Raw genomic sequence first — 230686 nt, 5'->3', positions numbered from 1 at the left:
TTCAAAGAAATGAAACTTATAATCTACACTAATATTTCCCCATTTTCTGGTAGAAGTAGCTCTTTTATCCTCCTGATTTAATCTGGCTACAGGATTTCTGGCTGGTAATAAAGGCACGTTACCATTTGCCTCCAACCATTCGAAATAACCTCCATAACGAGAACCTTCCTGATACACAGATTGTGTAGGATCAAAAGCTAATGCACTTCCAATTACTCCACCTTCATCCTGAAAATGATTTTTAGCAAATGCAATATTACCGCTAATATCAATTTTTAAGTGCTTGTCAAACAATACCGGATTTAACGATATCGATGTCGTAGTTCTTTCAAAAGAAGTGTTTCTTAAGATTCCTGGATTATCTACATTTCCAACAGATAAACGTACAGGTAATTTATCGAACAAAGCGCCGCTTACCGAGATATTATTATTCGTCGTTAAAGCCGTATGAAAGATTTCATCCTGCCAGTTTGTATTTGCTTTTCCTAATGTCGCTATTTGCTGTGGTGTTCCCTTTGCATTTACTACAGCTCGAAATTGATCCGCACTTAAAACATCTACTGTATTTGCGACAGTATTAACCCCAACCTGAGAGCTAAAATTAACCTTCACTCCGCCTTTTGTTCCTTTTTTGGTAGTAATAACAATTACACCATTTGCAGCACGTGAACCGTAGATAGCGGCCGCTGACGCATCTTTAAGAACCGTAAAAGACTCAATATCATTAGGATCTATGGTAGACAAAATACTTGTCGCACCGCTTGGTACAGCATTACTTAAAGGAAGTCCGTCTAAGATAATTAACGGATCATTAGAGGCACTTAAAGAAGATCCTCCACGGATTCTGATATCCGCTTTAGCTCCCGGAGCACCACCTCCAACAACATTCACACCCGCGATACGTCCACCGATTAAACTCTCCGGAGTTACGTTAATTCCTTTGTTAAATTCTTTGGCCGAGATTTGAGATACAGAACCTGTGGCATCCTTTTTCTTAACGGTACCGTAACCTACTTGTACCACAACTTCTTTAAGCTGATTGGTATCTTCCTCTAAAGAAACGTTTAGTGTTTTTTGACCATTATAAGTTACAGTTGACGTTTTGTATCCGATAAATGAAACCAAAATTTTGTCCCCATTTTTTACATTAGATAACTGAAATTTACCGTCAAAATCTGTTGATGCTCCACCTGGAGCACCCTGTACATTTACATTTACTCCCGGGATTGGCTGTCCCGTTGCCGAATCGACAACTGATCCGGTTAAAGTGCTTTGAGCTAACACAGTAAACGGTAACAAGAGGAATAAAAATAACAACTTTTTGTAAATTGTTTTCATACTTTTTGTTTAAATTTAGTTTGAGTTTTTGATTGTTAGTTAAGTTTTTAATTTTACTTCGAATTTCAAAATTAGGAATTAATTAACATGACCAACCGCTTGCCTTTTTTATTGGTTTACGAAAACGTGGTAGTGTTGAAAACTTTCTTTTTTTTGTAATCTTTTAAGTCAAAAATTGTCGATTATAGAAATATAAGATACCTTTATTAACAATTAGATTTTTTTCAAATAACAACTATGAAACGTAAAATAACCCTAAAGCAGATCGCAAAGGAACTTGACGTCTCTATTTCAACGGTCTCAAAGTCACTAAGAGACAGTCAGGAAATAGGAGAAGAAACGCGCGCAAAAGTGCAGGCATTTGCAAAGTTTTACAACTACAAGCCCAACAATATTGCCCTTAGTTTAAAAAATCGAAAAACCAAAAGTATTGGTATTATCATTCCGGAAATTGTACATCATTTTTTCTCTACCGTGATCAACGGAATTGAACAGGTAGCCAATGAAAATGGCTACAGTGTTGTAATCTGTTTGTCTGACGATTCGTTCGATAAAGAAGTGCTGAATATGGAAATGTTAGCCAACGGAAGTATCGATGGTTTTATCATGTCGCTCTCTAAAGAAACACAATACAAAGGTGATTTCCACCACATTACCGAGGTTATCAATCAGGGAATGCCGGTGGTCATGTTCGACCGTGTCACCAATGACATTTTGTGCGATAAAGTCATTATTGATGACAAAGCAGCTGCTTATGAAGCCGTTCAGAGTCTGATTGACAACGGCCGCAAAAAAATCGCTCTGGTCACTACCGTTGATTACGTAAGTGTGGGTAAACTCAGAACCGACGGTTACGAAAAAGCACTTCTCGACAATGGATTGCCTTTTAATGAAGATTTAATCATCAAAATTGAAGATGTTGACACCTGTGAAATCACTATCAGCCAGCTTTTACATGACCGCGCGTTTGATGCTGTTTTTGCCGTAAATGAGCTTTTTGCGGTAACCATTATCAAAACCGCAAGCAAAATGGGCCTCAAAGTTCCCGAAGATATCGCTGTAATCGCCTTTACTGACGGGATTATTTCTAAATACTCTACTCCAAGCATCACAACCGTAAGCCAGAGTGGTGAAAAAATGGGAAATAAAGCCGCTAAAATGCTGATCGAAAGACTCGAAGCGGAACATGAGGACGATGACGAAGAAAACGAAAATTACACCACAGAAGTTATTGAAACCCATTTGATAAAAAGAGAATCTACTGACTAAAAACCTAAAAATCAATATTTTCTAAAGTCACAAACAACATTTATGACTTTTTTGTTAGTGTATTTAAAAAAATAATTAATACTTTTACGCCTGCTCAAAGCTTTTACTTTTACTTCGAAAATAATAAGTAAGTTTTGATAAGCAAAGCGCTTATCGTCTAATTAATTCTTTAATTACGATAATGGAAAAGCGTAAATTAAGTTTCTGGGAAATTTGGAACATGAGTTTCGGTTTCTTGGGAATACAGTTTGGTTTTGCACTGCAAAATGCAAATACTTCAAGAATTTTTGAAACTCTGGGTGCCAAAATTGACGAAATTCCAATTTTATGGATTGCGGCTCCGGTTTCAGGATTAATTATCCAACCCGTAATTGGTTATTTTAGCGATAGAACCTGGACTCGTTTAGGCAGACGCCGTCCCTATTTTCTAATTGGGGCCATCTTGTCTTCTGTTGCCTTATTCATCATGCCCAACTCTCCAACTTTATGGATAGCTGCCGGTACTTTATGGATCATGGACGCATCGATAAATGTTTCAATGGAACCTTTTCGTGCTTTTGTTGGAGATAATTTGCCTGAAAAGCAGCGTACTCTAGGTTTTGCCATGCAAAGTTTCTTTATCGGAACCGGTGCGGTTGTAGGTTCGGTTTTACCCTATCTTTTTACTAATTTTTTCGACGTAAGCAATACGGCTCCGGAAGGAATTATACCGGATTCTGTTAAATGGTCCTTTTATATTGGCGGAATTGTTTTCCTGCTTTCTGTTTTATGGACTGTTTTTAAAACAACTGAATACACTCCTGAGGAACTTCATGCTTTTGAACTTCAAAGCAAAAAAGACAAAGAAGGTCTTATCCTCAATCCGGAAACAGAATCTGAAAGTAACATCAAAAGACAATTCTTTTTAGGGTTAGTATTGGCGGTAGTTGGAGCTCTGGTTTCCTTTTTAATTTTCGAGAACAGTTTGGCTAAAGAACTTTACATTCTGTTTGTTGGCTTGGTTTTCATGGGTATTTTATTCATGATTGCTTCACAATTAAGAACTTCAAAGGTTCACAATGGTTTTACGATCATCATGACCGATCTTTTGAACATGCCTGTCACGATGAAAAAACTGGCCTGGGTGCAGTTCTTCTCCTGGTTTGCCTTATTCTCGATGTGGATTTATACGACACAAGCCGTTACACAACATATTTTTGGTACTACAGACACTACTTCTAAAATTTACAATGATGCCGCCGACTGGGTTTCAGTTTTGTTCACAGTTTACAACGGAGTAGCGGCAGCAGTTGCTTTTTTATTGCCGGTTATTGCAAAAAAAGTAGGCGTTAGAGCAACACATTTACTGGCCTTATGTGCCGGAGGTGTTGGTTTAATTTCGATTTATTTTATTGGCGACAAACAAATGCTCATTCTTCCAATGTTGGGAGTGGGTATCGCGTGGGCAAGTATACTGTCAATGCCTTATGCCATGCTATCCGGAGCCTTACCCGCAGCAAAAATGGGGTATTATATGGGAGTTTTCAACTTCTTCGTAGTAATACCACAAATTGTGGCTGCCACAATCTTAGGATTTGTCATCAAACAATTCTTTCACAACGAACCTATCTACGCCTTAATTATTGGAGGTGTATCTATGATATTTGCCGGATTACTTACCCTTAGAGTAAATAGCAGAACTAAAATTGAAATTCATGAATAATAAAAAAGCATTCATCTTCGATCTTGATGGAGTGATCGTTGATACCGCTAAATACCACTTTTTAGCCTGGCAGAAAATTGCAAAGGCGTTAAACATAAACTTTACACACGAACACAACGAATTACTTAAAGGAGTAAGCCGCGTGCGTTCGCTAGACATAATTCTTGAATTAGGGAACGTTCCCGCTTCTCAGGAAGACATAGACAAATGGCTCATTCAGAAAAACGAAGACTATTTATCTTATCTGGTTGACATGGACGAGAGCGAAATTCTTCCCGGAGTTTTTAATATTCTTCAATTCTTAAAAGAACAAAATCAGGGAATTGCATTGGGTTCTGCCAGTAAAAATGCACGCCCGATTCTGGAGAAAACCGGAATACTTTCGTACTTCGATGTTATTGTAGACGGAAACGACGTTACCAATGCCAAACCGGACCCTGAAGTTTTCCTAAAAGCGGCTCAACTGTTACAGGTTAGCCCTGAAAACTCCTTTGTTTTTGAAGATTCAGTTGCCGGAGTTCAGGCCGCCAATATTGGAAAAATGACCAGTATCGGAATCGGTTCCAAAACAATTCTGCACGAAGCACACTATATCTTTGAGGATTTTAACTCAATGGATACTCCTTTTATCGAATCATTAATTCGGAAATAAGATAATTCGTCAATTAGATAATAGTAGCAACATTATCTAATTGACCTTCAATTGAATTTAAGAAAATCATCAATCAAAAACTAAAACAGTAATTAATTGGCCATTAGACGTATAAAAATTAAATATTGCAGTCAAAAAAAGATCTAATTCCCTAATTGACATCTTATCTAATTATCTAATTGCCCAATTATCTAATTAAGAAAAAAATGAATCAAGATTACATTAAACCAGACAATTGGTCCATCATCGAAGAAGGCTTTGACGCTGAGAGAGTAAAATCATCAGAAAGTCTTTTTAGCATCGGAAACGGTGCTATGGGACAACGCGCCAATTTTGAAGAAACTTATTCGGGTGAAACTTTTCAGGGAAGCTACATTGCCGGAATCTATTATCCGGACAAAACTAAAGTAGGCTGGTGGAAAAACGGATACCCTAAATACTTCGCCAAAGTATTAAACGCTCCAAACTGGATTGGAATTGACATTCAGATCAACGAAGAAAACCTGGATTTGCACCATTGTACTGCTGTGAAAAATTTTCGCAGAGAATTGAACATGAAAGAAGGCTGGTACAATCGTTCTTTTGAAGCGACTTTAAAAAACGGAACCGAAATTGCCGTAAACATTCGTCGTTTTCTTTCTTTAGATCTGGATGAAACCGGAATCATCAAATACGAGATCACCCCTTTAAACAAAGATGCCAAAATTGTTTACAAACCTTATATCGATGCAGGAGTTACCAATGAAGATGCCAACTGGGACGAAAAATTCTGGGAACCTCTTGAAGTTAAAAAAGGAGCAAATGAAGCTTTTGTAACGGCGCAGACTTTTAAAACGCATTTTAAAGTAACCACTTTTATGCACAATACGATTTTTGCCAACGGAGAAAATGTAAACATTTCGCCGTCAACAATCGATTCAACTGCCGATAAAATTCAGTTTACTTACGGTACCATTATCGCAAAAGGACAAACCTCATCAATCCAAAAAATTGGTGGTTATACCGTTTCTTTGAACCATGAAAACACACTGACTGCAGCCGAAAAATGTATTAAAACTGCCGTTGCTCTTGGTTATGACACTTTACTTCAGAATCAAATTGAGGCCTGGAGTAAAATCTGGGAAATGTCAGACATTACCATTGACGGAGACGTAAAAGCACAACAGGGAATCCGTTTTAATATTTTTCAGTTAAATCAGACTTACTTAGGGAAAGACAGCCGTTTGAATATCGGACCAAAAGGTTTCACCGGAGAAAAATATGGCGGATCTACCTATTGGGATACTGAGGCTTATTGCATTCCGTTTTACATGGCCACGAAAGATCAGCAGGTTGCCCGCAATTTGTTGACCTACCGTTTCAACCAATTGGACAAAGCAATTGAAAACGCCAAAGACAATTTAGGTTTTAAAAACGGTGCCGCTTTGTATCCAATGGTAACCATGAATGGCGAAGAATGTCACAACGAATGGGAAATCACACACGAGGAAATCCACAGAAACGGAGCTATTGCTTTTGCCATTTACAATTACCACCGTTTTACCGGAGACTACTCTTATATTCCTGAAAAAGGTTTAGAAGTACTCATTGGAATTGCGCGTTTTTGGCACCAAAGAGCTTCTTTCTCTAAAGCCAAAAATCAATATGTGATTCTGGGAGTTACAGGTCCAAACGAATACGAAAACAATATCAACAATAATTTCTACACCAATTATATTGCAAAATGGTGTATTGATTATGCCGAAGAACAAATTAACAAAGTGGCTGCCGAATATCCTGCAGATCATCAGAGAATTATGGAAAAAGTAGCTCTTTCTTCTGCTGAAATTCTGGAATGGAAAAAAGTCGCCGGTAACATGTATTTCCCAACTTCAGAAGAATTAGGCATCTACTTGCAGCAAGACGGATTCTTAGACAAAGAATTAATTCCGGTAAAAGACTTAGACCGTTCTCAGCGTCCTATTAATCAAAAGTGGTCCTGGGATCGTGTATTGCGCTCGCCATATATCAAACAAGCCGATGTTTTACAGTGTTTTTATTTCTTCGAAGATCATTTTTCTAAAGAAGAATTAAAACGTAATTTTGAGTTCTACGAATCCTTTACGGTTCATGAAAGCTCGCTGTCGCCTTGTGTTCACTCTATTCAGGCTGCTGTTTTAGACAAAATGGACATGGCCTATACCTTCTATTTAAGAACCTCCCGCTTGGATCTCGATGATTATAACAAAGAAGTTGAAGAAGGCTGTCATATTACCTCAATGGCCGGAACATGGATGAGTATCGTGGAAGGTTTTGGCGGAATGCGTGTGAAAAACGATCAGCTTCATTTTTCGCCAAAAATCCCAAAAGAATGGAACGGTTATTCTTTTAAAATTAATTTCAGAAATCAAATTTTAAAAGTAGCTGTAAATCATAATGGAACAACTTTTACGGTAGACGGTGATCAGGATTTAACCCTTGTAGTTAATGGAGATCCGGTAACCGCAGAAAAATTGTTTCAAACCAATTAATACAACACACTTAAAAACTTAACAACATGAAAAACTTATTTTTCGCAAGTTTAATCCTGTTTGCTTTCAGTTCAATAGCAAAAGCACAACAATTAAAATCACCCGAAGGAAAGTTCGTAATGGAGTTTTTGCTTCAAAACGACGGAACTCCAGTTTACAATCTGAAATACAAAAACAAAGAGGTTGTAAAAACCAGTAAATTAGGTCTTGAACTAAAAGATGATAAAAAATCTTTACTGAATGATTTTACAGTTGTTGATACCAAAACAAGCACTTTTGACGAAAACTGGAAACCGGTTTGGGGAGAAGTAGATCAGATCAGAAACCATTACAATGAACTGGCTGTAACTTTAAATCAAAAAGGAACAGAAAGACAAATCGTAATCCGTTTCCGTTTGTTTGATGACGGTTTAGGATTTCGATATGAGTTCCCGACTCAAAAAAACCTTACCTATTTTGTAATTAAGGAAGAAAGAACCCAATTTGCAATGGCGGGCGACCATACTGCATTCTGGATTCCGGGAGATTATGACACTCAGGAATACGATTACACCAAATCGAAATTATCTGAAATCAGAGGTTTATCTCAAAAAGCATATACTGCCAACGTATCACAGAAATCTTTTTCTCCAACAGGAGTGCAGACTTCTTTGATGCTAAAAACAGCTGATGGTATTTACATTAACTTACATGAAGCCGCTTTGATTAACTATTCTTGCATGCACCTGAATTTAGATGATAAAAACATGATTTTTCAATCGTGGTTAACACCGGATGCAAAAGGAAACAAAGGATACATGCAGGCACCAAGTCATTCACCTTGGAGAACGATTATGGTAAGCGATGATGCGAGAGAAATCTTGGCTTCAAAAATGACTTTAAACTTAAACGATCCGTCAAAAATTGATGATACTTCTTGGATTAAACCTGTAAAATATATTGGGGTTTGGTGGGAGATGATTACAGGGAAAAGTTCTTGGTCGTACACCAATGATTTTCCAACCGTACAATTGGGTGTTTCTGATTTCTCAAAAGCAAAACCAAACGGAACACACGGAGCGAATAATGCTAATGTAAAAAAATACATTGATTTTGCTGCTGCAAATGGCTTCGATGCTGTTTTGGTTGAAGGATGGAACGAGGGCTGGGAAGACTGGTTTGGACACTCTAAAGATTATGTTTTTGATTTTGTAACACCTTACCCTGATTTTGACGTAAAAGGTTTACAGCAATACGCAAAATCAAAAGGAGTGAAAATCATCATGCACCATGAAACGTCAGGTTCAGTTCGTAATTACGAGCGCCATATGGACAAGGCCTACCAGTTCATGAAAGACAACGGATACGATGCTGTAAAAAGCGGTTATGTTGGAGACATCCTGCCTCGTGGTGAAAACCATTACGACCAGTGGATTGTAAACCACTACCAATATGCCATTGAAAAAGCAGCCGATTATAAAATTATGGTGAATGCTCACGAAGCCGTTCGTCCAACCGGAATTTGCAGAACCTACCCGAACTTAATTGGAAATGAAGCGGCAAGAGGAACAGAATACCAGGCTTTTGGAGGTTCTAAACCAAACCACGTAACCGTTTTACCATTTACACGTTTGATTGGAGGCCCAATGGATTACACTCCGGGAATCTTCGAAATGGATATCAGTAAAATGAATCCGGATAACAAATCGCATGTAAACAGTACACTGGCAAACCAATTGGCATTATACGTTACCATGTACAGCCCGTTGCAAATGGCTGCTGATACTCCTGAAAACTACAACCGTTTTCCGGATGCCTTTCAATTCATTAAAGATGTGGCCGTAGACTGGTCTGAAAGTAAATATATCGAAGCTGAGCCGGGTGATTTTATCACGGTTGCCCGTAAAGCAAAAGGAACCAATAACTGGTTCGTTGGAAACGTAAACGGAGAAACTGCCCGTACCTCAAACATTGATTTCAGTTTTCTTGAAAAAGGAAAAAAATACACAGCAACAATTTATGCTGATGCAAAAGAGGCGCATTACAAAACCAACCCACAAGCTTACACCATCAAGAAAATTGCGGTGACCAATAAATCAAAATTATCTCAGTTGTCTGCTCCTGGCGGCGGTTATGCGATCAGCATTATCGAAACGAAGTAATTTTTAAAGTCAAGTGATTTCCCCCAGAATTACTTGTCTTTTTTTTTAATCAACATCTTTTTGTTACATCGAACGAATTGTCTCATCTCGACTCCGCTCGATGTGACATCGAGATAGTTGTCTCGTCGAACGAATTGTCTCATATCGACTCCGCTCGATGTGACATCGAGATAGTTGTCTCCTCGAACGAATTGTCTCATCTCGACTCCGCTCGATGTGACATCGAGATAGTTGTCTCCTCGAGCGAATTGTCTCATCTCGACTCCGCTCGATGTGACATCGAGCTAGTTGTCTCGTCGAACGAATTGTCTCATCGAGCGGATACTGAAAATCGCTCGAACTCACACTAAGAATAACTACCTATTACTATGAAAAACAAAAAAACATCACCCATATATAAATTAGTTCTAATAATTTTGTTGTTTTCCGCTTCCGCGCAAGCACAAATCCAAAAAACAGAACCTCCATTTTGGTATGCCGGCATGAAAAATCCGGAATTGCAGATTATGTTCTACGGAAAAGACATTTCACAATACGAAACTTCTGTTTCCAACAATGCTGTGATTAAAAGCGTAGAAAAAACAGAAAATCCGAACTATCTTTTTGTGACCATCGATACACAAAACCTAAAAGCTTCAGAATTGGTTTTCTCCTTCAAAACCAAAAACAAAGTCGCTTTTACGCAAAAATACACCCTTAAAGAAAGACGAACCAACTCGGCAGATCGAAAAAGTTACGATGCATCAGATGTAATGTATCTTATCATGCCGGATCGTTTTGCCAACGGAAACCCAAAAAACGACAGCAATGCCGCTTTAACCGAAAAAGGGAACCGTCAGGATCCAAGTGGCCGTCATGGCGGAGACATCGAAGGAATCATTAAAAACCTGGATTATATTTCGTCTCTTGGTGCAACTACTATCTGGAGCACACCCCTTTGCGAAGACAACGACAAACAGCACTCGTACCATACTTATGCACAATCTGACGTTTACAAAATAGATCCGCGTTACGGAACTAATGAAGATTACGCCCGTTTATCTGCAGAAATGCACAAAAGAAACATGAAACTGGTAATGGATTATGTGACCAATCACTGGGGGATTACGCATTGGATGATGAAAGATATTCCAACCAAAACCTGGTTCAATCAATTCGAAACTTTTACACAAACGCACCACAGACGTGAAGTGATTACCGATATTCACGCTTCAAAAATAGATAAGGAAGTATGTATCGATGGCTGGTTTGTACCTTCAATGCCCGACCTGAACTTAAGAAATCCTCTTGTCGCCAAATACCTGACTCAAAATGCGATCTGGTGGATTGAATATGCCAATCTTGACGGATTAAGAGTTGACACTTACAATTACTCTGATCAAACCGCAATGGCCAATTGGGCAAAAGCAGTGACGAACGAATATCCTAATTTCAATATCGTTGGAGAAATATGGATGCACAATCAGGCGAACTTAGCTTATTGGCAAAAAGACAGTAAAATTGGAGCGATCGAAAATTACAATTCCAATTTACCAAGTGTGATGGATTTTACGCTTCAAAGCCAGATTAGCCTGGCTTTCAACGAAAATGAACCAAGCAAGGATAATGGATTGATTAAATTCTACAACAATTTTGCAATGGATTATTTGTACCCAGACACCAATAATATTTTAGTTTTTGCCGAAAATCATGACACAGACCGTATCAATCATAATTTTAAATATGATTTAGCAAAATACAAACTAACAATGACTTTATTGGCTACCGTACGTGGAATTCCACAAGTCTATTACGGTTCCGAAATTGGAATGGGCGGTGACAAAAGCAAAGGCGACGCCGATATTCGTCAGGATTTCCCGGGTGGATGGGCTGGCGATAAAAACAATGCTTTCACCAAAGAAGGCAGAACAGCTGAACAGGCTGCTTACTTTGATTTTACCTCTAAATTATTCAACTGGAGAAAATCAAACGAAGCCGTTCATTTTGGAAAGATGACACATTACATTCCGGAAAACAATACCTATGTGTATTTCAGATATACAGATGCTAAAACGGTAATGGTTGTTTTCAATAACAATGCAAAAGAGCAAGCTATAAAAACCAATCGCTTTAAAGAAAACATCAAAACTTTTAAAACAGGTAAAGACGTAATTACAGGAAAAACATTCAATTTAACGTCTGAAATTACTTTGGAACCAAAATCCGCTTTGGTTTTAGAATTGGAATAGATATTTTATTGCAACAAAGTTTTTCTGCCACGAATTCACGAATTATTTTTGATAATCTTTGAGAACAAAAATTCGTGAATTCGTGGCTATTTAATTTTTAGTAAATTCCTTGTCCACCTTGCCCAAAACTTTGCGCCCTTTGCGGTTAGAAAAAATACTGCATTTACCGCAAAGATTCACAAAGTTTTTTAGCCACAGATTAAAGGATTATCCAGATTTTTTAAAATCATTCTAATCCTTTAATCTGTGGCTATTATTTTTCCTTTGCACCTTTGTACCTTTGCACCTCTGAACCTTCACGAAATGAACAAAATGCTAAAAATAGCTCATAGAGGTGCAAAAGCATACGAACCTGAAAATACTTTACAAGCTTTTCAGAAAGCCTTAGACCTAAATTCAGACGGAATTGAACTTGACGTTCACCTTAGTGCTGACGATCATATAATTGTAATGCACGATGAAACGATAGACAGAACAACTAACGGAAAAGGTTTTGTTAATACTTTTTCTTTAGGTGATTTAAAATCGTTTCTGATTGATGAGAAGTATCAAATCCCTACTTTAAATGAGGTTTTTGATTTAGTTGACAAAAAATGTCTGATCAATATCGAATTAAAAGGTTTAGGAACTCCCAAAAAAGTTGTCACATTAATTGAACATTATATCTCAGAAAAAAACTGGAACTACAATCATTTTATTGTTTCAAGTTTCGATTGGAATATGCTACAGGAAACATCCAATTTAAATCAAAAAATTCCGATTGGTGTTTTAACAGAAGAAGATCCTGATACTGCTTTGGCTTTCGCCGAAACCATAAAAGCAAAAGCCATCCATCCTGATTTTCATTTATTGACTTCGGAAAATGTAAGCAAAATACAGCAAAAAGGATTTCTCGTTCTGCCCTGGACCGTTAATACGGAAGAAGACATTCAAAAAGTAAAAAGTTATAAAGTAGATGGAATAATCTCTGATTGTCCGGATAAAATATAAGTTAAAAAATAGCCACGCATTCACGAATTTTTATTCTTTGAGATTAAAAAAAATAATTCGCGAATTCGTGACAAATAAAAAAATATGACTCAAAATTTCGACATAATCATCGTTGGCGGAGGTGCTGCAGGTTTTTTCACAGCGATTAATATTGCAGAGAAAAATCCTAAACTAAAAATTGCCATTTTAGAACGAGGAAAAGAAGTACTTTCTAAAGTTCGTGTTTCAGGTGGGGGAAGATGTAACGTAACGCATGCCTGCTTTGAACCCAATGAATTGGTTAAATTTTATCCGCGTGGCGAAAAAGAACTTCGCGGTCCTTTTCATCAGTTTTGTTCGGGAGATACCATCGAATGGTTCGAAAAACATGGTGTTGAGCTTAAAATCGAAGAAGATGGCAGAATGTTTCCTGTTTCCAATTCCTCACAAACCATTATCGATTGTTTCTTAAAAGCAACCGAAAAACTAGGCATAAAGGTACTCACGGGGCAAAGCGTACAATCGATTTTTAAAAAAGAAGATTGTTGGAAAATTGATACCCAAAATGAAAATTTCGCTGCCGAAAAATTAGTAATGGCTACCGGAAGCAATCCTAAAATCTGGGAAATGCTGCAAACACAAGGACATGCAATTGTAAGTCCGGTTCCCTCCTTGTTTACTTTCAACATCAAAGACCCTAGAATCAAAGAATTACCCGGAGTTGCAGCACAAGTCACTGTAACCGTAAAAGATACCAAACTCGAGTCGACGGGACCTTTGTTAATCACACATTGGGGAATGAGCGGTCCCGCGGTTCTGAAACTGTCTGCCTGGGGCGCCAGAATTCTTCACAACAAAAACTATCAGTTTACTATTTACGTTAATTGGTTAAATGATGTTGACACCGAAGATGCTGAAAAAATACTAAAAGATCTAAAACAGGAGCATGCCAAAAAAACCGTCTCGAAAAAATCTCCTTTCGATTTTCCAAATCGTTTATGGGAAAGTTTAGTTCTGGCTTCAGGCATTGACACCGAAACCAAATGGGCCGATTTGTCTAAAAATCAATTGCAACAGCTCGCTTCACAACTTACGAAAGCAACATTTCAGGTCAACGGAAAAAGTACTTTTAAAGAAGAATTTGTTACAGCAGGTGGAATCGATTTAAAAGAAATCAACTTCAAAACCATGGAAAGCAAACTACATGAAAACCTCTATTTTGCTGGCGAAATTGTTAATATTGATGCCATTACAGGAGGATTTAATTTTCAAAATGCCTGGACAAGCGGGTTTATTTTGGCGAATGCTATTTAAAATAGTGTACAGTCGCAGTTTGCAGTCACAGTTAATCTGAGACTGAAAACTGAAAACTGAGACTGCAAACTGAGACTGGGACTGAAAACTGCCATTAATCAATTAACAAGATTTTACATATTTACTAAGTTTTCGTTAAGACTATTCTAATAATTTTACTTTCAACTAAATACCATTAAATGAAAGTAAAACTACTTACCACAATTTCTTTTTTCACTTATCAACTTTCTATTTCTCAAACTGAAAAACTTCTAAAAGGAAAAGTACAATCCGAAACAATCTTACTTAAAAATATAGAAGTAATCAATAAAACTGCACAAACCAGTACAACAACAAATCATTTAGGAGAGTTTTCCATACTTGCAAAAGCCCAAGACAGCCTTATTTTTTTCTCTAAAAACTTTTTGTTCAAAAGAATAAAGCTTACTGCCAAAGAAATAGAAAGCAATATGATCATTATTAACATGATCCCAATAACCGAAGAATTAGATAATATTGTTATCATAAACAACAAACTTCCCAAAATCACTTATAGTGTAGAAGCTGCAAACCAAGTCAAAAACGACAAACAGGCCAATGACTTAATTCAACGCTACCTGAATATTAATGACGGAAGAATCAAAAATGCGCTTAACTACAATATAGCCCTTCCAACTAAGAAAAAGAAAAAGATTGAAAATGACGAGCGCTTTAAAAAACTGGTCGCTGCTTCCTGTCCTCCCGGATTTTTTACCAACGATTTAAAGCTAAAACCTGAAGAAAAAGAAATTTTCATTAAATTCTGCGATGTTGATCCGAAATCTAAAATGCTTTTACAAGATCCAAATATACTGACCACAATGGATTTTCTATATATCAAAAATATCGAATTCCAGAAACTGAAAACAGACCCTAAAAATTAAAAAAGATTACAAAACGTCTCAAATGAAAGTAAAACTACTTACCACCATTTCCTTTTTCACCTATCAGCTCTCTGTTTCACAATCAGAAAAAGTACTTCATGGAAAAGTGATGTCCAATAACAATCCGCTAAATAAAGTAGAAGTCATTAACAAAACAGGCCAAACAAGTACGAGGACCAATAATTTGGGAGAGTTTTCAATTTTAGTCAAAAGCCGGGATAGTTTACTGTTTTTTTCCAAAGATTATTTTTTCACCAGGCTAAAAATAACCCAAGAACACATCGATCAGAACAACATCACCGTAAATATGATTATAAAACCGGAAGAATTAAACGAAGTCGTTATTACCAATATCAAATTTGACCGGGTAAAAACCTCTCAGCAAAATATAGACGATATAAAATTGGCAAAAGATGCTGGCTCTTTAGAAAAATATACTGGTGTTTACAACGGAACTATTACAAACGGGACTGATTTTGCAAGACTTGGCAAAGATTTAGTTAGTTTATTTAAAACAGAAGATGATAAACCTGTCAAAACTAAAACTCCGAAAACTGATTTCAAAAAACTCGTAGCAGCATCAATTCCCGATGATTTTTTTATCAAAAATTTAAACTTAAAACCAGAAGAGAAAGAGCTGTTTATTGAATTTTGTGATGCTGATCCCAGATCTAAAAACCTTTTGGAAAACAGCAACATTCTAATTACAATGGATTTCATGTATGCCAAAAATGAGATGTTCAAAAAGCTAAAAACGGAGAGTCAGAACTAAGCATCCGTTTTTGAATCATTCAGAAAAATGTAATCTCTTAAACTCTTCCATTTAGTATAAAAAACGGCCAAAGCAATTATTAAAATTGCCAAAACAATTGATAGAATAATTAACAGTATTTCGATTTGATTTACATAATCTCTATCGATCCCATTCATTTTATCTCTTAAATCATGATTTGCATCATAAAGTCTTAAATTTCGATCCTCACAATAATCAATCTCGAATTTGTAGCAATATTGCAGCCTTTTATTAATCAATTCATCATCTAATCCATACTCTTTTGCTTGTTCATATATTTCAATTGCTGTTTTATTCTTCTCAATTATTTTGACAATATTAGCCAATTCGAAAAGCAAGATCGAAATTATTCTGTCCTTTGGTTTTAGAAAGGTTATTCGTTCATTCAACTGATAATAAATAGATTTACTTAATCTCTCTAATTCAGATTTTGACAAATTACTTTTAGGGATTTCATCTGTACCAAAACTTGTACCTATTAAAAATTCCCCCGAAACATTGTTTAAATTCTTAATCTTAGTCTCTAATATTTTCAAATGTATCCATTCTGATCCTTCATGAGATTCGGAATTAATCTGAATTGACTTCTTAATCCAATCATAAGCTTTCTCATTTTCTCCCATTAATTCGTAAAGCGTTCCAAGATTCGATGCTGTAGAATATCGATTTGGCTTAATCTTTTCAATACTTAGATATAATTTTAATGCTTCCTCATACTTTTTTAAAACAATTAAAACATACCCTTTATCAGACAAATAATCTATATCCTTTGTCTTTTTATAAATACTATCCAGTTCAAAAAGCAACTGGGAAGAAACTCCTGCGTCAAAATTATGACCATGAGGAACAATTCCTTTATAATCAATGTAAATTAAATATCCGTTTTTTAATGTTTTCGTTTCACCATTCAAGCAGGCAAAACACTTAAATGAGATTAAAAACAAAACTACTAGGGAGAGCTTAAATTTATTCATAAAGCAGATTTATCATAGAATTAACTTGAAACAAAAAAAGCTTGTAACCTGAAACTATAACCTATCAATTCAACCACCAGATACTGGCATTTAAAACTGCAGCAAATGCTACCCAAACCATATACGGAATCAATAAATATCCGGCAATTTTATTGATTTTAACGAATTTCAAATACGTTTCATAAATCATCAGCCATAAAAGTACAATTTCGATTAGGGCTAGCATTGGGTTCTTTAATTCGAAGAACAAGTAAGACCAGATCGCGTTTAACGTCAGCTGAATTATGAAGAAACCTAAGGCCATTTTCACCGTCTCTTTCTGCTCTTTTATTTTATCCCAAACCAGTCCTGCTGCAACCGCCATCAAAATATAAAGCAGTGTCCAAACCGGCATAAAAATCCAATTAGGCGGATTAAAAGGAGGTTTTATAAGAGTAGGATACCATGTTTCAACACTTGGTCTTGTCACTATACTTGCAGAATACCCTACCATTAAACAAATAACTAATGCAATTGCAATTTTGGCTGCCTTGTTCATTTTACTATGATTTTTCACCAAAAATAATCAAAAAGAAGGCGTAAATCCTATAACTGCCCTTCAGTTTGTTATTAGTTGGTGCTTGACTTACATTTTCCAACAGAACTTATATGACGCAATATTTTAAAAACTATCTTTGCCAAAATTTTATAGTTCATGTTTACAGCAGCTGATTTTATTCCTAATACTTATACTTCATCCATCGAAAAAGGAAATTTTGAATGGAGCGCACCCAGCAATATTGCGTTAGTAAAATACTGGGGGAAAAAAGACAATCAGATTCCGGCAAATCCTTCAGTAAGTTTTACCCTTAAAAATTGTAAAACGATTACTAAGCTTGCTTTTTCGAAAAGAGAAAGTTCTCCCGCAAGTAATTTCTCGTTTGATTTACTTTTTGAAGGAAAACCAAAAGAAGACTTCAAACCAAAAATTCAAAAGTTTCTGGAACGAATTGAAATCTATTTACCTTTTCTGAAAGAGTATCATTTTACTATCGATACTCAAAATACCTTTCCACACAGTTCAGGAATTGCTTCATCGGCTTCTGGAATGGCAGCTTTAGCAATGAACTTTATGAGTTTAGAGAAAGTATTAAATCCTGAAATGACAGAAGGCTATTTTTACCAGAAAGCTTCTTTTTTAGCCCGTTTGGGATCCGGAAGTGCCTGCAGAAGTGTAAAAGGAAATCTGGTAGCTTGGGGAAATCAGGCAAATATTAAAGGAAGTTCGGATTTATATGGGGTTGAATTCCCTTATACCGTTCACGAAAATTTCAACAACTATCAGGATACCATTTTACTGGTTGATAAAGGTGAAAAACAAGTTTCCAGTACTGTTGGACATGATTTAATGCACAATCATCCCTATGCCGAAAGACGTTTTGCTCAGGCACATGAAAATCTGGATCAGTTAATTACCATTTTTGAAAGCGGTAATCTGAACGAATTTATAAAAGTAGTTGAAAGTGAAGCATTGACATTACATGCCATGATGATGACTTCTATGCCCTACTATATTTTAATGAAACCGAACACCTTGCAAATCATTAATGCCATCTGGAAGTTCCGAAATGAGACTCAGATTCCGGTTTGCTTTACACTTGATGCCGGAGCAAATGTTCATGTTCTCTATCCCGAAAACGTTAGCGATAAAGTGCTACAATTTATTCAGGACGAATTAGTTGTATTTTGTCAGAATGGTCAGTACATTTGCGACGAAATTGGAGATGGTGCTTTATTAATTGATAATTAACAATTGTCAATTAATAATTAGTAACTTTATGGAAAAGAAAAACGTTATAAAAGATAAGTCCTTTGCTTTTGCAATTGAAATTGTAAATCTTTACAAAACTCTAAGCGAGAAAAAAGAATTTGTATTATCTAAACAAATGTTGCGTGCAGGAACATCGATTGGTGCAAATGTAAGAGAATCTGAACATGCCCAAAGTAAAGCAGATTTTATTCATAAGTTGTCTATTTCATTAAAAGAAGCAAACGAAACAGAATATTGGTTAGATTTGCTGTATGAAACAAAATATCTTTCTGATATCGAATTTCAAAATATTAAACCTAAAATCAGTGAGTTATTAAGATTACTTACGAGTATCCTAAAAACTTCTAAAAACATATAATTATCAATTGTTAATTATTCATTTTCAATTATGAAAGGACCCTTATTTTACTCAAAAATATTACTCTTTGGAGAATACGGAATCATCCGCGACTCTAAAGGACTTTCTATTCCTTATAATTTTTACAACGGTGCTTTGAAAAAAACCGAAGAACCTTCGGCAGAAGCAATGGCATCCAACGCAAGCTTAAAACGTTTTGCAGCTTATCTTGAAACTTTACAAACAGAACAGCCGGATTTGGTTGCTTTTGATTTGACGGCTTTAAAGAATGATGTAGAAACCGGAATGTATTTCGATTCCAGTATTCCACAAGGATACGGAGTGGGAAGCAGTGGTGCACTTGTTGCTGCAATTTATGACAAATATGCTACTCATAAGATCACCGTTTTAGAAAATCTGACTCGCGAAAAACTATTACAATTAAAGAATATTTTCGCTCAAATGGAAAGTTTCTTCCACGGAAAAAGCTCTGGTTTAGATCCTTTAAACAGTTATTTAAGCATTCCTATTTTAATCAATTCGAAAGATAACATTGAAGCAACCGGAATTCCAACTCAGAGTTTTGATGGAAAAGGGGCTGTATTTTTATTAGATTCAGGAATTGTAGGCGAAACCGCTCCGATGGTTAACATTTTCATGGAAAGCCTGAAAGACAAAGGCTTCCGTACTATGCTTAAAAATCAGTTTGTAAAATATACCGATGCTTGTGTAGAAAACTTTTTACATGGTGACATGAAATCGTTGTTTACCAATACTAAAAAGCTATCAAAAGTCGTTCTAAACAACTTCAAACCAATGATTCCGGAACAATTTCATGGGATCTGGCAAAACGGAATTGATACGAACGACTACTATCTGAAACTTTGCGGTTCAGGAGGAGGCGGTTATATTCTGGGCTTTACCGAGGATTTGGAACGTGCCAAAGCATCTTTAAAAGATTATAAATTAGAAGTCGTTTATCAATTCTAAATCCTGTCTTTTAAAACTCGCTTTCTTTAAATAGACCTTAAAAGTTTAAACTTATGAATCGTATTTTAAAGATTATCAAAGCGACTTTTTCAGGAGGAATTCTATTTTTAACACCTTTAATTTTATTAGCGATACTTTTAGAAAAAGGATTTAATATTGTTCAAAAAATCACTGTTCACTACACGAAAGTAAAGTTTTCAGCATTGATTATTGAAGAAGCTGCTGTCATTGTCTTTATCTGCTCTGCAACAGGATCACAACTTTTCCTTTTCGGCTCCTGATGCTTCAAATTCGCAGGGAGCCTATTTATGTTTTGCAGAAGGAGAACCTAAAAACAAGTCTAGAATTAAAACCTGAAACCAAACTCAAAAAATGTTAAGCAGACAGCACAAACTTTTAGTAATGAAAATTGTTAGTTTGTTCTCCGTAGTGAGAGGCTATAACATCCCGATTATTGTTTTGGCTCAATACTTATCCTCTATTTTTATACTGGCACCGGAAAAAAGAGCACTGGATATTTTGTTGGATTTCAATTTATTTTTAATCGTTTTTGCTTCCGCAATCACTATTGCTTCAGGTTATATTATCAATAATTTCTACGACAGCCAAAAAGATTTAATCAACAGACCTAACAAATCAATGTTAGACAGATTAGTCAGTCAAAAAACAAAACTATCCGTTTATTTTACACTCAACTTCATTGCGGCCTTAATGGCGCTGATTGTATCCTGGCGTGCTTTTCTATTCTTTTCGGCATACATTTTCCTCATTTGGCTCTACTCTCATAAAATAAAAAAATACCCTATTGTTGGTAATCTCTGTGCGGCCTTCCTGGCAGTAGTTCCATTCTTTGCTATCCTGTTATATTTCTACAACAAAATTTCGTTTGAAGAAATCGAGAATCACATGAGTCATTTCATGGTTATTTCATCTCACGCGATTTTCTTGTTTTTATTGTTGCTCATTCGGGAAATGATAAAAGATCTGGAAAATCTCAAAGGTGATTTAGCTAACAATTACAGAACAATCCCAATTCTTTACAACGAAACGGTTTCCAAACAAATCATTACAGTTTTAACGATCCTGACAGTGGTTCCGGTTTACATTTTAATCAACATTTACGATGTGGGTTATATGGACATTTACTTTTATGTCTGTTTTGGCGTATTGCTATTTTTCCTGATTTATTTATGGAAATCAAACTCTAAGGAACAATTTTTACTATTACACAATGTCTTAAAATTCCTGATTGTTTCGGGAGTATTTTGCATCGTATTAATTAATCCAACTGTCTTATGGCATGGAAAAAATTTATTACTAAAATCTTAACGGTTTAATAGCTCATTTTTGCCCTTTGCTTTGCTTTCACCGTGTAAAATCTTCATAGTGTAACTTTCAAAATGCTTAAAAAAAGACAATTGTAACACTCTTATAACTCTAAAAAACAACAGCTATCAATCTAAGAACAATGAACTTAGGATTATTTAGCAAGAATAAACTATCTTTGCACAAATTACAGAATTTATGAACAATAAGGAAGGCAATAATAAAAGAGGCGGTTCGAGACCAAATAGCTCAAGACCAAACTCTAACAAGCCAAAACCTCCTATGGCAAAACGTGCTCAAGGGCCGAAAAAGGTAAAACCTGCTGTGAAGGCTGCCGAAGAAGAAAAGGCGCAGAAAATTAAAAAACAGAATCAGGCTCCAAAAAGACAAAAAGCTTCAGACGAAATTCGTTTAAACAAATACATCTCAAATTCAGGTGTTTGTTCTCGTCGTGATGCCGATATATACATTCAGTCCGGAAATGTTAAAGTAAATGGAGTTCCGGTAACTGAAATGGGTTATTTAGTAAAATTAAATGATGTTGTAAATTTCGACGGCGTTACTTTGACTCCTGAAAAGAAAGAATACATCTTATTAAACAAACCTAAAAACTTTACCACTGCTCTTGACGAAGGTCAGGAATATCGTAATGTTTTAGAGTTAGTTCGTGGTTCTACAACGGCAAAAATTGCTCCGATTGGAAGAATGGACAAAAACACAACCGGTTTATTGCTGTTTACTAACGACACGGACATGATTCGTAAATTTACTTTACCAAATCAAAAATCATCTAAGATTTATCAGGTTTCTTTAGACAAAAACTTGAAATTTGAAGATTTAGAAAAAATAAGTAAAGGCTTAGTTCTTGACGGACACCGTGTTTTCGTAGAAGAAATCAGTTATATTGAAAAAGAAGCAAAAAGCGAAGTAGGTCTTAAATTACGTTCTTCGAATGTAAAAGTAGTACGTGCTATTTTCGAAAACTTTGACTATGATGTATTACGTATTGACCGTGTATCGTTTGCAGGTTTAACTAAAAAGAATTTACCGAGAGGTAACTGGCGTTTTTTAACTGACCAAGAAGTTATCAACTTGAAAAACGTATAAAAAACTACTCAAATTGATTTAAATACAAATCCTGTTTTACGCTGTAAGACGGGATTTTTTTTTAGAAGCTGAAAAAGTTATGACCGAATAAAGTAAAAATAGATCTTCCTATAGATTGGTTTTTTTCTTCTACTGTTTCGTAACAGGAAAAACCCAGGATAATTTTGATTCCGGGAGGAATACTGTTTAAAATATCTCTTTTTTGATCTTCTAAAAGCAATTTTAAACTCTCTACTATTTGGATATTATTCTTAAGATAAGAGACGACTAGTAAAGCAGAAAAGTTAAGAATCTCTCGGGCTGTTTCACTTTTGATTCCGACTTCGTTTGAAATCATTTCAGAAATCCTGCCTTTTTTATTGGTAAAAATTTCTTTCAGCAAACTATTCCCTTCTAATCGATAACAATCGTCAACGGATAAAATACGTCCTGATGTAAAATCGACTTCCTGATAGAAAGTGGAATCGTCCTGTATCATTGAAGTAATTCCTTTGTAAAAATCCGACTCCTCCGCCCTGTTGTACAACCCCATTAAAACCGTACCTATCGAAACATCAATTCCTTTAATTAAAAGTGCATCATTTTCAAAATAAAACTTGTTCAACTTTGAAACAACATTAGAAGAAATAAAACGTCTAAGTTCAATTTGTAGGTTAGGAGTCATATTTAACTTATTTGAAATTATTTAAATCCATTAAAAATAATCGACGAAGTGAGGCTTTTTATCGTTTATCAGGATAAAAATATAAAATATTCTAACATTTCCAAAAAATAAGTTAAATGGTGAATTATTGCCTAAACAGTTGTTAAACATAAAAATCCCCAACCTCCAGTAAACATAACCCATTCGTTATCAAAACAAAGAAAAATCCTCTCAAAAAAAAAATCACATTTTTTTGATAAAAAATTAAAAAATAAGAAAAAGCTTAAGGATAAATACGCGATTTAAAACAGTAATAAGCGATTTTGCCAGACAATGCTAATAAAAATACCCAGGAAAATAATGCAGCATAAAAAATTCACAAAACTCGAAGCCAAAAAGCCTAAAACAGATCCTGTTGCCGCTTTCAGTGCTCTTTGATGATTGGTCGAATCATAAATCAACTCTCCAACCAAAGCCCCTACAAAAGGCCCAATAATAACTCCAAAAGGAATAGGAGCAATAATACCTACAATTAAACCAATGTTAGTTCCCCACACGCCATACGAACTCCCTCCAAATTTTTTAGTCCCTTTTGCCGGGATGATATAATCAAGAATCGTAATTACAATCGTTAGAAAAAGGGTAATGCCTAAAACCCAATAATTGTTCTCAACTGCTTTGGTCAGGTACAGCAGTAACAGCCCCACCCAGCAAGACGACAATCCGGGTAATACAGGCAGAAAACTGCCAAAAATCCCAACAATCATGCATATAAATCCCAGCAACAACAATAGTAAATCCATATCTTTTTTTGTAAATTTGATCTACAAACTTTCTAAAGGAACAAGTTAATGCGTCAATTTTTGCAATTTATCTCCTGTAGTTTTCTGATCCTTGTCATCAATAGCAATTTGCATGCCCAAACTAAAACTCTCTCAATAAACGACAGACTTCTGCAAGACAGCATTTATAAAAGTAATAAGAAAAAAGTGCTCAACTTTTCGATGAAAGATTTTAATACTTTATTCTTCGAATATTTTAATCGAAAAAATGATCCAAATATTGTATTAAGCAAAACGGAGTACTACAATTACACCGTTCGTATTGCTGCTTTTTCTGACCGACTAGCTTCTTTATATCCTGAAGAAAAAGAAGTTGCGGCAAAAAACAAAGAAAAATGGCTGTCGGAAAATTATGAAGATTATTTGCAATTCAAAGCTTCTCAAAAAAAATAATTGTATTTTTATATTCTAATTTATTTATTCAATCCAACATCAAAGTCTTGAAGAAGCTTTTCCTTTTATTCGTAATTCTATTTTTCCATTCTTGTCAATATTTTGAGAAGAAGGTCCCGTCTGAAAAAGAATTACTTCAAAAAGAACTAAAATCGATTAACTGGAAAGAAGTTGATGAGTTTCCATCTGTTGCCAATTGCGAAAAAATTAACGATAAAAAGCAGCGTCAACAATGTTTTTTTGAGGTAATGGCACAACTTATTCAGGAAAAACTGGATATTGACACCCTTTCCATACTCTATCCCGAACTTGACACCATCGAAGTGAAAGTGACCGTTTTTCCAAACTCAACCATGAAATTCGAACCTCAATTTCCTAAAGATTCTGTTGCCTACGACACTATTAAAATTGATAGTATTCTACATGCCCGCCTGGTTGATTTCCCTAAAGTAAATCCGGCACTTAAACGCGGAATTCCGGTAAAAACACAATTTATCTTACCTGTCATTCTCAAGGCAAAAGAAAAAAAATAGTTGTTTTACCTATTAGTAGTAGAAGATTTTATTTCGTAAACTTTCTTCCCTTCCATTCATAAGAGCCAAACAAGCTGTACAAAGCCACAGCCGAACTGAAAAAAGGATATAACAAATTACTTAAGAACAAACTTTTTATTTTGTCTTTCACTAAAAAACGGTTCGTAGCATAGAGTAAAATATAATCGATTGTGAATTTTGAAAAAGCCAACAAAACAAAGAAGTAATAAGGCAAAATCGAAAAAACAACACTACAAAACCCAACTACAAAACTCAGGTTTCCCAAGAAAACAATAAGACCTAATCGCTTTCCAAAGCTGCTTTGATACGAACTTGTTTTGGCCGCCCAACGAACCCTTTGATAAAATAAGGTCTTCCAGTCCTCCGTTGGTTTTGTGCTTACAATTGCATCCGTTGCCTTTAAATAATGTACTTCATCAGGAAATAAACCAACCGCTTTTTGCAGTAAAAACACATCATCTCCACTGGCAATTTTGCTATTCCCTTCAAATCCATTTAAATCTTGAAACAGCGATTTAGTATACGCAAAATTGGCTCCGTTGCACATAAAAGCACTTTGAAGTCCAAAACTTCCAATAGTAGCACCTTGCAGACTCGTTAAATCCAATTGCTGAAAATGGTGCAAAAAAGAGTTCTCGCATTCGTACGTTACAGCTCCTGCCAGCATCGAAACCTTATTTTGCTGAATGTAATTATCAAATGTCAACAACCAATTCTCAGGCACCAGGCAATCGGCATCTGTAGTAACAACCCAATCCGTTTTCACCAATTGCATGGCCGTCGAGATAGCATCTTTTTTAGGAGAATTTGAAACCCGGACATTATCGATTTGTGAAATGCGAAATTTGAAATTTGAAACTTGAAATTTCTTCTTAGAATTATCATCTACCAAAATAACTTCAAACAAATCATTAGGGTAATTCAGTTCCGAAAAACACCGCAAAAGATTAGGTAAGTTTTCTTCTTCATCCCGAAACGGAACTATAATCGTAAAGTTTGTTTGAGGTTTTAAACCTGCATTTTGGTACTTTTTTACTTTAAAAAATCCATAAATAAGCAAACCAATGGCAATCAAATAAATACCTAATATGATAGACAAAACCAAAATCATTCTGCTGTTTTGGTCTTAAAATTTAGTACATAATAAGCTCCTATAACAACCGGTAAAACCACATTAAGAAACCACATCAGCGTGCTGATAAAAACTACAATCCACTCGTTTACCCCTAAAATTCCAAAGAAATAAATCGCAACACTTCCTTTTACCGCAAAATCCAGAAACTGAAAAGTAGGCAGTGACGAAGCCAGGAAGTAAACTACCGCAATGGTAGCAATTAAAGTAAAATAAGGTAAATCAACATCAAAAGCCAAGAACAAAAAGTAATACTGATGTGAAAAGACCAAATACCGTAAAATTCCTAAAACAATATTCTTACGGTGAACTGATTTTGGGATTTCGTTAATCTTATGTACTAATTTCTCGATCGAATATCCTTTAATTTTTATTTTCTTCACGGAAAACAAAACAACCAATAGCAACACAAAGCCCCCGAACAAAACAGCAACCGTTTGAGTTGTAATAATCTCATATTTGGCATTAAAATACAATAACCCAAAAACCCCAAAAATTACCGTTAAGATCATCTGGATTCCGTTGCAGATCAGGTTTAAGAAAATTACTTTTTTAGCGTCTGATTTCGAATAATACAAGGCTTTTCCGGCGTACTCTCCTACTCCGTTTGGCGTAAAAATTCCGGCTGTTAAAGCTGCCAATACCTGTTTTGTGGCTTCTCCTAAAGAAATCTCATGAATTACTTTAGCCAGATTTTGCCATTTCAGGATCTCGAAATAGCGGTTCAAAACACTCAAAAGCAATATAAACCCAATTCCTAAAACAGACTGATTTTTACGAAACAGCACAATGAATTTTTGCCAGTCCAATTGATCATTATGCGCCAACTGATTATAAATAAAGTAAAATGCACCACCTACAATCAAAAGTTTGATTAGAAGAACAAGGAATTGCTTAGCTTTGTGAGGAATTGAAATCATGTCGCAAAAGTAATCAATTTGAAAATGTGGCAATTTGAAAATTGGAAAATGAAATGTTAGAATCAGGAAATAAAAAACGAAATTTAATTAGCTCACTGGTAAATCATCATTTTTGCATAGAAAATGTAACAAAAAGCTCCATATTAGAGGTTTTAAAAGCATCAAATACCGAAGTTATAGAATTTGATGAAAAATTTGATTGGTCTTTTTTATCTGATGAAAGTTCAAACAATACCACAAAACCATTTATGTTATTTGACCAAATTAATGAATGGAGTTATCTAATATGGAATGTTTGGGATTTTGAAGAAACAAAGCAAATGACCTTATTTCTTTCGAAAGAGCTTAACACAAAAGTTTATTATTTTTTCGTTGATCCATGGATCGCCACTTGCAGATGGGTTTTAGCAGATAACGGAACTCTTTTGACATCCTATTATGAAAGTCATGGTACAATTTTAAATAACGAAGATAATTCTGAAACCGAAAATATATTAAAACAAGAAGATGATTTCGAAGATAAGTTTTGGAATTTATACAACAGTATTTGTCAATCAATAGAAATACTGAATAAAGAACAAAATGTAATACTAACAAAGGGACATCTAAACTGATAAACTTTGAACGTGAAACATCAAACCTGAAACAAAAAAACTTGACAAAAGAACGCATCATATTAGGTATTGACCCCGGAACAACCATTATGGGTTTCGGATTAATTAAAGTCACTAATAAAAAAATGGAATTTCTGCAGCTTAACGAACTGCAATTATCCAAATACGACAATCATTACCAAAAATTAAGAATCATATTTGAGCGTACTATCGAACTTATAGAAACGCACCATCCTGACGAAATAGCGATTGAGGCTCCTTTCTTCGGCAAAAACGTTCAATCGATGCTGAAATTAGGGCGTGCACAGGGTGTCGCAATGGCAGCGGGACTCTCGAGAGGGATTCCCATCACTGAGTACGAACCTAAAAAGATCAAAATGGCGATTACCGGAAACGGAAATGCCAGTAAAGAACAGGTCGCAAAAATGCTCCAGCAGCTTCTTGGCCTAAAAGAATTACCCAAAAACCTCGACTCAACAGATGGTCTTGCGGCTGCCGTTTGTCATCATTTTAATTCCGGTAAAGTTATTGCCGGTAAAAGTTATTCGGGTTGGGATGCTTTTGTGAAACAGAATGAAGAACGAATTAAAAAATAGTTTTCTGTCGCAGTCACAGTTTACAACTAAAAAATACTGAGACTGAAAACCGGGACTGAAAACTGAGACTAAAATCATGAGCGGCATCTACATCCATATCCCTTTTTGCAAGCAGGCTTGCCACTATTGCGACTTTCATTTTTCGACTTCAATGAAAAAGAAAGACGAGATGGTTTTGGCTTTAGCCAAAGAAATTATCCTGCGAAAAGATGAATTGAACCTTACGGACTCCGCTCGAAGCGACAATCAAATTGAAACTATTTATTTTGGCGGCGGGACCCCATCCGTTTTGAGTAATGACGAGATCAACTTTTTAATCGAGACCATTTACAACCATTACAATGTTGTAGAAAATCCGGAGATCACACTCGAAGCAAATCCCGACGATTTATCTCCTGAGCGAATTTTAGAATTATCAAAAAGCCCTATAAACCGTTTAAGCATTGGAATTCAGTCTTTTTATGAAGAAGATTTAAAGATGATGAACCGTGCTCATAATTCGGTGGAAGCGATAAATTGTTTGAAAGAAGCGACCAAATATTTCGATAACATTTCACTCGATCTGATCTATGGAATTCCCGGTCTGACTGACGAAATGTGGAAAAAAAATATTGAAACAGCGTTGTCCTTCGGGATTCCCCACATTTCGAGTTATGCCCTGACGGTAGAGCCCAAAACGGCTTTAAAAAAACTAATTGACACCGGTAAAATTGCAGAACCACAAGACGAAGCGGCTTCCAGTCATTTTATGATTCTAGTGGACACACTTGAAAAAAATGGTTTTGTTCATTACGAATTATCCAATTTTGGGAAGGAAGGTTACTTCTCCAAAAATAATTCCGCTTATTGGCTCGGCAAAAAATACATTGGAATTGGTCCTTCGGCTCATAGTTTTGATGGCCACAAAAGAGGCTGGAATGTGGCTAATAACGCTTTGTATCTAAAGGCAATTCAGCATAATGAACTTCCTATTGAAACGGAAATTCTGACTGTTTCAGATCGTTATAATGAATATATTATGACAGGGCTACGAACCATTTGGGGCGTTTCTCTGGAAAGAATTGAAAACGAATTCGGATCGGAATATTTGAATTATTTACTAAAACAATCTCAAAAATTCTTAACTGATGATTTGCTTTCAATTGAAAACAATATTCTTAGACCAACTTTAAAAGGAAAATTTTTAACGGATGGAATAGCAAGTGATCTCTTTTACTTAAATTTGGAATAAGAAGTTAACCGCAAGGTTCGCTAAGGTTTACGCAAAGAGCGCAATTCATCAATTGTAAGAATAGGATTACTTTTATTTTTTTGTACTACATTTGAGTTTTAATTTAGAATATTAAAACTCATGTCAGAAAATGAATTATCGCGAATTGTATTTAACAGTGCATTAAAAGTTCATCAGGCTTTGGGACCCGGACTTTTAGAAAGTGCTTATGAAGAATGTCTTTTTTATGAATTAAAAAAACTTGGCTTATCCATTGAAAAGCAAAAAGCCCTACCTTTAATTTATGAAGAAGTAAAATTAGATATTGGTTATCGTTTAGATATTTTAGTAGAAAATAAATTAATTTTGGAGATAAAGTCAGTCGATTGTTTAAATGAAGTTCATTTTGCTCAATTATTAACTTATTTAAAACTAACCAATTGCAAATTAGGTTTATTAATCAATTTCAATGTTTGTTTAATAAAAAATGGTATCAGGAGAGTAGTTAACAATCTTTAAATAAAAAATTCTGGCGTTCTTAGCGTAAACCTTAGCGCCCCTTGCGGTTAAACAAACATGATAGCAAAAATCAACAACTTCGAAATCGACTTATCAAAACCCATTGATATTTCAATTCCGTTAACCAATACTGACGAAAACCCGATTGCCTGGTACATCGAAAAACCAGTCATTGAACCAGTCGTTTTTGGTGATTGGATTGGGAAGGTTTCTGAAGGAAAATCATCTACTAATTTCAATAATATTTTCTTCAACCCTCACGGGCATGGAACGCATACGGAGTGTTTGGGACATATTACGAATGACTTTTTCAGTATCAATCAGTGCTTAAAGCAATTTTTCTTTACTGCCCAACTGATTACAGTTGAGCCCGAAAAAATGGGTGATGATTTAGTAATTACGAAAGAACACATTTCGGCTTCGCTCAATGTGACAAATATTTCGGCTTCGCTCAATGAGACACATACTCCAACTTCGCTCAATGGGACTCATACTCCAACTTCGCTCAATGGGACAAATGATTTGGCTTCACCCAGCAAAACAATTGAAGCTTTAATTATTAGAACACTTCCAAATCAAAAGGATAAAAAATCAACGAAATATTCCAATACCAATCCGCCCTATTTATCAGAAGAAGCGGCAATTTTCATCCGCGAAAGCGAAATTCAGCATTTATTGATTGATTTACCAAGTGTTGACAGAGAACATGATGAGGGAAAATTACTGGCACACAAAGCGTTTTGGAATGTAAAAGACACCCACAATCTCAATTCCGACGCGCGATTAAACGCAACCATTACCGAAATGATTTTTGTTTCGGATGAAATCGAAGACGGAGCCTATATACTAAATCTCCAAATTGCTTCGTTTGAAAATGATGCAAGTCCAAGCAAACCAATATTATTTCAGATTTCAAATCTTACAAGCTAAAGTCTTAAATATAAAATCGATCCTCTAAAATGATAACCGTTTCAACAGATAAAAGCAAACTTGATGTTCCATTTATCCAAAATTTCCTGAAAGACATTTACTGGGCTGCCGGAAGAACTATCGAAGAGGTCCAAACAACAATAGATGCTTCGGTTTGTTTTGGCATTTATCTTAATGATGAACAAATTGGTTTTGCAAGAGTCATTACTGATTATGTTGTTTTTGGCTATGTAATGGATGTTTTTATTACCGAAGAACAACGTGGCAAAGGATATTCCTCTATTTTGGTAGAACACATGATGAACGATCCACAGCTCAAAAAAATTCAGATTTGGAGGTTAGCCACCACTGATGCTCACTTTTTATATGAGAAATTTGGTTTTAGTGCTTTACAACATCCCGAAAAAATGATGGAAAAGAAGATATCATGAAAACAATACTCAAACTTGAAGAACTGGGAATGTTTATTCTCGGAATCTATTTATTTAGCCTTTTAAACTATCAGTGGTGGTGGTTTTTAGTCTTCATTCTGGCTCCTGATTTTTCTATGACGGGTTATCTATTTAATTCCAAAATTGGTGCTTTATCCTACAACCTGTTCCACCATAAAGGAATTGCAATAATAATTTATACCTTAGGTTGTTATTTAAAAATAGAATACATCCAACTTATCGGAATCATTTTGTTCTCTCATGCTGCGATGGATCGTTTTTTCGGTTATGGTTTGAAATATCAAAAAGGTTTTAAGTATACACATTTAGGTGAAATTGGTAAATAAAAAATAATATGAATCTGGAAACGTACTACGAATATTGTCTTTCAAAAAAAGGAGTCAGCGAGCACTTCCCTTTTGACGAGGACACTTTGGTTTTTAAAGTTGGCGGAAAAATGTTCGCATTATCCTCCTTATCACAATGGGAAAAAAACGAACCCTCGGTTAACTTAAAATGTGATCCCGAACGTGCTCAGGAACTAAGAGCCGAATATGAAGAAATCAAACCCGGATTTCATATGAGCAAAGTGCACTGGAATACTATCGCTCTCAACGGAAGTTTACCAACCGCTTTCCTTAAAGAATTGATCGATCATTCGTATGAATTGGTTTTCAAAAGTTTGACAAAGAAAATTCAGAATGAAATTATCGAATTAGAAAATTAGGCATTACATTTGCAGCATAAGACCAAAAAATTAGCAACTCAGTTACCATGTAACTTAGCAACTTATCAATCATGAAAGAACAATTTAAAAAATTTCTGAACGAAGAACAAGACCCTAAAGCGATTGAAAAAATCACTTCGAAGCTCAATGATTTATTGATGAAAAACGAAGAAATCGGGTACATTGCGGTTCAAAAAAAACCTGCAATTACTGTTTTTCCGGATAGCATAATCTTAACCAACAAACGTATTATTATCTGCAAACCTAAAAACTTAGGTTTATCAATGGATTTTACAGATTATACCTGGGATGATATAACAAGCACTTTTGTAAAAGAAAACATTTTAGGTTCTGAATTCTCATTTGGCACCAAAACTGATCTGACCATTTCGATCGATTATATTCCGAAAACTCAGGCCAGAAAAATTTATACATATGCTAAAGAGCAATTGGATTTGTTAAAAAATCCAGCAACTCCTGAGACTCCAATAACTGAAGCAACACCAATCGTTGAAGATGATTTTGAAGACGACGTAGAAGAAGTTGAAACAGAAGAAGTGACCAGTTTTGCCGAGATTTTGCCTGTTACCGCTACTCCTTATGAAACTTTTGAACATATTCAACCCGCTCCAACGTCTACAGGAGAACGTAAATTAAGTGACTTATCCAAAGAAGAACTTTTTGATAAACTTCAGAATTATAAAAAACTGCTTGACAATGGTTTAATCATGCAAGGGGAATATGACACTTATAAGAAAGAGATATTAAGTTATATGTAATTTAGTCTTAAAGTCTAAAGTCATAAAGTCTTAATGCTCTTGTTGATATCAACAAAAAAGCCAGAATAGAAGTTTTTCTATTTCTGGCTTTTTTACTTTATGACTTTCGACCTGCGACTTTACGACTTACAAAGTAGCTTTCTGCTTCTCTACAAAACTATTCGATTGCAGCTCCAGTAACTCTTTTGCATTTTTACGCTGTAAATCAAAAAGACCTCTGTCTCCGGCAATATCAGCGTATACTTTATCGTGCATTTCGGCACTGGTTCTCACCAATAATTCACGCTGGTATTTATTCTGTTCCAAAGTCGCTTTCATAGCCGTTTCGGCTTCTTCCTGTTTGAAATCGAATTCGCCTTTAGGAGCCAGTAATTTTGCTATAATTGGAGAAGTCTCAATTGCCAAAAACAACAGCATGATAAAAAATGAAGGAAGCCAAGGTAACTTATTCAAGGCATTAATGCGCGCCATTAATCCGTCAAAACCTTCAATGATGGGCTGTGTCTGCGTGACTTTTTTATCTAAGTCAGTCTGTAATTGTTTTCCTGTTTTTTCTTTCTCGGCAATTTTTGCTTCGTTAGCAGTCTTTAAAGCTGCAAGCTCTTTTAAAGCCGCATCATGTTTATCTCGTTTTTCCTTATAAACCGGTCCTTTCCCCAGTTTCTTCGTTCCCGAAGTCCCTTCAGCTTCCGTGATATAAGTAGAGTACAAAGCATTTACTTCTTTTTCTTTCGTCAGAATATCATTTTTCAAAGCAGCAATCTCAGCCTTGTTTTTATCTAAATCTGATTTGAAATAATTACCTACCTGCTTTTTGTTCGCCAATTCCATCTCATTTTTTTCTTTCAATAAAACGGTATTGATTTCTTTTTCGAAAATTTTAATTTCCAGAGGTTTCGAAATTACAATTGCTATAATAATAGCCAATATAATTCTGGGAGTCGCCTGAATAAATTCATCCATAAAACGATCTCTTTTTTTAATCGTCGAAACGATAAATCGGTCCAGATTAAAGATGAGCAAGCCCCAGACAAATCCAAAAGCTAAGGCCGGATAAAGAAAGTCAAAAACGGTAAAAAGCGCATAAGCACTGGCCAGAAAAGCCATAACGGCAGTAAAAAAAACCGTGGCGCCAATACCAACGTATTTGGTTTGTTCGCCATTTGAACAGCCTTCGAGCAGATCCCGATCGGCTCCGGAGCAAAGGATAAAAAATTGTTTTAACATGATTGATGATTTTTGATTGATGATTATTTCGTCAGTCCGCCCTTTGGGCTCCTGTGATAGGGCAAATTTAGCGCCAAAAAATTAAATTCTAAGTTAAATAGTTCATTTCTTTTAAGTTGGGTTCTTAAAAAACATTCCTCATTTAAATGTTATTTCAACATTAATCTATTTTTAATATAAATGACGAATCATAACACTATGTTAATTTTTTTTAAGTCCTTTAATAACATTCAGGTTCTAGTTTCGCAGCAAATCAAACTAAAACACAAATGAAAAAAATTTATTTAGTAATTACACTTCTGTTTTTAGCCTTATCTAGTTATGCTCAAAAGGCCATAATCTCAGGAAAAGTGCTGGATACAGATGACAAACTTCCTTTACCGGGAGCAATGATTCAAATTGTAGGTGAGAACAAATACACTGTTACAGATTACAACGGTCATTTTGAATTGCTTAGCATAAATGCAGGAACCTACCAGTTACAGGTAAAATATATTGGATACACCGCTCTCACAAAAGAAATTACAGTGGAACAGGGTAAAAACAACGTAATTGATTTTGCGCTTAAAACTTCGGGAACTGAATTGAACGAAGTTGTGGTGGGAGACATCTTAAAAGGTCAGGCAAAAGCCCTGAACCAACAAAAAAACAACAAAAACATTGGAAACGTAATCTCTTCTGACCAAATGGGGCGTTTTCCGGATGCCAACGTTGGGGATGCCTTAAAGCGTGTTCCGGGAATCACGATGCAAAACGATCAGGGTGAAGCCCGTAACATCATTATCCGCGGACTTGCCCCTTCATTGAACTCTGTTACCTTAAATGGAGATCGAATTCCATCGGCAGAAGGAGACAACAGAAATGTACAAATGGATTTGATTCCATCGGATATGATTTCGACAATCGAAGTCAACAAAACCTTAACTTCCGATATGGATGCAGATGCTATTGGAGGTTCTGTAAACCTGATCACAAGAGCTACACCAAATGGAGAGAGAATTTCTGCAACACTGGCCGGAGGTTATCTTCCAATCCGCGAACATGCTTCTTATACAGCGGGATTGGTTTATGGAAATCGTTTTCTCGACAATAAACTGGGAGCTGTTTTCAGCGGATCTTATAACAATGTGAATTACGGATCTGATAATATTGAGAACGAATGGGTAAAAGATAAATTCGGAAATGAATACTTACAGGCATCCGAGATTAGAAAATACGATGTACAGCGTATTCGTCGCAGCGGATCTGTGGCATTAGATTACAAATTTGATGAAAATAACACCATTTTTGCCAATGCCATTTACAACTGGAGAGACGATAGAGAAAATCGTTTCAGAACTACTTATGATGATATTCAGCCCATTTATAATGGTGGACAAATTACAGCTTTTAAAGGCCGTGTAAAACGTCAAACCAAAGGCGGGTCTGACAATAATCGTAATAAAAACAGCCGTTTAGAAGACCAACGTGTTCAGAATTATTCGATTCGTGGAGAACATTTAATCCACTCTAAACTGGATTTGGACTGGTCGGCCAATTATGCAAAAGCCAGAGAATACCGTCCGGAAGAACGTTATATCGAATACCGCCAAAAAGGTTTGGACTTAACTCAGAATCTATCTGATATCGAATTTCCGTTAATCGCAACCACCGGAGAGTCGCTGGACAAATTCAAGTTCCAAACAGCTACCGAAAATACAAATGAAACCAGTGAAAGTGAATTTGGAGCAAAAATTAATATTCGCTTCCCTTTTACTATTATACCATCTCAAAAAGGTAGATTAAGAACCGGACTCCGTCTTCGATTGAAAGAAAAAGAAAGAAACAACAATTTCTTTGCCTACACACCAATCAATACTGATATGGCTTTGCTGTCGCAGATTCCAAACAGTTTCTATGACGGTCAAAACTTTAATCCGGGTAGTAAATATGTTCCGGGTAGTTTTGCCTCGGCTAATTTCTTAGGAAGTTTAGATTTAAACAACGCTGCGTTATTCAACAAAAAAGCAGATCCATCAGAATTCTTAGCAGTAAATTTTAATGCCAAAGAAAACATTTATGCCGCTTATGTAAGATGGGATCAGGATTTTAACGATAAACTGTCTATGGTTTTAGGTTTTAGAGTAGAAAACACTCATATTGATTATACCGGAAACCGTGTTTTGGATGAAGAAAAATTAGAAAGTCAAATCAACACGACCAACTCTTACACTAATTTATTGCCAAGTATTTCATTCCAATACAACGCTACCAAAGACTTAGTTTTAAGAGCTGCCGCTACAACCGCTTTGGCCAGACCGGACTATTATGCTTTGGCTCCATATGTAAACAATATTGCTGCCGAAAAAGAAATTACAGCCGGAAACCCGGATCTTGATGCCACTTACTCGTACAATTATGATTTCATGGCCGAAAACTATTTCAAATCTGTCGGACTAATTTCAGGAGGTGTTTTCTATAAAAAACTGGAAAATTTCATTTACAATTATAGCGACAACCAATACACTGCTGCAAAATTTGCTGCTGATTTCCCAAACCAGGCAAATCCAATTCCGGCAGGTGAAAACTGGTCGTTTTTACAATCCAGAAACGGAGACACTGTTGATGTTTATGGCTTTGAAGTCGCTTTTCAGCGTCAGTTGGATTTCCTTCCGGGGAAATTCCTTAAAGGATTTGGTATTTATCTGAACTATACCTATACCAAATCTAAAGCAAAAGGAATTGCAGATGAAGATGGAAACGAAAGAAACAACATTAGCCTTCCGGGAACTACTCCGCATATGTTTAACGGCTCTTTATCCTGGGAAAACAAACGTTTCTCTGCCAGAGTATCGACCAATTTCACTTCAGATTATTTAGATGAATTGGGTTCAGAATCTTATAAAGACAGTTATTACGACAAACAATTTTTCTTAGACGCAAACGCTTCATTCAAAATTACATCAAAGCTTCGTCTTTTTGCTGAAGCAAACAACTTAACCAATCAGCCTTTGCGTTACTATCAGGGAGTTAAGACACATACCAAACAAGCAGAGTACTATCAGGCCCGATACAATTTCGGCTTGAAACTTGACTTATAATAATTTAAACCTAAAATCCTTACATTAGACAGAGCCTAACGGTTTCTGTCTAATGCTATTAAAAATCGAATCCATAATGAAAAATAAAACGATACTGTCCTTTTTACTTTTAAGCACTTTATTCATCGCTTGTAAAGAGGACAAACTAGCACCTGTAGCTGCAAATGCTGTAAAACCAACCGTTGTTACCGAAGCCTTGCCTCACGACACAGATGATCCTGCGATCTGGATTCACCCAACAGATTCTTCTAAAAGCATTATTATAGGAACGGATAAAGATACAGACGGTGCTTTGTACGCTTTTGATTTAAAAGGAAAAATCATTGCAAAATCTGAAGTTTTAAAACGCCCGAACAATGTTGATATCGCTTACGGCTTAATCGTAGATGGAAAAAAAGTTGATGTTGCTGTTACTACAGAACGTGAATCAAACAAAATAAGAATCTTTAGTTTACCTGATTTAAAAGCAATTGACAATGGTGGAATCGCTGTTTTCGAAGGTGAAGAATTACGTGATCCAATGGGAATTGCTTTGTATACCCGAAAAACGGATGGCAAAATCTTTGCTATTGTAGGCAGAAAATCAGGACCATCAGGAAGTTATTTATGGCAATACGAACTTTCAGGAAATGGAAAATTGGCAACAGCAAAAGTCGTTCGAAAGTTTGGTGCCTACAGCGGGAAGAAAGAAATCGAAGCTATTGCGGTAGATAATGAATTGGGCACTGTTTTGTATTGCGATGAACAATTCGGAATCAGAAAATACAAAGCCGATCCTGCCCTAAATGACAACAAAGAGCTGACCGTTTTCGGAAAAACTGGTTTTAAAGGAGACAATGAAGGAATCGCGATTTACAAGAAAACAGATTCTACCGGATACATTCTGGTCTCCAACCAGCAAGCGAACACTTTTATGGTGTACCCAAGGGAAGGAGCAAATGGCAATCCGAATAGCTACCCGCTTTTAGCAGAAATTCCAACATCGACTATTGAATGTGATGGTGCCGATGTTACCAGCATCAATCTAGGCGGAAGCTTTAAAAATGGCCTTTTCGTAGCCATGAGTAACGGGATGACCTTTCACTACTATGCCTGGGATTTGATCCAGAAACGTATTGATGAGAAGAAATAAGTTTACAGTCGCAGTCGCAGTTTTCAGTTTCTTAACTGAGACTGAAAACTGAGACTGAAGACTGAGACTGAGACTGCGACTGAAGACTGAAGACTGAGACTGAGACTGCGACTGAAGACTGAAGACTGAGACTGAGACTGAGACTGAAGACTGAGACTGAAGACTGAGACTGAGACTGAAGACTGAAGACTGAAGACTGAGACTGAGACTGAGACTGAAGACTGAAGACTGAGACTGAAGACTGAAGACTGAAGACTGAAGACTGAAGACTGAAGACTGAAGACTGAAGACTGAAGACTGAAGACTGAAGACTGAAGACTGAGACTGAAGACTGAGACTGAGACTGAGACTGAGACTGAGACTGAAAACCAAACAAAAAAGCTGTTCATAACGAACAGCTTTTTTTAGTTTGAATTAGTAATCTTCCTTATTCTATGATCGGTGCGCCTGCCAAAATTTCGGCATTGGCAAATTCTTCAAATTTCGCGAAATTAGCTTTGAATTTCTGAGCCAATTCAACTGCTTTTTTGTCGTACAATTCAGGATCTTCCCAAGTGTTTCTAGGATCTAAAATTTCATTTGGAACATTTGGACAAGTTTCAGGCTGTGCAATTCCAAATACTTTATGATTTTTATAGTTTACGTTATCCAATTCTCCGTTTAAGGCAGCGGTAATCATGGCACGAGTGTATTTCAACTTCATGCGGCTTCCCGTTCCGTAAGGACCACCTGTCCAACCTGTATTGATCAACCAAACAGTTACGTTAGCTTCTTCCATTTTTTTAGTTAGCATTTCTGCGTAACGTGTTGGGTGTAACGGCATGAATGGTGCTCCAAAACAAGCTGAGAAATTAGGCTGAGGCTCTGTAACCCCTGCTTCAGTTCCGGCAACTTTAGCTGTATATCCTGAGATAAAATAGTAAGCAGCCTGTCCAGGAGTCAGTTTTGAGATTGGAGGCAAAATTCCGAAAGAATCTGCCGTTAAGAAAAATATATTCTTAGGATTATGTCCAATAGAACCTGGCTGAATATTGTCGATATGAGTAATTGGGTAACTTACACGTGTATTTTGAGTGATAGAAACATCATCATAATCTACCTCGTTTGTTCCCGCTTTGAAAACCACATTTTCTAAAAGCGCTCCTTTTTTGATCGCTCTGAAAATATCCGGCTCGTTTTCTTCTGTAAGGTTAATTACTTTTGCATAACATCCACCTTCAAAGTTGAAAACTGTATTTTCTGCAGTCCAGCCGTGTTCATCGTCTCCGATTAACTTACGTTGCGGATCTGCTGATAAAGTAGTTTTTCCTGTTCCTGATAATCCGAAGAAAATTGCAGTATCTCCTTTTTCACCAACATTCGCACTACAGTGCATTGGTAAAGTATTTTTGAAAACCGGCAAAATGAAGTTTAATGCAGAGAAAATCCCTTTTTTCATTTCTCCTGTATACCCTGTTCCTCCAATAAGTGCGATCTTTTTAGTAAAATCTAAAATAGCAAAATTAGACTGACGCGTTCCGTCTACAGCAGGATCTGCCATAAAACCCGGAGCACAAACTACCGTCCATTCCGGAGTAAAATTAGTCAATTCTGACTCTTCCGGTCTTAAAAACATATTGTAACAAAACAAATTAGACCATGCTGTTTCCGTAACAACACGAACATTTAATCTGTAATTAGCATCAGAACAAACATAAGAATCGCGAACAAAAACTTCTTTATTTGATAAATACTGTGTTACCTTATTGTATAATCTTTCAAAAGCATCCGGTTCAAAAGAAATGTTAACATTTCCCCACCAAACCTGATCTCCGGTAATACTATCTTTTACAATATAACGATCCTGAGGAGAACGTCCTGTAAATTCGCCCGTATTAATTGCCAATGCTCCCGTGGAGTTCTCAACACCTTGACCTGATTGCAAAGTGATCGCATGTAATTCATCTGCAGATAGTTGATATCGAACCTTTGCATTTTCAATTCCTAATTCTTTCAGCGAAATCGATTGCGTGAAAACTGTGTGACTGTCCATAAATTTTTAGTTGTGTGTGATGTTTAAGAGAATGCAAAATTATATAATTTATTATTAAACCTTTAAAAAAATTTAAATTTCACTTTTATTTATGCTAATTAGTTAAAATTTAAACTCCTAAAATGAATAAAACAAAAAATAAATGCCTCTAATTCATTTTTCTATAACCCTATAAATGAATTTGTTATATTATTTATGCATTAAAGCAAAAAACAATGGAAACTCACATAAACAAGATTATATGTTATTTATGAGACAAAATTAAAGATTAATTTTTAGATAGAATTTTTTATTCGGTATTTTATGATTTTCTCCTCAAAATCGTAACAAATAATAACGCCCAGGCAATAATTAATAAAAAACCACCCAATGGAGTTGCGAATACGATAATTTTAAAATCAAAAACCGTGAGACTTTTTGTGGCTAACAAATAGATAGATCCGCTAAAAAGCAGCACACCGGCCACAACCAAATTGTAGATTGTTTTCACCGTTTTCTCGGCGATATCTTTTCGGGTCGAAAGAAAAAGTAAGAATAAAGCATGATACATTTGATAACGAACACCAACTTCAAAAGTATTTAATTCTTCTATAGACAAGTATTTCTTCAGTAAATGCGCCCCAAAAGCGCCTAAAATGATCGCTAACATTCCCATAAAAGCAGCTGCCAAAACAATTCTTCTTTTCATATTTTCTATAACTTTCGATTCTCATACAAAAATACTTCAATAGTCCTTAAAAAGCATTTTAGTTTTGAAAAATATTTATCATTAAAAAGAATTTCCATTTTTTTAGCATTAAAAAAAAGCATCCAATATTTTTATGAAATTAAAATTGTTATATATTTAACATTTTAATATATTTGTGTTATAAATATAAAATATGAGAAGCATTTTAATCATTGGAGCCGGCAGATCTGCATCGTCCTTAATTCGTTATTTATTGGCAAAATCGGAAAGCGAAAACCTACACCTCGTTGTAGCAGATCTTTCTTTGGCCTTAGCCGAAAAGAAAACACAGAAACATCCTAATGCCACTCCAATTGCTTTAAATATTTTTGATACTGAAGAACGAAAAGCAGCCATCGAAAAAGCTTCTATAGTAATCTCGATGCTGCCTGCTCATTTACATATCGAAATCGCAAAAGATTGTCTTGAATTCAAAAAACACCTGGTTACCGCTTCTTATATCAGTGATGCCATGCAGGCACTTGACGAAGAGGCAAAGAAAAACAATCTGGTTTTCATGAACGAAATCGGGCTTGATCCCGGAATTGATCACATGAGTGCCATGAAAGTTATTGACGAAATCAGAGCCAAAGGTGGAAAAATGCTGCTTTTTGAATCGTTTTGCGGTGGCTTAGTAGCTCCTGAATCCGACAATAATTTATGGAATTATAAATTTACCTGGGCTCCCCGAAATGTAGTTCTGGCCGGACAGGGTGGTGCTGCAAAATTCATTCAGGAAGGCACTTATAAATACATTCCGTACAGCGCCTTATTTCGTCGTACCGAATTTCTGGAAGTCGAAGGCTACGGAAAATTTGAAGCCTATTCCAATCGCGATTCTCTTAAATATAAATCGGTTTACGGTTTAGACAATGTCCTGACTTTGTATCGCGGAACCATTAGAAGAGTTGGCTTCTCGAAAGCATGGAATATGTTTGTACAATTGGGCATGACAGACGACAGCTACATCATGGAAAATTCTGAGAACATGAGTTACCGTCAATTCGTAAATTCTTTTTTACCGTATCACCCAACCGATTCGGCAGAAATCAAAACCCGTCTGATCTTAAAAATTGATCAGGACGACATTATGTGGGACAAACTTTTAGAGCTTGATCTTTTTAATTCAAACAAAAAAGTAAACCTGCCTAATGCCACTCCTGCACAGATATTAGAAAAAATATTATCCGACAGCTGGTCTTTAGAACCAGATGATAAAGACATGATTGTTATGTACCATAAATTTGGTTATGAGCTCAATGGAGAGAAAAAACAAATTGACTCGAAAATGGTTTGTATTGGAGACGACCAAACTTATACCGCCATGGCAAAAACTGTAGGATTACCGGTTGCGATGGCCACCTTATTAATTTTAAATGGAAAAATCACAACTCCCGGCGTACAGCTTCCGATAAAAAAAGAAGTATACCTGCCTATTTTAAGCGAGTTAGAAGAATACGGGGTTATTTTTAACGAGCAAAATATGCCCTATTTTGGATATAATCCGGATTTGTTCTAAGATCTGGATTGTTTGTTTTTTAGAATTTTTTTTTTAGTTTTTTATTTTATCCGCTTTCAGGTTCTGGAAGCGGATTTTTTTTGAAAAGGTGCGAGGTACAGAAAAACAAAATTCAAATCCTGAACTTATTTGGCTAAAGCCACTCACCTCATCATTCAAACCTCCAGCTAAAGCTGGAGGCTATTCTATTCAAAAGAAAATCTTTAACTCCTTTACCCCTCTGCACCTTTGAACCTCTGTCCCTTTAAAAATACCTATTTCTCAGCCTGAACTGTAATTGGCAAACTGTACATCACCCTAACCGCTTTTCCTTTTTGCGTTGCAGCAGTCCATTTTGGCGAAAGCTTCAGGACACGGATAATCTCATTCCCTATCCCATAACCGGAGTCTTTAATTGTTTTAATATCCGAAAGACTACCATCTTTTTCAATAGTGAATTCCATATATGTTTTTCCTTCAATTTTACTTTTCCCAACGGCCGCCGGCATTTTGAAATTCTTCCCTATAAACTTATAAAATGCTGTCATGCCCCCCGGATATTCAGGCAATTTCTCGACATCTTCCAGAACATAAAGGTCTTTCTCTTTGATATCACCTTTGATTGGCGGTTTTTGAGCCATTGTTTTAGTACTAAAAACAAACAATAACAAGGCATAAATTGCACCTACAGTAAATACTTTAAACACAATTTTAATCGGAGATTCTTTTTTGGTCATCATAAGTAAACGTTTTTTAGTTATTAAATAATTGATATTGCTCGCCAGAGCAACCGTATTTTTATTGGAAGCAAAATCAAGCAATAAATATTGATAGCTTTTAACCTCTCTAAATCGAACATTTACAGCTTCATCGGCCAGAAATTCATGATTCAGTTTAATTGCTTTTTTATAGAGAATAAGCAACGGATTGAACCAAAAAACAATCTGCAGCAGCTCAATAAAAAGAACATCCAAGGTATGCCTTTGCTTTAAATGTGCGTTTTCGTGTACTATTAATTCTGATGGAATCTTACCATTTTCAAATTCTGTTTTATTAACAAAAATTGATTTCCAGAAAGAGTACGGCAAGCCCCCTTCCTGAACCAGTACGATCTTTTGTCCATTTACAAACTGTATCTCATTGCTCTGTGTTTTCTTAAAAAATGAAATAAGATTCCATACAAAGCGAGCCATCAACATACAAAACACAGCACCATAAAGCACTACAATCAAAACCAACAGAAAGTCATTGGCCGAGATTGTATTAAGCCGTCCAGTACTTCTCTCGAGTACCAGTTCATTCAATTGAACCAACCCAATTCTATCTGTAACAAAAGATCCAATCGAGATAATTTGCAACGGAATTACAAAGCTAAAAACCAAACTCACCAGCAAATACGCACGATTAAAACGAAACATTTTTTCGTTTTCCAATACCATTTTATATACTGCATAAAAAATCAAAAGCAGTATTCCCGATTTTAAAAGATAGCTTATCATTTTTTCTTTTTTTTAATCTGTGAATCAATTATTTTTCTGAGTTCTTCTAATTCCGATGTTGACAAATCGGTTTCCGTTGTAAAAAACGAAGCAAATTGAGAAGCCGAATTATTAAAAAAATTACTAATTAACCCGTTGACATGCTTAGAGAAATAAGCTGTTTTTTTCACTAACGGATAGTATTCTCTTGAATTTCCGAATTCATTATAGGCTACGAATTTTTTGTCAATCATTCGTTTCAAAAGCGTCGCAACTGTTGTTGTTGCCGGTTTTGGCTCCGGATACGCTTCGAGCAAATCTTTCATAAAAGCCTTTTCGAGCTTCCAGAGATGCTCCATTAATTGTTCTTCTGAGTTTGATAATTGCATTTGTTTAAGGTGCTAAGGTTCTGAGTTACTAAGTTGCTGAGTTTTTTTTGCCACGGATTGAAATGATTTCAATGATTCCCCTGCATGCTACACTAATTCTATAATCTTTATTCTATTCTCTTTGTTCTTTGTTCTATTCTCTTTGTTCTTTGCTCTTTGCTCTTTGTTCTTCTGTCTACTCCACCATCCGTTCCGAAATCAACTCACCGTTATCGTATTTTTTAACTTCAATTAATTTCCCTTTATCCGAATAAAACTTCCAATCACCGAAATAAAACCAGTGCGTTTCTATTGAATTGACTTCGATTTTTGTTTTTCCTTTGGATTGTACTTTTCCGTTTTCGTAATAATACTTTACTAGGCAGCTTCCGTTTTTATATTTCTCTGTTTTATATATTTTTCCGTTGATATATGATTTCCACTTTTTTACTGGTTGATCGTGTTTGTAATACTCAAACGATTTATAAACTGTACTGTCCTGCTTGTAATTGTCAATCCAGGTACCTTCCCTTTTCTTATCCACAATCTGATTGATCGGTTTACTTTTGCATCCTAAAAGCATTACTCCACAAAATAACAAGAATACCAGTTGTCTCATTTGATTATTTTTATTCTACAATTATAGATGTTGCTCTACAAATGTAGAGTTATTTTTTTAATATGCAAGATTTTTTTGAAAAAGGTGCTGAGATTCTAAGACGCTAAGGTTCTGAGGGTTTATTTTTTGAGGCTCAAAGTGACAAAGGTTCAAAGGTGCAGAGGTGCAGAGAGACAAAATTTGAATTGCCTTCAGCTTTAGCTGGAGATTGGAGAAATACAGGCATATATTGGCTTTAGCCGAAAGCCCATCCGCCACGGCAGAAACACCCATAAAAAAATCCGTTCATTTCTGAACGGATTTTACATCTTAAGATTTAACTTTTACGTCTTAGCGAACCAAAAAAACAGCGAACTTAGCGTAAATCGTTGCGTTCTTTGCGGTTAAATTACTTCGAAAGCTCTACAAAATATTTGTAAAACAACGGAATAGTCTCAATTCCTTTTAAGTAATTGAAGATTCCAAAATGCTCGTTTGGCGAGTGAATGGCATCACTGTCTAATCCGAAGCCCATTAAAATGGTTTTACTTTTTAGTTCTTTTTCAAACAAAGCTACAATCGGAATACTACCTCCTGAACGAACCGGGATTGCAGGCACTCCAAAAGTTTCTGTATAGGCTTTGTTGGCCGCCTGATATCCAATACTGTCAATTGGCGTTACATAACCCTGACCTCCGTGGTGTGGCGTTACTTTTACCGTAACTCCCGCCGGAGCAATGTTTGTAAAATGCTTAGTGAAAAGTTCTGTGATTTCTTCCCAGTCCTGACCCGGAACCAAACGCATCGAGATTTTAGCAAAAGCCTTACTCGCGATAACCGTTTTAGCACCCTCGCCTGTATATCCACCCCAGATTCCGTTTACGTCTAAAGTTGGACGAATAGAGTTGCGCTCGTTCGTTACATATCCTTTTTCACCGTAAACATCGTTTAGATTTAAGGCTTTTTTATATTTTTCTAAGCTGAAAGGCGCTTTTGCCATTTCGGCTCTTTCTTCAAGAGATAATTCCTGTACTTTATCGTAGAACCCAGGAATCGTAATATGATTGTCTTCGTCGTGAAGCGCAGCAATCATTTTGGCTAGAATATTAATTGGGTTCGCTACAGCTCCACCATATAAACCGGAATGTAAATCACGATTTGGTCCTGTAACTTCAACCTCAACATAACTCAAACCTCTTAAACCTGTCGTTATTGATGGTTGTTGATTCGAAATCATTCCTGTATCAGAAATTAAGATCACGTCGTTTTTCAGTTTTTCCTGATTGCGTTCTACAAACCACGCTAAACTTGCTGAACCTACTTCTTCTTCCCCTTCGATCATGAATTTTACATTACAAGGCAATACATTGTTCTGAACCATGTATTCCAACGCTTTTACGTGCATGTACATCTGACCTTTGTCGTCACAGGCACCACGAGCGAAGATCGCTCCCTCAGGATGAATCTCTGTCGTTTTGATCACAGGCTCAAAAGGTGGTGAAGTCCATAATTCTAATGGATCTGGCGGTTGAACATCATAATGTCCGTAAACCAGAACCGTTGGTAAATTTGGATCGATTATTTTCTCTCCATAAATAATTGGGTACCCCGGAGTGTCGCAAGTTTCGACAAAATCGCAGCCTGCTTTCGATAAACTTTCTTTTACTGCTTCGGCAGTATCAATAACATCTTGGGAGTATGCAGTGTCGGCACTTACCGACGGAATCTTTAATAATTCGATCAATTCATTGATAAACCGATCTTTATGTTGTTGAACGTAGGACTTAATATTTTCCATTTAAATTATTTTTATAGAAATCCAAAAGTACAAAAAAGAGAATTAATATTTTTTTCGAAATTTTTCATTTTTTTTCTTTGAATATTCGAAAGTATGTCTATCTTTGCACCCACAATAGCCGCGGATATGGTGAAATTGGTAGACATGCCAGACTTAGGATCTGGTGCCGCAAGGCGTGTAGGTTCGAGTCCTATTATCCGCACCGAAAAAAAGCTTCTGAGAAATCAGAAGCTTTTTTGTTTTTAAAAATATCCCCCTCTAAAAGCGATCAGGTGCAAAATACCTATCGATAAAAAAGTAATTTCTATCTGAAAACTTTACGACTTTACTTTGGATCAGGTTCAAAAGTTGGGGATTAAGCAAAAAGATTAGATAATCTGAACAAGAAAAAATCTATATTGCTCACTCCTCTAAATTGACTTCTAAAAGCTTTTATTTTAGCATTGAAAGATTCTGCCGAAGCATTTGTGCTTCTATTATCAAAATAGTTTAAGATTGACTGATAATTAATAGTTATGGTATTGAGTAGAATATTAAAGTTTTTAAAACCTGATTCTTCTACATTTCTATACCAATGTGCCAGTTTGGTCATGGCAATATGTTTGTCATTGTAGTTATTGTAAATTCCTCGAAGCTGTTGGTTTAAATTGTAAGCTGTTTTAATGTCAGGATATAGTTCAAATACCATTTGTGCTCTTTCTTCTTGGCTCCGAGTCCATTTTTCGCGAGACTTATAAAGTAGATACCTACTTCTGGCTAATAACTGTTTAACAGAATCTCCGTTAGGTAAAAGCTGGGGAATGTATGTTTTGTTTTCTAATTTGGCTTGTAGTATCGATTGATTCTCAAAGTCCATAGCTTCCCAGCGATGTTTGATTCTAATCTCTTGTACTGCTTCGAGTGCTAATTTTTGAACATGGAACCGATCTGTAACCTGTATGGCTTTAGGAAAACATTTCTTAGAGATTAGCTTCATGGAATTAGCCATATCGAGCGTTATCTCTTTGACAAAAGATCTTTTCTTGTAATCAATCTTTCTGATGTGTTCTATAACCTGATCTGCTTTAGTTCCGGCAACAATAGCTACCAGGCAACCTTTTTTGCCTTTGAATTTCTTGTTGGTCAGGATAGTATAAAGTTCCCCCTGAGACAAAGCCACCTCGTCAATGGATAAATGAGTGCCCATGTTTTCAGGGTAAATCATCCATTGGTGCGCATGTTCGCGTGGAGCCCATGTATTAAACGAGCTTAAATGTTTTTTGTATTGTCTTTGGAGTCTCTTTCCGTTAACTCCGAAAAAGCCTCCAATAGTATGACAATCTGTAGCACTCTTATCTATTAATTTCTTTTAAAAAAGTCGCAAACTCCTGAGTCATGCGAGTTCCTTTAGCAACTAAAGTCCAATCTCTTTTGATGATTTCTCCATTGGTTTTATTAGTCCAACGGCGTCTTTTGATGTGTAAATACACAAATTTACCTCTTAATGGAAAATCCTGAATAGTAATCTCATCAAGAAACCCCTTAGAAATCAATTCAAAAGAATTAAACTCTTGTGGAGGTTTTATTTTTTCTTCAAAATACAGATGCAATACTTCTTCTGTGTTAGTGGTAGAAACTACTTCAAAGTATTCTATTAAAAAATCAGGAAGCATAAATTTTAAAAGCTCTATAGGTGTCATATCTAATTCTTAGATTACAAATTTCTAATTTTATTTTGACATTCCTCCCCAGGTTTTGTTCTTGATCCGTTTTTTTTAGCCACAGTTTATAAAGATTCTCCTTGGTTTAAATCCTAAGTAATATGTGGATAAATTTAACTATTAAGCTTTGCGGACTTTGCGTTTATGGAGAGTTTTGTATTTAAAAAAACCTTGCGGACTTTGCGGTTAAAGTTTCATGGTTTAACTTTGGAATTTGGTATTTAAAACAATTGGAATTTAAATTTCTTATATTTAAAGTTGCAAAAACATTGTATAAACTCCAATGGAATATTCCGGTCAGAAATTAGATAAGTATTACATCAAAAAAGTAGATGCCGATAAAAAAAGTATTTACTGTCACCACGATTTGATGGGGGAGTTGTTTGTGCCTACACATAAACACGACAAAGCACAGTTGTTGTATGCCGAAGGGGATGTTGTCTTTGTAACCACCGAAACCAAAACCTATTTTTTACCGGCACGTCATTTTATCTGGATTCCGAGCGGGGTGGAACATAGTATTGAACCAAAGTCGGAAAATGTTACGATGCGAAACCTGTATTTTCCGGTTGAAAAAGACGAAAATGAGTTTTATAAGACCGAGGGAATTTATCCGGTCAATAATTTACTGCTTCAAATGATGCTTTTTACGAATCGATGGAATGGCGATCTTGAGAAAGGAACTCCAAACTTTACCATCGCCAAAGCTATAAAAGCGATTCTGCCTCAAATATGTACTACCAATTTGCCTTTGGGATTACCGCAGCCAAAAGACAAACGACTTGGAAAGATTTTACGTCATATCGAGAATAATCTGGGAGAAACGATTTTATTTGCTGATGTAGCGCATGAATTCGGATATAGCGAACGCTCTTTGTATCGCTTGTTTCAGAAAGATCTGGGGATGTCCTTCATTCAATATTATACTATTCGAAGAATTTTAAAGGCAATCGAGTTGTTATTAGAAAGAAAGCTTTCGGTGAAAGAGGTAGCTGAAGAAGTTGGATATAATAGTGTTCCAACGTTCAGTAACACATTTTTCAAGATTTTAGGACAAAGACCTTCCGATTACTTAAATGGTGAAGAGATTTTGGAGCAAAAGTAAATTTTTAACTCTTTAATAATCTGCTCAATCTGCGGAATCTGCGAGAGGGAAAAATAAAAATCGGCTTAAATTCTTTAAAAGATGCGTGAAAAATCACAATCCAAAGCTATTTTGTAATAAATTGTTTTCCAGTGTCTTAGTATAACGTTTTCGAAAAATCCGATTTTAACATTTGTCCGAAATGAATATGTTTTTGACTTTTTAGAATTATCAGTCAATGAGAAAAATGAAGGAACTTTGCAACTTAAATTATTTATGTATTCATGTTCCTTAAAACAACAAATTCTACGAACGATTGTTTTCCTAAAATCCTGCTCTTATTTTTACTTGTATGGGCATTTAATGGCATAAAAGCGCAGGAAGTTCATTCGGTTTCACTGAAAGAAGCTTTGAAGCTGGCCAAAGAAAACAACAAAAAAATCCTCAGATCCCAACTTGAGGTTACGCTCTCAGAGCAAAATATCAAAGAAAGAAAAGAACTCCGATTGCCTGATGTACAACTAAGCGGTATGTATTCCAGAATCACTAATATTACCGAATTCAAAGGAAACGGGTTTTTAAACGGAAAAGAAGTTACAAAGGCGATTCCGGAACTCTATGAGGTGAATTCGAGTTTTAAAATGCCAATCTACGCCGGAAATAAAATAAATAACGCCATCAAAATTGCCAATCAGGAGAGTGAAATTGCTAAAATAAAAACAGAAAAGATCGAAAATGATGTCGAACTCGAGGTGGTGGCAAACTATCTGGCAATTTATAAGATGATGGAGCTGCAAAAGATTTTTGAAGAAAACATCAAAGAAAAGAAAAGCCGATTGAGAGAAGTACAGTCACTTCGAAAACATGGGGCAGTGACTAAAAATGAAGTTATCAGAGCCGAATTACAGCTTTCGGATCGTGAATTAAATGCGCTTACAAATTCCAAAAACATAAAAATTGCGCTTCACGATCTGAAAACTCTAATTCAACTTCCGGAAAACGAAGAAATAGCGATCGATACGGCGGCCAGTTTGGATGAAATGAACGGTTTAGATCCGTATGATTTTTATCTGAATAAGGCTTTGAGTAATGAGGAGATGCGAATTGCCAGTCAGGAGCTGAATATTAGCAAAACAGAGCTGAAACTGGTTAAAGGGAATTATCTGCCAACGGTTCATTTTTTTGGGAACTATGGTTTTTATTATCCGAACTACAAATTCTTTCCACCCAATCCATATTTGTACACGCTGGGGCAAGTAGGGGTTGAGGCTGCTTTCGATCTTTCGTCTCTGTATAAGAACAAGACCAAAATGGATCAGGCAAACACCAAAATCAAATGGCAGGAAATGCAATCTGAGATTCTGAAAGACGAAATTCAGGACAAACTGTTTAGAGAGCATACGCAGTATCAGGAGATTCTTGAAAAGTTTGTTGTAGTAGATAAAGCTTTGGATTTGGCCGATGAAAATTACCGTATTGTAAAATTGAAATATATGAATCAACTGGTTTTAATAACCGAAATGGTTGATGCTGACAATGCTTTGCTTCAGGCAAAATACAATAAAGTTGCCACACGATTGGATGCGATTTTAAAGCATTACGAACTCTTGCGTACGGCGGGAATGCTTCCGCAGAGTTAGGTGTTAGATGTGAAGAGTATAGAGTATAGAGTTTGGGGTTTTAGTTCCGAAGAAACGATTTATATGGTAGCGCCGGATTTTAATCCGGTGGAGAATTAAGTTAAAAGAAATAGATTTTATGGTTAAGATTAAAAATGAAACTAGAAGAAACAGAACGTTTCATATTATAATAACAATTATTGCGTGTGTGCTTGTAATTAGCGGTGTTATTTTGGGAATTTGGTTTTATGTTTTCAACAGGAATCATGAGGAGACTAATGATGCTCAGGTCGAGCAATATGTAACGCCAATTATGTCGAGAATTACGGGTTATGTGCAGGAAGTTCGTTTTAATGAAAATCAGTTTGTGCACAAGGGAGATACTTTGGTTGTTATTGATAACAGAGAATATCAATCGAAATTGAATGTGGCTCTTGCCGATGTTCAGAACGCAAAGCAAAATAGCCTGGTTGCCGAGAAAAATGCGGTAAACACAGCAAGTGCGACAGCTATTAATGAAGCGCAATTAGATGCTGCAAAATCGAATCTTTGGAAAACCAAATTGGAGTATGAAAGATACAAAGCTTTGGTAAGTGAAGAAGCGGCAACTTCTCAGCAATTAGAAAAAGTGAAGGCGGATTATGAGTCGGCACAAGCGCATTTTCAGGAGATGAAAAACAGAATCCATACTTCGGCTTTAAGTACTTCGGTGGCGGAAGCAAATGTACCAACTACGCAAACTAATATCGCTTCGAGACAAGCCACGGCAGATAATGCGGCTTTATTTCTTTCGTATACCATAATTACTGCGCCTTACGATGGCTGGATCGGGAAAAGAACTTTACAGCCCGGACAATTGGTAAAAGAAGGTCAGTCCCTGCTTTCGATTGTAAGTAAGGAAAAATGGATTACGGCGAATTTTAAAGAAACACAATTGCAGTATCTAACCGTTGGGCAGCATGTCGAAATCAAAGCCGATGCGGTAAGCGATAAAACATTTATAGGAACAATTGCATCATTATCGCCTGCGAGCGGGGCAAGATTTTCATTGCTTCCTCCGGATAATGCAACTGGAAACTTCGTGAAAATCGAACAAAGAATTCCGGTTCGAATTCAGTTAAAAGACAGCGACAAACAAACCGATTTTTTAAGAGCGGGAATGAATATTACTGTGATTGCAGCACACTAAAATGGAAGATAAAAGTATTTTTAAATCCTGGGTTCCAAAGTGGGCAATCATTATTATTTTGTTTGTCTGCCTTCTGCATTCCATGATTTTATTGGGGGTTTATACGTCAAATGTGACCTATGCGGCAAGTTTTCTCGATATTGAACCCGAAGACCTGCAGTTTGCTATGTGTGTTACTTACGGGACGCTGCTTGCGACCATTTTAATCGAAGCCCGATTTTCTAGTTTTTTTCCTGCCAAAAATTACCTAATGGCGGTGTATTCCTTGATTGGAATTACGATTGTTTCTTCGGCCTATATTACCAATTTTTCGCTCTTTTTAATTATGAGAATTGCCGAAGGAATCCTGATGGCGCTTCCGGTGATTACGATTCGACAATTGTTGATCGAGCAGTTCAATTCTAAAAGTGCCATCATCATAGGTTTCTCGTTTTATTATGGAGCGTTGTTGTTGTCGACACCTTTTATAATGAATATTGCGGTTTGGTTTCTGGACCATTACGACTGGAAATACATGTTGTATGTTTCGGGCGGATTGCAGGTTTTGAACGTTTTTTTAATCTTAGTTACTTTTCGTGGGCACCGAATCACAAAGAAAATTCCGTTGTATCAAATCGACTGGATGAGTTATTTTTTGGTTTTAACTGCAATTCTTTGCGGTGCTTACTTTTTTGTCTATGCCGAGAAAAAATATTGGTTCGATTCTTCTCAAATGGTGCTAACGCTTATCGTTGCACTGATTTCGGGAGGGCTGTTTATCTTTAAGGAGCTTTTGGTAAAAAGACCTACTTTTAATTTTGAAGTTTTTAAATATGCCAATCTGCGCATTGGATTTTTGCTGTTTTTTCTTTTTTATATCAGTAGGGCAACGCTGAGTCTGTGTCATTCGGCGATGTATTCAATTTGGAATTGGGATCCGTCGCGTGTGGCGGGTGTGCAATACATTAACGGACTAGGAAATGTAATCGGACTTGTTCTGGCGGCTTTTTTTCTGATGAGGTCCGTTTCGACCAAAATCATTTTTATCATTGGCTTTTCGCTTATTGCGTTGTTTCATTTTTGGTTTACGTTTCTTTTTGTGCCCGATGTGGCGTTGTCGGATATTATCATTCCGTATGTTTTGCAAGGCATTGGAGTGGGATTTTTATTTGTTCCGTTAATATTGTTTACGACTTCTTCGGTTCCTTCAAAAATGGCGGCTTCTTCTGGAATTGTGGGGGTCTCGGGACGTTTTTGGGGAAGTACCATTGGTTTTTGCGTGATGCAGAATGCGACCGTATTTTTAAACAAAAAACACTTTTTAAAACTCAGTCAGTTTGTAACAGGCGATAACCCCGAAGCACAGCAAACGATTGCTGCAACAACACAGAGTTTTATCGCCAAAGGATATTCGGCAGACAATGCCAATGTTTTAGCCATGAAAAAGATCTTCGGAACAGTTACCAAACAAGCCACTTTGCTGGCCGATATGGAGATTTATACCATTATGGGCTATAGCCTTTTGGTTTTGATCTTCCTCATTGCCTGCAATCAGCATTTAAGACAAACGATGACTTTGGTGAAAAGTAAAATCTGGATAGGCTAAGGGTTTTGAGTTATGAGTTATGAGTTATGAGTTGTGAGTTATGAGTTGTGAGTTGTGAGTTGTGAGTTATGAGTTGTGAGTTGTGAGTTGTGGGTTTTTTGAGTAAAGTTTCTACGCAATCTTGTCATTCCGACGGAGGAGGAATCACACTCGTAATTCGACAAAGATTGACGACAATTGTAATGGAGTCTCTGGTGCGATTTGCTTCGCCTGTTCGCTATCGCTCGAGTCTCGTTCCTCGAAAGGACAAGCTGTACGTGAAAAATAATAAATGATACAAATAGCCTCCTGCTTTAGCTGGAGGTTTTTTTATGATTTGAAGGAAAAGGCTTTAGCCGAATGATCTTTATTTTAAAGGAAAATCAAACAATTCTTTAGGTTCAATATCTAAAGCATTGGCGATTTTTACAAGAGTTCTTATACCTGTATTTATTTCTGCTCTTTCTATTCGGCCTATTTGATTTCTTGGAATATCACAATCGTTAGCTAAATCTTCCTGTGAGATACCTTTTTTTTCACGTAGTTGCTTTATGTGAATGCCAAGATTTATTATAAAAGTTTCTTCTGAAATATCCATATTTCAAAAGTCATAAGATTTATTTTTTGTTTTGACACAAATTTGTGTCAAAATTATTATATTTGAAAAAAATAAGATTATGGCTACAGAAGGTGTTTCGAATGATGTTGAAACTAGATTAAGAGATTTTTTTAAGGATTTTATCGAACCTAAAGATATGGCGAGAATGTTACGACAGGTAAATTATGCGCTGTCGCTATCTTCCATGCGAGGGTGCGAAACCATGGAATCTGAATTACCTTATATCGATGATAATTTTTATTGGCTGAATAAATTAGCGGAGATTTTGGATCCTTATTTGGATGTGGAGTGAAAAGAAAATTATGCTTTAAGGGTCTTTATTTTTGTGAAGAGATAAACTAAAAAAATGCAAAAATCTCATAATGTAGAGATTTTTGCATTTTTGAGAGTATTTAAGAATTCTTTACTACCTCTAGATTCTCCGTCATTGAGATTAATTTGAGACGTAAATTTAGAAAGATATAGGGGGTATTGTGATCTGATTTATTTAACAAAGTAATTATTTTTTAAATACTTTATTAAGGCGCATAGTATAATTATTGAAAAGCATAGTACGCTTAAAATCAATAGGTAGTCAGTGAATTTGTTGTCTATTTCAAGTGCTTTTGAAACAAAAAAGATTATTATTGAGAATGTGCCAGTTATTCTCAGGAATAATCTTATTCGGTTCTGATTCTTATTCATAAAAGAAAATTATTGGTTTCTAGGTGTGTTTTGATCGTCATTCCCACGTGGTCCCATGTATGGTTCTTGCCAAATTTGCAATGTAGGGCTTCCTCCTCTATTTGTTTTAATATATCCTGTATATGATACAGAATTTGTACTATTAAGGCTAAAAGAACCTAAGCCGACTGAAGTTGAAAATTGACCAATCGCTTCAAAAACTATCATATTACCATAGGAGGTTATGTTTACTGCTGTCTGAGAGTAATCCCCTGCCATATCATAGCCATATTTGTAGGTTGTTACGGAAGATTCGGTAACATTTCCATTAGCGTCTAAATTGTAATCGATTCTTACAGCAATATTTGCTGCGGGAAAACTATTGTCAAAGTATAGTGTAGAAGAATATTTGTATGGAGGATCGTCGTTAGTCGAGGTGTTTTTACTTGTCTGATTGTTTTTTAAATTATCATATAGTATTTTTCTCCATTTCTGCGACCCTAAATTGTCTTCCTTAGAAATGTCATTTGAGCTTATTATTTTAGAACTCTCAAAATTAGTTTTAAGTGATTTTAGTATAACTTCTAATTCTTGTGAATTTGATGTATTATAGTTTGGTTTCTTATAGTTTGGTTTCTTAGTATTTGAGTTTTCTAAAGTGAAGCCATAAGTTTCAGCTAAAATTTTAATTTGGTTTTCTGAATTAACTTGTTTATTCGTGTCTTCGATTTGGTTATCATTGTCACAGCTTGTAAAAACTATAATTAAAGCGATAGCAGGTAAAAAAGTCTTTTTCGTAAGATTAATAATTCTCTTAGTGTTGAGTAACTGTAGATTCATAAAAAAAAAGTTTTAAAGTTAAGGTTAATAAGTGTTTGCGAAAGTAAGATTTTTTTTAATTAAAAAGTATAAAAAATGAGATGATGATACACTTATGTATTTTACATCGGTTTGTGTATTAAATATAGGATGCTTAGTGTTTATTTTGATAAAGTAAAGGATCAAGAACAAAACCTGGGGAGGAATGTCAAAATAAAATTAGAAATTTGTAATCTAAGAATTAGATATGACACCTATAGAGCTTTTAAAATTTATGCTTCCTGATTTTTTAATAGAATACTTTGAAGTAGTTTCTACCACTAACACAGAAGAAGTATTGCATCTGTATTTTGAAGAAAAAATAAAACCTCCACAAGAGTTTAATTCTTTTGAATTGATTTCTAAGGGGTTTCTTGATGAGATTACTATTCAGGATTTTCCATTAAGAGGTAAATTTGTGTATTTACACATCAAAAGACGCCGTTGGACTAATAAAACCAATGGAGAAATCATCAAAAGAGATTGGACTTTAGTTGCTAAAGGAACTCGCATGACTCAGGAGTTTGCGACTTTTTTAAAAGAAATTAATAGATAAGAGTGCTACAGATTGTCATACTATTGGAGGCTTTTTCGGAGTTAACGGAAAGAGACTCCAAAGACAATACAAAAAACATTTAAGCTCGTTTAATACATGGGCTCCACGCGAACATGCGCACCAATGGATGATTTACCCTGAAAACATGGGCACTCATTTATCCATTGACGAGGTGGCTTTGTCTCAGGGGGAACTTTATACTATCCTGACCAACAAGAAATTCAAAGGCAAAAAAGGTTGCCTGGTAGCTATTGTTGCCGGAACTAAAGCAGATCAGGTTATAGAACACATCAGAAAGATTGATTACAAGAAAAGATCTTTTGTCAAAGAGATAACGCTCGATATGGCTAATTCCATGAAGCTAATCTCTAAGAAATGTTTTCCTAAAGCCATACAGGTTACAGATCGGTTCCATGTTCAAAAATTAGCACTCGAAGCAGTACAAGAGATTAGAATCAAACATCGCTGGGAAGCTATGGACTTTGAGAATCAATCGATACTACAAGCCAAATTAGAAAACAAAACATACATTCCCCAGCTTTTACCTAACGGAGATTCTGTTAAACAGTTATTAGCCAGAAGTAGGTATCTACTTTATAAGTCTCGCGAAAAATGGACTCGGAGCCAAGAAGAAAGAGCACAAATGGTATTTGAACTATATCCTGACATTAAAACAGCTTACAATTTAAACCAACAGCTTCGAGGAATTTACAATAACTACAATGACAAACATATTGCCATGACCAAACTGGCACATTGGTATAGAAATGTAGAAGAATCAGGTTTTAAAAACTTTAATATTCTACTCAATACCATAACTATTAATTATCAGTCAATCTTAAACTATTTTGATAATAGAAGCACAAATGCTTCGGCAGAATCTTTCAATGCTAAAATAAAAGCTTTTAGAAGTCAATTTAGAGGAGTGAGCAATATAGATTTTTTCTTGTTCAGATTATCTAATCTTTTTGCTTAATCCCCAACTTTTGAACCTGATCCAAAAAAACTTTGCGAACCTTGCGTAAATCTTAGCGCACTTTGCGGTTAAATACAAAAAACAAAAAAGCCTTTCCGTTAAGAAAGGCTTCTTCCAATATTGCGGTCTGGACGGGACTCGAACCCGTCTCGTCCCTAGACGAGATGACAGACATATATTCTAACTGGCCTTACCTTTCTTATTGCTGATCTTGAATTAAAGCTTCAAGCGATTTTCTATTTAACTTTTTCAACCGCAACTCTTCAATCAAAGCCTCTCTTTTAGTATTAAACACCTTCGAGTAAACCAACTCCCATGGACCTTTATTTGAAGTATATCTGCTTTTATTTTCATTATGATACAATAGTCTTTGAGGAATATTTTCACTGAAGCCCTTGTAGTAAACATCAAAAGTTTTAGAATAAATAATATAAACGTAAAACATAAATGAAAATCTTATTTAAAAAAAAATGCCTTTCCGTTAAGAAAGGCATTTTTAAATTTAAGCGGTCTGGACGGGACTCGAACCCGCGACCCCATGCGTGACAGGCATGTATTCTAACCAACTGAACTACCAAACCGTGCGTTATTGCGAGTGCAAAAATACAACAGATCTTTGATTCTACAAGCTTTTTTTGCAAATAAATTTCAAGAAATTTTTAATTGATTAAATTCCAATATCTTAAAATTTGCCCATAAAACCAAAAAGAAGAACTTTCCTTCTTTTTCAAACCGAAAAAAGCGCAAAGTTAAAACACAAGGAACGCTAATCTTACGAAATCTTGCGATTAAATTTAAAACTCGATAGGTTTCAAATCCGAAACGCAATCTCAGCATTTAATCCATCCAATTCTTCTATTTCACCAATAATTTAGTAATTTCTTTACATTATAATCAAAATAACATAAAATAAAATTTTTATATCAAAATAAATTTTCAATATTTGTAAGAATAAGCTTTTACACAATATTACAGACACAAATCTCAAGTGTCTTAAAATGATTGGGAATTAATTAAACAAAAAACCACAAACTATGTTAAAAAGATTAAACCTAAATGGCGCCGTAGCATTAACTGCTAGTGAATTAAAATCCATCAATGGTGGAGACCCCACATGCCCAGCACCAGACACAAGTGCAGGTTGCTTTAGCGGACCATCTCATTGCCCAAGTTACGGCTACCCAACATGTGTACCGAAAACTCCTAATGTATAATAACAATATTTAATTTCTTCATAAAAAAACAAAGGGCGCAAAGTTTAAAAACTTTGCGCCTTTTGCGGTTAAACCAAACAAGTAAAAACAAAAAATCCACAAAGCTTAAAAAAAACTTTGCGGACTTCGCGTAAATCTTAGCGCTCTTTTCGGTTAAACCAAACAAGCAAAAACAAAAAATCCACAAAGCTCATAAAAAACTTTGCGGACTTCGCGTAAATCTTAGCGCTCTTGACGGTTAAACCAAACAAATAAAAACAAAAAACCCACAAAGCTTAAAAAAAACTTTGCGGACTTTGCGTAAACCTTAGCGCGCCTTGCGGTTAAAATCAGAATAGCCTTAAATCAAAAAAGCCATCCACAAAAGTGGAAAGCTTTTCATTGGTCTAACTACTAAACCAGCTACGAGTTACAAAGTCGTAGCAAAACAACACAACTAATCTTAGATACCGTATTTGGGCAAAAAAGCCTTTCCGTTAAGAAAGGCTCTTCCCAATATTGCGGTCTGGACGGGACTCGAACCCGCGACCCCATGCGTGACAGGCATGTATTCTAACCAACTGAACTACCAAACCTCTGCGTTATTGCGGTTGCAAAGATAGTACAGAATTTCGTTTCTGCAAGTGTTTTTTGAAAAAAAATTAAATAAATTTTCAAAGTTTTACCCAAAGTTTTGTTTTTCAACTAAATATGTCGTCAATATTTTTTCAAAATTGTCCCCTACATTTACCGGAACGTACTTAATATGGTTCTTTGCACAGGTTAAAGCCAGGTTTTTAAAATACCCTTCTACCCTTTTTTCATATTCCGCTTTTACGTTATCAGCAAAAATCGATACTTCTTCACCTGATTCCAGGTCAATAAACTTGCGCGGCGTGTTATCAAAGTCAAATTTCAATTCGGTTTGATCGTCGACTACATGAAACAGTACCACTTTATGTTTGTTGTGTTTCAGATGCTGTAAGGCATTAAAAAGCTTCTCATCCTCTTCGGCCTGAAACATATCTGTAAAAAGAATAATCATCGAACGACGATGCATTTTCTCTGCAATCTGATGCAAATACGTAATCGTATCGGTACTTTTTTTTCCTTTTGGCTGTTCCAGTAACTGTTCTAATTTATTGAGCAGCATTCTGTGATGACGATCACTTCCTTTCTCGGGAGCATAATATTCATAACTGTCCGAGAACACGCTCAAACCAACAGCATCGCGTTGTTTTTTAAGGATATTCATCAATACAGCAGACGCCAGAACAGAAAACCCAATTTTCTTTTCGTAAAAGGGCTGATTTGATTTTAGTTCCGGATAATGCATAGACGATGAATTATCGACAATAATATGACACCTCAAATTGGTTTCTTCCTCAAAACGTTTGGTATACAAACGATCTGTTTTGGCAAACAGCTTCCAGTCGATGTGTTTGGTGCTTTCTCCGGCATTATACACTTTATGCTCAGCAAATTCGGCCGAAAATCCATGAAACGGACTTTTGTGCATCCCCGAAATAAACCCTTCTACCACCTGATTCGCCAACATTTCGAGATGTTGAAAACTGGAGACTTTTTCTATTTCCGATTCAATTTTCATTCGGTTTCTTTTTTAATATTTTGTGCGCGGTACAAACCATCTGTTGCCTGCATTAATTTTCTTTTCAGAATTGGACTAAAATTAGGATTCTCTTTTAAAAATCGCTGTACCTCATCAAAAGCATATTTCGATGAATATTTCCCAATGGTATTGTTCAGCCAGTCTTTTGGAAAGAAGATATCTCCCGTTCTCTGAATTTCATCAACCAAATCTAGCGAAAATCTAATATACCTCTGAGCACTTTCCTGACGTAATGGATGATTTATATTCGCTAAACCAACAGAAACCCATGCTTCTTTTTCTCTGTTGGCATCGTCTTTTAAAGATTGTACAAAAGCATCACGTACCCCTTCGTCTTTAGATAATGAAGGAAGCAGAAATTCAAATCGTTTTTGCTTGTCGGGATTGCTAATCGAAGTCTTGGTCTTATTCAGAATCTCATCTGCTTTTTCATGCTTAAAAATTGCCAGATTCATGGCCATGTTCGTATAATCGTCTTCGTTTAATTTCAAACCTGAAATTACCATTTCTTTACTCCAAATCGCATATAATTTTGCTTTTCCTGAATCTGAATAAGCAATCGAACTGAACAAATTAAACAATGTTTTCTTGATATTGCTAGGCAAATTGGTCTTCAAACGATCCAAAACTACTTCTTCAAGCTGTTTTTGTGCTATATTTTGCTGTTTTTGAGTGAGATATTTCCAAAAAACAGCACTGGTTTGATTCGTAATTATTTTCAGCACCAATTCATTTTGCTCCTGCTGAATTCCTTTCACAAAACAATCGAAAGCTTTTGCCGGAGCAACATTTCCCGTTAAGGTATTTTCATAAATATTAATATAAGTTGAAGCTCTTGCTACCTCATCCTTTAGACTTAAAACAGAATCTAAATTATTCCCGTCAAGCGGAAAGACACCATATCCAAAACCATTATAATTGTAAATAACAGCTATTGGTTTTTCAAGCCCAATTGCCTCTTTCAGTGACAAACTTTTGTCTTTTATAGTAGCACTGATCACTTTTACGTTGTTGGGATAAACCAAACCAATATCAAAAATCTGAGGCCATACATTAGCCGAACGATCTTCTGCCTGCTGTGTAATTTCAAGGCTCGAAATTCTGTTTTGAGCATCGTAGGTAATCTTATCCGTAAAAATGGCTCTTCCTGATTGATTTACCCAGACTTCGCTCCATTTTTTCATATCCAAAGGTGTTTCGGCATCCAGAATTTCCACCAGATTGTTCCAGTCAGCATTGTCGTTGGCGTACTTTTTAATATACTTTTCGATTCCTTTCTGAAAGGCTTCTTTTCCCATCGAAGCTTCTAACTGACGCATCATAATAGGGGCTTTGTTGTAAATAATAGCTCCGTACAATGAACCCGCATTTTTAAGATTGGCAAGATTTTGTTTGATTGGATGCGTGCCCAACGAGCGATCTTCTCCATATGCATTAGGATAGTGTGCGGTTAGAAACTGTAAATTATGGTTGACTTTAGGAAAAATCGGATTCATAATTTTGTCGGCCATGAAATTGGCAAAAACCTCTTTCATCCAGACATCGTCAAACCATTTCATGGTGACCAAATCTCCAAACCACATGTGCGAAGTTTCGTGTGCAATCAATTTAGCACGGTCTAATTTTTCACTGTCTGTGGCGCTATTATCCAGAAACAAAGTTGATTCTTTATACTGTATCGCTCCAACATGTTCCATTCCGCCATACTGAAAAACAGGAATCGAAGCAAAATCAAGTTTTTGAAACGGAAACGGATAATTGGTGTATTTTTCTAAAAAATCTAAGGATTGTCGGTGCAAATTAAAAATAGTATCGGTACTTACTCTTATTTTTTCTTCATTGTTTTCGCGATACAACATGGTCATTTCCTTAAATCCCAATTTCTGCGTTACCGTTTTGAATTTTCCTGCAACAAATGAAAACAGATACGTACTCATTTTATCTGATTCTCCAAACCCCCAAAACATATAATTAAGGTTTTTAACTACTGCTTCGTGCACTCCTGTAATTGGGGCATTAGATAAAACTACCCATTCTTTAGGAACCATTAAACTTAATTGATAAGTCGCTTTAATATCCGGTTGATCCAAACAAGGGAATAAAGTACTGGCACGATCGGGAACCAATAAGGTATACAAGAAATCATCATTTCGGTTTAAGGACAAATTTCCCGCTATAAAAGAAATAGCAATTCTGTTTTTCCCTAAAATCAAGTCTTTAGCAGCAATAATAATATGTCCTTTCTCATGAACAATAGCAGTGTTTTTATTATTAACCTGAATCGATTTTATGTTCTGAGTTTTCTCTTTAAAATCCAAACATAAAGGTTCACTCAAATCTGAAATTGTCAGATTTAAAGTCAAACTCGAATTGATTTCCTTTTGTTTTTGCGGCGGAATCTCAAAAGAAAGTCCGTAAGTTACATTTGAGATTTGTTTTTTTCGAAAATGTGCTAACTGTTCTGAAACACCGTCCTCTAAAATTAATTTTTCTTTTTGTTTCGATTGGGAAAAACCAATTATAGTAAACACAAAAAAGCAGAGTAAGCTATAGGGAATTTTCATTTTTAAGGGAATATAAGATTCGTTAAAAATAAAAAAAGTTTGCCACTAATCTCACGAATGAGCATGAATTAAAATTCTTTTGCCACAGATTGAAAGGATTAATACCGATTGTATATTCAATATAGTCCAATTGCATTGTACTATTTTCATATTACATCGGCATTATATCAAAAAGCATTGGACTAAAATATAAGTAAAATTGATATAAAAAGATTTTTCAATCTGTTAAAAACCTTTAAACATAAAAAAGGTCCGACTTTCGCCGAACCTTCTTTATATAAATTATAATCTTTCGATTACAACAAAGCGTCTAAACTATCTGCGTAGGTTTGTTTAGGAGCAACTCCTACTTGTTTCCCTACTACTTCACCGTTATGAAAAACCAAAACAGTTGGTATATTACGAACACCGTATTTTGCAGCAAATTCCTGGTTAGCATCTACATCTACTTTACCTACTACAACTTTACCTGCGTATTCGTCGCTTAATTGGTCAATGATTGGACCAACCATTCTACAAGGACCGCACCATGCTGCCCAAAAATCTACCATTACCGGTTTATCTGACTTCAAAACTACTTCATCAAAAGTAGCATCTGTAATTGCTAATGCCATAATTTTTTGTCTTTTAAAATTATTGTCTGAATTGTTTCGTTTCAAACTAGACCACAAATTTAAAAATTAAATACAAATGAAACACCATAACCAAATTAGTTTTCATTATAAATGTATTGTCATTAATTATATTCATTCAAAAAGTGAAAATTATAAGTTTTAACCTACTCAAGTCTGAATTCTATCTTTTTAAAGAAACCTCCATATTTTCCCTTATCTTTAAGGATTCAGAAAATTCTTCCCGATGAAAGCAGCTTTACTCCACATCAAAAACTTTTTTCAATCGCTTCATTTAAAAAAATACGCCAGACGTTTTGGCTTTTTCACATTAGGAATCATTGCGTTACTCCTTCTTGCCTGTGGTGGATTATCGATTTATTTTAACCAAAATAAGACTGAAATTATCACTAAGATCAACTCCAAAATCAATGAAAACATCAACGGTAAATTTCATATTGGAGATTTTCATTATAAGTTTCTGACTGGTTTTCCCAACTTTACTTTGGCCTTAAAGGAGGTTGAAGTCAAAGACAATCAATGGCCCACACACCAGCATACTTTATTAAAAGCTAAAGAAATTGAGGTGCGCCTGAACATTTGGAGTTTGGTACATGACGAAATCAACATTCGTAAAATCCTCATCAACGACGCGGCTATCTATGTGTATAAAGCGCCGAACGGCTACTCGAATGCCAATATCTTTAAGCCGAAAAAGAAAAAAGCACCGGAAGACCAATCAGATACCGAAACTACAATTGACCAGATTGAACTAAACGGAGTTCATTTTACGTTAAACAATTTGCTTGGGCATAAATTGTTTGATTTTGATGTCGATCGCTTACAATCGAAAGTAAAGCATGACGGCGACAACTGGCAAACCGACGTTTATCTAAACACCCAAATTAAAAGTCTTGCTTTTAATACCGTACACGGAAGTTTTGCAAAACAAAAAGAACTCAAAGGTACTTTTGCAGTAGCTTACTCTGCTCCAAAAGAAAGAATTGACGTGGTGACTAAGGGCCTAAAAATTGGAACAGACTCTTTTGATATCATCGCTTTTTTTAATCTGGCTAAAGGAAATGCACTTTTCGGAATCAATATCAGTACGTCTATTTTGTGGCAAAATGCGTCGAATTTATTATCGACAAACATCAGTTCCAAGCTTAACCGATTTAATCTGAAAAAAGAAATTGAGGTGAATTGCGACATCAAAGGCGACTTTAATGCCGAAGGTGATCCCAGAATTGTCGTTCAGGCAATTGCCAAAAACAACGAACTTTCTATACCGGATGGATTGATTAAAGACTGTCACTTTAAAGGCATTTTCACCAATAATTTCAAACCAACGGCCGGTTATAACGATGCCAATTCGGCTATTATTTTAACGAAATTTACGGGGGAATACGAAAACATTCCGCTTACCATTCCGCAATTGTCGATCAATAATCTCGAGAAACCGCTGGCCACCGGAAATCTAAGTTCTGATTTCGATATTGAAAGACTCAACCAAATAAGCAACGACAAGTGGATTCAGTTTACAAGCGGTCATGCCAAAGCCAACCTTGCGTTTCAGTTTGACATTGTTGATCTGTTCATTACCAAACCGCGTTTTATTGGCAAAATAGATGTTGACGATGCCTCGTTTCATTATATTCCGAAGAATGTTCGTGCCGTAAAAACCAACATTCATCTTGACTTTACCGAGAAAGCTTTACTCATCAAACAAATTGCTTACAAACACAATAAGAATACGATTTTCATCGAAGGAGAAATTGACAATTTCCTGAACCTCTATTATGATGCTCCCGAAAAAATGATTGTAAACTGGAAAATCTATTGTCCTAATATCGATCTCAAACAATTTCTGGGCGTTCTGGCCAGTTCACAAAAAGTAAAAGGCTCGGCCAAGACTGCCAAAAGACCCACGATTTCGAATCACCTGAGAAGTGTAATCGACAAATGCTCGGTGGTGATCGATATCAAAGCCGACAAAATCAATTACAACAAACTCGTTGCCACCAATACCACAGCCCGAATTCAGATGCTGGACTCGAAACTGCTCATTAAAAACGGCTCGCTGCAAACGTCCGGAGGCACTATTACTTTTGACAGTGAAGTGGTGCCAAACGGAAAAAACTATGCTTTCAGTTCGAATGCTCAGGTAAACAGGGTCGAAATTGCAAGCTTTCTGAAATCGTTTAACAATTTCGGGATTCAGTCTTTTAGCCCCAACAACATCAAAGGAAAACTAACGAGTACAGCCAGCGTAAACGGTTTTATCAATAGTCGTGGCGAATTGATTAGCAACTCGATGCGCGGAAAACTGGATTTTAAAGTCAATCAGGGCGCTTTGGTTAACTTTGAGCCTATTGTGAAAATCGGCAAGTTTGCCTTTCCGTTTCGCGATGTTGAGAACATCACCTTTAGCCATTTGTCCGGCCAACTTAATATGCGCGGAGAACAGATCGATATCAACAATCTCACGATAAGTTCCAACGTGCTAAACATCGATGTCAACGGAATTTACTCTTTTGGCCGAGGCACCAATCTCGCCCTCACCGTCCCCCTTCGAAACTCTAAAAACGACGCCAAACTCGCCACCCAAGCCGAACGCGACGCCGTCCGCGAACGTGGGATCGTCCTGCATTTACTCGCCATTGACGATAACGGAAAAATGAAAATTAAGTGGGGGAAGAGGGATAAGTAGAATTATTCGCAACACCATTCCCACCCAGTCTTGTCATTCTGAGGAACGAAGAGTCACACCAGTAACTCGACAAAGGCTTGCCACTCTAAGCGAAGTCGAAAAGTCGTTTGCAACCTGGAATTTGGGATTTAAAAATATTGGAATTTCAATTTCAAGGAGCCATTTCCTGCTGTCCACTCTATCTTTTGCGGCGAACCCCGCCGTAAAAGGATGCCGCTCCCATCAGGGCTAGAAGTTTTGGTTTCGTGAGAAAATTTAATATGAGAGATTAAAATAAAAACGTCTCATAATTTCAAAAAGTTACTATGTTAAACTATATTTACATCTCTAAAATTAATTATAATATCACATTGACACATATTGAGCTGTTTGCAGGATGCGGGGGAATGAGTCTAGGATTAGATTCCGCTGGATTCGAGTTGTTTTTTGCTAATGAATTATCTCCTATGGCGGGAGAAACTTTTGCATATAATATTTTAAATGAAAACTTACAATCTCTTTCACAAAAAAAAGAAAGCGCCATTAAATCACTTTGGATTAAAAGTAATTATCCAAAAAACGATTTAGAGAATAGATTGCGCGAGAATCCCTTTTCTACTTCAAATGGAAATTTCTCTGATCTACAAGAAGATATCAACCTAAAAGAAAAACTACTGATAGGAAATATTGATCATTTATTAGATTTTCTTAATGAAAATCCAGCAATCATACAGGAACTAAAAGAAGAAAACATTGATCTAATTTCTGGTGGCCCTCCTTGCCAAAGCTTTAGTCTAGCAGGAAGAAGGGAAAAAGATAATCACAAAAACCAACTACCTCTTTCTTTTGCAAAATTTGCAGGACTAGTACAACCTAAAACAGTTTTGTTAGAAAATGTTAAAGGAATAACATCCCCTTTTACCGAAGGAGAGGATGAAAACAAGCAAAAATATTACGCTTGGTTGGAAGTTTCAAAAGCATTTGTTTTAGAAGGTTTTGTCCCTATTTGTATGATGTTGAATTCAAAATATTTTGGGGTTCCTCAAAATAGACCAAGATTTATTTTACAAGCATATAGAAAAGACATATTTGATAATTTAAAGCAATTGCATTTAAATAATGAAATTCTTTTAATTTCTGAGAGATTCTATAACTTAGTAATTGCTAACAATAATAATCTAGAAAAGATTTCGATAAAAGATTTTAAATATTATGATATCGAAAACAATCCAGAATTATTCAATGGAATAATTTTACCCAAAATATCTCATTTAAATGATGACTTTATTACTACTTATGATGCCATTGAAGATATAAAGAATGCATCCATTAAATATGAATTAAACAAAACCAACGGTCAATATCCTAATTTAATCAACAGCATATTTTCTTTTGATTTAGATAATTCAACTCAAATTAGAAATCATGAAGAAAGAAATCACAACTTTTTGGTCAAATCGAGATTTCGATTCTATCAAGTAGTAGATCAATTTCAAAATGGATTAAAAAAAGATGCCATCGATTTATTTACTGGTAAAACCATTTCAAAAAATCAACTAGATAAATTAAACGTTGAATTTTCTAAACATAAATTATTGTTTATTGAAAATAATATAGAGGTTTATAAAGCCCCTAAAGATATTGAAACAATAGAAGCTTTAATTAAATCTATACCAACACGTAAGCACTCACAAAGAGCTTTAAGAAAATTTGAGCCCGCCCCTGCACAATTAACTATTCCGGATGACTTATGTCATTATGATCCCGACGAACCTCGTACTCTAACTGTTCGTGAAATGGCTAGATTTCAATCTTTTCCAGACTGGTATGAATTTAGATCTAAAGTAACAACAGGTGGTAAAATGAGAAAATTTGAAGTCCCACAATATACCCAAGTGGGAAATGCGGTACCGCCCCTCTTAGCACTTGCGTTAGGTGAATTAATTAAAATACAAATACAATCTTTACAATAAATAAAGAATATTTAATAAATTGCTTTGATTCTAAAAACAATACAATAATGATCGTAGATGATTTCAAAAACCACTGTATAAATAATAAGTGTGATATTGTTGTTCAAAAGTGTCTTATAGAAGATACTTCTTATTTTTTTAATGAAATAGCAATAGGTGAAGAATTTAATTTCAAAAAGGACATTGCTAATATACTTAATGTACATATACGTGATATTGTAATTGTAGGATCTGGAAAACTAGGATTTAGCTTAAAACCTGATAACTCTAATACTGGGCTATATTTATTTAAAGAATTTGATCACAATTTTAATTATTCAAAAAAAGGAAAAAAATCTGATCTTGATGTAGCAATTATTTCTTCTCACTTATTTGATTCAGAAATAAAAAATCTATATGATCACACTAATCATTATGACACAGATAATTTATGGGCAGACAGAAATAGCTTCGCCAAATATGTTTTAAAAGGAAAATTAGCCATAAGATTTCTGCCAATTGAGTTTCCATTAACAAAAGGAGTTTTACAAGTTCAGGAAAAATACAAAATGAATTATGGCCGAGAAGTAAATCTAGAGATCTATAAGTCTTGGCATTTTTTCGAAACATACCATCAAGAAAACATCAAAAAGATACAAGTTAACCTAATTAGCTAAATACCACAAACATGAAATTAAAAGCAAGTATAACGTCAAACAGCATGAAACTGATTGATGTGTTTAATAAAATAACTTCTGGAGCACTAATAACAGGTCCCGATTTTCAAAGAAAATTAGTTTGGAAAAAACAACATAAATATGCTTTTATCAAAACCATTTTATTAAACTTTCCTTTTCCAGAGGTTTACATTGCTAGTTCTGAAGTAGATGTCGTAACCCTACAAGCTAAAGAAATTGTTGTAGATGGACAACAAAGATTAACTACAATTGTAGATTATATAAAAGGCTCTGGAGACTTTGCTAACCAGAATCAAGTAACTCCTTTTGATGAATTAAGCATAGATGATAAAAAAGATTTTCTAAATTATTCTGTAACCGTAAAAGACTTAAAGGACATCGGTATAGATAATATTAAAGAGGTATTTAAAAGAATTAATAGTACTGATTATTCGCTAAACTCAAATGAAATTCTTAATGCACAATTTGGCGACGGTGAATTTTCAATATTTTGCAAGCAGATTGTTTATAAAGATTTTGAACCTTCAGAAGAAATTACAGATGTTATTTTAGATAGTAATACCAAAACAAAACTTAATTCTTTTTTCGAGGATAAAAAAATATTTAGCGATAATGATGTAAGAAGAATGTTTGACATACAATATATAATGTTACTAACATCAACAATTTTAGAAGGCAAATACTTTGGAAGAAGCACTAGGATTAATCATTACTTAGAAAAATATAATGGAAGTTTTGATGTTCATCAATCCATTTTAGACAAAGTAATTAAATCTATTCATTTAATTGACAGCCTTAAACTTTCATCAAGTAGTTATTGGTTTAACAAAGCAAATCTATTTACTCTAATAATTGAATTTAGCAAAGTAGATGAAAATCTTATAGATTTGGATATTTTAGAATCAAAACTATTAGAATTAGAAAAAAAAGTTGATGTATATTTTACTGATGAAGACATAAGCATGATCTCTGACGAGGAAAGAAAGTATTTCGAATTCGCAAGACAAGGAAGCCATGAATTGGCTGCAAGAGAACATCGCGCAAAAGTAATAAGAGATTTAATAACAGAATCTACAGCTAAAGCCGAAGGCGAAGCTAAAGCCGAAATTGAAATTGAAATTGAAATTGAAAATAAAAATCTGGAAATGTTAGCCAATCATAATATTGACTTTTCTATTCTTATTCCAACAGAAACAGGCCTAAAAAAAAGTATAATGGATGCTGTATCTGGAGTTAGAGAATTTTTAAAAACAAATGACCTTCATAATTATGAAACTCAAGAATCTGGGCCAGATCACAAAAAAAAACTAGAAGGTTATTTTATTACTGATACAGATAAAATTAAAACTGAAATCTCATTATACCGCTCAAATGGAAGGGGGGATTTTAGAATATGGTTCAGTGACTTAAAATCTTTTGTAAGTGAAAAAGAGGAATTAGCTTTATTAAACATTGAAAAAACTATCTATATATTAAACGTATCAAGGTATAATTATGAAGACAATCCTAATTTAATTACGAAAGCATAATAATAAATTTAATATTTTAACTACGGATTATGGGGCTCCTTACTCCTTAACAACGTTCCAAACTAATGAGTGCTACACACAGCACCAACACAAATGACGAAGTTCGTTTGACAAAAGCTTTATAGTCTTTAGTATAACGTTATCACAGAAATAATAAAACTGTATTTGGAAGACCTGATTTTATCTTCAAGAAAATCAAATTAGTCATATTTGTTGATGGAGAATTTTTTCACGGTAAAAACTGGGATATTGACAGAAATCGTATCAAAACAAATAGCGAATTCTGGATTAAAAAAATTGAACGGAATATTCAGAGAGATGCTGAAGTCAATACACATTTAGAAGCCCAAAACTGGAAGGTTTTTCGTTTTTGGAGTAATGACATCAAAAAGAATTTGGATTCCTGTATTATTGAAATTCAAAAAGCAATTGCAGAAAGACAAGTTTGACAATTGTTGCGAAGCCACTTGCGAAGATTTCTCATTCTTCGAAATGACAAAACTGAACGGAAATAAAAAAGCCACTTCACAGTGGCTTTTCAAGTTTATTCAACATCCAGATAAGGATTTAAAATTTCGGCTAATTGATTGAGCCAGTAAAATCCATTTTGGAGGTTTGTTTTCTCGGATTGAAGGGATTCGTGTTCCTGCATTACGCTTAAAGCAAGCGCATAGTTTACCTGACGAATGGTTTTAGCCATTGTTTCAGGATCGATCGAATTGCTGAAAAAATCAGCCAACCTCAATTCGGTTTCTTTGGTGAAGGTGTTTGTACTCATAATCTTTACTTTTAGGGAATATAAAACCCGCATGACTTAGGTGTCCTACGCTGTAAAGATAGCGTTGCAGTTGTTTCCAATACCGCCACCGTACCACACGGGCAAGAAATTTTTCTGAGTTCATAATCTTTACTTTTAGGACTGCGAAGATAGGAAAATCGAAAAAGTTATGGAGGGTTTTCTTAGTTTTTAACTTAATGACCGGGGCTTCGACTTCGCTCAGCCTGACACTCAATGTGACACTCTGCATGCCGATCAGCCTGGTGCTAGGCGTGTGATTTGTTTCGACTTCGCTCAGCCTGACACTCAATGTGACACTCAATGTGACACTCTGCATGGCGCTCAGCCTGACACTGGGCGTGTGATTTGCTTCGACTTCGCTCAGCCTGACACTGGGTGTGACACTCTGCATGTCGCTCAGCCTGATACTAGGTGTTATTTCTCTCTTCGATCGAAATGACAAACCCGAAGGAGTTTCTGGTGTGATTCCTCATTCTTCGGAATGACAAAACGGGCGTAAAAAAAGCATAATTTATTTCTTAATGTTTTATTAACCTATTTGTGTTTTTGTCTAAAAAAAGATAGCTTTGAGAGACAATCATTAAATACAAACCAATTATGAAAATTCAGATCAATACCGACAAGAACATCGAAGGACACGAAAGATTAGAAGCTTATTTCTCTGGTGAATTAGAAAAAGGCTTGAAGCGTTTTGAAGATAAAATTACCCGCGTTGAAGTTCATTTTGGAGACGAAAACGGGGAGAAATTTAGTCTGCACGACAAAAAATGTGTGATTGAAGTTCGTACTGCAAAATTACAACCAGTAACCGTTACAGACCATGCCGATACGCTTGAAAAAGCTTTTATTGGTGCATTGGCGAAGGCAAAAAAATCTTTAACTACTACTTTCGAAAAAATGAAAGCGTATTAATTTATATCCCATCCATAAAAAGGACCTTATCTCTAATCCGGATAAGGTCCTTTTTTATTTTAGTAAAGTCGTCATTTCATCCCAGTGTACTATTCTTACTTTCTGATCCAATTGCTCTGCGCTTTTTACCATTGCTTTGGCGATATCTTCAGCCTCTATTCCTTTGTATTTACTTAGGCTCCCCATAAATATTGGGTTGATCCATTTGAATATTCCGATGAATACTTTTTCCATCGGTCGGCTTTCTTTTCGGTCTCCTAAAATCATCGACGGACGAAAGATACAAGTATGTTCTAAATTCAGACTGATGATCCCTTCTTCGGTTTCTCCTTTTAACTTGGTGTAAAATATCGACGATTTCGCATTGGCACCAAGAGCCGAAACCAAAAAAACCGCTTTTGCTCCATTTTCTTTCGCCAGTTTTGTTGCCAAAATTGGGTAATCGTGATCGATTTGATAGTATAACTTTTTGTCTGGTGTTTTCTTCTGTGTAGTACCCAGAGCGATAAAAACTTCATCGGCTTGAATGTCCTTCACCACTTTGGATAAGGAGTTAAAATCACCTATCAGTGTTTTTAATTTGGGATGCTGGATATTTAGATCCTTCCTTACTACAATTATTACTTGTTCGTAGTTATTGTTGTTTAATAAATTGTCGAGAATATAGGAACCTACTAGCCCGCTTGCTCCGTACAGAATTGCTTTTTTCATAAGTAAGGCGATTTGTTTGCTCGAAGTTAATTTTTTTTTGCCACAGATTTCACAGATTAGAATGATTACTTTTTTTTGTTTCTCGCAGATTAAGCAGATTTTTTCTGTGCTTTTATTTTTCTGAACACACAGCTATTTGAGAGAAATGTGTTTACTTTTTTCTCGCAGATTCAGCAGATTGAGCAGATTTTTCTGTGCCTTTTTTGAATACATAGAAACATAGAATTTATTTCTTTAGAAAAGGTGAATAAAAAATTCCGCCACGAATTCACGAATTATTGCTTTATAATAATTCGTGAATTGCTTCGTCGATTCGTTATCGTTCGGGTTTGCAGATAACGCAGATTTTTTTCTATTCTTTTTAATCTAAAGCTCCGACGGAGCGATATATCTATAGACTAATTTGAGTATGCGTTGTTCTAATCCAGCTCCAGCGGAGCGACATATAATTTTAGCACAATTTGATAGGTCACCCCGATGGGGTTCTGTTGATGTGCATTTTTAATTTCCTATAAATTTATTGCTCCTCCGGAGCTCTAAATATATTATTCTTGATTTTTTTTATAAATATATTCGTCCTGATGGGACCTAAAATAAATTATACCCAAAAACCTTAATTAAGATAATAATAACGCTTTTTGATATTGTAAGAAGTAATTTTGCACTCCCAAAAGAGAAACTTGGTTGTCAAAATAGAACAAATTTCTTAATTGAGATTATCCATTACAAATTATTTAAAATTACCCCTCATGAAAAAGCAACTACTGCTATTATTAACAGCTCTTTTTATAGGTTTTGGTTCAAATGCGCAAGTAAAATCAGCTGAAACCAATGTGCTGGTTTTGATCTATTCTCAAAACGGCGGAACTTATAAAATGGCCAAATCTATTGCCGAAGGAATTCAGGAATATCCCAATGCAAAAGCAATCATAAAACGTATTCCTTCGATCAATTCAAAAGAAAAACTGAATGCTGATGTAGAAAAATTACCCATTGCAACTATCGACGAATTGGCCAATTATGACGGAATCGCATTTGGAAGTCCTGTTCACTTTGCAAATATTAGTGCCGATATGAGTTACTTCTTCGGCCAGAGTATTCCGCTTTGGACTTCAAGAGCTCTGGAAGGAAAACCAACTACTGTGTTTATGTCGGCAGGATCGGGAGCCGGAAAAGAGGCTGCGATTTTATCGTTCTGGAACATCCTAGCCTCACATGGAATGGTAATCGTACCTACGGGAATCATGGGAACAGCAACTTTAGATAAAACGATTCCTCAGGGAAATACTCCGTTTGGAGCTACTTCATTGGCAGGATCTGTCGGAACGAGACCTTCTGCAGGCGAATTGAATTTGGCCAAAGAACAAGGAAAAGCTTTGGCGAGAGCAGCCTTCGGTTTGAAAAATACTGAAACGATTAAAGCCGCAAAAACAACTTCGATTGAGGCTAAAAGCGATATCAACAAAACCTTAAGAGACAATAACATTACGCTTCCTGAAGCTCCTAAACCGGTTGGGAATTATGTTCCGTTTACGATTTCAGATCATAAAGTATACATTAATCAGGTGGCTTTAAAAGACGGAAAGATTCTGAATCCCGGTAAAGTTGGCGCAACGGTTACGGATGATCAGGCCAAAGAAGCTACGTATCAAACGATGCTAAATGTAATTGCGGTACTAAAAGAAGCCTGCGGAGGAGATTTAAATAAAGTAAAACAATGTGTACAGTTAACAGGATATTTTAATACCATTCCGGAATATACGCAACATGCAGCCCTTATGAATTCGGCTTCAAATTTAACGGCTTTGGTTTTTGGAGAAAAAGGAAAACATGCCAGAGCGACCATTGGTGCTGCTTCGTTACCGATTAATTCGGCTGTAGAAATTCAGGCGATTTTTGAAATTGAATAAAACAATCTTTTATACATTGTCGCCCTTCGACTACGCTCAGGACGACAAAATTAGACCGAAAACTGAGACTGAAAACCGTCTCGCGTGAGGGATAGAGCTAAGCTACCGAAGTAGCAGCGAAAGCCCGACAGCAATATAAAAAGGGGCGACTAAGCGATTGCAATAGTCAGCCCCTTTTTATATTGGTGGCACGCCCAGATTATTATTTATACAATTCTCGGCTTCCTTATGATTTTGGTAATGGTGCCCCTACTGCAATATCGCAGCGATGCCCCGGTTTTCCGTGTGCGGGATTTTTTCCGTCGGCTACAGTTGCTGTTTCTGTACTTAACAAAGCCGGAACCGCATTGTCTGTCGCCGGAGGTGTTACGGTAAAGGTTTGCGAAGCAGTTCCGCTTTGTGCTGTATTGGCGGCAACAGCTTGTTTGGCAGCAGCCGGAGAATTTAACGGAGCTCCCACCGGAATATCGCAGCGGTGTCCGGGTTGTCCGTGGGCAGGATTCATGCCTTTAGCCACTTTTGTTGGCGTAACAGTTGTTGTGGTCACTACATTTTGCTGCCCTGGTTTGACCTGAACGGTTTGTGCAGGCTGTGTTGTTGTAGCTTGTCCTTGTGTAGGAGCCGAATTTAAAGGCGCCCCAACGGCAATATCGCAACGATGTCCGGGTTGCCCGTGTGCAGGATTCATTCCGCCATTCGCACTCAAAACTGTATTTGGATTTGCGGCAGTAGGAGCCTGAACAACAGGGGCTGCTTTTGTCGTATCTTTTGCCAATCCCAGTTTTACCAATTCAGAATTTGGTGTGTTTTCCTGAGGTTCTAATTCCTTTTTGCAGGAAGTTAAAAAGATAGAGGAAAGTACTAATGAGGTGATGAGTATTTTTGGATTCATGATGTATCGATTTTAAAGCTATCAAATATACTAAATCCTATTATACCATATAAGTGATGTAAGATAATTTAAGTTTTACTTGGCGATTTGGGTTTGCAAAGACGCAGCGTTATTGTTTCACGCAGATTTTAAAAAGATTTAAGCAGATGCATGCACAACATTAATAAATTTAATCCCCTAAAATTTATAGACTCGAGCGATAGCAAGCGGACTAAGCAAATAGTACCAGAAACTCTACACAGAATGTCGCCAATCTTTGTAGAGTTTCTTATGTGATCCTTCGTTCCTCAGGATGACAAACGGTACGTTTAACAGCACTGCGTCTTGAACCTCTGCATCTTTGAACCTTTGTACCTCAGAACCTTTCAAAAAATATTTGCTACCTTTAAATCCAAAACAAACCATTTATGAAAAAACCAATTCTACTTTTATTATTTGTTACTTTTTTTGCAAACGCACAGACTTCTGAAAAAGACAAAGTCAACCAAACTATTGATGCCTGGCACAAAGCAGCCGGCGAAGTAAAATTTGATGCTTATTTTGATTTAATGGCCGAAGATGCTATTTTCATCGGAACTGATGCCACCGAAAACTGGATCAAAAAAGATTTTAAAGTTTGGGCTAAACCCTATTTTGACAAAGGAACTGCCTGGAATTTCACAGCTTTAGAACGTCACATCTTTTTCGACAAAACCGGAAAAATTGCGTGGTTTGATGAACTGTTAAACACACAAATGAAGATTTGCCGCGGATCGGGGGTTTTAATTAAAATAGGGAAAGAATGGAAAATTCAACATTATGTGTTATCTATGACGGTTCCTAATGAGGAAGTAAATGCAGCGATCAAAATTAAGGCTCCTATCGAAGACGTTTTGATTGCAAAGCTTCAAAAAAAATAAACATTTTTGGACTTTCTTTTTACAATCCTAACTTTTTACGCCCTTTACAGTACACTTTGCCAATTTTATTATAATACAATTGGCAATTTTGTCTCTTTTTTAGAAGCGCAAAATAAAATACCCTCAAAAAAACAGGGTGTATTTTACAAAATCCACTAAAATATAAACAACACCTCTGTTTTTACACCCCTTAAAACCATAATATTCATTTTTTCATAACTTTAACCCTAAAAAAATAGGGACACATAAAGTATTTGAAAAATGAAAATAGAAAAACGCTGGATCATTTCCTTTATTATCATCAGTATTGTTTGCGTTACTGGTGCTTTTTGGCCAACTATCACCGAAAATAGTTACGTATTATCTGAATTTGGCACAACCGATCATATCGTTCCTGCCGATGTCGCCTGGATGTTAACGTCCTGCTGTCTGGTTTTAATCATGACTCCGGGACTGTCTTTTTTTTACGGCGGAATGGTTGGCAAGAAAAATGTAATTTCGACCATGCTGCAGAGCTTTATCTGTTTAGGGGTTGTCACGCTTTTATGGGTTGTAGTGGCCTTTAGTCTGGCTTTTGGCGATCCTGTAGGGCTAAATTTAGGAGGTCATTTTTACAGTTTCTTCGGTGATCCAACCACTTTTGCTTTTATGGATTATGTGGGAGTTCTGCCTCATAAACAATTGGCTAGCACGATTCCGTTTATGCTTTTTGCATTGTTTCAAATGAAATTTGCGATTATTGCTCCGGCCATTATCACCGGTTCTTTTGCAGAGCGCGTTCGTTTTATATCGTATTTACTTTTTATCAGTCTGTTTACCGTTTTTATTTACGCGCCATTGTGCCATTCCGTTTGGTATCCAACAGGTATTTTAGGCAGTTATTTTGGCGTAAAAGATTTCGCCGGAGGAACCGTTGTACACATGAGTTCAGGATTTGCAGCTTTGGCGGGAGTACTGGTTTTAGGAAAAAGAAAAAACAATCAACACATTCCAACCAATATTCCGTTTGTCTTACTAGGAACCGGAATGTTATGGTTCGGATGGTTTGGCTTCAATGCCGGTTCGGCTCTTGCTGCCAACGGAACCGCCGCAATGGCTTTTGCGACAACTACAACCTCATCGGCAGCAGCCATGTTAACCTGGGTTTTCTTTGACCGAATGAACGGCCGAAAAGTTTCGGCTCTTGGTGCTTGCATTGGAGCTGTGGTAGGTTTGGTCGCCATTACTCCGGCTGCAGGTTATGTGTCAGTTCCTGAAAGTATGTTCTTTGGATTTATAACAGCTCTGGTTTCCAACTCAGTGGTAAATTGTCGCTTATCAAAAAAATTCGATGATACCCTTGATGTTTTTGCCTGTCACGGTGTAGGCGGAATTATGGGAATGATTCTAACCGCTATTTTTGCTCATGGTGAAGATGCGAGTTTGTTACACGGAGGCTGGAATGTATTTGCGCATCACATGATGGCATTGGTATTGGTTTCTGTATTTACTTTCTTCGGAGCGTACTTCTTGTTTAAGGTAACCAATTTCATTATTCCATTGCGTGTTTCTGAAGAGAACGAACATATCGGATTGGATCTCTCCCAACACGATGAGACGCTTGATCCAAAATTAAAATCTATTGCAGAACCGCAGTACAGTTAAGAAATCTTTTTTTTTCGCCACGAATTCACTAATCTACACTAATTTTTTCCGACATACCGCTTAAATTAATTCACGGAAATTCGTGAATTCGTGGCGAAAAACTTTTATTTCTTTTGCCACGAATTAAATTTAATCTGCACTAATTTTTTTCCAACCAAACCGCTTAAATTAATTCGTGAATTCGTGGCGAAGAAAAATATCCTTGATGAAAATTCGTGGCCGAAAACTTTTAAAGCTAATTGTACTATTTTCATTCGTTTATATTCCTTAATTTTGCTGAAAATTTTTGTAAAAGTGGGAAGTAAAAATAAACTAAAAAGATTCAGAGAAAACGAAACATTTCAAAACGTTTTTCAACCAACCAGAGAAGAAGTTGTAGGCGATTTAATGCCTTTGAAAGGAAAATGGAATTCTGATTTCTTTAAAAATGATAATCCATTAGTTTTAGAATTGGGATGTGGAAAAGGAGAATATTCTGTTGGATTAGCAGAAAGATATCCGAACAAAAATTTTATCGGAATTGATATTAAAGGAGCCCGTTTCTGGAGAGGTGCCAAAACCGCTGTTGAAAACGGATTACACAATGTTGCATTTGTTCGAACTCAAATCGAACTAATCAATCATATTTTTGCCGACAATGAAGTGGACGAAATCTGGATTACTTTTCCGGATCCGCAAATCAAATACAAGAGAACCAAACACCGTATGACCAATTCGGAGTTCCTGAAATTATACAAAAGAATCCTTAAAAAAGACGGTGTCGTAAACTTAAAAACCGACAGCGAATTTATGCACGGTTACACGTTGGGATTACTTCACGGTGAAGGTCACGAGGTTTTATATGCCAATCATAATGTATATAAAAATGAAGGAAGCCCTGAAGAAGTTACGGCATTCCAGACTTTTTATGAAAAACAATATTTAGAGATTAACAAGGCAATTACGTATATTCGTTTTAAAATTAAAGACTAATTTAATTTTAAAAACTTTTTTCATAACCCATCAATCAACTGAATGGCATTACTTACCCCATTACTTTCAGGTTTTCTTGCCGCTTTCATTGGGATTATTCCACCAGGTTTAATCAACATGACAGCAGCCAAAGTAAATTTGAAAGAGGGGAAAAAAAATGCTTTATGGTTTGTTGCCGGAGCTGTCTTAGTGATCTTTTTTCAGGTTTCTTTAGCCGTTTTTTTTGCACGAGTCATCGACAATCGCCCGGATGTGGTGACATTATTACGCGAAGTAGGATTTGTTATTTTCTCTGTTTTAACCGTTTATTTTTTGTTTTTAGCCAAAGAACCGAAAGCCAAAAAATCGAAAATAAAAAAAACCAGTAAAAAAAGTCGTTTCTTTCTGGGAATGCTGCTTTCCGGACTTAACTTCTTCCCTATTCCGTATTATGTGGTTGTAAGTGTTACTTTGGCCTCTTACCACCTTTTTGCATTTGAAAACAACATTATTTTTACTTTTGTATTCGGATCTGTTTTAGGCTCATTTGCCGCTTTATACAGCTACATTGGTTTCTTTGGAAGAATCGAGAAGAAAACAGATTATCTGATGAAAAACATGAATACCATTATTGGAAGCATCACAGGATTAATTGCCGTACTCACGCTTTTTAATATTTTGACTTACTATTTCAGTTAATAAAATATAAGATCAGATTATTATTTATTTGTAAATTTTAGTTTCACGCAGATTTTGCAGATTAAGCAGATCCTTTTTCCTTCCTAAATTAAAAAAATTGGGCTTCATTTTAATGCATAAAATCTGCGTGAAAATTTCGTTAGTAAAATCATTTCTCACCCTCTAACCTGTGCTACAAATTATGGCAGAAGATAATTTTTTTGAAAGAGTTTATGCGATTGCCAGACAAATTCCGTACGGAAAAGTAACTTCTTATGGTGCAATTGCCAAAGCTTTAGGAACAGCCCGTTCTGCCCGAATGGTAGGCTGGGCCATGAATGCCTGTCACAACATGGATGATGTACCCGCGCATCGTGTGGTAAACAGAAAAGGGCTTCTCACCGGAAAACACCATTTTGACGGAACCCATTTAATGCAACAATTACTCGAAAGTGAAGGCATTAAAGTCATAGACAATCAGATTATAGATTTTGAAAAACATTTCTGGCAGCCGGAAATCGAACTTTAAAGTTTTTTGTTTAACCGCTAGAGACGCAAGGGGCACATATGACAATCCCAAATTCTATTTTTAGAACCATAACTTGTTTGCCATTTTACATTTTGATATCTGAATCAAATCAGGCAAATTACAAAGCTGGTTTTGTCCTCATCAGTTTGGTAACTCAAATAGCCACCGTGTGCTTCGATGATATTTTTAGAAAGCGTTAGTCCAATTCCGGCACCATCTTTTCTGGTGGTAAAAAACGGCAGAAAAACTTTATCTCTGATCTCGGTATCGATTCCTTTTCCGTTATCCGAAATGGCAATAAAAAAGCGATTGTTTTCAGTATACGATGACAGGAACATCTTCTTTTCGCGCTTTTCTTTCAAAGCATAAATGCTATTGGTAATCAAATTGATAATTACCTGTTCTATCTGACTTTTATCAATTAAAATCGATCTTGAACTATTAATTTCGTTTACCAGTTCAATATCTTCCGTCTTTAAAATTGGACTCATTACCCGAAGACAGTCTTCAAAAAGAACTTTTATAGGAGTCATTTTTTTAGTCGGAGTAGGCAGCATAGCCAGTTTTCGATAATTTTCTACAAAAACCTGCAAATGATCGCTCCGATTGATAATGGTCAAAATACTGCTTTTAATATCCTCAAAATCATCCTCTTCTAATTCCTCCTGATCAACTATTTGCAGTAAATTTTGCGAAAGTGCACGGATTGGCGTTAGCGAATTCATTAACTCGTGCGAAATAATTTTCATCAGATTGATCCAGGCTTCCTTTTCTTTTTTCTCGATAACACGCTGAATACTGTCCAGCAGAATAATAAAATATTCTTTGTCATACATTTTCGTATGCGAAGTCTGAAGCACAAAAGTCTGTAAATCCTGATCTTCGATCTTAATCGAAATTGCCGTTTTCAATTCTGTAAAATCGGTCTTTTCGATTTCCTCACAAAGAGAGGGCAAATAGTTTTTAAGATACTTCCATTGGCTTACTTTTGGCACTTTGAATAAGTTGGAGAAGCAATCGTTCATTAAAAAAAGATTCCAGTCCTCGCCACCTTCTTTCTCCAGAATTAAAGTAGCGGTGTCGATATTATTTAAAATGGACTGATAGACGCGCTCTTTTGACGTCTGTTCCTGTCGCTGAACCTTTAATTTATCATAAAGTAAAAACAAGTTTCTGAAATTCTCCTTGTTACTTTCTTCCGGAAAATTATTCGAAAAATCATCCTGTAGGATCGATAAAAGCATTTTATCGTAAAACAAGGTCTGCCCTTTAACAAAAAAATACATTTCAGACAACAATAGAAAAACGACAAAACCAACCAGAATCGCATTGTAATACAGTTCTTTGTAAACCAAAAAGACACAAAAGAAAAAGGGAATCATCAGGAGCAGAATCCTTGCAAACAAAGCGTTATAAAATTTCCAGTTCTTCATTGTTTTATTTTTTATTCGGACAGATTCAAAAGTTTAATATCTAATGAAAATCTTTCAAAGCCGTTCGAAACTATTTTTAAGTTTAGATGTTTTTCAGATCGTATTTTTCAATTCTTCTGTACAACGCGGCCCTTGAAAGCCCAAGTTCTTCGGCTGTTTTGCTGATATTCCCATTATTCTTAAACAATGTTTTCTCGATGACATTTCGTTCCATTTCAGACAGTGGATTTTCGTCGTTTTCCGGAAGTTCTTCGAAATCCAAAATATCCAGATTGGTTACCGAAATAGTATGATTATCAGCCAAAATTAAGGCCCGCTCAATCTTATTCTCTAATTCCCGAATATTTCCTTTCCAGGGATATTTTTCTAAATAGGGTCCGACATTGTCGTCAAAACACCAATTTTCCTGATTGTATTTTTCAGCAATGTTATCCAAAATAAAATTTGCCATTGGAATAATATCGTCTTTTCGCTCACGCAAAGAAGGTAAATGAATCTCCATGGTATTGATTCGGTACAGTAAATCTTCCCTAAATGTTTTATTTTTTACTTCTGCTTTTATATCGGCATTGGTAGCCGCAATGATCCTTACATTCAGCGGTCTTGCTTTGCTTTCGCCCAAACGGGTTACGGTTTTGGTTTGTAAAACATGCAAGAGTTTGGATTGCAGATGTAACGGAATATTCCCTATCTCATCGAGAAAGATCGTACCGCCCGAAGCCGCTTCAAATCTTCCCGCGGTATCTGTTTTAGCATCTGTAAAAGCACCCTTGGCATATCCAAACAGTTCACTTTCAAACAAGTTATCACTCAGCGACCCCAGATCGACATGCACAAAAGGCTGTTCTTTTCGCTCTGAATTCAAATGAATGAACTCGGCAAAAACATATTTTCCGGTTCCGTTCTCACCTAAGATTAAAACGTTAGCAGCTGTTCTGGCGACTCTCTCAGCAATACCGTAAGCCTGCTTAATTTTAGGAGAAGTTCCTGTAAAATAACTTTTGGCTGGTTTTTCTACTACTTCTTTTTTACCATTCTTTCGGCTCTCTACTACAGCCTTATCAATGATTTCCAGTAATTTTTCGTTGTTCCAGGGCTTCAAAACATAATCAAAAGCCCCAATTTTAATTCCCTCAACCGCAGTGTCAATTTTACCAAAAGCAGTCATTAAAATCACAATAGTTTGTGGCGAAAGTGTTTTAATTTCCTTCAACCAATGAATTCCTTCACGCCCATCTTCAAAACCAATTCGATAGTTCATGTCCAACAAAACCACATTTATTTCATTTTCGTTTAAAATAGAGATGATTTTTTTGGGACTGTTGGCCGTAAAAATGGTTTCAATATGTTTTTTGAGAATCATTTTTGCCGAAAAAAGAATTTCTTCCTGATCGTCGACGATTAAAATATGGGCTTGTTTCTTTCGCATGCTGTCTTTTTTTGTCCGATTCTGAACGGTCAACTGTTCATTTCCGAACACTTCTTTTTTAGATGGTTTTTAAAGCTTCTTTAAAATCAATACTTTACAGATTATACTTTTTATGGCACAGTATTTACCTATTGGTAATCAGTAAATTATTAAAGAAATGGACAAGATAATTCCTCGTAAAAATAGAAAATTTAGATATCTCACAATAGCAATTGGAGTTTTTTTAGTTTTGGCGACAATTGCATTTTTCTCGTTTAACACCAAAAGAAGTTTAAATGTAAAAGCCGATGAACTTAGCGTTCAAAAAGTAGAAAAAGCTTTCTTTGAAGATTTTGTTGTTTTTCAGGCCAAAGTAGAACCTCTTAACGTAATGCTTGTGAATGTTACCGAAGGCGGTTCTGTAAAAGAGATTTTTGTTGAAAATGGCGCAATGGTTACCAAAGGTCAGTCCTTAGCACGTTTGTTCAACCCAAACACAGAACTGAATTATTTGACTCAGGAAACGGCTATTATCGAGCAAATCAATAATTTGAACACCGGAAAACTGAACATCAGAAATCAGGAGCTGAACTTAACCAAAGACCTGGTTTTAATCGAACACGATTACAATGACGCCAAAAGGCTGTACGACATGAACGCGAAATTGTTTGAAAAAGATGTGATTTCGAGAAATGACTGGAATAATTTTAAAGAAAGTCTGCGTTTTCAGGACGAGCGCAAAAGAACGATCCAACAAAGTATTCAAAAAGAAAAACAAACCAATCAGGTTCAAATTTCTCAAATCAACCGTTCGATTCAGACTATGGAAAAAAGTCTGGATATTTTAAGAAACAATAAAAAGAACTTTTTAATTACAGCACCGGAATCGGGGAGATTAACTTCTTTTCAACCGGTTTTGGGAAAAACGTTTCAGGCAGGTGAAAGTATCGGAAAAATAGATTCTAAGCAAGGCTACAAATTAGCAGCCGATGTAGATGAATTTTACTTGGAAAAAGTACGCGAAGGACTGAAAGGTCAAGTAGAATTTCAAGGAAAAAATCTGGAAGTTTTAGTTACAAAAGTAATTCCGGAGGTAAAAAACGGGCACTTTAGAGTGGAGCTGGCTTTTATATCCAAAGAAAATATCCCTTTACAGGACGGTCTTAGTTTTGGTGTAAAACTGATTCTCTCCGAAAAAAACAAAACGCTTGTGGTTTCAAAAGGAAGTTTCAATCAGGAGTCAGCAGGAAAATGGATTTTTGTAGTAAAAGGAAATAAAGCAGAAAGAAGAAACATAAAACTAGGCAGAGAAAACCCATCGTATTATGAAGTTCTCGAAGGTTTAAAAGAAGGTGAATCAGTTATCACTTCCTCCTATAGCGATTATAAAGACATTGAAGAATTATCGATCAGTTCTCAGTAGTAGTTTCTAGTCGCGGTTTTCGGTCGCAGTACACAGTCGCAGTACACAGTCACAGTAAACAGTCGCAGTAAACAGTCGCAGTACACGGTCGCAGTTTACATTTTACATCTTATAATTCACAATTCACAAAGTTTCAATCATCAATCAAAAAATAGAATTAACAACCACTAAAATTTCAAAACTTATGATAACCATTCAAAACCTAACCAAAGTTTTCAGAACAGAAGAAGTAGAAACAGCAGCTTTAAGCGGAATTTCTTTAGAGATTAAAAAAGGGGATTTTTTAACCATTATGGGGCCTTCAGGTTGCGGAAAATCGACTTTACTTAATATCATAGGCCTTCTGGACAGCGCTTCAGGCGGGAGCTACAAATTACTAGATCAGGAAATGATTGGTTTAAAAGAGAAAGGGAGAGCAAATGTACGCAAAGAAAACATTGGCTTTATTTTCCAGAATTTCAACCTGATCGACGAACTTTCGGTTTACGACAATATCGAATTGCCTTTGATCTACAACAATGTAAAAGCGGCTGAGAGAAAACAAAAAGTCGAAGCTATTGCCGAGAAACTGCATATCTCTCACCGCCTTAAACATTTCCCGCAACAACTTTCGGGGGGACAACAGCAAAGGGTTGCCGTTGCAAGAGCTTTGGTAAACGATCCTAAAATTATTCTGGCCGATGAGCCAACCGGAAATTTAGATAGTAAAAACGGTAATGAGGTAATGGAACTCTTAACCGATTTACATGCTAAAGGAGCTACCATTTTAATGGTTACCCACTCTGATTATGATGCTTCGTTTTCGCAAAGAACAATCCATATGAAAGATGGGGTGGTATTCTCTGAAAAATTCAACCAACGAAATGTTGATGTTTTTATGGACGTTAAATAACGATAAAATGATCAAATTCATCCTAAGTGCAATCATAATTCTGATGGGATTTGTTTGCAAAATACTATCCGGCTTATAATGCCTTACAGATTTCAAAACCTGTAAAACTATTTCAAAACCAACTGTAACAACTATAAAAAATAAAACATGATTTTTAACTGGTTTAAGATATTTATATATCATTTGAAACAAAACAAACTGTTTTCGTTTTTAAATATCCTGGGATTAAGCATTGGAATCGCGGGAGTGATTTTCGCCATTCTATATTGGAATAACGAAAATGCCTACGACCAATGGAATCCTGAAAAAGAGAACGTCTATCAGGTTTTTAATAGAATTGGAGAGGATGGGGATATTTGGTCCTACAACAATATTCCTTTTGGAAGAACCTGTAAAGCCACCATTCCGGAAATCGAATCAATCTGTTTTTTTAATTCCTGGTATAATAATGATATGATCAAATACCAAGGGCAAAAATTCTTTCACAAAAAGATCGCAGTTTCCGACAATAGTTTTTTTGATATGTTCCCCCTGCCTATCGTAAAAGGAGCCAAAACCAATATCCTGAAAGAGAAAAACAGTGTGGCAATATCAGAAGAAACAGCACAACTGCTTTTTAAGAATCAGGATCCAATTGGCAAATCCATTACTTACAATTACAAAGATTACACGGTAAAATCTGTCTATAAAAACATAACCCCCTCAGCTTTTGAACCTAACTACGTTTTCAGTGGAATTGCCCGTGAAAACGACGAACAAAGTTGGGGTAACTTTAATTATGCTTTAATGATTAAAGTAAAAAAAGGGGCCGATATCGCTGCTGTTGAAAAGAAAATGCGAAACATAAATTACGTTAACCGGACTTTGAAAGATGCCAAAGCCAACGGACTGACTCCGGAACAGTATATTAAAGAAAATGGTGAGATCATAGTGATGCTGGACAAATTAAGTAGCGCTCGTCTACACGGCATAAAATCTGTACAAGGCGCCAGTTTTCCTGAGGGAAAAGGAAATCTGCAATTGCTTTATATTATGGTAGGTCTGTCTATTCTAATTCTGATTCTTTCTTTAGTCAACTACATTAATTTAGCGACAGCATCGGCAATAAAACGTGCTAAAGAAGTGGGTGTTCGCAAAATTGTAGGAGCGTCTAAAAGACAAATCGTCCTTCAATTTATTTTTGAGACCGCTATAATAGTGGTTTTAGCCATTCTTTTTGCTTTGGCAATTGTAGAACTTTCACTACCTTACTATAATACTTTCCTGAAAAAATCTTTAACGATGAACGGCAGTGAATTTTACCTGCAGCTCATTTTTATTTTCGGATTAGTAATCGTTTTGGCTGGAATTTTGCCTGCCATTTACATCTCCAATTTTGAGACTTTAAAAGTGCTAAAAGGAAACTTCTCCAGAAGTAAAAGCGGTATATGGATTCGAAATTCGATGCTTATTTTCCAGTTTGGTATCGCTGCTTTTTTTATCATAGGTGCTTTAATCGTGAATTCTCAGGTGAGTTATATGATGAACAAAGACCTTGGTTTTAGTGGAGATCAGGTCATTAAAATCCCTTTTAATTTCCAGGATTACAAAACGAAATTATCTAAATATCAAACCACAAAACAAGAACTTTTAAAAATGTCCGGTGTTCTAGACGTATCCACCTTTGCCGGTTCTTTCGGAAATAGCACTTATTCCAGTTCAGGACTTACACACAACGGTATTTCTGTACAATCCGGAAATGTCGAAATGGATTTTGGTTTTCTGGATATGATGAAAATCAAAATTATTCAGGGACGTGATTTATCTCCAAAATTTGCTTCGGATACCATTGAAAATTGGCTGGTAAACGAAACCCTTGTCAAAATGTTAGGCCTTAAAAAACCACTTAATACGGTTATAACATCAGGTTGGGGAAATGAAAAAGGAAATATGAAATTTAAAATCGTTGGTGTAGTAAAAGATTTCCACATCACAGGATTACAAGATAAAGTTCCTCCACTGATTTTCATTAACCTTAAAACGTTAAAGTGGAATAATTTTGAAGAAATTTATGTAAAAGTTTCTCCCAATAATTTAACCGAAACCTTAGCAAAACTAGACAAATACTGGACGAAAAACATCAATCAGGATTATCCTTTTGAATACGAATTCGTTAATAAGGGTTTTGCTAAAACGTATCAGGAGCAGGTAAAACAGAAAAATTTGTTTTTCATTCTAAACCTTGTGGTCATCATCATCGCTATTTTCGGATTGTTTGCTTTGGCCTCTTTTTCAATGGAGCGAAGACTAAAAGAAATTGCCATTAGAAAAACATTAGGCGCCGAAACAGATGCTTTACTAAAAGAATTATCCAAGCAATATGTTGGCTTTTGTTTACTTGGATTTGTTATTGGTATTATTCCGGCATACATTTTGCTACAAAAATGGCTGGAAAACTTTGCCTTCCGAATTGGAGTTTCGGTAATTCCATTCAGTATCGCTCTGGTTTCCCTGTTGGCTTTAACGCTTATCATCGTTTTAGCAAAAGCTTATCAGGTAACTAAGATTGATATCTTAAAATACCTAAAATACGAATAATACCGATTGTATATTCAATATAGTCCAATTGCATTGTACTATTTTCATATTACATCGGCATTATATCAGAAAACATTGAACTAAAATGTAAGTAAATTTGATATAAACTTGTAGACCATTTTTTTAAAACCCGCCAAATCATATTGATCTGGCGGGTTTCTTTTTTTTATTTCGAAACAACTGAATCGGAATACAATAATTTATCCAGTTGTTTATCTCTGTCGTAAACATCAGGATAAAAACCAATCTCCCCGTCATCCGTTACCCAGGCGGTAAAGTATCCGATATAAATTGGAATTTTGGTTTTCAGCATACAAGTGGTTTCTTTTTCACCGCTCATTGCTTTATCGATTTTATCTACCGGCCAGTCGGGATTGTCTTTCAAAATAGCCAAAGCCAATGGTTTTGCCTCTTTAACATTAATACAGCCATGGCTGAAAATACGTTTTTCGAAATCAAACAAACTTTTCGCAGGGGTATCGTGCAGGTAAATGTCATTTGGATTTGGAAACATGAATTTAACTAATCCTAAAGAGTTTTTAGGTCCCGGTTTTTGTCTTACATTGCCTCCGTTCCATTCCATATTATGATCGGCCAGATAGTTTTTATCTTCTGCCATTTTCAGCTTCAGCTCATTTTTGATGATGCTCTGCGGAACATACCAATACGGACTAAATACAATTCGATCCATATTACCACTAAAAATTACGGTCTCGGTCATTCGGGTTCCCACAAAGACATCCGAAACGAGTTCATATTTACCATTTTTCACATAAATCAGCCTGAAGGATGGAATATTAACCATGATATACTCGCTGGCCTTTGCTAGTGAAGCGGGTATCCATCGGCAGCGCTCCATATTCAGCATGATCGTTTTGATACGATTACCAATGGGTTCATTCATCTGATTGATATGATCACGGGTTAAGGTATAATTCAGTTTAAGTCCGTACCTTTTTTTATACTTTAAAATTCCGGCCATCATCTCCTCGTCATACACATCTCTTTTAGAATCTTGTGCCAAATCTCCCACTACAAACAATCGCTGTCTGATTTGCTTGATGGCAACGCCACTATCAAAAGGCTTCAGGTCTTTATAATTTATACTGTCAATATCAATTTTTGTCCATTGATTGTTTTTCTCAATGTTTCTGTACCTTTTCAATACTGATTTAAGTTTGTAGTACTGTCCAAACAAAAGATCCTCGTCTTTATTCAGTCGTCCAGGGTCAACCATCAGCGAATCTAATATTTTAGAGTAAGAAATAGTTTTTGCAGGAAGAAACCATCCAATTTTTTTTAGTGTAGCCGGATCAACTCCCGAATAAACGTTGCTCGCATAAAACACATACATATTAGACAGCAACAATTCTGTATCAATTTCCGGAAGATCATTCGTTACGTTCTCGTTAAAAACATCATCTACCAAATTCATATAAGGCATCGTAGCTTTAATTCCCTGCTCATTTAACAAGCGTACCTTATGATACAGCAACGCACCAAATTCGCTCACACTTTTATCATCGTACCAGATCGTTTTGTATTCCTTTTTCTTATACAGATCCAAAACGTCATTCTGATATTTTTTTAAATTGGGATACTTTTTGTAAAACTGACTGATTGCTGCCGCATCAACAGCGGTTTTAAAAAGATATCTATTCGATGCAGAAACATTATCAAACGCTTTGAATTTGTGATTTACAGGGCTCTCTTTAGCGGAAGATCCGAAAGAAAGCAGTAAAAAACTAATAGCAATAATTACAGATGAAGAAGTAAAATTTCGCATATTTTTCAGATTTAAATTTTAAGATTAAATTCTATTCAGAAAATACCGAAAACCTATAATTGTCCCCAAAGACAAATTCTCGTATATTTTTCAGAATATTTGGAAATCGCAAATTTAGGGAACTCAAATATAGCTAAGATTATTGACATTTTAACGGTCTTATTCTTAATTTTACACTCTTTCGCTGTTAAGTTTTTTATGAATCTTAACCTATAAACGAAGCAAAGTTTATCTTTTTTCTGATTTTGAAATCAAAAACAGCCTATAAGAATCGTTTTGAGCAATCTCAATATCAATAAATACAATCCAAAAAGGGTTTGAATCCGAACATAATCTGTTATCTTTGCAGTCTGAAATCAGTTTAAATAAATACAATACTTTAAATCAATTTCGATCAATCGAAAATAGTCCATTAAAATGAAATTAGACAGAAAAGAAATTCTTAAAGCTCTAGAAACAATTACTATAGCGGGAGAAGGAAAAAATATGGTTGAAAGCGGCGCCGTTGCCAATGTCATTACTTTTGGTGATGAAGTTGTGGTAGACCTGGTGTTGCATACACCGGCAATGCACATCAAAAAAAGAGCAGAAGATGATATCAAAAAAACAATCCATGAATTGGTATCCCCTGAAGCTAAAATCAAAGTAAATATTAAAGTAGAAACTCCGGAGAAAAACGAAATTAAAGGTCGTGCTATCCCTGGAATCAAAAATATTATTGCAGTTGCTTCCGGTAAGGGAGGAGTTGGAAAATCGACTGTTACCGCAAATCTTGCTGTAACACTTGCCAAAATGGGCTTTTCAGTTGGAGTTCTTGATGCCGATATCTACGGACCATCGATGCCAATTATGTTTGACGTTGAAAACGAAAAACCGGTTTCGATTACTGTTGACGGAAAATCAAAAATGAAACCTATTGAAAGCTATGAAATCAAAATACTTTCTATCGGTTTCTTTACAGCGCCAAGTCAGGCTGTGATCTGGAGAGGTCCAATGGCTGCAAAAGCACTGAATCAAATGATTTTTGATGCCGATTGGGGAGAATTAGATTTTATGTTGATCGATTTACCTCCGGGAACGGGAGATATTCATCTTTCGATTATGCAATCGCTGCCAATTACAGGAGCTGTAGTAGTAAGTACTCCTCAGGCTGTGGCTTTAGCCGATGCTAAAAAAGGAGTAGCGATGTTCATGCAGGACAACATCAATGTACCTGTTTTGGGAATCATAGAAAATATGGCTTATTTTACACCCGAAGAATTACCTGACAATAAATATTATATCTTTGGACAAGAAGGAGCAAAAAATCTTGCCGAAGACTTAAACGTTCCTTTTTTAGGAGAAGTTCCAATTGTACAATCTATTCGTGAAGCTGGTGATTACGGTCGTCCGGCTGCTTTACAAACTGCTTCGGTAATCGAAACCGTTTTTGAAGGAATTACACGTAATGTTGTACAGGAAACTGTAAACCGAAACGATAGTTTACCTGCGACTGAAGCCATAAAAATTACAACTATGGCGGGATGTTCAGCGGTTAAAAAAAATTAATATAATGAGATAATGAGATAATTAGAAAATTAGATAATGCATACAATTGTCTAATTTTCTAATTGACCAATTTTCTAATTGATAAAATTATGACAACAGAAGAATTAACAAGCAACGTATTATTAGCTCTTGACGAAATCAGACCTTTTTTAAATTCTGATGGAGGAGACATTACGCTTATTTCTATAGAAGATGACAAACACGTTAAAGTTCGTCTTGAAGGAGCATGTATCAGCTGCAGTGTAAATCAAATGACGCTAAAAGCAGGAGTTGAGACCACTATAAAAAAATATGCCCCACAAATAGAAACGGTGGTTAATATAATGTAATAAAAACGCGATTTTTCTCAGCAATTCGATTTCATCGATTTAACAAGAATAATAGCGCCTTATATCGTTTAATTTATAATTTCGCAAAAAAACAGTGCTAAATAAACGGGTTGTTGCGTTTTTAGCAAAATATAATACAAATATTTAAGAGTTTTAGTTAAGGAATTGTCACTTATTTAATTAAATTTGTCACATAACCCTTAAATCTTAAATTTTATGAAGAAGTTTTACGCTCTGTTTTTATTATTATTTTGTGTTTCTGTAAATTATGCGCAACAAACCACTCAAACGTTAGTTGTTGACAAAGCTTGGCTAAATGATTCTGAAGAATGGTCGGATTTTAAATACACAGGTCAGATTGTATTTTCGACTAATGCCAACGAAGAAGAAGGAAGCCTGAGAATTGGAAACTATGATTTTCTGTTCGACATTTGTGGCGGAAAAGCAAAGTTTGCCAACAAAGCAACTTATAGTGTTGCACAATTCTCTCACCCGAGAAAAGTATCTGTTACCACAGACAAACAGGGAGTAATGAATTCAACCTATGAAGGAACTTTGGTTTTTCAATCTGATAAAGATTATTATTCTGTAATTGCCATAGTAACGATATTAGAGAAAAACGGAAATACTCTTGGGGTAAAAATGCACCTTAAAGAAGGTAACAAAAAAGAATACGCATTTAGTATCAAAAACAGTTAATATAATTTAAGGATTTTTTCACGTTATAAGATCCGAACCCGTAAAATTCCACTAATTAAAATGGATGTATTAATAAAGATTAAAGATCGAGAAGGAGTTATACACGAATTACAAGCTCCGACTGATATGGCAATGAACATAATGGAGTTATGCAAAGCATACGAACTTCCTGTTGAAGGAACTTGCGGAGGAATGGCAATGTGTGCCTCTTGCCAGTGTTACGTTCTAAATGATGTTGCATTACCGGAAATGGGAGATGAAGAAGAAGCTATGCTTTCGGAAGCGTTTTATGTTAAATCTAATAGCCGTTTAGGTTGTCAGATCCCTATTACTGAAGAATTAGAAGGCCTGGAATTAGAACTGGCCCCGGAATATTAAATACAAAAAAGCGAGAAGTAAAATTCTCGCTTTTTTTATAGCTGTTACACAAACTAATCTACAGACTTACTTAATCAGAGTCTGCATGTAGTCTATGCTGTCCACAGTTTACACATTGAAATAAGTAACCGACCAGGCTTCCGTCAGTTGTTAAGTACTTACGAATAAGCTCTGGATCGTAACCAATATTTACCTCAATATCTTCTTTAAGCTCATCTAAAAACGGTTCGATAATTTTATTGTTTGCATAACCAATAAAAGCACACGGCTCATTACAATGCGTTAGCCATACTTCTTGTTGCCAGCTTACGTAGCTGGGGGTTCTTTCGCATACCTCCAATAAGTGCTTCTCAGAAATATTGATTTTACTTTGAATTGAAGGATCTGGAGATATCTTTTCAATACCGCTATAATCATTAAACTCTCCATTATACTTTTTTGATACACTCCCATCATGAATACACCATGGACAAATATATTCTGGTTCTTCAATGCTGTAAAAAGAACCTGTATATTTTAAGTTTCTTTTTACACTACAAATTGAACAAATTCCTTCTTCTTCAGTAAAAACATCTATTTCGTATGCATTAGGACTATATTTAAACCTAGGTAATTCCATAATTATAAAAGCTTTTTTTATTAATTATTCCGTAATTTCTCCCGGATTAAATGGTTCAAAATTTCTTTCAGAAAATGCTTCCGTCAGAATTCCCGACGAACACAACCAGGTGATTGTTTCTTCAAGTGTAGTTCCTGCTTTATAGATCATTTCACTATGTCTTGGCAGTACAAAGTACTCGTTTTTTAAAAGAATAATCTCATCGCCATCGTACGTGTCTCCTATTCTTACGGAATTCAAAACTTCTTCTTTCGTAAGCACGTCCTTTCCTTCATCCCAGAACCAATATTCTGTTATACGCTTTCTCCACTCGTCAAGTGTCAGCATTATTGTTTCGGGAAGATAAATCCGTACGTAGGTCCCTCCAAGTATTCCGCTTCCGAATTCTGAAACATACGCTTTGTAATCTTCATCAAAAAGAATATTTAGCGTTTTCTCACAAGCCAGAATCTCTTCTTCATCCGCTACAAACAAGTCTGTTTTACAGGTATTGTAATTGGCTATTATTTTATAGTTATCGAAATTCATATCATTGATTTTTACAACAGCTAATTTATAATTTTTAAGTTTATGCATCAAAAAAACCGCAACTGCATTGCTGCAATTACGGCTTTCTCTTTATAACAATTTTATTTAATCTCTGTTTATACCAAACCTGCCGCGATTAAATACTCAGCGATTTGAATCGTATTTGTTGCAGCTCCTTTTCTAAGGTTATCAGCAACAATCCATAGGTTTAAAGTGTTTGGCTGGCTTTCGTCACGACGAATTCTACCTACAAAAACATCATTTTTACCTTCTGCAAACAATGGCATTGGGTACGTAAAAGTATCTAAGTTATCCTGAACTACTACTCCATCTGTATGGTGTAAAATTTCACGTACTTCATTTACATCAAAATCATTCGTAAACTCAACGTTTACGGCCTCACTGTGTCCGCCCACAACAGGCACACGAACTGCAGTAGCGGTTACTCTGATCGTATTATCGCCAAGAATTTTTTGAGTTTCACGAACTAGTTTCATTTCTTCTTTAGTGTATCCGTTTTCCTCAAAACTGTCGCAATGTGGAATAGCATTTCTGTGAATTGGATATTTATAAGCCAATTCGCCCTGAACTCCGGCGTACTCATTTTCTAACTGTCTTACCGCTTTCACACCCGTTCCGGTGATCGATTGATAGGTAGAAACTATAATTCTCTTAATATTGTATTTTCTGTGCAATGGAGCCAAAGTCAACACCATTTGGATGGTTGAACAGTTTGGGTTTGCGATAATTTTATCTTCTTTGGTTAAAGTCGAAGCGTTGATTTCAGGAACCACTAATTTTTTAGTCGGGTCCATTCTCCATGCTGATGAATTGTCAATAACCGTTGTACCGGCTGCAGCAAATTTTGGAGCCCATTCCAGCGAAGTTTCACCACCTGCCGAAAAAACAGCAATATCAGCTTTCATATCCACTGCGGTCTGCAGTCCTACCACTTTGTATTTTGTTCCTTTATATTCAATTTCTTTTCCTACTGATTTCTCAGAAGCTACCGGAATTAACTCTGTAACAGGAAAATTTCTTTCTGCTAAAACTTTAAGCATTACTTCGCCAACCATACCAGTGGCACCTACGACTGCTATTCTCATTTTTATATGTTTAGTATGAATTAATTTATTTTGTTATGCAAAAGTATACATAATAAAAGTCAAAACAACGTGCTTCACAAAAAATAACAAAATGTTACAAAACAAACAAATAGTAAAAAAAACCGCCCCAATTAAGGAACGGTTTAGTTAGACTTAGTGTAGCGGAATTATTTTTTAAGCAAATCTCTAATTTGCGTAAGTAGTTCTTCTTGAGTTGGACCGGCAGGTGCCGCCTCAACTACTGTTTCTTTTTTCTTAGCCTTTTCAGCAGCTCTTAATACCACAAATACAAAAAATGATATAATTACGAAGTTAATGATTGCCTGAACCAAATTTCCATAGGTAATTACTGCGGCTCCGGCAGCTTTAGCAGCAGCTAAATTGGGATAACTATTACCATCGAGCGTAACAAATTTTTGAGTAAAATCAATTCCCCCCGTAAGTAAACCAACAACTGGCATAATAATATCGTCTACAGCAGAACCCACTATTTTTCCAAATGCGCCACCAATAACAACTGCTGTTGCTAAACTCAACACATCACCTTTCAGCAAAGAAGCTTTAAAATCTGCAAAAAATCCCATAATCGATTATTTTAGTTTATACTTAATTGATTTTCGAAAATACGTAATTTTATTGACAATTTGTTAAAATTATCTAAAAAACACTCTTTTCACCCGTTGTGATATGCTGGTCATAATTTCATACGGTATTGTTTTTAAAGCAGTTGCCATTTCAATAACCGTTGGACTTTCTCCAAAAACAATTACCGAGTCACCTTCTTTACAATCGATATCGGTGACATCGACCATGAGCATGTCCATACAAACACTTCCTAAAATAAATGCTTTTTGATCCTTAATCACCACATACCCTACTTTATTTCCCCACAAGCGCGAAATTCCATCTGCATATCCAATGGGTATGGTGGCAACTCTGGTTTGTTTATCTGCCATAAAACGACGTCCGTAACCAACGCTGTCTCCTCCCGGAATTGTTCGTACCTGAGAGATAATTGATTTCAGAGTACCTACATTTTCCAGATATTTTTGCTCAGCAGGATCGTTCGAAACTCCATACAAACCAATTCCTAAACGTACCATATTGTATTGCGCGTCGGGAAAATTACTTATTCCGGAAGTATTCAGTATATGACGAATCGGATTAATATCCAAAGCCGTAATCAATTTTAAAGACAAATTTTCAAACAGGTGAATCTGGGATCTCACAAAATCAAAATGCTTCACTTCGTCACTTGTTGCCAAATGCGACAGCACGCTTTTTACTTTTACGGTCGAATTTCCTCTGAGAGTTTCAATCAATTCCTCCAGTGTATTTTCTTCAAAACCCAAACGATGCATTCCGGTATCCAGCTTTATGTGAATCGGAAAATCTTTGAGGTTCTTTTCTCTTGCAATTTTCAAAAATGCTTTTAATCCTTTGACACTATATATCTCTGGCTCTAAATGGTATTGTATAATCGAAGGAAAACTGGTCGATTCCGGATTCAGCACCATAATTGGTAGTTTTATTCCACCATTTTTTAGAGAGATTCCTTCATCGGCAAAAGCCACACCCAAATAATCTACTTTGTGATGTTCGAGCAGTTTTGCAATTTCAAGTCCGCCGTTTCCATAACCAAATGCTTTCACCATCACCATTAGCTTAACGTTAGCCGCTAATTTCGATTTATAGTAATTCAGATTGTGGCTAATCGAATTCAGATTGATCTCCAGAATCGTTTCATGCGTTTTTTCTTCGAGTAATGACACAATTTCTTCAAACTGAAACGATCTCGCTCCTTTAATTAAAATGGCTTCATTTTCGAAATTCAGACCCTCCATTTGCGCAATAAATTCAGCTGTATTGGGAAAAGTAATACAGTTTGAGAATTTAGCGGCAAAGGAAGAAATAGTTTCTCCTATTCCAATGACACGGTTTATTTTATTATCCGCAATCAACTGTGCTACTTTGGTGTACAATTCTTCATTTGAAAATCCGCTTTGGAAAATATCCGACAGAATAACTGTTTTTGACGCGTTCTTTTTCTGCTGACTCTCTAAAAAATCCAATGCTATCTTGAGTGACTGAAAGTCTGAGCTGTAACTGTCATCGACAATACTACAATTGTTGATTCCGTTTTTAACCTCCAAACGCATTTGCACGGGGTATAAATTCTGAAATCGATTTTGAATGGTTTCGGCATCGTACTTCATGTAAAGCAAAACCAAGAGACAGGAAATCGCATTTTCTATGGAAGCGGAATCACTGAATGGAATTTCTAGATCAAAAATTTCATTTTTATAACGGGCCTGAATACTGGTCGTTTCGTCCTCATTAACACGTTTCACGACAAAAACATCTGCCGACTCATCAGTGAAACTCCATGAAAAAAGTACTCGTTCCGGTAAAAGATAGTCCAGACTTAACTTCGCAAGACCTTCGTCTACAAGCTTGTTGTTCTGATAAATAATAACGGTCGAGTTTTTAAAAAGCAGTAACTTTTCGTCTATTTTCTCTTCCAGATTTTTAAATCCTTCATCATGTGCCGAACCAATACTGGTTAAAACTCCAATATTAGGTTTAATGATTCTTTCGAGTTTCACCATTTCATTAACCGTAGATATTCCGGCTTCGAAAATTCCCAGATTATGTTTTTCATTAATAGCAATTACAGACAACGGAACGCCTACCTGAGAGTTGTAACTTTTAGGACTTCGGATAATATTAAAGTCCGGACTCAACAAGAAATTAAGCCATTCCTTTACTATCGTTTTGCCATTACTTCCGGTCAATCCGATAATAGGGAAATGAAACAAATCTCTGTAATAACCTGCAAATTCCTGCAAAGCCTGTAGTGTATTTTTGACCACCAAAAAACTGGCTTTTCCTTTTACATCTTCAGGAATATGCTGTACTACAAAATTCTGAACTCCTTTTTCTATCAATTCTGCAATATACAAATGAGCATCATTATTAATCCCCGACAGGGCAATAAACAAAGTTTTGGAACCGTTTTGCAGAGAACGGCTGTCGATCGAAATATGGTCAACAAAAACATCAGAATCTGAACCTGTCCATTCGGCATTGAGAACCGGGATAAGGCTTTTTACATTTATGCTCATTAAGATTTTCTTTTTGTCAAATTTAAAAAAAGGTTTACCATGAATTTCACAAATTTTCACTAATTCTTTGTGGCACTTTTTGCCACAGATTACTAAAAAGTTTGTCGCGAATTGCACGAATTTTAACTCCTGCTAATTCACACGATTCGTAGCAAAAAAACATTATTTGTTTATATTTGCTTAACACCACTAAATACAACGTTTTGAAAAGAATCCTGCCTATATTCTCCTATATCTTTCATCCGATTTTTATATCGATGTATGCCACCTTGTTTTATCTTTTCTTCAAACACGATCTCTTTAGTACTCAGGAAAAATATTATGTGCTGCTTCAAATTCTGATCATCACCATTTTAGTACCCATACTGTTTTATCTTTTACTACGTTCGACGGGGCGTGTGAATTCTATTATGATACACGAAACTTCACAACGCAAAATCCCTCTGATTTTACAGTGCTTTTTGTATATTTTACTGGTAAAACGAAGCATCGTCATTAGCCGTTATCCTGAATTGCATTTCTTTTTTCTGGGCGCTTTGTTCAGTACCATTCTGGCTCTGATTTACTCGCTGTTCAAAATAAAAGCAAGCTTACACATGATGGCCCTTAGCGGATTCACCATTTTTGTAATTGGACTGAACACACATCTTCAATTGCAAAATCCTTACTGGAGTGCTTTCCTGATTTTAATGACGGGAATTGTCGCTTCATCACGCTTAGAAATGGAAGCCCATTCTCCTAATGAGTTAGTGATTGGAACTTTTATTGGAATTTTACCGCAGTTATTGTTTCTGTATTTATGGCTATAAAATGTAGAAAATCAATCCCGCATTCAGCGTTCTTACATTAATATTTTGTCCTGAAACCGTTGTTACATTTTTAAACAAAGGGTTTAATCCATAATTGAGGTAAAGATTCCAGGTGTTATAACCAACAGCCAAATATACGCTGTACTGAAGCCTGTTTATATCAGGATTGTTCGAAATTTTATGAGACTCTTCTCCGGTGTCTAAAAGAGACTTATTAGAAAAAACATAGCTCAGTTTGAATCCTCCGTAAATCCTCCAGAATCTATAACTTTCGTAGGTCGAATTTCTCCAACGAAATTCTATCGGAAGATCAACCATATACTGCTTGTATCGGTTTGATTTGATATCATTATAATCGGTTACGTCATAAATCAACTCACCATCTGCTCCTTTAGCAATAGTCAGGTTCTGATTATAATTTTGATAACTCAAACCCAAACCCGCTGCAATGGCAACCGTTCTGCTTTTATTGATTGGCATATCACGCAGAAAACCGGTAGAAAGCCCGACAGAGAATTTATTCTGTTTAAGTCCTTGTGGAATCTGAGTCAGAAGATTATAGGTAACGGAGAAATAAAACTGATCTTCCCGATACAATGAATCTATTTTAACAACAGGTTTCACTTCTGGTTTAACCTCCGGCTTTACTTCCTGAGCAAAAGAATTAAAAAACGATACTAAAAACAAACAGCTAAATAGTAGTCGCATATCGTATTTTGGTTTTAAAGAGTTTTTCAAGTAAACGTTTTTTAGGGTAGTTTTATTTCACTTACAAATACCTAATTTAGTATAATTCATTTCAACACATAGTGACATAGATTCTGTTTTCCTAAAAAAGACGTTTCACTTCATTTAAACACACATATCTTACTATGTGAAAGAAATATATTTCTTTTTTAATCCTCTTTTTTACACCTAAAATCTATATTTCTATGTGTCAAGTCATTTTTTTTGTTAATTACACCCAACGGTTTACAAATATAATATAATGCCAGTTCAGGAAGCAATTTGAATGTAATTATTCGCTTTTCGATCCAAAAAAAATGCCTTTTCTAAACTTTTTTCAATGAATCGTTAACAGAATCTAAAAAATAAATCTATTTTCCTTCTATCTTTTATACCTTTGTGTGTAATGAAAAGAAAACAACTCATATTAAGTGTTTCTTTGGTTCTGATGATATTGTTCTCAATATTCTTTCAGTCCATACACAGTTATGAGCATATTGTAAAGCAACTTTCAGAAAAACAATGCCACCACGATTACAATGATCCAAGTGGCGAAATAACGCACCAGCACCATAATTATGACTTATGTTATGTTTGTCATTTTGCTTTTGGCAGTTATATTGTTCCGGAAGAAATTGCGCTTCAGTTTCACGATTTCGATAACGAAATTCCATACTTCTTTACTCTTTCAGAAAGATTATTTTCGTTTTCAGAGAGTGCCTATTTACTAAGGGGGCCTCCGCTAGCTATAGTTGCCTAAATTTCGAAACACACGAAATACATTTAAACTCTTTTTAATCTAATTCTAAAAAATTGGTGAATTTCCCCATCCTGAAACTTTCAGGTTCGGCAGGTTGCATCGTTGATTTTAGTTTCAGATTGGAAGACAAATTCAATTAACTATAGCATCATTTTCAAATGAAAAAACTAATATTGGCCCTTATTTTAGGGTTTACGGGCATTCTTTCTGCTCAAAATTCGGTATCGGGAACTGTTATCGACCTTCAAAACAAACCCTTAGCCGGCGTATCTGTTTATGCAGCTGAACTACACAAAGGAACAACAACAGATGAAAACGGAAAATACGAATTTAAGAATCTTCCAAACGGAAGTTTCCGAATTTCCTTCACTATTATAGGTTACACTACGCAAAGCAAGACCATTTCTAAACTATTAAAAGAAAACACTTTAGACATTACACTTACGGAATCTGTTTTTGAAATGGATGAAGTAGTGGTTTCAACTCCTTTCAACAAATTGCAATCGCAAAACGTAATGAAAGTAGAACATGAAAGCATTAAAACCTTACAGCAAAAAGGAACTTCAACTTTAATCGAAGGTCTGGCAACTATTCCGGGGGTTTCTCAAATTTCTACCGGAACTTCTATTGGAAAACCGGTTATTAGAGGTTTAAGCGGAAATCGTGTTTTAGTATACTCACAAGGAGTTCGTATCGAAAATCAACAATTTGGAGACGAACATGGTCTGGGACTTAACGATGCCGGAATAGAAAGTGTCGAAGTAATCAAAGGGCCGGCTTCTTTATTATACGGATCTGATGCTTTAGGCGGTGTTTTGTATTTTAATCCTGAAAAATTTGCCGATGCGAATACCTTCAAAGCTAATTTTAGTCAAAAATATTTCACCAATACACAGGGAAGTAATTCTTCTATTGGCTTAAAAACTTCAACAGACAACTGGAAATTCTTAGCCAGAGGAAGCTTTAATACTCATTCTGATTACAAAATTGCCGACGGTGATCGTGTAACTAATACCCGCTATAATGAAACCGATTTTAAAACCGGAGTTGGATATAGCAACTCTAGTTTCTCAAGTGTTTTGCGTTACAATTACAACAAGCTCGACATTGGTATTCCCGAAGAAGGAATCGCAGAGCAGTCATCAAGCAAAAATACGATGTTCCCAAGACAAGGAATCTTCAACCATTTATTGAGTTTGAACAATGTGATCTTTTTTCAAAACTCTAAACTGGATGTTGATTTAGGCTACATTGCGAATGACAGAAGTGAATTTGAAGACAGTAATGTTGCTGCACTTCATATGAAACTGAATACTTTTAATTACAATGCCAAATATCATTTTCCAAAATTCGGTAAAATTGAAACGATTGTTGGGGTTCAGGGAATGCATCAGACTAATAAAAATTCCGGGGAAGAATATTTAATTCCGGATGCAACCACAAATGACTTTGGTGCTTTTGGAACTGCAAATTACGAATGGAACAATAATGTTTTACAAGCCGGATTACGTTTTGACAATCGAAAAGTAACTTCTGAAGCCCACGGTACCGAAGGTGAAGAAGGTTATTTTCTGCCTTTAGACCGTTCCTTTGACAGTTTTAATGCTTCTTTGGGATATAAAACCAAACTTGCAGAACCTTTAACACTGAGACTGAATGTAGCAACAGGTTTCAGAGCGCCAAACTTAGCCGAGCTTACTTCAAACGGGGTTCACGAAGGAACAAACCGTTATGAAGTTGGAAATGCTACTTTAAAAAACGAGCAAAACGTTCAAACCGATTTAAACTTAGAATATAAAAACACCCATTTTGAGTTTTTCATCAACGGATTTTACAATCATGTAAACAACTACATTTATACTTCACCAACAGGCGAAGTACGTGATAACAACGATGTTTTTGCTTATATTCAGAATGACGCCAAATTATACGGAGGTGAAGCAGGTTTACACTTTCACCCTCATCCGCTGGACTGGCTGCATTTTGAAACCAGTTTTGAAACGGTAACCGGTAAAAAACAAAACAATGATTACCTGCCTTTAATTCCTGCTAATAACTGGAATAATACTTTACGAACTGAATTCAAAATCAAAAATTGGTTTGAAGAAGGCTATGCTTCTCTAAATGTTTCTTCTACTTTTAGCCAAAATAATGTAAGCGGTTTTGAAACTGCTTCAAAAGGATATACTTTAGTGAATTTAGGTTTTGGTGGAACAGTAAAACTAGGCAAACATGCTTTTGATGTTAACCTAAACGGAAACAATTTATTGGATAAAAAATATATTGCTCACCTGTCAAGATTAAAAACGGACGGTATACCAAACATAGGACGAAATATTGTCCTTGGAGTTAACTTCAACTTATAATTTTTAGTTTAACCGCAAAGTGCGCAAAGCTTTTTATACATAGCAAAGTTTATCAAAACGCAAAGTTCGCAAAGCTTTGTGAACTTTGCGTTTTCTAATGACTCCAATTAGAAAAAATCTTTGTGTGCTTTGCGGTTAAATACTTACTCATCTCACAAAAAACTTTATTTTTGCTATAACTGTTAAACACAAATTATGAAAAAAACATTTCTTCTAATGGCAATCACAACTGCAGGAATTTCGTTCGGGCAAGGCAAAATTCAGTATCCCCAAACTAAAAAAGACGAAACGGTTGATGTGTATTTTGACACTAAAGTAAACGACCCGTATCGTTGGCTTGAAGACGATAAATCGGCCGAAACAGGAGCTTGGGTAAAGGCTCAAAATGAAGTAACTTATGGTTATTTAGATAAAATTCCATTCCGCGATGAACTTAAAAAGCGTATGGAAAAATTATGGAACTATGAAAAAATCAGTGCTCCATTTGTAGAAGGAAAATTTACTTACTATTCTAAAAACAACGGACTTCAGAATCAATCTGTAGTTTATAGAAAAGGAAAAGACGGTAAAGAAGAAGTTTTCTTAGATCCGAACACTTTTTCTAAAGACGGTACCACTTCTCTTGGAGGATTAAACTTCTCGAAAGATGGATCAAAAGCGGCTTATGCTATTTCTGAAGGAGGAAGCGACTGGAGAAAAGTAATCATTATTGATGCTATTACGAAAAAAGTTCTGGAAGACACTTTGGTTGACGTAAAATTCAGCGGAGTTTCATGGCATGGCAACAACGGTTTTTATTACTCTAGTTACGACAAACCAAAAGGAAGCGAATTATCAGCAAAAACTGATCAGCATAAATTGTATTTCCACAAACTGGGAACTTCTCAAAAAGAAGACAAAGTGATTTACGGAGCCGATCAAAAACGCAGATATATTGGCGGATATGTTACAGAAGACGACAAATATCTGGTAATTTCTGCAGCCAATTCTACTTACGGAAATGAGTTGTTTATCAAAGATTTAACGAAACCTAATAGTCCTATTGTAACGATTGTAGACAATTTCAACAGCAGCAATCAGATTATCGAGAATGAAGGAACTAAATTATTTATTGAAACTGACCTAAATGCACCAAACACTCGTGTTGTAACCGTTGATATAAGCAATCCGAAACCTGAAAACTGGAAAGATTTCATTAAAGAAACTAAGGACATTTTATCTCCTTCGACTGGTGGAGGATTCTTCTTTGCTAATTACACCAAAGACGCGGTTTCATTTGTACAACAATACGATTACAGTGGAAAATTAATCCGTGAAATCAAACTTCCTGCAGTAGGTAGTGCCGGTGGATTTGGAGCCAAAAAGGAGGATAAAACATTATACTACAGCTTTACCAATTACACGACTCCCGGAACGATCTATTCATTTGAACCAAAATCAGGTAAATCTGAAATCTATCAAAAACCAAAAGTTGATTTTAAAAGCGAGGATTACGAATCAAAACAAGTGTTCTATACTTCAAAAGACGGAACAAAAATTCCGATGATCATCACTTATAAAAAAGGATTAAAATTAGACGGTAAAAACCCAACCATTCTTTATGGATACGGCGGATTCAACGTTAGCTTAACTCCTAGTTTCAGTATTGCAAATGCCGTTTGGTTAGAAAACGGAGGCGTTTATGCTGTTGCCAATTTAAGAGGTGGTGGTGAATACGGTAAAAAATGGCATGATGCCGGAACTAAATTGCAAAAACAAAATGTATTTGACGATTTTATTGCGGCTGGCGAATATTTAATTGCACAAAAATATACTTCTTCAGACTTCCTTGCTATTCGCGGAGGTTCTAACGGAGGTTTATTAGTGGGAGCGACCATGACACAGCGTCCTGATTTAATGAAAGTTGCTTTACCAGCTGTTGGTGTAATGGACATGTTACGTTACCATACTTTTACTGCCGGTGCAGGTTGGGCTTACGATTACGGAACCGCACAGGATAACAAAGAAATGTTTGAATACCTAAAAGGTTACTCACCAGTACAAAACGTAAAAAAAGACGTTAAGTACCCTGCAACTATGGTAACTACAGGTGATCACGATGACCGTGTAGTTCCTGCACACAGTTTTAAATTTGCTGCTGAGCTGCAAGAGAAACAAACAGGAGAAAATCCGGTATTAATCCGTATTGACGTAAAAGCAGGTCACGGTGCAGGAAAATCTGTTGCCGCAACCATTCAGGAGAATGTAGATGTTCAAGCGTTTACACTTTACAATATGGGCTTTAAAGCTTTACCAAAAAAGTAATACTTTAAGCTAAATTTTTTAGCCACGAATTCACGAATTATTTTGTGAGTTCGTGGCTTTATTTTTATTTCACGCAGATATTGCAGATTTAGGCAGATCCAAACCAATTGAATTTAAAAAAATCTGTGAGTGTCTGCTCAAATCCTTTTAAATCTGCGTGAAAAATAATTCATAACAACTATTCTAACCACAAAGAATTAGTAATAATTAGTGTAATTCAGGGCAAACTTTCTAAATTTGAAAAACTAAAATCTAAAACATGAAAATTGTAAAATGGGGAATTATAGGTTGCGGAAATGTAACGGAAGTTAAAAGCGGTCCTGCTTTTCAGAAAGCTTCAAATTCAGCTTTAGTTGCTGTTATGCGCAGAGACGCAGCTCTTGCCGAAGATTACGCCAAACGTCATAATGTTCCGAAATGGTACTCCAACGCCATCGATTTAATTAATGATCCTGAAGTTGATGCCGTTTATATTGCTACACCTCCATCTTCCCATAAAGAATATACTATTTTATGTGCCAAGGCCGGGAAACCTGTCTACGTAGAGAAACCAATGGCTTTAAATTTTGAAGAATGCAACGAAATGATCAGCGTTTGTAAAGAACACAATGTGCCTTTATTTGTTGCTTATTACAGAAGAAGCCTTCCAAGATTCCTGAAAATAAAAGAACTTATAGAACAAGGTAAAATAGGAACTGTCAGACATGTAAATTGTGTTTTATACCATCCGTTTGAGAAGCGCTACGACGACGAAATCAATTTACCTTGGACGGTTTTACCACACATTTCCGGTGGCGGAATATTTGTCGATTTGGCTTGTCATACCTTAGATTTTCTTGATTTTGTATTTGGTCCGATTAAATCAGTCCGCGGGCATGCGAGTTCACAGCTCAAAGCCTATCCGGCAGAAGATTCGGTTTCGATGTCATTTTTATTCGAAAATGGAATCCACGGAACCGGCTTATGGAATTTTACCAGTTTTGAACGTTACGACAATACTGATATTGTAGGCGACAAAGGAAAGATTTCGTTCTCTACTTTCGGTAATGACCCAATTCATATTCAGTATGCAAATGGTGAAAAAGAAAGTATTACGATCGAAAATCCGCTTCACATTCAATTGCCACTTGTTGAAACTGTTGTTGCTGAAATTTTAGGCAAAGACGGTTTCTCACCATCAAAAGGAACCTCTGCTGCCAGAACAACCTGGGTTATTGATGAAGTGTTGAAAGAATTTAGAAACTCTAGATAAAGAGCGAGCCCATTTTGTTTCACGCAGATCCTGCAGATTTTGCAGATTTTTTTCTGCGATCATTAGTCTTGACCTCAATATTGTCATTTCAATTTCTATGATAAAAATCGAAATGACAGGGGACAAAAAAAGAGGATATTCGCAATGAATATCCTCTTTTTCTAAAAACTAAAACTATATAAAATTATAAGCTGTATTTAAGACCTAAAGTCAGTCCTAAACCTGAAATTCCAACATAAGAACTTAATTCGTTCATTGGTTTAGTAGAATCGTACCCTGATGGATTATACTCCTTATTATTAGAGTTTCCGTCTAAACGATCTACATATTTAGTATGAGTTGCAGAATATGAAGCAGCTCTGAAAGCAGTTGTTTCATTTAATTTATCTACACCATTTTCAGTATATATTGTAGTTTCTTTAGTCTTTCCGTGTACTGTAAAGTTACGGTATTCCAATTCTGCGAAAGCAGAAATATGTTTCCCTAATTTATAAGAGGTACCTAAAGATGCCATAAATCCGATTGTTGGATTTGGCTTAACTACATCTTTTGAGAAAGCATTTGTTGAAGCAACTTGATTAGCTCCTACAAACGTCGTATACTGTCTATCCGTTTTAATATCCAATGTACCATGAACAGGAACAATAACTCCTACTTTAGTGTATGGTTCAAAACCATGAGCTTCTCCTAAAAACATCACAATTGCTGGTGCTAAATCAAAAGCTTTAATTTCTCCATTCGCTGTAAAACTTACATAAGTAGCTGCCGGACTAGTAGCTGGATTATATGAAATAAGTCTGTTAGTCGTTTGTGACATGGTTTTTTCATTACTTACATAATAGTTAGCTGACATCTCAACTCCTAAACGTGCTGAAAATCTATAACCAGCAGTAATTCCACTTCTGAAACCTTGTCCAAAAGACCCAGTAACACTTTCTCTAGATGCTAATTTATTATTTGCTAAAGTACCTGCATAAACATCTCTGTTTGGCAATTGACCTCCAACAACAGGAAATTCTGTAGAAGCAGTTTGGTTGAAATAAGATGCACCCAATTTAAAATACCAGCTTTCCGGTTTATCTGCTTTTTCTGTTTGCGCCATTGTGGCCATAGAGCAAACTAATAACCCTAATAAAAATAGGTTCTTTTTCATAATTTTGATTTAATTAATTTTTACAAACATAGATTATTTTAACATAATCTTCTGGTTTGTATTGTTAGACTTGGAACGAAATCGTTGTAATTTTGAGCAATATTACTAAAAAACTATTATGCATGCATAATTTTAACTTAAAAAAAATGCATTCTTTTAAATTTTAACTGTTAAAATCTAATTTAACTTAAAATTCACCTGCATTTTTTCCAATTCTATCAATAGCTCTGTTGAGATTTTTATTTTTAACCTGCGGCTTGGCATGGTTAATTTGTTTACAACCTTAATTTCCTCAACTTCATTTACTTCCTGAATCTTTGTTTCTTCCATTCCATCATCTTCCCTGTCATTCTCTTCTTCAAAAGTAGTTTCCTCAAAATCTTTTGGCGTTTCGACCTCAACCAATCTCTTTACTTTTTCTAATTCCATGATCTCAAAAGTCACTGAATTGTCTCCTTTATTCTCGCTAAACAAATGGCTTAACCTATGAATAAAATCTGTCTGAAGGTCTTTTATGTTTAACAGTAAAATGAGCTTTTTGGCAAAAGCTTCTAAAATGTCCTGCAATTGTCTTATTTCAACAAATTGCATTCTTGGATCCGATTTCTTACCGGTATCATGATTTACCCAACCGTCTTTTATTAGTATTTTGATGAAAGCAAAATTATTCTGAATTAAGAAATGGCGGAATTTTAAATACTCTTCCCCAAAAATCTTGAACTCGTAACTTTCGTCATACCCCTCTAAGTTAAAAACTGCCCAGCCTTTTCCATTTTTAGCCACACGATGCTGAACATTGTTTATGATTCCCGCAAAATTCAGATTTTTACCCACGAACTCGTTCATACTTTTCAAGGATTCCAATTTGTTATTGCAGAAGTATTTCATCTCAAATCTGAAATCGTCCAAAGGATGTCCTGAAATATAAATCCCAACTACTTCTTTTTCCTTCGCCAGTTTCTCCATGGTACTCCAGTCTTCACAAGGAGGCACAACAGGCTCTGCAATCTGCACTTCACTTGCTTCTCCAAACAAACTCACCTGTGAGGAGTTTTCGTTTTCCTGAAACTTCGATCCGTAACGCATCGCTTTTTCATAAAATGTAATTCCGTCACCATCATCATGAAAATACTGTGCTCTGGTTGTTCCTTCAAAGGAATCAAAACCACCTGCCAGCGCCAGGTTTTCGATTGCTTTTTTATTGGCGGCACGCAAATCAATACGTTTCGCTAAATCAAAAATCGATTTATATCTTCCGTCTTTTCTGTTTTCTACGATAGTTGCTACGGCTCCTGAACCCACTCCTTTAATCGCTCCCATTCCAAAACGAACTGCATACTCATCGTTTACGGTAAATTTATAATAGGATTCGTTTACATCGGGTCCTAAAACCTGCAAGCCCATTCGTTTACATTCTTCCATAAAAAACGATACTTGTTTGATATCGTTCATATTATTCGAAAGAACCGCTGCCATATATTCTGCGGGATAATGTGCTTTTAAGTAGGCTGTTTGATAAGCAATCCAGGCATAACAGGTCGAGTGCGACTTGTTGAAGGCATAACTCGCAAAGGCTTCCCAGTCTTTCCAGATTTTCTCCAGAACTTTTGCATCATGCCCTTTTTTCGCGGCCTGTTCCACAAATTTAGGCTTCATTTTGTCCAGTACGTCCTTTTGTTTCTTACCCATCGCCTTACGCAAAACGTCGGCTTCACCTTTTGTAAAATCAGCCAACGATTGTGACAAAAGCATTACCTGCTCCTGGTAAACTGTAATTCCGTAGGTTTCTCCCAAATATTCTTCACAGGCATCTAAGTCGTATTTAATTTCCTCTTCCCCGTTTTTTCTTCGAACGAAAGATGGAATGTACTCCAGAGGTCCCGGACGATACAGGGCGTTCATCGCAATTAAATCTCCAAAAACCGTAGGTTTCAGATCTTTCATGTATTTCTGCATTCCGGGTGACTCGTATTGGAAGATTCCAACCGTTTCACCTCTTTGGAAAAGTGCATAAGTCTCGACATCATCAATTGGAAATGTGTCCGGATCCAGATCAATTCCGTTTCTGTATTTTACCAGTTTAACGGTATCTTTTATAAGGGTAAGGGTCTTCAGACCCAGGAAGTCCATCTTTAGTAATCCTGCACTTTCTGCTACCGAGTTATCAAACTGGGTCACGTACAAATCAGAATCTTTTGCGGTGGTAACAGGAACGAAATTCGTAATATCCGATGGCGTAATGATTACACCACAGGCGTGAATTCCGGTATTACGCATCGATCCTTCCAGAATCTTTGCCTGTTGAATGGTTTCACCTGCCAAATCTTGTTCATTGGCAATGGCGATCAATTCCTTTACATTATCATATTCGTCTGAACGAAGTGCTTTTTTAACCTCATCCTCACTTTCAGAAATAAAACGCGCCAAGTTCCACTTTGAAGGCATCATAGCCGGAATCAGCTTTGCAATTCTATCGGCTTCAAACAATGGCAAATCCAGTACACGAGCGGTATCACGTATCGCAGATTTGGTTGCCATTTTACCGTACGTAATAATTTGCGCCACCTGATTCTGACCGTACTTATTAATTACGTACTCCATAACACGTCCACGACCCTCATCATCAAAGTCAATATCAATATCGGGCATCGATACACGGTCAGGATTAAGAAAACGCTCAAAAAGTAAATCGTACTTAATCGGGTCGATATTGGTAATTCCTAAGCAATACGCTACCGCAGAACCGGCAGCAGATCCACGACCGGGACCTACCGAAACGTCCATATTTCTGGCTTCGGCGATAAAATCCTGAACGATCAAAAAGTAACCCGGATATCCGGAGTTCGAAATGGTCAAAAGCTCAAAATCCAAACGCTCCTGAATCGACTCTGTGATTTCGCCGTATCGTTTTTTTGCTCCCACCATGGTAAGATGACGCAAATATTTATTTTCTCCTCTAACTCCTCCATCAGCCTCATCTTCGGCAACAACAAACTCTTCGGGAATATCAAATTTAGGAAGCAATACATCGCGATAAAGCGAATATCCTTCGACCTTGTCTACAATTTCCTGAATGTTAATAATGGCATCGGGTAAATCCGCGAAGAGTTTTTTCATCTCCTCACCTGACTTATAGTAGTATTCCTGATTGGGTAATCCGTAACGATATCCACGGCCGCGACCAATTGGTGTGGCTTGTTTTTCACCGTCTTTTACACACAGCAAAATGTCGTGTGCATTGGCGTCTTCTTTATTTAAATAGTAGGTATTATTGGTCGCAATTAATTTAACATCATGTTTCTTAGAAAATTCAATCAGCGTTTTATTCACACGGTTTTCATCTTCCTGATTGTGACGCATCACTTCCAGATAAAAATCGTCTCCAAATTGTTCTTTCCACCAGATCAAAGCTTCTTCAGCCTGAGTTTCACCAATGTTCAGAATTTTACTTGGAATCTCTCCGTATAAATTTCCGGACAAGACCATAATGTCTTCTTTGTATTTTTCAATAATACCGCGGTCAATCCTCGGAACATAATAAAATCCGTTTGTAAAAGCGATCGAGGACATTTTAGCCAGATTGTGATAACCATTTTTGTTTTTGGCTAATAATACAATCTGGTTTCCATTGTCTTTTTTGCTTTTGTCCAGGTGATTGTCACAAACATTAAATTCGCAACCTACAATTGGCTTTATCTCTGTTTCCGTTGGCTCCTCACCTGCTTCGACCAAAGCTTTATTTTTGGCAGACGCTCCTTTATTATGATTCATAACGGCACTCACAAAGTGAAAAGCCCCCATCATGTTTCCGGTATCGGTCATGGCAACAGCCGGCATTCCGTTTTTGGCGGTAGCGGCAACGATATTTCCAACCCCTATAGTAGATTGCAGTACCGAAAACTGTGTATGATTGTGTAAGTGCGCATATTTTGCGGCTTTAAAATCTTCTCTGTCAGAATGCGAAACGGCAGGTTCTTGTCCAACAGACTCTAAAGCCTTTAATTGCTCTCTGATTTTATCAGACGCTTTTTTAAGGTTAATGTGTTTTAAACCAATTAACGGAAACTCTTGTGGATTTCTACTTTGGAATTCCTTGAAATAATCCTTAGGAACATCCAGCTCTTCTTTGGTAAAAACTTCTCTTCTGATTAACTCCAGGAAACAACGCGTAGTTGCCTCAACGTCGGCAGTTGCGTTGTGCGCTTCTGCGAAAGGTTTATTAAAAAGATATTCGTGTAATTCTGTTAACGTTGGCAATTTGAATCTTCCTCCACGTCCACCCGGAAGTTTTAATAATGAAGCGGTAACTTCTGTACAAGTATCCAAAACCGGCATCGAACTCATAGGAGAATCGACTCCCATTCTATGAAATTCAGCCCCCATAATATTAACGTCAAAACCTAAGTTCTGACCCACAATAAACTTGGTTTTACTTAAAGCAATGTTGAATTTCTCCAAAACCTCGGCCAGCGTGATTCCATCGGCATCAGCCAATTCTGTCGAAATTCCGTGAATACGTTCGGCATCGTACGGAATATTAAATCCATCGGGCTTAACCAGATAATCCTGGTGTTCTATGAGCTGTCCCATCTCGTCATGGAGCTGCCATGCGATCTGAATACAGCGAGGCCAGTTATCAGAATCAGTTATCGGAGCATCCCATCGTTTTGGTAATCCGGTGGTTTCGGTATCGAATATTAAGTACATAGGTATAAAAAGACAAATTTAAAATTGCTCCGCCAGTTCGCTTTCGCTTGTGTCCAAATTTCGAAGATTATCCGATCCTAAATTACTGATTTAGTGATCGATAAAAATTCAAAAAATAAAAATGATGGAAGTTCAAATTTACGTTTTTTTTTTGCTTGAAAAAATAAAGAATCATGAATATCATTCTTAGAAAAAAACGACTCCTTTTCTTATAAAAAAAGATACCTTTGGGCTTTAAAACCTAATAAAAAACGCATTTAATTTTATGAAAAAAATTTTACTTCTTTCATTTATCCTTTTAAATCTTCTTAATTCCTGCAGCAGCGACAATTCCGAAACAGTCAAACCGATTGCTTCCTTTACTCTATCAGCAACAATAGTTAATATTGGGGATGAAATTAAAGTAACCAATACCGCCACAGCAGGTGCAGAAATCGTATCCTATACTTTTAATTTTGGAAACGACATTACCTCTACCGAAAAAGAACCTACCTTTTATTATTCTAAACCCGGACAATATAGTGTTTCATTAGTTGTTAAAGATGCGAATGGACTAAGTACCACCAATACAATTGGAGTTACAGTGAATAATCTTTATTCTTTTCCAACTCAAAATCCAATTACAACCAACAACGACACTGATGTATTCCCTATAGAAATAGGTGTTTACGAGAATAAAATATTCTATACTGAAGGTTACAGAACAATATTAACATCATCTCCCCAATTGTACCGACATGTAGCATACGATGAAACAACCAAAACTTTTACTACAAAAATGGTTGCTCAAAAGATGGCTAATTCAGGACATTCCCACACTACTTTTCTAAACAACGGAAATAAAATTGTGACAATGGTTGAGTCTCTTAATTATATAGGAGGTCGAGAAGTAGAATTAAACTCTAATTGGGAATTCATTAAATTCGGCAACTCAGGTCAAATCACTTATGGCTCAATTCAAAATAATAACCAATATTATTTTTATGGATCTTATGCCGAAAATCCTTCCATCGAAATTAGAAATAATGCAGGTCAGATTATAAGTCGAAAAACTTACGAAAACACCCTTAAAAATGCATTTATCGGGCATTTAATTAAAACAGGAAATACCTACGTTGCTTTTGGAGGTAAATATGCCCCATCAACGACAGATGCGTTTATGAATTACAAACCTTTAATACTATTTCTTAATGAAAATCTCGAGATAACCAATCAAAAAATATACGAGACAGGCAGCTTAAATACTTCCTTAAAAGAATGGAATAACCTAAATGGTTTCTATAAAGTAATAAACCTTACAAATGGAAATTTAGCTCTATACAGCCACAATGAACTGAGAATTACATCACCTCAAGGTGAAGAGCTTAAATTAATTAGATTTAATGGCAGCGGAAACATACAGGGACTTATAGAAGTTGATAATGGTTTTATTGTTTCCAGTGCCCGAAAAATAGAAAAATATGACAACCTAGGAAACCTAACAAAATCTATTTCATCCGAAGGAACAAATCATTCTGATTTTGTCAAAAAAGGAAATGTAATTTATTTTGCAATTGCAAGACCGGACCTGTATCAGAATTACTCTCTTTACAAAGTGAGACTTGGAGCCATAGATTCCAACCTTACTTATCACAAACTATAAACTTCATGAATTAAAAAATAAAAGAGGAAGTCTCAAAACAATGAGATTTCCTCTTTCTTTTTTCTTTATCAGAAAGGCATCCTAAACAACAGAGGTTATCCATATCAATTACTCTTTTTATTCTTTCCCATTCACAAAAACCATCAGTGAAATTGCCAAATACGGAATGTCTTTTAAAATAAAAAAATCGGTTACAGGAAATCCTTCAACCATTTTAAAAACCCCCGGAGTGGTCACCAGAAAACTCAATGTTGTCACAAATATAACCGCTGATGCAAAGCCCGCATAAAAACCAATTCTTCTTAAAAACAAAGAAGCCAGCAAACCAATCCCCGTTAGCACTTCAAAAATCCCAATAAGATTTGAAACCTGCTGAACTGACATTACTTTGTACATCCAGCCCATAGCAAAATGATTTTCGACCAATTCTTTTATCGCTCCGGCTTCCACTGCTGTAAACTTAAAAACTCCCACCCAAAGCAAAATAATCACAGTTCCTAAAACTCCCAGTTTGTACGCAAATTCATTTAAATTCATAACATTATTTTTAAAATTAGAATGTTCAAAATTAGCACTAGCTTTTAAAAGCAAATGTCAGATACCCGTCATTATCTATTAATTTCTCCACGAGCAATCTTCTACTTCTTCATTTAATTTCATTCTAAAAAAGAAAAAAATACGGTTCTTGGATGTCGTATTATTTCCATTAAAAAAACACAAATACATATTCCTCTTCAAGGCGTCAAAGTACGCTTAAAAAGTGTTTTTATCTGAGATCCCAGAAACTTAAAAAGGAATTCAAAATCAACAAAAACTGTCTTTTTTATTGATTTTGTTACATTTTTAAGACCTAAAGTCTATACTTTATAGTAATTTCAAGGCAAATTCGTCAACTGCTAAAATTCGAAGCCACTCTCCGAAAATTAACTTCGGAAAGAAAAACAATACTTATCTGCGATTCTTTTTTCGACCAAAAACAGATTTTTCAAAAGCCAATCGCAATTCGTATTTTTAGTTTGGGTATCGTATATAATGAAATATTGAAATTGATCACTTTTTAGCTTTTTTTAATTTTGCTTTCCTACTATATAGAAGCAGAAATTGCTGTGGTTATAGAAATTACAATTAAAAAAACAAAACAATGAGTAAGACATTATTTGACAAAGTATGGGATTCACATGTAGTGCGTAAAATTGAAGATGGACCAGATGTGTTTTTTATTGACCGCCATTTTATTCACGAAGTTACAAGTCCCGTTGCTTTTTTAGGATTAAAAGCCAGAGGCGTTTCCGTTTTATATCCGGAGCGTACTTTTGCAACTGCAGACCACAATACTCCAACTATTAATCAACACCTGCCAGTACAAGATGCTCTATCAGCCAATCAGCTGAAAGCTCTTGAGGACAATGCCAACGAATACGGAATTTCGCACTGGGGACTGGGACATATTAAAAATGGAATTGTACACGTAGTAGGTCCTGAAAACGGAATTACTTTGCCAGGTGCTACTATTGTTTGTGGTGATTCACACACGTCTACACATGGTGCTTTTGGAGCGATTGCTTTTGGTATCGGAACTTCTGAGGTTGAGATGGTTCTTTCTACGCAATGTATCATGCAGCCAAAACCCAAGAAAATGCGTATCAACGTAAACGGTCAGTTAAGCAAAGGAGTTGGACCAAAAGATGTTGCGCTTTATATTATTGCTCAGTTAACTACTTCGGGCGGAACCGGTTATTTTGTTGAATATGCCGGAGATGTTTTCGAAAATATGACCATGGAAGGCCGTATGACGGTTTGTAACCTAAGTATTGAAATGGGTGCCCGAGGCGGGATGATTGCTCCGGATCAGACTACTTTTGATTTCCTTGAAGGAAGATTATATGCTCCAAAAGGAGAAGCATGGGACAAAGCGGTTGCCTACTGGAAAACCCTAAAAACGGATCCGGATGCTGTTTTTGATGCCGAATTGAACATCAATGCTTCCGATATTGAACCAATGATTACTTATGGTACCAACCCAGGAATGGGAATTGGTATCTCAAAACATATCCCAAATGCAAAAGAAGTTGAAGGCGGTGAGGAAACTTACAAAAAATCTTTGGCTTACATGGGCTTTAAAGAAGACGATGTCATGATTGGAAAACCAATTGACTATGTTTTCTTAGGGAGCTGTACCAATGGGCGTATTGAAGATTTCAGGGCTTTTGCCGAAATTGTTAAAGGAAGAAAAAAAGCTGACAATGTAACGGCATGGCTGGTTCCCGGTTCTCATGTTGTTGAAGCTCAAATTAAAGAAGAAGGAATCTTAGATATTCTTACGGATGCCGGTTTTGTATTACGTCAGCCGGGCTGCTCCGCTTGTTTAGCAATGAACGACGATAAAGTTCCTGCCGGAAAATATGCGGTAAGTACCTCCAACCGAAATTTTGAAGGTCGTCAGGGCCCCGGTTCAAGAACGTTATTAGCAAGTCCGATTATGGCTGCTGCAGCCGCTGTTACCGGAAAACTAACAGACCCAAGAGAGTTATTTTAATTTTAGATTGAAGATTTTAGATTTCAGATTGCTGATCTAAACCTCTTCAGATAAAATTGACTTACAATTATTTAATACAAAACTTTTTAGTTTCTAAGTTTTAAGTTTTCAAAAAAAATCTAAAATCCAGAAATCTAAAATCTAAAATTCCAGAAAATGGCATACGATAAATTTAACATACTTACCAGCAGTGCAGTGCCACTGCCAATTGAAAACGTAGACACCGATCAAATTATTCCGGCTCGTTTTCTTAAAGCAACTAAACGTGAAGGTTTCGGAGACAATCTGTTTAGAGACTGGAGGTACAACGGAGACGATACTCCAAAAACTGATTTCGTTTTAAACGATTCAACTTACAGTGGAAAAATTCTCGTTGGAGGAAAAAACTTCGGTTCAGGATCTTCAAGAGAACATGCTGCCTGGGCGGTTTACGATTACGGTTTCAGAGCGGTAGTTTCAAGCTTCTTTGCTGACATTTTCAAAGGAAACTGTCTGAATATTGGAGTTCTTCCGGTTCAGGTAAGCCCTGAATTTGCCGAAACCATTTTTAAAGCCATCGAAGCTGATCCTAAAACAGAACTGGAAATTAATTTACCCAATCAAACGATTACTTTATTATCGACAGGCCAGCAAGAATCATTTGCTATTAACGGATACAAAAAGAACAACATGATTAATGGCTTTGACGATATTGATTATTTACAAAACATTAAAGAAGACATTGTGGCTTTTGCTGACAAACTTCCTTATTAAAAAATCAGGTTCAGTCCTATGAGACCCGGCAGTTTTTTTTTTAAATCTGTCGGGTCTTATAACTTAAACAAACCCAGACAACACAACAACAATCTATTTGTATAAAGGAATTTGGAAAATCAATATGGAAAAAAGAAAAATTGAAATAATGGATACAACACTCCGTGATGGTGAACAAACCTCGGGAGTATCATTTTCTGCTGCAGAAAAACTAACCATTGCACAATTACTGTTGGAGGAGTTAAATATTGACCGAATCGAAATTGCCTCTGCACGTGTAAGCGAAGGAGAATTTCAGGCCGTAAAAAGCATCACTACCTGGGCAACCGAAAAAGAATACATCAATCGCATTGAAGTTCTTGCTTTTGTAGACGGCGGCGTTTCGATAGAATGGATGAAAAAAGCTGGCGCAAGAGTTCAGAATTTATTGACCAAAGGCTCCCTAAATCATCTCACCCATCAATTAAAAAAAACACCTGAACAGCACTTTTCTGAAATCGCATACATCATCAGTTTAGCCCAGGAAAATGATATTGAAACCAATGTTTATCTGGAAGACTGGAGTAACGGAATGCGAAATTCTCCTGACTATGTTTTTCAATTTCTGGATTTTCTATCCACTCAGCCTGTTAAACGAATTTTACTTCCGGATACTTTAGGTGTATTAATTCCGTCACTGACTTTTGAGTTTATTTCAAAAATCAGAGCCCGATATCCTAAAATTCATTTCGATTTCCACGCTCATAACGACTACGACTTAAGCGTTGCCAATGTTATGGAAGCTATAAAAGCCGGCATCAACGGACTTCATGTGACCGTAAACGGAATGGGAGAACGTGCCGGAAATGCACCACTCGAAAGTACCGTAGCCGTAATAAACGATTACCTGCCTGAAGTGAGCATCAACATTAAGGAAACTTCTTTGTACACCGTGAGTAAACTGGTAGAAACTTTTACAGGCTACAGAATTCCTGCCAACAAACCGATTGTTGGAGATAATGTTTTCACACAAACTGCCGGAATTCATGCCGACGGAGACAATAAAAACAATCTGTATTTTAACGATTTGCTTCCGGAACGCTTTGGAAGAAAACGAAAATATGCTTTAGGAAAAACATCGGGAAAAGCCAATATAGAAAAGAATCTTCAGGAATTAGGCTTAAAATTGAATCAGGAAGATTTGAAATTGGTCACACAAAGAATCATCGAATTGGGAGACAAAAAAGAGACCGTAACCAAAGAAGATCTTCCCTACATTATTTCTGATGTTCTGGACAGCCATACTTATGAAGAAAGAATAAAAATTGAATCCTATATATTAGTTCACTCCAAAGGAATGCGCCCGTCAACGACTTTATGCCTAAAATTCGGCGATGAAGTTATCGAAGAAAATGCGCAGGGTGACGGTCAGTTTGACGCTTTTATGAATGCTTTATCCAAGATTTATAAAAACAAAAAACTAACACTTCCCAAATTAATTGACTATGCCGTAAGAATCCCTCCCGGAAGCAGCTCTGATGCCTTGTGCGAAACTATCATCACCTGGGTCAACAACGGAAAAGAATTCAAAACAAGAGGATTAGATTCTGACCAGACCGTTGCAGCGATTATAGCCACTCAAAAAATGCTTAATATAGTTACCTGATAAAAGGTGCTAAGTTGCTAAGATTCTAAGAAACTGAGAAAAAAACAGAATCCAAGCAACTCAGAACCTGAGAAACAACAACAACAACAACAACAACAACAACAACAACAACAACAACAACGTCAAGTTACTAAATGCGTTAAATTAGAAAAAATCTTAGAACCTTAGCAACTCAGAACCTTAGAACCTTAAATAACAAACATAGAATGAAATTAAACATAGCCCTTTTAGCAGGAGACGGAATTGGTCCTGAGGTAATAAACGAAGCGGTAAAAGTATCTGATGCCATTGCAAAAAAATTCAATCACCAAATAACGTGGACCCCGGCCTTAACCGGAGCATGTGCAATTGACGCCGTTGGAGTTCCTTATCCTGATGAAACTCACGAAATATGCATGAAAGCCGATGCTGTTTTATTTGGCGCAATCGGTCATCCAAAATACGATAATGATCCAAGTGCACCGGTACGTCCGGAACAGGGTTTACTGCTCATGCGTAAAAAATTAGGATTGTTTGCGAATGTACGTCCAACCTTCACTTTTCCATCCTTAATTGATAATTCTCCTTTAAAAAGAGAAAGAATTGAAGGTACTGATCTGGTTTTCTTAAGAGAATTAACCGGAGGGATTTACTTTGGGGAAAAAGGAAGAAAAGATAATGGTGATACAGCATTTGACAATTGTGTTTATACCAGAGCTGAAGTACAACGTCTGGCAAAAAAAGGCTTTGAACTGGCCATGACCCGCAGCAAAAAATTATGCTGTGTTGACAAGGCGAACGTTCTGGAAACTTCTCGTTTATGGAGAGAAACAGTACAGGCAATGGAAAAAGACTATCCGGAAGTTACCGTATCTTACGAGTTTGTAGATGCCGTTGCCATGCGATTGGTTCAATGGCCTAATTCTTATGATGTTCTAATTACAGAGAATTTATTTGGAGATATTTTAACTGATGAAGCTTCTGTAATCTCGGGCTCTATGGGATTAATGCCTTCTGCTTCTGTTGGGGAACACACTTCTCTTTACGAACCAATTCATGGATCTTACCCCCAAGCTACAGGATTGAATATCGCAAATCCGCTGGCTACTATTTTATCAGCCGCCATGATGTTTGAAGATGCTTTCGGATTAAAAGACGAAGCCGAAGCCATTAGAGCAGTTGTAAACCAATCCTTAGAACAGGGAATTGTTACCGAAGATCTGGCTCCAAAAGGCACTAAAGCTTATAAAACCAGTGAAGTTGGAGACTGGCTTGTAGCTAACTTATAGTTTATTTTAGTTTCAAGTTTCAGGTTTCAGGTTGTTGGAACGTGAAACCTGAAACCTGAAACGTGGAACGTGAAACAAGAAAACATGAAACAAGAAAACATGAAACAAAAAAAAGGGATCAACGCAAGTTGATCCCTTTTGTATATTTAGAAAAAAATATTAATATCCTCCTCTGTTACCACCACGGTCATTTCCACCACGGTTGTTTCCGTAACCTCCGCGAGAATCACCTCCACGGTTGTTATTGAAGCTTCTTCTTTCACCTTCAGGTTTTGGTTCAGATTTATTAACAACAATTGAACGACCTTGAACAGTAGCTCCGTTCAATTCATCAATTGCTTTTTGAGCCTCGCTATCGTTTGGCATCTCAACGAAACCAAATCCTTTGCTTCTTCCAGTAAATTTATCAGTAATAATTTTAACTGAATCTACTGCTCCGTAAGCCTCGAAAGACTCTCTTAAATCTGCTTCCTCAATACTGAATGGAAGGCTTCCAACAAAAATGTTCATATGTACTTATTTATAATAATGTAGCAAATGTAACTTTATTTTTCTGTAATCTACTATATATTAGTTTATTTATGTTTTTATTTTGATTTAAAAAAATAGATCTCAATAAAACCAAACTACGACAAATTAAATTTCTAATTCTCAGATGTTGCCGAAATTGGAATTTTGTAAAAAACACCTTCGGTAAAACTAATTTTTGGCTTTTCAGTATCTTTTTTATCCTCGTTCAGAGCGTCAAACTTAAAGGTTCCTGAAATTGTTTTATTCTCGGCATTAAACTCAGTAATCACGATTAGCCCATGCCCCCTATCCGTACCGGTAGAGAAACTGTATGATTGCGACGGCTGCGTATTAATGTAATTTGCAGTCGTGATATTGTCACGTCCAAGAGCATAAGTCTGCACTCCTGTATTCGGAACTTTTAAAACTACTTTCTCAAATCCCAAATCACCTTCAATAACAATACCGCCGCCCACAGAGCTATAAGCATTATAGGTTGTAGCGCGCCAAAACACGTTTTCTTTTAAACTTTGGAAGGCCGGATTATTAAATTTTATATCTTCAGAACAAGCAGAAACAATAAAAAGTAGTAATACTAAAGAAATTATTTTTTTCATATCACAGTAAATTTGAGGCAAAAATAACCTCAATTAAGATAATTATTTAAAAAATGAAGTTAAAATGACATAAATGCCTCAGAAATACACCTGAAATGCATTTAATATGATTTCGAACGTATAATTCATAAAAAAATTATATCTTTGCGCCCTTAATTAACAGGGGTCGAGTACCTCAAAATTTAATCATACGATTATGTCAGTAAAAATTAGATTACAAAGACACGGTAAAAAAGGAAAACCTTTTTACTGGGTTGTAGCTGCAGATGCACGCTCAAAAAGAGATGGTAAATACTTAGAGAAAATCGGTACTTACAATCCAAACACAAACCCGGCAACTATCGACTTAAACCTTGATAGTGCAGTTAAATGGTTACACAATGGTGCACAACCAACTGATACTGCTAGAGCAATTCTTTCTTACAAAGGAGCTTTATTGAAACACCACCTTGATGGAGGTATCCGTAAAGGAGCTTTGACTCAAGAGCAAGCTGACGCTAAATTAGCTGCATGGTTAGAAGCTAAAACTGGAAAAGTTGATGCTAAAAAAGATGGTTTATCAAAAGCACAAGCTGATGTTAAAGCTAAAGCTTTAAAAGCAGAACAAGAAGTTAACGCTAAACGTTTAGCTGCTGCTGCTCAAGCTGAAGCTGACGCAATTGCTGCTGCTACTGCTGCTGAAGCTACAGAAGAAGTTGCTGAAGTTGAAGCTTCAACTGAAGAAACTGCTACTGAAGAGAATAACGAAACAACTGAAGCATAATTTTAGCTAGCGAGAATGCGTAAAGAAGAATGTTTTTATTTAGGTAAAATCGCTAAAAAATTTAGTTTCAAAGGTGAAGTTCTGGCTTATTTAGACACGGACGAACCTGAGTTATACGAAAATCTGGAATCAGTGTTTGTTGAATGCAACAAACACTTGGTTCCTTTTTTTATTGAAACAAGTTCTTTGCACAAAAACGACTTTCTTAGAATTCGTTTTGAAGATGTAAACACAGAAGAAGATGCAGATGCCCTTCTTGGTAATGCGATTTATCTTCCTTTAAGCATGTTGCCAAAACTTTCGGGCAACAAATTTTATTTCCACGAAGTAATCGGTTTTGAAATCGAAGACCAACGTTTAGGTGTTTTTGGAAAAATAGCTGCCGTAAACGATACGACAGCACAACCTCTTTTTGAAGTTTTGAATGGCGAAGTCGAAATGTTAATTCCGATGATCGATCAATTCCTTGTAAAAATAGACCGTGAAAACAAAAAGGTTATCATGAATCTTCCTGAAGGCTTAGTGGAGATGTACCTTTAATTAGATTATTAGACCGCCTTAGATTGTTGGATTTTTAGACTGACTTGATTACTCTTGCAATTAAAAATCTTGTCATCATTATTACCTATTCCATCTGAAATTAAAAATCGTTAATCTTCAATCACAAATCAAGATGTTTCAATTCAAACAATTTTCAGTTCTACAAGACAAAACCGCTATGAAAGTGGGCACTGATGGTGTTTTACTGGGCGCTTGGGCACCTATAAATCACAATCCATTTAGTGTTTTAGACATTGGTGCCGGAACCGGGATTATCGCTTTAATGCTCGCACAAAGAACAAATGCAGAACAAATTGACGCTCTTGAAATTGATGAAGATGCGTATGAAGAAGCAGTAGAAAATTTTGAAAACTCACCTTGGGGAGACCGTTTATTTTGTTTCCATGCAGGTTTGGATGAATTTATAGAAGAACCGGAAGACGAATATGATCTGATTGTTTCGAATCCACCCTTTTATGCTGAAGATTATAAAAGCGAAAACGAACAACGAGATTTAGCGCGCTTTCAGGACGCAATGCCTTTTGAAGAATTAGTCGAAGCAGCCGATTTACTTTTATCTGAAAATGGAATACTTGCCATAATTCTTCCTTTTAAAGAAGAAGAAAAATTTATTGCCTTAGCCAAAGAATCAGAATTATACCCCATCAAAATTACGCGCGTAAAAGGCACCCCTACAGCTGTTGTAAAACGTAGCCTTTTGGCTTTTAGCCGTAACGAAACCTCACAACCTGAAGTCGATGAATTAACAATAGAAATGAACCGACACGTTTATACTCCTCAGTATATCGATCTTACTAAAGATTTTTATTTAAAATTTTAAACCTGCTCAAAAAGACTCTTAAACTGATATAAAATCCGCTCGATTAAACGTAAATCTTCGGTCACAATCTCTGCACTTCCTTTCATTTCCTGCTGAAAAACGATTTGCTTTTTATAGGACGTTTCCAATCCGTTGGGAAGCGCTACATCCAACAATAAATTTCCATCTTTATCAGGAACCAAAGAGATATTTTGGATCTTTCCTCTTAACACTCCAAATTCTCTGTCGGGAAAATTTGCTAATCTGATGTTCACCATCTGACCTACTTTTATTTTCCCTGAATTCAATGCCGGTGCTTTTACCTTACCTACAAAACCATTTTTGCTATCCGGAATAATCGAGAAGACATTATCCCCAATATTGATCGTTTGATTCTCTGTCCAGACCTGCAAAAAAGTAACCACCCCACTCACCGATGACTTTAAAGCATAGGCCAATTCCCAATCTTTTATCACTTTCTTAAGCTGATAAAAAGACTGCGCCATATTTCTTCCTAAAGTAACTTCTTCTTTAGTCCCGCTGATTTGTGAGTTCTGACTCAATTTAGTATTGGTAATTAAAGCCGACTTTAACTGAGAAATGGAAGACAAAAGGGTTTTATAATTTTTTTGCGCCTGGAGATATCCCAGTTTTTTAGCCTCCATTTCCTGTGCAGAAATGATTCCTTTATTAAACAATGTTTCAAATCTTGCCATTTCATTTTTCTGAAGCTGTAGTTCACTTTCATTGATCACTTTTTGCTGCTGCAAAATCTCCAATCTGTCTTTAATCTGAATTTTTTCAGAAACCTGTGCCCGGTTTTCTACTTCAAAAGGCTGCAAATTTTTATTTAGTTGTTCTGCCTGATAATCTTTCTGAAAAACAGCAAAAGCACTTTCAATCTCTCCTAACTGAGTATTTTTCAACAGTTCGAAAGGAAAGGCTTTCTTGGGATCATTGATATTATATTCGTCAACGATTTTTTTCAACAAAAAAACATCTTTGTAATTTGCCGTGTTTTCAATAACAGCAAGTGTACTGTTTTTTGAAACAATCGATTTGTCTTTTACTAAAATTGCCTCAATACGACCCGATGATTTCGAAACGATCTTCTCTGGCGGAATATTGGTTGTAATTACAATTTGGGTAGTAACAACATCAGGATATTTAATAAACCAGGACACGAAAAAAAGCATCACAATAATGACAAATATCAAAACGGTTCCCCAACGAATCATCCAATGCGGTACTTTGGTTAGAATATCCTGAACTTCTTCGCTTCTTAGTTCAAATGTAGTATCTTCTGCCATGTTTTAATTTCCTAATTGTAATTGATTCTTAACCAGTTCAAAATAATTTCCTTTTTGTTCTACCAAAACAGAATGACTGCCAATTTCGATGATTTTTCCTTTATCTAAAACCACAATTTGATCTGCATTCATCACAGTACTCAAGCGATGGGCGATAACCACAACTGTTTTGTCTTTGAAGAAAATATCCAGTTTTTGCATAATTTCTTTTTCATTATTCGCGTCTAATGCCGACGTAGCTTCATCAAAAAACAAAACTTCCGGGTTTTTATAAACAGCCCTTGCAATTAACAAACGCTGCTTTTGTCCGGTACTCATCCCAAGTCCTTCGGCACCAATTTTGGTATTGTATCCTAATGGTAAACCTGAAACGTATTCTTTTATATTGGCTACATCAGCAGCATAGACCAAACGTTCTTTATCTACTTTATCGACACCAATTGCAATATTATTAGCAATGGTATCACTAAAAATAAACCCTTCCTGCATAACGGCGCCGATATTGGATCTCCATGCTTTTTGCGAAATATTTTTCAATTGTGCATTTCCGATGCTTATTTCCCCTTTTTCAGGTTCATAGAATTTCAATAAGAGCTTCATTAAAGTTGTTTTACCGCTTCCGCTGACTCCTACTATTGCCGTTACTTTATTGGCCGGGATTTTCAGTGTTAGATCTTCCAGAACAGGAATATCAGAACCTAAATATCGATAGGAAAGGTTATTAATATCAATATCCGAATCAAAAGGAACATCACTCGTCTGATAGACTTCTTGCTGCGTTTCGTCTTCTTTCTCATGAATCTCAGACAATCTGGCCAATGATATCTTCGCATCCTGAAGCTCCCTGACGAATTCTATAAGCTGCGTAATTGGCCCGTTTAAACTCCCTACTATCGAACTAATTGCCAGCATCATCCCCAGTGTAATGGAGCCATCGATTACCAGTTTTGCCGATAGGAATATAATGAAGATATTTTTTAATTCATTAATTACGGAAGAACCTATCGTTTGTGTTTGCTCTAAAACAAGCCCTTTTATGGAAACTCTAAAAAGCCTTGCCTGTATGTATTCCCATCCCCAGCGCTTTTGTTTTTCGGCGTTGTGCAGCTTTATTTCCTGCATTCCGTTGATAAGCTCCATCACTTTGTTTTGCTCACTGGAAACCTCTGCAAAACGCTTGTAATCGAGTACTTCTCTTCTTTTTAAGAACAAAGTAATCCATCCGAAATAAAGTAAGCTACCGGCAAAAAACACCAGAAAGATCTTCAGATTGAAATAAGCCAAAACACCTCCCATCACAAACATATTGATCACAGAAAATAAGACGTTCAAAGATGATGTTGTCAAAATTCGTTCAATTCTGCGATGGTCATTAATACGCTGCATAATGTCACCAGTCATTCTTACATCGAAAAACGAAATGGGCAGATTCATTAATTTAATAAAAAAATCCGAAATAAGAGAAATGTTTATTCGGGTAGAAAGATGTAATAAAATCCAGCTTCTAATAAGTTCCAGACCTGTCCTTCCGGCAAAAAGGAACAATTGAGCAAAAAGAATCAGGTAAATAAAATGAATGTTCTGATTTTGAATCCCGACATCCACAATACTTTGGGTTAAAAACGGGAAAATAAGCTGTAATAAACTACTGGCCAGTAACCCTATACTTAATTGTATGAGAAACGACCTGTACCGAAGCACGTATTGTGCCAACAACCCAAATCCGAGTCCATGATTGTCTTCTTTATCAAAATCAGACTGGAAAAATTTAGGAGTCGCTTCAATCAATAATGCTATTCCTTCCTGAGTAGATTCATCTGCATTGTTTCCGATCCAGAATTTAATAAAATCTTCTTTGTTGTATTCGATCAAGCCAAAAGCAGGATCAGAAATATAGTAGGTATTTCTTTTAATTTTGTAAAGTACTACGTAATGATTTTTGTTCCAATGCAGGATACAAGGAAGCGGCGCCTCTTCTAATCGCTCGAGATTTAATTTTACACCTAAAGTTCTAAAACCTATTTTCTCGGCAGCGTCACTCAAAAAAAGCAAATTACTTCCTTCACGAGTTGTTTCACTGATGTCTCTCAACTCCTGAATGTTGATTGTTTTGCCGTAATGTTTCGCTATTATTTTTAAACACGTCGGCCCACAATCTTTATAATCGGCCTGTTTATAATTGGTGAATTTTTTCAATTTAATTTAGGGTTAATCATTTATGCACACACAATCTTACCATTATCTGCCTTACAAAAATATAATATTTATCCGCCAAAAAATCGCAATTATTTGTTTTTCCTTCTGATTTATAGTTAAAATACAACAATGATCCTAAAAAAAAGGATTTTACAAGATTTTTTTATTGGGGGTTTGAGGCTACCTGGCCATTTAAAGATCTTATTTCCATACTTAACCACCTTAAACAACTAAACGACACAAGAGATTTCTTTAAGTTCATTACGAAAGGATGGGTTAATCCAAAAAAAAACAGAGAAGAAACAAATCTTCTCTGTTAGAGTATTTAAAAACATATCTATTAGAAATACAATTTCTTTAGGACATGGCACTGGTTAACCCTAACCAATTAAAATCAACTCAGTGACCAATTTCCTAAGAATCCCTACACCAATCATCAATGTGGGGAAATTTGCTCAATGTTCCACGATCGAGCGCCTACAAATTAAAAAAAACATGACTAAATTCTAAAAAAGGCTATTTCGTACTTCTATTAAAACGCTATAAATAATTAATTCCAAAAACGCGACCCGAGAGTCCTTCTTTTTTGTCTATACATGAATCTAAAAACATTTTTTACATCAGATAAGACTATAAACAATCCTCAAGTACTGCCGGTATTGTACCATTCGAACAAATCGAATCACACGTTACAAGAGTAGACGAACCTTTACCCGGACAAATGCAACATCTTTTAGGCGGATTAATTGGCTGCCCTCCTATCATGCTTTTTTGCTCGAATGCACTTAGCTCTTGAGCACCTTCTAAGTTTAAAATGATTTTTAACATAACTAAAGGTTTTTGTTTTTTGAACTCCTACTTCAATCATTTTAAGACAGCTGAAGCTTCTGTCTGTTGTAACTTTCTTTAGATACTATGCTGTTTTTTCCAAAACAACCTCTTCCTTCTCTTCGATATAATCGTTTAAAAAGTATTTTAACTCTCCTAGTTCATATTCTGCCGGGAAAATTTTATCATTTACAATCTTAACAGGTGTGTAATTAAAATCATTTTTAGAACACCATTCATATTGTTTGTTTATTTCCTGTGTTATCATCATACTTACAGAATCAACAGTCCATTTTTTCAACCATTTCTTAAGACTCATATTTTTAATATGCCAGTCCGAAATAGCCTCAACCGTTTTTCCCGGTGTAGATCTGTTTATGGTTAAAAGTCTTTCAACTACTACTTTATATGGATTTTCGGCATTCTCAGGATTTACATTAAACAAGACATTCAAGTGTATCTTATCAGGAAATCTCAATACTAAATCAAACGCCTCCTGAAATGTTTTATGACAATGTCCACAACTAGGGCTGATGATTACGGATAACTTAACGGCCGCATTTCTATTTCCAAAATGCAATCCTCTTAGATCATCAAGTCCATTTATATGAGGCACTTTTTTAGACAAGAAGTTCAATAAAGAATAATTTCTTTTAAACTTTTTCATCTCTTTAAGTGAACTTTCAGTACCTAAGATGTTTTTTATAATTGTTTTCAAAACTGCCCAAATAGGAACAAGAAGTGCCAATGAGAACAGGAATGGAAAAATTTCCGCAAAACCAAAACTCAACGTAAACAAATCTGACGCAAACCATATAGCACTTTGTACAAAAATCAAAGAAGACACCACTAAGCACATTACACACCATCTTTGAATTTCAAATTTTTGAATCCAAATGGAAGACACAATAACGGGTATCGCTAATAAGCTTAAAAAACCTATGAAAATCGAGGACTCCAGTGGTTTTACCAGAATTGCAATCAAACTGGCTCCAAAAAACATTAGTGGCAAGTCCGGAAAGCTAATCCATTTGCTTTCATTATCCTCTTTACTATTGATTACAGAGCTACAGGAAGAGTTAGAACTAAAATTGCAAAGTTTTGAAATGATACTATTCTTAAATCCCAGTTTTTCCTGAACAATGAAAATACTTACAATGAGTCCTAAAATTGATGTTGTTAAAAAAAACAGGCTAAATAAATTGTATGTATTATAAAAAAATGACAATCCAACTACCAACAAAAGTGGCAAACCATATTTCAACCAGCTGAATTCAACTTTTATTCTGTCTCTTGCTATAACATTGTTTGGTTCAATTGCAACTATAACCCCATTCCAGTCTAATAAAAACTTTTCATAAGCCATTTTCTGACTTCCTTTTTTCATCGTATTGATTCGAACAAAATTCTTTGCCTTTTCCACTAATATTAACTCTTCTTTGAAATAAGCCAAAAAATTTGAAGGCAAATCTACTATTTGCTCTTTCGGAACTCGTATCGCAGCATTCTCTACAGACAGTAAATCTAGAGAATCTGTTATCGCAAACAAACTAGGATAATTTGGATGAGAAAGGAACAAATCTTTAAACTCATTTTTAATCTCCGAGTACTTGTTTATTTGTAGAAATTTTTGGACAAGTTTTAACATCTTTTCGAGTCTTTAAAATCATAATTACACTGCAAAGATTGTTGTTTTTATTGAGAAAAAAACGCTAGTAGTACACATTTTATTAATTATACTACATACAATTTATAAATTATATCAGTCTGAATAAAATCACAATCAACTGATTATCAGTCTTTTATTCTTAAAATGATTTGTCCGAAACCCCAAAAACCCTATTCTCGATTAAGCGTTTTCCTTTTTGTATAGTTTTGATATATCAATAATCCTAATACAAATAAACATGGCAAATCGAGCACAAAAATTCGAAGATTTTCAATCGGAAAAACTGTCAAAAAAAGAACAAAAAACTGTTCAGGGAGGAGACGAATCTATTATTCCAGGTGACCCAAGTAGAGGGAATGGAAAAGGATCTAATTAATCATTTAAAAAAATCAAATCATGAAAAATAAAAAATTAAACTTCGAAAATTTCAAAAGCAATACACTTTCAAAAAAAGAACAAAAAACGGTTCGTGGAGGTGACGATCCTAATAGTCCTATCGATACAATTACTGGTGATCCAAGTAGAGGAAATGGAAAAGGATCTAATTAATCAATAAAAAAATCAAATCATGAAAAATAAAAAATTAAACTTCGAAAATTTCAAAAGCAATACACTTTCAAAAAAAGAACAAAAAACAGTTCGTGGAGGTGATGACCCTAATACCCCTATCAATACAATTACTGGTGATCCAAGCAGAGGAAATGGAAAGGGATCTAATTAATTGCTAAAGATCTACCAAAAATGGAAAATAAAAAATTAAATTTCGAAGATTTTACAAGCAATACACTTTCAAAAAAAGAACAAAAAGCGGTTCGTGGAGGTGACAACGATAGTAATAGAGGAAATGGCAACGGATCTACACAACTAATAAACCTATAACAATGAAAACTAAAAAAATAAAATTCGAAGATTTTGGAAACGAAAAATTATCAAGAAAAGAGCAACAAACAATTTTTGGAGGTGATGATGACGGTGACCCTTCCAGAGGGAATGGGAAAGGAAGTACTGACGAAATTCCTTAATAAAACTCTAAAAAAAAATTTAAATATTATTCGCAAACTGAGCTGGAGACACTCCAGTTCTTTTGCGAAATGATTTAGCAAATGACACTGCATTTTTGAAACCTACACTTTCTGCTATCGCCTGAGTTGAATATTTACGATACATATGATTCGTAATCATTTCATTAATAACATAATTAATTTTCAACTCATTCGAATATTCTCCAAAAGACTTACCAAATCGTTTGTTAACCACATAAGACAAATAAGTCGTATTTGTTTTTATCTTCTTAGCCACATAAGGCAAAGTAAAATCAGCGTGCAAAAATTCCTGTTTACTTTCTAACGCCAGCAATTTTTCTACTATTTTATTCTCTTTTGCCTCATCAATACTTAAATTGACATTCTCTTTCTTAAGTTGTAACTCCTCAGACTCCAGAGCAGCAATCTCTGGTTCAGGTTCGTTTTTCTTCTCTAAATTAGCTTTAAACTCTTCTATTAAAGCATTCATTTTTTTATGTGCTTTATTTTTATCCCGTATGTTTTTTATCAGCAAGAATACGATCCCTATAAATAAAACAACATAAAAGACCTTTAGAGCTTTATTCAGAAAAACGTCGTATTTATACTTCTCCTGAATGGTAACCATCTCACTGGTCAAATCTCCTACTCCAAGTTTATAATTTACTTCCAGAATCTCATCATTTAATTTTGATTCCAATTTTTCGTAATTATCAAGGTAACTTTTTGAATGTTTATAAGCCAGTTCAGGCTCTTTTAGTATGTTATAAATCTTTGCCTGATAATAATTTGACTTCAGATGATCTACCTGATTGGTTTTTGTTATCTCGCCAATAGAATCTGATTTTTTAAAAAACACTAATGCCTTATCATACTTCTTGATATTATAATACAAGTCTCCTAAATTATAATTAGTAGTACATAAGATTTCCTGCATATTATTTTGATTGGCCAGAAAGATGATGTCGTAATACGTTTTTTCGGCATTTTTGTATTCTTTCAGCTCTCCGTAAATATTCCCTAAACTTAATTTCGCCACAATTTTATTGTCCGGAAAATTTTGAGAATAACTGATCGTTTTTTGATAAAAATACTCCGCAGAGTCAAGTAAAACCTTCTTCTTAGGGTCTTTCATATAAAAGCTTTCATATGATCCTGCCAAACTAAGATTGATGTTACTCTTATTATTAAGGTACTGCTGTTTGGTATAAACGCTCTGGTTTTTATCCACAAAATCATTGAGACTCCGCAAATCCTTAATCGCTAATCTATAATTACCTACAGCAACATTTATAGCCGCAATATTACTCTTAAACTTAACAATTTGAATAATATCCCCAATCTTTATAGAGAGTTTTATTCCTTGTTGATAATTTTCGATTGCATCACTGTAATTCTCTCTTTTCCATTCTGATAAGCCGGCATAATTATACAAATAAGACCGAAGTTGAGTTTTTTCTTTATCATCCGGCATTTTATCTAAGTAATTTAAGGCTAACTGGTACTTTTCCTTAGATTTTACTGCATTTCCTTTTAACTGAATCAAATAAGACAATGCAGCATTTGCAAAAGCCAGATGTTTATTATTATTAGATCTTGCCAGCTGACTAGCATATACGATCGAACTGTCAACATTAGCATTTGCCGTTAGTCGAATTTTGTCTTGTAATATTAAGTACTCTTGTTCCGTAAAAACCTTTTTCTCCTGAGAAACAGCGACGTTTACAACAAAAAAGAATATAAAAGAGATGATCAGCCTCATTCAATTCGTTTTTTGAATCTCAAAAATAGCTTATAAATTCACAATAAACTAAAATTAATTCGTGTTTATACTATTTTCCTTCTTTACCATTTATAGAAATATAACAATTTAACCGTATTTTGTTATATTTTTATTGCGTAGATTTGTATTATAAAACTATCAAAAATGAAACCAGACCTATTTCAAGCACCAGATTACTATAACTTAGATGACTTATTGACAGACGAACACAAATTAGTTCGCGAATCGGCACGAGCCTGGGTCAAGAGAGAAGTTTCTCCAATTATAGAAGAATATGCTCAAAAAGCAGCATTCCCTACACAAATTATAAAAGGACTCGGTGAAATCGGTGGTTTCGGACCGTATATTCCGGTAGAATACGGAGGCGCAGGTCTGGATCAGATTTCTTACGGTTTAATTATGCAGGAGATAGAACGCGGAGATTCCGGTGTTCGATCGACTTCATCCGTTCAGTCTTCCTTAGTAATGTATCCTATCTGGAAATATGGAAACGAAGAACAACGAATGAAATATTTACCCAAACTGGCTACAGGAGAATTCATGGGATGCTTTGGTTTGACTGAACCAGATCACGGTTCTGACCCCGGAAGCATGATCACTAATTTTAAAGATATGGGAGATCATTATCTTTTAAATGGTGCCAAAATGTGGATTTCTAATGCTCCTTTTGCCGATATTGCAATTGTTTGGGCAAAAAATGAAGAAGGAAGAATCCACGGCCTAATCGTTGAACGCGGAATGGAAGGCTTTACAACTCCTGAGACACATAATAAATGGTCTTTGCGCGCCTCTTCAACCGGAGAATTAATCTTCGATAATGTAAAGGTTCCTAAAGAAAACTTATTACCTAACAAATCCGGTCTTGGCGCACCTCTTGGATGCTTAGATTCGGCACGATACGGAATTGCCTGGGGAGCTATTGGAGCGGCAATGGATTGCTACGATACTGCTTTACGTTATTCTAAAGAAAGAATTCAATTTGGGAAACCTATCGGAGGAACGCAATTGCAACAGAAAAAACTAGCTGAAATGATTACCGAAATCACAAAAGCACAGTTATTAACCTGGCGCCTGGGTGTTTTACGCAACGAAGGAAGAGCGACAACCACACAAATCTCAATGGCAAAACGCAACAATGTCGATATGGCCATACATATCGCACGCGAAGCCAGACAAATGCTGGGCGGAATGGGTATTACAGGCGAATACTCGATCATGCGCCACATGATGAATCTCGAAAGTGTTATTACTTACGAAGGAACTCACGACATTCATTTACTAATAACGGGTATGGATGTAACTGGAATTCCAGCATTTAAATAATGAATATTTATTAAAATATATACAAAACCAATACAAAAAGCTTCTTCTTAACGGGAAGCTTTTTATATTTGCATAAAAAATTCGAAAATGAATATTGAAACTATAAACAATAGCATTCAACCCCAAAAAGATCAACTTCTACAACATTCATTATACAATAAAATCCAAAATATCGATGACTTACATCGTTTTTTAGAAACTCATGTTTTCGCTGTTTGGGATTTTATGTCCTTATTAAAAGCATTACAATCTAAGCTTACCTGTACTTCTACTCCTTGGTTCGCGACAAAAAATCCTGAAACAAGATACTTAATCAACGAAATCGTTTTGGCAGAAGAAACCGATTTAAGTATTGATGGAAAAAGACAAAGTCACTACGAAATGTATATTGAAGCCATGGAAGACTGTGGTGCCGATACAAGCGGAATCAACCACTTTTTAGCCGAAGTAAACTCCTTGCATAATATTTTTGTTGCCATAAAACAAAGCTCCTTACATCCTGATACAAAAGCTTTTCTGGACTTTACTTTTAGAGTCATTGAAGAAGGAAAGCCTCATCAAATTGCGGCAGCATTTACTTTCGGAAGAGAAGATTTGATTCCGAGTATGTTTACTGCAATCCTGAAAAACTTCCAGAAGAATCTTCCTGAAACGGATCTAAGTAAACTTTTATATTACTTTGAAAGACATATCGAATTGGATGCCGATGAACATGGACCAATGGCAATGCAAATGATCACTGATTTGTGTGAAGATGATGCTCAGAAATGGAAAGAAGTGGAAGAAATTTCGATTTTGGCATTAGAAAAACGTATCGGACTTTGGAATGCTATTGAAGAAGAAATTCTGATGAAGGCTGAAATGGTTTAAAAACCGAAACAAGTTATTTAACGTAACTATTTGTTTAAAATGAACCGAAAATTAATTTGTCAAAATTATGAAACTGCATTTCAAACAAATAGTTATTGTTATCCTCTCTATATTCCTGTTAAGCTGTAGTTCTGACGAAAACACTGCGGAAATATCTACTTTTCCAATTACACCTCTTTTGGGTTCCATAAAATATTTGGCTTTAGGAGACAGCTACACCATCGGACAAAGCGTATGCGAAACGTGCAGATTTCCTGAACAGTTAAAATCGAGTTTAACCGCAATTTATCCGCAAGCCAGCTTTTCTTTAAAAATTATTGCGACTACCGGATGGACTACCACCAATTTAATTTCGGCAATAAACACCCAAAATCCGGATCCTAATTATGATTTAGTCACACTTCTTATCGGGGTTAACAATCAGTATCAGGGAAAAAGCTTTTCGATCTATGAGAAGGAATTTCCGGAACTCGTAGAAAAAGCAATTGTTTTAGCAAAAGGCAATAAAGAAAGGGTAATTGTTATCTCTATTCCGGATTATGCTTATACTCCTTTTGGCAAAATACAAATGGAGGGAGAAGGCGAAAGAATTTCAAGCGAAATCAATCAATACAATTCCTTTGCCGAAAGCTACTGCAAACTCAATAATATTGTTTTTGTTTCGATAACCGATATTTCCCGCAAAGGCCTTGATAATCCTGATTTGGTGGCCGCAGATGGCTTACATCCTTCGGCCAAAGCTTATACTTTATTTACTGAACGTATTTTACCGCTGGTGAGAGTAGCTTTACAGAACTAATATTTAAAATCTTAATTAAAAAAATATCCTTAATTTTATCAAAAGTTATTCTTCACAAATCAAAAATGATCTCATACAATTGAGTTTTGAAGAAGTAACAACAATTGACTGCAGTCCATAATCTTTTAAATAATGCAGATTTCACCATCAGTAGAATTATCACCTTACATTAAACATTATCTTTTTTTAGATACCAAAGAAGTATCCGAACAAAAGCTTCGTCTGTTTTCGGATGGTAATACCGGTATGGTGTTTTCTTTAAAAGGCAATCTTACCTCTGATCTAAACAATCAGGAAGTTCAGAGCTTCTTACCGGATTCTTTTTTGTATGGACAACTTACGGGATTTAAAGACATTTATTCCAACCATGAAATCACTCTTATAATTGTTGTTTTTCAGCCTAACGGGATTCATCAATTGTTGGGCATTCCGGCTTATGAGTTTCTCGACTCTATTGTCTCTATTGATACTATTTTTAACAGAGACGGTTTAATTCTTCAGGAGCAGCTACGCGAAAATTACACGATCCTGAAGAAAGTTGAACTTCTCAATCATTTTTTCGACAATTATATTTCCAACAAAACAGCTTCTTACCAATTAATTATTGAAAGTTCGCTTCGTTTTATTACCGCACATAAAGGGAATTTTAATGTAAACCAACTGGCTAAATTTACAGGTTATACCGAACGTCATCTGGAAAGAAAGTTCAAAGAGTGCATCGGATTAAATCCGAAGAAATTTGGAAATATTATCAAACTGCATTATTTCTTAAAACTGCTAAAAGATAAGTCGGTCGATACAAATCTCACCAACATTAGCTACAATGCCGGTTTTTCGGATCAGTCTCATCTGATAAAGGAATTCAAAAAACACACCGGAATCACACCAAAAGAATACTTAAACAATACCGGGAAATTAACCAATAATCTCCTCAAAACTGTTCCGCCAATTCTGCTTTAGAATGTCGGTTTTGTACAATTTTCAAAATAGTACCGATGCTACCTTTGCCGCCAATCAATAGTAAGCATTATGAAAAATTTAAAAATAGCCACCGCTCAGTTCGAGAACAAAAGTGGCGATAAAAGTTATAACTTATCCGTAATTGAAAAACTTTCACAACAGGCAGCAAGTCAGGGCTGCGATGTTATCTCTTTTCACGAGTGTTCTGTAACGGGCTATACTTTTGCCCGACATCTATCAAAAGAACAAATGCTGAACCTGGCAGAATTAATTCCGAGTGGAGAAAGCATTTCAAAATTAACCGAAATTGCGCGAAACCATAATATCGTGATTCTGGCGGGGCTCTTTGAGAAAGACGAAGACGATAACTTATTCAAAGCTTATGTGTGTGTAGACGGAAATGGTTTGGTTGCCAAATACCGAAAACTTCATCCGTTTATCAATCCACACCTTACTCCGGGCGACCAATACTGTATCTTTGAGATTAAAGGATGGAAATGCGGTATTCTAATTTGTTACGACAACAATATTATTGAGAATGTTCGCGCTACCACTCTTTTAGGTGCCCAAATTATTTTTATGCCTCACGTTACGATGTGTACTCCTTCTACCCGACCGGGTGCCGGATTTGTTGCTCCACAGCTGTGGGAAAACCGTGAATCTGATCCTACTTCTCTCCGACTGGAATTTGAAGGAATGAAAGGCAGAGACTGGCTGATGAAATGGCTTCCTGCAAGAGCCTATGACAATGCTATTTATGCCGTATTCTCGAACCCCATTGGAATGGACGACGATCAGCTGAAAAATGGCTGTTCGATGATTATTGATCCTTTTGGGGATATTCTTTCTGAATGCAGCTCTTTTGAAGACTCTTTTGTAACTGCACTATTAACTCCTGAAAAGTGCATTCAGGCTGGCGGAAACCGTTATATAAAAGCAAGGAGACCAGAATTGTATCGGGATATTATTGGTCAGGAGCATCAATCCGAACAAAATGTAGTGTGGTTGAATACTAATACAAAAAGTTAAAACTGATATTTCATGGGACTTTACGCCTCTTAAAGATTTACCTTTGAGGGATTCATTAATCTACAGTATACCACCCAATAATGGAATTTTTAAAAACTACGAATGAAGATATCGATGCCGTTTTCGATCTTTATAATGAAGCTACCTCTTATCAAAAAACGGTCAACAACAAAAGCTGGAGAGGCTTTGAGAGAACACTTATAGAAAAAGAAATTACCGAAAATCGTCATTTCATCATCAAAGAAGGAGATGAAGTTGCCTGTACCTTTGTGCTTACTTTTAACGATTTGATTATTTGGAAAGAAGCCAGTGCCGATCCTGCCATTTACCTTCATCGCATTGCAACGAATCCAAAATTCAGAGGACAATCGTATGTTAAAAAAATCATCGAATGGGCAAAAATATATGCTCGCGAGAATAACAAATCATACATCAGACTTGATACCCATAGCGGTAACGAAAGGATAAATAAGTATTACACCAGTTGTGGTTTTAACTACAAAGGCATCAGCACCATCGAGTGGACCAGTGAATTACCGGAACATTATAAAGAAGGCTCTTTTAGTTTGTTTGAGATTAAGCTGTAATACACCATAATAGATAGGCTTATATTAGAAAACGACTTGTGAATAAAGTTTCACAAGCCGTTTTTTAATTTATTTAATCTTCAGATTTAATTTATTTTTTAGTCTTCCAGATAAAACCATCTAAAATGTAATGTGTAAATTGAGGTACACTCAAAAGCGGTACTAATAAAAATTGCCATCCTGAGAAATCGAAGCTGGTACTTACCGCAATATTTTCATTCCAGACAAAAAACTCCCAGAGAAACTCTTCTGAAAAAGCAATTAATAGCAATATGCCAATATAAATTAAAATACCATTGTATCTCTTTAAATAAGCCAGAGCCCCTATTTCTTTGTGGCTCTTCCCGTCAATTTCTTTAAAGTACACTAAAGCCATATAAGGAATTCCGTGCGAAACTACATTTAGCAAGGTAAAAATAAGGTCGTCGTTGAAGTAAACAATTCCAAAATACCACGAAAGTCCAGTTCCTAAAATAATGCTGTTTTTAGGAATATTAAAGAATTTAGTTTTAACCGAAACGATTATCGTACGAATCACATAAAGAGATAGAATGGCACTATATACCCAAAACAAAATTTCCAGAATCGCTTTATTTTCAAAACGAAAAAATTCATTTTCAACAAACCAGTTGAATTTTCTTTCGGGTGAAAAAAACCAAAATAGCATTGGATAAACTGTAGAAGCATAAATTGCCAAATTATCAATCCACACAGAAACTTTCGTTTTCTCTTCCTTGCGTGCATACAATCGCATGAACCCATATTGCTGCCGAATAAAATGGAAAACTGCCACATAAGCCAGAAAAGACCAAAAAACTAAGCTTCCGAAAGAGAATAAGACTAAACCGGTAAGAAAACAAATAACAGGCACCAGAATCAGTCTTTTCCTGTCTTTCAGAAATTCCTCTTTTACAAAATAGGTTTTAAACAAGGTAGCGTAAACGTGTGCGACATCAATAAATACAATTAGAAAAAGCCAGGTGTAAAACGAATACTTATTTTCGATCGAAGTAATATAGTTCTGAAAAACAAAAATAATGGCCAGCACAAAAAATGACGGCCCAATGATTAACAATGAATCTGTTTTTGCTTTATGAATCCAGGGCTGTTCCATCTAAAATTTTATTTACGGCATTAATTCCCTGATGAAAAGCTTCTTCAAAAATTGAAATCCCCGACAAATCAGAGTGAGCAAAATAGATTAAATTTTCAATATTCTGTGAAGCTTTATTCTTTGCTTCTCCAAAAATAAAATCAGGCACCGGCGAAATCATTCCATGTCCTAACAAGAAAATTTTCATTTCTTCGGTATCATTTTCAATATTAGGGTGTGCAATTTTCAGATCATTAAAAATAACCTGTTTCCAATATTCTTTGTCTTTTTTGTAGATTTCTTTACGTGTTTTCTTTAGATCTGCAGATGAGAAACTATGATAATACGTAATCACTTTTTTGTCCTGAACCTGATTTAGTGTTTGGTGCTGTGCATAAACGTAACCGAGACCTTTTGCTTCATAAATTACATTATCCCAGGAAAGAGGAAAACTTAAATTATCTGTCAGATTGTTTACTACTAAGCTTGCTAAAAGCCAAGGTGTATAATGAAACTGTTTTGTAAATTGTCTCCGGTCTTTAATGAGGTATTGATTTACAAATTGCGGTGTTGCCATGATAACGCTATCCGCTATTATTTCTATTGAAGACTTATTAACATCATCAAATACCTGAACAATAACCTTGTCTTTTTCGGTTTTTACCTCATAAACCAAATGATTTTTCAGCGTTTTTTGCGTTGTGTATTTTTTAAGATGATGCGCTAATCTTGCATTTCCTTCCGGCCAGGTTAAAACGCTATCGGATTTTTCTGCAACTGCATCTTGTTTTCGTCCTGCAAAATAATGAATTCCCGCCCAGGCTGAGACAAAAGTAATTCCTAATCCAAAATCATCTTTACAGCAATAATCAATATAATTAAACAGGGGTTTTGATTTAAAATTATTCTTCTCAAACCATTGCTGCATAGTAATTTTATCCAATGCTCTTGTTTCTTGATCTTTAGAAGAAAGATGTATTGGAATATCAAATAAGTATTTTTGATCTTCTCCTTTTGCGCTTCTAAAAGCGTCCATTTCTCTGAAAAATCGTTGAAATTCTTTATGTTCTTCTTCTGAATTTCCTTCCTTTGGAACAACTCCTTCCTGCCAATTGTTTTTATAAAACAACCTTTCATCCGGCGCAAAAGTCAGTTGCAATTCATCAAAAACTGGAAGCCCTTTTTTATCATAACTCAAAATAATCTTTTCTTCTTCAAGAAAACCAAGAAGTTCTTTATCATTAAAATTTGGAAGTGGCAAATAATGCGCTCCCAAAGGGTATTTAGAATATTTATTCTCCCCATTAGAAGAGTTCCCTCCCAAATGATCTGCCATTTCAATCAATAAAAAATCAGAGATTCCCTTTTTATGAAACTGACGTGCAGCGCTCAAACCTGAGATTCCACCACCTATAATTAAATAAGGAATTTTTACCTGTTGTTGTGGCTTCGGAAAATCTTTTATCCACAAGCGATGTCCTAAAAGATGATTTGTTCCTGATAACCGAATCATCAGGACTGCTATTTTATCAGAACAAAATTGTATAAAAGGAAGTAAGAGCAAAGATGCTGTGATTCCTTTTACGAAATTCCGTCTTCCTTTATTACAATTTTCCCCATTCTTCATCAAAATAGCGTACTAAAATCTGGTTATCCAAACGATTAATTTCTATTTCATTTGAAATCATATCATTGGTAAAATAATTAAATCTGTCAAACTGATAATTGTAGAATTTCAATCCCGGGCTTTTTCTATTCACTTCGTTAAAACCGGATCCAAAACCATTGATTGCAATGGTATAACCCCATTCTCCAAACGAAGGAACATAGGCATGATATGCATCGACCTGTGGAAAAACCTGCATCACTGTTTTATTAATACACCAAAATGACTTAGGCGCAAAATAGGGTGAAGTAGTCTGAATCACAACTGCCGCATCCGGTTTTAAGATGTTTTTTATAGTTTGATAGAAATTGAGAGAATACAACTTTCCTAAGCTATAATTTGACGGATCGGGGAAATCTATAATCGCAACGTCAAACTTCTCCTGACAACTTTTCGCCCAGATATAAGCATCCGTATTTATAACTGTAACTTTCGGGTTGTTTAATGAATTTTGATTGAATTTTGTCAATACTTTATTAGTTTTAAAAAGCCTGGTCATCCCCTCATCCAAATCGACTAAAATTACTTTTTGAACCTCTTTGTATTTCAGGATTTCCCGAACTGCCAATCCATCACCTCCTCCTAAAACGAGAACATTTTTTACCTCTTTAGCCATTGACATTGCCGGATGCACTAAAGCTTCGTGGTAACGATATTCGTCTACAGAACTAAACTGAAGATTGTTGTTTAAATATAGCCTGTAATCACTTTTATTGTGCGTTAAAACAATACGCTGATAAGGAGTTGTGCTGGTATAAATTATATTTTCACCATATAGTTTCCCTTCTGAATAAGATAAGATTACATCGGAAAAGATAAAAACCGTAAGCAGAACACCGAATGAAAAAATAGCTTTTACTTTTAAAAAATAAGGCTTTTTCAGTTCTTTTTTAAGCAAAAAACACAACACTATGGCGATACTAACGTTGATCATTCCGAAGAAAAGTGAAGTTCCCATTATCCCTAATTTCGGAACTAAAACTAAAGGAAAAAGGATTGACGCCAATAATGCCCCGATATAATCGAATGTAAATACATTAGAAACCAAGTCCTTAAATTCGACTTTGTCTTTTAAAATATTCATTAATAGTGGAATCTCTAATCCAACCAAAAAGCCTGTTACAAAAACAAACAGGTATAGTATGAACTGAAAAGACTCGACGCTTTCGAACAATAGAAATAAAACTACCGAACTCAGGCCTCCTATCAAACCCACCAAAATTTCGATTTCGACAAATGTATTGAGAAGGTTTTTGTGGAAAAACTTTGAAAAAAAGGAACCAATACCCATCGAAAACAAGTAAACTCCAATAATAAATGAAAATTGTTTTACGGAGTCGCCTAATAAATAACTTGCTAACGTTCCTGCAACTAGCTCATAGATAAGCCCGCAGGTCGCAATAATAAATACGGCAAACAGCAAAAGAAATTCAAACCTGAGAAACTTTTTACCCATGAATCGCTGCACTAATGATCATCGAAATCCCGATGATGAATGCGGCCAAAACAATTGCAACGGCAACATTATTTTTCTCCCCTACCTCTTTCCAGGTGTTTTCCGGTGTAAGTTTTTCGATAATTAAATAAGCAACCAGTAAAATGATAATTCCTAAAAAAGAAAAAATAACTGAATTAACTATCGGTTGAACATGTATTAAATCCATAGTAAAATATTATTTGTGATAAAAACGGTTATAAGAAGTTCGGCTTCCCGTTGACTTGTAATTTTCTGTGGTTTCGCAATCGCAAATTCGATTTCCAGCGATTGCAAAATAAAGATAAACTCCAAAGCAAAAAAGTCCTATTGCTAATGAAGCAGCATTATTATATATAAAATCCGAAATTTTTTTCATGACTATTTATTCATCGTAACGAGAATAAGAACTATCAGCCCATCTCTCTTTTTCAAAATTATACGTAAAAAACCATATTATTAAGTAAATGGCAATCATAGCAATAACGACCATCCAGACATTTCTGTTTGATGGTTCGTTCCAAACTACATTTACACGCATTTCACTATTATTGATATCTTCCGGTGCTTTCATTGGGGTTATTAAGAGATGGTATCTTCCTGCTTTAACACCGCAAATATTAAACTTCTCCATATTGTCCCCTTCTGTCCATGATTCTCCATCAGAATAACCGTGATAAAATTCTATGTCTTTATTGGCATAAATTTCATCATTGGTCATTTCATCTACTAAAGCGACATTAAGATTTGCCCAGGAATTATCAACATCTGTAGCAACTGTAATAGTCAGCGGTGCCGAACCGCCATTTAGAATAAAAGCATCACTCGTGATTTCTTTATTATTAAATTCAGCAAATTTTATGGATTTGGAAAATACCTTTTGTTTAAATTGATCCTTATAGATAAACCAATTGGTTGCTATCAGCAATGCCGCAATACAACAAAAAATAATTGCTGTATTATTAAGGTTAAACCGGGATGGCTGAACCATGTTTACACCAAACTTATAAGGCAGCACAACATTCTTAAAGGCCTTTTTTATTTCTTCCTTTTTAATGTATTCTCCATAAAAAGCCGTTTCAACTCCATTCATTCTCTCCACAGAAATCATGTAAGGCGGTCTTATGTACTCTACTAAATGAATATTCTTATTCTGAGGCAATTCGAAATCGAAAAACCCCTGAGCGTTTATAATTGCAGCATCTGAATATTCAAAAATATTATAGTCTTCTTTATTATGCTCCAGAATCAAAGGATGCTTTTTTACCTCAAAAACTTCTTCCATTTCGGTCAGTAAAATCCAATGTCCGTTAGAAACCGAAAGGTAAATACACTCGTTTTCGTGATTCTCCAATATAAATTCTGTCCATCTGTAATCAGGATGAACTTTTTTCACCAAGATCCCTGTGACTTTATATTCGCTTCCTTTCAAAAAACCAACATCACCAATCGCCAACGGAAAATCATTAAGTGTGGTTTTATACTGAGATCTTCTGCGAAACTGCCCTTCATCATCACGAGTATACAAACTCTGACAATTGGGACATACAAAATTCACAACGTCAAAACCAACTCTTAATTCAGTTTCTGTATTACAATTGTAACAAGTAATTTTCATATCCTATCGATTGATTTCAAAATCTTTAATAATTCTTCCTTCAAAATAGCTAATATAATCCGCCATAACATCTTTAACTTTCTGTGAATTATCCTGAAGATAGTTACACAGATAAACATCCAATGTAAGTTGATTGTATTCGGGCCAGGTATGTATGCAGATATGAGATTCTTTTAAGCAGAATGAAATTGTAAAACTATCGTTGTCGAAATTATGTACAACCCCCCCTACCTTTTCCAGTCCATATTTTTCTAAAATCATATTGGTCGCATCAACAAAGCCCTGACTATTGGTTAGTTTCTGAGTTTCATCGACATGTAAAGTAACCAGTTTATGCAATCCTGGTGAGTAAGGAGGTAAATCCATTCTAGTTTTTTAGGGAACAAAAGAGGCCAAATATATAATAATTTCTTTAATAAATTTAACTTAAAAATACGTCTTAAAAATCTTCGACAATCTTCTATTTTTAACGTTCTGAAGGATTGCTTTTTCTGTTTTTAAAACCCTTTTAATACTCCTTTTACTAACCATTTGATTTTTGATAAACTTATTGTTGGTGAACTTACATAATGGAGTTGCGCCAAAGTAGAAAAACCGTATTTTTGTATCAATAATGAAAAGCGTATCTTACAAAAACGAACTTGTTTTTTACCAAAATCGATCATTCTTTTATAATTTTAAATATCTTTGAATATGAGCATAGCAGAAAAACCATATCATATAGGGCGAAAAATCAGCCGTATTCGTGAACTAAAAGACATGAAACAAGAAGCTTTGGCACAAGCTTTAGGTATATCTCAACAATCTGTTTCTACTATAGAAAACAGCGAAAGCATAGACGAAGAAAAACTGAAAGAAGTAGCAAAAGTGCTTGGAGTAACCGTTGAAGCCATTAAAAACTTTTCAGAAGAAGCCGTAATTAACTATTTTAATAATATCTACGATCACGGAGCCTTTAACAAACATTATAATGAATGTACTTTTAATCCTTTAGACAAAGTTGTTGAACTTTACGAGCGCTTAGTGCAAGCGGAGAAGGATAAGAATGAATATTTGGAGAAGTTATTGAAAGGGAAATAAGTTTTTAAATTATAGTCTACACTAAAGCAAGAGATCTTAAATAAGGTCTCTTTTTGTTTTTATAGAATACAGGAAAACGATTTATTCCCAAGCTCGCCAGAGTTTAAAAAAATAAAAATCCAAAACGCGGTGAAAAAACGACTTAATCACCGCATTTTCTGCGGAGAATAATTCTTATATTTACCGCATAATTGAAAATCAATGGCAATCTACATTCATCAGATTAAAAACTGGCCTAATCTATTGTGGAATGAGCAAGAATTTATTTCGTTATTAAGCGAAGTTAGAAACCTGCAAGGCAAACTCATGGGCAAGGTTGAGCTGTTAGGCTTCGAATTAAAAGATGAAGCCAACTTAGAAACTTTGATTCAAGATGTAATACAAACTTCAAAAATAGAGGGTGAAATATTAAATCCCGAATTAGTACGTTCCTCAATTGCTACAAGACTTGGCTTGGAATATCCCGGTTTAGGATATTCAGACAGGAATGTCGACGGAATTGTAGAATTAATGCTCGATGCGACTCAAAATGACAACAAAACATTGACCGATGATCGTTTGTTTGGCTGGCATGCTTCGCTATTCCCGTCGGGAAGAAGCGGTATTCATAAGATTGAAGTGGCAAACTGGCGGTCAGGCGCAATGCAAGTTGTGTCTGGCGGAATGGGTAGAGAAATTGTACATTATGAAGCTCCAAAAGCCGAACAATTAGCATCCGAAATGAAGCAATTTATTGATTGGTACAATGATGATGAAAATTTAGAGTCCTTACTAAAAGCTGCTGTAGCTCATTTATGGTTTATCACCATACATCCTTTTAATGATGGCAATGGAAGAATAGCCAGGGCAATTACAGATATGCAACTTTCAAAATCTGATGGTGTAAATCGAAGATTTTACAGCATGTCAACTGAAATAAACAATCAAAAGAAAAGCTATTATGCCATACTGGAAAGAACTCAGAAAGGAGATTTAGATATTACAGAATGGATCCTTTGGTTTTTAGAATGCTTAAAAAACAGCATCCTTAACTCAAGTACAATTGTAGACAAAGTAGTTAAAAAACATCAATTTTGGGTTAAAAATGCAAAACTGATAAGCAATAAACGTCAGCAAAAGGTACTTAACATGCTTATGGATAATTTCGAAGGAAATTTAAATACCGGCAAATGGGCCAAAATAACGAAAACATCTACAGATACAGCCCTCAGAGACATAACAGATTTAGTTAACAAAGGGATCTTGATCAAAGCAAGTTCAGGAGGAAGAAGTACTCATTACATTCTAAATGATCCTTTAAAATAAAATCAAACAAAACGATTCAAATAAAAGTTAATTTGTAAGTTATTAATTTCAAATACTATCCTTATAGAAACAAGAACATTAATACATTTCAAATCAGTGCTTCTTGCAGAGAGGAAGAGATTCGAACCCTTGATATAGCTACTCCCATACTGGTTTGCCCAAATTTGGAACGTGCAAAATTTGCACATTGCTTACCATCTTAAAAAAGCATTTCATATCCAACTTAGTACAAAAAAACAATAGTTTAATCTACTGTTACATCTTTGTTTAAGGTGAAATTGATAATTGGAGAAAGTTAATAAAAAACCCCGAAACAAAAGTTTCGGGGTTTGGTATTCTTTACGTTAAAAATTTGCAGAAAGGAAGGGATTCGAACCCTCGATACAGTTACCCATATACTAGCTTTCCAGGCTAGCTCCTTCAACCACTCGGACACCTTTCTAAATTGGTCTGCAAATAACATAAAAAAAAATGACTTAGAAAAACAAAATCGGATATTAGTTTACATACTTTTTCGAAATTCTTCCATAAACAGTTTTACGGCCTTTTTTTGGTAGCCTCCAAGGGTCAGCATAAACGATTCTCTTTTTGTGGGAACTCCTGTAATCTGAATGGCTTTGAGGTCGTCCCAGCCTTTTAGGGCTTTCTCGGCAACTATAGTAGCCCAGTCACTGTCCTGCACCATTTGCAGCAGGGCGTGAATGGAGTTTAGTTCGATCGAAATCCTGGGTCTCATTTTGTTTTTAGCGAATAATTCTTCTACAAATTCTCTGGAGTTTGAACCTTTTCCAGGCAAAACAAGCGGAATTTCCTCTATTTTCTTAAATGCAATTTTGTCTAAAGCCGCTAAAGAATGTGTTTTCGAAACAACCAATACCATTTGTGACGTAAACAAAGGAACTTTCTCAACGGGAATATTTATTTCATGTGACGAAATCACCAGAACCAGGTCTAATTCGTTCGTTAATAATTTTTGTTCTAAAGCTTCTGTCGTGCCGTATTCGACGACAATTTTCAGATTGGGATATTGTTTGGCAAACGTATTGATAACCGGCAAAATTAAAAGTCCGAAGATATAGGTTACGCCAATTCGCAGTTCACCGCCAATCATTTCGTTTAAATCTTCGATAGCTTGTTTTCCGTTTTCTACATTCTCAATAACTTTTTTGGCGTGAATCAGGAAAACAGCACCAGCCTCAGTAAGCTGTACTTTTTTACCGATCCTTTTAAACAAAGGCATTTCGAGTTCTTCTTCGAGTTTCTTTATTTGCTGTGATAAGCCCGATTGGGTTACAAAACACAATTCGGCCGCTTTGGTAAAATGAAGTACCTCAGCCGTTTTTATAAAATATTCCAATTGATAAATTTCCATACTGATAAGTTTTACTACTTATTATAAGTAAAATTATTAATTTTTCTAATGAAATCATAATCCCGAACTTTGTAAAAAAAAACAGGCATTATGTTTAAAGCGTTAAAATCTAAAAACTTCAAGTTGTTCTTTTACGGACAATCTGTTTCTGTAATTGGAACCTGGCTTCAAAAAACAGCTGTAAGCTGGATGATTTACAGCGTGACGGGTTCGGTTTTCTTACTGGGATTAGCGACATTTTTAAGCATGATCCCGTCCTTGTTCCTGGCTCCCTTGGCCGGAAGTATTATTGGCCGTTACGACAGACACCGCGCTATGATTCTATTGCAATCTTTGGCGATGCTTCAGGCAGGTGCTTTGGCCCTGTTAATTTATCTAAAAATATACAACATCAACTTTATTCTGGCCTTGAGTTTAATTCAGGGAATCATCAATTCTTTTGACATGACTTGCCGACAAACGATGATGATTGATATTGTTGACAATAAAGAGGACTTGCCCAATGCAGTGGCCTTAAACTCTACGCTGAATAATTTTGCCCGAATTGCCGGACCTGCCTTAGCCGGAATTATTCTGCACAATTATGGTGAGGACATTTGTTTTATTGGTAACTTCTTAAGCTACATTCCGGTTCTGATTTCTTTATTGATGATGAAAATCACACCGCATATTAAAGCCACCGAAAAAATGAGAATGGTAGACGACTTTCTTGAAGGTCTGGATTATATTAAAAAAGAAAGTGAGATGGCCAAAATGCTTCTGATGTTAATGTGCAGCAGCTTGTTTGTGATTTCGTTCAATACTTTAATGCCTGTTTTTGCCAAGGATCTTTTTAGCGGAAACGCGCAGACTTTCAGTTGGTTTGAAAGTGCTGCCGGAATTGGTTCAATACTGTCTGCCATTTATCTGGCCAATCTTAAAAAAGCAGACAATATGGGTAAAATAATGATCGCTGCGAGCTTATTATTAGGTTTTAGCATTATCGTACTGGCCTATTCCAATAATCTTACTGTGGCGCTTATTTGCATGGCTCTGAGCGGCCTGGGAATGATGGCACAAACTTCCTCTATAAATATTTACGTTCAGACACAAAGTCCTGTGCACCTGCGTTCGAGAAGTATTAGTTACTATCTGATGGCGTATCAGGGAATGATTCCTGTGGGAAGTCTGATTATCGGATATGTTTCGCACATTATCGGAACCCGAGAAACTGTTGCCATTCAGGGTGTTGTGTGTATTATTTCGGTAATTGTTTATGTGTACTACAAAAAACAAAGTTCTGAAGAAGAGTTTGGAACTTGTGAGGTTCGCTACAAAAATTGATAAACTCCAAATTCCAAAATGAAGATATAATCAGCAAACGTTTGGAACCTGGAATTTATAATTTGGAATTTTATCTTATAGCGAAATCTCCCCGCGTAAAGCTGTTTCGAAAATTGCCTTAAATTCAGTTTGCGGAATATTTTGTCCCAGCAGATACATTAATTTTGTTATGGCTGCTTCCGTGGTAATGTCCTTTCCGGAGATAACTCCAAGAGATTTTAAAGCGGTACTGGTTTCGTATTGTCCCATATTGACGCTTCCACCTGAACATTGAGTCACGTTAACAATGTGTAATCCGGACTGAATTGCTTTCTCAATCAAATCTAAAAACCAGTCTTCAGTTGGTGCATTACCGGAACCGTAGGTTTCCAAAACGATTCCCTTTAGATCTTTAATCGCCAGAATTGAAGCTAAAACCACTTCACTCATTCCAGGGAACATTTTGATGATTGCAACATGATTGTCCATTTCTTTATGAACGATTAGTTTCGCGTCTGTCTTTACAGGAAGAAATAAATGTGTGTTCAACTTTAAATGAACTCCTGACTCTACTAATTCCGGATAGTTTGGTGCTGTAAATGCTCTGAAATGTTCTGCATTTACTTTTGAAGTTCGGTTACCGCGGTACAGTTTATATTCAAAATACAAACAAACCTCCGTGATTACCGGTTTTCCGTTTTCCTGCAATGAAGCAATCTGAATGGCTGTAATCAGGTTTTCTTTAGCATCGGTACGCAAGTCTCCTATCGGAAGCTGGGAACCTGTAAACACTACTGGTTTTGCCAAATTCTCCAACATAAAACTCAATGCCGAAGCGGAATACGACATGGTATCTGAACCATGAAGTACTACAAACCCGTCGTAAGCAATATAATTTTCCTCAATAATAGCGGCAATTTTCGTCCACTCTTGAGGATTCATATTCGAGGAATCTATCGGCTCTTCAAACGAAACCGTTTCAATATCGCAGTCCAATTGTTTGATTTCAGGTATCTTTTGTAATAATTTACCAAAGTTGAACGCTTTGAGCGCGCCTGTCTCAAAATCTTTACTCATACCGATAGTTCCACCAGTATAGATTAGTAGTATTTTTGGTTTAGATGACATCCTGATATTTTAATTTATTAACAACCGGATTAGCGTACATGGCCAAAAATCCTTGTCTTGTTACTGGGTTATCACTTCCGATACGCATTTCTAAACGACGCTCGAACAACGATTTTTCGCTTTCTTTGTACAGATGAGCAAACTTATTGGTCTCGTTTAAAATATCGTAAGCAATAAAATTAGTTGGCCATAATTGATAATTTTTCAAAACCGAATCGTCAATAACCTGAGCCAAAGCCTGTACTTGTTTGTTGGCATTGTCATTCTCGGCTGTAATCTGATCGATTTCTGTATCTAAAACATCTCCAACCGAAATGTGTATTCTTTTTTTAGTTCCCATGATACCACTCAGGATATTCATGAAATCTTCGTTTTTGTCTTTAACATAAACCTCATTATTGGCTTCGGCCATTAACTGTGGCATCTTCAGAACATCTGTTGGATCGTATTCGTATGAAATGGACACGGGAACAATTTTTAATTTCTTAAAATAATCCATTAGATTAGGCTCATCAGATCCCATTCCGATCATTTTTAAAACTCCCGGATTGGTTTCATCGTTTCCGTCTTTGGTACGGCCTTCTCTCTGTGCAATCCAAACCGAACGATTCTCACGAAGTAATAATTGTCCGATATATTCCGATAATAATTTAGAACTCTGCAGCATTTCTCTTGGCGATAAACCTCTTAGAACCAAAAAGTTTCGATTTAGTTTTGCTAAAGTACTCAGGAATGCTTTTTTAACCAGATTGTCTCCAATCGCAGAGGCCGTCATGACTAATCCGTGCTCAAAAAGGCAAACATTTAATAAAGTAGTATCTAATAATATATCTCTGTGATTAGAGATGAATAAGTAAGAGGTGTTTTTTTCCAGTTTTTCAAATCCTGAAGTAGTAAGACCTTCAGAACTTTTCTCTAAAACTTTTTGTATAGTGTTATAAATAAAGTTGCATTGAAAATCACGAATAGAATGTGTCTTTTTTAGCTGCTCTTTCCAAACCTCATCTGCTACTTCCGGAAAAGTAAAGTTCATCATGGTTTTCATCATTGGATGATTGACTACATCATGAAGTGCTTCATTTATTTCAGAATCATAAAACGGTCGAATGGCATCAAATCTCTGCATTATTTATATTGGTATTAAGTGGGCAAAAGAACAAAAAAAAAATTAAACTATTGTAAGGTACGGGTTAAATCCCAAAAACGTCTTTAGAATTCTGAGTGGTTCGCTCTGCAATTTCTGCCTCAGAAACATCATATATATCGGCTAATTTGGCGATAACATTTACCAGATAACTACTTTCATTTCGCTTTCCACGGTATGGAATTGGAGCTAAATAAGGCGAATCGGTTTCCAGAACGATGTGTTTTAAATCGATCTGATTTAGAAACTGATCGATTTTTCCGTTCTTGAAAGTTACCACTCCGCCAATTCCCAGCTTCATATTGTAAGACAGCGCCTGAACTGCCTGCTCGTATGTACCTGAAAAGCAATGAAAAATTCCAAATAAATCCGCTGATTTTTCCTCTTCCAGTACTTCAAAGATTTCATCAAAAGCCTCACGACAGTGAATTACAATAGGTAATTTGTATTGTTTTGCCAGTTGAATTTGTCTTTTAAAAGCAATTTGCTGCTCTTTTAGATGCGTTTGATCCCAGTACAAATCGATTCCGATTTCACCCACAGCGTAAAACTTTCGTTTGGCCAGCTCCGTTTCTACATGTTTTAATTCTTCTTCGTAATTGTCTTTCACATAGGTCGGATGCAACCCCATCATCAGGTATACATAATCCGGATAATTTTGCTCCAGATCGTACATCGACTGTGTGGCAGCGGCATCAATCGCAGGAATAAAAAAACGGGTTACTCCGGCATTTATAGCTCTCTGCATCATCTCGTCGCGGTCCTGATCAAATTCTTCAGAATATAAATGGGTATGTGTATCGGTAATTATGGGCTTCAAATTCAATTGTTATAATTTTTAATGGCCCAAAATTACGATAATATTAAAAACTTTCCCAATTTGAATAAAATGAGGAAAAATGGCACGCGGATTTTTACGGATTCACTTCGTGAAAACGCGGATAAAAACGGATTTTTTCTAAAAGTAAACCCGACAGGTTTTAAAAGCCTGTCCGGTTTGAATCCGTATTAAACATTTGGTTATTTCCCTGTTTTAACAAACAGTAATGCGCGATCCAGAACTTCGTCTTTACCTTCCTGAATTCCTTTGATGGTTGGTTTGACTTCAATATCCGGAACAATCCCAATTCTCTGGGTTTCACGTCGATCCGTATAATAAACCCCAATTCCGGTATATCGGGTATGAAATCCTTTAAATTCAAGATCAAATACATTCCCGTCTGTTCCTGCGGTCTGGCTTCCGATTATGGTGGTATTCCCTGCGGCTTGAAAACACATTGCTGTCCATTCAGATTGACTCATAGATTGCTCATTAAGCAACACTACAACTTTCCCTTTATAATTATCTTTGTTTTCAAATCCGCACTTTATCCCTTCTTTCCATGTATAACGTCCCGGATAATTTAAATAGGGCATGGTGTAATCGCAGAATTTTTTTTCCGCAGGATTCAAAAAATTGGCGATTAATTCATACGTTTCATTGGGATAATTTCGCATATCAAAAACAATTGCCTGTGTAGATTTCAGAGCTTCAATCATATCCGGAATATGTCTATTCTTTATGATCCCCATATCTACATAACCAATATTATTGTCTAACAGTTTAAATTTCTCTTTCTTTTTAATAGCTCCCTTTTTAAATTCATTTCGATGAGAATCATGGTAATTAAACCAAATCATTGATTTTGTTTCGTACTGGCCGTCTTTTAAAAATTCTACCTCAACATTTTCATCGTAACTTTTCAAAATAGGCAACGTAACTTTATCTAAAAACTTAGCCTCGTTGGAAGCACTGATGAAGTCCCGATTCTCCTGAATTAGCTCTTTTATCGTTTTGCCCTTTATTTTTGTAATTACATCTCCGATTTTTATATTGTCTGCCTGAGCCAGACTATCCCCTAATATCTCTGTAACAACCAGTTTTTCTTCGATTATTCTACCCGTTGCAGGAAAGTAAACCGGTCTTTTCCCGACAACTTCTGGTCCGTACGTTGTTGTTTCGACATGACTGTCATTGAGCTTGGCTGTCAGTTTTTTAAGTGCTATGTAAAATTCATTTCCTTTTTTAGCCTCAAGCACAAGTGGCAGTACCTGCTGTAAACTCAGATCCCACTTTTGATCCATTACATATTTATACGGAAAATAATATTCTATCACATTCCAATAGGCAAACAACATTAGTATTCGAGAACTTTTATTGGTGTAATCCAGATCGAAATAGTTTTTCAGATACTTAAAACTATCAAAATTATAATCAAATTCCTCATTGCTTTGAAATCTGTTATTTTCGATAAACTTCAATTTTTTGGAAAGTTTTTTAGAAAACAGCTTATTATTAAACCAGCTTAAGTCAAAATTTTTATCGAAGAATTCAACCTCTTTTGGGATTACAATTGGCGCAACCATTTTAACTTCTCCTAAATCATCAATCCAGTTTTCGAGAATTAGTGAAAACTCTTCTTTGGTTTGCGCTTTTTCTATTAATGGTAATTTTTCTAAAAGCTGACTGTCCCAATTCACTTGTCCACTGCCAATTTTTGGGTGATAATATTTTAAGAATCCCCAAACTTTGCAGGTCGCAGTAAGTTTTTCGGTTTCTGTGATTTTGGCAGAGGCAAAGATCGTTTGAGTGCATACAATAAGTAGAACTAAAGTAATTTTGTTCATGTAAATAACTGGTTAGGTTGAAATTGTTTTTTGGTAAATTTTTCTGAAAAAAAAAATCAGCCGAATGTAAAACTAAAAATCCGGATTTGTTTACGACTTTACGTAAAAAACCTTTTGTATATAAATAAACCGGACAGGTTTTAAAAGCCTGTCCGGTTTGAAAGTATAATAATTTTCCCCTTTTTAAGTAAACAATCAATCTAACTCGTCCAGCAACTCCTGAACATCATCGTAGTTTTCATAATCCTGCGAAATGGTCTGCAGGATTTCTCTGCAGGCATTGTAATCTTTCTGTTTTAATTTGGACAGTGCCAGACTCCATTTGGCTTTTTCTTTGTAAGCTGAAGAACCTGATTTTAGTTCATTAAAAACTGCTTCTGCTTCTTTATAATCACTTTCTTCCAGTAAAGAAACCCCATAAAAATATTGTATTTCAGGTGTTTTATTCTCTTTTAAAATTTCTTCAAAAAACGGAATTGCCAGTTCATAATTCTTTTCGTTGAATGCTTTTTCTGCTTGTTTTAACGTTTCATCCGCATCACCACGTTCGACAAAAGAAGCGGTTTCGGGATGATTAAAATCTTCAAAATCAGGATTCTGATTGTAATCAAAAAAGAACAATCCGAATAAAATAACGATCGATGCCGCTGCTGCAAAATACCAAGGGCGCATCTGAACCACTTTAGGTTTATTTGTATTGAAATGTTTCTCTGAAATCTCCGTCAGATTTGCCGTAAAGGCTTCTCTCTCTCTTTCGTGTTCAAATTTACTTTTGAGCTGCAACTGCACTTCTTTGAAAGTTTCAAAGGCTGAAGCCAGTTCATGATCCTCAGACAATTGTTTCTCAAAACTATCTTTTTCCTCAACAGTCATTTCTCCCTGAAGATATTGATCGAATAATATGTAACGTTCTTCGTTCATGACTAATTATTTTTTAACGATTTAAAATTCCCGGCTTCCTGAATCCACTGTGTCAATTGCCCTACGCACAACGATTTTTTCTTACGAACATACCCGTAAGTCACATTGAGTTTCGCTGCAACTTCTTCCATGGTTTTGGTGGTGAAACTTAGTTTTAACAACTCCTGACATTTGTCTCCCAATTTTTGAAACATGACATCAAAGAGCTGTTGTCTTTCATCAAATTCTTCGGTTTGACCAATTAATTCAAGAGCAGATTCATTCATAGATACTGCATCCTCATTAATTGTTACCCCTTTATTGGATGTTTTTTTAAGTTCGTTAAGCCATTTCCTTTTGCACAATAAAAAAAAGTAAGCGTCAAAAGGACAAGTCAATTGCAATGTCTTCGCTTTGGCCTGATTAAAAAGTAAAATCATGACTTCCTGAACCACATCCTGAGCATGTTCCTTATCTCCGGAATTGTTCATGACAAACATGACCACCTTGGGAACGAATTTTTTGTAAATGCTTTGAATGACTGCAGAGTTATTTGCAGCAATGCCTTCAATATACATTTGATCGGGATGAATTTTACTCTTAACCATAAAGAATCATTTTGTAGCTAATTTAAAAAACAATTGGAAATAAATTTCATGTCATAAGGTAACAATTAACAAATCAAGTTGATGTAATAGTAAAGAGCTCCTAAAATAGTCTCAGAGAAGAATCTAAAAACCATCAAAAATCAGGAAAATGGAAACCTATCAATTTATAAACGAAAAGAGTTTGGATCAATTTCATCAGATGATTTCTGCCAAAACACGAAATGGATTTGTGGTTGTGGAGCATAATGAAAAGCTCCCGTATGTGGTTTTATCCAAAAAACCAAAAGCAATCAATCATCCGCTGCACCTCTTTCTGACCTGTATCACATTCGGACTCTGGATTACAGTATGGATCTATTTTACAATAACACTTTCACGAAAGACAAGCATTCTTGTTGCTGTAGATGAAGACGGCAATTTATTTGAAGACAGGTGTCTTTCAGAATAAACTCAGAAAAAACAAAAACAGGGGTAACAATATCAAATCCAAATTGATATACCAATACAATTAACAACCGAAATCTGAAAACCACCTGATCATCAGGACAGATTTATAAAAAACTAGAAATCATGAACACACATTTTAAAAAAATCGGACTTTTATTTTTACTGGCAATGAGTTTTGTAAGCTGCGACAATAGTGACGGCGACGATGCTCTTATTTTACCACCCTCGGCTACTGCTTTTAAAAGCATAAGTGAACAAGGGGTAAAAAAAAACACACAAAACTTTACCATTACTGCCGGAACCGGCGTGGTAACAGTAACTTCGGCCAAAGGAGTAAAACTAAGCATCAACGGGGATTGTCTTACCAAAAATGGAGTTGCGGTAACGGGGGCAGTTGCAATTGAGTACATTGAACTTTTTGACAAAGGAACGATGTTGGTTACCAACAAACCTACTATGGGAGTTATGCCTGACGGAAAGAAAAATCTATTGATTTCCGGTGGAGAGTTTTTCATCAGAGCTACTCAGGGTGGCGTTGAACTTAAAAGTTCCTGTTCTATGAATTTAATTGTGCCTGCGGCTTTAACAGATGGTGTAGACAATGCTATGACTTTATGGGTCGGTAAGATTGATGAGAAAGGGGAACTGGCATGGGAACAGCCTAAACCAAATGCTGACGGAACCGGAGGTAAAGGCGGCGTTCAGGGTGAAGGAACCAATTACTTTGTGACTTTTGGCAATTTTGGATGGACAAATGTTGACCGTTTTTACAGTGACCCAAGACCGAAGACTACTCTTTTGGTTGATGCTCCTGATGGTTATGACAATAACAACAGTGCGGTTTATTTGTCTTATGATGGTGAGGGCACTAATGCGCTTGCAAAATTAGATACTTATACTCCTGCCGGATTGTTTAGCGAGCACTACGGACAAATTCCAATTGGTCTAAAATGTCATGTAATTTTTGTAACCGAGGACAATGGCCAATGGCGATATGCAATTAAAGCAGTAACTGTTGCTGCAAATGATGTGTACACCTTTACACTCGGGGAGACAACAGTGGGAACTGAAGCACAATTGGTAGCCGCAATCAATGCTATTCAGTAAGTTACAAAATACTTTTTAAGAAAAAGTGATGATTTGCTCATCACTTTTTTTTACATTTAATCCAGTTTTCAAATCAATTCTGATGCTTTTCAGAAGCTAATCCTGCTGTTCGCTGTATCTTTTGTCCCGAACCCCGTGACAAAAGGATGCCGCTCCCATCAGGGCTAAAAACCTCTAGTTATGAAACCACTATCGTCTATTTTATTGATGCTATTTTCTATTCTTGCAATGGGACAAACGAAGGTAAAAGACACCATAACCCGAAGGGCCAATATTGTTTTCATTCAGAACGGAAATGCGGTTACTTATAAACCCGAAACGCCTCCTTTAATTCCTATTGCCGGTGCTCCAAAACCCAGTTATTCTTATTTGTGGGAACTCGGTGACGGACATTACAGCAAGGAAGCCGAACCCAAACATGTCTACAAAAACAAAGGAACCTATACTACCAGACTTGCCGTAACCAACAATTACGACAATGGAAAACCTCCGGCAACACGCCCGAAAAAAGTAGCCGTAAATGACCTTACCGACACCAATTATAAAGACATTGCTTCTTTAGCCGATCAAAACGGATTTGCTATTTTAAAAAACTGTGACCCGATTCCGGAACAGCAAATGGTAGTCGTAGTGAGTTATCAGAATCTGGAGAATTATGTCTCCAGCGGAAAACTGTATTTGTTTTATAACGAGAAGCAATTTAAGAATAATAATTTCGAACTGATTGATTACAGAACCTACGCCAGCGAGCGTGAAGTAAAGGAAAAAACCGTTGCCTCTGTAGGAGATCTGGACGATTCTAAAAATTATACTGCTTCTGCTGAAAACACTTTTAAAGCCAAAAAATACAGAAATACAACCAGCGAAGAAGACCTGGATGCTTCCTTACTCGACGCCCATAAAACCTATCATAATGTTTCGGTTTTAGAGTTTGACGATGCCAATCCCAATGAAACCCGAAATGTTTTTTATACTTTTAAAACGACTCCCGAAATGATCAAAGATACTAGTGCAACGGTTACCATGCGCGGTATTTTTGTTCCGAACCGAAGTTATAAAAATCATAAAATCAAGAATCTGGAAATGGAAATCGTAACGTCTCACGATCCTAACAAAATGGGATCCAACGGGCGTTTTATGAATTACAGACTGGTTCGTTTTAAAAGAGTAAATTTTAAAACACGTTTTCAAAACAACGGTGAAGGCCCTGCCCGAATGATTAGACTTGAAACGGATATTCCGGATATGTTCGACAAAAAAACCTTCCAGATTGAAGACCTATACCCCAAATGCCCCATCTGTCCAAAAGATGAAGTTCCAACGACAAGCTGTCTGGATACCATTATCAAAAAGAATCAAATCTTTTTTACCTTCAAAAACATTTACTTACCCGGAAGCGAACAGAAAAATGTACATGAAAAAGACAGTACAAAGGGTTTTGTAAAGTATTCGATGAAGTTTGGTGAGGACTTTCATAAAGTAAAAACCCGAAGCCGAACTGCTATTATTTTTGATAAAAACGAGCCCATCATTACCAACTACGCCACAACCCGATTCCTTCCCGGAATTTCAATTGGAGCGAAAGCCGGTTATAATTTGTATCCTGATCTGGAAAAATCAACGAGTTATTTTGTGGGGGCGACCATTTCGCCTTTTAAATCGTATCGTTTTTATTGGCAGGCAGAATGGATTAACGCCCTGAACAAATACGAAAGCGGCCGAACAGTGATCGATCAGACTGTGGCTGGTGCCAATGGCGTGAAGCAATTGCAACGTACCACCACGACAACCGAAAACAAAAATGTAAACTGGGAAATCCCGGTTTTGATTCGGTATAACCTTAACAATTATATCGGAGTGGGAGCTGGAATCCAGGCCAATTTTGATGTTTCATCAGAACAGAATCAAACAAAAAAAGTGGAAAACTTTGAAGGTGGAAATGATCAGTTTCTAATCAGTACCCGATCAGAATCTAATTCGATAAAGAACGGTTTTGGGAATTTTAAAACGGGGGTTCTATTCGATTTAACAGCCGGATTTGCCAGAATCGGACCGAGTTTTGGGGCACGTTATGTGATTAATTTTGAGCAGAATTTCAACTATTTTCAGTTTTATGGAATCTGGAAATTTTAGGAGTTATGCCACGGAGATGCACAGAGAATTTTCACGGAGACACACTAAGTTTTTTTTGCCACGAATTCACGAATTTTTACAAACACATAAAGCATCAAAGAAAGTAACAAATAAAAAATCTTGAGAATTTGTGAATTCGTGGCAAACCTTCTTTGTGAATTTCTGAGAAAAGACCAGAATTCGTGAATTCGTGGCGAAAATTTTAAACAATGATAAAACGATACTGCTACATATTTTTCTTCTCAACTCTTTTTCTGTTTGGACAGAATCAGGAAGATCAAATATATACCGCAATTGACTCTTTTATTGCCAATCCTTCCCCCAAAGCGCTACAAGATCTCACTAATACAGAATCTGTGTTCTGGAAAAATCCGAAGTCCAAAACCAAAGACGAATTACTGGCGATTGTGGTTTTAAACTGCAATAAAGCGTATTATGAAAATCAATTTGGGAAAGCTGAAAAGGCCGTTGCGAGTTATGAAAAAGCCTGGCAGATTTATCAGAAAAACAAACTTTCAGATTACGATATTATCGAATACTGCCTGAAACCCTTAGGCAATTTATATACCGTTTTGGGCGATTACGACAGCGCAGAAAACACCATAAAACAGTATTTCTTTATTGTCAACACTACTCCTAATTATCCGGATGCCCAAAAGCAAAAATTTGCTGCAATTCTAAATTTATCCAATGTATATCAGAGCTCGGGCAAATTCAATCCGGCCATTGATTTATTGGAACAAATCCTAAAAACAGAGAAACTGTCTAATGCTCAGAAAGGAATCGCACTAAATAATCTGGGTAATAATTACTTGCTAAGTTCCACTGGAGATTTAATGCGTCCTGAACTGTATCAGAAAATTGAAAACACTTTTGAGTCGTCTGTAAATTATTTGAAAAGCGAGAAAAATCAATCTGAGACTTTGTCTAATTCTTACCGGAATCTGGCGATGCTAAATCGGCAAAGACATCAATTTGAAGCTTCCAATTCTTATTTAGCGAAAGCAGAAAAGCTTCTACTGCAAACACCTCATGTACAAACCCGAAAAATAGCAAAGCTGTACTATGAAAAAGCCTTATTGCTTTTTGATGAAGGAAAATATGCTGAAAGCACGAAACAGCTTAAAGCCGTTTTTAAACTTTTAATCGCAAATTATACGCCACAGAATGTTCTTCCAAATCAAAATCAATTGTATGCCGAAACGGTTTTAATCGATGCACTCGATTTACAGGCTCAGCTTTTCCTGAGTCAAAATCAGCTTAAAAAAGCATTGGAATCTTACGAACTTTCGCTTCATATCGAAGAAGTATTGATGAACACTACTCTTTACGAAAACTCCAGGATAATCAACCAGACTCGTTCCCGAAATCGTACCGAAAAATGCCTTTTGATTTATGATCGTTTGTTTCAAAAAGAAAACAAAACGGAATATCTGGAAAAGGCTTTTCAATTGGCCGAAAAAACAAAATCCGGGGTTTTAAAAAGTTATCAATCGAATATCAAAAAGGCAACAACAGAGGAGAAATCACTTTTACAGCAGCTTCAAAATTTAAACAATGTTATTGTAAAAGAACAGCAAAAGGGCAGTCTGGCCAATATTGCAAACATCAACAGAGCAATCCAAAAACAGAACGAAGTGATGCTCTCTCTAAAGCAAATTCAATCTAAAAGCCCGGATTTACTTCCTGAGATCAGCGATCTAAAAACCTTATTTTCGAAATTGGAAAAAGACAAATCAGTTATGGTTTACTACTTTATGGGAGCTGAAAATTTGTATTATTTCACCTTGCAGAACAACCGAATCAGTCTCAATCGTCTCTACACGGCACATACAGCCATGCTGAATATTGTAAAATTTATAAACTATTTTAATACCTCAGCTGCTATTACAAACGATATTTCGGGATACAGCTACTATGGTAAAAAAGTATATGATTTATTGCAAATGCCGCGAAATACTATTTACCAAAACCTCATCATTGTTCCCGATGGCATTTTAAACTTCTTACCTTTTGAGGCTTTGATTACAAATGACTCAAAAACCACCAATTTTGCCAAGATGTATTATTTACTGAATGATTTCAGGATTACTTATGCTACTTCAGCAAACCTTTATGTTAACCCTAAGCCCGTTTCAAATTCAGAAAATACTATTTTTGGGGTTTTTCCAGTTTTCGAAAATACTTCTTTTGAATTGGATTACTCTAAAAAGGAACTAGAGGCCATTAGAAGTAATTTTAAAGGAAAATATCTGGAAAATTCAAAAGCTACTTTCTCTAATTTCAAGAATGATGCAAACCATTATTCGATTTTACATTTGAGCACTCACGCTTCTTCGGGTGATATTGAAAATCCTGCGAGCATTAAATTTTACGATCAGGAAATTTTATATTCGGAATTATACCATCTGAATGTCAATCCTGATTTAGTAGTTTTGAGCGCCTGCGAAACCGGAATCGGTAAATTGTACAAAGGCGAAGGTGCCATGAGCGTGGCCAGAGGATTTCAATTTGCAGGAGCTCAGAATTTATTGTTTTCGTTATGGAAAGTGAATGATTACACGACCTCTGTTTTTATGACTGATTTTTATGAAAACATCAAAAAAGGGCAATCCTATACAGAGGCCAATACAAATGCAAAACGCGCTTTTTTACAGAACAAGTCCATTTCGAATGCTAAAAAATCTCCGTATTACTGGAGTTCATTTGTATACTATGGTGCTATCCAAACAGAGAAACAACCGACAAATTATATCTTTTATATCATTAGTTTATTGGGGGTAATTGGTTTATTTTTGGTTTTCAATCACAATCGAAAATGGAAAATCTTCACGAGGTTCTCAAAAAAGAGAAATACAGAAAAATAAAATTCAATGTCACCAAAACGCAGCATTTATCGATTAAGGCAAAAATCAACGGTGTTTCGGGAAATTTTATTTTAGATACCGGTGCCTCTAATTCCTGTGTAGGATTTGAAAGTATTGAACGTTTTGAACTGACGGCAAAAAAGTCTAAAACCAAAGCTTCGGGTGCCGGAGGAACGGGAATGTTAACCCAAATTTCAAAGCACAATCGCCTACAGCTTGGAAGTTGGAAAAACCACGATTTTAGTCTGGTAATTTTTGATCTCTCCCATGTCAATGAAGCTCTGGAATCTTACAAAGCAAAACCGGTTCATGGCATTATTGGTGCCGATGTTCTGCTTGAAGGTAAAGCAATTATCGATTATTACAATCATTATTTGTACTTGAAATAATCGATTACAAATTTTAAATTCCAAATCCCAACACTAGAGTTTTAGTACGTTTTTTTGTATATATTTGTTTGCCTATTTTAACAAACCGATACGTATGAAAAAAACTCTACTTTTTTTTATTTTACTGTTTTCTAATTATTTTTATGCTCAGGTCAGTGATATCGAGCATTGTTACGGGGATACTTCCTTTAATTTAACTACTCAAAAAACACTTTTAATTGGTAATTTAAACCCTGCCGAAACAACGGTTAGTTATCATTTAAGCCTTGCAGATGCAACTGATAACTTAAATGCTATAGCAAATCCGGCAAATTATACCAGTGCAGAAAGTTCCAGAACTATTTACGCCAGAATAGATAACAATGGAAGTGTAACGACTAATTACTTTAATATAAAAGTATATGATCAGATAAACTTTACTCCTCTTACAACAGCTATCAGCTGTTTCGGACAAAATAATGGCATCATAACTATCTTGCCATCAGGAGGTAAAGCACCTTACACTTATAGTCTGGATAGAGGTCCTTTTACGGTTTATACTGGTAATCCTGTAGGTACCTTTACCAATTTGTCACCTGGCCCTCATACGATAACCCTAAAAGATGCCTTAGGCTGTACTTCGATGACTCAAGTTGTTCAGATCACAGAACCTCCCCTCTTAACGGCTGAAGCAAAAGTTGAATATGTAAATTGTGTTCCAAGAATAGTCATTTCAGGAAGTGGGGGGAATTCTAATTATGAATATTCACATTTTGGAGTTACTTATACGCAAAACAATGCTGTTATCAATCCAAGCCCCGGAAATCAGACGGTATATGTTCGGGATGGTAATGGCTGTGTCGCTTCAAAAACAATAGTGGTAGAATCTTTAAAACCATTGTCATGGTTGGTTAACTACAGGACAGGCGTTACATGTTCGGGAGGAAACGACGGTACTTTTCAAGTTACCGGGACAGGGGGAAAAGCTCCTTACCTATATTCTATTGGAAATGAGTTTACAACGATGGATGTTTTCAAAAATTTAAGCGTTGGAAACTATACGGTAAAAATAAAGGATGCAACCGGATGTACTATTTTTTTTAGTTTAACTATGCCTCTTATTAATCCTGCTATAACTATAAACCCAATTATAACAAATGACAGCAATGCTACGAATGAGGGAAAAATAAATCTAATGGTTTCCGGTGGTGCTGCCCCATATAACTATTCCCTTAAAGACAGCAATGGAAAACTAATTCCTTCTAAGACGACTAATCCGTTTACAGGTTTAGCAGCCGGATCGTATGAAGCTATTGTAACAGACAGTCGTGGGTGTATTCTTTCACAAAAAGGAATTAATATCCTTAATGAACCTACACCGCTTACTACGACAGCGGCAGTAACTCCAATTACGTGCGTCATTACTACCGGAACGATTACGATTACTCCAAATGGTGGAACTTTGCCTTATCAATATTCAATAGATAACGGAAATACTTATAGTAATTCTAATGTATTCTCTAATTTAAATGCGGGGACTTACAATTTAAAAGTTCTTGATGCACAAAATGCTTTAGTTTCCGCAACTGCCACTATAAATCCAATAAAAATACCCGAAATAACGACAACACAACAAAGAATATTGTGTCATGGAGACTCTAATGGTTCAATTACGGGAATGACAAATAACGGAAAATCGCCTGTTTTTTATTCCATAAACGGAGGACCTTATACTTCTTATAGCGTATTTGAAAATTTGGCCGCAGGGAATTACACTTTATCTGCAAAAGATGCTAACGGCTGTATTGTTTCGACAACAGTACTATTAGAAGATCCTGCTCCGATAACTGCCGAAATTACCTATTTTTACAGAACTGTAACCGTTAATGCAAGCGGAGGTTATGGAAAATATCAATACGCCCTTGATGGAGGTAGTTATCAGGATTCGAGAATTTTTGGAATGGTAACTTATGGTAATCACACTATTTCTATAAAAGACCCTAATAAATGTACGGTAAGTATTCCTATAACAGTAGTAGAGCCTACCCCGCTTGTTTCTTCTTATGTGGTCGACAAAGGTACCGTTACCATTACTACCAGTGGGGGTATCACACCTTATAATTATATGCTTCGGAAGTCTTCGGGATTTCCATTAACTACAACTCAGTCAAATGTATTTACAAACCTAATCAATGGTTCCTACGACATAATAGTATCAGACGCAAAAGGCGGCCAAGTTCTATTCTCAAATATCATTATTTCTGAATCGATTCCATTTACGGCAAGCGCTACTTCGACTCTTATAACCTGTACGGATTCAAAAGCTACTCTAACGGTCACACCAAACGGAGGCTCAGCTCCTTATCAGTATTCCATGTCTAATCCGGAGAAGTTTATAGATTCAAATGTCTTTTCTAATTTAAATGCCGGGAGCTATGGCGTAACGGTTCGGGATTCAAATGGTTCCAGGACTAGCGCTCTGATTACTATATCTGGTGCAAAACCAGTATTGGTTTCAGCTGAAATTGTCTCACAAATAAGTTGTAATAGTTCTGCTGATGGTATAATAAAAGCAAATGTAACTCAGGGACAGTCCCCTTATACCTACGCTCTTGACAACGGCCCATTTCAGACTAGTGATACTTTTAAAAATGTTCACTCGGGAACTCACACCATAAAGGTTTTGGACAAAAATGGCTGCCAGGCTATTGTATCTGTCACATTATCAGAACCTACTTTAATACAAACAACACTTGCTGTTAATGGTAACTCGATTACTGCATTGGCAACAGGTGGAACGCCGCCTTACAGGTACTCTTTAGAAAGTAATAATGTAGTTGTGGTAGATCCTCAGAACTCTAATACTTTTAATAATCTGCCTGCACGAATTTATAAGGTTCGAACTATCGATGCAAACGGCTGTTATTTTCAATCAGATTATTTAGAAATTTCTCCGTCACCTGTTCTTTCCGCTTCAGCTGAAATAACTCCTATCGACTGTAATACTTCTAACGGAAGAATTATTGTTACTGCAACTGGAGGTTTGGCTCCTTATGAATATTCCATAGACAACGGGAATAGTTATACTTCTTCAAATGTTTTTAGTAATCTTATTGCAGGAAGTTATCTCATAAAAGTTAAAGATTCACAAGCTACTACAGCTTCTATAACTGCTGTTATAAGTCCTGCAAACCCTTTAACTGCTACAGCTTTCATCACCAAAACGATAGACTGCCTTAGTAATGGCACTATAGATGTTATCGTTTCAGGAGGTAACGGATCTTATCAATATTCAATAGACAATGGGGTTACTTATACTTCCAATCCCGTTTTTACTAATTTAATTGCAGGTACTTATTCTATTCTGGTAAAAGATACTTTAAATTGTACTGCACTTGTAAATGCTATAACGCTGGAACAGCCTGTTCCTTTAACAGCGACTGTCGCTCATACGCCCATTACAAATTGCTATTCCCCTGTAAGTGATGTAGTTATTAATGCCGTTGGCGGTACAGTTCCGTATCAATATTCCTTAAACGGTCTTCCTTTTCAATCTAGTTCTTTCTATACGGGTGTAAATCCAGGAAATTATATTCTGGAAGTCAGAGATGCAAATGGATGCAGCTTTAGTACCGTATTCACTATAGAAGCACCGGTTTCTTTCGTGGCAAATGTAGCCATTAATCAGGCTCAAAATTGTAATGATTTTGATATTGCAACCATTACAGCAATCGGAGGACAACCGCCTTACACCTATTCTTTTAACGAATCTAATACATTTTTAGCATCGAATACTTTCACTTTAACTCCCGGAACCTATACCTTAAAGGCCAAAGACAGCAATGGCTGTATCGCAGCAGTAAACGCTACGATAGCCCCCCGTACTGCTCCTGATAGTACATTAATCATTATAAATGCAACAACTGCAACCAGTAACGACGGAGCTCTAATCGTAAATGCGACTGGAGGTACAGCTCCTTATACTTACACCCTTTTGAACAGCAATAATACAATCATAGTTCCGGCGCAAAGCGCAAATACCTTTAATAATCTGGCTCCCGGAACTTATAGTGTGATTGTTAAGGATGCTAAAGGCTGTTCTTCGTTACAAAATCAGGTAACCATTTCGGCTCCTTATCCACTTTTAGCTGTGGCTACTGTTATTCAGCCAGGTTGTAATAATCCAATGGGAACAATAACCGTAACGGCATCGGGAGGTGTCTTTCCTTATCAATATTCAATGGATAATGGTGTAACTTATAACCTCTCCAATACTTTTACAGTTTCTCCGGGCAGCTATAGCATAAAAGTGCGTGATGCTAATAATGCTATCTATACTTTTGTAACAACGATTGTAGCTCCAAATCCATTACATCTTACTGCAGTAGTTACTTCCTCAGTATCCTGCGTTTCAAACGGAGCAATCATGGCAAATGCTATAGGTGGACAAGCACCATATACATATTCCATAAATGGAAGTCCTTACCAGACAAGCAATAACTTTATGAATTTAAATGCGGGTGTTTACGCCATAACTGTAAGAGATACTAATAATTGTACAGAAACAATCAATTTAATACTGCAAGCACCAATTCCTATAGCGGTTTCGGCAACAATCGACAATCAAAATATAACTGTTACCGCAACCGGTGGCACTGCACCGTATCAATATTCATTAGATTTAAACATTTTTCAGTCAAGCAACACTTTTACAGTTTTCAACTACGGGATGTATCAGGTGTCTGCAAGAGACGCTATGGGATGTATTGCATTAATTCATGTTACCATAGATCCTCCTGCACCTTTAATAGGCGGAAAAAAAACAATAACAATCGATTTTAAACCAGGCCAAACTTTAGGAGATCTTGTTATCGAAGGTCAGAACATAAAATGGTACAGCACTAAAGGCCTTTCAACAGGTAAAACAAGTAAAACTTCAGAAACTCCTTTGCCACCGAACACTATTTTAGTGGACGGCGTTACGTATTATGCCTCTCAAACCATAGACGGAATCGAAAGTACGGAACGTCTTGCCGTTACAGCAAAAGTAAACGGATCGCTTGCGACACCTGATTTTGTGCTGCAGGATTTCAGATTTTATCCAAATCCAGTTCAACACAACTTATCGATACAGAACCCATCGGTTATTGATAAAATTGAATTAATCTCGGTTTCCGGAAAGACTATTTTAACGAAGAGCATAAACCATACACAATCTGAAATTGATTTATCCAATGTGGCTACAGGATTTTATTTCCTTAAAGTAAAAGCTGAAGGACAAATCAAAACCATTAAAATAGTGAAGAAATAAAACCACCAAAAGCCCATCACTTTCTATAAAACAAAAGGAGACTGTCTGATTTTAGACCGTCTCCTTTTTTAATTGAGTTATCCCATTAAGTGCAATTCAAAAAAAATAATATTCAACACATAGAAACATAGTCATTTCGCCTAAAAAGAATACTACAGAGAGATATTTTTCTCTCACATAGCTGATGTATTTTTAAAAATTAGTGAAGCGCCTTTTTGAGACAACTACATCTATGTTCCTATGTGTTTAAATCGATTACAACCAATGGCTTGAATTAATTGTACCGTTAAGAATTCGCTCCGGGATTTGGAATAATACATCCTGCCCAATTGAAAGCACCGTTAGCAATATTGTTGTACGTTACATAAAAGAACCCGCTGCGTCCCCAACCTGCTCCCCAGGAATTTTGTACTTTAAAAAGTCCGGTAGCATCGTCATATCCTATGATACAAACACAGTGACCTCCTTGTCTGCTGCCGTAAAGACTGGACCAAACATGGTTGTTATTACGGATATCATAAAAACTCTGATTGACATCAAAACACACTGCAACAGCATAATTTTGATTCAGATAATACTTGATATCAGCTGTACTTCTTGGATTCACATTAAACCATCCTCCCGTTTTTCTGGCGGCAGCCCACGTTTTTTGCTGAGCTGAAGGCTGAGTATTACATCCTCCGGCAATGTAAGGCATTTGAGCCTCTGAACATTCTCCCTGATTTTTGATCAAATTCATGGCATCATTCGGGTAAGAACCTGCTCCGCAATTCCCCAGTTTTATCTGATTGTAAATATAGGCCGCACTTCTTGAAGCCCCGCTCCAATTGCTTTGATGTACTGAATTATTAAGGTACCGGGCAATACTGTGTGCCGCATAACCCACTCCCCAGCCTACGCAGGAACCTTCGCTTCCCTGATCTCCAACCGGTGGAGTCGGTAAGTTTTTTGCGGCCGCAACTTTAGCCGTCAAAGACATTTTTTGGGTGCTTGTCACTAAATCTGGTCGTAACTCCGCAATTCTCGCACGATAATCAACGGGAGTTAAAAATTCAATACTTTTTAAATAGGCATCCGGCATCTGAGCAAGTCCGTATCTTCCTTTGTCTAAAAGATCGACATTACCGTCCATTAATTTGTCCTGAGCAACGGCATCAGCCTGGTCATTTCCTTTCTCACAAGAGTATAAAGCAAGCAATGCCAGCAGTACAAGTGCCAGTTTTTTAATCGAAAATTTGGTAAATAGTTTTTTCATAATTCTTTTGGGTTTTGTTGTTAATTTTTAATTTGTTAAATTATTTAACGAATTTATTATTAATTTTAGCAGAACATTAACACTAAAAAGATCACAACACTAACTTATCTTACACACAAATCTATAATCAGGATTTAATTAACAGGAATTGTATTTAATTATCGTCAAAACGAACGTCAATTATTAAAAAATTCGCCTATGGAAATCATAATAGAAAAATTAATAAAGGGCATACAATCACATCCAATCATACAAAACAGTACGCTCTCTGGTGTTACAGATTGGAAAAGAGCGCACTACATTATCCTTTCGGAAATAATCTCTGATGTTTTAGAGAAATCGGAATTTATGCAGGGCTCCAAAAGAAATGAGCTTGGATGTTCGATCTCGAGCATGACCTTGCAAAGGATTTTCACCAATGACTCTTCTAAAACCAAAAACTCTGATTTGCGGTTTTTAAAGAGTCTGGACAAACTGGCTATTTTTATCGGCTATCCTTCTTTAAACCATTTTCTGAATGATGAAGCGACAGACGCTGTAAAAACTTTACAGTCTGAAAATAAAATGGAATCGGGTGCCTTTTTTGAAAAACTGATTAGCGATTATTGTCAGGAAGAGTTTAATTCTTTACAAAAATTACCTGTCGTTAGTATGGAGGGATTATGCGATTTTGTATTCAAAGAAGGACCTTTTGCAAAAAGGATCAAGGATCTTTTTGAAAATTATTCGACTTTAAAATATCATTTAAACTGTGAAGATAATCGGTCTAATTTTGAGCTTTATGATTTTAAGATTTCAAGTCTGGAAGAAAATATCGCAATTCTTACGGTGAAGGAGTTTTGGAATCTGGAATGGAAAAACGAAAATGACGTTACTACAATTGTACTGAATAAGGTGAACAGACAGACTTATTTCATTAAAAAAAGAGACGATGTCTGGAAAATATGGGACAACTACAACCCTGATTATAACGAGATCTCAACTAAAATACACTCGGCTATAGAAAACCAGCACATCAAAAAAGTTCTCATTTAAACCGTTGGGTCTAACTTTTTTTAACACATAGAAACATAGCTTTTTTTAATTGAAAACTAGGCATTTCACTTCAAATAAAACTTCCCGATGCATCGGAATGAAAGAAATGTATTTCTTTTAAGTATTCTTTATCGTTTGTTAAAAATCTATGTTTCTATGTGTTGAATATTTTTTTTTGAATCACATCCAAAAGATTTTTTTATGAACGTTCTCCCTGATCAATTTTTCATCAACAGCTAACAGCTCTTAAACCATAAAAAATCCCAAATTCCAATTTTAGTAAAGGAATCTGGGATCTTTCATTGAAATTCCAAGTTCGGGCTATAGAATTTCGCTATTAAAAATCAAAACTATTAATGGGTATGTTTAGGATTAAAACCATCTTCACTTAATTCTGTTGGCGTATAATCCGCGAACATTTCAGCTTCGTAGTTGATTTTTTCTCCTTTAGAGAATTTATAAATAATTTTCTCCATGATATTATAAATAACCGGAACCACAATTAAGGTAAGGAATAAAGACGAAATCAATCCTCCGATAATTACCCATGCCAAACCGTTTTTCCACTCAGCTCCTGCTCCTGATGCTAATGCAATTGGGAACATACCGAATACCATCGCAATAGTGGTCATCAAAATTGGACGCAAACGAGCGTGGTTGGCCTGGATTAATGCGGTACGAATGGATTCCCCTGCCGCTCTTCTCTGGTTCGTATAATCGACCAACATGATCGCATTCTTACACACCAGACCGATCAACATGATGATCCCCAAAATCGTAAAGATGTTCAATGAGTTGTTGGTCAAAGCCAAGGCTAACATCGCACCGATAAACGAAAGCGGGATAGCAAATAACACGACAAACGGGTGAACAAAACTGTCATAAAGTCCAACCATTACCAGGTAAACCAAGATAATAGCGGCCAATAAAGCGATTCCTAAAGTACCAAATCCTTCTGATTGGTTCTCCTGGTCACCACCCCAGATGTAGTTTACACCGGCTGGTTTTTTCAATTTGTCTAATTTCACTTGCCATTGCTGAACAATTGTTCCTGATGGTACCCCAACGTTTTGTCCTTTAACCGTTACCGAAGCCGATTTGTCTCTTCGCTCTAACTGGCTAGGTCCTGAACCTTCTGTAATGTCTGCAAACTGCGACAATTTAATTTGTTGACCAGCTGCATTAACAAAAATCAGATTACTAACGTCAGTAATACTTTTTCTGTCGAAGGCATTGTATCTGATGTTGATATCGTATTCGTATTCACCAGCTCTGTATTTACCGTCCGTATTTCCACTAAAAGCAGTCTGCATGGTTAAACCAACGGTTTGAAGTGTTAAACCCAACGCTGCCATTTTATCACGATCTACTTTAACGTTGATCTCCGGATTTCCGTCCTCAACCGTTAATTTAATCTCTGTTGTTCCCGGAATCGTACGTAATTCTGCTTCTGCCAATTTAGCAAATGCCATAGCACTTTCTGTTGACGGACCTGTTACGATCAATCCTAATGTAGCATCTTCGGCTGTTCCTAGGATACCTACCGGAACGGTTTTTACTTTAGCACCAACTAATACTTTTTCTAACTTTCGTTTGATTTTTGCTGCATAAACGTTAGCATCGTCGGTACGGTCTTTTTGTTCGATCATTTTTACGTCGATCTCCGCTTTGTAAGCCGTTGCCTGTGATGCTCCAAAACCTTCACTGGTTTGCCCTACCGTTGTAATCTGGCTGTGAACATATTCTTGTCCTTTCAAATAAGCTTCTGCTTTCTGAGTCATGAAGTTGGTTTGCTCTAACGAAGCGTCTTTCGGCATTTCGATTTGAACTAAGAACTCCCCACTATCAGAAGAAGCAAAGAACTCTCCTCCGATGAACCCCCCTGCCATTAAACCAACTGTTGAAGCAAAGAACAATACAATTACTACTGCAAATGTTTTTATATAATGATCCAGACACCAGGTTAATAAATGAGAAACCCAGTCCGTAAAACGTGTTAAATAACTTTCGAAGCCAAGAATGATTCTTCCAAATAAATTCTTTCCTTCAATATGCTCTAATTTACCATAACGAGAAGACAACCAAGGAATGATGGTAAAAGAAGCTAAAAGCGACAACATCGTTGAAATGATTACCGTCACACAGAATTGTGTAATGATATTCGATACTAATCCGGAGCTCATCGCAATTGGAAGGAATACCACCACAATTACTAAGGTAATCGAAGTTACAGTTCCTCCAATTTCGGCTGTTCCGTCATACGAAGCACGAATTCGGCTTTTACCCATTTCCATGTGTCTGTAGATGTTCTCCAGTACCACAATCGCATCATCCACCAGAATACCAACTACAAGAGATAATCCTAATAAACTCATTAAGTTCAGAGTATATCCCATTAAATAAATACCGATAAAAGTAGCAATCAAAGAGGCCGGAATCGACACCATTACAATCAGCGAGTTTCTGATACTATGAAGGAAGAACAACATTACGAAAGCTACCAGTACTACCGCAATTAATAAATCGTGTACTACAGAGTCTGCCGCCTCTAAAGTAAAAACGGTACTATCCTTTGCTACTTCCAGTTTTAACTGGTTTACTTTATAATCTTTTTCAAGAGTAGCAATTGTCTTTAATAAATGCTCACTTACCGCAACCGCATTTGCATCTGATTGCTTTACAATTTGCAAAACGATCGCACTTTTCTGATCTACACGTGATATTTTTTCAGCAATCTTTTGAGTATCCTGTACATCGGCAATATCTTTTAAACGAACCTGAATTCCGTTTTGAGAAGAAACTACCAGGTTTCTTAATTCTTCAACACTTTTGTATTTACCTGCTAAACGAATTAATATTTTTTGATCACGAGTCTGGATGTTTCCTGTGGGGAAATCCAGATTCGAAGTCAAAATGTTTTGTTGCACCTGCGGAACAGATAGTCCGTAACCCTGCATTTTTAAAGCGTCAAGGTTTACCTGAATTTCACGCTCTGAACCACCAATAATATTTACCTGAGCCACACCTTGCACACGGGATAAGATAGGAGCAATTTTTTTGTCAATTAAGTCATAAAATTCTGCCTCATCCATTTTTCCGTTGGCACCAAGTGTCATGATGGGTAAATCACTTAGCGAGAATTTCGTTAGTGCCGGTGTTTTTACGTCTTCCGGTAAATCACTAATAATCGCGTTTATTTTTCGCTGTGCATCATTCAGAGAGAAATCGACTTTTGCTTCAGATGTTAGTGTAATCGAAACGATGGATAAACTCTCGTACGATTTCGAGTCAATTTTCTTAACGTTCTCTAAGGATGCGATCGCATCTTCAATTTTCTTGGTTACTGTATTTTCTACCTCACTTGGAGAAGCTCCCGGGTATATGGTAGAAATGGTAATAACGTTTTGTTCAAATTTTGGGATCAGCTCATAACCTAACTGGCTGTAGCTGAACAGTCCACCTAATGTTAGAATTGTAAAGAGTACAATTACCAACGACGGACGTGTGATGGATATTTCGGCTAATTTCATATATTTTGCTTTATGCTATAGGCTGTAAGCTATAGGCTTTAGGCTCTTGTTAAACGGCTTAAAGCGTATTGCTTAAGGCTTAAAGCCAATAATTATTTAATAATTTCTACTGTGTTACCGTCTTGCAGGTTGATTTGACCCGTTACAATTACAGTTTCTCCATCAGTTAATCCGTTGATGATTTCTACTTTATCACCCAAAATTCTTCCGGCAGTTACTTTTCTTAATTTTGCAATACCTTTTTCTACTACGAAAATTTGGTTACTGCTCACACTTCCTACGAATGCATTTCTAGGTACAACCATAAGGTGTTGTTTTTGTTGTTTCGATGCAAAGTTTGCAGTTCCGTACATACCAGCTTTCAGGTCGTTGTTTACGTTATTTGTAATTTCGATTTCAACCGGGAAGTTCAAAGATTCATCCGCTTTTGCAGCAATGAAAGTAATTTTTCCAGAGAAGTTTTTATCCGGATAAACACTTGCTGTTACGTTAATATGATCTCCTGTTTTTAAACTCGCTACCTGATTTTCGTTTACGGTAACTACTAATTTTAATTTAGAAACGTTAACAATATCAAACAATGCTGTTGCAGGCATTCCGGTTAAGATAGATCCCGGCTCGATGTATTTTTTATTGATAAAACCGCTAATTGGAGCTTTTACTCTGGTATCACCAACATTGATTTTTGCTTGTGTCAAATGCGACTGTGCATTAGTTAAAGCCAGTTTTGCCTGGTCTACCTGCTGCTTGGTAACTCCTCCGGTTTTAAAAGCATTTTCATATCTGATGTAATCTGATTTTGCATTTTGATAAGCCGCTTCTGCAGTCTGAGCATCAACATTGATAACATCTCCTCTCATTGTTAATAAAGTTTGCCCCACTCTTACGTAGTCTCCTTCTTTAGCCAGAACACTGATTACTTTTCCTGATTTCTCAGCAGAGAATGTCAATTGCTGGGTGGGTTGGAAGTTTCCGTTTGCTACGAAATCAAGTGAAACTTCTTCTGTTTTAACCGGAGATACTTTTACTGAAACTGCAGCATTCTTTTCTGCTACGATATCTGTCTTTTCCTTGTTCTCTTTCTTATTTTTATTTAAGATATATCCAATCACGCCCAGAGACGCGATTATGATTACGATTGTTATAATAGTTTTCTTCATTGTACTTCTAGTTATTTAATAAGAGTTTTAAGTTCGCCTTTTGATTTGATTAATGCTACTTCGGCAATTTTATAATTTAAAACTGCTCTGGTATAATTATTTTGTGCTTCAAGAGAGGCATTTTCTGCATCTAACAAGTCTGTTAAAGAGGCCAATCCCTGAAGGTAATTGTTTTTTGTATTGCTTAAGATTTCTGTCGCTAAGCGCATATTTTCTTTTTGATTGGTGATCGTCACAAGGTTGTTATCGATTTGTGCCATCGCATTTTTATAGTCCAGATCAAGTGAAAGTTTGGTATCCTTGATATCTTCCTCAAGTGATCTTAGCTCAACATCGGCCTGTCTTACTTTTGCACGAGTTCCGAAACCTGTAAAAATCGGCACATGTAAGTTTAAGGCAATTGCAGAGAAATCGGACCAGTACACTCCCTGAGAAGGTTTTGCAAACCAGGGCATTTGAGGCCCCTGACCAATATAGTTATACCCAGCAGTTAAGGAAAGTGTTGGATAATATCCTGCTTCAACCGCTTTTTTATTGAATACTAAAAGTTCCTGTTGTTTTTTCAAAAGCAGGTACTCTGTTCTGTTTGCAGCATTTGGCTGTTCTGTTAAGGCAGCAGGTACCACTTCAAACTCTTCTTTTGGCAAATCAATTTGAGTTTCAATTGGCATTCCCATATAAAACTTCAAAGCGTTTTCCTGTAACGTAATCTGATTTTTGATTTGCTGACGTTCTGTATCAATGTTTGACATTTTTACGATGATACGATCTAAATCAATCTTTTTAGCCAGACCATTGTCAAACTGTCCTTTTACGATATCACGAACTTTAGTAGTATTCACATAATTACTGTCTAATAAAGTAAGTCTCTCTTTTTGTACGTAAACAGAATAGTAGTTATTGGCTACTCTTTCAATAACCTGCTCTTCTGTTAACTGATCGTTGATCTGATAGAACTCACGGGTAGATCTTGCCGCTCTTAATCCTGTAAAAACAGACTGATCAAAAATGGTCTGTGTTAAAGAAACTCCGGCAGTCGAAACCCATTTCTGACCAAATGCTGCCTGAATCGTAGTCCCCGGTGCACCAAATCCTGCACCATCAATTACGGTAGTCTGAATGATCGGATTGTGTGTTAAATTTCCATTTGCCGAAATTTGAGGCAAAGCTCTTGAGCGTATTTCCTGTATTTTGTATTCACTGTTTTCAACCTGAAGTTTCGCCTTTTTAGCATCGGCTTTATTTTGAAGCGCATAAGTAAGCGCGTCTTTTAAGGTTAAACGTGTGACTTGTGCACTGGCCGACAGACCTATTGTACACAAAAAAAAGAGAACTATTCGTTTCATATGCTGCTAGATATTTGTTTGTGTTGATGATTTAAAAAATCATACTATTATTGATTGATGATTATACTTTGATTTTCTTAAGTTGCTTTTCCAATTCCACTATTCCTTTTTCTGTTGCCATAGCTCTGGTGTGATATTCCAGTGCCTCCAGTTCTATTTTTTGTGCTTCACTTTCTGAAACAGTAGTTTCGTTGATATGAAAAATTAAGGTGTAATAAAATTTCACATACACTGGTATATTGATATCCGTACGATACAATCCTTCACGGATTCCTTTTTCAATATTGACTCCAAAATAACGGTTGCACTGATCGATTTCGTGCGAAAGTATGTTTTGGTAAATTTCCGGATAGTGTCTTTTCAATTGATAAATAGGAGAAGTATCTGTATTATTCTTAAACATATTTCTAAACATTTCTCTGATTTCAAAATTCTCATGGATCGCATTATAATCTTTCGCCACAATCGTATCAATTATTTCATGTACCTGTTTGTGAACTAATGATGTGCTCTCTTCAATCAATACTTCTTTATTACAGAAATATTTGTAGATCGTTTTTTTCGAAATACACATTTCTCCTGCAATATCATCCATTGTAACACTTTTAAAACCAAGTTTTAAAAACAACTCGCTTGCTTTTGATATGATTTTCTCTTTCATTTTAATTTTCAAATTGTATTACAAATATACTGAGGAAACTAAATTCACGAAAATAGTTTCCGTACTATTTGTAATAATTTTACATTAATTTACTTCATTCTCTAAGATTTATATGCTAAACTCTAAATTTGCAATAAGCTTAATGTCTTTTCCTAAAGCCAAACCTCCATTATGACTGAACGAATTGTAATCTAAACCAAAATCCTGACGCTTAATATCTCCTTTGATTTCAAAAGCAACTTTCTTCTCACCATTGTATGTATTAACTCCTATAAACTCGGCATCAAGTTCCACTACTTTGGTAACATCTTTAATCGTTAAGTCGCCCTTGAAGAAATTAATATTGTTGTTTACTTTTTGAAACGAAGTCGATTTGAAACTAATAATCGGATGTTCGTTTACATCAAACAAATCCTGAAGTTGTAAATAAGTATCAATTTGCTGAAAATTATCAATCTTGTTGTTAATGTCAAGCGAAAACTCAACCGATGCATCTTCTACTTCATTGTCTTCAATATTCACATAACCACCAAATTTATTTGTAGTTCCTCCCATGTAAGCAATAATCGAATGTCTCATTTTAATCAAAACATCTGATTGGCTAGAATCTAAGGTCCATGTTGTTTTCATAAATTACTGTTTTTACTGAGGTTATAAATTTCTCAATTCTTCGCGGAAACTTTTTTAGTGTTCTAAGTTTCCATTTAACGGTGCAAATATAAACAGGAAACTCTGAATACCAAAAAAGTTTCCAAGTTTTTTTGAAAATAATTTTAAAACAAGCCCAAAACCGCCTTCGACTCCGCTCAGGCCGACAAACACAATCACAATGTGAATGTCAGCCTGAACGAAGTTGAAGCCTCCCGCACTTACACCAAAAACCCACTATCAAATTATCAAATTACCTCCACTATCTAATTCCTCCACCATCTTTTAAAATTTTAAAAACGCAATAATTCATAATGAATCGTATCTTTGGACCTCGCAAATCAGAATTTCATTTTATGCATAATATTAGTCAGTACCAGGATTTTTTTATTCATTATTTAAAAACCCAAAGCATACATAAAGAACCCCAAAATCTTTACGCACCCATTGAATACATTCTGGGCCTCGGCGGAAAACGAATCCGTCCCGTACTTACTTTGATGGCTGCAGAAGTTTTTAATACCCCATATACAACAGCACTTCCGGCTGCAATGGCTGTGGAAGTTTTTCATAATTTCTCGCTTGTACATGACGATATTATGGATGATGCGCCTTTGAGAAGAGGACAGGAAACTGTTCATGAAAAATGGGACCTCAACACCGGAATTTTGTCCGGTGATGCCATGCTTATTCTGGCGTATCAGTATTTTGAACAATACGAACCGATTGTTTTCAGAAACTTAGCAAAACTATTCAGCAAAACGGCTCTTGAAGTTTGTGAAGGGCAACAATGGGACGTTGACTTTGAACAAAGAAATGATGTTACGATTCCGGAATACCTAAAAATGATCGAATATAAAACGGCCGTTCTGGTTGCTGCTGCCATGAAAATGGGAGCTATCGTAGCCAAAACATCTGAAAAAGAAGGTGATTTAATTTATGATTTCGGATTGAATTTAGGTCTTGCTTTCCAGCTTCAGGATGATTATCTGGATGCTTTTGGAGATCCGGAAACTTTCGGAAAACAAGTTGGAGGAGACATTATCGAAAACAAAAAAACGTATTTATACCTCAAAGCAAGAGAATTTTCTTCTCCTGAAAAAGCTTCAGAGTTAGAGCAATTATTCCGTTTACAATTAGAAGACAATACCGCTAAAATAGCTACTGTAAAAGCAATTTTCAATGAATCCGGTGCTTCAAAAGCCACTCAGGATGCCATTGAAATGTATACGTTTAAAGCTTTTGAAACGCTGGATCAAATGGATCTTAACGCTGAAAAGAAAAATATCCTGCGTACTTTTGGGGAGAACTTAATGGGGAGAAAGGTCTAGGCTTCGACTTCGCTCAGCCTGACATTCGACTTCGCTTAGCCTATCATTCGACTTCGCTCAGCCTGACATTTGACTTCGTTAAGCCTATCACTCGACTTCGCTCAGCCTGACAGTTGACTTCGCTGAGCCTATCACTCGACTTTGCTCAACCGGACAATTGACTTCGCTGAGCCTATCACTCGACTTTGCTCAGCCGGACAGTTGACTTTGCTCAGCATGACATTTGACTTCGTTAAGCCTATCACTCGACTTCGCTCAGCCTGACATTCGACTTCGCTTAGCCTATCATTCGACTTCGCTCAGCCTGACATTTGACTTCGTTAAGCCTATCACTCGACTTCGCTCAACCGGACAATTGACTTCGCTCAGCCTGACATTCGACTTCGCTCAGCCTGACATTTGACTTCGTTAAGCCTATCACTCGACTTCGCTCAACCAGACAATTGACTTCGCTGAGCATATCACTCGACTTTGCTCAGCCGGACAGTTGACTTCGCTCAGCCGGACAGTTGACTTCGTTAAGCCTATCACACGACTTCGCTCAGCCGGACACAATAATTTAAATGATAACGTTGTGTCCGGCTGAGCGAAGTCGAAGCCCCCCCTTTTAACTAAAAAAGTACATCCGGATCAACCAAGTCCGATAATTTTTGTTTTAAATCTTCTTCCAAAATGGTTAAACCATACTGGTACGAAGCATTCATCCATCCAAAACCTTCTTCGGGGATAAAATCAAATTCGGTTCCAACGTTTCCATATTCTGCAAAGATTTTATGCGAGCTGATCGATAAATCAAACTTTTCCGGAATGGTTCCGTTATAATCCACTGCATTTCTGGTAATCAGCCAAAGCCAGCGGTATACCATTTCCTGTGCTTCTTCATTAAAATTATAATTCAGCAAACCTTCCCACAAAAGCATTTGATGCGGTGCCCATCCAAACGGATAATCCCATTGACGCACTGGTGCATTTTCGTCTATAGCTGCAATGGATTCTTTGGTACTTCCAGCAATTCCGCCTTTCATTTTAAATTTTGGAAGGGTCTTTTTTACCAGAATGTCTGCTTGTTTGGGTGTGCTTATTTTGGCCCAAAGCGGGTAAAAAGTAGTTGCAGCCTCAAAAAAATGCTGCTCTTCATTTACAAAATTATAATCCAGATAACATCCATATTCTGAATTCCAGCACAATTGATTGATTTTTTCCTTTCTTGAAGCTGCTTTCGCAAGCCAATATTCGGTTGAAAAAGACTGGTCTTCAAAATATTGAAATTCGTTTTTAAAATACTTCCTAATCAAAAAGGCAATATCCGTTTCGTATTTGTAAAGCAGACTATTTATCGCAACGGTATTTAAATTGGCACAAATTCCAACCAGTCTGTTGGTCGTGTCATGACCACTTTCGCGCATGCTTCGGTCGTGAATAAAATACTTATCCAGTTCGACATCGACCACTTCTCTTTCCAGATATTTTTTTTCGAATTCACGGGTAGACAGATTGTATTTCGGTGCGTATTGCTCCAGAATATCATCAAAATGCCCCTCCTCTACTTCAAATGGCAGTCCAATTCCTTCAGCTTTATACCGATTCAACCCATTAGCGGTTAGTCTTTTGCCTTCTTCCATCCAAACCGTCAGATATTCTTTAATGGCCGTTTTTAAATGTCTTTCGATCCAGAAAATATCCGGATTCGATTTTTCCAAAACATCGATAATCAATGACGTATAAAGCGGAGGCTGCGTACGGGTTAAATAATAACTCCGGTTCGCATTTAGTATTTTTCCGTAATGATCAATCTGGTATTTAAAATTCTCTGCAATTCCCAGAGCCAACTCTATTTTATCATCTATCAAAAGTCCTTTGGCAATAAAATAACTGTCCCAGCCATACATTTCATTAAACCTTCCGCCGGGAACTACAAAAGGAACTCCCGAAATTTCATTGTTTTTAATTTGAAGTGCCAAAGCCAATATGCCCGGTTTTTGATTGAGCGACATGACATACTCCGGTGAAATATGTTTCGGCATTTGTACCACTTTTAACTTTGGAGTTACGGCTTCCAGTTTTTTGAAATAATCAAAAACGATTTCATCTCCAAAAGGAACATACAAATACGAAATAGCATTTTCTATTTTATTGTCTTCCAGTATTTTTTTGACACCATTGGCATCAATCGTACGTGTTAACCCTTTCCAATACAGGTTTTTTATTTTTCCGGAGATTCTTTTTACAGGATCCTCTACAATTTGATCGAGACTGATTTCGGCAAATTCCGTATTTTCTTTTTTAGCCAAAGCCAGTTCCTGCAATAAGTTTGAAAGCTGGTAGGTTCCTTCAATAAGGATTGAATTTCCCTCTTCACCATTCAGTAAAAATCGCTTCGGACCATGATCATCAATCGTTATTTTTTTATCGCCGTCAGTATCTTCCTGAGCCAATAGTTTTTCGATAGTTTGGGATATATGTAGTTTAAATTTCATCTTTTGCAGTTATTTTTTTAAGAATAAAAAAAGACACTAATAATAAAGACATTGGAATTAATGTAAAATAAAATGCCTTTTCCGGTCCTTCATTTTTAAACAGCCAACCTGTTATTCTGGAGCCTAATGTTCCGCCAAGAGCCGAAAAAATCACAATTAATCCTGTCATCGAACTTTGCAGATTTTTAGGCAGAGCACTCAATACAATCGAATTTAACAACGGATAAATTGGTGCAATAAACAATCCGATTAAAGGAAATGCGAAACCAATTAAAGGTATGTCTGCCAGGGTATTGATGCTTTTCACTTCCAATCCAACGGTTTTTGGAAGTACAAAAACTACAATCAGCATGGCTGAAAGAATACAGAAACTTAGCACCCAGAGCCAGCCCACTTTTTTAGTTACAATTCCGGCAATCATCCTTCCGGCTGCCAGTGAAATAGCCAAAATACTAGCCATCATAATGCTTATATTTTCAGGCAAATGCAGCACTTTTGTATTGAATGTAGGCAACCACGAAAGGATTCCCTGTTCAATCATTACAAACAAAAAGACACTGATTACAAAAACAACCGTTAGCAATTTCGCCATTAAACGGAACATTTGCATGAAATCGTCTTTGAGATCTGCTCCTGCGGCGACTTCGGTTTCTTCAAACTTCACAAAGCACAAAAACAGAAACGACAGCAACGACAATCCGGCCAGAAACCAATACACATTTAGCCACGAATTGGGGTCTTCTTCCTTATTAAAAGCCGGAAACAGAAAATAAGCCAGTGCAATTCCAACCATAAAAAAACCTTCAATACTGCTCATCAAGGCATTGTGTTCCTTTTTGGTTTCGGTAACAGTACCAATTAAGGAATAAACCGAAACTTTAATCAAGGCAAACGAAACTCCAACTGTTGCAAAGAGAATTTTAGCATTGTCAAATGAATTTCCAAAATACATGGAAATACAAGCCAGAGTAACCAAACCCAAACCAATCAGCATGGATTTTCGATAGCCGATTCTGGGCAAAAAAGAGGCTATAAAAAAGGAAACAATCGCAATAGGCATGTCCTTAAACGCTTCTAAAATACTCGCCTGAACTTCATCTACTCCATAATTTTTCTGCGATTTCAAAATCACAATGCCCACGCTATTCAGGAGAATAGCGAAGACAAAATAATTGAGGTAAAGAGAGATTTTAATTCCTATGTTTTTCATTTTTTATTGGTTTGTCTTTTAATCGTTGAAATGTTTCAGGTTTCAGGTTTCAGGTTTCAGGTTTCAGGTTTCAGGTTTCAGGTTTCGAACATACTCTACACCTCACATCTTACATTTCACCTCCCACATCTCTTAAAAGTTAATCGCCACCGAAAATCTAAAGGCGCGTCCTAAAATTGGTCTTGCCATAAAAACATCACTTGCGGCTGACGTAGTTTGTCTTGGATCACCTTCGGTTAAACCTATTTCATTGAACAAGTTTGAAGCATCAACCGCAAAACGAAGATTATGATAGGTATAATTTAATCCCGCCCCTACTTCTTTATAAGCCGGCAAAACTTGTTTATTGTCCTGATTCGTGAATTTTTTATCATAATAAGAGAACTGCACATAAGCTGTAAAATCTTTTGTAATATCAACTTCCGGTCTTAAGTTACAGAAAAACTTAGGTATTCTCCTGGCTGTGTTTCCGTTAAAATTAAAAGTCGATCCGTCAGCATTGGTACCCGTAAAATTATCATACTCCGGTTTTTGAACCGTAAACGTAAAGTTCATTTTTACCATTTTATATCTGGCATTGGTTTCTACTTCAAGACCAATATTGTTTACATCGGCGAATTTATTCTCAGAAGTTCCATCCGATAAAATATCCGTAAAGGCAACATTTTTCAAATTCATATGAAACAGGTTGGCATTTACATTGAAGAAAGAATTAGAATATTTATACCCCAACTCAAACTGATTTACTTCGGTGTTTTCCAGCTTGCTCAAATCGGCTGCATTATCATAAAAGGACTCTTCAATAGGCGATCTGAAACCGTGGCTGTAACGTACATACGAAGCCATATTGTCATTGAATTTGTAGTTTCCGGCAGCGGTATACGACCATTCGCTCACATCATATCTCCAATACGTATACGGATTTCCTTTTACCGTTGTTACCTTATCATCCGCTGTATTGTTGTTTAAAACTCCCAGGTTCTCTGCAAAAAATCTCGCATTGTCTCGGTAACCGGAATACTTGTCCTTATTGTATCGTAAACCGGCATTGAAAGTCAGCTTGTCTGTCGCTTTAATTTCAGCATCGGCATAAACATCATTCAAAACTCCTTTGGTTTGTGCGTCTCTTTCTAACCAAGTAATTCTCTCCACCCCGTTCCAGGTATGATTTACACCTGATGTATTGTCTTTTACATTTAACAATCTCGGATTGTCTGAAACTCCCACTAAATAAGAATTCCAGTTCCAGTATTGATTCGATTTCCAGTTGGAATAATAGTAACCCGCAGTCAGTTTTACAGGATCTAAATCAAACGCAAAAGAGAAATTGTTGGCAAAATTGTTCATCTTTTTCTCGATGTGCCAAAGATCTGCTCTCATAATTAAAGCATTCGGATCAAGAGTTGCTCCATTATCTACATAAGAATAGGTCAGATTACTGGCTGTTGTATTCTGAACCCCTGTTGCATAAGCATCTTGTGTCCACGGACCTCCATTTGGAAAAATAGCATTGTAATTCAAATTGATATTGGTTTGTTTGAATGCATTCTTAAACGTCACTTTCTCCGATATCTTCTTTTTAAATTCCGCACCAATCGAGTTGATGATCGGATGAGATCCATCTTCCAAATCTGCCGTAAAAGTTCCCCCACCGTATTGCGGTACATTTAAACGGCTGAAATTTACTGACGTCAAGGTTCCGTAATTTGGATTAAAGCCCGGAATTCCTTCTATTTTACCATTATTACTTTTTAATGGAATTGGCAAATAGAACGCATTTCTGTCATCCAGATGTTTGAAGTTAATTCTCAAATAATCGTTATCATCAAATTTATAGGTAATATTCCCTTTGATTTGTCCTCCTTTATTGGCAGTAAAACCGGTATTTCTTACCCCATTATCGGCTCTGTAAAAACCTCCAACGTTAAAGAACAATTTGTCCTGAATTAAAGCCCCCGATAAATTAAGGTCGGTACGGAACATTCCGTAATCTGAAGTCGAGAATTTAGCTCTTCCCTGAAAGTCATTCTGTCCTGTCTTCGAAATAAAATTGATGATTCCTCCCGGCGCATTATTAGCAAAAATAGATGCTGAGCCCCCGCGAACTGCTTCCATTTTGCTCACGGTTTCGTCTAATCTGTAAAAAGTATCAGCATTCGCAAATTGCAGCGCGCCATCTTCAAAAACCGGCAATCCGTCTTCCTGAATCTGTACATACTCATAGGCTCCGGCAGACGGAATTCCTCTTGCAAAAAGGTTGTTTCCAATTTCTCCCCCTGAAGCTTCTACCACAAATCCGGGAATCGTTTGCAATAAAGCAGCTGTACTTGCCGGTGCCCTGTCTTCGATAGCCTTAGCTCCCATGGTGGTAATGGCCACACTGGATTCTAATTTAGACCTCGGACTTGAAGATCCTGTTACGACCACTTCTTTCAAACTTTGTGATTCCCCTTCGAGAAGTAAATTAACCTCTAGAGATTCTCCTTCTTTTACAGTGATTTGTTTTCCAAAGGTTTTATAGCCAACATTGGTCGCTACAATGGTATAATCTCCTGCGGGAATATTGGAAAATACGAACCTTCCGTTTTCATCTGTAATCGTATTTTTATCTGTTCCTTTAAGCGAAACATTGGCTCCCGGAATCGTTTGGCCGCTCTCATCGAGTACCTTTCCGGAAACGGTATTTTTATGCTGTGCAAACAAATGGTTCGGAACAGAGATTAAGCACCATATCAAAAATACTATGCTTAAATAAGAATGTTGCTGTTTCATGTTTTTTTGGTTTAGTTAGTAAATCTTTCATTTATGAAATGTAAACTTACTCAAGGAATTAACTCTAATTTAAGAATTCTAAATCGAAAACGTTTTCGAAATCCCCTAAAACGTTTTCGGAAGTTAATTTTTTATTAATACACTTTATTTTTTAGTACTTTTATTTCATGAATGACACCAAATTAATAGATATAGCCTCGGCATTGGGAATTTCGGTTACCACGGTTTCAAAGGCATTAAAAGGCTATACCGACATTAGTAAGTCTACACGTGCCCGCGTGATCGAAATGGCCGAAACCATGAATTACATGCCCAATTCGGTTGCGGTAAACCTAAGAACCAATGAAACCAAAACAATAGGTGTAATCATTCCGGCTACCGTGCATCATTTCTTCTCCAGTGTCCTAAATGGTATCCTCGAAGAAGCCGAAAAAAGAGGTTATCTTGTCATTATATTACAATCCAACGAAAAATACGAACTGGAGAAAAAACAGCTGGCCTTATTAATTCAAAAACGAGTTGACGGGGTTTTAATGTCACTCTCTAATGAAACGGATGACTTTACTCATATTAATGAAGCCATCCGCAAAAACACGCCTGTTGTTTTATTTGATAAAATTGCCAAAAGAGTCGATTGTTCCAAAGTCGTGATCAATGATGCCAAAGCGGCATTCGACGCTGTTTCTTACCTCATTAATAAAGGATTCAAAAAGATCGCACATTTCAGGGGTTCGTACGTTCCTCAAAACTCCATCGACAGATTCTTAGGATACAAAAGAGCTTTGGAAGCACATGGAATTGAATACGATTCCAAACTAGTTTATGTGTGTGATAACAATACCGATTTTGAAGACGGTTACGAAAATGCTCAAAAAATAATGACGGAACACCCCGATATAGACGCCATTTTTGCCATCACCGATCTGGTAGCCATCGGAATTATCAAATACTTTAATGAAGCGGGAATCAAAACACCGGAACAGGTAGCGGTTTTTGGGTTCAGCAATTGGTTTATGAGCACGGTTATATCACCTAAATTAACCACAATTGACCAACCCGGCTTTGAAATGGGCCATCAGGCCGTTTCGCTTTTAATCGATGAAATTGCCGACCTGAAAGAGCATCGGCCGGTGACGCATCAAATTATTGAACTTCCTACAAGAATCATTGAAAGAGAATCAACCGTAAAATGATTTTTTAGTTTTAACTTTGCGTCAATTCTTAAAAAGCCTCAATGTTTCCAATCCCTGCAAATACCGACATTTTATTGGCTGATGCCGAAAGCGAAAATCTATATTTAAGTTTGATTGAGCAAATTAACAAAGACTTTAATTTGGCCAACGAAGGAATAGATTTTCCAATGAGCATTTCTCCCGAAGAACTAAAAATTCAACTTCACGAGAAAATCTATAGAATGATTCAGTACAAATTTGCGGAGTACCTCAATCTGCTTTATATCATCGATGTTTCTGAAGATGAAATCAAAAAACTCGACGGTTCTGATTTGGTAATCTTAGCCGAGCAGGTCTCCTTTTTGATTTTAAAAAGAGAATGGCAGAAGGTTTGGTTTAGGAATTATTATAAGTAGAGGGGCTAAAGTACTGAGATACTAAGGTGCTGAGACTCTAAGTTTCTGAGATTCTAAGTTTTTTCTATACTTGTTTCCCATCCATCGTAATCTCCATTATATTCAATTGCCTTTTCCCATAGATAGATTACATAATCATTTACACTATTTTCATCAACTTTGTCAATCCTTTTTATTTGTAATTGATATGGAAACTCATCATTAATTTTATCTGAACTCACTAGTTCAAATCCTTTCTTACTAACTTCTGTCAAATAATTATTTCTTTGTTTTTCATCTTTGAAATAAATCCAGTGAAAAACTTCTCTTGAAGCAGTTAGCTTATCACCAGCATTACTCAAAGAATTTATCACTCCAAGATTTGCATCTATTTGAGCTTGTTTTTTAACATCAACGTTTTTTGTTTCTTTTTGTTGACAGGACGAACTTCCAAGAAGAATTCCAAAAAGAAGAGCAAAATATTTTTTCATTTAAGAACTGTAATTATGATAATGAATTAAAAACTTAGCATCTTAGCATCTCAGCACCTCTAAAAATAAACTCTCACAAAAGGCATAAACCCTGATCCGTAAAGACTTGTATTTTTATCATACAAAACATCATAACGTGCTTCCCTTGTATCAGTTGTATATAATTTCAAATAGAAAAACATGATTACTAATAAACTAAAAACGGCACCAACTGACCATAATAGCATCAACTTTTCATAATCATTATTTTTTCTTTTGAACTTTTTAATCAAAATCCAAAGAATAAGAGAAACAATTGCAACCCAAAAAAAGACATCAAAGGATCTTGTGTTAGATGGCAAGTCCGAAATAGACCAATATGTATAATAATTCATTTAAAAAGAGGTTCTAAGGTTTTTATACCGTCTCTCCTAATTTTTTATTTTCGACTATTTTTTGAATCAAATCTCGAAATGTTTCAATTTCTCCAGTTGTAACACTACTTTTCTTGTACATATAAATTGGCAATATTTGATCTATCCAATATTTATATCGTCGTTGTGGTTTTTGTTTTTCATATTCTAATTTATCAAAAACCCTAACACCTGTTAAAGTGACTTCTTCCATAAGAGGGGAAAAATTTTCATAGACGTCTAGAAAATCTTTGATTTTTGTTGAAGGTCTTAAAGCTGCAACATCAACACCTTTATCTTTTAAGTTTCTTTTTAAAACGATAAACGTTGCTGCAGATAAACACTCATTACCTAAAATCTTAATTGGATTTATAATTTCTTTTTCTGCAGTTGTAGATAAAAAATCACAGAGATCACCCAACGTTTTTTTCTTCTCTGGATTTAAAATAGAATCCCATTTTTCTGAGGTTTCATTAATTCTAAATTCTTTGTTTAAAAATTCAGCAAGCTTATCCCACTTCACTAAATCTCGCGCTCTTCTCCAGTCTTTAATTACTGTATTTGTTTTTAATACAAAAGATTCATCTGTCTCCAGATCAAGAGGACTGCAAAGTCTATGTTGTTCTTTAAATATTTCGAAAATTTCACTAGAGGTATAACGTATCGTATTATTCATATCTTCAAAAAAACTTAGCATCTTAGCATCTCAGAACCTTAGCACCTCTAAAAATAAACTCTCACAAAAGGCATAAACCCTGATCCGTAGAGACTGGTATTTTTATCATACAAAACATCATAACGTGCTCCAATAGTAACACTTCCGGTTCGGTAACCCGCACCAAGATATAAGGCGGTATTCCAATAATCATCAGAATAACTTGGTCGATAGGCCGTTGATTTATAGTCTGTATTGATACGAACCTGTTCCAATTCTGCTGACAGCTGAATTTCAGGAATCGGATTCACGAGTCCAACCAGGCTTCCGCCATAAACAAAAGAACTATAATAATTTTTAGAAGACAAATAACCAAATTGCAATCCAACACCAACCGCCACTATTTCGTTTACATTATATATGGCACTTGGTGAAACCGAAATGTCCGTATATCCGGAACCAATTCCTAAACCAAGACCTCCTCCAAACTGAACTTTCTCCCAAAAATGATTGCTGTTGTCTATGACATATTTTTGTTGTGCAAAAGCAGAACTCGAAAATGAGACAGCCAAAATCACAAAAAAAGTTTTGAAAACGATTGAAATTTGATTTTTATCCATAGTAGAGTCTATTTTTAACAAATTTTTACGTAAAAGTACGTAAAAAAAAGATTTAAATAAATGTGATTGTTGTACTTTTGCGATTCTATTTAACAAAAAGTATATTCACTCATATTATGGATAGGTTTTCATTTTTAAATGCAGCGCATACAGAGTTTTTCGCACAATTATATGATCAGTATTTAGTAAACCCAGATAGCGTTGAGCCAAGCTGGAGAAGTTTTTTTCAAGGTTTCGATTTTGGACAAACGACTTATAATGACGAAAATCCGGTTCAACGAATCGTTGAATACGTAACAAACGACAACGTAGATTGTAGTTTAGTTTCTGATAAATTACAAAAAGAATTCAATGTCCTAAAATTAATCGATGCTTACCGTACTCGCGGGCACTTGTTTACTAAAACAAACCCAGTTCGTGATCGCAGAACATCGTCTCCAACTTTAGACATTGAAAATTTCGGATTAACAACTGCTGATCTTTCAACAGTTTTTGATGCTGCTCAGGCAATCGGAGTAGCGCCTTCTACACTACAGGATATTGTTACACGTCTTCAGACTATTTACTGCCAGCACATTGGTATCGAATACATGTACATCAGAAATCCCGGCGTTGTAAAATGGATCCAGGACAAACTGGCTGTAAACGTAAACCAGCCAAACTTCTCTTCTGACGAAAAGAAAACAATCTTAAATAAATTAAACCAGGCTGTATCTTTCGAGAACTTCCTGCATACTAAATATGTAGGACAAAAACGTTTCTCATTAGAAGGTGGAGAATCTATCATCCCGGCTTTGGATGCCTTGATCGAGCAGGCTGCTGAAAAAGGTGTTGAACAATTCGTAATGGGAATGGCTCACCGTGGTCGTTTGAACGTTTTGGCTAACATCTTCGGAAAATCAACTCAGGATATTTTTGGTGAGTTTGACGGTAAAGATTACGATCAGGAATATTTTGATGGTGACGTAAAATACCACTTAGGTCTTACTGCCGACAAAAAAACAAGAACAGGAAAAAACATCAATATCAATTTAGCACCAAACCCTTCTCACTTAGAAACGGTTGGAGCAGTAATTGAAGGAATCACAAGAGCAAAACAGGACAAATACTACCCGAACGATTTCTCTAAAGTACTACCTATTGCCGTTCACGGAGATGCTGCAATCGCAGGTCAGGGAATCTTGTATGAGATCATTCAAATGGCTCAACTTGACGGTTACAAAACAGGTGGTACAATTCATATCGTTATCAACAATCAGGTTGGTTTTACCACTAACTATTTAGATGCACGTTCGTCTACATACTGTACAGATGTTGCCAAAGTAACACTTTCACCGGTATTACACGTAAATGCTGATGATGCTGAAGCTGTGGTACATGCCGTATCTTTTGCATTAGATTATAGAATGCAGTTTGGACGTGATGTATTTATTGACTTATTAGGATACAGAAAATACGGTCATAACGAAGGTGATGAGCCTCGTTTTACACAACCGGTTTTATATAAAATCATCGCTAAACATAAAAATCCAAGAGATATTTATGCAGAGAAATTATTGTCTGACGGCATAATCGATGCTTCTTATGTAAATGCTTTAGAAAAAGAATACAAATCTGCTTTAGAGGAAAACTTAGAAGCTTCCCGTAAAAAAGATTTGACGATTATAACTCCATTCATGCAAAACGAATGGAATGGATTTGTTCAGGTAACAGATACGCAAATGTTAGAAAAAACAGATACTACTTTTGACAAGAAGGAACTGGATTCTATCATCAATACAATCTCGACATTACCGGCAGACAAGAAATTCATCAACAAGATCACTAAAATTGTTACTGACAGAAAAGTTGGATACGACAACAACACTTTGGATTGGGGAACTGCGGAAGCATTGGCTTACGGTTCACTTTTAACAGAAGGATTTGACATTCGTATTTCCGGTCAGGACGTAGAGCGTGGTACATTCTCTCACCGTCATGCGGTAGTTAAAGTGGAAGATTCTGAAGAAGAAGTTATTTTACTGGACACTATAGCGAACAAAAAAGGAAAATTCGGTGTTTTCAACTCGCTTTTATCTGAATATGGTGTTCTTGGTTTTGATTATGGATATGCCTTAGCGAATCCAAATGCTTTAACTATTTGGGAAGCACAGTTTGGAGATTTCTCTAACGGAGCCCAAATCATGATTGACCAGTATATTTCTTGTGGAGAAGACAAATGGAACAACCAAAACGGTATTGTTTTATTATTGCCTCACGGATATGAAGGTCAGGGAGCTGAACACTCTTCTGCAAGAATGGAACGTTACTTACAACTTTGTGCAAGACACAATATGTATGTTGCCGATTGTACAACACCGGCTAACTTCTTCCACTTGATCAGAAGACAAATGAAAACGAAATTCCGTAAACCATTGGTAGTTTTCTCTCCAAAAAGTTTATTACGTGATCCAAGATGCGTATCTACTGTTGAGGAATTAGCAAACGGAAGCTTCCAGGAAACAATCGACGATACTACAGTAAACAAAAAAGACGTAAAATCTTTAGTATTCTGTACCGGTAAATTCTACTACGACATTGTCGCTGAAAGAGAAAACAACGGAAGAAATGATGTTGCAGTGGTTCGTATCGAGCAATTATTCCCTTTCCCTGTAGAGCAAATCAAAGAAATCATCGCACAATATCCAAATGCTGACGATTACGTTTGGGCACAGGAAGAGCCTAAAAACATGGGAGCTTACAGCTTTATGTTGATGAACTTTGACCTTGTGAAATGGAGATTAGCTTCATTGAAAGCTTACTCTGCTCCGGCATCAGGAAGTTACACACGTTCAAAACGTCGTCACGCCGATGCTATCAGAATGGTATTCGATAAAAATTTATTCAGATAAAAAACAATGTTTCAAGTTTAAAGTTTCAGGCCCCTACAAAACCTGAAACTTTAAACAAAATAAACTTTAAACAAAGAAATAAGATGATTCTAGAAATGAAAGTCCCTTCACCAGGGGAATCTATAAAAGAAGTTGAAATCGCAACTTGGTTAGTAAAAGACGGCGATTATGTAGAAAAAGATCAGGCTATTGCTGAAGTTGATTCAGACAAAGCTACTCTTGAACTTCCTGCTGAAATGAGCGGAGTTATTACGCTTAAAGCGGAAGAAGGTGATACAGTAGCGGTAGGTGCTGTAGTTTGTTTAATCGATACTGACGCAGCTAAACCATCAGGATCTGCGCCGGCTGCTGAAGCTCCAAAGGCAGAAGCACCAAAAGCTGAAGTAAAAGCTGAAGCACCAAAAGCTGCTCCGGTTCAGGCTCCGGCAGCAACAAGTTACGCAGCAGGAACTCCATCTCCGGCAGCAAGAAAAATATTAGACGAGAAAAACATTGCTCCGGCTTCAGTTTCAGGAACTGGTAAAGGTGGAAGAATCACTAAAGATGACGCTGTAAACGCTGTACCTTCAATGGGAACTCCAACAGGAGGAAGCCGTGGAACTGAGCGTACAAAATTATCTATGTTGCGTCGTAAAGTAGCAGAGAGATTAGTTTCGGCTAAAAACGAAACAGCTATGCTTACTACTTTCAACGAAGTAAACATGACACCAATCAACCAAATTCGTAACGAATACAAAGATGCTTTCAAAGCAAAACATGGTGGTTTAGGTTTAGGATTCATGTCATTCTTTACAAAAGCAGTTACAAGAGCTTTAGAATTATACCCTGATGTTAACTCTATGATGGATGGTGACTACAAAATTGCTTACGATTTTGCCGACATCTCAATCGCAGTTTCAGGACCAAAAGGATTAATGGTACCAGTAGTTCGTAACGCTGAATTATTAACTTTCCGTGGAATCGAGGCTGAAATCAAAAGATTAGCGCTTAGAGCACGTGACGGTCAAATTACCGTTGACGACATGACAGGAGGAACTTTCACTATTACTAACGGTGGAGTTTTCGGAAGTATGTTGAGTACTCCAATCATCAACCCTCCTCAGTCAGGAATCTTAGGAATGCACAACATCATCGAGCGTCCAATTGCTGTAAACGGTAAAGTGGAAATTCACCCAATGATGTACGTTGCACTTTCTTACGACCACAGAATCATCGACGGACGTGAGTCAGTTGGTTTCTTAGTAGCTGTAAAAGAAGCCCTGGAAAATCCATTAGAGTTATTAATGAATGGAGATGCTAAACGCGCTTTAGAATTGTAATTGTAATACTTTTCAACAATCATACAAAACCTGCTCCTTAACTGAAGCAGGTTTTTTTTCTTAATATTGACTTAAAATCCGCTTAAAATGTTAAAAAATTGCACAATAAAAAGTTTTGCCTTTTAAAAATTAGTTTATTTAGAATAAATAAGAATAGTTTGTTTGATTTGTATTCTGCACTTAAATTTGCACTATTAAAATCAATTCTAAATAATAATGAAAACCAAATACACAACAACATTTTTGGCTTTTCTCTTTGCACTGCTTGCATCTCCAACCATTTGGGCACAGCAAAGAGCAAGCATAAAAGGACAAATTAGCCTTAGTAACAATCAGGCCGCAGATAATGTGACCATTATCTTAAAAGGGACCAAAATAGGAACCAATACAGACAGCAGAGGTTTTTACGAAATTAAAAACATCAAACCGGGAAACTATGTGATTAAAGTTTCTGCGGTTGGGCATTCTTCAAAAGAAAAAAGTGTTTCTCTTAATGGCGGAGACGAAATAATTGAAGATTTCACGATCAGTTCCAATTCTGAACAACTGGACGAAATTGTAATCAACGGTCACGGAAAAAAGAATCCATTAGCCCGCAAAGAAAACCAGCAAGTATCAAGATTACCTCTTAAAAATCTTGAAAACCCGCAAGTTTATTCTACTATTACAGGCGAATTGTTAAAAGAACAAGTCGTAACCAATATCGACGATGCTCTTAAAAACGCACCGGGATTAACCACACTTTGGGCTTCTACAGGACGTGGAAATGATGGTGCTGGCTACTTTTCTCTAAGAGGTTTTGCTGTTCAGCCTACTATGATTAACGGATTACCGGGACTAACAAACGGAAGTCTTGATCCTGCCAATATCGACAGAATCGAAGTAATCAAAGGACCATCAGGAACCTTGTTTGGAAGCAGCCTTATTTCCTACGGAGGATTAATCAATATTACAACCAAAAGACCTTACGATCATTTCGGAGGAGAAATAAGCTACACTACTGCAAGTTACGGATTAAACAGAGTTACTGCCGACGTTAACACCCCATTAGACGACGAGCACAAAATAAACCTGCGCATCAATTCTGCTTATCACACTGAAAATAGTTTTCAGGATGCAGGATTTAAAAAATCATTCTTTTTTGCCCCTTCTCTGTCTTACGAAGTAAACGATAAACTTTCGTTCTTTGTTAATACTGAATTCATGAACAATAAAGCGACCAATCCAACCATGTTGTTTTTAGACAGAGGTACTGCTTTAAGAGTTCACAATATGAAAGAACTGGGCTATGACAACAAACGTTCTTATACCAGTAACCAGCTTACTATAGAAACACCTTCATACAATCTGCAAGGACAGATGATTTACAAGTTTAATAACGAATGGACTTCTCAAACAGTGGTTTCCAGAGGATCAACAAAGTCTGAAGGCTACTACACCTATCTGTACGAAAAAACGAAATCAATACCCACTATTTCCGAAGGAATAGTATTGGGTCGTTCTTTAAACTATCAAAATTCGACAACTTTAACTACTGATATTCAACAGAATTTCATAGGCGATTTTAAAATAGGAACCTTAAGAAACAGAATTGTTGCAGGTTTTGATTACTTCAACACCTCATTGATAAACAACAGTACCGGATATGTTGCAAATGGAGATGTATACATTGGTAATGCCAGTTTGAAAAGGGTTAACGAAGAGGTCTTCAAAATTACCGATCCTGCAAAATACATTACAACCGGTGATAACGGAAATTTATCCAAAGCCGGAACTGATGCTCTTTTAGCAAAAGCAAAAACAAACAACAACAAAACAAAACAGGAAGTATACAGTATTTATGTTTCGGATGTCATCAATTTTACCCCTGCATTGTCAGCCATGGCAAGTGTACGTGTAGACCGTTTTATGAACGCCGACAACGGAGGATACAATCAAACTGCTTTTTCTCCTAAATTCGGATTAGTGTATCAGCCGATTTTGGACAAAGTTTCTGTTTTTGTCAATTATATGGATGGATTTTCAAACGTTGCTCCCGGAGAAGACCTGATTGCAGGTGTGGGAACTCCAAGAATTTACAACCCGGAACATGCTAATCAATTTGAAGTTGGTACTAAACTGAATCTTTTCAAAGACAAACTTTACGCCACTTTCAGTTACTATGATATCAAAGTTACCGATCAGGTTTACAGCATCAGAACCGATGCTACAAACTCTACTTCTTACCAAAATGGAGGCCAGAGAAACAAAGGTTTCGAAGCTGAAATCGTTTCTAACCCTGTTGCCGGTTTAAATATTGTATTTGGATACAGCTACAATGATGCAGTACTTACCGCAGGTGATCCTGAATTTGTAAACTTCAGACCGGAAAGCGCAGGAGCAAGAAATTTAGCGAATCTTTGGGCCAGCTACAAATTTTTGGAAGGACCGCTACAAGGTTTCGGATTAGGTTTTGGAGGAAATTATGTGGGTGATAACAAAATCATGAACAGAAAAACGACCGGAGCGTTTACGATTCCTGAATATACCGTATTAAACTCTTCTATTTTCTATGCTGCAGAGAAATTCACTTTAACCTTAAAGATGGATAACATTGCAAATGCAGATACTTATGATGGATGGTCTACGATTCATCCCAGAAATATGAGAAGTGTAGCGGCAAGTTTCGCTTATAAATTCTAATAAAAATCAAAAAAACACCTTTCTTTACAGGAAAGGTGTTTTTTAAATTTCGTCAATCATGATCACAATTGCAAGTCTTATTGTTTTTTTAGCTTTTTACACGCTGTACTACACCTCGAAAAGAGCCACATTATCGTATGATTTAGGTTTCGAAAAATGGATGAAAAGCAATCCTAAACCAACTAAGTTTTTAGGCCTGGGACTTCTTTTACTAGCTTATGTGCTCTGGCTGCTTACACAGTCCTTGTGCTGCGGAACCCTAATGTTCTTTATTCAGCTCATGACCATTGGAAGTCTGATCATCATTCTGGCTCCTCTAAAAAAAATAAGCCGCTTTGCTATTCTCGGTTTTTTTATCCTTGCAGCGCTACTGGAATTTTACTACTACTAATTCATTTCTACTTAAAATATGCCGGCCAATCCAAAATATTTAACCCAATCCAAATGGCAAAGATTTGCCAAAATTACAGCTGCTATATTAGGCGGCTATTTTGTTTCAGTCACCTTTCATTTGGCTTTAGCAGCCTGGTTCAGTCGTGCCGATATACTGATGACCATGGCTTTTAGCGGATTCATCCTCTGGGTAGCCCTGATGGTCGTTGCCTTTCTGGCCAAAAGCGGATGGAAAATATGGGGCATCTACATCCTTATTACTTTAATTTTCTCTCTTTTCATATACCTGGGTCAAACCTACAATCCAATAGCAAAATAATCCATGAACAATCGTAATTACAACATCTATTTTCATACTCATACCGTTAGCGGAATTGTGATTAGCGTAGTACTTTTTGTGATTTTTTTCGCAGGATCCTTTTCTTTCTTCAGAGATGAAATTATCAATTGGGAAAGAAATGAATCTACTGCCTTAACCAAAGAAATCCAGCTCGACTATACTTCAGCTTTACAAAAACTGGACAAAGAATACGTCTTACACGGAAGAAACATTACCATTTCGAAACCAAGTACGGAACGAAGAGTAGCTGTTTATATGGAGGGTACAAAAGATACCCTGGCCCCTAAAAAACAACAAGAAGGATCGTTTTTCTACCTTGACACCAAAACCTTCAAAACCTTTACTTACGAAGATTCTTATTCTTTAGGAGAATTTTTATACCGCTTGCATTTCCTGGCACAAATTCCTTATCCTGCCGGTTATTACCTTTCGGGTTTCACCGCCTTGTTTTTTTTATTTGCCATCGTAACCGGGCTTTTACTGCATTGGAAAAAAATCGTTTCCAACTTCTACATCTTCCGTCCAAAAGAAAAACTAAAAACCTTATGGACAGATGCTCACACCGCCTTAGGAATGATTGGATTGCCTTTTCAATTTGTATATGCTGTAACCGGAACTTTTTTCATGATTAAACTCTTAATTGTGGCTCCGGCAGTAATGGCTTTATACAAAGGCGATCAGGACAAATTATACAAAGAACTGGAATATAAGGATCCTGAATACAAATTCGACAATAAGAAATTAGCAGCACCATTTAATATCGATCAGCTTGTTGCGAAAACAAAAAACAGCTGGAAAGATTTTGAAATCACTCGTGTTTTCATTCAGAATTATGGAGATGCCAACATGCACGTTTTAGTCGAAGGCCAAATGTTAAGTCATAAAAAATTCACCGGAATTGGGAAGATTGTCTATCGAATTGCGGACGGAAAAGAAATGGCCCGAAAAAATCCGATTACTCAAAACAACTATCTCGACGTGGTAAAAAACGTTCTGTATCGCATACATTTTGGTGATTATGGAGGTTATGCTCTCAAAATTGTAAGTTTCGTTCTAGGTATAATTACCTGTTTTGTCATCATTTCGGGCGTTATGATTTGGTTAGTCGCCAGACAAAAAAACAACTTACCCGAAAAGAAAAGACGTTTTAATGCCGGAGTTGTTAGAATCTACCTAGCCATATGCCTGAGCATGTACCCGATCACGGCCTTTGCTTTTATTGCGGCCAAAATATTCCACCCTCTCACTCAGGATCAGTTATACATGGTTTACTTTATAGGATGGCTTATTCTTACCGTGTTTTTCATCCTTAAAAAAAATGACGCTTTTACCAACAAATACTGCTTAATTTCAGGAAGTATATTAGGTTTTTTAATTCCAATTACAAACGGAATTGTCTCCGGAAATTGGTTTTGGACCTCTTTCATGCAAAATAAAATTCAAGTCTTCTTTGTGGATATTTTTTGGATATTCCTGGCTTCCATAACTCTTTATGTCGCCTGTTCATTACAACCTAAAAACGAAGCCGTTTCTAAAAAATAAATAAAATTACTTGCTCCCCATTGATTTTGCGTATAATTTTGCGTTTTTACAATAAAATGGGATTCAAAACACAAATACGATTTCTGCACAAATGGCTCGGATTAATTTCCGGGCTTATTGTTTTTATTATCAGTATTACCGGTTGTATTTTTTGTTTCCATGATGAAATAAAAGACATCACCCGTAAAGAATGGCGAGTCGTTGAACCTCAGAGCAAACCTTTTGTACTACCCTCTGTATTAAAGGAAAAAGCCAAAGAGATTCTACCAAATTACAACTCAAGTATGGTTTCGTATTACGGAAAAAACCGTTCTGCAATTGTTTACACCTATGCTGATAGCGAAAATCGATACCTCTACTTCAATCCCTACACAGGAAAACACCTGAAAACCGAAGATCCCGATACCGACTTTTTTATTATTGTCGAACGCATTCATTTGTATTTACTCTTACCGGATTATATAGGAAAACATATCATTGGAAGCGCAACCATCATCTTCATTTTATTAGTAATTTCAGGACTCATTCAATGGTGGCCCAAACGAAAAAGCGATCTCAAACGAAGCTTTACTGTAAAATGGTCCGCTAAATGGAGACGTGTCAATTATGACTGGCACAATACTTCCGGATTTTATATTTCGATTCTTGCCGTAATTATTGCCATAACCGGTTTAACTTTCACCTACGAGTGGGTAAGTGACGGAATCTATAGTACGTTCAATTTTGGGGGAGATAAAACGCTGGAAATAAAAGTACCTGTCATCGATACGACAAAATTCAACAGCAACTCCGTTACTGCTGTCGATCGCGCTTTTACAACAACCGCAAAACTTCAACCCGATGCCGAAATGTATTTTGTTACCTTTCCACAGCAAAAAGGTAATATCATCGAAACAGGAGCTTATCCGCATGCTTTACGATACGACCATCAAAGCAACTATTATTTTCATCCTCACACTGGAAAACTGATTCAAAGCGAACCGTTCCAAAAGAAAACGCTGGGTTTACAGGTTGTCGAAATGAATTATGGCATCCATACTGGACAAATCTTAAACCTGCCCGGAAAAATTATGGCCTTTATCGTAAGCTTAATTGCAGCCGCACTTCCTTTAACCGGTTTTATCATCTGGTACGGAAGAAATAAAAAATCTAAAAAAAGCAGAGCATAAAAAAACTCTCCTCAATTTTATTGACTTATTTATCCACAAGTTTTTTTTAAACTCCCGCAGATTTAGCAGATTTATTTAGATTATTTTGCAGTATACCAAACAAAAAAATCAGCACAATCAGCTAACCCGAGCGAAAGCGAATTGGCGAAGCAATCTGCGTAAAAAAAGGATCAAGAACAAAAGTCGGGAAGAAAAAGGCTGAAAGCCTGAAAAGCAACAACATCGTGCGCAGCACTATGAATTAGACTAAGGTGTAGAATTGCCCTGAAAGGGCAAAAGCAAACTTATACCTTACAATTTTCAATAAAGACCAAACCGCTCTTTTATAAAATATAATTCAAAATAGAATAAAATCAACTTTTTGCGTGTAAGCTTCTGCCCTTTCAGGGCGTAACCGATATTCGCTATCATTACTCATAGTGCTGCGCACCATTCTATTGGTTAAGCTCTTTCAGAGCAATACTCCCAACTTTTGCACCTGATCCGAAAAAACTAAAATACCGAAATACCAAGGCATAAAAAAAACCGTCTCGTTAAAAACGAGACGGTTCTATAAATCATTCGAAATCTTATTAATTTCTATTGGCTAAAGCATTTTTCTGTAAATTCTTAACAGATGTTACTTTGCTGTTTTCATACGCTACTTCGCAAAGATTTTTGTCATTGAAGAAAATCCATTTTCCGGTTTTTACTCCTTCAGTGTATTCTCCAACAGCCATCTTATTTCCTTTTGTATCATAAGATACCCAAACACCATCTAACTTACCGTCTTTGAAGAAACCTTCTTGTTGAACACTACCATTTTCATAGTAATACGTAGCTTTTACTCTATTTCCAACAGCTTCCAATTCCGGTTTTATCTCTTGTGCAACTAAAATTCCAGAGAACAATATTGCAACTAAAATTACACACTTTTTCATATCTTTAGGTATTAATGTTATCAAATCTTTATCAAATATAATCAATTGTTTACATTAAAAAAACTTTTACTTAACAATTTGGTAACATTGGATAAAAACTTAACATTGGAAATTTTTCAAAAACAAAAAAACCAAAGCTTAAGCCTTGGTTTTACTGCTATTTCCTAAAAAATATAAAACTTTTATAAACTTGTAATTTGAAACGTAAGTTACTTTAATAACGCATCTAATTGCGTCTGAAGCTCTGGAGATGAAGGTCTTTCTGCATCACTGCTCACTACTTTACCGCTTGGATCCACAATAATAAATCTTGGAATTCCGGTAACACCATAGCTCGTTACAAACTCTGATTCCCAGTCTTTATCCGCAAACAATTGAATCCCTCCAAGCTTCTTATCCGTCACAAACTTCTTCCATTTTTCATTATCCTTCGCTTTATCCACAGATACACTCACGAACTCAATATTTTTCCCATGATACTTTTCTTCCAGTTTTTGTAAATACGGAATCTCAGCTCTGCATGGCGCACACCAGGTAGCCCAAAGATCAATATAAACGTACTTTCCTTTTAAATCAGAAAGCTTCGTTTTTCCACCTTTATGATTTTCGTAATCAAAATCAGGAGATAAAGTTCCTGTCATCTTATTGGCTTTTGCAGCACTCTCATAGTCATCTTTAGCGTAACGATTAAAACTTTCAAATTTCTTTTTCAAAGCCGTCGTAAATTCAGCGTCGAAATTACCTTTCTCTAAACTTGCCAGATCCGTTTTCAGCTTTGCTTCCAATAGCGATGCAAACTCCGTAGCTTCCTTAACAAAAGCTTCCTTCTGAAACTTTTCATCATTTAAAGCCTGCTGAGCCAGAAAATTACTTTCGCCAACCCCTTTTCCTTTGTACACAATCGTTTCGTCAAACTCCTTGGCGTCCATTGTCAAATTAACATCCGAATTGGGTTTTAAATACAAATTAGAACCTTCCGTTCCATCCGAAAACATATAAAAACCCTTTGGAGCATCAAAAGAAGCCACAAAAATTCCCTTTTTATTAATTGGAATCACCTGTTTGAAATTATCTTTTCCTTTAATTACTAAAGTATCACTGTTTCGGTTCGTAATCTTAGCTGTGAATTTAATCGGGCTCTTGGTCTGACCGATCACACCCAAGGTGCTGCAAATCAACAAACCGGTTATTAAAAATTTGTTCATATCAATTGGAGTTTAGATTTTGTAATCCAAATCTAACGAAATTAGCCTCTCGAAATTTAAGAATTAACAAAATATTTCAAATTTCTAAGCATCAAGTCATCACTTTACTATATTAATTTGAATTTTGTGTTTACTTTTGCAGTCTAAAATTTTGATCATGTATAGAAGTCATAATTGTGGCGAATTAAACGCCTCAAATATTAACACGGAAGTTACACTAGCGGGTTGGGTTCAAAAATCACGCGATAAAGGATTTATGAATTGGGTTGATTTACGTGACCGTTATGGAATTACACAACTTATTTTTGACGAAAGCCGCACGAATAAAGCAGTTTTTGAACTTGCCAAAACATTGGGAAGAGAATTTGTAATTCAGGTAAAAGGAACCGTAATTGAGCGTGAAGCCAAGAACAAAAATATTCCAACCGGTGAAATCGAAATTTTAGTATCGGAACTAACTATTCTGAATGCCGCTTTAACACCTCCCTTCACAATCGAAGACGAAACGGATGGTGGTGAAGATATCCGAATGAAATACCGTTACTTAGACATCAGAAGAAATCCTGTAAAAAACAGTTTATTGTTCCGTCATAAAGTAGCTATGGAAGTTCGTAAATATTTATCGGACTTAGATTTCTGCGAAGTAGAAACTCCATATCTTATCAAATCGACTCCGGAAGGAGCACGAGATTTCGTTGTACCAAGCCGTATGAACGAAGGACAATTTTATGCCTTGCCACAATCACCTCAAACCTTCAAACAATTATTGATGGTGGGTGGAATGGATAAATATTTTCAGATTGTAAAATGTTTCCGTGACGAGGATTTACGTGCGGACCGTCAGCCTGAGTTTACACAAATCGACTGCGAAATGGCCTTTGTAGAGCAGGAAGACATCTTAAATGTTTTTGAAGGACTGACCAGACATTTATTAAAAGAAATCAAAGGCATTGACGTAGACAAATTCCCAAGAATTACCTACGACTATGCTATGAAAACATATGGAAATGACAAACCGGACATTCGTTTCGGAATGGAATTTGGTGAATTAAACGAATTTGCGCAACACAAAGAATTTCCGGTATTCAACGCTGCAGAATTAGTAGTAGGTATTGCCGTTCCGGGAGCAGGAAACTATACCCGTAAAGAAATCGATGCCTTAATTGACTGGGTAAAACGCCCTCAGGTTGGAGCATCAGGAATGGTGTATGCCAAATGCAACGACGACGGAACTTACAAATCTTCTGTAGATAAATTTTACGATCAGGATGATTTAGGCCAATGGGCAAAAATCACAGGAGCAAAACCGGGAGATATGATTTTTGTTCTTTCAGGACCTGCCAATAAAACCCGTGCACAGCTTTCCGCACTTCGTATGGAACTTGCAACCCGTTTAGGCTTGCGTAATCCGGAAGAATTTGCACCATTATGGGTAATTGATTTTCCACTATTGGAATTAGACGAAGAATCAGGGCGTTACCATGCAATGCACCACCCGTTTACCTCTCCAAAACCGGAAGACATGCAACTGCTGGAAACAGAACCAGGGAAAGTTCGCGCAAACGCTTACGATATGGTGTTAAACGGAAATGAAATTGGCGGAGGCTCGATTCGTATTCACGATAAAGCAACACAGCAATTAATGTTCAAATATTTAGGCTTTACTGAAGAGGAAGCTAAAGCACAGTTTGGTTTCTTAATGGACGCTTTCCAGTTTGGAGCACCGCCACACGGAGGTTTAGCTTTTGGATTAGACCGTTTAGTAGCCATCTTAGGAGGTCAGGAAACCATCAGAGACTTCATTGCATTCCCTAAAAACAATTCGGGACGTGATGTGATGATCGATGCTCCTGCAGCAATCGATGAAGCACAATTGAAAGAACTTGCAATAAAATTGGATTTGAAATAATTTCTTATTCTCTTTTTTAGAAAATAAAAAACGACAACTAAAAGTTTCAGTTGTCGTTTTTTTATGCATTTTGACGTCATTTCACCCTTTTTTCGTGTTAATAAAATCTTAAAACACAAAATAAAACCCTAGTAAACACAGGCTTTTTCCCACAAAAACAAGTCTAAAAAAAACAAACTCCGCTTAATATACAAAATTTTTGTAAAACATAAGCTACTTTTTTAACATTTAATTATAATAATTAATGATTCTCAAATAAAGTATACACATACCAAATTTGATGCAATATAAATAGCGAAAAGACTGTTAATCAATAATTTTTACAAAAATTTAACAGGTATATGTCTTTTGTATGAATTTATATATTACATTTGCTTTATTATAAATTATTATTACAATTACAATGCGTACAGGTACAGTAAAATTTTTCAATGAGTCTAAAGGTTATGGATTCATTACAGACGAAGAAACAGGAAAAGACATCTTCGTTCACGCTTCAGGAATTAACGCGGAAGAATTACGCGAAGGAGACCGTGTAAGCTACGAAGAAGAAGAAGGAAGAAAAGGGAAAGTTGCTGCTAAAGTAGCAGTAATCTAAGAAAAATATAGCAATTTATTTTTTTTGCCTCTGAATGGTTTTCAAAACGTCCCGAAGTATCGGGACGTTTTTTTTTGCCCAAATCTTAAAAAAATACTAAAATCCTTGGATCTTATTTATAATCAATAAAAATTAGCTGTTAACCCGGTTTCAGGGCACACTTAAATCATTTTTTAGCTTGTGATTTACAGAGTTGAAAGTTATCTTTGTGGCTTATTCTTTAAGTAAAAAAGCTAAGTTTATGCAATCTGATCAATACAGTTACATTCCTATTTTAATGCAGTTCATTTTGGCTGTGGGTTTTGTCGCAGGAACCATCGTTATTTCCGGAAAATTAGGTCCAAAAAGAAGTTCTGAAGTAAAAGATAAAAACTTCGAATGTGGTATCGAATCTGTTGGAAACGCACGTATTCCTTTTTCTGTAAAATACTTCCTGGTAGCCATTTTATTTGTACTGTTTGACGTAGAGGTAATTTTCCTTTACCCATGGGCAGTAAACTTCAAAGAACTAGGTGTAGAAGGAATGCTTAAAATGATTGTTTTCATGTCGCTTCTTTTAGTGGGTTTCTTTTATATCATCAAAAAGAAAGCTTTAGACTGGGAATAAATGCGATTTTAGATTTCAGATTTTAGATTTTAGATTACCTGATTTAAAATTTTAGATTTGAAAGATAACTTCTCAAAACACAATATTGATTTTTAAAATATTGATTTCGGTTTCAGAATTAAAAATCTAAAATCAGAAATCTAAAATCTAAAATAAAAAATGAGCGATTCAAATGTAAATATGGTTGCGCCGCCGGAGGGAGTTACTGGTGAAGGTTTCTTCGCCACAAAACTAAATGATGTTGTAGGTTTGGCAAGAGCCAATTCACTATGGCCACTACCTTTTGCAACCTCATGCTGTGGTATCGAATTCATGGCAACAATGGCTTCACATTACGATTTAGCACGATTTGGTTCTGAGCGTGTGAGTTTCTCTCCTCGTCAGGCAGACATGCTTTTGGTAATGGGAACTATTTCAAAAAAAATGGCGCCTATTTTAAGACAAGTTTACGAACAAATGTCTGAACCTCGCTGGGTAATTGCCGTTGGAGCATGTGCTTCATCAGGCGGAATCTTCGATACTTATTCTGTTCTACAAGGAATTGACAAAGTAATTCCGGTTGACGTTTATGTACCGGGATGTCCTCCAAGACCTGAACAAATTGTTGACGGAGTAATGAAACTTCAGGAATTAGTAAAAAGCGAATCTGTAAGACGCAGAAGCTCTCCTGAATACCAAGAATTACTAGCTTCATATAATATTACTTAAGATGGCTTTAGAAAATACCCTGATCCAAGATAAACTTACAGAAACATTTGATACAAGTGTTTTTAACTTTCAACAGGAAAGAGATATTTTTTCATTGGAAACTACCGCTGATAAAATCACAGCCCTGATTCTATTTTTAAAAAACGATTCCGATTTACGCTTCCACTTTCTAACCGATTTATGCGGTGTTCATTATCCGGACAACGAAACGGATCGTCAGTATGCCATCGTTTATCACTTGCACAACTGGTACGAAAACAAACGTATTCGAATCAAAGTATATTTAAACGGTGAAAAACCGGAGATCAAAACCATTTCAAATATTTTCTTGAGTTCGAACTGGATGGAAAGAGAAACATACGATTTCTTCGGAGTCAATTTTATTGGACACCCACAATTGAAACGTATTTTGAATATGGACGAAATGGTGTCTTTCCCAATGCGAAAAGAATTCCCAATGGAAGACAGCGGAAGAACTGATAAAGACGACAGATTCTTTGGAAGAACAACAACAAATTGCTAAAAATAAATAATTCAACATTATAAAATGTCAGAACTATTATTATCACCAGAGCATCGATATGCTAAAATAATTAAGGACAAACTAAACGAAGACGGAAGTGAACTTTCAGTACTTAATTTAGGTCCTACACACCCGGCGACTCACGGTATTTTTCAAAATATCCTGTTGATGGATGGTGAAAGAATTCTTGAGGCTGAACCAACAATCGGTTACATCCACAGAGCTTTCGAAAAAATTGCTGAAAATCGCCCTTTTTACCAGATTACTCCTCTTACTGACCGTATGAACTATTGCTCCTCTCCTATTAACAATATGGGATGGTGGATGACTTTAGAAAAATTACTAAACATTGAAGTTCCCAAAAGAGCACAATACCTTAGAGTAATTGTAATGGAGCTGGCCCGTATTACAGATCACTTAATCTGTAACTCAATCCTGGGTGTAGATACTGGTGCTTATACTGGTTTCTTGTACGTTTTTCAATTTAGAGAAAAAGTTTATGAGATTTACGAAGAAATTTGTGGAGCTCGTTTAACAACCAATATGGGAAGAATTGGTGGTTTCGAAAGAGACTGGTCGCCTGAAGCTTTCCGCAAACTAGACGTCTTTTTAGAAGAATTCCCTGTTGCCTGGCAAGAGTTTGTTAACTTATTCGAAAGAAACAGAATTTTCCTTGACAGAACCGTAAACGTTGGTGCTATCTCAGCAGAACAGGCAATGGCTTACGGATTTACTGGTCCAAACTTACGCGCTGCAGGAGTTGATTATGACGTTCGTGTAGCACAACCTTACTCCTCTTACGAAGATTTTGATTTTGTTGTTCCTGTTGGAAAATCAGGTGATACTTATGATCGTTTCTGTGTTCGTAATGCTGAAGTTTGGGAGAGTTTAAGCATTATTCGTCAGGCTTTGGCTAAAATGCCGGCAGGAAACGAATACCATGCAGAAGTTCCGGATTACTACCTTCCTCCAAAAGAAGATGTTTACACTTCGATGGAATCTTTAATTTATCACTTTAAGATTGTAATGGGAGAAGTTCCTGTACCGGTTGCAGAAATTTACCACCCGGTTGAAGGAGGAAATGGAGAAATAGGATTCTATTTGGTTACAGACGGAAGCCGAACGCCATACCGATTACATTTCAGAAGACCTTGTTTTATTTATTACCAGGCTTATCCGGATATGATTAAAGGATCTTTACTTTCGGATGCAATTGTTATTCTATCCAGTTTAAATGTAATTGCAGGAGAATTAGACGCGTAAAGATATTGTAGATTTTAGATTGCAGGTTGTAGATTGAAAAATCTAAAATCTAAAATCAGAAATCTAAAATTAAAAAAGATTGCAGAATATGGATTAATGGACAAAGATTGAAAAAATCTGAAATCCAAAATCTAAAATCTAAAATAAAAATGGAACGAAAACATTACAAACAAGAAATAAACATGACCGAAGCATTGATGTCCCGCATCAATGAATTGATCAGTCATTATCCTGAGGACAAAAGAAAATCGGCTTTGTTACCCGTTTTGCACGAAGTACAGGACGCTCATGACAACTGGTTGAGTACAGAGTTACAGGATAAAGTTGCCGAAATTTTGCACATCAAACCAATTGAGGTTTACGAAGTGGTTACTTTTTATACCATGTACAACCAAAAACCAATTGGAAAATACATGTTCGAATTTTGCCAGACTTCTTGTTGTTGTTTAAACGGTGCTGAAAATTTAATGGATTATACTTCTGAAAAATTAGGCATTAAAATGGGAGAAACAACTCCTGATGGAATGTTTACCATTGCCGGTGTAGAATGTTTAGGCGCTTGCGGATACGCTCCGATGATGCAGTTGGGAGATTTCTACAAAGAAAAATTGACAGAAGAAAAAATAGATCAGTTAATCGCTGATTGCAGAGAGGATAAAATAATATTACACGATAAATAAAAGTGCAAAACAATCATTTAACATATTTCAAAATCGAAAATTTCAAGAAGTTTGACTCTCTTGAGATACAAGATATTGGGCAATTTAATTTGATTGTTGGAGATAACAATGTCGGTAAAACTTGTCTACTGGAGGCTTTGCTGTTTGATAAAAGACCAAAAAACACAATCAATTGGTTTCATGAATTATTAATTAAAAGAAGACTAATTCCCAATTTATTCATACTCTTAAATGAAGAAAACAAAGAGTTAAATTTTGAGAGCAATACTTTTACTTTTTACCAGAAAAACAAAAAACGACCTATCAGTTTTCAGATAAATGAGGACAGATATTCAATTGAAAACATATTTGAAGAAATACATAAGACTTCAAAAGAAGATTTAAAAAATTTCACAGATAAGGTTAGTTTATTTGATTATGATGGTATAAGAAAGAAATCAAAAAACTGGATAGTTTTTAAAAATAATGATGATGTAAAGTTTTTACTAGACCTAACATCCACTTATTACGAAAACTTCATCAACAAACCCGAAAATAGCAAAATACCTAGTATTCCTTCATTAATGCTTAATGATGAATTAGAAAAGTTTTTAGGCAAACATTATGAGCAGATTTTTGTAAAATTAAATTTAGGCGTTAAAATTTCAGAGATAATTTTAAAATTATTTCCAAATATAGAAATTACTGAATTTCAAAGTTCAGAAATAAATCTGCTTTCTTTCAAAAGCTTAATGATTAAAACAACCGAAAGAGATGAGTTTCACAATATAAGAGAATACGGAGAAGGATTTGTCCGAAGTATTTACATAACTATTTTATTATTGTCCAGCGATTATAATAAAATTATTATTGACGAAATAGATACTGGGATTCACCATACAAAACTAGTAGAACTTTGGAAAATTGTTATTCAGCTTTGTAAGGAATTAAACATTCAACTTTTCGCCACAACGCATTCTAAAGAATGCTCAGAAGCTTTTTTTCAAGCTTCGAAAGAATTGAACGAAACGATTCAAAACGATATAAGATTAATTGAACTTTTTCAATCAAAAGAAACCGTTTTCTCTGGAACTGTTTCTGGTTTTGAAAACATAGAGTACTCAATTAAAAATTTACCATTTAGAGGAGAAAAGATATATGATTGATGTAGTTCTTTTGGTAGAAGACAAGAATGATGTTTCATTCTTTAGAGATTTTATATTAAAAAATTATTGTGACTCTGACATTAAAAAACAAAAGTATGTTACAGAGAAGGAATATGAAATTACGGTTGGTAACAAAAAAATTGTTGTTGCTGACACAAATAAGGGAAGTACAGAAACTGAAAATACTGGTGGATGGGCAAAATTAAAAAATCAGATAAATTCAAATTTTTTTATAAAGCTTAAAGCAGAGAATGAAAACATAAAATTTATCTCTTTATTTGATGCAGATGAAGATAAAAGTGATAATATTTCCAAAAAAGAAAAAGATATTCAAGATTGGCTAAATGGAAAAAAAACCACAATTAATCGATTTTATCTACCTTTCAATAATAATGAAAGTCATAATTTAGAACAATTGTTAGAATTATCATTTAATAAAAATATAACCCCATGCTGGGATGATTTTATTTCCTGCATCGTAAATGATAGAAATGCCGACGCAACAATTCCATCTAGTAAGAAGGGGAAAATTATAGTATATAAAGATCTTTATTCAAGTATAAGGAATAAAAATAATGAGTATTTATCAGAAATGTGGAATTTAGATACAACTACAAATGAACATTTAAAGCCTTTAAAAGGATTTTTAGACCAATTTTTAAAATAAGATGTCACAGAAAATATTATTAGATAAAATCAACATTCCGGGTATTAAAACCTACGAAGTATACCGCCAAAATGGTGGATATTCCTCTGTAGAAAAAGCTTTAAAAACACTTACACCGGATGAAGTTACTGAAGAAGTAAAAAAATCAGGATTACGTGGTCGTGGTGGTGCAGGTTTCCCTGCTGGAATGAAATGGAGTTTTATTGATAAAAAATCAGGAAAACCAAGACATTTAGTTTGCAATGCCGACGAGTCTGAACCGGGAACTTTCAAAGATCGTTATTTGATGGAATTTATTCCTCACCTATTGATTGAAGGAATGATTACCTCAAGTTATGCCTTAGGCGCTAACCTGTCTTATATCTACATTCGTGGAGAATATATGTGGGTTTTCAAAATTTTAGAAAGAGCCATCGCCGAAGCTAAAGCAGCCGGTTGGTTAGGAAAAAACATATTAGGTACAGGTTACGATTTAGAGTTACACGTTCACTGTGGAGCCGGAGCTTATATTTGCGGAGAAGAAACTGCACTTATCGAATCTCTGGAAGGTAAAAGAGGAAATCCTCGTATTAAACCACCTTTCCCGGCGGTTTCAGGACTTTGGGCCAATCCAACAGTGGTAAACAACGTAGAAACTATCGCTACTGTGCCTTGGATCGTAAACAATTCTGGTGACGATTATGCAAAAATAGGTATTGGACGTTCTACAGGAACTAAATTGATTTCGGCTTCAGGACACATTAAAAACCCGGGAGTTTATGAAATTGAATTGGGGTTAAGTGTTGACGAATTCATGAATTCTGATGAGTACTTAGGGGGAATGTCTTCTAGCAGACCTTTAAAAGCGTTTGTTCCGGGAGGATCTTCAGTGCCAATTTTACCTGCTGAATTAATTTTTAAAACAGCAAACGGTGAAGACCGTTTAATGACTTACGAATCTTTAAGTGATGGTGGTTTTGCTACCGGATCAATGTTAGGTTCCGGAGGATTTATTGTGTACAACGACACCGCTTGTGTGGTTCGTAATACCTGGAATTTCGCCCGTTTTTACCACCATGAATCTTGCGGACAATGTACGCCTTGCCGTGAAGGAACAGGTTGGTTAGAAAAAATATTATGGAGAATTGAAAACGGTCAGGGCCGTGAAGAGGATATCGAATTATTGTGGAGCATTCAAAGTAAAATCGAAGGAAATACGATTTGTCCACTTGGTGACGCAGCCTCATGGCCGGTAGCCGCAGCAATTCGCCACTTTAGAGATGAATTTGAATATCACGTTCGTTTCCCGGAAAAAATTAAGAATAGAGATCACTTTGTAGCTGAACCTTTCTCACAAGTGAAGCATTTAGTAGGCAAACAAACAGTTTAAAAATATAGTTTAAAGTTTCAAGTTTTTTAGTTTCAAGTGAAAGCCTGGAACCTAAAACCTGAAACTAAAAAAACAAAAGTAAGAGATGAAAGTAACCATAGACGGTCAAAGTATAGACGTAGAGCCAGGAACAACAATCCTGCAGGCTGCACGTATGATTGGTGGAGATTTAGTTCCGCCAGCCATGTGTTATTACTCAAAATTAAAAGGCAGCGGTGGAAAATGCCGTTGTTGTTTAGTTGAAGTTTCGAAAGGTAGTGAGGCTGACCCAAGACCAATGCCAAAATTAATGGCATCTTGCGTAACAGGATGTATGGACGGAATGGAAGTAAACAGTAAATCTTCTGATCGTGTAACAGAAGCCCGTAAATCGGTAACAGAGTTTTTATTGATCAACCACCCGCTGGATTGTCCTATTTGTGATCAGGCAGGAGAATGTGATCTTCAGAACTTAAGTTTTGAGCACGGAAATCCGAAATCACGTTTTATTGAAGAAAAAAGAACGTTCGAACCGGAAGATATCGGTCCGAATATTCAACTGCATATGAACCGTTGTATCTTATGTCAAAGATGTGTACAAGTTGCAGATCAATTGACAGACAACAGAGTTCACGGAGTATTAGACCGTGGAGATCATGCTAATATTTCAACCGGAATTTCTAAAGCAATCGACAATGAATTCTCAGGAAACATGATCGACGTTTGTCCGGTTGGAGCTTTAACCGATAAAACTTTCCGTTTCAAATCCAGAGTATGGTTCAACAAACCTTTCAACGCTCACAGAGAATGTACAACTCCGGGATGTTGTGGTAAAACAACCGTATGGATGTTTGGAGGAGAAATTCAACGTGTTACCGGTCGTAAAGACGAGTACCATGAAGTAGAAGAATTCATTTGCAACAGCTGTCGTTTCGATCATAAAAATGTAAGCGACTGGGTAATTGAAGGACCAAGAGAATTTGAAAAAGATTCTGTAATCAACCAAAACAACTACACTCAAAAATTAGAGAAAGTTGAAATCGATACAGAGAAAAATATCCTTTTAGGTAGAGATATTGATCGTAAAAAAATTAGTATGGCAGCAATTCCATTAATTACTAATGATAAAAAATCTTAAGAAATGGAAAGTGCATTTATTATAGAAAAAAGTGTCGTTATTGTTGTCGTTTTTGCGATTACTATGATTATGGCAATGTATTCTACCTGGGCTGAACGTAAAGTTGCTGCTTTTTTACAGGACCGTGTAGGACCAAACCGTGCCGGATGGGGAGGATTATTACAACCTCTTGCAGATGGTATGAAATTATTCTCGAAAGAGGAGTTTTTCCCCAATACACCAAATAAATTTTTATTTATCGTAGGGCCCGGAATCGCAATGAGTACGGCTTTAATGACCAGTGCTGTTATTCCTTGGGGAGACAAATTACATGTTTTTGGCCGTGATGTTTATTTACAGGCGACTGACATCAATATTGCGTTATTATATATTTTTGGTGTTCTTTCTGTTGGAGTTTATGGTATCATGATTGGTGGATGGGCTTCTAACAATAAATTCTCTTTGATGGGAGCTGTTCGTGCAGCTTCACAAATGGTTTCTTATGAAGTTGCCATGGGATTATCGATGATTGCTTTATTGATGATGACCGGAACTTTAAGCTTAAAAGAAATTTCCTTACAACAACAAGGAATGAACTGGAATGTTTTTTACCAGCCGTTATCTTTTCTAATCTTCTTAATTTGCTCTTTCGCTGAAACGAACAGAACTCCTTTTGACTTAGCAGAATGTGAAAACGAATTAATTGGAGGTTACCATACGGAATATTCATCGATGAAAATGGGATTCTATTTGTTTGCTGAATATGCGAGTATGTTCATCTCAGCCACTATTATCTCGGTATTGTTCTTTGGTGGATACAATTATCCCGGAATGCAATGGATGGTTGATAATGTAGGGGTGAACGCAGGAAATATCTTAGGTATCGCGGTATTGTTTGTTAAAATATGCTTCTTCATCTTTTTCTATATGTGGGTACGTTGGACGATTCCAAGATTCAGATACGATCAATTAATGAATTTAGGATGGAGAATTTTAATTCCGCTTTCCATTATTAACATTATGATTACGGGTGCTGTAATATTAAGACACGATATCGCAGCAGCTTTAGGATTCTAAAAACCGTAATGCCCTAGCCCTGATAGCAGCGGCATCCTTTTGTGTCCGCCGCGGCGAACACAAAAGATACAGCGGATAGCAGGATTAGCTTGAAAAGAAAAATAAAACAGATTTAATTTGTATCATACAAATAGTGAATCGTAAATCATACATTAAAAAATGTCAATAGAAACTATATCATTATCGGGTAGAAAAAAGGTGGTCTCTAACAAGGAGATGACTTTTATGGAACGATTGTATCTTGTGGCGATTGTAAAAGGATTGTTTATCACGCTTAAACACTTATTCAGAAAAAAGGTGACCATTCACTATCCTGAACAAGTACGTGAAATGAGTCCGGTTTATCGTGGTCAGCACCAATTGAAACGTGATGAACAAGGTCGTGAAAACTGTACTGCCTGCGGATTATGTGCTTTATCATGCCCTGCAGAAGCGATCACAATGAAAGCCGCTGAGCGTAAAGCAGATGAAAAACATTTGTACAGAGAAGAAAAATATGCTTCAATCTATGAAATCAATATGTTACGTTGCATTTTCTGTGGTTTATGTGAAGAAGCCTGCCCGAAAGACGCCATTTACCTGACGACTTCAAAAGTTTTGGTACCTTCAAGCTATGAAAGAGAAGATTTCATTTTTGGAAAAGACAGATTAGTGATGCCTCTTGATGTGGCTATCAAAAATGCCCAACTTAATAATGCTAACTAAATGATACATATTCCCGATTTTGCACACGCAACAACTGTACAAATTATATTTTGTTTCTTAGCGTTTATTACGGTGATTACCGCTTTCCTGACTATTTTTAGCAGAAACCCAATTCATAGTGCTATTTACTTAGTGATTTGTTTTTTCTCTATTGCCGGTCATTATTTACTATTAAACTCTCAATTTTTGGCTATCGTACACATTATAGTCTATTCGGGAGCGATTATGATTCTGTTCCTGTTTACGATCATGTTGATGAACCTGAACGAACAAAAAGAAGTACACCGTCCCAGAATTACTCGTTTGGGCGCCATTGTTTCTTTCTGTTTGATCTGCATCGTATTAATTGCCATTTTTATCAACTCTAAACCAATTGTTGGCGAATACGACTCAACGGGTGAAGATTTCCAATCAATCAAAGTATTGGGTAAAATATTACTGAACGAATATATGGTTCCGTTCGAATTTGCTTCGATCTTGCTTTTAGTAGCCATGATTGGAACTGTATTATTGTCTAAAAAAGAAAAATTAAATAAATAATGGGTAATATATTAAATCAAATAGGTATTGAAAATTACATCTTTTTGAGTGTTGTACTTTTCTGTATTGGTATTTTTGGTGTATTGTACAGACGAAACGCTATTATCGTTTTCATGTCTATCGAAATCATGTTGAATGCTGTTAACCTTTTATTTGTTGCTTTTTCAACTTACCATCAGGACGCGCAGGGACAAGTCTTTGTATTCTTTTCGATGGCAGTTGCTGCAGCAGAAGTCGCAGTTGGATTGGCTATTTTAGTTTCGATCTTTAGAAATTTAGGTTCGATTAGTATCGATAATTTAAAAAATTTAAAAGGATAAATAAAAATGGATACCAATTTAGCTTTACTTTTAGTTTTATCTCCTTTTTTAGGATTTTTAATCAATGTTTTCTTTGGCAAGAGCTTAGGAAAAACCGTTTCAGGAATCATCGGAACTGCTGCTGTAGTGGTTTCTTTTGCTGTTACCCTTTTCTTTTTCAATCAGGTGAGCCAAACCAAACAAGCGCTTCAGGTTACTTTATTTGACTGGATTCAAATTAGTAATTTAAAGATCAATCTTGGATTTTTACTAGATCAGTTGTCTTTACTTTGGTTGCTTTTCGTAACCGGTATTGGATCATTGATACATTTATACTCTATCAGCTACATGCACGACGATGAAAATATGCACAAGTTTTTTGCTTATTTGAATCTGTTCGTTTTCTTCATGATTACTCTTGTAATAGGAAGTAACTTGTTAGTTTTATTCATCGGTTGGGAAGGTGTTGGACTTTGTTCGTACTTATTAATTGGATTCTGGCACAAAAACCAGGATTACAATGATGCTGCGAAAAAAGCTTTCATCATGAACCGAATTGGAGATTTAGGTTTATTAATCGGAATGTTCATACTAGGTGCTATGTTCTCTACTTTAGATTATGCTACTTTAAAAACGGCAATCGCAGGAGCATCGAACTTAAATATCCCATTGCTTTCATTAGCTGCTTTATGTTTGTTTATTGGAGCTTGTGGTAAATCAGCACAAATTCCATTATACACCTGGTTGCCAGATGCGATGGCAGGACCAACTCCGGTTTCGGCATTGATTCACGCTGCGACAATGGTAACCGCCGGTATCTTTATGATTACCCGTTTGAACTTTGTATTTGATTTAGCTCCGGACGTTCAGTCGGTTATTGCTGTTATTGGAGCTGTAACTTCATTAGTTGCTGCAACAATTGGTTTGGTTCAGACCGATATTAAAAAAGTATTGGCCTACTCTACCGTTTCTCAATTAGGTTTAATGTTTTTAGCCTTAGGATTTGGTGCTTATGAAGTAGCTGTTTTTCACGTAATCACACACGCTTTCTTCAAAGCTTGTTTATTCTTAGGTTCAGGATCTGTAATTCACGGTTTACACGGAGAGCAGGATATGCGTAAAATGGGTGGTTTGCGTAAAGCGATGCCTATCACTTTCTGGACGATGTTAATTTCATCATTAGCCATTTCAGGTGTTCCGTTTTTCTCCGGTTTCTTCTCTAAAGACGAAATTTTATTAACGGCTTTCCATCACAATATTCCTCTTTATGTAGTAGGATCTATTGCTTCGATCATGACAGCCTTTTATATGTTCAGATTGATGTTCCTTACTTTCTTTAAAGATTTCAGAGGAACCGAAGAGCAAAAACACCACTTACATGAAAGTGACGGATTGATTACTTTCCCTTTAGTGATTTTAGCTATTCTGGCTACTTTTGGAGGATTGATCAGTTTACCTGGAAACAGCTGGTTAAATGGTTATCTAGCCCCTCTTTTCACAAAAGTTGCAGGTGAAGAGCACCATTTAGGTACCACAGAATACACGTTAATGGGTGTTGCTGTTTTGGGTGGATTATTAGGTATTTTAATTGCTTATGTGAAATACTTCAAACAGGATAATGTTCCGGAAGCGGATGAAAACATTAGCGGTTTGACCAAAGTATTGTACAACAAATATTATGTAGACGAAGCTTACGATGCAGTATTCGTTCGTCCTGTTAATGCATTATCAAAATTTTTCAGAGACTATATCGAAACTGGTCTGTCTGCCCTTGTTTTTGGATTAGGAAAAGTAGCCAACGAATTGGCTTTTCAAGGTAAAAAATTACAAAACGGAAGTATCGGATTATATCTTTTTGCATTTGTTTTAGGGCTTTGTGCCATTGTTTCCTATATATTTTTAGCTAAATAATTTTACAACTATGAACGTTTCTCTTATATTAATTATTCTTCTAATTGGTGCATTTGCCACTTATTTTGTTGGTGACAAACTAGCATCAAAAGTAGCTTTGTTCTTTAGTTTGGCGGCTTTAGGTTGTTCAATTGTTTTATTAAATCATTTTTCAGCTGGTGAGAATATCAGCCTGATCAATACCTGGATTACTCAGCCAAAAATTTCATTTGCTTTAAACGCAGATGGTTTAGGTATGGCGATGCTTTTGCTTACTGTAGCTTTAACGCCAATTATTATATTTTCTTCTTTTGGTAACGAATACAAAAATGCCAAAGGTTTTTATGCTCTAATTTTATTTATGGCCTTTGCTATGACAGGAACATTCCTGGCAGCAGACGGTCTTTTATACTATATTTTCTGGGAGTTGGCGCTTATTCCAATCTACTTTATTGCCCTTATTTGGGGGAATGGTGATGCCGAAGAACGCAGAAAAGCAGTAGTTAAATTCTTTATCTACACCCTGGCAGGTTCCTTGTTCATGTTAGTTGCTTTTATCTACTTGTATCAGAAAGCCGGAAGCTTCTTAATCGAAGATTTGTACAAATTAAATTTATCAGCTTGCGAGCAATTATGGATATTCTTAGCTTTCTTCCTTGCTTATGCTATTAAAATTCCAATCATTCCTTTCCATACCTGGCAGGCAAATGTGTACCAAAAAGCACCAACGGTTGGAACAATGCTTTTATCCGGTATCATGTTAAAGATGGGATTGTACAGTGTTATTCGTTGGCAATTGCCACTTGCACCATTGGCAGCAAAAGAATACATGAACATCTTTATTGCTCTTGGAATTGCGGGTGTGATTTACGGATCAATTGTAGCTTTAAGACAAAAAGACTTAAAGAAATTATTGGCTTACTCTTCTTTGGCGCACGTTGGTTTAATTGCTGCAGGAACTTACACCCTAACTATTGATGGTTTACGTGGAGCTGTATTGCAAATGATTGCTCACGGTTTTGTAGTAGTAGGTTTGTTCTATGCAGCCGAAATTATCTTCAGAAGATATGAAACCAGAGAAATTTCACAATTAGGCGGTATTCGTACACAATCTCCAAAATTCACCTCTATGTTTTTAATTTTGGTATTGGCTTCTGTTGCTTTACCAAGTACTTTTAACTTTGTTGGAGAATTTACTGTTCTGTATAGTCTTTCTCAAATTAATATCTGGTTTGCTGTTTTAGGCGGAACTACTATTATTTTAGGAGCTTATTATATGCTTAAAATGTTTCAAAATGTAATGTTGGGAGAAACCAATTCGAAAACTTTTGCTGACGTTTCTGTTAATGAAGGAATTTCATTAGTAGCGATTATTGCAGTGTTGATTTTCTTCGGATTCTATCCAAAACCAATTACAGATTTGATTACACCAAGTTTAGAAACGATTCTGAACGTTATCCATAAAAACTAAGATTTTAGAATACGGATTAACGATTTTTGATTTCAGATTGATTTAGAAACTTAAAAAGTTAAACACTGTAAAAAAATTAAAAAATATTTTAAATAAAAATAAATTAGGGCATCATTAGTTTTAGATTTCCTAAATCAAAAAAACAAAAATGAATACATTAATAGCTATAACAGGATTGGGTATTTTCTGCCTATTGTTTGAAATTCTTAATTTAAGAAAGGCCATTGTTCCTATTACCATCATTGGTTTACTAGGTGTTTTGGCACTTAACTTTTACGAATTCGGATCAACAGCAAGTTACTATAACAATATGATTACAGTGAGTAAGTTCTCTGTGACATTTTCATCGTTGTTTATTGTGTTGACCATTTTCCTGGTAGCATTAAGTCATAATTTTTACGAAAATCATCCAACCAAAATCTCCGATTTCGTTGCGATCAAAGTATTTTTATTAGCCGGTGGAGTGGCTATGGTTTCTTTCGGAAACTTAGCGATGTTTTTCTTAGGAATTGAAATTCTATCAATTGCTCTTTACGTTTTGGCAGCAAGTGATCGTTTGAACTTGAAAAGTAATGAGGCTGGTATGAAATATTTCTTAATGGGATCTTTTGCATCAGGAATCATTTTATTCGGAATCTGTTTGATTTACGGAGCGATGGGAACTTTTGATGTAGCTGAAATCCATGAAATCTCTTTATCTGCCGAATTGCCAATCTGGTTTCCAATCGGAATGATTTTGATGATTATTGGTATGTTGTTCAAAGTAGCAGCGGTTCCTTTTCATTTCTGGGCTCCGGATGTTTACGAAGGTTCTCCTGCGTTGACTACTGCTTTAATGAGTACTTTGGCAAAAGTTGTAGCAATCGCTACGCTTTATAAATTGGTTTCTGCATTGAATTTCATTCCATCACTAGACAATCAGGATCTTTTAGGAACTTTTGAAACTATTGTTGTAATCGTTTCAATCGCTTCTATGACGGTTGGAAATATAATGGCATTGCGTCAGGTAAATGTAAAACGTATGCTGGCATTCTCAGGAATCTCGCATGCCGGTTTTATGTTAATGACTTTGCTAACGATAGCAACCTCAGCAGGTGTTTTATTGTATTACACAGCTGCGTATGCATTGGCCGGAATCGCTGCATTCAGTGTTGTTTTATACGTATGTAAAAATCAGGATAACGAAGATATTACCAATTTCCATGGTTTAGGAAAAACAAATCCTCTATTGGCAGCAATCCTTACAGGTTCGCTATTGTCTATGGCTGGTATTCCTATTTTCTCCGGTTTCTTCGCTAAGTTATTCTTGTTTAACCAAACCATTCAGGCAGGATACATTGCTTTAGTAATTGTAGCGGTTATCAACTCCATTATTAGTGTTGGATATTATTTCAAACTAATCTTAGCGATGTACTCTAAAGAGCCGAATCAGGAACGTACAGGAAAACCTTTCCTTATTTATGCGGTTGCAGTAATTTCAATTGCTTTAAACATTGCTTTAGGTTTATTCCCTTCTTTAGTTTTAGATCTTTTAAAATAAAAATTTCAACATCAAGATACGAGCCGTCAATTTTCATTGACGGCTTTTTTATTTACAGGAATAAAGCTTCAAAACAATCGTCCCCAAACTGTTAAAAATTCCATAGGAATCAAGGCACATCAAAAAATATCGATTATATTTGATGAGTTTTTAAAACCAATTACATTATGAACTTCAATTCAAAAAATCCATTTTTAAGCAACAAGCGTTTCTCCTCTAATGCTGTTTCAAAAGCTGAAGAAGTACATCAGGCACAAATTATCGACTACAATCAGGAGATGACTTTATCGGGTACAATCAACAAAACGGCTATCTTGTTTTTAATTTTATGCGGATCGGCCATGGTAACGTGGTGGATGGCATTTAATGGGATGAATGTGATGCTGCCAGCTATTGGTGGTGCCATCATTGGACTAATTTTAGTTGTAATTTCAGCCTTCAAACCTCAGGCTTCTCCTTATTTAGCTCCTGGTTATGCTTTATTTGAGGGACTATTCATTGGAGGAATTTCAGCCATCTTTGAAGCCAAATATCCCGGAATTGTAATTAACGCCGTTGGAGCAACTCTGGTTACTTTTTTAGTATGCCTTGGTTTATATAAATTCAGAATCGTAAAAGTAACGGAGCAATTTAAGTCAGTTGTTGTTGCGGCAACATTAGCAATTGCTACTTATTATTTAATTTCATGGTTAGTCTCTTTATTCACAAGCTGGACTCCTGTTCATTACGGAAACTCCATGATGAGTATCGGAATTAGCGTTTTTGTGATTATTATTGCTGCGTTAAACTTATTCTTAGACTTTGATCAGATCGAAAAAGGAGTACAGCAAAGAATGCCAAAATTCATGGAATGGTATGGCGCAATGGGACTAATTATCACACTAGTTTGGTTGTACATTGAATTCTTACGACTATTATCAAAATTATCAAGCAAAGATTAATTCTTTCTTTTTCTCATAACCAAAGCCTTTTGAAATATTCAAAAGGCTTTTTTTTATGCTCTTACCCCTCAGGCTAATGCCCACTCCATGTTAACACTATACTACTGTTTTAAGCTTTCAGCCTGCTTTAAAACTTCAATCTAATCAATACTCCGGAAATTCACAGACACCCTTTCTCTACTACTTCCTTTTTCCATCTCAAAAGGGATGAACGGCTGTAGAAAAGATGACTTTTAAATCACAAAACACGACTTTTTTATCGCTATAACATAAATTACTCAAAATGTTATAATTCTATATTTTGGTTTTATTGCATTCGGTTTCTTCTCTCCATTATACTCTTAAATGCAATAAAAATGCTACTTCACAAAACCTATCGTATTTATGTAATAAATTACAATTAATGCAATTTATTACATTATCACTATTCAAAAGTATAATTTTTTATCATTTTTACTTTTTTATAACAAATATTTTACACATATCGAAAAATAACATATTTTTGTGTAATCGATTACAAATTTGTTTATTGAAGCAATACCCAAAAAATCACAAAAAACTTTATTAACCAAAAAACCACAATTATGAAAAAAAACCTACTCATTCACCTGCTTTTACTACTTACAGTACCCCTATGGGCACAACAAGTACAGATTACCGAATCCTCAGGCTGGCTTGAATCGGCATTTATTAAATGGCAACCTGTAAGCAATGCACAAACCTACAATGTGTATTATTCCGGTAATGGAGTTACCGATAAAAAAATTGACGACCAATTGATCAGAAGTTACGGAAGTTATTTTCGTGCAGACATTCCGGGTCTAAAAGCGGGATCTTACACCGTTAAGATCAAACCAGTCATTTCGGGTGCAGAAGGTACTGGTTCAACAACAGGTTCGTTAACCGTTGCTGCCCATGATCGTAATGGATTTGCTTTTGAGGGCGGACGCGTTCCGGGAGGATACAAAGCTGACGGAACTCCGAAAGACAATGCGGTTATTTTATACATCACGCAAAATACCAAAAACACTATTTCGATGAATATCACCGGAGCCAGTGCAAATCCTTGTGTTGGTTTACAAAATATATTGTATGCCATCAAAAAAGGAAAAGATACACGTCCGTTTATCATTCGTTTAATTGGAAATATTACCGACATGTCTGTGATGGAAGGCGGAGATGTTGTTATTGAAAATGCCAACAATGCAGCCAGTTACCTTACGATCGAAGGAATAGGAAATGATGCTGTTGCCAATGGCTGGGGCATACGTTTGAAATCGGCATCGAACATAGAGGTAAGCAATCTTGGTCTTATGAACTGTAACAGTACCGCGGGTGACAATGTTGGTATGCAACAAGACAATGACCACGTTTGGGTACACAACTGCGATTTATTTTATGGAAATGCAGGAAGCGATGCTGATCAAATTAAGGGAGACGGAGCTTTAGACAATAAAACATCAACTTACATTACCCTGTCATACAATCACTTTTGGGACAACGGAAAAGCAAGTCTTTTGGGTCTAAGCGAAGGCACTACAAGTGGTTTGTACATCACCTATCACCACAACTGGTTCGATCATTCTGATTCGCGTCATCCTCGTGTGCGCTATTATTCCGCTCACATTTACAACAATTATTTTGATGGTGTAGCCAAATACGGTTCGGGGTCTACATTAGGATCTTCGTTATTCATAGAAGGAAATTACTTCCGCAACAGCAAACACCCCATGTTAACTTCTTTGCAGGGTACTGATATCTGGGACGAAGCCAATCAGGTAAACAATGCCGGAACTATGGGAACTTTCTCAGGGGAAACCGGAGGATCAATTAAAGCTTTCAACAATACCTTTGATGCTTCAAACGGAACGAATAGCATGCGTTTCGTTGCTTATAACGATCCTAATCCGTTATACAATATTTCAGGAAAAATTAGCTCAACAACCGACTTTGATGCTTATGTTGCCACGACAAGAGGTGAAACAGTAAGCAGCGCTGTTAAATCAAAATCGGGAGCCAATACCTACAATAACTTTGATACTGATGCTGCACTATACGTTAAAAATTTAATCCTCGAACAACCGGCGACTGCTAAAACAAAAGTAACTCAATACGCCGGACGTGTTTCGGGAGGCGATTTAAAATGGACTTTTGATAATAGTGTAGATGACACCTCTTCACTTGTAATCACGGCACTGAAATCGGCACTTACCAATTACACCGGAACTTTAGTGGCTGTTCAGGGAGAAGGCAATCCGCCTACAAGTTCTCAAACCCTAACGGCAACTGCCAATAACAATCAAACTGTAACCAGCGGTACTGCTATCGGAACGATTGTTTACACTTGGGGAGGCGACGCAACAGATGCAACGGTTACCGGACTTCCGGCGTCAGGAATTAGTTTTGTAAAAAATACCAGCGCCAAAACCATTACTATTACCGGAACTCCAACCGCTACTGTTTCTTACTCTATCGCCACTACCGGAAAAGGAACTCCGGCAACTGGCTCAGGAACCATTACGGTAACCACAGCCGGGACGCAAACACTGACATCTACAAACAATAACAGTCAAACAGTTGCCAGCGGAACCGCAATTGCAACAATTGTTTTCACCTGGGGAGGAAATGCAACAGATGCAACAATTACAGGATTGCCTGCTTCAGGAATTAGTTTTGTAAAAAATACCAGTGCCAAAACGATCACCATTACAGGAACTCCAAGTGCTAACGTGTCGTATTCGATAGCTACAACCGGAACCGGAACTCCAGCAACAGGTTCAGGAACTATTACTGTTACTACCGGAACACCTGCCGGAGATGAGATTCATAACTTTACAACATCCGGAAAAACAAGTTCATTTTACACTATTACCGGAAATATGAATTCAACTAACGGATCAGTAACCTATGCGGGATTAACTCTTACAGCACGTCTCAAAATAGAATCAAATACTACCATTACCTATACTACTACGAGTCCTTCAACATTAACCTTGGTTTTCGACTCTAACTTTACCGGAACGATCAAAGTAAATAATGTCTCATACACTGCATCAGCCGGAAGGGTGACGGCTTCAATTCCTGCAGGATCCAACACCATTACAAAAGGTTCTGTTGCCAATTTGTTCTACATCAGTACAGAATACAATAGCGCAAGTACGCTAAGAACAACACAAACAGCTGAAATTCCTGCAGAATCAAAAGCTTCAAAGGTGATTGTATATCCAAATCCGGCTTCAAATGTTTTATACTTCTCCGAATCAGCGCAAAGTATAGAAAAAGTTCAGGTATACAATATGTCGGGAACTTTAGTAAAAAGTGTAGGCAAAAATGTGGAAAGCATTGATGTAAGTAATTTAATTTCGGGTACCTACCTAGTAAAAGTTTATACTAATGAAGGCTCGTTCAACCAAACTGTTCTAAAAAAATAAAGCACTCAATAGCTTAAAATTCAAAAAGGCTTCCAAATTTGGAAGCCTTTTGTACTTTATAACTGTTATTAAAAACGAATTCTACAAATCAAATTTAATTCCTTGTGCCAAAGGCAGACTCGTTGTATAATTGATTGTATTGGTCTGACGACGCATGTAAATTTTCCAGGCATCAGATCCTGACTCACGGCCACCTCCGGTTTCTTTTTCTCCACCAAAAGCACCTCCAATTTCTGCACCTGAAGTTCCGATATTTACATTCGCAATTCCGCAATCAGAACCCACTACTGATAAAAATCTTTCTGCTTCACGCAAATTATTGGTCATAATAGCCGATGATAATCCCTGTGCAACTCCATTTTGAAGATCGATAGCGTTATCCACTTCTCCTGAATATTTAATCAGATACAACACTGGAGCAAATGTCTCGTGCTGCACAATTTCAAATGAATTCTGAGCTTCGGCAATTGCAGGTTTTACGTAACAGCCGCTTTCGTAACCTTCTCCCGAAAGGACTCCGCCTTCTACTAATACTTTCCCTCCTTCGGCAACCACTTTGTTCAAAGCAAGTGCATACATTTCAACTGCATGCGTGTCAATAAGTGGTCCAACGTGATTGTTCTCGTCTAATGGGTTACCAATTCTTAGTTGTTTATAAGCAGCAACCAAGGCATCCTTTACTTTATCGTAAATACTTTCGTGAATGATTAATCGTCTTGTCGATGTACAACGTTGTCCCGCTGTACCCACAGCTCCGAAAACAGCACCAATAACGGTCATTTTAATATCGGCATCCGGAGTAACGATGATCGCATTATTTCCCCCTAACTCTAACAATGATTTCCCTAAACGTCCGGCAACAGCCTGCGCTACAATTTTCCCCATACGGGTTGAGCCTGTAGCCGAAACTAATGGTACTCTCGTATCTGCTGTCATTAATTCTCCAATTTTATAGTCGCCATTGATCAAACAAGAGATTCCTTCCGGTAAATTATTTTCTTTGATCACCTGAGCGATAATGTTCTGACAGGCAATTCCGCAAAGAGGTGTTTTTTCAGAAGGCTTCCAAACACAAACATCTCCGGAAATCCATGCCAAAGCCGTGTTCCACGACCAAACTGCAACCGGAAAGTTAAATGCCGAAATGATTCCCACAACTCCTAACGAATGGTATTGCTCGTACATACGGTGTCCCGGTCTTTCGGAATGCATCGTTAATCCGTGAAGCTGACGCGATAAACCAACTGCAAAATCACAGATATCAATCATTTCCTGTACTTCACCGTAACCTTCTTGCAATGATTTACCCATTTCGTAGGAAACCAACTTACCAAGCGCTTCTTTATTGTCACGAAGCTTTTGTCCAAACTGACGCACAATTTCTCCACGTTGTGGTGCAGGAATTAAACGAAAACTTTTAAAAGCTTCTGTAGCTGCCTGCATAACTTTTTCATAATCCTGAGGCGTCGACATTTTTACTGATGCTATTAATTTTCCATCAACCGGTGAAAAACTGTTTAAAATTTCTCCTGAAGAAAAATTCTGTAGTCCCGTTGATGTTCCTTCGTTTATTGATTTGATGCCCAATTTTTCCAGAGCCTCATTCATTCCAAACTGTGATGCTATTGTTGTCATTGTAACTTTTTTTGTTAAAATTGTTATATTTTTATGTAAAGATATTATTTCGGACCGAAAATAGACCAAACTAATTTGTTAAAATCAGGTAAATTTAGCTTTAATTAAAATGAATCACAGCTTTCTATCATGATTTATTCGTCTTAATTGATGAAATTTGTGGTACTAAAATTACTCTAATATGTCTATTCTTAACCGATTTTTAATCTGTTTCCTTTTAATTTCAGTTCAGGCCTTTTCTCAAAAAGAAAAAAAATCTTCCTTTCAGGTAGTTCCGTTAGGCATAAAAGGAGGAATAGATGAGAAGAATCTTTCAGCCTATTTAGTTGCCCCTACTCACACCAATGATTTTATCTGTTTAGATGCCGGAACTGTGAATGCCGGAATTGAAAAAGCAATTGAAAACAAGGTTTTTAAAGTTTCAACCAGCGAAGTTTTACGAAAATACATTAAAGGTTATTTTGTTTCTCATGCCCATTTAGATCATGTTTCGGGTTTAATTATAAACTCTCCTGCTGATTCTTCCAAGACGGTTTATGCCACTGAAAAATGTATGGAAATGATGGAAAATCACTATTTCAATGATCAAACCTGGGCCAATTTTGGAGATAAAGGTCCCGGAACTCCATTAAAAAAATACCATTTTCAGACTTTAAATATCGGAGAAGAAATTCCGATTACCAATACCACGATGACGGCAAAAGCATTTCCGTTAAGTCATGTGAATCCGTTTGAAAGCACTGCCTTCTTAATTAAAAATGGTGAATCGTATATACTCTATCTGGGAGATACCGGTCCTGATGCTGTAGAGAAAAGCGATAAATTAAAGTCTCTTTGGACAGCAATTGCGCCTTTGATCAAAAGCAAACAATTAAAAGGTATTTTTATTGAGGTTTCTTTCCCAAATGAACAACCGGATCAGTTTTTATTCGGACACCTGACTCCAAATTATCTCATGAAAGAGCTTCATGTCTTAGAAGAATTAGCAGGAAAAGGTACTTTGAATGGTTTTCCTATTATTGTGACTCATCTAAAGCCACCCACTAAAAATATTATAAAACTTAAAGAACAGCTGCAAAAACAAAATGCCTTAGAGGTTAAAATTATTTATCCTGAACAAGGAAAAAGATTTGAATTGTAAATAGTTTTGTAGGTATTTTTCTATAAATTTACTAAGCTAATTTTTTAATAATGAAAATTGTTTGGTCAACAAAAGCTAAATATACTTTTTATACAACACGTAATTATTTAATTCAATATAGAAATACTGAAATCGCACAAAAATTTGTGAATGAAGTTTTACGAAGTACTAATTTAATTTCGAAAAATCCCCATTTAGGAAAGTTTAGGTATGATTTAGAATGTAATGAAATATTTATTACATTCTAAATCACTCTATTATGTAATTAACGAGGACTTCATTCATTTAATTCGGTTTTATGATAACCGTCAAAGACCGGCGACAATTTTAGACCTTTTTTAAATTATTCCTTTTCTCTTTAATTCAAGTAGCATGTCTTCATGTGTCATAAAATTACCCTCTTCAAACTCTCGTTTGGCTTGTTCAATATCAGTCTTGAGCTCTAATCTGAAATTTTCTTCGGGAGAAAGTATTTTTGCTATAGACAATACTTCATCCGGAGTGAAAGTCTGAGATTTTAGTTTTCGATAGAAAGTCGGACTTGGAATACCAACTTTCTCGATAATATAATTTTTTTTATATGGAGATTTATCAATTAAATTTTCAATACTGTTCACAATATTCATGTAGGTAATTATTTCCTGTATCATTTTTGATATATTTTTACATCGTTTATAATACAAATATAGATCAAATACGAATGTAACTTATTTATTTGCCATAAAAATAAAACCCGACAGGTTTTAAAAACTTGTCGGGTTGAATAAGTATACGTTTATTTCTTTGCCACAAATCTGGGATCCGATTCCATTACAGTACCGCAGTTATCGCAGGTTCTCAACTCTAACGAATTATAGAAATGTTCGAAATGCGGCAGAAAGTCTTTTTCAATATTATGCAATTCAAAAAGCACCTCATACAATTTATGATTGCAATGATCACAATGCCAAAGCAGTCCGTCTGTATATCCTTTTCCTGCACGTTTGCGTTCAATTACCAATCCAATTGAACCTTCGGAACGAACAGGTGAATGAGGAACTTTTGCCGGATGAAGATACATGTCACCTGCATGTAAATCCATTTCCTTTCGTTCGCCATCTTCCTGAATAATAACTTTTATACTGCCTTCCAGCTGATAAAAAAGCTCTTCGGTTTCGTTATAATGATAATCTTTTCGGGCATTCGGACCCGCAACAATCATCACGATATAATCACCGGAATCAACATAAAGATTTTTATTCCCAACGGGGGGTTTTAGTAAATGACGGTTCTCATCGATCCACTTTGTTAGATTGAAAGGTTTAGCTATTGCCATTTTTAAAGGTAGTAAGTTTCTAAGTAGCTAAGTTAAGGAAAAGTTTTCAGTTGGAGTGCCAGTTTTCAGTCTCAGTCTCAGTCTCAGTCTCAGTTCTCAGTCTCAGTTCTCAGTCTCAGTTCTCAGTCTCAGTTCTCAGTCCCAGTCTCAGTCCCAGTCTCAGTTTACAGTGATCAACTGAGACTCAAAACTGAAAACTGCGACTTACTTAACCTCTTTGATCAAATAGATATAAACCGGAAAATGGTCACTAAATCCAACTTCTGTCAAACTATGTCGCAGCGGATACCCTTTATACGGTCCGGAACTCTGAACCAGAAAAGTTTTATTGAAAATTCCCGCTTTCCAAAAGTTAAAAGTTGAAAAATCAGATGGTATAAGTGACTTTGTAATGATGATCTGATCAAAAATATCCCAGGAATCTCTAAATGCAATTGTGCCCAAACCTTTATCGAGCATTGCTGCAAAGGGATTAAAAAGCCCGAATTCCTCCACCTCTGATTTTTTTGTCTTTGCACCCAAAACATTTTTTATACTTTTATTAAAGGGACCATCATTCAAATCACCCATTGTAATCACTTTAGCATTGGGATTTATTTGCTGTAGCGAATCGATAATTCTTCTGTTTAAACTTCCTGCAGCTTCCCGAAAAACACTGCTTGCTTTCTCCCCTCCTGATCTGGATGGCCAGTGATTGACAATAATATGAATTTCCTCTCCTTCTAAAAATCCTGAAATTAAAAGCTGATCTCTGGTAAAAACACGATTCTTATCATCGGTTTTAATATCGATATCATGATCCTGCTGTTCGACTTCCGCTTTTTTATCAGAATTTTTTTTTAGATAAATACGCAGCGGAATATTGGAATATGACGTGGGTCTAAAGTATTTTCTCTGATATAAAAGCGCAACATCTATTCCTCGCTTATCCGGCGAATCAAAATGAATGATTCCATAGTCAAAAAGGAGTAAATTCGGTTGTTTCACCAGATCTTCGAGAACCGTGCGATTTTCAATTTCGGCACCGCCAATTAGTACGGGAGCATTTGAGTTATCCGGCCTTCCAATTTCAGATAATACTCGGGACAGGTTTTTTAATTTCTTTTCGTATTTTTCCATCGTCCAATGCTGAGTCCCATTGGGTGTCCATTCATTATCATTGGTAGTGACATCATCATTAGTATCGAAGAGATTCTCAAAGTTGTAAAATGCAATAGTATGGATCGCATATTTTTTTGGCTGTGCCTGAAAAATTGTAAAAGATAAAAAAGCGAGACTACAGAATTGAAAAGAAATTACTCTCATAAACTTAACTCTTTAAAAGATTCAATTTAAACAATTAAATCATATTGTAAGAATTTTCTAATGTTTTTATTTTTTAAAATATCTATATTTGTTTTATCTTTACGAATGAATCAGCAGAAAAACATGAAAGCGAGCACCCCTCAATACTACAGAAACTACTTTTCTATTTATAAACTCGTATTTCTTATTTTTGCTTTACAATCCATCCACTGTCAATCACAACAAAACATGATAACACCACCTTATTTACAAAAAGGAGATACTGTAGCCATTTTAGCAACAGCAAGAAAAAATATAGACGATAATCTGAAACCTACTATAGATTTATTACACAGCTGGGGCCTTGAAGCCGTAGTTGGAAGTACTATTGGTTTAGATTTTAACCAACTGGCCGGTACCGATGAACAACGTGCTGCCGACTTTCAAAAACAGTTAGACAATCCAAATATCAAAGCAATCTGGTGCGTTCGCGGAGGTTATGGAACGGTGAGAATGATCGATTTACTTGATTTTACCAAATTCAAACAACACCCTAAATGGATTGTTGGTTTTAGTGACGTTACCGTTCTGCACAATCATTTGAATACGATGGGCTATCAGTCCATTCACGGGATCATGCCTGTAACGGTTCCAAGAGCTACTCCAGCTGCGGTCAGTTCAATGAAATCTGCCTTGTTTGGTGAACCTATTTCTTATACTATTGCTCCGGATAAAATGAACCGCTTTGGAAACGCAACCGGAGAATTAGTAGGTGGTAATTTATCTATTTTATACAGTTTGTTAGGTTCTCCTTCGGCAATTGACTGTAAGGATAAAATTTTGTTCCTTGAAGACCTGGACGAGTATCTTTATCATATCGATCGAATGATGATGAATTTGAGACGTAACGGATGTATCGAAAACCTAAAAGGAATTGTTGTTGGAGGCATGACCAAAATGAAGGATAACGAAGTTCCATGGGGGAAAAATGCGGTCGAAATTGTAGATGATGTGACCAAAAAGTACAATATTCCTGTAATTTTTAATTTCCCAGCCGGGCACATTCAGGACAATAGGGCCTTAATTATGGGAAGTACCGTTACTGTAAATGTAAATGAAAGCGGAAGTACGGTTACTTTTCAAAAATAATAGCATCTGAGATTTTTTCTCTAAAGAGTTTTAAATACCACCAATCATAATCTCGCACAAACGCGAAGTCGCAAAGTTATATTCCTTTCTTTGCAACTTCGTGTCTTTGCATGCAAATTACTCCTTACAGCGTAAAAAAATCACAACCCGCAATTCATAGTTAAAAGATGGCAGAACACAACGAACTTGGGAAAAAAGGTGAAGATCTTGCTGTGGAATATCTGGAGCAAAACGGATACAAAATTCTCGATCGAAACTGGACTTTTCAAAAGGCCGAAATTGATATTATCGCTGAGAAAGAATCTATTTTGGCCATCATTGAAGTAAAAACAAGATCGACTCTGAATTTTGGTTTACCGCAAGATTTTGTGAAACCTAAAAAAATTCAACTGCTGGTAAAAGCCGTAAATGCCTATATAAACGATAGGGAAATAGATATTGAAGTCCGTTTTGACATCATCGCGATACACAAAAAAAAGGAAACATTTGCAATTGAACATATTACAGACGCTTTCTTCCATTTTTAACATAATTTTATATTGTTATATTTGTAACAAATTGTTTTTTTATTTATATTCGCGAGGTTTTATAACACAAAATTAACTACACCCAACCAATTAAGTTACAAAAAAAAAAGAAAAAAACTATGAAAACCGTTTCTTCAATCGTCGAGAATTACATTAAAACAAAACCCTTTTTATTAAATGCGCTATCGCTTGGAATCATCAACCTCACTTCTCTTTCACGGAACATTATGACCGAATTAGAAAGTGAATTTGGTAAAGAAGTAAAACAAGGCGCTGTTGTAATGTCATTGAAACGACTCACAGAAGAATTGGATTTTAAACTGAATCATAAAATCAATAAAGTAATTAAGAATATAGGCGAAATCACT

200 protein-coding genes, 4 tRNA genes and 1 pseudogene (2 of these 205 only partly in view) are annotated in these 230686 nt (G+C 36.0%); 126 read left to right on the top strand and 79 right to left on the bottom strand.

The genetic code is table 11. The features are described 5' to 3' along the window. On the bottom strand, positions 1-1338 hold the start of the coding sequence (locus tag LNQ34_RS10230; RefSeq protein ID WP_229999560.1) for a SusC/RagA family TonB-linked outer membrane protein. 1626 nt of this gene lie to the left of the window's left edge; only the first 1338 of its 2964 coding nucleotides appear in the window; it begins with the start codon at positions 1336-1338; the stop codon falls past the left edge of the window. A 237-nt stretch (positions 1339-1575) separates the two neighbouring features. Here LNQ34_RS10230 and LNQ34_RS10225 point away from each other — a divergent pair, with 237 nt between their 5' ends. The 10 genes from LNQ34_RS10225 to LNQ34_RS10180 all read left to right on the top strand — a co-directional run bounded on the left by LNQ34_RS10225 (position 1576) and on the right by LNQ34_RS10180 (position 15797). Further along, positions 1576-2607, top strand: coding sequence for a LacI family DNA-binding transcriptional regulator (locus LNQ34_RS10225; RefSeq protein WP_229999558.1), 1032 nt, complete (start codon positions 1576-1578; stop codon positions 2605-2607). Positions 2608-2788: 181 nt separating this feature from the next. Continuing rightward, entirely contained in the window at positions 2789-4309 is a 1521-nt protein-coding gene (locus LNQ34_RS10220; protein ID WP_229999555.1) for an MFS transporter, read from the top strand. Next, positions 4302-4961, top strand: a complete 660-nt coding sequence (pgmB, locus tag LNQ34_RS10215; RefSeq protein ID WP_229999554.1) for a beta-phosphoglucomutase — start codon at positions 4302-4304, stop codon at positions 4959-4961. The genes LNQ34_RS10220 and pgmB overlap by 8 nt, the downstream gene beginning before the upstream one ends. A gap of 206 nt (positions 4962-5167) precedes the next feature. Next, positions 5168-7471, top strand: a complete 2304-nt coding sequence (locus LNQ34_RS10210) for a glycoside hydrolase family 65 protein (RefSeq protein WP_202702878.1) — start codon at positions 5168-5170, stop codon at positions 7469-7471. Between the two features lie 26 nt (positions 7472-7497). Continuing rightward, positions 7498-9612 (top strand): glycoside hydrolase family 97 protein, encoded by a 2115-nt coding sequence (locus tag LNQ34_RS10205; RefSeq protein ID WP_202702877.1) that lies wholly within the window; start codon positions 7498-7500, stop codon positions 9610-9612. Positions 9613-9980: 368 nt separating this feature from the next. Next, positions 9981-11840 (top strand): glycoside hydrolase family 13 protein, encoded by a 1860-nt coding sequence (locus tag LNQ34_RS10200; RefSeq protein WP_229999552.1) that lies wholly within the window; start codon positions 9981-9983, stop codon positions 11838-11840. A 303-nt stretch (positions 11841-12143) separates the two neighbouring features. Continuing rightward, entirely contained in the window at positions 12144-12830 is a 687-nt protein-coding gene (locus tag LNQ34_RS10195) for a glycerophosphodiester phosphodiesterase (protein ID WP_229999550.1), read from the top strand. Positions 12831-12914: 84 nt separating this feature from the next. Beyond that, positions 12915-14123 (top strand): BaiN/RdsA family NAD(P)/FAD-dependent oxidoreductase, encoded by a 1209-nt coding sequence (locus LNQ34_RS10190; RefSeq protein WP_202702874.1) that lies wholly within the window; start codon positions 12915-12917, stop codon positions 14121-14123. 179 nt (positions 14124-14302) lie between these two features. Then, positions 14303-15025 (top strand): hypothetical protein, encoded by a 723-nt coding sequence (locus LNQ34_RS10185; RefSeq protein ID WP_229999549.1) that lies wholly within the window; start codon positions 14303-14305, stop codon positions 15023-15025. Between the two features lie 22 nt (positions 15026-15047). Next, positions 15048-15797 (top strand): hypothetical protein, encoded by a 750-nt coding sequence (locus LNQ34_RS10180; RefSeq protein WP_229999547.1) that lies wholly within the window; start codon positions 15048-15050, stop codon positions 15795-15797. On the opposite strand, the gene LNQ34_RS10175 is transcribed toward LNQ34_RS10180, so the two are convergent. Continuing rightward, positions 15794-16792, bottom strand: a complete 999-nt coding sequence (locus tag LNQ34_RS10175) for a tetratricopeptide repeat protein (RefSeq protein ID WP_229999545.1) — start codon at positions 16790-16792, stop codon at positions 15794-15796. The genes LNQ34_RS10180 and LNQ34_RS10175 overlap by 4 nt on opposite strands. Before the next feature lie 64 nt (positions 16793-16856). Then, positions 16857-17330, bottom strand: coding sequence for a TspO/MBR family protein (locus tag LNQ34_RS10170; RefSeq protein ID WP_229999543.1), 474 nt, complete (start codon positions 17328-17330; stop codon positions 16857-16859). Between the two features lie 156 nt (positions 17331-17486). Between LNQ34_RS10170 and LNQ34_RS10165 the strand changes: the two genes are divergently transcribed. The 6 genes from LNQ34_RS10165 to LNQ34_RS10140 all read left to right on the top strand — a co-directional run bounded on the left by LNQ34_RS10165 (position 17487) and on the right by LNQ34_RS10140 (position 22362). Continuing rightward, the gene (locus LNQ34_RS10165; RefSeq protein ID WP_229999542.1) at positions 17487-18581 is read left to right on the top strand and encodes a diphosphomevalonate decarboxylase; all 1095 of its coding nucleotides are present in this window, start codon (positions 17487-17489) and stop codon (positions 18579-18581) included. Between the two features lie 28 nt (positions 18582-18609). Beyond that, positions 18610-18960 (top strand): four helix bundle protein, encoded by a 351-nt coding sequence (locus tag LNQ34_RS10160; protein WP_229999541.1) that lies wholly within the window; start codon positions 18610-18612, stop codon positions 18958-18960. A 30-nt stretch (positions 18961-18990) separates the two neighbouring features. Continuing rightward, positions 18991-19929, top strand: coding sequence for a mevalonate kinase family protein (locus LNQ34_RS10155; RefSeq protein ID WP_202702866.1), 939 nt, complete (start codon positions 18991-18993; stop codon positions 19927-19929). 53 nt (positions 19930-19982) lie between these two features. Then, positions 19983-20210 (top strand): hypothetical protein, encoded by a 228-nt coding sequence (locus tag LNQ34_RS10150; RefSeq protein ID WP_202702865.1) that lies wholly within the window; start codon positions 19983-19985, stop codon positions 20208-20210. A gap of 91 nt (positions 20211-20301) precedes the next feature. Further along, the gene (locus LNQ34_RS10145) at positions 20302-21258 is read left to right on the top strand and encodes a geranylgeranylglycerol-phosphate geranylgeranyltransferase (RefSeq protein ID WP_202702864.1); all 957 of its coding nucleotides are present in this window, start codon (positions 20302-20304) and stop codon (positions 21256-21258) included. A gap of 195 nt (positions 21259-21453) precedes the next feature. Continuing rightward, the gene (locus LNQ34_RS10140; RefSeq protein WP_017494756.1) at positions 21454-22362 is read left to right on the top strand and encodes a pseudouridine synthase; all 909 of its coding nucleotides are present in this window, start codon (positions 21454-21456) and stop codon (positions 22360-22362) included. 61 nt (positions 22363-22423) lie between these two features. Here the strand turns inward: LNQ34_RS10140 and LNQ34_RS10135 are convergent, their stop codons facing one another. Together LNQ34_RS10135 and LNQ34_RS10130 are read right to left on the bottom strand one after the other, a co-directional pair. Further along, positions 22424-23026: a DUF937 domain-containing protein gene (locus tag LNQ34_RS10135; protein ID WP_229999540.1), complete on the bottom strand. Its 603-nt coding sequence runs from the start codon at positions 23024-23026 to the stop codon at positions 22424-22426. 281 nt (positions 23027-23307) lie between these two features. Further along, positions 23308-23808, bottom strand: a complete 501-nt coding sequence (locus LNQ34_RS10130; protein ID WP_202702862.1) for a DUF456 domain-containing protein — start codon at positions 23806-23808, stop codon at positions 23308-23310. Positions 23809-23856: 48 nt separating this feature from the next. Between LNQ34_RS10130 and LNQ34_RS10125 the strand changes: the two genes are divergently transcribed. Further along, positions 23857-24240, top strand: a complete 384-nt coding sequence (locus LNQ34_RS10125; protein WP_229999538.1) for a hypothetical protein — start codon at positions 23857-23859, stop codon at positions 24238-24240. 47 nt (positions 24241-24287) lie between these two features. Next, the gene (locus tag LNQ34_RS10120) at positions 24288-24773 is read left to right on the top strand and encodes a hypothetical protein (RefSeq protein ID WP_229999536.1); all 486 of its coding nucleotides are present in this window, start codon (positions 24288-24290) and stop codon (positions 24771-24773) included. 28 nt (positions 24774-24801) lie between these two features. On the opposite strand, the gene LNQ34_RS10115 is transcribed toward LNQ34_RS10120, so the two are convergent. Together LNQ34_RS10115 and LNQ34_RS10110 are read right to left on the bottom strand one after the other, a co-directional pair. Beyond that, positions 24802-25905 (bottom strand): glycosyltransferase family 2 protein, encoded by a 1104-nt coding sequence (locus LNQ34_RS10115; RefSeq protein ID WP_229999535.1) that lies wholly within the window; start codon positions 25903-25905, stop codon positions 24802-24804. Then, entirely contained in the window at positions 25902-26846 is a 945-nt protein-coding gene (locus tag LNQ34_RS10110) for a lysylphosphatidylglycerol synthase domain-containing protein (RefSeq protein WP_202702858.1), read from the bottom strand. Before LNQ34_RS10110 ends, LNQ34_RS10115 begins: the two co-directional genes overlap by 4 nt. Before the next feature lie 53 nt (positions 26847-26899). Between LNQ34_RS10110 and LNQ34_RS10105 the strand changes: the two genes are divergently transcribed. The 9 genes from LNQ34_RS10105 to LNQ34_RS10065 all read left to right on the top strand — a co-directional run bounded on the left by LNQ34_RS10105 (position 26900) and on the right by LNQ34_RS10065 (position 32652). Then, positions 26900-27460, top strand: a complete 561-nt coding sequence (locus LNQ34_RS10105; protein WP_202702857.1) for a hypothetical protein — start codon at positions 26900-26902, stop codon at positions 27458-27460. A gap of 41 nt (positions 27461-27501) precedes the next feature. Next, positions 27502-28056, top strand: a complete 555-nt coding sequence (gene ruvC / locus LNQ34_RS10100) for a crossover junction endodeoxyribonuclease RuvC (protein ID WP_229999533.1) — start codon at positions 27502-27504, stop codon at positions 28054-28056. A 76-nt stretch (positions 28057-28132) separates the two neighbouring features. Beyond that, positions 28133-29287 (top strand): radical SAM family heme chaperone HemW, encoded by a 1155-nt coding sequence (gene hemW, locus LNQ34_RS10095; protein WP_229999532.1) that lies wholly within the window; start codon positions 28133-28135, stop codon positions 29285-29287. Positions 29288-29407: 120 nt separating this feature from the next. Beyond that, the gene (locus LNQ34_RS10090; RefSeq protein ID WP_229999525.1) at positions 29408-29785 is read left to right on the top strand and encodes a GxxExxY protein; all 378 of its coding nucleotides are present in this window, start codon (positions 29408-29410) and stop codon (positions 29783-29785) included. A 57-nt stretch (positions 29786-29842) separates the two neighbouring features. Beyond that, entirely contained in the window at positions 29843-30715 is an 873-nt protein-coding gene (locus LNQ34_RS10085; RefSeq protein WP_229999523.1) for a cyclase family protein, read from the top strand. Positions 30716-30744: 29 nt separating this feature from the next. Then, a complete protein-coding gene (locus LNQ34_RS10080; RefSeq protein WP_202704113.1) occupies positions 30745-31146 on the top strand; it encodes a GNAT family N-acetyltransferase in 402 nt (133 codons plus the stop codon). Then, positions 31143-31493, top strand: a complete 351-nt coding sequence (locus tag LNQ34_RS10075) for a DUF4260 domain-containing protein (RefSeq protein WP_202704112.1) — start codon at positions 31143-31145, stop codon at positions 31491-31493. The genes LNQ34_RS10080 and LNQ34_RS10075 overlap by 4 nt, the downstream gene beginning before the upstream one ends. A gap of 8 nt (positions 31494-31501) precedes the next feature. After that, the gene (locus LNQ34_RS10070; protein ID WP_017494743.1) at positions 31502-31873 is read left to right on the top strand and encodes an MmcQ/YjbR family DNA-binding protein; all 372 of its coding nucleotides are present in this window, start codon (positions 31502-31504) and stop codon (positions 31871-31873) included. 71 nt (positions 31874-31944) lie between these two features. Continuing rightward, positions 31945-32652, top strand: coding sequence for a PH domain-containing protein (locus LNQ34_RS10065; protein ID WP_229999521.1), 708 nt, complete (start codon positions 31945-31947; stop codon positions 32650-32652). Positions 32653-32778: 126 nt separating this feature from the next. Here the strand turns inward: LNQ34_RS10065 and LNQ34_RS10060 are convergent, their stop codons facing one another. Further along, positions 32779-33879 (bottom strand): DUF4407 domain-containing protein, encoded by a 1101-nt coding sequence (locus tag LNQ34_RS10060; RefSeq protein WP_229999519.1) that lies wholly within the window; start codon positions 33877-33879, stop codon positions 32779-32781. 269 nt (positions 33880-34148) lie between these two features. Between LNQ34_RS10060 and LNQ34_RS10055 the strand changes: the two genes are divergently transcribed. Both LNQ34_RS10055 and LNQ34_RS10050 read left to right on the top strand, forming a co-directional pair. After that, positions 34149-36959 carry a TonB-dependent receptor gene (locus LNQ34_RS10055; protein ID WP_229999517.1) on the top strand — a complete coding sequence of 937 codons (2811 nt, stop codon included), beginning with the start codon at positions 34149-34151 and terminating at the stop codon, positions 36957-36959. 76 nt (positions 36960-37035) lie between these two features. Next, a complete protein-coding gene (locus LNQ34_RS10050; RefSeq protein WP_229999515.1) occupies positions 37036-38091 on the top strand; it encodes a phytase in 1056 nt (351 codons plus the stop codon). 427 nt (positions 38092-38518) lie between these two features. Here LNQ34_RS10050 and pckA read toward each other — a convergent pair whose 3' ends face one another. Further along, positions 38519-40123: a phosphoenolpyruvate carboxykinase (ATP) gene (gene pckA / locus LNQ34_RS10045; protein WP_229999513.1), complete on the bottom strand. Its 1605-nt coding sequence runs from the start codon at positions 40121-40123 to the stop codon at positions 38519-38521. Between the two features lie 301 nt (positions 40124-40424). After that, complete coding sequence (locus tag LNQ34_RS10040; RefSeq protein WP_202704106.1) at positions 40425-40811, bottom strand: DUF423 domain-containing protein; 387 nt, start codon at positions 40809-40811, stop codon at positions 40425-40427. Positions 40812-41004: 193 nt separating this feature from the next. Here LNQ34_RS10040 and LNQ34_RS10035 point away from each other — a divergent pair, with 193 nt between their 5' ends. Continuing rightward, the gene (locus tag LNQ34_RS10035; RefSeq protein ID WP_229999511.1) at positions 41005-42369 is read left to right on the top strand and encodes a saccharopine dehydrogenase family protein; all 1365 of its coding nucleotides are present in this window, start codon (positions 41005-41007) and stop codon (positions 42367-42369) included. A 254-nt stretch (positions 42370-42623) separates the two neighbouring features. Here the strand turns inward: LNQ34_RS10035 and LNQ34_RS10030 are convergent, their stop codons facing one another. The 4 genes from LNQ34_RS10030 to LNQ34_RS10015 form a co-directional block, all read right to left on the bottom strand. After that, positions 42624-43847 (bottom strand): M56 family metallopeptidase, encoded by a 1224-nt coding sequence (locus LNQ34_RS10030; RefSeq protein ID WP_229999510.1) that lies wholly within the window; start codon positions 43845-43847, stop codon positions 42624-42626. After that, positions 43844-44215, bottom strand: coding sequence for a BlaI/MecI/CopY family transcriptional regulator (locus LNQ34_RS10025; RefSeq protein ID WP_229999509.1), 372 nt, complete (start codon positions 44213-44215; stop codon positions 43844-43846). The genes LNQ34_RS10030 and LNQ34_RS10025 overlap by 4 nt, the downstream gene beginning before the upstream one ends. A 175-nt stretch (positions 44216-44390) precedes the next feature. Continuing rightward, entirely contained in the window at positions 44391-44813 is a 423-nt protein-coding gene (locus LNQ34_RS10020) for a toxin-antitoxin system YwqK family antitoxin (RefSeq protein WP_229999508.1), read from the bottom strand. A gap of 388 nt (positions 44814-45201) precedes the next feature. Further along, complete coding sequence (locus LNQ34_RS10015) at positions 45202-46590, bottom strand: dipeptidase (RefSeq protein WP_017494733.1); 1389 nt, start codon at positions 46588-46590, stop codon at positions 45202-45204. A 120-nt stretch (positions 46591-46710) separates the two neighbouring features. Between LNQ34_RS10015 and LNQ34_RS10010 the strand changes: the two genes are divergently transcribed. Then, positions 46711-46792, top strand: a tRNA-Leu gene (locus LNQ34_RS10010). Positions 46793-46945: 153 nt separating this feature from the next. On the opposite strand, the gene LNQ34_RS10005 is transcribed toward LNQ34_RS10010, so the two are convergent. Together LNQ34_RS10005 and LNQ34_RS10000 are read right to left on the bottom strand one after the other, a co-directional pair. Continuing rightward, positions 46946-47899: an ISAon1 family transposase gene (locus tag LNQ34_RS10005; protein ID WP_428979061.1), complete on the bottom strand. Its 954-nt coding sequence runs from the start codon at positions 47897-47899 to the stop codon at positions 46946-46948. Between the two features lie 22 nt (positions 47900-47921). Then, positions 47922-48269, bottom strand: a complete 348-nt coding sequence (locus tag LNQ34_RS10000) for an ISAon1 family transposase N-terminal region protein (RefSeq protein WP_229998832.1) — start codon at positions 48267-48269, stop codon at positions 47922-47924. Positions 48270-48573: 304 nt separating this feature from the next. Between LNQ34_RS10000 and LNQ34_RS09995 the strand changes: the two genes are divergently transcribed. The 4 genes from LNQ34_RS09995 (at position 48574) to LNQ34_RS09980 (ending at position 53767) form a co-directional block, all read left to right on the top strand. Then, the gene (locus LNQ34_RS09995; RefSeq protein ID WP_229999507.1) at positions 48574-49395 is read left to right on the top strand and encodes a helix-turn-helix transcriptional regulator; all 822 of its coding nucleotides are present in this window, start codon (positions 48574-48576) and stop codon (positions 49393-49395) included. 263 nt (positions 49396-49658) lie between these two features. Beyond that, complete coding sequence (locus tag LNQ34_RS09990; protein ID WP_229999505.1) at positions 49659-51014, top strand: TolC family protein; 1356 nt, start codon at positions 49659-49661, stop codon at positions 51012-51014. Between the two features lie 118 nt (positions 51015-51132). Beyond that, positions 51133-52182 (top strand): HlyD family secretion protein, encoded by a 1050-nt coding sequence (locus LNQ34_RS09985; protein ID WP_229999503.1) that lies wholly within the window; start codon positions 51133-51135, stop codon positions 52180-52182. 1 nt (position 52183) lies between these two features. After that, a complete protein-coding gene (locus LNQ34_RS09980) occupies positions 52184-53767 on the top strand; it encodes an MFS transporter (protein ID WP_070906029.1) in 1584 nt (527 codons plus the stop codon). Between the two features lie 346 nt (positions 53768-54113). Here the strand turns inward: LNQ34_RS09980 and LNQ34_RS09975 are convergent, their stop codons facing one another. Further along, the gene (locus LNQ34_RS09975) at positions 54114-54344 is read right to left on the bottom strand and encodes a helix-turn-helix domain-containing protein (RefSeq protein ID WP_202703951.1); all 231 of its coding nucleotides are present in this window, start codon (positions 54342-54344) and stop codon (positions 54114-54116) included. A 79-nt stretch (positions 54345-54423) separates the two neighbouring features. On the opposite strand from LNQ34_RS09975, the gene LNQ34_RS09970 reads away from it, so the two are divergent. Further along, a complete protein-coding gene (locus LNQ34_RS09970; RefSeq protein WP_202703950.1) occupies positions 54424-54657 on the top strand; it encodes a hypothetical protein in 234 nt (77 codons plus the stop codon). Positions 54658-55058: 401 nt separating this feature from the next. Here the strand turns inward: LNQ34_RS09970 and LNQ34_RS09965 are convergent, their stop codons facing one another. Continuing rightward, a complete protein-coding gene (locus LNQ34_RS09965; protein ID WP_202703949.1) occupies positions 55059-55868 on the bottom strand; it encodes a hypothetical protein in 810 nt (269 codons plus the stop codon). 226 nt (positions 55869-56094) lie between these two features. Here LNQ34_RS09965 and LNQ34_RS09960 point away from each other — a divergent pair, with 226 nt between their 5' ends. Both LNQ34_RS09960 and LNQ34_RS09955 read left to right on the top strand, forming a co-directional pair. Continuing rightward, complete coding sequence (locus tag LNQ34_RS09960) at positions 56095-56442, top strand: ISAon1 family transposase N-terminal region protein (protein WP_229998832.1); 348 nt, start codon at positions 56095-56097, stop codon at positions 56440-56442. Further along, a complete protein-coding gene (locus LNQ34_RS09955; RefSeq protein WP_428979062.1) occupies positions 56435-57418 on the top strand; it encodes an ISAon1 family transposase in 984 nt (327 codons plus the stop codon). Before LNQ34_RS09960 ends, LNQ34_RS09955 begins: the two co-directional genes overlap by 8 nt. Positions 57419-57617: 199 nt before the next feature. Here LNQ34_RS09955 and LNQ34_RS09950 read toward each other — a convergent pair whose 3' ends face one another. The 6 genes from LNQ34_RS09950 to trxA form a co-directional block, all read right to left on the bottom strand. Next, positions 57618-57863 carry a GIY-YIG nuclease family protein gene (locus LNQ34_RS09950; RefSeq protein WP_202703954.1) on the bottom strand — a complete coding sequence of 82 codons (246 nt, stop codon included), beginning with the start codon at positions 57861-57863 and terminating at the stop codon, positions 57618-57620. A 62-nt stretch (positions 57864-57925) separates the two neighbouring features. After that, positions 57926-57999 (bottom strand) — tRNA-Asp (locus LNQ34_RS09945). A 1134-nt stretch (positions 58000-59133) separates the two neighbouring features. Beyond that, a tRNA-Asp gene (locus LNQ34_RS09940) sits at positions 59134-59207 on the bottom strand. A gap of 86 nt (positions 59208-59293) precedes the next feature. Beyond that, the gene (locus LNQ34_RS09935) at positions 59294-60220 is read right to left on the bottom strand and encodes a DUF58 domain-containing protein (protein WP_017494711.1); all 927 of its coding nucleotides are present in this window, start codon (positions 60218-60220) and stop codon (positions 59294-59296) included. Continuing rightward, positions 60217-62805, bottom strand: a complete 2589-nt coding sequence (locus LNQ34_RS09930; RefSeq protein ID WP_229999497.1) for a M1 family aminopeptidase — start codon at positions 62803-62805, stop codon at positions 60217-60219. Before LNQ34_RS09930 ends, LNQ34_RS09935 begins: the two co-directional genes overlap by 4 nt. A 296-nt stretch (positions 62806-63101) precedes the next feature. Then, a complete protein-coding gene (gene trxA / locus LNQ34_RS09925) occupies positions 63102-63422 on the bottom strand; it encodes a thioredoxin (protein WP_487312998.1) in 321 nt (106 codons plus the stop codon). Positions 63423-63663: 241 nt separating this feature from the next. On the opposite strand from trxA, the gene LNQ34_RS09920 reads away from it, so the two are divergent. The 6 genes and pseudogenes from LNQ34_RS09920 (at position 63664) to LNQ34_RS09900 (ending at position 70733) form a co-directional block, all read left to right on the top strand. Beyond that, positions 63664-66126: an AsmA-like C-terminal region-containing protein gene (locus tag LNQ34_RS09920; RefSeq protein ID WP_229999495.1), complete on the top strand. Its 2463-nt coding sequence runs from the start codon at positions 63664-63666 to the stop codon at positions 66124-66126. A 305-nt stretch (positions 66127-66431) separates the two neighbouring features. Continuing rightward, positions 66432-68078 carry a DNA cytosine methyltransferase gene (locus LNQ34_RS09915; protein WP_229999493.1) on the top strand — a complete coding sequence of 549 codons (1647 nt, stop codon included), beginning with the start codon at positions 66432-66434 and terminating at the stop codon, positions 68076-68078. Positions 68079-68125: 47 nt separating this feature from the next. Then, entirely contained in the window at positions 68126-68734 is a 609-nt protein-coding gene (locus LNQ34_RS09910; RefSeq protein ID WP_070906036.1) for a hypothetical protein, read from the top strand. Positions 68735-68745: 11 nt separating this feature from the next. Further along, positions 68746-70284 carry a DUF262 domain-containing protein gene (locus LNQ34_RS09905; RefSeq protein ID WP_229999491.1) on the top strand — a complete coding sequence of 513 codons (1539 nt, stop codon included), beginning with the start codon at positions 68746-68748 and terminating at the stop codon, positions 70282-70284. A gap of 149 nt (positions 70285-70433) precedes the next feature. Further along, a pseudogene (locus LNQ34_RS23540) lies at positions 70434-70520 on the top strand (very short patch repair endonuclease); the annotation flags it as partial. A 12-nt stretch (positions 70521-70532) separates the two neighbouring features. After that, positions 70533-70733, top strand: coding sequence for a DUF559 domain-containing protein (locus LNQ34_RS09900; RefSeq protein WP_346432365.1), 201 nt, complete (start codon positions 70533-70535; stop codon positions 70731-70733). Positions 70734-70828: 95 nt separating this feature from the next. Here the strand turns inward: LNQ34_RS09900 and LNQ34_RS09895 are convergent, their stop codons facing one another. Beyond that, positions 70829-71062 carry a hypothetical protein gene (locus LNQ34_RS09895; protein ID WP_229999490.1) on the bottom strand — a complete coding sequence of 78 codons (234 nt, stop codon included), beginning with the start codon at positions 71060-71062 and terminating at the stop codon, positions 70829-70831. A gap of 618 nt (positions 71063-71680) precedes the next feature. Between LNQ34_RS09895 and LNQ34_RS09890 the strand changes: the two genes are divergently transcribed. Continuing rightward, complete coding sequence (locus LNQ34_RS09890) at positions 71681-71995, top strand: HPF/RaiA family ribosome-associated protein (RefSeq protein WP_070906039.1); 315 nt, start codon at positions 71681-71683, stop codon at positions 71993-71995. Positions 71996-72049: 54 nt separating this feature from the next. Here LNQ34_RS09890 and LNQ34_RS09885 read toward each other — a convergent pair whose 3' ends face one another. Further along, positions 72050-72706 carry an NAD(P)H-binding protein gene (locus LNQ34_RS09885; protein ID WP_229999488.1) on the bottom strand — a complete coding sequence of 219 codons (657 nt, stop codon included), beginning with the start codon at positions 72704-72706 and terminating at the stop codon, positions 72050-72052. Positions 72707-73455: 749 nt separating this feature from the next. Here LNQ34_RS09885 and wrbA point away from each other — a divergent pair. Next, positions 73456-74616 (top strand): NAD(P)H:quinone oxidoreductase, encoded by a 1161-nt coding sequence (gene wrbA / locus LNQ34_RS09880; RefSeq protein ID WP_229999486.1) that lies wholly within the window; start codon positions 73456-73458, stop codon positions 74614-74616. Between the two features lie 226 nt (positions 74617-74842). Here wrbA and LNQ34_RS09875 read toward each other — a convergent pair whose 3' ends face one another. Then, positions 74843-75508: a hypothetical protein gene (locus LNQ34_RS09875; RefSeq protein WP_229999484.1), complete on the bottom strand. Its 666-nt coding sequence runs from the start codon at positions 75506-75508 to the stop codon at positions 74843-74845. A 407-nt stretch (positions 75509-75915) separates the two neighbouring features. Between LNQ34_RS09875 and LNQ34_RS09870 the strand changes: the two genes are divergently transcribed. From LNQ34_RS09870 to LNQ34_RS09850, 5 genes are all read left to right on the top strand, one after another. Continuing rightward, on the top strand, positions 75916-76407 hold the full coding sequence (locus tag LNQ34_RS09870; protein ID WP_070906043.1) for a nuclear transport factor 2 family protein: 492 nt from the start codon (positions 75916-75918) through the stop codon (positions 76405-76407). 261 nt (positions 76408-76668) lie between these two features. Continuing rightward, positions 76669-78051, top strand: a complete 1383-nt coding sequence (locus tag LNQ34_RS09865) for an ammonium transporter (RefSeq protein WP_202702157.1) — start codon at positions 76669-76671, stop codon at positions 78049-78051. A 294-nt stretch (positions 78052-78345) separates the two neighbouring features. Next, the gene (trmB, locus tag LNQ34_RS09860; RefSeq protein ID WP_026109789.1) at positions 78346-79023 is read left to right on the top strand and encodes a tRNA (guanosine(46)-N7)-methyltransferase TrmB; all 678 of its coding nucleotides are present in this window, start codon (positions 78346-78348) and stop codon (positions 79021-79023) included. 42 nt (positions 79024-79065) lie between these two features. Then, positions 79066-79701 carry a LysE family transporter gene (locus LNQ34_RS09855; RefSeq protein WP_229999481.1) on the top strand — a complete coding sequence of 212 codons (636 nt, stop codon included), beginning with the start codon at positions 79066-79068 and terminating at the stop codon, positions 79699-79701. Between the two features lie 181 nt (positions 79702-79882). Beyond that, positions 79883-80209, top strand: a complete 327-nt coding sequence (locus tag LNQ34_RS09850; protein ID WP_202702156.1) for an MGMT family protein — start codon at positions 79883-79885, stop codon at positions 80207-80209. A gap of 104 nt (positions 80210-80313) precedes the next feature. On the opposite strand, the gene LNQ34_RS09845 is transcribed toward LNQ34_RS09850, so the two are convergent. Further along, entirely contained in the window at positions 80314-81642 is a 1329-nt protein-coding gene (locus LNQ34_RS09845; protein ID WP_229999479.1) for a sensor histidine kinase, read from the bottom strand. Positions 81643-81724: 82 nt separating this feature from the next. Beyond that, positions 81725-83071, bottom strand: a complete 1347-nt coding sequence (locus LNQ34_RS09840; RefSeq protein WP_229999476.1) for a sigma-54-dependent transcriptional regulator — start codon at positions 83069-83071, stop codon at positions 81725-81727. Between the two features lie 157 nt (positions 83072-83228). Here LNQ34_RS09840 and LNQ34_RS09835 point away from each other — a divergent pair, with 157 nt between their 5' ends. From LNQ34_RS09835 to LNQ34_RS09825, 3 genes are all read left to right on the top strand, one after another. After that, entirely contained in the window at positions 83229-84473 is a 1245-nt protein-coding gene (locus tag LNQ34_RS09835) for an efflux RND transporter periplasmic adaptor subunit (RefSeq protein ID WP_229999474.1), read from the top strand. A gap of 184 nt (positions 84474-84657) precedes the next feature. Further along, positions 84658-85365 carry an ABC transporter ATP-binding protein gene (locus tag LNQ34_RS09830; RefSeq protein WP_202702152.1) on the top strand — a complete coding sequence of 236 codons (708 nt, stop codon included), beginning with the start codon at positions 84658-84660 and terminating at the stop codon, positions 85363-85365. A gap of 147 nt (positions 85366-85512) precedes the next feature. Then, positions 85513-87942, top strand: a complete 2430-nt coding sequence (locus tag LNQ34_RS09825; RefSeq protein ID WP_202702151.1) for an ABC transporter permease — start codon at positions 85513-85515, stop codon at positions 87940-87942. 166 nt (positions 87943-88108) lie between these two features. Here LNQ34_RS09825 and LNQ34_RS09820 read toward each other — a convergent pair whose 3' ends face one another. Beyond that, positions 88109-89728: a L,D-transpeptidase family protein gene (locus tag LNQ34_RS09820; RefSeq protein WP_229999472.1), complete on the bottom strand. Its 1620-nt coding sequence runs from the start codon at positions 89726-89728 to the stop codon at positions 88109-88111. 417 nt (positions 89729-90145) lie between these two features. On the opposite strand from LNQ34_RS09820, the gene LNQ34_RS09815 reads away from it, so the two are divergent. From LNQ34_RS09815 to LNQ34_RS09800, 4 genes are all read left to right on the top strand, one after another. Further along, positions 90146-91276, top strand: a complete 1131-nt coding sequence (locus tag LNQ34_RS09815; RefSeq protein WP_017494692.1) for an Mrp/NBP35 family ATP-binding protein — start codon at positions 90146-90148, stop codon at positions 91274-91276. 89 nt (positions 91277-91365) lie between these two features. Further along, positions 91366-91605 (top strand): NifU family protein, encoded by a 240-nt coding sequence (locus LNQ34_RS09810; protein WP_017494691.1) that lies wholly within the window; start codon positions 91366-91368, stop codon positions 91603-91605. Positions 91606-91821: 216 nt separating this feature from the next. After that, positions 91822-92304: a hypothetical protein gene (locus LNQ34_RS09805; protein WP_202702149.1), complete on the top strand. Its 483-nt coding sequence runs from the start codon at positions 91822-91824 to the stop codon at positions 92302-92304. Between the two features lie 60 nt (positions 92305-92364). Then, the gene (locus tag LNQ34_RS09800; protein WP_012023404.1) at positions 92365-92682 is read left to right on the top strand and encodes a 2Fe-2S iron-sulfur cluster-binding family protein; all 318 of its coding nucleotides are present in this window, start codon (positions 92365-92367) and stop codon (positions 92680-92682) included. 70 nt (positions 92683-92752) lie between these two features. Here the strand turns inward: LNQ34_RS09800 and LNQ34_RS09795 are convergent, their stop codons facing one another. The 5 genes from LNQ34_RS09795 to LNQ34_RS09775 form a co-directional block, all read right to left on the bottom strand. After that, the gene (locus tag LNQ34_RS09795; protein WP_202702148.1) at positions 92753-93301 is read right to left on the bottom strand and encodes a CbrC family protein; all 549 of its coding nucleotides are present in this window, start codon (positions 93299-93301) and stop codon (positions 92753-92755) included. A gap of 24 nt (positions 93302-93325) precedes the next feature. Further along, entirely contained in the window at positions 93326-93829 is a 504-nt protein-coding gene (locus LNQ34_RS09790; RefSeq protein WP_202702147.1) for an SMI1/KNR4 family protein, read from the bottom strand. Positions 93830-93945: 116 nt separating this feature from the next. Beyond that, positions 93946-94935 (bottom strand): aspartate-semialdehyde dehydrogenase, encoded by a 990-nt coding sequence (locus tag LNQ34_RS09785; RefSeq protein ID WP_017494688.1) that lies wholly within the window; start codon positions 94933-94935, stop codon positions 93946-93948. Between the two features lie 167 nt (positions 94936-95102). Then, a complete protein-coding gene (gene mscL / locus LNQ34_RS09780) occupies positions 95103-95519 on the bottom strand; it encodes a large conductance mechanosensitive channel protein MscL (protein WP_202702146.1) in 417 nt (138 codons plus the stop codon). Positions 95520-95588: 69 nt separating this feature from the next. After that, positions 95589-98060 carry a bifunctional UDP-N-acetylmuramoyl-tripeptide:D-alanyl-D-alanine ligase/alanine racemase gene (locus LNQ34_RS09775; protein WP_229999470.1) on the bottom strand — a complete coding sequence of 824 codons (2472 nt, stop codon included), beginning with the start codon at positions 98058-98060 and terminating at the stop codon, positions 95589-95591. A gap of 203 nt (positions 98061-98263) precedes the next feature. Here LNQ34_RS09775 and LNQ34_RS09770 point away from each other — a divergent pair, with 203 nt between their 5' ends. Then, complete coding sequence (locus tag LNQ34_RS09770) at positions 98264-98869, top strand: hypothetical protein (protein ID WP_229999468.1); 606 nt, start codon at positions 98264-98266, stop codon at positions 98867-98869. Here LNQ34_RS09770 and LNQ34_RS09765 read toward each other — a convergent pair. Continuing rightward, positions 98864-99577 carry a porin family protein gene (locus LNQ34_RS09765; RefSeq protein WP_202702162.1) on the bottom strand — a complete coding sequence of 238 codons (714 nt, stop codon included), beginning with the start codon at positions 99575-99577 and terminating at the stop codon, positions 98864-98866. The two genes, LNQ34_RS09770 and LNQ34_RS09765, sit on opposite strands and share 6 nt — an antisense overlap. Positions 99578-100001: 424 nt before the next feature. Between LNQ34_RS09765 and LNQ34_RS09760 the strand changes: the two genes are divergently transcribed. From LNQ34_RS09760 to LNQ34_RS09745, 4 genes are all read left to right on the top strand, one after another. After that, positions 100002-100355 (top strand): hypothetical protein, encoded by a 354-nt coding sequence (locus LNQ34_RS09760; protein WP_229999466.1) that lies wholly within the window; start codon positions 100002-100004, stop codon positions 100353-100355. A 158-nt stretch (positions 100356-100513) separates the two neighbouring features. Then, a complete protein-coding gene (locus LNQ34_RS09755) occupies positions 100514-102721 on the top strand; it encodes a TonB-dependent receptor (protein WP_229999464.1) in 2208 nt (735 codons plus the stop codon). Positions 102722-102916: 195 nt separating this feature from the next. Beyond that, the gene (locus LNQ34_RS09750; RefSeq protein WP_229999462.1) at positions 102917-105025 is read left to right on the top strand and encodes a prolyl oligopeptidase family serine peptidase; all 2109 of its coding nucleotides are present in this window, start codon (positions 102917-102919) and stop codon (positions 105023-105025) included. Between the two features lie 259 nt (positions 105026-105284). Beyond that, positions 105285-106277 carry a Gfo/Idh/MocA family protein gene (locus LNQ34_RS09745; RefSeq protein WP_229999460.1) on the top strand — a complete coding sequence of 331 codons (993 nt, stop codon included), beginning with the start codon at positions 105285-105287 and terminating at the stop codon, positions 106275-106277. Positions 106278-106461: 184 nt separating this feature from the next. Here the strand turns inward: LNQ34_RS09745 and LNQ34_RS09740 are convergent, their stop codons facing one another. Both LNQ34_RS09740 and dnaE read right to left on the bottom strand, forming a co-directional pair. After that, the gene (locus LNQ34_RS09740) at positions 106462-107430 is read right to left on the bottom strand and encodes an outer membrane beta-barrel protein (RefSeq protein WP_026109781.1); all 969 of its coding nucleotides are present in this window, start codon (positions 107428-107430) and stop codon (positions 106462-106464) included. A gap of 177 nt (positions 107431-107607) precedes the next feature. Further along, positions 107608-112137 (bottom strand): DNA polymerase III subunit alpha, encoded by a 4530-nt coding sequence (gene dnaE, locus LNQ34_RS09735; RefSeq protein WP_229999458.1) that lies wholly within the window; start codon positions 112135-112137, stop codon positions 107608-107610. A gap of 265 nt (positions 112138-112402) precedes the next feature. On the opposite strand from dnaE, the gene LNQ34_RS09730 reads away from it, so the two are divergent. After that, complete coding sequence (locus tag LNQ34_RS09730; RefSeq protein ID WP_229999457.1) at positions 112403-113779, top strand: PKD domain-containing protein; 1377 nt, start codon at positions 112403-112405, stop codon at positions 113777-113779. A 117-nt stretch (positions 113780-113896) separates the two neighbouring features. Here LNQ34_RS09730 and LNQ34_RS09725 read toward each other — a convergent pair whose 3' ends face one another. After that, positions 113897-114316, bottom strand: coding sequence for a DUF417 family protein (locus LNQ34_RS09725; RefSeq protein WP_229999455.1), 420 nt, complete (start codon positions 114314-114316; stop codon positions 113897-113899). Between the two features lie 604 nt (positions 114317-114920). Here LNQ34_RS09725 and leuC point away from each other — a divergent pair. From leuC to leuB, 4 genes are all read left to right on the top strand, one after another. Beyond that, positions 114921-116315 carry a 3-isopropylmalate dehydratase large subunit gene (gene leuC / locus LNQ34_RS09720; protein WP_229999454.1) on the top strand — a complete coding sequence of 465 codons (1395 nt, stop codon included), beginning with the start codon at positions 114921-114923 and terminating at the stop codon, positions 116313-116315. Between the two features lie 156 nt (positions 116316-116471). Continuing rightward, on the top strand, positions 116472-117068 hold the full coding sequence (gene leuD, locus LNQ34_RS09715) for a 3-isopropylmalate dehydratase small subunit (RefSeq protein WP_017494674.1): 597 nt from the start codon (positions 116472-116474) through the stop codon (positions 117066-117068). A gap of 124 nt (positions 117069-117192) precedes the next feature. Beyond that, positions 117193-118713, top strand: coding sequence for an alpha-isopropylmalate synthase regulatory domain-containing protein (locus LNQ34_RS09710; protein WP_202702136.1), 1521 nt, complete (start codon positions 117193-117195; stop codon positions 118711-118713). Positions 118714-118919: 206 nt separating this feature from the next. Beyond that, on the top strand, positions 118920-119981 hold the full coding sequence (leuB, locus tag LNQ34_RS09705) for a 3-isopropylmalate dehydrogenase (protein ID WP_202702135.1): 1062 nt from the start codon (positions 118920-118922) through the stop codon (positions 119979-119981). Between the two features lie 159 nt (positions 119982-120140). Here the strand turns inward: leuB and rbp are convergent, their stop codons facing one another. Both rbp and LNQ34_RS09695 read right to left on the bottom strand, forming a co-directional pair. Further along, on the bottom strand, positions 120141-120491 hold the full coding sequence (rbp, locus tag LNQ34_RS09700) for an RNA-binding regulator (RefSeq protein WP_202702134.1): 351 nt from the start codon (positions 120489-120491) through the stop codon (positions 120141-120143). A 134-nt stretch (positions 120492-120625) separates the two neighbouring features. Beyond that, positions 120626-121108, bottom strand: coding sequence for a DUF6252 domain-containing protein (locus tag LNQ34_RS09695; protein ID WP_229999452.1), 483 nt, complete (start codon positions 121106-121108; stop codon positions 120626-120628). 196 nt (positions 121109-121304) lie between these two features. Here LNQ34_RS09695 and LNQ34_RS09690 point away from each other — a divergent pair, with 196 nt between their 5' ends. From LNQ34_RS09690 to LNQ34_RS09680, 3 genes are all read left to right on the top strand, one after another. Then, positions 121305-121871, top strand: coding sequence for a 30S ribosomal protein S16 (locus LNQ34_RS09690; protein WP_202702132.1), 567 nt, complete (start codon positions 121305-121307; stop codon positions 121869-121871). Positions 121872-121886: 15 nt separating this feature from the next. Beyond that, a complete protein-coding gene (gene rimM / locus LNQ34_RS09685) occupies positions 121887-122411 on the top strand; it encodes a ribosome maturation factor RimM (RefSeq protein WP_202702131.1) in 525 nt (174 codons plus the stop codon). Positions 122412-122544: 133 nt separating this feature from the next. Continuing rightward, entirely contained in the window at positions 122545-123252 is a 708-nt protein-coding gene (locus LNQ34_RS09680) for a tRNA1(Val) (adenine(37)-N6)-methyltransferase (RefSeq protein ID WP_229999451.1), read from the top strand. On the opposite strand, the gene LNQ34_RS09675 is transcribed toward LNQ34_RS09680, so the two are convergent. From LNQ34_RS09675 to LNQ34_RS09665, 3 genes are all read right to left on the bottom strand, one after another. Then, on the bottom strand, positions 123249-124541 hold the full coding sequence (locus tag LNQ34_RS09675) for an HlyD family secretion protein (protein WP_229999449.1): 1293 nt from the start codon (positions 124539-124541) through the stop codon (positions 123249-123251). The genes LNQ34_RS09680 and LNQ34_RS09675 overlap by 4 nt on opposite strands. Positions 124542-124544: 3 nt before the next feature. Continuing rightward, entirely contained in the window at positions 124545-126737 is a 2193-nt protein-coding gene (locus LNQ34_RS09670) for a peptidase domain-containing ABC transporter (RefSeq protein WP_229999447.1), read from the bottom strand. 913 nt (positions 126738-127650) lie between these two features. Next, positions 127651-129213: a vitamin K epoxide reductase family protein gene (locus LNQ34_RS09665; RefSeq protein ID WP_229999445.1), complete on the bottom strand. Its 1563-nt coding sequence runs from the start codon at positions 129211-129213 to the stop codon at positions 127651-127653. 259 nt (positions 129214-129472) lie between these two features. On the opposite strand from LNQ34_RS09665, the gene LNQ34_RS09660 reads away from it, so the two are divergent. The 5 genes from LNQ34_RS09660 to LNQ34_RS09640 are packed head-to-tail and all read left to right on the top strand — an operon-like array spanning position 129473 to position 130256. Then, positions 129473-129610 (top strand): rSAM-modified peptide, encoded by a 138-nt coding sequence (locus LNQ34_RS09660; protein WP_202702127.1) that lies wholly within the window; start codon positions 129473-129475, stop codon positions 129608-129610. Between the two features lie 20 nt (positions 129611-129630). After that, the gene (locus LNQ34_RS09655) at positions 129631-129783 is read left to right on the top strand and encodes a TIGR04149 family rSAM-modified RiPP (protein WP_229999444.1); all 153 of its coding nucleotides are present in this window, start codon (positions 129631-129633) and stop codon (positions 129781-129783) included. Between the two features lie 19 nt (positions 129784-129802). Beyond that, on the top strand, positions 129803-129955 hold the full coding sequence (locus LNQ34_RS09650) for a TIGR04149 family rSAM-modified RiPP (RefSeq protein ID WP_229999443.1): 153 nt from the start codon (positions 129803-129805) through the stop codon (positions 129953-129955). Between the two features lie 20 nt (positions 129956-129975). Continuing rightward, the gene (locus LNQ34_RS09645) at positions 129976-130113 is read left to right on the top strand and encodes a TIGR04149 family rSAM-modified RiPP (RefSeq protein WP_229999442.1); all 138 of its coding nucleotides are present in this window, start codon (positions 129976-129978) and stop codon (positions 130111-130113) included. 2 nt (positions 130114-130115) lie between these two features. Then, positions 130116-130256, top strand: coding sequence for an rSAM-modified peptide (locus LNQ34_RS09640; RefSeq protein ID WP_202702125.1), 141 nt, complete (start codon positions 130116-130118; stop codon positions 130254-130256). 19 nt (positions 130257-130275) lie between these two features. Here the strand turns inward: LNQ34_RS09640 and LNQ34_RS23625 are convergent, their stop codons facing one another. Then, the gene (locus LNQ34_RS23625; protein ID WP_369769999.1) at positions 130276-130533 is read right to left on the bottom strand and encodes a helix-turn-helix domain-containing protein; all 258 of its coding nucleotides are present in this window, start codon (positions 130531-130533) and stop codon (positions 130276-130278) included. Between the two features lie 1650 nt (positions 130534-132183). Between LNQ34_RS23625 and LNQ34_RS09630 the strand changes: the two genes are divergently transcribed. From LNQ34_RS09630 to LNQ34_RS09605, 6 genes are all read left to right on the top strand, one after another. Then, the gene (locus tag LNQ34_RS09630; RefSeq protein ID WP_017494656.1) at positions 132184-133362 is read left to right on the top strand and encodes an acyl-CoA dehydrogenase family protein; all 1179 of its coding nucleotides are present in this window, start codon (positions 132184-132186) and stop codon (positions 133360-133362) included. Positions 133363-133449: 87 nt separating this feature from the next. Further along, on the top strand, positions 133450-134232 hold the full coding sequence (locus LNQ34_RS09625; protein WP_202702123.1) for a DUF3050 domain-containing protein: 783 nt from the start codon (positions 133450-133452) through the stop codon (positions 134230-134232). A gap of 67 nt (positions 134233-134299) precedes the next feature. Continuing rightward, complete coding sequence (locus LNQ34_RS09620) at positions 134300-135031, top strand: SGNH/GDSL hydrolase family protein (protein ID WP_229999438.1); 732 nt, start codon at positions 134300-134302, stop codon at positions 135029-135031. Positions 135032-135163: 132 nt separating this feature from the next. Continuing rightward, on the top strand, positions 135164-135991 hold the full coding sequence (locus LNQ34_RS09615) for a helix-turn-helix domain-containing protein (protein WP_229999436.1): 828 nt from the start codon (positions 135164-135166) through the stop codon (positions 135989-135991). Between the two features lie 69 nt (positions 135992-136060). Continuing rightward, positions 136061-137020, top strand: a complete 960-nt coding sequence (locus tag LNQ34_RS09610; protein ID WP_229999434.1) for a nitrilase family protein — start codon at positions 136061-136063, stop codon at positions 137018-137020. 80 nt (positions 137021-137100) lie between these two features. Further along, entirely contained in the window at positions 137101-137607 is a 507-nt protein-coding gene (locus LNQ34_RS09605; RefSeq protein WP_202702119.1) for a GNAT family N-acetyltransferase, read from the top strand. Positions 137608-137698: 91 nt separating this feature from the next. On the opposite strand, the gene LNQ34_RS09600 is transcribed toward LNQ34_RS09605, so the two are convergent. From LNQ34_RS09600 to LNQ34_RS09570, 7 genes are all read right to left on the bottom strand, one after another. Continuing rightward, entirely contained in the window at positions 137699-138721 is a 1023-nt protein-coding gene (locus tag LNQ34_RS09600; RefSeq protein ID WP_229999433.1) for a hypothetical protein, read from the bottom strand. Next, positions 138699-140213: an NAD(P)/FAD-dependent oxidoreductase gene (locus tag LNQ34_RS09595; RefSeq protein WP_229999431.1), complete on the bottom strand. Its 1515-nt coding sequence runs from the start codon at positions 140211-140213 to the stop codon at positions 138699-138701. The genes LNQ34_RS09600 and LNQ34_RS09595 overlap by 23 nt, the downstream gene beginning before the upstream one ends. A gap of 91 nt (positions 140214-140304) precedes the next feature. After that, on the bottom strand, positions 140305-141822 hold the full coding sequence (locus LNQ34_RS09590; protein WP_229999429.1) for a polyamine aminopropyltransferase: 1518 nt from the start codon (positions 141820-141822) through the stop codon (positions 140305-140307). After that, positions 141815-142030: a DUF350 domain-containing protein gene (locus LNQ34_RS09585; protein ID WP_229999427.1), complete on the bottom strand. Its 216-nt coding sequence runs from the start codon at positions 142028-142030 to the stop codon at positions 141815-141817. The genes LNQ34_RS09590 and LNQ34_RS09585 overlap by 8 nt, the downstream gene beginning before the upstream one ends. 195 nt (positions 142031-142225) lie before the next feature. Next, positions 142226-143458 carry a DUF4178 domain-containing protein gene (locus LNQ34_RS09580; protein WP_229999426.1) on the bottom strand — a complete coding sequence of 411 codons (1233 nt, stop codon included), beginning with the start codon at positions 143456-143458 and terminating at the stop codon, positions 142226-142228. A 3-nt stretch (positions 143459-143461) separates the two neighbouring features. Continuing rightward, complete coding sequence (locus tag LNQ34_RS09575; RefSeq protein WP_229999425.1) at positions 143462-143824, bottom strand: S-adenosylmethionine decarboxylase family protein; 363 nt, start codon at positions 143822-143824, stop codon at positions 143462-143464. Between the two features lie 131 nt (positions 143825-143955). Beyond that, complete coding sequence (locus LNQ34_RS09570) at positions 143956-144123, bottom strand: hypothetical protein (protein WP_229999424.1); 168 nt, start codon at positions 144121-144123, stop codon at positions 143956-143958. Positions 144124-144151: 28 nt separating this feature from the next. Here LNQ34_RS09570 and LNQ34_RS09565 point away from each other — a divergent pair, with 28 nt between their 5' ends. After that, positions 144152-144538 carry a helix-turn-helix domain-containing protein gene (locus LNQ34_RS09565; protein WP_229999422.1) on the top strand — a complete coding sequence of 129 codons (387 nt, stop codon included), beginning with the start codon at positions 144152-144154 and terminating at the stop codon, positions 144536-144538. A gap of 201 nt (positions 144539-144739) precedes the next feature. Beyond that, on the top strand, positions 144740-145843 hold the full coding sequence (locus LNQ34_RS09560) for a Fic family protein (RefSeq protein ID WP_229999420.1): 1104 nt from the start codon (positions 144740-144742) through the stop codon (positions 145841-145843). A gap of 355 nt (positions 145844-146198) precedes the next feature. Here the strand turns inward: LNQ34_RS09560 and LNQ34_RS09555 are convergent. Continuing rightward, a tRNA-Ser gene (locus LNQ34_RS09555) sits at positions 146199-146285 on the bottom strand. 60 nt (positions 146286-146345) lie between these two features. Continuing rightward, positions 146346-147215, bottom strand: coding sequence for a LysR substrate-binding domain-containing protein (locus LNQ34_RS09550; RefSeq protein ID WP_229999419.1), 870 nt, complete (start codon positions 147213-147215; stop codon positions 146346-146348). 90 nt (positions 147216-147305) lie between these two features. Here LNQ34_RS09550 and LNQ34_RS09545 point away from each other — a divergent pair, with 90 nt between their 5' ends. Further along, positions 147306-148538: an MFS transporter gene (locus LNQ34_RS09545; RefSeq protein WP_229999418.1), complete on the top strand. Its 1233-nt coding sequence runs from the start codon at positions 147306-147308 to the stop codon at positions 148536-148538. Between the two features lie 75 nt (positions 148539-148613). On the opposite strand, the gene LNQ34_RS09540 is transcribed toward LNQ34_RS09545, so the two are convergent. The 6 genes from LNQ34_RS09540 to LNQ34_RS09515 all read right to left on the bottom strand — a co-directional run bounded on the left by LNQ34_RS09540 (position 148614) and on the right by LNQ34_RS09515 (position 154964). Then, a complete protein-coding gene (locus LNQ34_RS09540; RefSeq protein ID WP_089076731.1) occupies positions 148614-149645 on the bottom strand; it encodes an asparaginase in 1032 nt (343 codons plus the stop codon). Next, on the bottom strand, positions 149635-150771 hold the full coding sequence (locus LNQ34_RS09535) for a 1-acyl-sn-glycerol-3-phosphate acyltransferase (protein WP_202701636.1): 1137 nt from the start codon (positions 150769-150771) through the stop codon (positions 149635-149637). The genes LNQ34_RS09540 and LNQ34_RS09535 overlap by 11 nt, the downstream gene beginning before the upstream one ends. Before the next feature lie 64 nt (positions 150772-150835). Next, positions 150836-151615, bottom strand: a complete 780-nt coding sequence (locus LNQ34_RS09530) for a TatD family hydrolase (RefSeq protein WP_229999416.1) — start codon at positions 151613-151615, stop codon at positions 150836-150838. Between the two features lie 194 nt (positions 151616-151809). Continuing rightward, positions 151810-153456: a S41 family peptidase gene (locus LNQ34_RS09525; RefSeq protein WP_229999414.1), complete on the bottom strand. Its 1647-nt coding sequence runs from the start codon at positions 153454-153456 to the stop codon at positions 151810-151812. A 195-nt stretch (positions 153457-153651) separates the two neighbouring features. Next, a complete protein-coding gene (locus LNQ34_RS09520; RefSeq protein WP_202701630.1) occupies positions 153652-154377 on the bottom strand; it encodes a tetratricopeptide repeat protein in 726 nt (241 codons plus the stop codon). 2 nt (positions 154378-154379) lie between these two features. After that, positions 154380-154964, bottom strand: a complete 585-nt coding sequence (locus LNQ34_RS09515) for an RNA polymerase sigma factor (RefSeq protein WP_202701629.1) — start codon at positions 154962-154964, stop codon at positions 154380-154382. 148 nt (positions 154965-155112) lie between these two features. Here LNQ34_RS09515 and LNQ34_RS09510 point away from each other — a divergent pair, with 148 nt between their 5' ends. From LNQ34_RS09510 to LNQ34_RS09485, 6 genes are all read left to right on the top strand, one after another. Then, complete coding sequence (locus tag LNQ34_RS09510) at positions 155113-155412, top strand: hypothetical protein (RefSeq protein ID WP_202701628.1); 300 nt, start codon at positions 155113-155115, stop codon at positions 155410-155412. Positions 155413-155534: 122 nt separating this feature from the next. Further along, positions 155535-156518, top strand: coding sequence for a hypothetical protein (locus LNQ34_RS09505; protein WP_229999413.1), 984 nt, complete (start codon positions 155535-155537; stop codon positions 156516-156518). 180 nt (positions 156519-156698) lie between these two features. Then, positions 156699-158651 (top strand): PKD domain-containing protein, encoded by a 1953-nt coding sequence (locus tag LNQ34_RS09500; RefSeq protein WP_229999412.1) that lies wholly within the window; start codon positions 156699-156701, stop codon positions 158649-158651. A gap of 209 nt (positions 158652-158860) precedes the next feature. Beyond that, a complete protein-coding gene (locus tag LNQ34_RS09495) occupies positions 158861-161518 on the top strand; it encodes a CHAT domain-containing protein (RefSeq protein WP_229999411.1) in 2658 nt (885 codons plus the stop codon). Then, positions 161470-161907 carry a retropepsin-like aspartic protease gene (locus LNQ34_RS09490; RefSeq protein ID WP_229999410.1) on the top strand — a complete coding sequence of 146 codons (438 nt, stop codon included), beginning with the start codon at positions 161470-161472 and terminating at the stop codon, positions 161905-161907. Before LNQ34_RS09495 ends, LNQ34_RS09490 begins: the two co-directional genes overlap by 49 nt. Before the next feature lie 94 nt (positions 161908-162001). Then, on the top strand, positions 162002-167197 hold the full coding sequence (locus LNQ34_RS09485) for a T9SS type A sorting domain-containing protein (RefSeq protein ID WP_229999409.1): 5196 nt from the start codon (positions 162002-162004) through the stop codon (positions 167195-167197). Between the two features lie 286 nt (positions 167198-167483). On the opposite strand, the gene LNQ34_RS09480 is transcribed toward LNQ34_RS09485, so the two are convergent. Further along, positions 167484-168452, bottom strand: a complete 969-nt coding sequence (locus tag LNQ34_RS09480; RefSeq protein ID WP_202701622.1) for a C1 family peptidase — start codon at positions 168450-168452, stop codon at positions 167484-167486. Between the two features lie 198 nt (positions 168453-168650). On the opposite strand from LNQ34_RS09480, the gene LNQ34_RS09475 reads away from it, so the two are divergent. Beyond that, positions 168651-169487: a hypothetical protein gene (locus LNQ34_RS09475; RefSeq protein ID WP_202701621.1), complete on the top strand. Its 837-nt coding sequence runs from the start codon at positions 168651-168653 to the stop codon at positions 169485-169487. A gap of 353 nt (positions 169488-169840) precedes the next feature. On the opposite strand, the gene LNQ34_RS09470 is transcribed toward LNQ34_RS09475, so the two are convergent. From LNQ34_RS09470 to LNQ34_RS09450, 5 genes are all read right to left on the bottom strand, one after another. Then, positions 169841-173017 carry an efflux RND transporter permease subunit gene (locus tag LNQ34_RS09470; RefSeq protein WP_202701620.1) on the bottom strand — a complete coding sequence of 1059 codons (3177 nt, stop codon included), beginning with the start codon at positions 173015-173017 and terminating at the stop codon, positions 169841-169843. A gap of 92 nt (positions 173018-173109) precedes the next feature. Next, positions 173110-174177 (bottom strand): efflux RND transporter periplasmic adaptor subunit, encoded by a 1068-nt coding sequence (locus LNQ34_RS09465; RefSeq protein ID WP_202701619.1) that lies wholly within the window; start codon positions 174175-174177, stop codon positions 173110-173112. 11 nt (positions 174178-174188) lie between these two features. Continuing rightward, on the bottom strand, positions 174189-175523 hold the full coding sequence (locus LNQ34_RS09460; RefSeq protein WP_229999407.1) for a TolC family protein: 1335 nt from the start codon (positions 175521-175523) through the stop codon (positions 174189-174191). 61 nt (positions 175524-175584) lie between these two features. Next, positions 175585-176184: a TetR/AcrR family transcriptional regulator gene (locus LNQ34_RS09455; RefSeq protein WP_202701617.1), complete on the bottom strand. Its 600-nt coding sequence runs from the start codon at positions 176182-176184 to the stop codon at positions 175585-175587. A 108-nt stretch (positions 176185-176292) separates the two neighbouring features. Next, positions 176293-176814 carry a YceI family protein gene (locus tag LNQ34_RS09450; RefSeq protein ID WP_017494629.1) on the bottom strand — a complete coding sequence of 174 codons (522 nt, stop codon included), beginning with the start codon at positions 176812-176814 and terminating at the stop codon, positions 176293-176295. Positions 176815-177188: 374 nt separating this feature from the next. Here LNQ34_RS09450 and LNQ34_RS09445 point away from each other — a divergent pair, with 374 nt between their 5' ends. Further along, entirely contained in the window at positions 177189-178163 is a 975-nt protein-coding gene (locus tag LNQ34_RS09445) for a polyprenyl synthetase family protein (protein WP_202701646.1), read from the top strand. Positions 178164-178774: 611 nt separating this feature from the next. On the opposite strand, the gene LNQ34_RS09440 is transcribed toward LNQ34_RS09445, so the two are convergent. The 3 genes from LNQ34_RS09440 to LNQ34_RS09430 form a co-directional block, all read right to left on the bottom strand. Beyond that, positions 178775-180640 (bottom strand): trehalase family glycosidase, encoded by a 1866-nt coding sequence (locus LNQ34_RS09440; protein WP_229999406.1) that lies wholly within the window; start codon positions 180638-180640, stop codon positions 178775-178777. Next, positions 180630-181850, bottom strand: a complete 1221-nt coding sequence (locus LNQ34_RS09435; RefSeq protein ID WP_229999404.1) for an MFS transporter — start codon at positions 181848-181850, stop codon at positions 180630-180632. Before LNQ34_RS09435 ends, LNQ34_RS09440 begins: the two co-directional genes overlap by 11 nt. 132 nt (positions 181851-181982) lie before the next feature. Further along, positions 181983-184622: a TonB-dependent receptor gene (locus LNQ34_RS09430; protein ID WP_229999403.1), complete on the bottom strand. Its 2640-nt coding sequence runs from the start codon at positions 184620-184622 to the stop codon at positions 181983-181985. A gap of 167 nt (positions 184623-184789) precedes the next feature. Between LNQ34_RS09430 and LNQ34_RS09425 the strand changes: the two genes are divergently transcribed. After that, positions 184790-185815, top strand: coding sequence for a LacI family DNA-binding transcriptional regulator (locus tag LNQ34_RS09425; RefSeq protein WP_070906102.1), 1026 nt, complete (start codon positions 184790-184792; stop codon positions 185813-185815). A gap of 41 nt (positions 185816-185856) precedes the next feature. After that, positions 185857-186210 carry a hypothetical protein gene (locus LNQ34_RS09420; RefSeq protein ID WP_202701613.1) on the top strand — a complete coding sequence of 118 codons (354 nt, stop codon included), beginning with the start codon at positions 185857-185859 and terminating at the stop codon, positions 186208-186210. Positions 186211-186263: 53 nt separating this feature from the next. On the opposite strand, the gene LNQ34_RS09415 is transcribed toward LNQ34_RS09420, so the two are convergent. From LNQ34_RS09415 to LNQ34_RS09400, 4 genes are read right to left on the bottom strand one after another with little or no spacing between them, the layout of a single operon-like run. Next, positions 186264-186680, bottom strand: a complete 417-nt coding sequence (locus LNQ34_RS09415; RefSeq protein WP_229999401.1) for a ribonuclease E inhibitor RraB — start codon at positions 186678-186680, stop codon at positions 186264-186266. A gap of 59 nt (positions 186681-186739) precedes the next feature. Continuing rightward, positions 186740-187054 (bottom strand): DUF4149 domain-containing protein, encoded by a 315-nt coding sequence (locus tag LNQ34_RS09410; RefSeq protein WP_229999399.1) that lies wholly within the window; start codon positions 187052-187054, stop codon positions 186740-186742. A gap of 22 nt (positions 187055-187076) precedes the next feature. After that, entirely contained in the window at positions 187077-187748 is a 672-nt protein-coding gene (locus LNQ34_RS09405; RefSeq protein WP_229999398.1) for a hypothetical protein, read from the bottom strand. A gap of 47 nt (positions 187749-187795) precedes the next feature. Continuing rightward, positions 187796-188347, bottom strand: coding sequence for a hypothetical protein (locus LNQ34_RS09400; RefSeq protein ID WP_202701611.1), 552 nt, complete (start codon positions 188345-188347; stop codon positions 187796-187798). A 116-nt stretch (positions 188348-188463) separates the two neighbouring features. Here LNQ34_RS09400 and LNQ34_RS09395 point away from each other — a divergent pair, with 116 nt between their 5' ends. From LNQ34_RS09395 to LNQ34_RS09365, 7 genes are all read left to right on the top strand, one after another. Beyond that, on the top strand, positions 188464-191238 hold the full coding sequence (locus tag LNQ34_RS09395) for a 2-oxoglutarate dehydrogenase E1 component (RefSeq protein ID WP_202701610.1): 2775 nt from the start codon (positions 188464-188466) through the stop codon (positions 191236-191238). Between the two features lie 83 nt (positions 191239-191321). Next, positions 191322-192557 carry a 2-oxoglutarate dehydrogenase complex dihydrolipoyllysine-residue succinyltransferase gene (odhB, locus tag LNQ34_RS09390; protein ID WP_017494618.1) on the top strand — a complete coding sequence of 412 codons (1236 nt, stop codon included), beginning with the start codon at positions 191322-191324 and terminating at the stop codon, positions 192555-192557. Positions 192558-192773: 216 nt separating this feature from the next. Further along, the gene (locus LNQ34_RS09385) at positions 192774-195239 is read left to right on the top strand and encodes a TonB-dependent receptor (protein WP_229999397.1); all 2466 of its coding nucleotides are present in this window, start codon (positions 192774-192776) and stop codon (positions 195237-195239) included. Between the two features lie 58 nt (positions 195240-195297). Continuing rightward, a complete protein-coding gene (locus tag LNQ34_RS09380; RefSeq protein ID WP_229999396.1) occupies positions 195298-195630 on the top strand; it encodes a hypothetical protein in 333 nt (110 codons plus the stop codon). Between the two features lie 18 nt (positions 195631-195648). Next, positions 195649-195951: a hypothetical protein gene (locus LNQ34_RS09375; RefSeq protein WP_229999394.1), complete on the top strand. Its 303-nt coding sequence runs from the start codon at positions 195649-195651 to the stop codon at positions 195949-195951. Positions 195952-195954: 3 nt separating this feature from the next. Further along, positions 195955-197514, top strand: a complete 1560-nt coding sequence (locus LNQ34_RS09370; protein ID WP_229999392.1) for a PepSY-associated TM helix domain-containing protein — start codon at positions 195955-195957, stop codon at positions 197512-197514. Positions 197515-197570: 56 nt separating this feature from the next. Further along, a complete protein-coding gene (locus LNQ34_RS09365) occupies positions 197571-198683 on the top strand; it encodes a PepSY-associated TM helix domain-containing protein (RefSeq protein ID WP_229999391.1) in 1113 nt (370 codons plus the stop codon). A 572-nt stretch (positions 198684-199255) separates the two neighbouring features. Here LNQ34_RS09365 and LNQ34_RS09360 read toward each other — a convergent pair. Both LNQ34_RS09360 and LNQ34_RS09355 read right to left on the bottom strand, forming a co-directional pair. Next, the gene (locus LNQ34_RS09360; protein ID WP_017494612.1) at positions 199256-199603 is read right to left on the bottom strand and encodes a toxin-antitoxin system YwqK family antitoxin; all 348 of its coding nucleotides are present in this window, start codon (positions 199601-199603) and stop codon (positions 199256-199258) included. A gap of 209 nt (positions 199604-199812) precedes the next feature. Then, a complete protein-coding gene (locus LNQ34_RS09355; protein ID WP_202701604.1) occupies positions 199813-200808 on the bottom strand; it encodes a TlpA family protein disulfide reductase in 996 nt (331 codons plus the stop codon). A gap of 157 nt (positions 200809-200965) precedes the next feature. Between LNQ34_RS09355 and aspS the strand changes: the two genes are divergently transcribed. From aspS to LNQ34_RS09255, 20 genes are all read left to right on the top strand, one after another. Continuing rightward, on the top strand, positions 200966-202717 hold the full coding sequence (gene aspS / locus LNQ34_RS09350) for an aspartate--tRNA ligase (protein WP_229999389.1): 1752 nt from the start codon (positions 200966-200968) through the stop codon (positions 202715-202717). Between the two features lie 403 nt (positions 202718-203120). Continuing rightward, the gene (locus tag LNQ34_RS09345; RefSeq protein ID WP_007137066.1) at positions 203121-203315 is read left to right on the top strand and encodes a cold-shock protein; all 195 of its coding nucleotides are present in this window, start codon (positions 203121-203123) and stop codon (positions 203313-203315) included. A 241-nt stretch (positions 203316-203556) separates the two neighbouring features. Further along, on the top strand, positions 203557-203922 hold the full coding sequence (locus tag LNQ34_RS09340; protein WP_026109777.1) for an NADH-quinone oxidoreductase subunit A: 366 nt from the start codon (positions 203557-203559) through the stop codon (positions 203920-203922). Positions 203923-204081: 159 nt separating this feature from the next. Further along, positions 204082-204630 (top strand): NADH-quinone oxidoreductase subunit B, encoded by a 549-nt coding sequence (locus LNQ34_RS09335; protein ID WP_017494608.1) that lies wholly within the window; start codon positions 204082-204084, stop codon positions 204628-204630. Position 204631: 1 nt separating this feature from the next. Continuing rightward, positions 204632-205153 carry an NADH-quinone oxidoreductase subunit C gene (locus LNQ34_RS09330; RefSeq protein ID WP_017494607.1) on the top strand — a complete coding sequence of 174 codons (522 nt, stop codon included), beginning with the start codon at positions 204632-204634 and terminating at the stop codon, positions 205151-205153. Between the two features lie 24 nt (positions 205154-205177). Continuing rightward, entirely contained in the window at positions 205178-206416 is a 1239-nt protein-coding gene (locus LNQ34_RS09325) for an NADH-quinone oxidoreductase subunit D (RefSeq protein ID WP_202701602.1), read from the top strand. Positions 206417-206565: 149 nt separating this feature from the next. Then, on the top strand, positions 206566-207096 hold the full coding sequence (locus tag LNQ34_RS09320; protein WP_202701601.1) for a complex I 24 kDa subunit family protein: 531 nt from the start codon (positions 206566-206568) through the stop codon (positions 207094-207096). A 2-nt stretch (positions 207097-207098) separates the two neighbouring features. Continuing rightward, entirely contained in the window at positions 207099-208241 is a 1143-nt protein-coding gene (locus LNQ34_RS09315; protein WP_229999388.1) for an AAA family ATPase, read from the top strand. Continuing rightward, positions 208234-208908 carry a DUF3226 domain-containing protein gene (locus tag LNQ34_RS09310; protein ID WP_229999386.1) on the top strand — a complete coding sequence of 225 codons (675 nt, stop codon included), beginning with the start codon at positions 208234-208236 and terminating at the stop codon, positions 208906-208908. Before LNQ34_RS09315 ends, LNQ34_RS09310 begins: the two co-directional genes overlap by 8 nt. Position 208909: 1 nt before the next feature. Beyond that, positions 208910-210277 (top strand): NADH-quinone oxidoreductase subunit NuoF, encoded by a 1368-nt coding sequence (gene nuoF / locus LNQ34_RS09305; RefSeq protein ID WP_229999385.1) that lies wholly within the window; start codon positions 208910-208912, stop codon positions 210275-210277. Positions 210278-210362: 85 nt separating this feature from the next. Beyond that, the gene (locus LNQ34_RS09300; protein WP_173965355.1) at positions 210363-211394 is read left to right on the top strand and encodes an NADH-quinone oxidoreductase subunit G; all 1032 of its coding nucleotides are present in this window, start codon (positions 210363-210365) and stop codon (positions 211392-211394) included. Between the two features lie 3 nt (positions 211395-211397). Beyond that, positions 211398-212450: an NADH-quinone oxidoreductase subunit NuoH gene (gene nuoH, locus LNQ34_RS09295; protein WP_202701598.1), complete on the top strand. Its 1053-nt coding sequence runs from the start codon at positions 211398-211400 to the stop codon at positions 212448-212450. Between the two features lie 159 nt (positions 212451-212609). Continuing rightward, positions 212610-213155, top strand: a complete 546-nt coding sequence (locus tag LNQ34_RS09290) for a NuoI/complex I 23 kDa subunit family protein (RefSeq protein ID WP_026109775.1) — start codon at positions 212610-212612, stop codon at positions 213153-213155. Then, positions 213156-213695 carry an NADH-quinone oxidoreductase subunit J family protein gene (locus tag LNQ34_RS09285; RefSeq protein WP_017494600.1) on the top strand — a complete coding sequence of 180 codons (540 nt, stop codon included), beginning with the start codon at positions 213156-213158 and terminating at the stop codon, positions 213693-213695. Then, a complete protein-coding gene (gene nuoK / locus LNQ34_RS09280) occupies positions 213695-214015 on the top strand; it encodes an NADH-quinone oxidoreductase subunit NuoK (protein WP_017494599.1) in 321 nt (106 codons plus the stop codon). The genes LNQ34_RS09285 and nuoK overlap by 1 nt, the downstream gene beginning before the upstream one ends. A 6-nt stretch (positions 214016-214021) precedes the next feature. Continuing rightward, the gene (nuoL, locus tag LNQ34_RS09275; RefSeq protein WP_229999384.1) at positions 214022-215905 is read left to right on the top strand and encodes an NADH-quinone oxidoreductase subunit L; all 1884 of its coding nucleotides are present in this window, start codon (positions 214022-214024) and stop codon (positions 215903-215905) included. 10 nt (positions 215906-215915) lie between these two features. Then, complete coding sequence (locus tag LNQ34_RS09270) at positions 215916-217355, top strand: complex I subunit 4 family protein (RefSeq protein ID WP_202701596.1); 1440 nt, start codon at positions 215916-215918, stop codon at positions 217353-217355. A gap of 148 nt (positions 217356-217503) precedes the next feature. Next, entirely contained in the window at positions 217504-218895 is a 1392-nt protein-coding gene (locus LNQ34_RS09265) for an NADH-quinone oxidoreductase subunit N (RefSeq protein ID WP_229999382.1), read from the top strand. A gap of 167 nt (positions 218896-219062) precedes the next feature. Continuing rightward, the gene (locus LNQ34_RS09260; RefSeq protein WP_017494595.1) at positions 219063-219836 is read left to right on the top strand and encodes a Bax inhibitor-1/YccA family protein; all 774 of its coding nucleotides are present in this window, start codon (positions 219063-219065) and stop codon (positions 219834-219836) included. Positions 219837-220420: 584 nt separating this feature from the next. Next, entirely contained in the window at positions 220421-223267 is a 2847-nt protein-coding gene (locus LNQ34_RS09255; RefSeq protein ID WP_229999380.1) for a pectate lyase family protein, read from the top strand. A gap of 81 nt (positions 223268-223348) precedes the next feature. Here the strand turns inward: LNQ34_RS09255 and amaB are convergent, their stop codons facing one another. After that, a complete protein-coding gene (gene amaB, locus LNQ34_RS09250) occupies positions 223349-224902 on the bottom strand; it encodes an L-piperidine-6-carboxylate dehydrogenase (RefSeq protein WP_229999378.1) in 1554 nt (517 codons plus the stop codon). A gap of 181 nt (positions 224903-225083) precedes the next feature. Between amaB and LNQ34_RS09245 the strand changes: the two genes are divergently transcribed. Next, positions 225084-226043: an MBL fold metallo-hydrolase gene (locus LNQ34_RS09245; RefSeq protein ID WP_229999377.1), complete on the top strand. Its 960-nt coding sequence runs from the start codon at positions 225084-225086 to the stop codon at positions 226041-226043. A 338-nt stretch (positions 226044-226381) separates the two neighbouring features. On the opposite strand, the gene LNQ34_RS09240 is transcribed toward LNQ34_RS09245, so the two are convergent. From LNQ34_RS09240 to LNQ34_RS09230, 3 genes are all read right to left on the bottom strand, one after another. Beyond that, positions 226382-226693, bottom strand: coding sequence for a hypothetical protein (locus tag LNQ34_RS09240; protein ID WP_229999376.1), 312 nt, complete (start codon positions 226691-226693; stop codon positions 226382-226384). A 125-nt stretch (positions 226694-226818) separates the two neighbouring features. Next, entirely contained in the window at positions 226819-227358 is a 540-nt protein-coding gene (locus tag LNQ34_RS09235) for a 3-hydroxyanthranilate 3,4-dioxygenase (protein WP_229999375.1), read from the bottom strand. A 204-nt stretch (positions 227359-227562) separates the two neighbouring features. Beyond that, positions 227563-228663 (bottom strand): endonuclease/exonuclease/phosphatase family protein, encoded by a 1101-nt coding sequence (locus LNQ34_RS09230; RefSeq protein ID WP_229999374.1) that lies wholly within the window; start codon positions 228661-228663, stop codon positions 227563-227565. Between the two features lie 228 nt (positions 228664-228891). Between LNQ34_RS09230 and LNQ34_RS09225 the strand changes: the two genes are divergently transcribed. The 3 genes from LNQ34_RS09225 to LNQ34_RS09215 form a co-directional block, all read left to right on the top strand. Next, a complete protein-coding gene (locus tag LNQ34_RS09225; RefSeq protein WP_202703332.1) occupies positions 228892-229791 on the top strand; it encodes a S66 peptidase family protein in 900 nt (299 codons plus the stop codon). A 167-nt stretch (positions 229792-229958) separates the two neighbouring features. Further along, positions 229959-230318 carry a YraN family protein gene (locus LNQ34_RS09220; protein WP_229999372.1) on the top strand — a complete coding sequence of 120 codons (360 nt, stop codon included), beginning with the start codon at positions 229959-229961 and terminating at the stop codon, positions 230316-230318. Positions 230319-230437: 119 nt separating this feature from the next. Then, on the top strand, positions 230438-230686 hold the start of the coding sequence (locus tag LNQ34_RS09215; protein ID WP_008466087.1) for a hypothetical protein. It continues 408 nt past the right edge of the window; the window shows 249 of its 657 coding nt (coding positions 1-249); it begins with the start codon at positions 230438-230440; the stop codon falls past the right edge of the window.

It is taken from the genome of Flavobacterium lipolyticum, from assembly GCF_020905335.1.
GTDB lineage: Bacteria > Bacteroidota > Bacteroidia > Flavobacteriales > Flavobacteriaceae > Flavobacterium > Flavobacterium lipolyticum.
Note: the sequence above shows the minus strand (reverse complement) of the source record. Positions and strands in the feature narration are given on the sequence as shown.

What these genes read in the sequence shown, in the direction of transcription:
- LNQ34_RS10155 (WP_202702866.1), top strand. Translation starts at nt 18,991, where the DNA reads ATGAAAGGACCCTTATTTTACTCAAAAATATTACTCTTTGGAGAATAC.
- LNQ34_RS09380 (WP_229999396.1), top strand. Translation starts at nt 195,298, where the DNA reads ATGATCACAATTGCAAGTCTTATTGTTTTTTTAGCTTTTTACACGCTG.
- LNQ34_RS10080 (WP_202704113.1), top strand. Translation starts at nt 30,745, where the DNA reads ATGATAACCGTTTCAACAGATAAAAGCAAACTTGATGTTCCATTTATC.
- LNQ34_RS09385 (WP_229999397.1), top strand. Translation starts at nt 192,774, where the DNA reads ATGAAAACCAAATACACAACAACATTTTTGGCTTTTCTCTTTGCACTG.
- LNQ34_RS09810 (WP_017494691.1), top strand. Translation starts at nt 91,366, where the DNA reads ATGACAACAGAAGAATTAACAAGCAACGTATTATTAGCTCTTGACGAA.
- LNQ34_RS09725 (WP_229999455.1), bottom strand. Translation starts at nt 114,316, where the DNA reads ATGAATTTAAATGAATTTGCGTACAAACTGGGAGTTTTAGGAACTGTG.
- LNQ34_RS09265 (WP_229999382.1), top strand. Translation starts at nt 217,504, where the DNA reads ATGAATACATTAATAGCTATAACAGGATTGGGTATTTTCTGCCTATTG.
- LNQ34_RS09820 (WP_229999472.1), bottom strand. Translation starts at nt 89,728, where the DNA reads ATGCGAAATTTTACTTCTTCATCTGTAATTATTGCTATTAGTTTTTTA.
- LNQ34_RS09435 (WP_229999404.1), bottom strand. Translation starts at nt 181,850, where the DNA reads ATGAAAAACATAGGAATTAAAATCTCTCTTTACCTCAATTATTTTGTC.
- LNQ34_RS09225 (WP_202703332.1), top strand. Translation starts at nt 228,892, where the DNA reads ATGATAACACCACCTTATTTACAAAAAGGAGATACTGTAGCCATTTTA.
- LNQ34_RS10205 (WP_202702877.1), top strand. Translation starts at nt 7,498, where the DNA reads ATGAAAAACTTATTTTTCGCAAGTTTAATCCTGTTTGCTTTCAGTTCA.
- LNQ34_RS09495 (WP_229999411.1), top strand. Translation starts at nt 158,861, where the DNA reads ATGATAAAACGATACTGCTACATATTTTTCTTCTCAACTCTTTTTCTG.
- LNQ34_RS09455 (WP_202701617.1), bottom strand. Translation starts at nt 176,184, where the DNA reads ATGAAAGAGAAAATCATATCAAAAGCAAGCGAGTTGTTTTTAAAACTT.
- LNQ34_RS09610 (WP_229999434.1), top strand. Translation starts at nt 136,061, where the DNA reads ATGAAAAATTTAAAAATAGCCACCGCTCAGTTCGAGAACAAAAGTGGC.
- LNQ34_RS10220 (WP_229999555.1), top strand. Translation starts at nt 2,789, where the DNA reads ATGGAAAAGCGTAAATTAAGTTTCTGGGAAATTTGGAACATGAGTTTC.
- LNQ34_RS09575 (WP_229999425.1), bottom strand. Translation starts at nt 143,824, where the DNA reads ATGGATTTACCTCCTTACTCACCAGGATTGCATAAACTGGTTACTTTA.
- LNQ34_RS09595 (WP_229999431.1), bottom strand. Translation starts at nt 140,213, where the DNA reads ATGATTCGGTTATCAGGAACAAATCATCTTTTAGGACATCGCTTGTGG.
- LNQ34_RS09325 (WP_202701602.1), top strand. Translation starts at nt 205,178, where the DNA reads ATGTCAGAACTATTATTATCACCAGAGCATCGATATGCTAAAATAATT.
- LNQ34_RS09525 (WP_229999414.1), bottom strand. Translation starts at nt 153,456, where the DNA reads ATGAACAAAATTACTTTAGTTCTACTTATTGTATGCACTCAAACGATC.
- nuoH (WP_202701598.1), top strand. Translation starts at nt 211,398, where the DNA reads ATGGAAAGTGCATTTATTATAGAAAAAAGTGTCGTTATTGTTGTCGTT.
- LNQ34_RS09680 (WP_229999451.1), top strand. Translation starts at nt 122,545, where the DNA reads ATGTTTCAATTCAAACAATTTTCAGTTCTACAAGACAAAACCGCTATG.
- LNQ34_RS10085 (WP_229999523.1), top strand. Translation starts at nt 29,843, where the DNA reads ATGATAGCAAAAATCAACAACTTCGAAATCGACTTATCAAAACCCATT.
- nuoL (WP_229999384.1), top strand. Translation starts at nt 214,022, where the DNA reads ATGGATACCAATTTAGCTTTACTTTTAGTTTTATCTCCTTTTTTAGGA.
- LNQ34_RS09485 (WP_229999409.1), top strand. Translation starts at nt 162,002, where the DNA reads ATGAAAAAAACTCTACTTTTTTTTATTTTACTGTTTTCTAATTATTTT.
- LNQ34_RS09260 (WP_017494595.1), top strand. Translation starts at nt 219,063, where the DNA reads ATGAACTTCAATTCAAAAAATCCATTTTTAAGCAACAAGCGTTTCTCC.
- dnaE (WP_229999458.1), bottom strand. Translation starts at nt 112,137, where the DNA reads ATGTACTTAATATTCGATACCGAAACCACCGGATTACCAAAACGATGG.
- LNQ34_RS09490 (WP_229999410.1), top strand. Translation starts at nt 161,470, where the DNA reads ATGGAAAATCTTCACGAGGTTCTCAAAAAAGAGAAATACAGAAAAATA.
- LNQ34_RS09845 (WP_229999479.1), bottom strand. Translation starts at nt 81,642, where the DNA reads ATGAAGAACTGGAAATTTTATAACGCTTTGTTTGCAAGGATTCTGCTC.
- LNQ34_RS09650 (WP_229999443.1), top strand. Translation starts at nt 129,803, where the DNA reads ATGAAAAATAAAAAATTAAACTTCGAAAATTTCAAAAGCAATACACTT.
- LNQ34_RS09630 (WP_017494656.1), top strand. Translation starts at nt 132,184, where the DNA reads ATGAAACCAGACCTATTTCAAGCACCAGATTACTATAACTTAGATGAC.
- LNQ34_RS10055 (WP_229999517.1), top strand. Translation starts at nt 34,149, where the DNA reads ATGAAAAAAATTTATTTAGTAATTACACTTCTGTTTTTAGCCTTATCT.
- LNQ34_RS09330 (WP_017494607.1), top strand. Translation starts at nt 204,632, where the DNA reads ATGGCTTTAGAAAATACCCTGATCCAAGATAAACTTACAGAAACATTT.
- LNQ34_RS10035 (WP_229999511.1), top strand. Translation starts at nt 41,005, where the DNA reads ATGAGAAGCATTTTAATCATTGGAGCCGGCAGATCTGCATCGTCCTTA.
- leuC (WP_229999454.1), top strand. Translation starts at nt 114,921, where the DNA reads ATGAGTAAGACATTATTTGACAAAGTATGGGATTCACATGTAGTGCGT.
- LNQ34_RS09480 (WP_202701622.1), bottom strand. Translation starts at nt 168,452, where the DNA reads ATGAAAAAACTATTTACCAAATTTTCGATTAAAAAACTGGCACTTGTA.
- LNQ34_RS09795 (WP_202702148.1), bottom strand. Translation starts at nt 93,301, where the DNA reads ATGGAATTACCTAGGTTTAAATATAGTCCTAATGCATACGAAATAGAT.
- LNQ34_RS09915 (WP_229999493.1), top strand. Translation starts at nt 66,432, where the DNA reads ATGTTAAACTATATTTACATCTCTAAAATTAATTATAATATCACATTG.
- LNQ34_RS09395 (WP_202701610.1), top strand. Translation starts at nt 188,464, where the DNA reads ATGGATAGGTTTTCATTTTTAAATGCAGCGCATACAGAGTTTTTCGCA.
- LNQ34_RS09990 (WP_229999505.1), top strand. Translation starts at nt 49,659, where the DNA reads ATGTTCCTTAAAACAACAAATTCTACGAACGATTGTTTTCCTAAAATC.
- LNQ34_RS09825 (WP_202702151.1), top strand. Translation starts at nt 85,513, where the DNA reads ATGATTTTTAACTGGTTTAAGATATTTATATATCATTTGAAACAAAAC.
- LNQ34_RS09910 (WP_070906036.1), top strand. Translation starts at nt 68,126, where the DNA reads ATGATCGTAGATGATTTCAAAAACCACTGTATAAATAATAAGTGTGAT.
- LNQ34_RS09655 (WP_229999444.1), top strand. Translation starts at nt 129,631, where the DNA reads ATGAAAAATAAAAAATTAAACTTCGAAAATTTCAAAAGCAATACACTT.
- LNQ34_RS09560 (WP_229999420.1), top strand. Translation starts at nt 144,740, where the DNA reads ATGGCAATCTACATTCATCAGATTAAAAACTGGCCTAATCTATTGTGG.
- LNQ34_RS09580 (WP_229999426.1), bottom strand. Translation starts at nt 143,458, where the DNA reads ATGAAAATTACTTGTTACAATTGTAATACAGAAACTGAATTAAGAGTT.
- LNQ34_RS09415 (WP_229999401.1), bottom strand. Translation starts at nt 186,680, where the DNA reads ATGAAAAAATATTTTGCTCTTCTTTTTGGAATTCTTCTTGGAAGTTCG.
- LNQ34_RS09400 (WP_202701611.1), bottom strand. Translation starts at nt 188,347, where the DNA reads ATGGATAAAAATCAAATTTCAATCGTTTTCAAAACTTTTTTTGTGATT.
- LNQ34_RS09600 (WP_229999433.1), bottom strand. Translation starts at nt 138,721, where the DNA reads ATGGAACAGCCCTGGATTCATAAAGCAAAAACAGATTCATTGTTAATC.
- LNQ34_RS09975 (WP_202703951.1), bottom strand. Translation starts at nt 54,344, where the DNA reads ATGGATATTTCAGAAGAAACTTTTATAATAAATCTTGGCATTCACATA.
- LNQ34_RS10195 (WP_229999550.1), top strand. Translation starts at nt 12,144, where the DNA reads ATGAACAAAATGCTAAAAATAGCTCATAGAGGTGCAAAAGCATACGAA.
- LNQ34_RS09645 (WP_229999442.1), top strand. Translation starts at nt 129,976, where the DNA reads ATGGAAAATAAAAAATTAAATTTCGAAGATTTTACAAGCAATACACTT.
- pckA (WP_229999513.1), bottom strand. Translation starts at nt 40,123, where the DNA reads ATGGACAGTCACACAGTTTTCACGCAATCGATTTCGCTGAAAGAATTA.
- LNQ34_RS09615 (WP_229999436.1), top strand. Translation starts at nt 135,164, where the DNA reads ATGCAGATTTCACCATCAGTAGAATTATCACCTTACATTAAACATTAT.
- LNQ34_RS09970 (WP_202703950.1), top strand. Translation starts at nt 54,424, where the DNA reads ATGGCTACAGAAGGTGTTTCGAATGATGTTGAAACTAGATTAAGAGAT.
- odhB (WP_017494618.1), top strand. Translation starts at nt 191,322, where the DNA reads ATGATTCTAGAAATGAAAGTCCCTTCACCAGGGGAATCTATAAAAGAA.
- LNQ34_RS09960 (WP_229998832.1), top strand. Translation starts at nt 56,095, where the DNA reads ATGACACCTATAGAGCTTTTAAAATTTATGCTTCCTGATTTTTTAATA.
- LNQ34_RS10110 (WP_202702858.1), bottom strand. Translation starts at nt 26,846, where the DNA reads ATGATTTCAATTCCTCACAAAGCTAAGCAATTCCTTGTTCTTCTAATC.
- LNQ34_RS09870 (WP_070906043.1), top strand. Translation starts at nt 75,916, where the DNA reads ATGAAAAAACCAATTCTACTTTTATTATTTGTTACTTTTTTTGCAAAC.
- LNQ34_RS09465 (WP_202701619.1), bottom strand. Translation starts at nt 174,177, where the DNA reads ATGAAGAAAACTATTATAACAATCGTAATCATAATCGCGTCTCTGGGC.
- LNQ34_RS09290 (WP_026109775.1), top strand. Translation starts at nt 212,610, where the DNA reads ATGTCAATAGAAACTATATCATTATCGGGTAGAAAAAAGGTGGTCTCT.
- LNQ34_RS09370 (WP_229999392.1), top strand. Translation starts at nt 195,955, where the DNA reads ATGAACAATCGTAATTACAACATCTATTTTCATACTCATACCGTTAGC.
- LNQ34_RS09835 (WP_229999474.1), top strand. Translation starts at nt 83,229, where the DNA reads ATGGACAAGATAATTCCTCGTAAAAATAGAAAATTTAGATATCTCACA.
- LNQ34_RS09505 (WP_229999413.1), top strand. Translation starts at nt 155,535, where the DNA reads ATGAACACACATTTTAAAAAAATCGGACTTTTATTTTTACTGGCAATG.
- LNQ34_RS09950 (WP_202703954.1), bottom strand. Translation starts at nt 57,863, where the DNA reads ATGTTTTACGTTTATATTATTTATTCTAAAACTTTTGATGTTTACTAC.
- LNQ34_RS09855 (WP_229999481.1), top strand. Translation starts at nt 79,066, where the DNA reads ATGGCATTACTTACCCCATTACTTTCAGGTTTTCTTGCCGCTTTCATT.
- LNQ34_RS10150 (WP_202702865.1), top strand. Translation starts at nt 19,983, where the DNA reads ATGAATCGTATTTTAAAGATTATCAAAGCGACTTTTTCAGGAGGAATT.
- LNQ34_RS09790 (WP_202702147.1), bottom strand. Translation starts at nt 93,829, where the DNA reads ATGAATTTCGATAACTATAAAATAATAGCCAATTACAATACCTGTAAA.
- amaB (WP_229999378.1), bottom strand. Translation starts at nt 224,902, where the DNA reads ATGACAACAATAGCATCACAGTTTGGAATGAATGAGGCTCTGGAAAAA.
- LNQ34_RS09500 (WP_229999412.1), top strand. Translation starts at nt 156,699, where the DNA reads ATGAAACCACTATCGTCTATTTTATTGATGCTATTTTCTATTCTTGCA.
- leuB (WP_202702135.1), top strand. Translation starts at nt 118,920, where the DNA reads ATGAAATTAAACATAGCCCTTTTAGCAGGAGACGGAATTGGTCCTGAG.
- wrbA (WP_229999486.1), top strand. Translation starts at nt 73,456, where the DNA reads ATGAAAAAGCAACTACTGCTATTATTAACAGCTCTTTTTATAGGTTTT.
- LNQ34_RS10190 (WP_202702874.1), top strand. Translation starts at nt 12,915, where the DNA reads ATGACTCAAAATTTCGACATAATCATCGTTGGCGGAGGTGCTGCAGGT.
- LNQ34_RS09875 (WP_229999484.1), bottom strand. Translation starts at nt 75,508, where the DNA reads ATGAATCCAAAAATACTCATCACCTCATTAGTACTTTCCTCTATCTTT.
- LNQ34_RS10160 (WP_229999541.1), top strand. Translation starts at nt 18,610, where the DNA reads ATGGAAAAGAAAAACGTTATAAAAGATAAGTCCTTTGCTTTTGCAATT.
- LNQ34_RS09515 (WP_202701629.1), bottom strand. Translation starts at nt 154,964, where the DNA reads ATGGTTAAGAGTAAAATTCATCCCGATCAAATGTATATTGAAGGCATT.
- LNQ34_RS09800 (WP_012023404.1), top strand. Translation starts at nt 92,365, where the DNA reads ATGGATGTATTAATAAAGATTAAAGATCGAGAAGGAGTTATACACGAA.
- LNQ34_RS09760 (WP_229999466.1), top strand. Translation starts at nt 100,002, where the DNA reads ATGAAAAGAAAACAACTCATATTAAGTGTTTCTTTGGTTCTGATGATA.
- LNQ34_RS09815 (WP_017494692.1), top strand. Translation starts at nt 90,146, where the DNA reads ATGAAATTAGACAGAAAAGAAATTCTTAAAGCTCTAGAAACAATTACT.
- LNQ34_RS09240 (WP_229999376.1), bottom strand. Translation starts at nt 226,693, where the DNA reads ATGATACAGGAAATAATTACCTACATGAATATTGTGAACAGTATTGAA.
- LNQ34_RS09545 (WP_229999418.1), top strand. Translation starts at nt 147,306, where the DNA reads ATGTTTAAAGCGTTAAAATCTAAAAACTTCAAGTTGTTCTTTTACGGA.
- LNQ34_RS09985 (WP_229999503.1), top strand. Translation starts at nt 51,133, where the DNA reads ATGGTTAAGATTAAAAATGAAACTAGAAGAAACAGAACGTTTCATATT.
- LNQ34_RS09740 (WP_026109781.1), bottom strand. Translation starts at nt 107,430, where the DNA reads ATGAAAAAGAACCTATTTTTATTAGGGTTATTAGTTTGCTCTATGGCC.
- LNQ34_RS09285 (WP_017494600.1), top strand. Translation starts at nt 213,156, where the DNA reads ATGATACATATTCCCGATTTTGCACACGCAACAACTGTACAAATTATA.
- LNQ34_RS10000 (WP_229998832.1), bottom strand. Translation starts at nt 48,269, where the DNA reads ATGACACCTATAGAGCTTTTAAAATTTATGCTTCCTGATTTTTTAATA.
- LNQ34_RS10105 (WP_202702857.1), top strand. Translation starts at nt 26,900, where the DNA reads ATGTTAGAATCAGGAAATAAAAAACGAAATTTAATTAGCTCACTGGTA.
- leuD (WP_017494674.1), top strand. Translation starts at nt 116,472, where the DNA reads ATGGCATACGATAAATTTAACATACTTACCAGCAGTGCAGTGCCACTG.
- LNQ34_RS09890 (WP_070906039.1), top strand. Translation starts at nt 71,681, where the DNA reads ATGAAAATTCAGATCAATACCGACAAGAACATCGAAGGACACGAAAGA.
- LNQ34_RS09755 (WP_229999464.1), top strand. Translation starts at nt 100,514, where the DNA reads ATGAAAAAACTAATATTGGCCCTTATTTTAGGGTTTACGGGCATTCTT.
- LNQ34_RS09360 (WP_017494612.1), bottom strand. Translation starts at nt 199,603, where the DNA reads ATGAAAAAGTGTGTAATTTTAGTTGCAATATTGTTCTCTGGAATTTTA.
- LNQ34_RS10065 (WP_229999521.1), top strand. Translation starts at nt 31,945, where the DNA reads ATGAAAGAACAATTTAAAAAATTTCTGAACGAAGAACAAGACCCTAAA.
- LNQ34_RS09785 (WP_017494688.1), bottom strand. Translation starts at nt 94,935, where the DNA reads ATGAGAATAGCAGTCGTAGGTGCCACTGGTATGGTTGGCGAAGTAATG.
- LNQ34_RS09220 (WP_229999372.1), top strand. Translation starts at nt 229,959, where the DNA reads ATGGCAGAACACAACGAACTTGGGAAAAAAGGTGAAGATCTTGCTGTG.
- nuoK (WP_017494599.1), top strand. Translation starts at nt 213,695, where the DNA reads ATGGGTAATATATTAAATCAAATAGGTATTGAAAATTACATCTTTTTG.
- LNQ34_RS09565 (WP_229999422.1), top strand. Translation starts at nt 144,152, where the DNA reads ATGAGCATAGCAGAAAAACCATATCATATAGGGCGAAAAATCAGCCGT.
- LNQ34_RS09450 (WP_017494629.1), bottom strand. Translation starts at nt 176,814, where the DNA reads ATGAAAACAACATGGACCTTAGATTCTAGCCAATCAGATGTTTTGATT.
- LNQ34_RS10060 (WP_229999519.1), bottom strand. Translation starts at nt 33,879, where the DNA reads ATGTTAAAACAATTTTTTATCCTTTGCTCCGGAGCCGATCGGGATCTG.
- LNQ34_RS09355 (WP_202701604.1), bottom strand. Translation starts at nt 200,808, where the DNA reads ATGAACAAATTTTTAATAACCGGTTTGTTGATTTGCAGCACCTTGGGT.
- LNQ34_RS09320 (WP_202701601.1), top strand. Translation starts at nt 206,566, where the DNA reads ATGGAACGAAAACATTACAAACAAGAAATAAACATGACCGAAGCATTG.
- LNQ34_RS09730 (WP_229999457.1), top strand. Translation starts at nt 112,403, where the DNA reads ATGAAAAAAATTTTACTTCTTTCATTTATCCTTTTAAATCTTCTTAAT.
- LNQ34_RS09895 (WP_229999490.1), bottom strand. Translation starts at nt 71,062, where the DNA reads ATGAGTACAAACACCTTCACCAAAGAAACCGAATTGAGGTTGGCTGAT.
- LNQ34_RS09930 (WP_229999497.1), bottom strand. Translation starts at nt 62,805, where the DNA reads ATGAAAATTCCCTATAGCTTACTCTGCTTTTTTGTGTTTACTATAATT.
- LNQ34_RS10070 (WP_017494743.1), top strand. Translation starts at nt 31,502, where the DNA reads ATGAATCTGGAAACGTACTACGAATATTGTCTTTCAAAAAAAGGAGTC.
- LNQ34_RS10025 (WP_229999509.1), bottom strand. Translation starts at nt 44,215, where the DNA reads ATGCAATTATCAAACTCAGAAGAACAATTAATGGAGCATCTCTGGAAG.
- LNQ34_RS10170 (WP_229999543.1), bottom strand. Translation starts at nt 17,330, where the DNA reads ATGAACAAGGCAGCCAAAATTGCAATTGCATTAGTTATTTGTTTAATG.
- LNQ34_RS09885 (WP_229999488.1), bottom strand. Translation starts at nt 72,706, where the DNA reads ATGAAAAAAGCAATTCTGTACGGAGCAAGCGGGCTAGTAGGTTCCTAT.
- LNQ34_RS10015 (WP_017494733.1), bottom strand. Translation starts at nt 46,590, where the DNA reads ATGGAAAATATTAAGTCCTACGTTCAACAACATAAAGATCGGTTTATC.
- LNQ34_RS09550 (WP_229999419.1), bottom strand. Translation starts at nt 147,215, where the DNA reads ATGGAAATTTATCAATTGGAATATTTTATAAAAACGGCTGAGGTACTT.
- rimM (WP_202702131.1), top strand. Translation starts at nt 121,887, where the DNA reads ATGCGTAAAGAAGAATGTTTTTATTTAGGTAAAATCGCTAAAAAATTT.
- LNQ34_RS10145 (WP_202702864.1), top strand. Translation starts at nt 20,302, where the DNA reads ATGTTAAGCAGACAGCACAAACTTTTAGTAATGAAAATTGTTAGTTTG.
- LNQ34_RS10185 (WP_229999549.1), top strand. Translation starts at nt 14,303, where the DNA reads ATGAAAGTAAAACTACTTACCACAATTTCTTTTTTCACTTATCAACTT.
- LNQ34_RS09340 (WP_026109777.1), top strand. Translation starts at nt 203,557, where the DNA reads ATGCAATCTGATCAATACAGTTACATTCCTATTTTAATGCAGTTCATT.
- LNQ34_RS09405 (WP_229999398.1), bottom strand. Translation starts at nt 187,748, where the DNA reads ATGAATAATACGATACGTTATACCTCTAGTGAAATTTTCGAAATATTT.
- LNQ34_RS09365 (WP_229999391.1), top strand. Translation starts at nt 197,571, where the DNA reads ATGGGATTCAAAACACAAATACGATTTCTGCACAAATGGCTCGGATTA.
- hemW (WP_229999532.1), top strand. Translation starts at nt 28,133, where the DNA reads ATGAGCGGCATCTACATCCATATCCCTTTTTGCAAGCAGGCTTGCCAC.
- LNQ34_RS09300 (WP_173965355.1), top strand. Translation starts at nt 210,363, where the DNA reads ATGAAAGTAACCATAGACGGTCAAAGTATAGACGTAGAGCCAGGAACA.
- LNQ34_RS09980 (WP_070906029.1), top strand. Translation starts at nt 52,184, where the DNA reads ATGGAAGATAAAAGTATTTTTAAATCCTGGGTTCCAAAGTGGGCAATC.
- LNQ34_RS09445 (WP_202701646.1), top strand. Translation starts at nt 177,189, where the DNA reads ATGCATAATATTAGTCAGTACCAGGATTTTTTTATTCATTATTTAAAA.
- LNQ34_RS09235 (WP_229999375.1), bottom strand. Translation starts at nt 227,358, where the DNA reads ATGGCAATAGCTAAACCTTTCAATCTAACAAAGTGGATCGATGAGAAC.
- LNQ34_RS09470 (WP_202701620.1), bottom strand. Translation starts at nt 173,017, where the DNA reads ATGAAATTAGCCGAAATATCCATCACACGTCCGTCGTTGGTAATTGTA.
- LNQ34_RS10130 (WP_202702862.1), bottom strand. Translation starts at nt 23,808, where the DNA reads ATGGATTTACTATTGTTGTTGCTGGGATTTATATGCATGATTGTTGGG.
- LNQ34_RS09230 (WP_229999374.1), bottom strand. Translation starts at nt 228,663, where the DNA reads ATGAGAGTAATTTCTTTTCAATTCTGTAGTCTCGCTTTTTTATCTTTT.
- mscL (WP_202702146.1), bottom strand. Translation starts at nt 95,519, where the DNA reads ATGGGATTTTTTGCAGATTTTAAAGCTTCTTTGCTGAAAGGTGATGTG.
- LNQ34_RS09965 (WP_202703949.1), bottom strand. Translation starts at nt 55,868, where the DNA reads ATGAATCTACAGTTACTCAACACTAAGAGAATTATTAATCTTACGAAA.
- LNQ34_RS10020 (WP_229999508.1), bottom strand. Translation starts at nt 44,813, where the DNA reads ATGAGACAACTGGTATTCTTGTTATTTTGTGGAGTAATGCTTTTAGGA.
- LNQ34_RS09765 (WP_202702162.1), bottom strand. Translation starts at nt 99,577, where the DNA reads ATGCGACTACTATTTAGCTGTTTGTTTTTAGTATCGTTTTTTAATTCT.
- LNQ34_RS09830 (WP_202702152.1), top strand. Translation starts at nt 84,658, where the DNA reads ATGATAACCATTCAAAACCTAACCAAAGTTTTCAGAACAGAAGAAGTA.
- LNQ34_RS09425 (WP_070906102.1), top strand. Translation starts at nt 184,790, where the DNA reads ATGAATGACACCAAATTAATAGATATAGCCTCGGCATTGGGAATTTCG.
- LNQ34_RS10210 (WP_202702878.1), top strand. Translation starts at nt 5,168, where the DNA reads ATGAATCAAGATTACATTAAACCAGACAATTGGTCCATCATCGAAGAA.
- LNQ34_RS09805 (WP_202702149.1), top strand. Translation starts at nt 91,822, where the DNA reads ATGAAGAAGTTTTACGCTCTGTTTTTATTATTATTTTGTGTTTCTGTA.
- LNQ34_RS09535 (WP_202701636.1), bottom strand. Translation starts at nt 150,771, where the DNA reads ATGCAGAGATTTGATGCCATTCGACCGTTTTATGATTCTGAAATAAAT.
- LNQ34_RS09675 (WP_229999449.1), bottom strand. Translation starts at nt 124,541, where the DNA reads ATGGCAGAAGATACTACATTTGAACTAAGAAGCGAAGAAGTTCAGGAT.
- LNQ34_RS10125 (WP_229999538.1), top strand. Translation starts at nt 23,857, where the DNA reads ATGCGTCAATTTTTGCAATTTATCTCCTGTAGTTTTCTGATCCTTGTC.
- pgmB (WP_229999554.1), top strand. Translation starts at nt 4,302, where the DNA reads ATGAATAATAAAAAAGCATTCATCTTCGATCTTGATGGAGTGATCGTT.
- LNQ34_RS09520 (WP_202701630.1), bottom strand. Translation starts at nt 154,377, where the DNA reads ATGAACGAAGAACGTTACATATTATTCGATCAATATCTTCAGGGAGAA.
- LNQ34_RS09620 (WP_229999438.1), top strand. Translation starts at nt 134,300, where the DNA reads ATGAAACTGCATTTCAAACAAATAGTTATTGTTATCCTCTCTATATTC.
- LNQ34_RS09840 (WP_229999476.1), bottom strand. Translation starts at nt 83,071, where the DNA reads ATGCGAAAGAAACAAGCCCATATTTTAATCGTCGACGATCAGGAAGAA.
- LNQ34_RS09570 (WP_229999424.1), bottom strand. Translation starts at nt 144,123, where the DNA reads ATGATCGATTTTGGTAAAAAACAAGTTCGTTTTTGTAAGATACGCTTT.
- LNQ34_RS09540 (WP_089076731.1), bottom strand. Translation starts at nt 149,645, where the DNA reads ATGTCATCTAAACCAAAAATACTACTAATCTATACTGGTGGAACTATC.
- LNQ34_RS09335 (WP_017494608.1), top strand. Translation starts at nt 204,082, where the DNA reads ATGAGCGATTCAAATGTAAATATGGTTGCGCCGCCGGAGGGAGTTACT.
- LNQ34_RS09345 (WP_007137066.1), top strand. Translation starts at nt 203,121, where the DNA reads ATGCGTACAGGTACAGTAAAATTTTTCAATGAGTCTAAAGGTTATGGA.
- LNQ34_RS09775 (WP_229999470.1), bottom strand. Translation starts at nt 98,060, where the DNA reads ATGAGCATAAATGTAAAAAGCCTTATCCCGGTTCTCAATGCCGAATGG.
- LNQ34_RS09270 (WP_202701596.1), top strand. Translation starts at nt 215,916, where the DNA reads ATGAACGTTTCTCTTATATTAATTATTCTTCTAATTGGTGCATTTGCC.
- LNQ34_RS09905 (WP_229999491.1), top strand. Translation starts at nt 68,746, where the DNA reads ATGAAATTAAAAGCAAGTATAACGTCAAACAGCATGAAACTGATTGAT.
- LNQ34_RS09920 (WP_229999495.1), top strand. Translation starts at nt 63,664, where the DNA reads ATGAAAGCAGCTTTACTCCACATCAAAAACTTTTTTCAATCGCTTCAT.
- LNQ34_RS10200 (WP_229999552.1), top strand. Translation starts at nt 9,981, where the DNA reads ATGAAAAACAAAAAAACATCACCCATATATAAATTAGTTCTAATAATT.
- LNQ34_RS09475 (WP_202701621.1), top strand. Translation starts at nt 168,651, where the DNA reads ATGGAAATCATAATAGAAAAATTAATAAAGGGCATACAATCACATCCA.
- LNQ34_RS09665 (WP_229999445.1), bottom strand. Translation starts at nt 129,213, where the DNA reads ATGTTAAAACTTGTCCAAAAATTTCTACAAATAAACAAGTACTCGGAG.
- LNQ34_RS09590 (WP_229999429.1), bottom strand. Translation starts at nt 141,822, where the DNA reads ATGGGTAAAAAGTTTCTCAGGTTTGAATTTCTTTTGCTGTTTGCCGTA.
- LNQ34_RS09865 (WP_202702157.1), top strand. Translation starts at nt 76,669, where the DNA reads ATGAAAATAGAAAAACGCTGGATCATTTCCTTTATTATCATCAGTATT.
- LNQ34_RS10175 (WP_229999545.1), bottom strand. Translation starts at nt 16,792, where the DNA reads ATGAATAAATTTAAGCTCTCCCTAGTAGTTTTGTTTTTAATCTCATTT.
- LNQ34_RS09310 (WP_229999386.1), top strand. Translation starts at nt 208,234, where the DNA reads ATGATTGATGTAGTTCTTTTGGTAGAAGACAAGAATGATGTTTCATTC.
- rbp (WP_202702134.1), bottom strand. Translation starts at nt 120,491, where the DNA reads ATGAACATTTTTGTTGGAAGCCTTCCATTCAGTATTGAGGAAGCAGAT.
- LNQ34_RS10075 (WP_202704112.1), top strand. Translation starts at nt 31,143, where the DNA reads ATGAAAACAATACTCAAACTTGAAGAACTGGGAATGTTTATTCTCGGA.
- LNQ34_RS10140 (WP_017494756.1), top strand. Translation starts at nt 21,454, where the DNA reads ATGAACAATAAGGAAGGCAATAATAAAAGAGGCGGTTCGAGACCAAAT.
- LNQ34_RS09420 (WP_202701613.1), top strand. Translation starts at nt 185,857, where the DNA reads ATGTTTCCAATCCCTGCAAATACCGACATTTTATTGGCTGATGCCGAA.
- LNQ34_RS09660 (WP_202702127.1), top strand. Translation starts at nt 129,473, where the DNA reads ATGGCAAATCGAGCACAAAAATTCGAAGATTTTCAATCGGAAAAACTG.
- LNQ34_RS10115 (WP_229999535.1), bottom strand. Translation starts at nt 25,905, where the DNA reads ATGATTTTGGTTTTGTCTATCATATTAGGTATTTATTTGATTGCCATT.
- LNQ34_RS09375 (WP_229999394.1), top strand. Translation starts at nt 195,649, where the DNA reads ATGCCGGCCAATCCAAAATATTTAACCCAATCCAAATGGCAAAGATTT.
- LNQ34_RS09695 (WP_229999452.1), bottom strand. Translation starts at nt 121,108, where the DNA reads ATGAAAAAAATAATTTCTTTAGTATTACTACTTTTTATTGTTTCTGCT.
- LNQ34_RS09690 (WP_202702132.1), top strand. Translation starts at nt 121,305, where the DNA reads ATGTCAGTAAAAATTAGATTACAAAGACACGGTAAAAAAGGAAAACCT.
- LNQ34_RS10030 (WP_229999510.1), bottom strand. Translation starts at nt 43,847, where the DNA reads ATGATAAGCTATCTTTTAAAATCGGGAATACTGCTTTTGATTTTTTAT.
- LNQ34_RS09410 (WP_229999399.1), bottom strand. Translation starts at nt 187,054, where the DNA reads ATGAATTATTATACATATTGGTCTATTTCGGACTTGCCATCTAACACA.
- LNQ34_RS09850 (WP_202702156.1), top strand. Translation starts at nt 79,883, where the DNA reads ATGGCAGAAGATAATTTTTTTGAAAGAGTTTATGCGATTGCCAGACAA.
- LNQ34_RS09640 (WP_202702125.1), top strand. Translation starts at nt 130,116, where the DNA reads ATGAAAACTAAAAAAATAAAATTCGAAGATTTTGGAAACGAAAAATTA.
- LNQ34_RS10090 (WP_229999525.1), top strand. Translation starts at nt 29,408, where the DNA reads ATGTCAGAAAATGAATTATCGCGAATTGTATTTAACAGTGCATTAAAA.
- LNQ34_RS10180 (WP_229999547.1), top strand. Translation starts at nt 15,048, where the DNA reads ATGAAAGTAAAACTACTTACCACCATTTCCTTTTTCACCTATCAGCTC.
- LNQ34_RS09255 (WP_229999380.1), top strand. Translation starts at nt 220,421, where the DNA reads ATGAAAAAAAACCTACTCATTCACCTGCTTTTACTACTTACAGTACCC.
- LNQ34_RS09625 (WP_202702123.1), top strand. Translation starts at nt 133,450, where the DNA reads ATGAATATTGAAACTATAAACAATAGCATTCAACCCCAAAAAGATCAA.
- LNQ34_RS09430 (WP_229999403.1), bottom strand. Translation starts at nt 184,622, where the DNA reads ATGAAACAGCAACATTCTTATTTAAGCATAGTATTTTTGATATGGTGC.
- LNQ34_RS09995 (WP_229999507.1), top strand. Translation starts at nt 48,574, where the DNA reads ATGGAATATTCCGGTCAGAAATTAGATAAGTATTACATCAAAAAAGTA.
- LNQ34_RS09745 (WP_229999460.1), top strand. Translation starts at nt 105,285, where the DNA reads ATGAAAATTGTAAAATGGGGAATTATAGGTTGCGGAAATGTAACGGAA.
- LNQ34_RS10050 (WP_229999515.1), top strand. Translation starts at nt 37,036, where the DNA reads ATGAAAAATAAAACGATACTGTCCTTTTTACTTTTAAGCACTTTATTC.
- LNQ34_RS09935 (WP_017494711.1), bottom strand. Translation starts at nt 60,220, where the DNA reads ATGAAAATTGAATCGGAAATAGAAAAAGTCTCCAGTTTTCAACATCTC.
- LNQ34_RS09245 (WP_229999377.1), top strand. Translation starts at nt 225,084, where the DNA reads ATGTCTATTCTTAACCGATTTTTAATCTGTTTCCTTTTAATTTCAGTT.
- nuoF (WP_229999385.1), top strand. Translation starts at nt 208,910, where the DNA reads ATGTCACAGAAAATATTATTAGATAAAATCAACATTCCGGGTATTAAA.
- LNQ34_RS09460 (WP_229999407.1), bottom strand. Translation starts at nt 175,523, where the DNA reads ATGAAACGAATAGTTCTCTTTTTTTTGTGTACAATAGGTCTGTCGGCC.
- LNQ34_RS09585 (WP_229999427.1), bottom strand. Translation starts at nt 142,030, where the DNA reads ATGGATTTAATACATGTTCAACCGATAGTTAATTCAGTTATTTTTTCT.
- LNQ34_RS10135 (WP_229999540.1), bottom strand. Translation starts at nt 23,026, where the DNA reads ATGACTCCTAACCTACAAATTGAACTTAGACGTTTTATTTCTTCTAAT.
- LNQ34_RS09605 (WP_202702119.1), top strand. Translation starts at nt 137,101, where the DNA reads ATGGAATTTTTAAAAACTACGAATGAAGATATCGATGCCGTTTTCGAT.
- LNQ34_RS09710 (WP_202702136.1), top strand. Translation starts at nt 117,193, where the DNA reads ATGGAAAAAAGAAAAATTGAAATAATGGATACAACACTCCGTGATGGT.
- LNQ34_RS09440 (WP_229999406.1), bottom strand. Translation starts at nt 180,640, where the DNA reads ATGAAATTTAAACTACATATATCCCAAACTATCGAAAAACTATTGGCT.
- LNQ34_RS10040 (WP_202704106.1), bottom strand. Translation starts at nt 40,811, where the DNA reads ATGAAAAGAAGAATTGTTTTGGCAGCTGCTTTTATGGGAATGTTAGCG.
- LNQ34_RS10225 (WP_229999558.1), top strand. Translation starts at nt 1,576, where the DNA reads ATGAAACGTAAAATAACCCTAAAGCAGATCGCAAAGGAACTTGACGTC.
- LNQ34_RS09750 (WP_229999462.1), top strand. Translation starts at nt 102,917, where the DNA reads ATGAAAAAAACATTTCTTCTAATGGCAATCACAACTGCAGGAATTTCG.
- LNQ34_RS09510 (WP_202701628.1), top strand. Translation starts at nt 155,113, where the DNA reads ATGGAAACCTATCAATTTATAAACGAAAAGAGTTTGGATCAATTTCAT.
- LNQ34_RS10165 (WP_229999542.1), top strand. Translation starts at nt 17,487, where the DNA reads ATGTTTACAGCAGCTGATTTTATTCCTAATACTTATACTTCATCCATC.
- aspS (WP_229999389.1), top strand. Translation starts at nt 200,966, where the DNA reads ATGTATAGAAGTCATAATTGTGGCGAATTAAACGCCTCAAATATTAAC.